The sequence below is a fragment of the Burkholderia sp. HI2500 genome (genome assembly GCF_002223055.1).
Classification (GTDB): Bacteria; Pseudomonadota; Gammaproteobacteria; order Burkholderiales; family Burkholderiaceae; genus Burkholderia.
Genome location: NZ_NKFL01000003.1, coordinates 1 through 218,614, shown reverse-complemented (window position 1 = coordinate 218,614; position 218,614 = coordinate 1). Strand labels below are relative to the sequence as shown.

Genomic DNA, 218,614 nt, shown 5'->3' with positions numbered 1-218,614 from the left:
ACTTACTTTAGTGTGAGACTCTTGATACTTTCGCTATCTGATCCGAGGATCAGCTCGCTTTCATCAAGCGCCCACACTTATCGGCTGTTAATTTTTAAAGAGCATTCTGCGAGGAACTTCGTGTTTCTCAGCAGCGCTGCGTTTTCAGCAGCAGAGAAGCGAGATTATGAACCGTGTTTCGCAGTTCGTCAACAACTTTTTACACTACATCGTTGCGACTGCGGGGCTCAACTTCCAGGCCAGCTGCGCGCTCCAGACTCCAGCACACCACCCGCCTTGCTTCCCTCTCCCGCGCTGCGTTTCCGTTAGCGCGAAAGAGGCGTGATTCTAAGCACCCGCCCCCGTCTACGCAAGCCCCTTTATGAAAATATTTTGAAAAGGCCCCCGTGCGCTGGCGCGCACGGGGGCTTCGGGCTCGACGGGCCGGGCAAACATGTCGACGACCGATACCGCCCCGTCGCCGGCCAACTACCCCACCAACCCGATCAGCGGTGCTTGAACACTGGCTTCCGTTTTTCGACGAATGCCGCCATCCCTTCCTTCTGGTCTTCGGTCGCGAACAGCGAATGGAACAGCCGACGCTCGAAGTGGACGCCTTCGGCCAGCGTCGTCTCGTACGCGCGGTTCACCGACTCCTTGACCATCATGACCGCCGGCAGCGAAAACTCGGCGATCGTCGCCGCGGCGGCAAGCGCCTCGTCGAGCAGCGTGTCGGCCGGCAGCACGCGAGACACGAGCCCCGCGCGCTCCGCTTCGGCAGCATCCATGAAACGTGCAGTCAGGCACATATCCATCGCCTTCGCCTTCGACACCGCGCGCGGCAGACGCTGCGTGCCGCCCGCACCCGGCATGACACCCAGCTTGATTTCCGGCTGGCCGAACTTGGCCGTGTCCGCCGCAAAAATGATGTCGCACATCATGGCCAGCTCACAACCACCGCCCAGTGCAAAGCCCGAAACCGCCGCAATGATCGGCTTGCGGATCTCACGGACCGTCTCCCAGTTACGCGTGATGTAGTCGCCCCGGTAGACATCCATATAGGAGTAGGTCGCCATCATGCCGATGTCCGCGCCAGCCGCGAACGCCTTCTCGCTCCCGGTCACCACGATCGCGCCGATGCCATCGTCCGCATCGAACGCCTTCAGCGCGTCGCCCAGCTCATCCATCAGTGCATCGTTCAGCGCATTCAGCGCCTTCGGACGGTTCAGCGTAACCAGCCCGACACGCCCCCGGGTCTCCACCAGGATGTTCTCGTAAGCCATCTATTTCTCCTCGATCAATGAAATGAGAAACGCCTCGCACATGCGAATAGTTTGATGCTACCATTCTCCGACCAACCGGTCGGTTAATTAATCGATCCAACCCCTCTCAACGTCCATCAGGCTGCCGCCATGACCCATGCACTGTTCACGAAGCACGAAGACACGCTGAAACACGCACTCGCCGCAATCGAGAGCCGCGGGTACTGGAGCCCGTTCACCGAAATGCCGAGCCCCAAAGTGTACGGGGAAAGCGCGAACGCAGATGGTGAGGCCGCATTCAAATCGCACCTCGACAAGACGTTCGCGCTCGACCAGCCGGCGTCCGGAGAAACGGTCGGCGCAGAGCGGTCGCCGTACGGCATTGCACTGGGCATCCGGTATCCGAAGTCGACGCCCGACGAATTGATCGCCGCCGCTGCCGCAGCACAACGCTCGTGGCGCGAAGCCGGCCCGAGCGCCTGGATCGGCGTCAGTCTCGAAATCCTCGCGCGCCTGAATCGCGCCAGCTTCGAAATCGCCTACAGCGTGATGCACACCACGGGGCAGGCATTCATGATGGCGTTCCAGGCCGGCGGCCCGCACGCGCAAGATCGTGCGCTCGAAGCAGTCGCCTATGCATGGGACGAACTGCGCCGCATCCCGGCCGACGCGCACTGGGAAAAACCGCAAGGCAAGAACCCGCCGCTCGCGATGCACAAGCGCTACACGATCGTCTCGCGCGGCACCGGGCTCGTGCTCGGCTGCTGCACCTTCCCGACCTGGAACGGCTATCCCGGCCTGTTCGCCGATCTCGCAACCGGCAACACCGTGATCGTCAAGCCGCATCCGGGTGCGATCCTGCCGCTCGCCATCACCGTCCGGATCGCTCGCGACGTGCTGCGCGAAGCCGGTTTCGATCCGAACGTCGTCACGCTCCTCGCGACCGAACCCAACGACGGCGCACTCGTCCAGGATCTCGCGCTGCGCCCCGAGATCAAGCTGATCGACTTCACCGGCAGCACGCAAAACGGCACGTGGCTCGAACGCCATGCCCACCAGGCACAGGTCTATACAGAGAAGGCCGGCGTCAACCAGATCGTGATCGACTCGACCGACGACCTGAAGGCCGTCGCCAGGAACATCGCGTTCTCGCTGGCGCTGTACTCCGGCCAGATGTGCACGGCACCGCAGAACATCTACGTGCCGCGCGACGGCATCCGGACGGCGGACGGCCATGCGAGCTTCGACGAGGTCGCACAAGCCATCGCCGTTGCCGTGCAAAAACTCACCGGCGACCCGGCACGCTCGGTCGAACTGATCGGCGCAATCCAGAACGAAAGCGTGACCGCACGCATCGACAACGCCCGCGAGCTCGGCCGCGTGCTCGCCGACAGCCTGACCCTCCAGCACCCTGCGTTCCCCGATGCCCGCGTGCGCACGCCGCTCGTGCTGCAACTCGACGTGGCCGATCGCGAGAAATTCACGCAGGAATGGTTCGGCCCGATCTCGTTCGTGATCGCGACCGACTCGACCGCGCAGTCGCTCGACCTCGCCGGGGAAATCGCGGCCGAACATGGCGCGCTGACCCTCTCCGTCTACAGCACCGACGACGCGATCGTCGACGCCGCCCACGACGCGGCGGTACGCGGTGGCGTCGCACTGTCGATCAACCTGACGGGCGGCGTGTTCGTGAACCAGTCTGCCGCGTTCTCGGATTTCCACGGCACGGGCGCGAATCCGGCAGCCAACGCGGCGTTGGCCGACCCGGCGTTCGTCGCCAACCGGTTCCGCGTAGTGCAAAGCCGTGTCCATGTTGCGCCGAAAGCAGCACCCGTGGAAGCCGGCCAACCGGCATAACCCGAATGGCCGACGTGCAAACGCCGCCACGTTCTCTACCATGAACGAATCCGCCACCCGGCGGGTTCGTTGCTCATCGATACGCCCATGACAGACGCCTATATCTGCGACGCGATTCGCACTCCCATCGGCCGCTACGGCGGCGCCCTGAAAGATCTCCGCGCCGACGACCTCGGTGCGGTGCCGCTCAAGGCGCTCATCGAGCGCAACCGTGATGTCGACTGGGCGGCGATCGACGACGTGATCTACGGCTGCGCGAACCAGGCCGGCGAGGACAACCGCAACGTCGCGCGCATGTCGTCGCTGCTCGCTGGCCTGCCGACCGACGTGCCCGGCACGACGCTGAACCGGCTGTGCGGCTCCGGGATGGACGCGATCGGCACGGCCGCGCGCGCGATCAAGGCGGGCGAGGCGCGCCTGATGATCGCAGGCGGCGTCGAGAGCATGACGCGTGCGCCGTTCGTGATGGGCAAGGCCACGAGCGCGTTCGCACGCCAGGCCGACGTTTTCGACACGACGATCGGCTGGCGCTTCATCAATCCGCTGATGAAACAGCTGTATGGCGTCGATTCGATGCCCGAGACGGCCGAAAACGTTGCGGTCGACTACAACATCAGCCGAGCCGACCAGGATCTGTTCGCGCTGCGCAGCCAGCAGAAGGCTGCACGTGCGCAGCAGGACGGCACGCTTGCCGACGAAATCGTTGCCGTCACGATTCCGCAGAAGAAAGGCGATCCGGTGGTCGTCGCGCGCGACGAGCATCCGCGCGAGACATCGCTCGAAGCGCTCGCGAAGCTGAAGGGCGTCGTGGGCCCGGACGGCTCGGTGACGGCCGGCAACGCATCGGGCGTCAACGACGGTGCGTGCGCGCTGCTGCTCGCCAATGCGCAAGCAGCCGACCAGTACGGCCTGCGCCGCCGCGCACGCGTCATCGGCATGGCGACAGCCGGCGTCGCACCGCGCGTGATGGGCATCGGGCCCGCGCCGGCCACGCAAAAACTGCTGCACCAGCTCGGCATGACCATCGACCAGTTCGATGTGATCGAGCTGAACGAGGCGTTCGCGTCCCAAGGTCTCGCGGTGCTGCGCATGCTCGGCGTCGCCGACGATGATCCGCGTGTGAACCCGAACGGCGGTGCGATCGCACTGGGACACCCGCTCGGCGCATCAGGCGCCCGGCTCGTGACCACGGCGCTCCACCAACTCGAGCGTACGGGCGGCCGCTTTGCGCTCTGTACGATGTGCATCGGCGTCGGCCAGGGCATCGCGCTCGCGATCGAACGCGTGTAACCGACGCACCGCGCGCCTATAACGAAGTCATGAAGGAGACACTGCATGTCCTATCAGGCGATTCAGTTGGAAATCGATCAGACCTCGAACGTAGCCACGATTACCCTCAACCGCCCCGACAAGCTGAACAGCTTTACGCGGGCGATGCATCGCGAGTTGCAGTCGGCACTCGATGATGTCGAGGCAGCCGGCGCGCGTGCACTGATCCTGACGGGTGCGGGGCGCGGCTTCTGCGCGGGCCAGGACCTGGCCGATCTCGACTTCACGCCGGGCGCGTCCACCGATCTCGGCACGCTGATCGACGAGCACTTCAATCCGCTGATCCGCCGCCTGCAGCGTCTGCCGATTCCGGTGATCGCCGCCGTCAACGGCACGGCGGCCGGCGCCGGCGCGAATCTCGCGCTCGCCTGCGATCTCGTGTTCGCCGCCCGCTCGAGCAGCTTCATCCAGGCCTTCGTCAAGATCGGTCTCGTGCCGGATTCGGGCGGTACGTGGTTCCTGCCGCAACGCGTCGGCATGGCACGCGCGCTGGGGCTCGCGCTGACCGGCGACAAGCTCGGCGCCGAACAGGCCGAGCAATGGGGCTTGATCTGGCGCGCTGTCGACGACGACGCGCTCGCTGCGTCAGCCCGCCAGCTTGCCACCCAGCTCGCGCAGCAGCCGACGCTCGCGATCGCATCGATCAAGCAATCGATGCGTGCCGGCGTCACGAACACGCTCGACCAGCAACTCGACATGGAACGCGACCTGCAGCGCATGCTCGGCCAGTCGCACGACTATGCGGAAGGCGTGAAGGCATTCATCGAGAAGCGCGCGCCGCGCTTCGAGGGGCGTTGACATGACAAACGCCACTGCCACGCTCGACCCCGATGCACTCGCTCGCGCCACCGCGCGGGCCATGTACGACGCCGACGCATGCAGCCGTGCGTTCGGGATGGAAATCGCCGAAGTACGCGCCGGCTACGCGCGCCTGCAGATGCGCGTGCGGCCCGAATTCCTGAACGGGCATCAGACCTGCCATGGCGGGATCATCTTCACGCTGGCCGATTCGACGTTCGCGTTCGCGTGCAACTCGTACAACGTGAATACCGTCGCGGCCGGCTGCTCGATCGAATTCCTGCGCCCCGTGCACGGCGATGACGTGCTGACGGCCGAGGCGATCGAGCAGGCGCGTGCTGGCCGCCAAGGCATCTACGACATCCGCGTCACGAACCAGACCGGTGAAACCGTCGCGATGTTTCGCGGCAAATCCGCCCAGATCAAGGGCACGGTCATCCCGGAAGACCGCTGACGTCGACGGCTCGCACATAACAAACACTGGAGACATGCATGACTACCCCGCTACCGCTCGAGCCGATCGAGACCGCCTCACGCGACGAGCTGACCGCGCTGCAGCTCGAGCGCCTCAAGTGGTCGCTCCGGCATGCGTATGACCACTCCCCCGTCTATCGTCGCAAGTTCGACGACGCGGGTGTCCACCCGGACGACCTGAAGACGCTCGCCGACCTGTCGCGCTTCCCGTTCACGACGAAGAGCGACCTGCGCGACAGTTACCCGTTCGGGATGTTCGCGGTGCCGCAGGACCAGATCTCGCGCATTCATGCGTCGTCGGGCACGACCGGCAAGCCGACGGTCGTCGGCTATACGGCCCGCGACATCGACACTTGGGCGAATCTCGTCGCGCGCTCGATCCGCGCCGCCGGGGCGCGCCGCGGCGACAAGGTGCACGTCAGCTACGGCTATGGCTTGTTCACGGGCGGGCTTGGCGCACACTACGGTGCCGAACGCGCAGGGCTGACCGTGATCCCGTTCGGTGGCGGCCAGACCGAGAAGCAGGTGCAGTTGATCCAGGATTTCCGGCCCGACATCATCATGGTGACGCCGAGCTACATGCTGTCGATCGCCGACGAAATCGAGCGCCAGGGCCTCGATCCCGTGCAGAGTTCGCTGCGCATCGGCATCTTCGGCGCGGAACCCTGGACCAACGACATGCGCGTCGCGATCGAGCAGCGGATGGGCATCGATGCGGTCGACATTTACGGGCTGTCCGAAGTGATGGGCCCCGGCGTCGCGTCCGAATGCGTCGAGACCAAGGACGGCCCGACCATCTGGGAAGACCACTTCTATCCGGAAATCATCGATCCCGAAACCGGCGAGGTGCTTCCGGACGGCGAACTCGGCGAGCTCGTGTTCACGTCGCTGACAAAGGAGGCGCTGCCGATCGTCCGCTACCGGACCCGCGACCTCACGCGGCTGTTGCCCGGCACTGCCCGCACGATGCGCCGGATGGAGAAGATCACCGGGCGCTCGGACGACATGATGATCGTGCGCGGCGTCAACGTGTTCCCGACGCAAATCGAGGAGCAGTTGCTCAAGCAGCACGCGCTCGCCCCGCACTATCAGATCGTGCTGACGAAGGAAGGCCCGCTCGACGTGATGACGCTCAATGTCGAGCCTTGCCCCGAGACAGCACCCGATACGGCGGCGATCCATGCGGCAAAACAGGCGCTCGCCTACGACATCAAGTCGCTGATCGGCGTAACGGCCGTGATCAACGTGCTTCCCGTGAACGGGATCGAGCGGTCGGTCGGCAAGGCGCGACGCGTCGTCGACAAGCGCAGGGGCTGACGAAAATCGCTACGCGTGCATGACGCGCGGTGAATCCAAAGTGGCAAATGAAACAGCCCGATCGGCCAACACCGATCGGGCTGTTTCATTCCAGGACGCCTTTGGGCATCCGCCGACGCAACAAGCGCATCACGAAATCTGGCACCGCAGGTACGCCCTCAAGATCAGAGCGACGTGCCCCACGCACACCGCCGCTTCCACGCCGCATCTATCGCATCGGCAGCGCCCCGAGAAACCACGAGCACCCGCGCCGCGTCACATCACGAATTCGGGAACAGCAGCCACATCCGGCCGACCTGCTTCATCCGCCCGGCCTGATCGCCTGCATCGTCGCCGAGCCCCCAGAAATAGTCGGCCCGCACGCCGCCCTTGATCGCGGAGCCCGTATCTTGCGCGAACACGAGCCGGTTCATCGGCGTATTCGTCAGCGGGCGCGTCGTCTGCAGGAACACGGGCGTGCCGAGCGGGATCGACGACGGGTCGACGGCGATCGAACGCTCTGGCGTCAGCGGTACGCCCAGTGCACCGATCGGGCCGTCCGCGCCGCCGTGCGGTGCATCTTCCTTGGTCGGCATGTCGCGGAAGAACACGAACCGCGGGTTCGTATCGAGCAACGCGTCGACCCGGGTCGGGTTCGCCTTCGCCCACGCCTTGATGCCCTGCATCGTCGCCTGAGCGGGCGTCAGCTCGCCGCGATCGAGCAGCCACTTGCCGATCGAGCGGTACGGCTGGTTGTTGGTGCCGCCGAAGCCGACCCGCATCACCGAACCGTCGTCGAGCAGCACGCGCCCCGAGCCCTGCACCTGCAGGAAGAACGCTTCGATCGGGTCGTCGACCCACACGAGTTCGTTGCCGTTCAGGATGCCGGCGCGTTCGAGCTGCGCGCGTGCCGGCAGCGCGGCGCCCGCGCGATAACCGGCCGGCCAGCGGTAGAGCGCGTACTGATACGGACCGCGACGCACGCGCGAACCGTGCAGCAGCGGCTCGTAATAGCCGGTCACGAGCCCGTCGAGCGTACCGTCGGTGTTCGCAAGCTGGAACGGCGTGAAATACGTTTCGAAGAACGTGCGTGCACTGCTGACGTCAAGCTCGTCGAGCCGGTCGGCGGCCGCGCAAGCGCGTGCCCAGGCCGGCTGGCGCGCGAGCCGCACGCAGTTCTGTCGCAGCGCGGCGGTTGCGCCGAGCAGCGAATCGTCCTGCCAGCCCGGCACCTGTTGCCACGCGACCGGCGTGAGCCGCTTCGCGGCAACCTGACCCGGCACGATCGCCGCGCCGGTCGGCGGCTTCAGCGACGACGTCCGCGTCGGCGCGCCACCGCACGCTGCCAGCAGCGCCGCTGCCGCGGCAGCCGCAACCCACCCGGCCACCCGGGGCCCAAACCACATACAATGTCCGTTCTTGATGGAAACCGCCATGTCAGATTTTCTCGACCAATATCCGATGCTCATCTTCGCGCTCGAAGCCTTCGTCGCGCTCGCCCTGCTGATCTTCATCGTCGTGTGGACGTCGTCGGGCAGAAAGAAGCACACCCGCAAGCCGCGCTAACACCCTGACGCACTCCGCCCGCTCAATGCAGCGTGCGCGGCATGTGCAGTGCGAACTCGTCGACCGGCGCCTCGAAACGCTCGCCGTCCTCCGCCACGCAGAAGTACGCGCCACGCATCGTGCCGACCGGTGTCGCGATCACGGCCCAGCTCGTGTACTCGAAGTGCTCGCCCGGCTGGAGCAGCGGCTGGTGCCCGACGACGCCGAGCCCCTTCACTTCCTGCACGTGGCTCTCGCTGTCCGTGATGATCCAGTGACGCGCGATCAGTTGCGCCGCGACCTGTCCCGTGTTGCGGATCGTCAGCGTGTACGCGAATGCGTATTGACGGCGATCGGGGTCGGATTGTTCCGGCAAGTAGCTGGTTTTCACCGAAACGGTGAATTGATACTGACTCATGGTGTTTCCGCTGGAAGATGACTGCCCGCGCCGGCATGGGCAACGGGGCCGCGGGCGCGCCGCATTGGTTCGGCATTCTATGCGCAATCCGGCCTCGACCGCACGGCCTGCCGCCGCGCACCGGGTCGCCGGACGGTAGAATGGCGGTTTTGCGCCGCAACGTCCCCGCTCCCCTGCCATGACCCAATTCCGCATCGCTCCCAGCATCCTGTCGGCCGATTTCGCACGGCTCGGCGAAGAAGTCCGCAACGTGGTCGCCGCCGGCGCCGACTGGATCCACTTCGACGTGATGGACAACCATTACGTGCCGAACCTGACCATCGGCCCGCTCGTGTGCGAAGCGATCCGCCCGCACGTGCAGGTGCCGATCGACGTGCACCTGATGGTGCGCCCGGTCGACCGGATCGTGCCCGATTTTGCGAAGGCCGGTGCCAACCTGATCAGCTTCCACCCGGAAGGCTCCGATCACATCGACCGCACGCTGTCGCTGATCCGCGACCACGGCTGCAAGGCCGGCCTCGTGTTCAACCCGGCCACGCCGCTGAACTACCTCGACCACGTGATGGACCGCCTCGACTTCGTGCTGCTGATGTCGGTCAACCCGGGCTTCGGCGGCCAGTCGTTCATTCCGGAAACGCTGAACAAGCTGCGCGAAGCACGCGCACGCATCGACGCGTACACCGAGCGCACCGGCCGAGAGATCCTGCTTGAAGTCGACGGCGGCGTGAAGACCGACAACATCGCGGAAATCGCGGCGGCCGGCGCCGACACCTTCGTCGCGGGTTCGGCGATTTTCGGCAAGCCGGACTACCGCAAGGTGATCGACGAGATGCGCGCCGCGCTCGCTACCGTCGAGCGGAGCTGACGCCGTGGCCGACTCGTCGCTCGCCGGCCATGCATCGGCCGGGGCCGCACCGGAAGCCGCTCCGATCCGCTTCGCCACGCCGCGCATCGACGCAGCGCTGATCGATCTCGACGGCACCATGGTCGATACGGCCGACGATTTCACGGCCGGCCTGAACGGGATGCTCGCGCAGCTCGGCGCGCCGGCCACGTCGCGCGACGAGGTGATCGGCTACGTCGGCAAGGGCTCCGAACACCTGATCCAGAGCGTGCTGAAACCGCGCTTCGCAGCCGACGAGGCGCACGCCCGCTTCGACGACGCACTCGCGATCTACCAGACCGAGTACGCGAAGATCAACGGCCGCCACACACGCCTCTACCCGGACGTGGCCGCCGGTCTCGACGCGCTGCGCGCAGCCGGCATCCGGCTCGCGTGCGTGACGAACAAGCCGCATCGCTTCGCGGTCGAGCTGCTCGAGCAATACGGGCTGGCCGATTGCTTCGGCATCGTGCTCGGCGGCGACAGCGTCGCGCGCAAGAAGCCCGATCCGCTGCCGATGCTGACGGCCTGCAACGCGCTCGGCGTCGCACCGGATGCGGCAGTCGCGATCGGCGACTCGGAAAACGATGCGCTGGCAGGCCGCGCGGCCGGGATGGCGACGCTGACGGTGCCGTACGGCTACAACCATGGCAAAGCTATACAAACGATAAATTCGGATGGTATAGTCGATTCGTTGCTGGTCGCAGCTCGCGCGATCTCCGCGCACAACGCCGGCCGGCCAACCCTCTGATTATTTCTTCCATCTGCATGTTTCTGAATAAAAAACGGAGTCTGAGCAGCATCGACCGGGGAGCCTGGCCCTGGCGTCGCTGGTCGCGCTAACCTCTTCGATGAGGTACGCTGAAGCACGTCTTCAGCGCCGTTTTTTATCTCGCTGCGCATCCGCGCGCCGATCGTCGCACCACCTCGAGTTCTACCGCGTCCGAACGCTTGCGTTCAGGTGCGGCCGCTGGCTCGCGACGTTCACGCACGGAGTGCCGGCCGGCAACAGGCACTTCTCGATCGACCGCCCTTTCGCCGACGGCAACCCGCGCAGCGTCAAGTGATCCCTGGCGCACGCGCCGCTCGTCCCGAACAGGACCGGAACATGACCGAACTCGAATTTCAATCGCTCGCGAACGAAGGCTACAACCGCATCCCGCTGATCGCGGAGGCCCTCGCCGATCTCGAAACGCCGCTGTCCCTCTACCTGAAGCTGGCCCAGCCCGAACGCTCGGGCGCCAACTCGTTCCTGCTCGAATCGGTGGTCGGCGGCGAACGCTTCGGCCGCTATTCGTTCATCGGCCTGCCCGCCCGTACGCTCGTGCGGACCCGCAACGGCGTGTCGGAAGTCGTACGCGACGGCGAGGTCGTCGAGACGCACGACGGCGACCCGTTCCAGTTCATCGAATCGTTCCAGGCGCGCTTCAAGGTGGCGCAGCGCCCGGGCCTGCCACGCTTCTGCGGCGGTCTCGCCGGCTATTTCGGCTACGACGCGGTGCGCTACATCGAGAAGAAGCTCGCGAACACCGCACCGCGCGACGATCTCGGCCTGCCCGACATCCAGTTGCTGCTGACCGAGGAAGTCGCGGTCATCGACAACCTCGCCGGCAAGCTGTACCTGATCATCTACGCGGATCCGAGCCAGGCCGAAGCCTATACGAAGGCGAAACAACGCCTGCGCGAACTGAAGCAGCGCCTGCGCACGACCGTGCAGCCGCCGGTCACGTCGGCGAGCGTGCGCACCGAGACGTTCCGCGAGTTCAAGAAGGATGATTATCTGGCCGCCGTGCGCCAGGCGAAGGAATACATCGCGGCCGGCGAGCTGATGCAGATCCAGGTCGGCCAGCGTCTGACGAAGCCGTACCGCGACAATCCGCTGTCGCTGTATCGCGCGCTGCGTTCGCTGAACCCGTCGCCGTACATGTACTACTACAACTTCGGCGATTTCCACGTGGTCGGCGCATCGCCGGAAATCCTCGTGCGCCAGGAAAAGCGCGGCGAAGACCAGATCGTCACGATCCGCCCGCTTGCCGGCACGCGACCGCGCGGCAACACGCCCGAGCGCGACGCGGAACTCGCGACCGAGCTGCTCAACGATCCGAAGGAGATCGCCGAGCACGTGATGCTGATCGACCTCGCGCGCAACGACGTCGGCCGCATCGCGGAAATCGGCTCGGTGCACGTGACCGACCAGATGGTCATCGAGAAATACTCGCACGTGCAGCACATCGTCAGCTCGGTCGAAGGCAAGCTGAAGCCCGGCATGACGAACTACGACGTGCTGCGCGCGACGTTCCCGGCCGGCACGCTGTCCGGCGCGCCGAAGGTCCGTGCGATGGAACTGATCGACGAACTCGAGCCGGTCAAGCGCGGGCTGTACGGCGGCGCCGTCGGCTACCTGTCGTTCTCGGGCGAGATGGATCTCGCGATCGCGATCCGCACGGGCCTGATCCACAACGGCAACCTTTACGTGCAAGCGGCGGCCGGCGTCGTCGCGGATTCGGTGCCCGAATCCGAATGGCAAGAGACCGAAAACAAGGCGCGCGCGGTGCTGCGTGCGGCCGAACAGGTCCAGGACGGCCTCGATAGCGACTTCTGACCGGAGACTGACCATGCTGCTCATGATCGACAACTACGACTCGTTTACCTACAACCTGGTCCAGTACTTCGGCGAACTCGGCGAGGACGTGCGCACCTACCGCAACGACGAAATCACGCTCGACGAAATCGCGCGCCTGAATCCCGATGCGATCTGCCTGTCGCCCGGCCCGAGCAACCCGCAGCACGCGGGCATCACGCTCGACGTGCTGAAAGCATTCGCGGGCAAGAAGCCGATCCTCGGCGTGTGCCTCGGCCATCAGGCGATCGGCGAGGCCTTCGGCGGCCGCGTCGTGCGCGCGAAGACCATCATGCACGGCAAGGTGAGCAAGATCGAAACCGACTGCCGCGGTGTATTCGCCGACCTGCCGAAGCACTTCGACGTCACGCGCTATCACTCGCTCGCGATCGAGCGCGAATCGCTGCCCGACTGCCTCGAGGTGTCCGCCTGGACCGACGACGGCGAAATCATGGGCGTGCGCCACAAGACGCTGCCGATCGAAGGCGTGCAGTTCCACCCGGAATCGATCCTGTCCGAGCATGGCCACGCGCTGCTCGAGAATTTTCTGAAACAGGCCCGCGCCGCGGCCGCGCAAGCCGCCTGACGGGAGCCTCACGATGACGATTACCCCGCAGGAAGCGCTGCAGCGCACGATCGAACACCGCGAAATCTTCCACGACGAGATGCTGCATCTGATGCGGCTCATCATGCGCGGCGACATGTCGCCCGTGATGGCGGCCGCGATCATCACCGGGCTGCGCGTGAAGAAGGAGACGATCGGCGAGATCGCCGCCGCCGCGACCGTGATGCGCGAATTCGCGAACCACGTCGAGGTGCAGGACAACTCGAACTTCGTCGACATCGTCGGCACCGGCGGCGACGGCTCGCACACGTTCAACATCTCGACCGCGTCGATGTTCGTCACGGCCGCGGCCGGCGCGAAAGTCGCGAAGCACGGCAACCGCGGCGTATCGAGCAAGTCCGGCAGCGCCGACGTGCTCGAGGCGCTCGGCGTGAACATCGACCTGCAGTCCGACCAGGTTGCCGCGTCGATCGCCGAAACGGGCATGGGCTTCATGTTCGCGCCGAACCATCACCCGGCGATGAAGAACATCGCAGCCGTGCGCCGCGAGCTCGGCGTGCGCACGATCTTCAACATCCTCGGCCCGCTGACCAACCCGGCCGGCGCGCCGAACCAGCTGATGGGCGTGTTCCACCCCGACCTCGTCGGCATCCAGGTGCGCGTGATGCAGCGCCTGGGCGCGCAGCACGTGCTGGTCGTGTACGGCAAGGACGGGATGGACGAGGTATCGCTCGGCGCGGCAACGCTCGTCGGCGAGCTGCGCGACGGCAAGGTGCACGAATACGAGATCCATCCGGAAGACTTCGGCCTGCAGATGGTGTCGAACCGCACGCTGAAGGTGGAAAATGCCGACGAATCGCGCACGATGCTGCTCGGTGCGCTGGACAACCAGCCGGGCGTCGCGCGTGAGATCGTCACACTGAACGCCGGCACCGCGCTCTATGCGGCGAACGTCGCCGAGTCGATCGCGGACGGCATCCAGCTCGCCCGCGAAGCGATCGCGAGCGGCAAGGCCCGCGCGAAAGTCGACGAACTCGTGCGCTTCACGCAGCAGTTCAAGCGCTGACTCCCCCTACGAATCAAGCAGGAATCCACATGAGCGACATTCTCGACCGAATCATCGGCGTCAAGCGCGAAGAAGTCGCGGCGGCCATGCGCAGCGCGCCGCTCGAGGCACTGAAACTGGAAGCGTCCGCGCGCGACCTGCGCGACTTCGTCGGCGCATTGCGCGCGAAGCATGCGGCCGGCCACGCGGCCGTGATTTCCGAAATCAAGAAGGCCAGCCCGTCGAAGGGCGTGCTGCGCGAGCATTTCGTGCCTGCCGACATCGCGCGTTCGTATGCAGCGCACGGCGCCGCGTGCCTGTCGGTGCTGACCGACGAGCAGTTCTTCCAGGGTAGCGCCCGCTATCTCGAACAAGCGCGCGCGGCCTGCGAACTGCCGGTGCTGCGCAAGGACTTCATCGTCGACGCGTACCAGATCATCGAAGCGCGCGCGATGGGTGCCGACGCGATCCTGCTGATCGCCGCCGCGCTCGACACCCCGCTGATGCAGGATCTCGAAGCGTATGCGCACTCGCTCGGCCTCGCGGTGCTGGTCGAAGTACACGACCGCAACGAGATGGAACAGGCGCTGACGCTCAAGACGCCGCTGCTCGGCATCAACAACCGCAACCTGCGCACGTTCGAGACGTCGATCCAGACCACGCTCGACATGCTCGACATGATTCCGGCCGACCGGATCGTCGTGACCGAATCGGGCATCCTGTCGCGCACCGACGTCGACACGATGCGCGCGGCGAACGTGAACACGTTCCTCGTCGGCGAAGCGTTCATGCGCGCCGGGCAGCCGGGCGAAGAACTCGCACGGATGTTCTTCTGATGGCGATCGAAAAGGAAATCAAGCTCGCGCTGCCGGCCGGCCAGGCCGACGCCGCGCGACGCTTCTTCGAGACGCTGACCGGCGAACCCGGTCGCGACATCACGCTCGCAAACGTCTATTACGACACGCCCGATCTCGCGCTGGCCCGCTCGAAGAGCGCGGTGCGCGTGCGCCGCACGCCGCAAGGCTGGCTGCAGACGTTCAAGACGGTCGGCAGCGCGGAAGGCGGCCTGCATCGCCGCCACGAGTGGGAGCTGCCGGTCGCCGGCGACGCGCTCGAGATCGACGCGCTCGTCGCAGCCTGCGACGTGCCGGAAGCCGCCGCCGCGCTGAATGACGCGGCCGGTTCGCTGTCGGCGCTGTTCCGCACGGATTTTTCGCGTACGCTGTGGCGCATCGCAATCGGCGGCGCAACCGTCGAAGCCGCGGTGGACCTCGGCGAGATCGTCGTCCAGGCGGAACACGAAACGCGCCGCGAACCGATCAGCGAAATCGAACTCGAACTGATCGACGGCCCGGAGGCGGCGCTTGCAACGCTCGCCGCCGAATTGCAGCAAGCGCTGCCGGGCCTCGTTCCCGAAAACATCAGCAAGGCGCAGCGCGGCTACCGGCTGCGCGCGCAATAACCCGCATCACGCATGGCAACCCGCAAGACTTCCCGCGCGCCGCAACAGGCGTCGCTGTTCGATGATCCCGTGCCGGAAACGGCACCGGCCCATATTCCGCCGCCGGCGCCCGAAGCGCCCGCAGCCGGACGCAAGCCCGGCAAGAAAGCCGCCGCTCCGGCTGCGGCCCCGACGGCACCGCAGCCCGTTGCCGCCGACGTCCCGCACCTCGCCGCGCAATTCGACGCGCTGCCGCCCGTCTGGCGCGACGTGCTGAAACCCTTTACCGACAGCGACGCGTACGCGCCGCTGTGCCGCTTCGTCGATGACGAGCGTGCGGCCGGCAAGACGGTCTACCCGACCGACGTGTTCCGCGCGCTGCGCCTGACGAGCCCTGACGACGTAAAAGTCGTGATCCTCGGCCAGGATCCGTACCACGGCGACGATCGCGGCACGCCGCAGGCGCACGGGCTCGCGTTCTCGGTGCCGCCGGCCGTGCGCACGCCGCCGTCGCTGCGCAACATCTTCAAGGAAATCGCCGCTAACTTCGGCCACGACACACCGCGCCACGGCTGCCTCGACACCTGGGCGCGCCAGGGCGTGCTGCTGCTCAACACGGTGCTGACGGTCGAGCGCGGGGCCGCCGCGAGCCATGCGAAGCGCGGTTGGGAGCAATGCACGGACACGCTGATCCGCGAACTCGCCGGCCGCCATCAGGGGCTCGTCTTCATGCTGTGGGGCGCCCACGCACAGGCGAAGCGCGCGCTGTTCGACGCCAGCGCGCATCGCGTGCTCGAGGCGCCGCATCCGTCGCCGCTGTCCGCGCACCGCGGCTTCCTCGGCTGCCGCCATTTCGCGCTCGCGAACGACTATCTGGTCGACGCAGGGCGCGAACCGATCGACTGGCGCCTGCCTGACGTGGCGGAAACGCTCGCGTAACCGCCGCACCGCCGTTCGTTCGCCACGGCAGCCGGCATGCGAAAACGCCGCGCCCCTTTCGGGACGCGGCGTTTTTTTATCGGGCGATACGGCGGGTGCGGCGCACCCGCATCGACCTTACGCGGCGGCGATCGCTTCGCGTGCGCCAGCCAGCGCTGCGCTTTGCGCATCCGCGCCGAGGTTCAGGCCTTCCGCGAAGATGAAGTTCACGTCGGTCATGCCGACGAAGCCGAGGAACGTGCGCAGGTACGGGGTCTGGCTGTCGTTCGGCGTACCGGCGTACTTGCCGCCACGGGCCGTCACCACGTGAACCTTCTTGCCCTTGATCAGGCCTTCCGGACCGTTCTCGGTGTAGCGGAACGTGACGCCTGCACGTGCGATCCAGTCGAAGTACGTCTTCAGTTGCGACGAGATGCCGAAGTTGTACATCGGTGCGCCGATCACGATGATGTCGGCAGCTTGCAGTTCGGCGATCAGTGCATCGCTCTTCGCGACGATCGCATTCTGTTCCGCGGTGCGCTTGTCGGCCGGCGTGAAGAACGCGCCGAGCACCGATTCGTCGAGGTGCGGCAGCGCATCGGCCAGCAGGTCGCGAACCACGACGTTCGCGCCGGGGTTCGATTGTTGCAGCTTTGCCGTCAGTTCGTTGGCCAGCAGCGTGGATTGCGCACCTTGCGAACGCGCGGCGGAATTGATTTGCAGAATGGTCGTCATGTCAGGCTCCAGTAGGGTTGCGCTTTGGTAGCGCGAGTGACGCCATTGTGCGTGGCCGCATGATCGCGAAAAAGCGGGTTCAGGGCGACGGATTGTTGCAACAGCAGAACAATCGTTGATCGTGCCCCGATACCCGCTTCCGACCGTTCACCCCTTCAGCCAGGCCTCTCGGGCCTTCGAGACCGCAGCCGGCTTCGCGGCCGCCGTCAGCCGGTAGCGCGTGACTTCCGGGCCGTCGAGCTTCAGTTTCGCGGTGCGCAGCTCGTCGCGCCGGAACGCGTGAACCTCGACCTTGTCACCCGGCCAGTAGCGCGCGAGCAGTGCGTCGAGGTTGGTGCCCGTGACGCGCAGCCCGTCGACCGCGATCAGCGTGTCGCCGGCCGACAGCCCCGCGCGATGTGCGGCGCCGCCTTCGTAGACGGCCGCGAACGTGCAGTCCGCGCCGCCGCGCAGGCGCGCGCCGATCGTCGGCTTCGCGAGCGCGCCGTTCGCCACATCGGGCGCGAGCGTCACGCCGAACGGTGCGAGCAGTTCGGCGAGCGGCAGGTCGCGCGTGCCGTGCACGGCATCGGCGAACAGGCGGCCGAGCGCGACGCCCGTCGCCTCCTCGATCAGCGCCTCGACTTCGTTCTCCTCGACGCCTGCCTGCTTGCCGCGATAAAAATCGCGGCCGTAGCGCTGCCACAGCAGGCGCATCACGTCGTCGAGCGACTTCTTGTTGCGCGTCTGCGCGCGGATCGCGAGATCGAAGGCGAGCGCGACCAGCGAACCCTTCGTGTAGTAGCTGACGATTGCATTGGTCGCGTTCTCGTCCTGGCGGTAGTACTTGATCCACGCGTCGAACGAGCTTTCGGCGACGCTCTGCTTCAGGCGCCCCGTGCCGCGCAGCACGCCGCCGACCGTTCGGCCGAGCGCCGCAAAATATTCGTCCTGCGACATCAGCCCGCTGCGCACCAGCATCAGGTCGTCGTAATACGACGTGAAGCCTTCGAACAGCCACAGCAGCGACGTGTAGTTTTCCTTCGACAGGTCGTACGGCACGAACGCCGCCGGCTTGATGCGCTTCACGTTCCACGTATGGAAGTACTCGTGGCTGCAGAGCCCGAGATACGTGCGATAGCCTTCCGTCGTTTCGGGCCGCCCTTTCACCGGCAGGTCGGTGCGGTTGCAGATCAGCGCGGTCGACGCGCGGTGCTCGAGGCCGCCGTAGCCGTCGCTGACCGCCAGCGTCATGAACACGTAGCGGTCCATCGGCGCTTTCTTCGATTTCGGCTCGAACAGCGCGATCTGCGCTTCGCACACGCGCTTCAGGTCGGCGCGCAGGCGCTCCAGGTCGAGCTGCGTCACGCGCCCCGCGATCACGATGTCGTGCGGCACGCCGTGCGCGTCGAACGTCGCGAGCGCGAATTCGCCGATCGTCACCGGATGGTCGGAGAGCTCGTCGTAGTTCGCTGCGCGATATGCACCGAACCCGTAGCGCTTGGTGCCGCGCGCCGCGGGCAGCGACGTACCGACGCGCCATGCGCGGAACGCCGCACCGGCCGGCTTCGCGATGTCGACTTCACACGGCGCATCCTCGCGGCCCGCAACGCTCAGGAACACGGCCGTCGCGTTGAAGAAGCCGCCCGACTCATCGAGATACGCGGAGCGCACCGACAGGTCCCACGCATACACGTCGTAGCGCAGCGTCAGCGTGCCGTTCACGGGTGCGGCCTGCCACGTGTGCTTGTCGGTCTTCGCGATCCGCACCTTGCGGCCCGCGTCGTTGAAGGCGCCGAGCGTCACGATGTTGCGCGCGAACTCGCGCACGAGGTAGCTGCCCGGAATCCACACCGGCAACGAAAAGCGCTGGCCTTCGGGGTCGGGATCGGTGACCGTCACCGACACTTCGAACAGGTGCGCGGCAAGATCTTTCGGAACAATCGAATAGCGGATCGGCTGAGTCATCGTGGCAATCGGTCGGTCGAATACGGCGGCGGAAACGAAGAGAGGCGCCGGCAGATGCGGGCGCCCCTCGCTGGCCAGGCCATGCGGCCCGGCGTGTGGTCGGTTACTTGCTCGAGGCGAGCGCCTGGTTGAGCTGGTCGGCCGACACGGCGCCCGGCAGGCGGCGGCCGTCCGGCAGGAAGATCGTCGGCGTGCCCGTGACGTTCATCCCACGGCCGAGTGCGAGGTTCTTGTCGAGCGCGGTCGTATCGCAGGTACCGGCGCCGGACGGCGCGCGGTGGTCGAGCATCCAGCCCTGCCACGTTTTCGCGCGATCGGTCGCACACCAGATCGCCTTCGACTTCGCGGTCGAATCCGGCGACAGCACCGGGTACAGGAACGTGTAGACGGTCACGTTGTCGACCGACTGCAGCGTCGTCTCGAGCTTCTTGCAATACGGGCAGTTCGGATCGGAGAACACCGCGATCTTGCGGGCACCGTTGCCCTTGACGACCTTGATCGCATTCGCGAACGGCAGGCTCGCGAAGTCGATCTTGTTGATTTCGGACAGGCGCGCGTCGGTCAGGTTCTTGTGCGTCTTGGTGTCGACGAGATCGCCGAGCAGCACGTAATCGCCTGCCGCATCGCTATAGATGATCTGCGAGCCGAGGTTGACTTCGTAAAGGCCGGCGACCGGCGCTTTCGACACGCTCTTGATCGGCGCGTCGCTGCCGAGGCGGGCCTGCAGCGTTGCTTTCAGCTTGTCGGTGGTCTGGTCGGCCTGCGCGGTGCAGCCAAGCGTCGCCATCGTGACGGCCAGCGCCAGCGACGCGATGCGGATCGTTTTTTTCATCGAATTCTTCCTTCAGCTCAATCGGAGTGCACGGCACAGTGTACGCCGTAACGGAACCGTGTCCGACCGGCGAAGCGGCCGAAGGTTCGATCGATCAGCCGAGCGCGGCTGATACGAGCCAGCGCTTTACCAGCGGCTGCGCGCCGACGAAGGCCATGCCCGCGTTGCGCACGGCCTTCGCGAGCGAGCCCGGCACCGCGAACAGCCGCTGCAGCCCGTCGGTCGCGACCATCAGCGCGCGGATGTCTTCGCGACGCGAACGCTCGTAGCGACGCAGCAGCACCGTATCGCCGAGGTTGCGGAAGCTTTCCTTGCCTGCGATCGCGTCGGCAAGCGCCGCGACGTCGCGCAGGCCGAGGTTCATCCCCTGCCCCGCGAGCGGGTGGATCAGGTGCGCGGCATCGCCGACGAGCGCGACGCGCGGTGCGATCAGCTTGTCGACCGTCTGCAGCGCCAGCGGGAAGCCGGCAGCCGGCGTCACGCAGTCGAGCGTGCCGACCTGGCCGTGCGACACGCGCTCGACTTCGGCCGCGAGCTGCGCCGGATCGAGTGCGAGCAATTCGTCCGCATGCGCGGTGTGCGCGGACCAGACGAGCGACACATGGCCGTCCGGCAGCGGCAGCAGCGCGACGATCTCGCCTTCGTGGAACCACTGGTAGGCGGTCTCGCGGTGCGGCAGCGACGCCTTGAAGTTCGCGACGACGCCGGTTTGCCGGTAGTCGCGCCGCTCGACCTTGGCCCCCATTTGCGAGCGTACCCACGAATGCGCGCCGTCCGCGCCGACGACGAGGTCCGCTTCCAGCACCTGTCCCGACGACAGCGTGAGCACGGCCGCGTCGTCGCGCACGTCGAAGCCCTGTGCGCGCGCATCGAACCACGTGAGGTTCGGCTGGAACCGCAGCGCGGCGTCGAGCGACGCCTCGACCAGCGACGATTCGGCGATCCACGCGAGCTGCGGCACGGACGCCTGGTACGCGGAGAAATGCAGTTCCGCGTGCGCGTCGCCATACACGCGCATGTCGTAGACCGGCGCAAGCCGGCTGTGATCGAGCGCCTGCCAGACGCGCAGCCGCTCGAGCAGCGCCTGCGAACTGGAGGACAGCGCGTAGACGCGCGTGTCGAAGGCGAGATCGGCGGGGCGCGGCGTGGCCGGCTGGGCGAGCAAGGCTGTCTTGTAGCCGGACTGGGTCAGCGCGAGCGCGGCCGTCTTGCCGACGAGCCCGCCGCCGACCACGGCGACGTCGAAGGTGTGGTGGGCAGTCATGGCGGGCATTATAGCCGCGGGGCCAAACCCTTACGCGGCCGGACTTTGCGGGAAATCAGCAGAATCGCAGGCCGATGCGGCAGCGCGGCGGCCCGCCGCATCGGCCGTTCGGCGCCCGCCCGGATTCCGGGGCGTCGGCACGGTACAATAGCGACTTTGACCGTCGGCCCGCCGCGCCCCAAGCGCCGGCCGCCCTTATTTTCCCGCGCCGCCGTGCCCTGTCCGGCCGCGCCGCCTTACCCGTCCGAAGGATTCCATGAGTCTCAAATGCGGCATCGTCGGCTTGCCCAACGTCGGCAAGTCCACCCTGTTCAATGCGCTGACCAAGGCCGGCATCGCCGCCGAGAACTACCCGTTCTGCACGATCGAGCCGAACGTCGGCATCGTCGAAGTGCCCGATACGCGCCTGAAGGCGCTCTCCGAGATCGTCAAGCCGGAGCGGGTCGTGCCGGCCGTCGTCGAATTCGTCGATATCGCAGGCCTCGTCGCGGGCGCGAGCAAGGGTGAAGGCCTCGGCAACCAGTTCCTCGCGAACATCCGCGAAACCGACGCGATCACGCACGTCGTGCGCTGCTTCGAGGACGAGAACGTCATTCACGTCGCCGGCAAGGTCAGCCCGATCGACGACATCGAAGTGATCAACACCGAGCTCGCGCTCGCCGACCTCGGCACCGTCGAGAAGGCGCTCACGCGCTATTCGAAGGCTGCGAAGTCGGGCAACGACAAGGAAGCGGCGAAGCTCGTCGCGGTGCTCGAAAAAGTGCGCGCGCAGCTCGACCAGGGCAAGGCCGTGCGCGGCCTCGAACTGTCGGACGACGAAGAGGCGCTGCTCAAGCCGTTCTGCCTGATCACCGCGAAGCCGGCCATGTACGTGGCCAACGTGAAGGACGACGGTTTCGAGAACAACCCGCACCTCGACGCGGTACGCAAGTACGCGGAAAGCGAGAATGCGCCGGTGGTCGCCGTGTGTGCGGCGATCGAGGCGGAAATCGCCGATCTCGACGACGCGGACAAGGAAGCGTTCCTCGCCGACATGGGCATGGAAGAGCCGGGCCTCGACCGCGTGATCCGCGCGGGGTTCAAGCTGCTCGGCCTGCAGACCTACTTCACCGCGGGCGTGAAGGAAGTGCGCGCGTGGACGATCCATATCGGCGACACGGCCCCTCAAGCGGCCGGCGTGATCCACACCGACTTCGAGCGCGGCTTCATCCGCGCGCAGACGATCGCATTCGACGACTTCGTCACGTACAAGGGCGAGCAAGGCGCGAAGGAAGCCGGCAAGATGCGCGCGGAAGGGAAGGAATATGTCGTGCACGACGGCGACGTGATGAACTTCCTGTTCAACGTCTGAGCGTTGCGTTATCGCTTCAGTGAAAAGCCCGCTTTGTGCGGGCTTTTTTCTTTTCGGCGCACCGGTTACGTCACGACCGGCGTTGGCCGTCCGATTTCGATCCGGCTATGCATGGCGGCATGGTGACCACCCAGTGCCGCCTCATTGCATTGCGCAATTCGACGTACGCGCCATACGGTTGCGCGGATGGTATTTCGACCAGACAAACTGACTGAAATAGCTTTCAGCAACCTCCGTCCATGTCCGAAGTCCGTCGTCTTCCTGCAGTACATGCCTCGCGTTAACCAGCAACCAGGAAATCACGGCCTGGCTGTCACGGCACTTCGCACATTCTCCTGATGTACAACAGCGCGCAAGCGAGACAAAGTCGGCACGATATGCATTGAACCTGGGCAGCGAGGGCCACCCCGATGCGAACCGATCCACGTTTTGCGGATGATCCTCGCTAACGCTCGGACAACTCGCACCATTGAATGCTCCCCAAGCTGTCTCGCCCCTCATCAGGGCCGCCAGATAATAGGGATGGCTTGCGACGGTTTCAGGGTATTTCACCTTTAAGTCGAGCAACACGTCCAGCAATCTCTCCTCGCCTCGCCTGCGTAACGGTCCGTCAACGTCGTAGGGGCTGTAGTAATTGAACAGCAAGCGATTCCCGTTATCTCGAATTTTACGCACCGTTTCCTCGATGTACGCGATACCGTCAATCGTCACTGCGTAGACAAAACCCGCACGTTCGTCGTCGCGATAGTTTGCCAGTGCCTTGTCAAACAAGCCGGTGAAGCGTTTTCCGTTCGGACCGATCGCACGCAATTCATCGTCGAGTGGCCCGCCGCCAAATACGGAGATCGCGATGGTGATGTCCTCGAATCCTTCATACGGGATTTTTCGAAGTCCATTCGTCGACACTGACACTTTCGGCATGTATTTCCGGAACATCCGTATCCGATCGAGGTGCAATGCAGGCTCGCCGCCAATCAATAGCGGCGCGTTGATCCCGCGCGCAGCTTCCTCCCTCACACGCTGCTCAAGGCGAATCGCATCGCTCAACTCTTGCGATGCCGTATCGAATTCGTTCTCGAAAAACCAGCAGCCCTTGCAACGTAGGTTGCATTGATTCGTGAGATGGTAAAGCGACGCGCGCGTCTCCTTCGCCTCATTTCTGACGGCCTTGAAGCGCAATTTCATTTCAATTGAATCATCCATCGTGGTCTCCTGATGCGAGGATGCAAACGACGCGCTCCGTCAGCGCAGCAACCCTCTGGTGAGTTCCGGCCACAGCGACGAATGCTCGCGGCGGAACATGCCGACGTGGCCAATTGCTCGGCCGTCGGGATTTTCTGGATGGATGAAGTGAACGTCGGACTTGGCTCTCGGCAACAGGCGCAGCCAGTCTGCAATATTGGCCGGCGTGGCAAGCGGGTCGTCGGTTGCGGCCACAACGGTGACGGGAGCGATAAATTCGTCGTAGTAGTGGCGTGCCACCCCTACTCCGAATTCGTTCGCCACATATCCCGGCCGACGGCACCATCGGGCCCACTGAAGTCCGACGCACGGCGGCAGATCATCACCCCAACCGAGTACCCTGGCCGGAACGTAACCGAGCAATCGAACGGAAATCGGCACGTACATATGCGCAAGCAGCAAGGCCGCGAAACGCTTTGGCCAGCGAATGTTGCCGACATACCCGGAAGACGCCGAGATGGCGCATAGCGAACGAATGGATGCGTGATTCGGCATCAGGCCGACCAGTTGTGCGCCTGCGCTATGCCCGATCAAATGTGCGCCGCGCACACCGGTTTCGCCAAGAAGCCAGTCGAGCGCCGCAGGCATGTCGAACTGCCCCCAGTCCTGTTTCCGCGCTCGGGACTGGCGGACGTGCTCCGTATCAAGCGACGCGCCGATTCCCCGATAGTCGAATACAAACGTCGAGTGGCCCTCTTTGCGTAGCCAGTCTGCAAACGGGAAATAAAAGGATTGCCGGATTCCTGTCGCAGGGCAGATGAGCACGGGGGAACGATCACCCTCGGCCGCCGGGAAATAGGTTCCCTTGAGCTGGAATCCGTCGCGGGCGGAGAAAGCTATGCCGACGCGAGCAGTCGAACGCTCAGTCATTGTTTCGACCTCGATACAGTCGACGAACGACAAGGCGTATCGATCGCGCAATTGGATATCAGGCTCTGCCCGATAATGCCGACCATCAACAAAGGAGGCCAAATTGATTTGCCCATCGATTCACCTCGGTAATCGAAGCAATCAATGTACGAGCATGTCTGTGTTGATGAAATCAGACGAGTTCGATTATTACGCGCTAGTTTCGTCTTGCTTCTTGCCCCCTCACACAAGATCGCGGTCCACATTTTCCGCCGCATTGGATAATGCCAAAAGCAAATGGCCCGACCGGCAAACGCCGATCGGGCCATTTTTCGTGACGCGGGCTTTCCGCCCGCCACACTTCACGCCATCACGTCGCCGACACGCGCCGCCCTTCGCTCGCCTGCGCGTCGCGACCACGCTTGTTCAGCCACGACGCCAACAACACGATCAACGCGAGTACAGCCGTCGCCCCCACTTCCATCCGGTGATCCTCGCTCACGAGCATCACGGTCAGCGTGCCGCAGATGAACAGGATCACCGCCCACGTGAGCCACGGGAACAACCACATCCGCAGCGTCAGGTCCGCGCCGGTCGATTCGAGCGTCTTGCGCATCCGCAGCTGCGAGATCGCGATCACGAGATACACGAGCAGCGCGATCGCGCCCGACGTCGCCAGCAGGAAGCCGAACACCTGCTCCGGCATCAGGTAGTTCGCGATCACGGTCACGAAACCGAACGCGGTCGACGCGAGCACGGCCGCGCGCGGCGTGCCGGTCGAATCGGTGCGGTGGAGGAACGCGGGCGCATCCTTGCGCTTGGACAGCGAGAACAGCATTCGCGACGCGGTGTACAGCGCCGAGTTCAGGCAGCTCGCGACCGACACCAGCACGATCACGTCGATGATCGCCTTCGCGTTCGGGACGCCGATCAGCTCCATCGCGCGCTGATACGAGCCGTGCTTCGGCAGCAGCGGGTCGTTCCACGGCACGATGGCCGCGACGACGAGAATCGAGCCGAGATAGAACAGCGTGATACGCCAGATCACCGAATTCGTCGCACGCACGATCTGGCGTTGCGGGTTGTCCGATTCGGCGGCCGCGATCGTCACGATCTCGGTGCCGAGGAACGAGAACATCGTCGTCAGCATCGCCGCGAGCACGGCGCCAGCGCCGTGCGGCATGAAGCCGTCATGCACGAACAGGTTCGACACGCCCGATACGGCCGGCGCCGGGATGATGCCGACGATCGCCGCACCGCCGATGCACAGGAACACGACGATCGCGACAACCTTGATCAGCGCGAACCAGAATTCGAATTCGCCGTAGTTCTTGACCGAGAAGAGGTTGGTCACCGTCAGCACCAGCGTGATGCCGAGCGCGAAGACCCAGGTTGCAACGCCAGGAAACCATGCATTGAGGATGGTCGCGGCGGCAGTCGCCTCGATCGGGATCACGAGCACCCAGAACCACCAGTACAGCCAGCCGATCGAGAAACCGGCCCAGTGGCCGATCGCGCGATCGGCATAGGTGGAGAACGAACCGCTGTCCGGATGGGCGACTGCCATCTCGCCGAGCATGCGCATCACGAGCACGACCAGCACCCCTGCGATCGCATACGCAAGGATCGACGCCGGGCCGGCTTCCGCGATGGCGTGGCCGGAGCCGACGAACAGGCCCGCGCCGATCACGCCGGCAATCGACATCATCGTCACGTGCCGCTGCTTCAGGCCCGTACCAAGGCCTGTGTTGCTTCCACTCATCTGTCTCTCTCCAAAAAACGGTTCCGGTATGGCCGGGTATCGCGTGAAGGCAGCAACGGGGGATTGTCGTTCTTGAGCCGGGCCGGATGCGGCGCCTGCATGGGTGCAGGCGCGCAGCCGGATCGGGGGCCGTTCCGGAACGGGTCGCGACGCAGTCTGCGAAGCTGCGGGTGCGATGCGGCACACGGGGCGCCGGCGCATCGCGTGCGCCCTTTCCGTCGGCTTTCGTCAGCTGCCTTCGAAGCGAAGGAGTGTAAGCACCAAACGGTTCTTCACTAAGAACCAATTGAAGAATTTCGATGGAACCACTTGTTGCATCGACATCGATCGATGCAACGCTTGTACCGTCCGTGGCGACTCGCGAGCGCCGAAAGCACCTGGCGACACCGGGTCAGCCAGTCGCAACCGGCGGCGCGTCAGTGCGTGCCGTTCGCCATCTCGTCACGCCATTTGGCGGGGACGACGGCCTGCCATTCTCGCAGAAGCAGGTTTTTCACGGCGTCCGGATGGGCCGCCGACAGTCGCACCAGCACGATCGGCCAGCCGACGTAGTGATCCGTCACGTAATACACGTCGGGTTCCGATTCGATCAGCCACGCGCGCTCGTCGGGGCCGACGCCTTTTACGACGAGCGTGTCGCCGTCCTCGCGCAGCCGCGCGAGCATCTTGCCCTTCACCTTGAGTGCGGGCGTGCCGTATGACGTGCCTTCCTCGACGCCGCGCCAAGCCAGTGCGATCTGCCGAACTTCGTCGAATGTCACGGGGCCTCCCGGCTGGATGCCTTCGGTTCACGATCCGGCCACCGTACCGGAATTCGCGAAGCCGTGCCGTGGGAAGTGCGCTTATCCGCGCGCCGCATGTGCGGCCGTCGACGCGCCCCCCGTCGTCGCGACGATCGCGAACGCGATCGCATTCGCGGCGGCACTGGCCAGGATCGGCACGAGATAGCCGCCTCCCGCGTCGTAGATGAAGCCGGCCGCGGTCGGCCCGATCAGCGTGCCGAATGCGACGCTGGTATAGAGCACGCCGATGATCCCGCTCACGTTGCGGCCGCCGAAATAGTCCATCACCACCGCCGGCAGCACCGCGACCCAGCCGCCGTAGAACACGCCGAACCCCAGTGCGAACGCGGCAAGCGTGGCGACGGTGCCGGCGCCGGCCCATGCGACGAGCGCGACGGCCATGCCCGCGAACATCGCGAGCAGCGAGGTGCGGCGGCCGAAGCGGTCGGCGAGACCGCCGAGGAAGAAGCGGCCGGCCGTGCTGCCGACGCCGATCGCGCCGAGCAGCAGCACGGCCGTCGATGACGAGACGCCATGATCGAGCGCGTACGGCACGAGATGAACGAACGGGACGAACACGCCGAACGAGCAGATGAGGCATGCCGCGTAGAGGCTCGCGAACGAGCGCGACGTGACGGCTTCGCGCACCGTCGCGCCGGCAGCCGGCTTGCGACTAGCGGCCGCACCGGACACCGAAGGCCCCGCATCGCGCGCGGTGGCCTTCGCGCCGCCGCCCTCGACGGGCTCATGCGCCGCCTCTCCGTCCGGCAGCAGCCCCCGCCCGCGCGGATCGTTTTCGATCAGCAACGCCATCCCCGCGCCGATCACGACCGCGATCACGGCCAGCGTGAAATACGCGCCGCGCCAGCCGACGTGCGCGATCAGCGCGGACGCGAGCGGCGGCATCACCAGCGTGCCGACGCCGATCCCGGCGACCGCGAGCCCCGACGCGAAGCCGCGCCGGCGCACGAACCATCGCTGCACGGCGCCGACAGCCGGCACGTACGCGCAGCCGACGCCGAGACCGACACCGAGCCCGTACGCGACGTAGACCTGCACCAGCGTATGCGCGGCGCCGGCAGCCGCGAGCCCGATGCCCGTCAGCAACATCCCGGCGACGGCGAGCCGCCGCGAGCCGAAGCGGTCGGCCAGCGGCCCGCTGACGATGCCGAAACCGAAATACAGGAAGCCGGCGAGCGAAAACACGAGCGAGATCTGCCCGCGCGACGCGGCAAAATCCCGCTGCAGCGACTCGACGAAGGCGCTGAACGTGTATGCGCTGCCGAAACCGACGAACGTGACGGCAAACGCGGCCGCCACCACGTACCAGCCGTAGAAAACGCGCGATGCGCCCGGGCGGTTCATGACGATGCTCCTCTCAGGTTCCCCGGCCGCCGGTCGGCGTCCGGATTGCCTCTTGGATATAGTTGAACTATGTTGATCGCATCGGCTGCCGACAGGCAGTCGCGCAGCATGCGATCCGATGCGTCAACGGTACTCGCGCATATGCATCGTCTCAAACGATATTTCGTCGGACTTTCGATTTAGAAAAACTGAATGAACCGTTCCCGCTTGCCGCCTCTCAACCCGCTGCGCGCATTCGAAGCGGCCGCCCGCCACCTGTCGGTGAAGGCGGCCGCCGAGGAGCTGTCGGTCACGCCCGGCGCGGTAAGCCAGATGATCCGCACGCTCGAGACGCATCTCGGCGTACAGCTGTTCGAGCGCGTCAACCGCGGCATCCTGCTCACGGCCGCCGGCCGCGACTACCTGCCGCCGGTGCGCAACGCGTTCCGGCAGATCGCCGATGCGTCGCAGCGCGTGTCGGGTGCGGCCGACAGCGGCGTGCTAACGGTGAGCGTCACGCCGTTCTTCGCATCCGCGTGGCTCGTCCCGCGCCTCGCGCAGTTCCGGGAGGCTTGCCCGGACGTCGACCTGCAGGTCGTCACGAGCCATGCACTGGCGGACTTCTCGCGCGACGGCGTCGACGTCGCGATCCGTCATGGCCTCGGGCGCTACATCGGGCTGTGCAGCGAGCGCCTGCTGACGGTGGAGATCGTCGCGCTCGCATCGCCCGAACTCGTCGCGCGGCTCGGCATGCCGGCGACGCCGGCCGAGCTCGTCGGCTGGCCGCAGTTGCACGACGCCGAGCGCAAGGGCTGGCACATCTGGTTCGGCGCGCAGCGGATCGACGATTTTGGCCCGCCGCGCGGCCCCGCGTTCGACGACTCGGGCCTGTTGCTGCAGGCGATCGTCGCCGGCCAGGGCGCCGGGCTGCTGCCGGCCGCGATGGTGCGCGGCGAGCTGGCAAGCGGCCGGCTCGTGCAGCTCGCCGACGTCGCGTGGCTCGACGATTTCGCGTACTACCTCGTCTATCCGCCGCATCACGCGGAACGGCCAAAGGTTGCCGCCTTTCGCCGATGGATCCTCGACGCCGCACTGGCCGACGGTGCGGCATCGATGTCCGGCGCGGCGTAGCGCCCTGCGTCACGGCGCGCTTCCTCTGCCGATCGGCTAACATGCGGCCCGGCACCGATAACAATAGACCGAGAGAGACCATGCCCGCCCTGCTCCGCCGCGCGACACGCGTCGCGACGCTGTCCGCCGCATTTTTCGTCGCGTGCGCCGCGCTGCCCCTTCCGGCACACGCGTATCGCGCACCGACCGGCTACAGCAACGAAGCCGATCTCGACCGCCACGACACGTATCGCAACCGCGACGGCGAAACCGTGCACGCCCCCGCGCATTCGAAGTCGGGCCGCGTGCCCGACGGTGCGAGCGCGCGCTGCCGCGACGGCACGTACAGCTTCAGCCGTCACCGCCGCGGCACGTGCTCGGGGCACGGCGGCGTCGCCGCGTGGCTGTAGCCTCGGCCGAATGGCCAATCCGGACCGCTGCAGCACTCCGCCGCTGTCAGCGACACTCGGCGGCGAAGTACAATAGCCGCTCGCGCCGCCCACACGCGGCGACGCCGCCGCGCCTCGCGCGGCACGCTCCGTACCGAATCACCCGACGCCGCCACGCCCACGCGCTGCGCGGCAGTCTCAACCACTTCTGACTTTCACACCGAAATGGCCCAATACGTTTTCACGATGAACCGGGTCGGCAAGATCGTGCCGCCCAAGCGCCAGATCCTGAAGGACATCTCGCTGTCGTTCTTTCCCGGCGCGAAGATCGGCGTGCTCGGCCTGAACGGCTCGGGCAAGTCGACGCTGATCCGCATCATGGCGGGCGTCGACAAGGACATCGAAGGCGAAGCCACGCCGATGCCGAACCTGAACATCGGCTACCTGCCGCAGGAGCCGCAGCTCGACCCGACGAAGACGGTGCGCGAAGCCGTCGAGGAAGGCCTCGGCGACCTGTTCCAGGCCAACAAGAAACTCGAGGAAATCTACGCGGCGTACGCAGAGCCGGACGCCGACTTCGACGCGCTCGCAGCCGAGCAGGCGAAGTACGAAGCGATCCTCGCGTCGAGCGACGGCGGCAGCCCCGAGCAGCAGCTCGAAGTGGCCGCCGACGCACTGCGCCTGCCGTCGTGGGACGCCAAGATCGAACATCTGTCGGGCGGTGAAAAGCGCCGCGTCGCGCTGTGCAAGCTGCTGCTCGAAAAACCCGACATGCTGCTGCTCGACGAGCCGACCAACCACCTCGACGCGGAATCGGTCGACTGGCTCGAGCAGTTCCTGGTGCGCTTCCCGGGCACCGTCGTCGCGGTCACCCACGATCGCTACTTCCTCGACAACGCGGCCGAGTGGATTCTCGAACTCGACCGCGGCCACGGCATTCCGTGGAAGGGCAACTACAGCAGCTGGCTCGACCAGAAGGAAGAGCGCCTGAAGCAGGAAGAAGCGTCGGAATCGGCGCGCCAGAAGGCGATCAAGAAGGAACTGGAGTGGGTGCGCCAGAACCCGAAGGGCCGCCAGGCGAAGTCGAAGGCGCGTATCGCGCGCTTCGAGGAGCTGAGCAGCCAGGAATACCAGAAGCGCAACGAAACGCAGGAAATCTTCATTCCGGCCGGCGAACGCCTCGGCAATGAAGTGATCGAGTTCAAGAACGTCAGCAAGTCGTTCGGCGACCGTCTGCTGATCGACAATCTGAGCTTCAAGATCCCGGCCGGCGCGATCGTCGGCATCATCGGCCCGAACGGCGCCGGCAAGTCGACGCTGTTCAAGATGCTGACCGGCAAGGAACAGCCGGATTCGGGCGAAGTCGTGATGGGGCCGACCGTGAAGCTCGCGTACGTCGACCAGAGCCGCGACGCGCTCGACGGCACGAAGACGGTGTTCGAGGAAATCTCGGGCGGCGCCGACGTGCTGACGGTGGGCAAGTACGAAACGCCGTCGCGTGCGTACATCGGCCGCTTCAACTTCAAGGGCGGCGACCAGCAGAAGATCGTCGGCAACCTGTCCGGCGGTGAACGCGGCCGCCTGCACCTCGCAAAGACGCTGATCTCGGGCGGCAACGTGCTGCTGCTGGACGAACCGTCGAACGACCTCGACGTCGAAACGCTGCGCGCGCTGGAAGACGCGCTGCTCGAATTCGCGGGCTCGGTGATGGTGATCTCGCACGATCGCTGGTTCCTCGACCGGATCGCGACGCACATCCTCGCGTTCGAAGGCGATTCGCAGGTCACGTTCTTCGACGGCAACTACCAGGAGTACGAAGCCGACAAGCGTGCACGCCTCGGCGAGGAAGCCGCGAAGCCGAAGCGCCTGCGCTACAAGCCGATCAGCCGCTGACCGGCACGGCCCGGGTGCCCGGCGCCGCGGCAACGCGGGGCCGGTCGCCGAGGGGGAGCCGCTTCAGGAAGCGTGACAACAAAAAAGCGGGCCGCTGGCCCGCTTTTTTTATCCGATGGCGGGCTGCTCGCCCGCCGCTTACGCGAGCGCGCCCAGTTCGCGCAGCCGCGCCTCGGTCGTCGCCGCACTCGTGTGATGAATGCCGTGCCAGCCGAGCGCCGTCGCGGCCGCGGCGTTCTTCGCGTTGTCGTCGATGAATACGAGTTCGTGCGACGCGATGCCCGGCAGGTGCGGTTCGATCCGCGCATGCATCTCGCGGTAGATCGCCGGATCGGGCTTCACGAGCTGCACACGCCCCGACACGACGATCTCCTTGAAACGCCGCAGCACCGGGAAGTTGTCCCACGCATACGGAAACGTCTGCGCGGACCAGTTCGTCAGGCCGAACAGCGGCATCCCCTGCGCTTCAAGTCGATCGACGAGCGCGGCGCCCTCTTCGAGCACGCCGCCGATCATTTCGTGCCAGCGCGCGTAGAACGCGCGGATCAGCGCCTCGTGCTCCGGAAACTTCGCGACGAGCTCGGCCGTGCCTTCCTCGATCGTCTGCCCGCCGTCCTGGCGGATCACCCAGTCCATCGCGCACACATGCGTGAGAAACCAGCGACGCTCCGCGTCGTCGGGAATCAACTCCCGGTAAAGGTACTCGGGGCTCCAGTCGATCAGCACGCCGCCGAAATCGAACACCACGGCCTTGATCGTCATGCGAACTCCGTCGAAAGGACGTCCGCGAGCGGACGCGGCGTCACCGGGTTACCCGACAGCGAATTGCTTTGCCATACGAAGTGATGGTGCGCGACGATCTGCGCGGCCGACAGGTGCGTGCGCTCGTTCGTCGTGTGCAGATCGGACACGACCGTCGTCCGGTAGCCGAGCAGCGCCGCGCGGCGCGCGGCCGAATCGACGCAGAACTCGGTCGCATAACCGCAGATCAGCACCGAACGGATGCCGTGGCGGTCGAGTTGCGCCGCGAGCGGCGTGTCGTGAAACGAATCGCTCACCTGCTTGCGCACACGCCAGTCGTCGTTCCCGACAACCAGCCCCGCATGCAGCTCCCAACCCGGCGTGCCGGGCACGATGTCGTCGTCCGCATCGCCGTCGTGCTGCACGAAGCACACGGGCGCGTTCGCCGCACGCGCCGCCGCCGTCAGCCGGTTGATGCCCGATACCACATCGTCGAGCCGGTAAGCGGGCCGCGCCCGCTCCACCAGCCCGCGCTGCATGTCGACCACGATCACTGCGGTGTCCGCCATTGCCTGCCCTCGGTTGTGTCGTTCGGCCGTTGTCCGGCCGTTATCGCGTGTCGTGTCAGATCGGCTGCGTGCGCGCGTCGAGCCACGCCTTCGCATCGCCGCTCAGGTGCCGGCCGACACGCTCGCGCACCGTCGCGTGATACGTGTTCAGCCATGCGCGCTCGTCGTCGTGCAGCATCTCGATCAGCACGCAGCGCGTGTCGATCGGGCACAGCGTCAGCGTCTCGAATGCGAGGAAATCGCCGAATTCCGTCTGCCCGGCCGCGCGGTTCACGACCAGGTTCTCGATCCGGATGCCCCACTGGCCGGGTCGATACACGCCCGGCTCGATCGACGTGATCATGCCCTCTTCCATCGCCGTGTGCGGCTCGGCCGGCGCGTAGTGCGAGATCACCTGCGGGCCTTCGTGCACGTTCAGGAAGTAGCCGACGCCATGCCCCGTGCCGTGGCCGTAGTCGAGCCCGGCCGCCCACATCGGTGCGCGCGCGATCGCGTCGAGCATCGGCGAGCGGATGCCGCGCGGGAAGCGTGCGCGCGACAGCGCCATCATCGACTTCAGCACGATCGTGAAATCGCGCCGCTGCAGGTCGCTGACGGTGCCGACCGGCACGACACGCGTGATGTCGGTCGTGCCCGTCACGTACTGGCCGCCCGAATCGATCAGCAGCAGGCCGTCGCCGGCGATCGTCGCGTGCGACGCCGGCGTCGCGTGGTAGTGCGGCATCGCGCCGTTCGCGTTGAAGCCCGCAATCGTCGCAAAGCTCGCCGACACATAGCCGGGGCGCCGGGCGCGGGCGGCCGTGAGCTTTTCCTCGATCGTCAGCTCGGTGATCGTCTCGCGGTTCACCGCCTGCTCGAACCACGTGAAGAATTCCGCGAGCGCGGCGCCGTCGTGTTCCATCGTCACGCGCACGTGCTCGATCTCGGCGGACGTCTTGCGCGACTTCGCGAACGTCGACGGATTCACGGCCTCGACGAGCTTCACGCCGGCCGGCACGGCCTGGAGCGTGCCGAACGTCACGCGGCGCGGGTCGATCAGCAGCGTCGCGCCGTCCGGCAGCGACGCGAGCGCGGCGCGCGCGGCGTCGTAGGCGCGCACGTCGACACCATCCTTCGCGAGCGACGCGGCCAGCGCCGGCGACACCTTGCCGTCGGCGACGAACAACGTCGCGCGATCGGCGCCGATCATTGCGTGCGCAACGAATACGGGATTGAAGTTGACGTCGGCGCCGCGCAGGTTGAACAGCCATGCGAGATCGTCGAGCGTCGACACGAAATGCCATTGCGCACCCTGCGCGCCCATCGCGCGGCGCACTTCGGCCAGCTTGCTCGCGCGCGTCGTATCGGCCTGCGGCGCCGCGTGCTCGAACACCGCGTCGCCGGGCAGCCCCGGCCGCTCGGGCCAGATCGCGTCGAGCAGGTCGAGATCGGTGCGCAGCGCAATGCCGCGTGCGTTCAACGCACCCGTCAGCCCGCGTGCGGCCGCGACACCCAGCACGGCGCCGTCGACGCCGACCGTCGCCCCTGCCGCCACGTTCTGCGCAAGCCAGTCGACGTGCGGCGCGCTCTGCTGCCCGCCCGTCATCTTCATCAGTTGCACGCCCGTGCCGGCCAGTTCGGCATCGGCCTGTACCCAGTAGCGGCTGTCGACCCACAACCCCGCGAAATCCGCGGTCACCACCAGCGTGCCGACCGAGCCCGTGAAGCCGGACAGCCAGCGACGGGCCTGCCAGCGCTCCGGCAGATACTCGGACAGATGGGGATCGGCGGACGGCACGAGATAGGCGGCCAGGTCCTCGCGGGCCATGGCGCCACGCAGCAGCGCGAGGCGGGCCGGCACCGGCGAGACTTCGGGAAGACGGGCATTCATGATTTCACCTGAGAACATTCAGCGACGGGCCGACAGCGTAACCGTCACGGCTACGACGAGGAACGCGACACCGGTGCAGACCGGCCATTCGAGCGTCTCGCCATCGTAAAACAGTCCCGAGAGATTGCCGGCCATGCGGGCCGCGCCCGCGCCGACGATGCCGGCGAGCACCGCGATCCACCACGCCGGCCGGCCCGTGCGCCGCATCGGATGCAGCCATCGGCCGAACAGCCCGACGGCCGCTCCCAGGACAAGGATTCCAAACCAGTTCATTCGACGCCTTCTATAAATTCAGATTCGTCCCATAGGCGTGAACGTTGCCAGCGGCTAGCATCGATTCATCCATCGAACCCGAGACCAGCCGGGTGCCGCCAACATTCGAGTGTAGGGGCCGACTCGACGTTATGGCAAGCGCGCGCCGGCTGCCGTATTGAAGAAATTCTCATGCGAATCGCTCTGATCGATCCGGACGCGCGCCATGCCGCGCTCCTGAACCGCCTGCTCTTTGCGGGCGGTCACGTGTGCCATGCGTTTCCGTCCAGCGCGGCGTTGTTCGAGTGGCTCGCCACCGACAACACGTGCGACATGCTGATCACCGGCCACTGGGCCGGCGACCAGCCGGCCGAGGAAGTCATCCCGCGTGCGCAGACGGTCCTGCCGGGGCTGCCGGCCATCGCCGTGATGCTGCTGCCGCGCGAGAGCGAAATCGTATCGTGCCTGCACGCGGGCGCCGACGATTGCCTCGTACGCCCCGTGAGCGGGCCCGAGCTGCTCGCGCGCGTCAACGCGCTGAGCCGGCGCGCCGGCGTCCGCCGGCCACCCAACCGCTCGCGCGAAATGTATGGCGAATACGCTTTCGACGCCACCCACTGCCTCGTTCGCTTCGACGACGCAATCGTTTCACTCACGCCGAAGGAGTTCCGGTTCGCGCAGTTGCTGTTCACGAACCTGTCGCGGCCGGTGTCGCGCGCCCATATCCTCGAAACGGTGTGGGCGCGCCGCCGCGACATGAAGTCGCGCACGCTCGATACCCATGCGTCCCGGCTGCGCAGCAAACTACGGCTGCTTCCGGAGCGCGGCTACCGGCTGCTGCCGCTCTACGGCTACGGCTATCAGCTCGACCGCGTGCCGATCGAGCCCCCAAATTCCCGGCCCCGCCACGCTGATGCCCGGTATGCGACGAGTGAGGAAATCGCTGAAACGCTATAATATGGGGCTAAACGATAGCCCTCGATATGCAACTCCTCACGATCGGAATCAATCACCACACTGCGCCTGTCGCCTTGCGCGAACGCGTGGCGTTTCCGCTCGAGCAGATCAAGCCGGCTCTCGTCACGTTCAAGAACGTGTTTCTCGGCCCCCAGGCGCCCAATACGCCCGAAGCGGCGATCCTCTCCACCTGCAACCGCACCGAACTGTATTGCGCGACCGACGATCGCGCGGCACGCGAAGGCGCGATCCGCTGGCTGTCGGAGTATCACCGGATCCCGGTCGACGAACTCGCGCCGCACGTCTATGCGCTGCCGCAGTCGGAAGCGGTCCGGCACGCGTTTCGCGTCGCATCCGGCCTCGATTCGATGGTGCTGGGCGAAACGCAGATTCTGGGCCAGATGAAGGACGCCGTCCGCACCGCGACGGAAGCCGGCGCACTCGGCACCTATCTGAACCAGCTGTTCCAGCGCACGTTCGCGGTAGCGAAGGAAGTGCGCGGCACGACCGAAATCGGCACGCAGTCGGTGTCGATGGCCGCCGCCGCGGTGCGCCTCGCGCAACGGATCTTCGAAAAGGTGTCGGATCAGCGCGTGCTGTTCATCGGCGCCGGCGAAATGATCGAGCTGTGCGCGACGCACTTCGCCGCGCAAGGCCCGCGCGAACTCGTCGTCGCGAACCGCACGGCCGAACGCGGCCAGCGGCTCGCCGAACGCTTCAACGGCCGTGCGATGCCGCTCGCCGACCTGCCGACCCGCATGCACGAATTCGACATCATCGTGTCGTGCACGGCGTCGACGCTGCCGATCATCGGCCTCGGCGCAGTCGAGCGCGCAGTGAAGGCACGCCGCCACCGGCCGATCTTCATGGTCGACCTCGCGGTGCCGCGCGACATCGAGCCCGAAGTCGGCAAGCTGAAGGACGTGTTCCTCTACACCGTCGACGATCTCGGCGCGATCGTGCGCGAAGGCAATGCCTCGCGCCAGGCTGCGGTCGCGCAGGCCGAAACGATCATCGAAACGCGCGTGCAGAATTTCATGCAATGGCTCGACACGCGCAGCGTCGTGCCGGTGATCCGTCACATGCATACGCAGGCCGACGCACTGCGCCGGGCCGAAGTCGACAAGGCGCAGAAGCTGCTCGCGCGCGGCGACGATCCGGCCGCCGTGCTCGAAGCGCTGTCGCAAGCGCTGACCAACAAGCTGATCCACGGCCCGACGAGCGCGCTCAACCGCGTGAACGGCGCCGATCGCGATTCGCTGATCGACCTGATGCGCGGCTTCTACCAGCACGCCCCGCGCTCGAACGACCAGTCCGGCCACTAGCGCCGGCCGATCGCCCTGCCGCCGGCCGCGCGCCGGCCTATCCTTTCCGAATACCCCTTGCCCGGGAGCGCCGCTCCACACCATGAAGACGAGCATGCAACGCAAGCTCGACCAGCTGTCCACACGGCTGGCCGAACTGAACGACCTGTTGAGCCGCGAAAACGTCACGGCCGACCTCGACCAGTACCGCAAGCTCACGCGTGAACATGCGGAACTCGGCCCGGTGGTCGAACAGTACGCGCTGTGGCGCCAGTCGCGCAGCGACGAGACGGCGGCACAGGAACTGCTCGGCGATCTGTCGATGCGCGACTTCGCGGAAGACGAAATCCGCAGCGCACGCGAGCGCATGACCCGCCTCGAGACCGAGCTGCAGAAGGTGCTGTTGCCGAAGGATCCGAACGACGACCGCAACATCTTCCTCGAAATCCGTGCGGGCACGGGCGGCGACGAATCGGCGCTGTTCGCCGGCGACCTGCTGCGCATGTACCTGCGCTTCGCGGAACGCCAGCGCTGGCAGGTCGAAATGATGTCGGAGAGCGCGTCGGATCTCGGCGGCTACAAGGAAGTGATCGTGCGGATCGCGGGCCAGGGCGCGTATTCGCGCCTGAAGTTCGAATCGGGCGGCCATCGCGTGCAGCGCGTGCCGGCCACCGAAACGCAGGGGCGCATCCACACGTCCGCGTGCACGGTCGCGGTGATGCCGGAAGCCGACGAAATCGGCGAGGTCGAGATCAATCCGGCCGACCTGCGGATCGACACGTTCCGCGCATCCGGCGCGGGCGGCCAGCACATCAACAAGACCGATTCGGCGGTGCGCGTCACGCACATTCCAACCGGGATCGTCGTCGAGTGCCAGGACGACCGTTCGCAGCACAAGAACAAGGATCGCGCGCTGAAGGTGCTCGCCGCGCGCATCAAGGACAAGCAGTATCACGAGCAGCACGCGAAGGAAGCCGCGACGCGCAAGAGCCTGATCGGCTCCGGCGACCGCTCGGAGCGGATCCGCACGTACAACTTCCCGCAGGGCCGGATGACCGACCACCGGATCAACCTGACGTTGTACCGGCTCGAAGCACTCATGGACGGCGACCTCGACGAACTGATCAGCGCGCTGGTCAGCGAACACCAGGCCGAACTGCTCGCGTCGCTCGGCGATGCCGACTGAGGCCGCGATGCCCGACACCACCGCCGACGAACTGCTGCGCGCGTCGCCGCTCGACGCGGTCGATGCGCGCGTGTTGCTCGCGCACGCGCTCGGCTGGACCCGCACGCAGTTGATCACGCGCGGCGACGCGCCGCTCGACGCGACCGCGGTCGAACGCTACCGCGCGCTCGAGGCGCGCCGCCTGGCCGGCGAGCCGGTCGCGCAGCTCGTCGGGATGCGTGAATTCTTCGGCCGGCCGTTCGACGTGACGCCCGACGTGCTGATCCCGCGTCCTGAAACCGAACTGCTCGTCGAAGCCGCACTCGATGCGATCGACGGGCTGCCGCATCCGGCCGTGCTCGATCTCGGCACGGGCAGCGGCGCGATCGCCGTATCGATCGCCGCCGAGCGTCCCGATGCACGCATGTGGGCGCTCGACCGTTCGCCGGCCGCCCTTGAGGTCGCACAACGCAACGCCGGCAAGCTGCTCGACGCGCGCCGCCCCGGCGGCCCGCTGCACTGGCTGCAGAGCGACTGGTACGCCGCGCTCGATCCGGCGCTCGCATTCGACGCAATCGTCAGCAACCCGCCGTACATCGCGCAGCACGATCCGCACCTCGAGCAGGGCGACCTGCGTTTCGAGCCGCGCGGCGCACTGACCGACGATGCCGACGGCCTCAGCGCGATCCGCACGATCGTCGCGGGCGCCGGCTCTTATCTGAAACCGGGCGGCACGCTCTGGATCGAGCATGGCTACGACCAGGCCGAGGCCGTACGCGCGGTGCTCGCCTCGCACGGCTTCGTCGCGGTCGAATCGCTTGCCGATCTGGCCGCCATCGAACGCACGACAGGCGGGCGCCTGCCGGGCTGATGCCCGGCCCGCCCGGTTGAAATCCGCTATCATTTCGATCTAACGCCCCGCTAACGCAAGGTCAGTCATGGACACCCAACAACGTATCAAGCAAATCGTCGACGAAAACCAGGTCGTGCTCTTCATGAAGGGCAACGCACAATTCCCGATGTGCGGCTTTTCGGGCCGCGCCGTCCAGGTGCTGAAAGCCTGCGGCGTCGACCAGTTCAAGACGGTCAACGTCCTCGAAGACGACGAGATCCGCCAGGGCATCAAGGCATTCTCGAACTGGCCGACCATCCCGCAGCTCTACGTGAAGGGCGAATTCATCGGCGGCTCGGACATCATGATGGAGATGTACCAGTCGGGCGAACTGCAGCAACTGTTCGCCGCCGCGTAATACGCCCCTCCTTTCGATGGCATCTCCCAGCGCGCCGCCACGCCGGCTGATCGTCGCGATCACCGGCGCCACCGGCGCGATCTACGGCGTCCGGCTGCTCGACCTGCTGCGCGCCGCCGGCGGCGTCGAAACGCACCTGCTGATTTCGAACGCCGGCTGGCTCAACATCCAGCACGAACTGAAGCTGTCGAAGGCGGATGTCGAAAGCCGTGCGGACGTCGTGCATTCGGTGCGCGACGTCGGCGCGACGATCGCATCGGGGTCGTTCGCGACCGACGGCATGGTGATCGCGCCCTGCTCGATGAAAACGCTCGCGAGCGTCGCGCACGGGCTGTCCGACAACCTGATCACGCGCGCAGCCGACGTCACGTTGAAGGAACGCCGCCGCCTCGTGCTGATGGTGCGCGAAACGCCGTTCAACCTTGCGCATCTGCGCAACATGACGGCCGTCACCGAAATGGGCGGCATCGTCTTCCCGCCGCTGCCCGCGTTCTACGCGATGCCGAAGACGATCGAGGAACTCGTCGACCAGACCGTCACACGCGTACTCGACCTGTTCGCGCTCAGCGCACCGCTGACGACGCCGTGGGCCGGTATCCGACACGCGCAGTAAGCGAGCACCCCACGATCCGTTCGCCGCACATCTGCGCCGATTTTCACTGAAATTCACTCAATTTCGTGCATACAGCGTCCAGCTGCCGTGAAGCGCACGGCGCCGCCCGGATTATCAACAAACAAGCGTCAATCAAATTCCAAAACGCGGATTTATCAATATCCGGTGCGCGCCTATAGTCACAGGCAAATCCCTCTGCAGGCCACCACCATGAACCGCTTGCCTTCGCTCTACCTGTCCCACGGCGCCCCGACGCTGCCGATCGACCCGACGCTGCCGTCCGGCGCGTTCACGCACCTCGCCGCCGAATTGCCGCGCCCGCGCGCGGTGCTGATGCTGTCCGCGCACTGGGGCACGCAGCGCCCCGTCGCCAGCATTGCCGCGCATCCGGAAACGATCCACGATTTCTACGGCTTTCCGCAGGCGCTGTACGACGTCCGCTACCCGGCGCCCGGCGCGCCCGACGTCGCCGAACGCGCGGCCGGGCTGCTGAATGCGGCCGGCATCGAGACCGCGACGACCGAGCACGGCCTCGACCACGGCGCGTGGGTGCCGATGCTGCTGATGTTTCCGGAAGCCGACGTGCCGGTGGCGCAACTGTCGATCCAGCCGCGCGCGGATGCCGCCCACCACTTCGCGCTCGGCCGCGCGCTGCGACCGCTGCGCGACGAGGGCGTGATGGTGATCGGCTCCGGCCAGATCACGCACAACCTGCGCGCCGCCGATTTCGGTGCGGCACCGGAGGATGCGGACCCGCGCGTCGCGGAATTCACCGACTGGTTCGAGGCGAAGCTGGCCGCGCGCGACGTCGACGCGCTGCTCGACTACCGCCGGCAGGCGCCGCACGCGGCGCTGATGCATCCGACCGACGAGCATCTGCTGCCGGTGTTCACGGCACTCGGCGCGGCGGACGACGACTACCAGCTCGGCATCCAGTCGCTCGGCACGTACCAGCGCGTGCTCGCGATGACGAACTACGTGTTCGCCGGCACGACCGCCTGAGCGGTCGGGCGGCAGCCGCCGACCGCCCAACAAAAAACCCGCCCGAGCATCGCTCGGGCGGGTTTTTTTACGCTGCTTGCTGCCGCCGCCGAATCCGGCGGCAGGTCACGCGTCAGGCACCGACCCCCTCGAGGATCTCGTCGTGCGATTCACGCTCGTCGAGATACTTGGTCCGGTAGCCGGTATTCACGCCCCAGAAGTAGAACACCAGCGAGATCGCCGCGACGACCACCATGTCCCAGCCGTACGGCAGCACGCCGTGGCCGCCGAACTCCTTGCTGCCGATCAGCGACAGCACGGCCATCGTCGGCAGGTACGCGACCAGCCACCAGGCAGCCTTCAGGTCGTCGCCCCAGCCGGTCCAGCCCGACTTCGCCTGGAAGTAGAAGTACACCGGCAGCGCGACGATCATCAGCAGGATGATCTCGCCCGTCAGCGGCCACTTCGCCCAGTACAGGATCAACGACGCGCAGACGAATGCGAACGGGGCGATCAGCTTCATCAGCGGAATCGACAGCGGACGCTCGATGTCGGTCGCCGAACGGCGCAGCGCCATCAGGCTGATCGGGCCGGTCAGGTACGAAATCACCGTCGCCACCGAGATCACTGCCGCGAGCGAGCTCCAGCCGCGGAAGAAGAACAGGAAGATGAACGACACCAGCAGGTTGAACCACATCGCCTGGCGCGGCACGCCGTAGATCGGGTGCACGTTGCCGAACATCTTCGGCATCGTGTTGTTGCGCTCCATCGCGTAGATCATGCGGGTGGTCGTCGCCATGTAGGTCGTACCGGTGCCGCTCGGGCTGATGAACGCGTCGACATACAGCAGGATCGCGAGCCAGTTCAGGTTCAGCGCGATCGCGAGTTCCGCGAACGGCGACGAGAAGTTGAAGTGCGCCCAGCCCTTCGCGACGTCGGCCGGATTCACCGAGCCGATATACGCCATCTGCAGCAGCACGTAGATCACGAGCGCGAGCAGGATCGACGTGATCACCGCGAACGGCACGCTGCGCGACGGGTTGCGCGCTTCACCGGCCAGGTTCACCGGGCTCTGGAAGCCGTTGAACGCGAACACGATGCCGCTCGTCGCGACCGCGGTCAGCACCGCCGACCAGCCGTACGGCGCAAAGCTTGCATTCGATGCCGTGCCGAGGTTCTCCGAATGGAAGCTCGTCAGCATCAGGCCGAGGATCGTGAGGCCGGGGATCAGGAACTTGAAGATCGTGATCGCGGTGTTCGCCCGCGCAAAGGCCTTGACGCCCCAGTAGTTCAGCATGAAGTAGATGACGACCAGCACGGCCGACAACAGCAGGCCGAGCGTCTGTAATTCACCGTTCACGAACAGTGCGTGCGCCCACGGATACGGCCACGTGCTCATGTACTGGATCGACGCTTCAGCCTCGATCGGGATCACGGATACGATCGCGATCCAGTTCGCCCACGCACTGATGAAACCGACCAGCGAACCGTGCGAGTAGCGCGCGTAGCGCACCATGCCGCCCGACTCGGGGAACATCGCGCCCAATTCCGCGTAAGTCAGTGCAATGGCGAGAATCACGACAGCGCCGATGATCCATGCGCAGATCGCCGCCGGACCGGCAATCTTCGCGGCCTTCCAGGCGCCGAACAGCCAGCCCGAGCCGATAATCGAACCCAGCCCCGTCAGCATCAATGCAAACGGGCCGATGTTCCGTTGAATAGAACTCTTCACATCCTCTCCTGTGTCTCAAAAAGCATGGTCGGCCCGCGGTCCGGGATCGGCTCGGACAGCACCGCGCACGCAATTTTGGGGGGGCGTGTCACCCGATCGGGGCAACCCGTCCACGCGGCGCGTAGTTTAACGGTTGCACCTCAAACGTGGCGCCAAAATCGTTCGGCCCCTACAAAAAATTCGCATCGTTTGCAAGCTTTGTAAACCTGATCTCCGCAATAACCCTGAGTCCATGGAAATACGGTTGACCACGCGGTTGATAAGCCGTATAAAGGACTTCGCAGGATTTCAAGTGGCGAGTGAATTGGTTCTTTCGTAGTTCGCCCATCAACGGTACTCCGGTTGGTCCTATTACCCCTTCCTTGATTTTCCGCACCCCATGGGCCTCGGCCCCGTTTTATCTTTTTAGGAACAAGTAACATGGCAACCGGTACCGTCAAGTGGTTCAATGACGCAAAGGGCTTCGGCTTCATCACCCCGGAAGGCGGCGGCGACGATCTGTTCGCGCACTTCTCGGAAATCCGCGTCGAAGGCTTCAAGACGCTGCAAGAAAACCAGAAGGTTGAATTCGAAGTGAAGACGGGCCCGAAGGGTCTGCAAGCTGCGAACATCCGTCCGGTCTAAGCTTGGCGCGATAATTCGTGAAAAAAAGCCCCGCTTCGGCGGGGCTTTTTGTTTTTCGGCGCCGGTCGACCGGCATCGCGGCCTTTCAGCCGCCCGCATTCAACCGAACAATCGCTGCGCGTGAATGCCGAGGCCCGTCGCGACACTCGCGAGACGGTCGCCGAATACCGGTTGCGCATCCGGGAATGCACCTGCGAGCGCGCCCGACAGGAACGCGAGCCCCGTCGAGCCGCCGGTGAAATACAGGGCGCCGACATCGCGCGGCGCCACGCCCGCCAGCCGCACCGTCTCGCGCGCGGCGTCGACGATGCGTGCGGTGTCGTCGCGGCTCGCGTCGACGAGCCGGTCGGCATCGAATGCGATCTGCAGATCCTCTTCCACGTCGTTCAGGTCGATCATCGTCTCCCCGCCCGCCGCGACGCCGATCTTCGCTTCTTCCGCACGCGCCATCAGCGCATGCCCGAGCCGCTGCTCGACCACGCTCGTGAGCCGGTCGTACTGCTGCACGTCCCGGTAAAGGTGCTTCATCAGCTTCAGCTCGCCGAGCCGCTTCGGCGTGTAGACCGTGTTGATCAGGTGCCAGGTGGCGAGATCGAAGTAGATCTTGTTCGGCAGCTCGCGCCCTTCGGGGTCGAGCGAACGGTAGCCGAATGCGGGCAGGATCGCCGCCAGCTCGACACGCCGGTCGTAATCGGTGCCCGCGACGTGCACGCCGTGGTGGGCCAGCACGTCGTCCTTGCGCTCGAGCCGCGCCATCCGTTCGGGCCCGACGCGCACCAGCGAGAAGTCGGACGTGCCGCCGCCGATGTCGGCGACGAGCACGAGGCGCTCCGCCTGCTGGCGCGACTCGTAGTCGAACGCGGCCGCGATCGGTTCGTACTGGAATTGCACGTCCGCAAAGCCGACCGATCGCGCGGCGGCCTCGAGCTGGTCCTGGGCGAGGCGGTCGGCGCGCGGATCGTCGTCGACGAAGAACACCGGCCGGCCGAGCACCGCACGGCCGATCGGCGCGCCCGCGCGGGCTTCGGCCTTGCGCTTCAGGTGCGTCAGGAAGCGCGCGATGATTTCGGTGTACGCGATCGCGCTGCCGTCGCCGAGATCGGTCGTCGTTTCCGCGAGCGGCGAGCCGAGGATGCTCTTCATCGAGCGCATCAGCCGGCCGTCGAAACCGTCGATATAGGAAGCCAGCGCCGCACGGCCGTATTCGACCGTCTCTTCGTCGTTGTTGAAGAAGATCGCGGTGGGCAGCGTCAGGTGGTCGCCCTCGACGGGCGCGAGGCGCATGCCGTCGCCGTCGGGCAGCGCCACGGCGGAATTGGACGTGCCGAAATCGATCGCGCAGTAAGTCATGGGAAATTGCCGCAGCAGGGCCGGCGCGAAAACGGAAAGGACGGGCTTTTTAACATGAAGCCCGCGGGATCACAACCGGGGCCGGCCACCAGTCCCGCGCAACGGGCCCGGGAGGCGGCGGCGCGCAACCTGGCGCGCCGGAGAGCGATGCGGGCGGGATGCGCGACGCAGCCCGTCCGCCACGCAGGTCAGGCTACCGCGTCGAAACCCTTCTTCCACGCGCCCGCATAGACGACCTCGCCGATCGCATGGCGCGTGCGCGGCGCCTTCTCGCGGTCGCGCAGCACCGGATCGAGCTTGTCGACGTTGCCGTAGTGACCGAGCGAGATGATCGACGGAATCGCGACGTCGGCCGGAATCGCGAACGCATCGCGGAACGCCTTCGCGTCGAAGCCGCTCATCTGGTGGGCGGCCAGGCCCAGTGCGTGCGCCTGCAGCACCAGCGACATCGCGGCGGCACCCGCATCGTACAGCGCGGTGGGGGCCGCCTCACCCTTCGGCGTGAGCGTGTGCGCGGTCACCGCGATCAGCACGGGCGCCGGCGCATTCCAGCCCTGGTTGAACGGCACCAGCGTCGCGAACGCACGCTTGAATGCGTCTTCGTCCTGCGTGCGGTCGAATACGATGAAGCGCCACGGCTGCGCGTTATAGGCGGACGGCGCCCAGCGAGCGGCTTCGAGCACCGCGTGCAGATCGCCGGCGCTGACGGCTTCATCCGAATACGCGCGCGGGCTCCAGCGGCCCGCGATCAGGTCGTGAATCGAAACAGTGGTGGGAGCAGGTTTGACGGACATGCGGTTCCTCGCTGACATCGATGAAGGGGCGCGAACGCCCTGGCGAACCGCAAGCATACCCGCTTGAGCCGATGCGCGCCCGATCCTCCCGCGCTATGCAAATCGCCGTGCGTGCATTGCCCGGCCATCCGTCGCGCGGGCGGCCGGGCCATCGGATTGCCGCGCTCAGGCCGCCTGCGCGGCTGCCCGCGACGGGCCGCGGTTGATCCGCAGCACGATCAGCGCGCCGACGATGCACAGCCCGCCCGAGATCATCGACGCGATCGTGTAGGTGCCGAGGCTCGCGCGCAGCAGCCCCGCGCCGAGCGCCGCGAACGCCGCGCCGAGCTGGTGGCCGGCGACGATCCAGCCGAACACGACCGGCGCCGCGGCCTTGCCGAACACGTCGGTCGCGAGACGCACGGTCGGCGGCACGGTCGCGATCCAGTCGAGCCCGTAGAACATCGCGAACAGCGGCAGCCCGAAGAAATCGACCCCGAACGCGTGCGGCAGGTAGATCAGCGACAGCCCGCGCAGCCCGTAGTACCAGAACAGCAGCACGCGGTTGTCGTAGCGGTCGGACAGCCAGCCCGACAGCGTCGTGCCGAACAGGTCGAACACGCCCATCGCCGCAAGCAGCGACGCGCCCTGCACTTCCGTCATCCCGTAGTCGCTGCACATCGCGATCAGGTGCGTGCCGACATAACCGTTGGTGCTGGCGCCGCAGATGAAGAAGCTGAAGAACAGCAGCCAGAAATCGCGCGAACGGCTCGCGGTCAGCAGCGTGCGGAACGCGACCGTGAGCGGGTTCTCCTTCGTCGCCTCGGGCGCGGCCGGCGCATCGGCCGGTTCGCCGTACGGGCGCAGCTGAACGTCGGCCGGCCGTTCGGGCAACAGGAATGCAACCAGCGGAATCACGATCGCGGCCGCGACCGCGACGACCAGCACGACCGGCCGCCAGCCATGGCGCTGCGCGATCGCCGCGAGCATCGGCAGGAACACGAGCTGGCCGGTGGCCGTGCTTGCGGTCAGGATCCCCATCACGAGGCCGCGCCGCGCATGGAACCAGCGCGTGACGAAGGTCGCGGACAGCGTCAGCGCGACAACGCCCGTCGAGCAGCCGACCATCAGGCCCCAGATCACGACCATCTGCCAGCTCTGCGTCATCATCGACGACAGCGCGACGCCCGCGCTCATCGTCACGAGCGCGGTGAGAATGGTCGGACGCAGCCCGAAGCGCTGCATCGCGGCAGCCGCGAACGGGCCCGTCAGTCCGTACAGCGCGATATTCACCGAGATCGCCAGCGAAATCGCCGCGCGGCTCCAGCCGAGCTCGCGCTCGAGCGGCACCATCAGCACGCTCGGCGTCGCGCGCGTGCCGGCCGCCGCCAGCAGGATCAGGAATACCACCGCCGCCGCGAGCCATCCGTAGTGGAAGCGCCCGCCGATTCGTGTCACCGCCCAGTTCATCTTCGCGTTCTCCAGTTGGCGGCTCCGGTGCCTCCGCACCCGCGCCGCTCGCCCTGCCAGGCCTCCTCCGCCGCACGCTGCATCGGCTGACCCGGGCCGACGCTTGGCATTTGTCTGTCGATCCGGTCGGCTTTGTTACCGACCGGTCACAAGTGTGTTGCGATCGTAGTGACCAATCGGTAACATGTCAAGCAATCCAATATGCAGTCGAGGGTCATCATGTCGGGCATCGAGATCGCCAAACCGCTGCCGCGCCGCACGCGCCGCCCGATCGACGGCGCCACCGCGCAGGAGCACCTGCTGCGCGCCGCCGAGGAGCTGTTTTACAAGGAAGGCGTTCGGACGGTGGGCGTCGAGGCGGTGGTGGAGCGCGCGGGCGTCAACAAGATGAGCCTGTATCGCCAGTTCTCGTCGAAGGACGAGCTGATCCTCGCGTACCTGGAGCGGATGGATGCGTGCTTCTTCGACCGCTTCAACACGAGCGTCGCGAAGCACCCGGGCCAGCCGAAAGCGCAGCTGATCCAGTATTTCGTCGATCTCGCCGAGCGCGCGACGCAGCAGGATTACCGCGGCTGCCCGTTCGTCAACGTCGCCGCCGAATTCCCGGATGCGTCGCACCCGGCGCGCGAGCGCGTCGCGCAGAACAAGGAACAACTGATGAAGCGGCTCGTCGCGCTGTGCGAAGACGCCGGCGCGCGGCAGCCGCAGGCGCTCGCCGACTCGCTCGCGCTGGTGATCGAAGGCATCTACGCGGCAAGCCAGACCTACCGGCACGGCGAAACGCCGATCGGCGTCGCGCCCGCGCTCGTCACGCAGTTGATCGAAGCCGCCTGCGCGTGACGGCACGCCCGCTACAATGCGGCCCTTGCCGCCCTTCCGCCCGACTGGTTTCACGATGACCGACACCCGCCCCGAATCGCACGACGACATCCTCGCCGCCACGCGGCACTGGCTCGCGCGCGCGGTGATCGGGCTCAATCTGTGCCCGTTCGCGAAAAGCGTCTATGTGAAGGAACAGGTGCGCTACGCGATCAGCGAAGCGACGACGCTGGAAGACGCGCTCGCCGAACTCGAAACGGAACTGCGCGCGCTCGACGCGGCGGACCCGCAGCAGGTCGACACGACGCTCGTGATCTTCCCGCATGCGTTCGCCGATTTCATCGACTACAACGATGCGCTGTTCTTTGCCGACCGGCTGGTGCGGCAACTGCGGCTCGACGGCGTGCTGCAGATCGCGAGCTTCCATCCGGACTACCGGTTCGAGGGCAGCGAGCCCGACGACATCGAGAACTACACGAACCGCGCGCCGTACCCGATCCTGCACCTGCTGCGCGAGGACAGCATCGCACGCGCGGTCGACGCGTTCCCGGACGCGTCCGCGATCTACGAAAAGAATCAGGAAACGCTGCGGCGCCTCGGCCATGACGGCTGGCGCGAATGGATGCGCCGGCCGGGCGACGACGTCTGACACGGCGTGTAACGTGCGACGTGCAACGGACGGCGTGTAACGTGCGACGGGCGGCGTACAACGTGCGCCGCACGCGACGCGCCCGCCTACGCGCAGATCAGCCGGCGGCCGGTTCGACGACCTCGCCGCCCGCGGCCGCAGCCTCCGGCACGAAGAAGCGTGCGTTCAGCTCGGCCAGCCCGAACATCCCGAGGATCTCGTTCAGCCGCTCGCCGGGCCGCCGGCGCGGCAGGTTCTTGTACTGCGCGATGATCAGCTCGTTCTTCATCGAATGCTCCCAGCCGACCAGCTCGGTCACGCTGACCTGGTAGCCGTGCGCTTCGAGCTGCAGGCAGCGCAGCACGTTGGTGATCTGGCTGCCGAATTCGCGCGTATGCAGCGGATGCCGCCACACTTCCGTCAGCGCGTTCGCGAGCGACTTGCCCTTGTTCTTGCGCAGCACGCCCGCGACTTCCGCCTGGCAGCACGGCACCAGCACGATGTGCTGCGCGCGCTTCGCGAGCGCGAAACGGATCGCGTCGTCGGTCGCCGTGTCGCACGCGTGCAGCGCGGTGACGACGTCGACCGTTTCAGGCAGTTTCGGCGACGTGATCGAATCGGCGACCGACAGGTTCAGGAACGACATGCCGCCGAACCCGAGCCGCGCGGCAAGCTCGGCCGAGCGCGTGACGAGTTCCTCGCGGGTCTCGATCCCGTACACGTGCGACGCGAACGCCGGCGTGCCGTGCCCCGGCTGCTGCTTGAAGAACAGGTCGTACAGGATGAAACCGAGATACGACTTGCCGGCGCCGTGGTCGACGAGCGTCACGCTGCCACGCTCGGCCTGCACGCCGGCGAGCAGCGGCTCGATGAACTGGAACAGGTGATAGACCTGCTTCAGCTTGCGACGGCTGTCCTGGTTCAGCTTCCCGTCGCGGGTGAGGATGTGCAGTTCCTTCAGCAGTTCGACGGACTGCTCCGGGCGGATTTCGTGGGTCTTGTTCGACATCGTGATGCGGCGCCGGGCCACGGTCGGTCGACCACGGCCCGGCGGCGGGAATTCGTGAGGAATGGCGACAGTTTACCGAAAATGCGCGGTCAGGCTCGTGCACCGAGCCGCCAGAGCGACGTGACCTCGGCCTGGCGTGCCGCGTGCAGCGGATCGTCGGCGTCCATCGCCTTCGGGTGCGCGGGACGGATGTCGTCGCGGCCAAGCACGACGAGGCCGGCTTCGTCGATCCATTGCAGCAGCGTGTCGCGCGGCCGCAGGCCGAGATGCTCGGCGAAATCGGACAGGATCAGCCAGCCTTCGCCGCCCGGCTCGAGGTGCGCGGCGAGCCCCGCGAGGAAACCGCGCAGCATGCGGCTGTCCGGATCGTAGACCGCGTATTCGATCGGCGCGCTCGGCCGGGCCGGCACCCACGGCGGGTTGCAGACCACGAGCGGCGCACGGCCGGCCGGGAACAGGTCCGCCTCGACGACTTCGACGCGATCCGCGTGGCCCAGCCGTTCGACGTTCTCGCGCGCACAGGCGAGCGCGCGCGGATCCTGGTCGGTCGCGACGACACGCTCGACGCCGCGCGACGCCAGCACGGCCGCCAGCACGCCGGTGCCGGTGCCGATGTCGAACGCGAGCGACGTCGCCGGCAGCGGCGCGCCCGCGACGAGTTCGACGTATTCGCCGCGCACCGGCGAGAACACGCCGTAGTGCGGATGGATCGGCGCGCCGCCGAGCGCCGGGATCGGCACCCCTTTCTTGCGCCATTCGTGCGCACCGACGAGGCCGAGCAGTTCGCGCAGCGACACGACCGACGGCGCGCCGCCGGGCCCGTACGCCTCTTCGCATGCGGCACGCACGTCGGGCGCGCGGCGCAGCGGAATCGTGTAGTCGGCCTCGAGCGGGATCAGCAGCATGCCGAGCGTGCGGGCGCGCTGCGACTGCGCGAGACGATGCAGGTTGAACGCGTCGACGCCGGCCGCGGCTTTCGCCTTCTTCGGCTTGCGCTCGACACGGCGCGCCATCGCCTGCACGAGCTGGCGCGCATTCTGGAAATCGCCCTGCCAGACGAGCGCGGTGCCCTCGCAGGCGAGACGGTAGGCCGCGTCGGCGGTGAGGCGGTCGTCGGCAGGCACCGCGCGCTTCGGCGGTTGCACACCGGCTTCGGAGCGCCAGCGCACGGCATGATCGGCGCCGTCGGCGTCGGTCCAGTGGAAAACAGGGAAATCGGTCACGCGAACTCGGTTACGGTTGGCTTCAACGGGCAGCGCGACGGTATGGCGGGCGCCGCGCGGCTCACACCATACCGCGCTTTGCCCGCGCGGCAAAGCGCGGGGGCCGGCCCGCGCCGCGCGCCGCCGTGCTCGCCGGGTTCAGCCGCCCCACCCCGGCATCGCGGGCAGGCGCAAAGTGCCCGCATCGTTGAAGTGCACGGTGCCGAGCACGCCGCCCGCGAGCCGGCCGCGCAGCGCATACGGCAGCGCGCCGTTCGCGGCCGCGCCGGGCAGGTTCCACGCCTGCCGCGCGGCGGCGAAGGCCGACACGGAAACCGGCACGTCGAGCACGGCCTCGCCGAAGCGCGGCACGGTGCCCGAGCGATCGCTGACGCCGCTCGCGAACGGCGTGCCGTTCAGGTCGAGTGCGACCGAGATGCCGTCGTAGTCGATCGGCGCGTCGTTCGGGTTCTGCACGCGCAGCTTCAGGCTGAAACGCATCTCGAGGCCCTGCCCGACGAGCGGGTCGAGCCCGGCGACCGTCACGCGCACCGGGTCGCGCGTCAGCCCCGCGCAGCCGCCGAGCAGGAGCACGGCGGCGAACAGCAGCAGCACGGCGCGCAGCGGCGCGATACGGAACAAGGTGCGTGGCATGGGAGAACCTCCTCGCGGCAATCGGTGAGCGGATCGTCGCTGCATTGTACCGAGCCCCCCCCGGTACGCCGGGTTTCGTAGTTTTCGCAGCCACGCGAGATCGTTAATAGATTAAAACTACGAAAACAAATGCCAAACGGAAAGCGCATTAATGCTCCCCAGCATTCAATGAAGCACGACGAATTCAATAGATGCAATTTCTAAATTTTTCGTTTCCTTTACCTAAAACCATCAAGTATATTTACGCATCCTTCGAGCAAGCCGACAAACCTTGAAGCCGCATGACGGTGATTTTACGGAACGGCGACACGCCTTCCTGCCATCCTGCGACGAGGCCCGGCCAGCCCCGTAGGTCGTCTGTTCAAAGGGGAAAGCACGCCCGCCCAGGGCGTGCGGCTCCGTGTCGTGCGCGCGAAATCAATTCAGTACAACACGCGCCCGGCCATTTTGAACCGGCAAGTTAACCGACATCCGGAAATCCAGAGGGGGCAGTAAACCATGATTACCTTCACGTAGTCGGCCGCCGTCTTTTCGAATAATCCGTCATTGGCATTTTCATCGCTGTTGATTAACGGCGAGGGGATTGTTTTTGCCGGCGTTTTCGCAGCACTGAACGATTCTTTCAACAATCGAGGTTTCAGTCATGTCGATCAACATTCGCAAGATGCGTTATCTGCCGATCGTCGCCGCGCTCGCGCTAGCCGGGTGCGGCGGCGACGACGGCGGCGTGGGCTCGGCGTCCGCGCTCAGCTCCGCCGGCGCGCCGCACTCGGGCTCGTCGCCCACCGTCACCGCGCCGCCGAGCGCATCCAACGTCGACAAGAGCGTCTCGCCTGTCGAGTTGCCGGACACCGTGGTACCCGTGAACTACCGGCTGTGGTTCCGCCCGAACGACGCGCTGAACGCGTTCGACGGCCGTGCCGACGTCGAGATCAAGGTGCTGAAGCCGGTCAACAACATCGTGATCGCCGGCCACCGGATCAAGTTCACGAACGGCCGCATCACGCTGCAGCCGGGCAACATCCAGCTGATCGCGACGCCGCAGGACAAGGGCGACTTCTACCAGCTGCGCCCCGTGAGCGGCACGATCTCGCCGGGCAACTATTCGCTGCACATGGAATGGTCGGGCATCATCAACTTCAAGTCGTATGACGATCCGGTCAACCACACCGGCGGCAGCTGCGGCAACGATCCGTACCCGGGCTGCTCGGCCGCGGAAGGCGTCTTCCGCGTCGACCTGAAGGGCACCGACGGCAAGACGAGCGGCGCGATCCTAACGCAAGGCGAAACCAACCTGTCGCGCCAGTGGTTCCCGGGCTGGGACGAGCCGGCGTTCCGCCCGACCTATGAAGTGACGGCCGAAGTGCCGCAAAGCTGGCGGGTCGTGTCGAACGCGGCCGAGAAGCCGTCGACCAACGTCGGCGGCGGCTACAAGCTCGTGCAGTTCGAGAAGACCCCGCCGATGCCGTCGTACCTGCTGTTCTTCGGCGGTGGCCTGTTCGACACCTACGAGGACGACTTCACGAGCCCGCTGCCGGGCGGCAAGGGCGGCCTGCACCTGCGCGTGTTCACGCCGCCGGGCATGAGCGACTGGGCGAAGCCGGCGATGGACCGCACCAAGCAGGCGCTCGACTTCTACTACCGCTACACGGGCATCGCGCTGCCGCTCACGAAGTTCGACACGGTGGCCGCGAACGACGCGTTCAAGGAGCAGAAGGACCTGAACTTCGGCGGGATGGAGAACTGGGGATCGATCCTCGAGTTCGCCGACGACATCCTGCCGCAGCCGGGCCAGCCGATGTCGCACTACGGCAACGAGGTGCTGACGCACGAAGTCGCGCACCAGTGGTTCGGCGATCTGGTCACGGCCGACTGGTGGGACAACGTGTGGCTCAACGAGTCGTTCGCGACGTTCTTCGAGACGAAGACGACGATCCAGTTCTTCCCCGACGAGTTCAGCTGGCTCGACCAGGTGAAGAACAAGTACCGCGTGATCAATCGTGACATCGGCCCGAACGCGTTCCCGGTCGCACCGAACTTCAACGGCTGGGCGTCGAACGACTTCGTGCTGAGCGCCAGCGCGTTCACGTACGACAAGGGCGGCCACGTGCTGAAGACGCTCGAGAACTATCTCGGCGAACAGACGCTGCGCAAGGGTCTGCAGCAGTACCTGGTCGACTACTCGTTCGGCAACGGTACGCCGAAGCGTCTGTGGGATGCGCTGTCGAAGGAAAGCGGCCAGGCGATCGGCGCGATCGGCGACAGCTACGTCCGCCAGACCGGCGTGCCGCTGATCTCGCTCGACACGCAGTGCGACCTGACGAAGAACCAGACGGTCATCACGCTGAAACAGCAGCCGTTCCCGAACAAGAACGCGTATCCGGGCCTGCAATGGACGGTGCCGATCACGCTCGCGTACGGCCAGGGTCTCGCGAAACGCACGACGCTCGCGCTGAAGGACACGCAGACGCAAACGCGCGTCGACGGCTGCTCGGGCGTGGTCGCCGACCCGAGCGGGCTCGACTACTACGTCGTGAACTACAGCGACGCGGCCTGGAGCGGGCTGCTCACGCAGGTCAACGGCTCGACCGATCCGGTCCTGCTCGCGAACCTGAAGAGCGAGGCCGCACTGCTCGTCGCGAACAACCTCGCGCCGGCCTCGCGCTCGACGTCGATCGGCTCGGTCGCTTCGCCGGCCGCGATGAAGCTGCGTCAGACGCCGACCTTCGGCGGCCTCGAGCCGGTGACGAAGGAACGCCCGGCACTGCACTACCAGGGCATCTTCAAGCCGCGCAAGGTAGTGACGCAGTAACGGTGCGCCTCCGGCCGGCGCCGCGCAGCCTGCGGCTGCCGGCCGGCGTACCGGTTTCTCCGACCTTTGACGGGCCTCGCATGCGAGGCCCTTTTTTCTTTCGGCACGGGAACCCGCCCGCCGTCATGCCCACGCGGCATCCCATGCCGGCTGCGCGAACCACGTCGCGAGAAACGCGACGAGCCGCGACGCGCGCGCGGTGCCGCGCGCCTGCTGGCGCAACACGTGGATCGTCGCCGGCTCCGGCGCCGCCGCGAACTGCGGCAGCACCGCGCGCAAGCGCCCGTCGCGCAGCGCGTCGCCCGCGAGCCAGGTCGGCAGGTGCGCGAGACCGAGCCCGTCGATCGCGGCTTCGAGCAACGCTTCCGAATGATTGCTGCGAAACCGCGGCTGCGCCGGCACGTGACGGCGCTCGCCGAAGCGCCATGCGCCCGGCGGCGGCGCACCGTGCCAGGCGAGGCAGTCGTGGCCGGCGAGCGCGTCGGGCGACTCGGGCTCGCCGCGCCGCGCGAGATACGCCGCGCTCGCGCACAGCACGCGCCGCTGCGGCGCCAGCACGGTCGCGACGAAGCGCGTGTCCTCGAGCGGGCCGATGCGCACGGCGAGATCGACGTCGGAGCCGAGCCGCGCGCCTTGCAGGTCGACCATGCTGTCGGTCAGCACCAGGTCGACCTGCAGCGCCGGATGACGCTGCATGAAGGCAGCCAGCGCGGCCATCAGATGCCGGCGGCCGAACGGCGCCGGACAGTCGACGCGCAGCAGCCCGCTCGGCTCGTCGTGCTGGCTGTGCAAGTCTTCCTGCAGGCCGCGCAGCTCGGCCAGCATCCGCGTCGCGCGCCCGTACAGCAACTGCCCGGCCTCGGTCGGCCGCAACGCATGCGTGGTGCGATGCAGGAGACGGATGCCGAGCTGCGTCTCGAGCCGGTCGATGCGCCGCGTGACCGACGACGCGGCGACACCCAGCCGGCGCGCGGCCGCCGAGAAGCTCTGCTGGTCGACCACGTCGACGAACAGCGCCAGATGCGGGGAAAGAAAGTCGTCCATTCGGTGCCTTCGAAATTGGCTATGCGTTTAACGCAAAGCAATCATCCGCCTTTGCGCGTTTCCGCGTCAAACCGGGCCGACTAGACTGCATGCACCCTTTCCACTCGCTGCACGCACCGCCCCCATTGGGCCGCGCGACAGCCATCCGCCACGGAGATCATCATGCGCAGCATCCGCTTCGACGCCCCCGCCGCCGACATCGAGTCGCTCGACGCGCGCGTCAGGGAAATCGACCCGCCCGTCCCGGCCGACGGCCAGATGCTGATCGAGGTGCGCGCGGCCGGCGTGAACCCGAGCGACGTGAAAGCCGCGCTCGGCCGCATGCCGCACGCGGTATGGCCGCGCACGCCCGGGCGCGACTGGGCCGGCATCGTGCGCAGCGGCCCGGACGGTTGGATCGGCGCGCCGGTGTGGGGCTCGGGCGGCGATCTCGGCGTGCATCGCGACGGCTCGCATGCAGAATGGCTCGTGCTCGACGCGGCCCTGGTGCGCCGCAAGCCCGCCGTGCTGACGCTCGACGAAGCGGCCGGCGTCGGCGTGCCGTTCGTCACCGCGTACGAAGGCTTGCGCCGCGCCGGCATGCCGACGGCCGGCGAAGTCGTGCTCGTGTTCGGTGCGAACGGGAAGGTCGGCCAGGCGGCGATCCAGCTCGCGAGCGCGCACGGTGCGACCGTGATCGGCGTCGAGCGCAGCGCCGGCGGCTATCGCGGCCACGCATCGGGCGACGTGCACATGATCGACGCGTCAAAAGAACCGGTGGCCGACGCGGTGCGCGCGGCAACCGGCGGCCACGGCGCGGACATCGTCTACAACACGGTCGGCAGCCCGTACTTCGAAGCGGCGAACGCGTCGATGGCGATCGGTGCGCGGCAGATCTTCATCTCGACGATCGACCGCAGCGTGCCGTTCGACATCTTCACGTTCTATCGCGGCCAGCACACGTTCGTGGGCGTGGATTCGCTGCAGCTCGGCGGCGCCACGGTCGCGCAGATCCTCGACACGCTCGCGCCCGGCTTCGGCAACGGCACGCTGCGCCCATTCCCGATCGGCGACGACTACGTGTACCCGCTCGAGCGCGCACACGACGCGTATCGCGCCGTGCTGGCCGGTGCGCGCGAGCGCGTCATCCTCAAGCCCTGACGCCGGACCACACGGGAGACTGCCATGATGGATTACGTGACTTCGCTCGCGGTGGGCCTCGGCGTCGGCGTGGTGTACGCACTGCTGCACGTGCGCTCGCCCGCCCCGCCGCTCGTCGCGCTCGTGGGCCTGCTCGGGATGGTGATCGGCGAACGCGCGATCGCGCTGCTGCGCTGACGTGTCGATGCGTCGATACGGCGCCGATGGTGCTAGCGGTCGTCGCGCCGACGGAACGCCCACCACGCGGCGAGCGCCGTGAAACCCGCGACGAGCAGCACCATCAGCCAGAAGCCGTGCTTGTTCTCCGAGAACGGCACGCCGCCGACGTTCATCCCGAAGAAGCCGGCGACGATGTTGATCGGCAGCGCGATCACGGTCACGAGCGTCAGCGTGAACAGCGTCCGGTTGTTCTGCTCGTCGAGACGCGAACCGATCTCTTCCTGCAACAGCTTGATCCGCTCGTTGAGCCCGGCCAGATCGGCGAGCACCAGCGAGAACTCTTCGGTGGATTCGCGCAGCTCCTGCACGTCTTCGAGATGCAGCCACGCGGGCGGCTTCGCGAGCAGCCGGAAGATCGACCCGGGCTCGGGCGCGAGCATGCGCTGCAGGCGCGTCAGCGTGCGGCGCATCGCGCCGAGCTCGATGCGGCTCGACGTGAGCCGCTGCGACAGGAAGCGATCCTCGATGCGGTCGACGTCGACGCTCGTGCGCCGCATGATCTGGATCAGCAGGTCGGCCTGGTCGCGCAGCAGGTGCACGAGCAGTTCCGCGGGCGACCTGAACTGCTCGCCGTCGCGCACGCACGCGCGCAGCGTGTCGACCGAGCGCAGCGGCTTGAGCCGCGCGGTGACCATGATGCGCCGCTCGACGTGGACGAACAGCGTCGCGATCTCCGACGGCGTCAGTTCGAGGTTGAACATCACGTCGTTGACGATCGCGCGCAACGCGCCGTCCTCCTGCTCGATGCGCGTCGAGCGCGAGCCTTCGTGGAGGAATTCGAAGAAGCTGTCGGGCAGCTCGAGATGCGTGCGCATCCAGCGCTCGCTCGCGCCGTGCGCGAGATTGAAGTGCAGCCAGACGAAATCGTCCGACGCGGCATCGTGCGCGCGGCACGTGCGCAGCCACGCGGCAGCCGCGTCCGCATCGAGCGTCGCGCCGGAGCCGCCGGGAACGAAGCGGAATCCGCACACCATGCCGGACGTATCGGCGCCGTAAGTCTGTACGATCAGGTCCATCGTGTCGAAGGTCGTGCTGCACACGGCGCGCTGCGCAAAACGGGTCGCGCACCCGCGCCGGAAATGGAAAGGAGACGTATGCCCGACGGGCATGACGCGCCGGTGACAGCGTCACGCCGCATCATACCGTCCGGTTCCGCGGCCCCCAAAAGCAACGCGCCGCCCAACGGGCGGCGCAGGTGCGGCGGGTCGACACGCGCAGGACGCGTTACTGCCGCGTCTCCGACTGCGCGGCGCTCGGGCACGCGGGATCCTTGCCCCAGTGACCATCGCAGACGCGCCAGCGGCACAGTTGATCCTCGAAGAAACCGCGCTCCGAACACTCCTTCACGCGCGACGCCAGCGAGCCGGTCGTCGCGGCCGTCTTGGTCGGCACGGCCTGCGCCTTCTGCGCGGCGAGCTTCTTGTCGGCCGGCTTCGTGCGCGCGACGAGCGCCGCGAGCAGGTCCGCATCCGGATCGTCCTTGCCGCCCGCCTTCGCGGTACGGGCCGGCGTCGCGTCGCGATGCTTCTTCGCCTGCGCGAGCTCGGCCTGCTGTTCCTTGTGACGCTTGCGGGCCTCGGCTTTCGTGTCGGCCTTCGTATCGGTCTTGCCGTGCGCGGCGATCTTCGCGCTCTTCGCGGCGTCGCCCTTCGCGGCGTCGGCCTTCGCGGTTTTGGTCGTCGCGGCAGCAGCGGCGGCGGCCGCACCGGCCGTGGCCGCACCCGATGCGTCGTCGGCGCCATTGGCGAGCGCTCGCGACAGGCGGCTGTTGTCCGCGGCGGACGCGGACGATGCGGATGCAACGGTTCGGGAAGCTGCGTCGTCGTTGACGATCGTGGCCGGTTGCACGGCGGATGCGGCGGACGCGGCATTCTGCGCGACCTGCACGGCGGCATCGCTGGCCGCTGCGGCCTTCGCCGGCGCGGCGGCTGCCGGCGCAGCCTCGGCCGTGACGGCGGGGGCCTGCTCGCCCGCATGCTGCATGCGCCATGCGCCCCAGCCGCCGACGGCGACCACCAGGGCCACGACGGCGGCGATCGGCGCCTTCAGCGAACGGCGCGGCGCCTCGGCCGGCGGCGTGACACGTCCTTCCAGATTCGCGAGAATGCGCGACTGCTGAGCTCCGTCGCCTGCCGGTTTGGTATCGGACAGCAGGCTGGGCGGAGATTTCGAATTTGAATTTTCCGGCGCACTCATTCAGCGTCTCATTGAATCCTGGTTTAATTCACCGCGATAATATAGCCCGGCCTCTCGAAGCAGCCTGATTCTAAGAGCAAGCATTGCAAAACACAATCAATTCCAATTTCCGGGGATTTCTTTGATTGCCGTCGCACTCGTCGCCTATTTCGCCCTTGCCGTAGCGGTTGCGGCACTGTTGCTTTTACCGGGTATCCGCGCGACCGTATTCGAATCCGTCGCCCAGTTTCACGGCCGTCTAACGCGCCGCGCGAACGATCGCGCCTCGCGTACGCGAAGTCAGATTGTTAAATCGGCAAGCGCTACGCGCGGCGCTTTAAACGACGTGCAAAATTTACTGGTTCGCCGGCGCTTGATGATTATGGTATCGGCAGGTATTCTTGCGACGCCGCCATTGGTCGCCATTGCGTTACGCGGCCGGCAATTGTTCCAGTACGACGACACGGCGCGCGTGCCCGACGAGAAGATCGCCGCGCTGCTGCAGGGCGAACAACTCGTGCCGCCCCCGCCGCTGCCGCCGGAAGTCTTCGCCACCAAGGAAGTCGAACAGGTACGCCCGGCGCTGAAGGATGCGAGCCGCGACTGGAACCTGCTGGATCCGGATTTCCGTACGCGTTTGCTGCTGGTCTACAAGATCATGCACGAACAATATGGTTATGAAATGGCGTTGCTGGAAGGTTATCGGAGCCCGGAACGGCAGAACCGGCTGGCGCAGATGGGCACCAACGTGACCAACGCGGCCGCCTTCCAGAGTTATCACCAATTCGGGCTGGCGGCCGACAACGCATTCCTGCGCGACGGCAAGCTGGTCATCTCCGAGAAAGATCCGTGGGCGATGCGCGGCTACCAGTTGTATGGCCAGGTCGCCGAACAGGTTGGCCTGACCTGGGGGGGCCGCTGGAAAATGATGGATCTCGGGCACGTGGAATACCATAAACCCGGTTTTAAACTGGGACGCGGCAGCTAGCCAGGGCTGCCGGACAGGAAATAATGAGGGCGGCATGGGGCTTTTTAATATCCCGGCAGGAAACGATATGGGCGGCGCAAAAAATCATGCATTCCGGTGCGCGATTTTTTCCGGCCGCCGCTTCCGTTTTAAATCTCACAGCGTCCTTTCGTTAATGCGCGCGCCTTCTCCGATGCCGCGGGCGCATTGATGCCAGCCCCCTTCATCCCGTTTGACAGCATGGCGACACATCGCGGCGCCACCCTTGCCGCTCGGCGCGCCTGCGTCGCCTCATCGAATCGCACCGGAACCTGAACGTCCTATGCAACGCATCCTCAACGTGCTGACTCATCCGCGTACGCTCTCGATCGTCGGGATCGTCGCGCTAGCGGCCATCCTCTTCATCGTCGCCGACATGCTGCAGCTGCCGCTCCTGTGGGCGGCGATCGCCTTCGCGGCGATCCTCGCGCTGTGGCTCGTCGTCGCGCTGTGGCGCCGCTGGCGCGTGAAGCGCGCGAACCAGCAGCTCGGCCAGGTGCTGGAAGAGCAGGCGGAAACCGGCAAGATCGCCGCGCCCGCCGCCGCCGCGCTCGCCCCCGACGCGAAGACGGCCGACCTCGACGTGCTGCGCACGCGCCTGTCGGATGCGGTGAAGACGATCAAGACGTCGAAGATCGGCCAGGTGTCGGGCGGCTCCGCGCTGTACGAACTGCCGTGGTACATCGTGATCGGCAACCCGGCCGCGGGCAAGAGCAGCGCCGTGCTCAATTCCGGCCTGCAGTTCCCGTTCGCGGACAAGAACAGCGCCGTGATCCACGGCATCGGCGGTACGCGTAACTGCGACTGGTTCTTCACGACCGAGGGGATCCTGCTCGATACGGCCGGCCGCTATTCGGTGCACGAAGAAGACCGCAGCGAGTGGCTCGGCTTCCTCGGCCTGCTCAAGCGCTACCGCCCGAAGGCGCCGATCAACGGCATCATCGTCACCGCGAGCATCGCCGAACTCACCGGCAACCGCCCCGAATTCGCGATCAACCTCGCGAAAAACCTCCGCCAGCGCGTTCAGGAGCTGACGGAGAAGCTCGAAGTGTTCGCGCCGGTCTACGTGATGTTCACGAAGGCCGACCTGATCACCGGCTTCACCGAATTCTTCAGCAGCAGCGACAAGCACGAGTACGACCGCGTGTGGGGCGCCACCCTGCCCTACGAACCCGACGACAAGCGAGACGTCGTCGCGCAGTTCGACACGCACTTCGAGGAACTCTACGAAGGGCTGAAGGAGATCAGCGTCGCGCAGCTGTCGCTGTCGCGCGGCAACCAGCTGTCGCCGGGCCAGTTGAGCTTCCCGCTCGAATTCTCGACGATCAAGCCGTCGCTGCGCGCGTTCCTCGCGACGCTGTTCGAGAACAACCCGTTCCAGTACAAGCCGATCTTCCGCGGCTTCTACTTCACCAGCGCGCTGCAGGAAGGCGAAACCAACAGCGCGGCCGCGCAGCGCATCGCGCATCGCTTCGGCCTCGACGGCGCCGCGCTGCCGAAGCCGCACAGCGCGTTCTCGAAGAACGGCTTCTTCCTGCGCGACCTGTTCTCGAAGGTGATCTTCGCGGACCGCCAGACGGTGCGGCAGTTCGCGAGCCCGACCAAGACGCGGCTGCGCTACGCGACCTTCTTCGGCTTCGTCGCGGCGCTCGCGCTCGCGCTCGGCGGCTGGACCTGGTCGACGATCGGCAACCAGCAGCTCGTCGCGAACGTGCAGGCCGACCTCGACAACGTCACGCGCCTGCAGCAGGGCCGCAACGACCTGCAGTCGCGCCTGCAGGCGATGGACATCCTCGAGGACCGGATCGAGCAGCTCGAGCAGTTCCGCCGCGACAAGCCGATTTCGGTGTCGCTCGGCCTGTACCAGGGCGACCGTCTCGAGCAGCACCTGCTGACCGAGTACTACAACGGCGTGCGCCAGATCCTGCTGGCCCCGGTGTCGCAGAACCTCGCGTCGTTCATGAAGGACGTGAACGCGCACCCCGAACAGCTCGTGCCGATGACGCGCCCGCCCGAATCGGGCGCCGTGCAGGGCGGCACGATGCCGGTCTCGACGAACGCGGCGGGCGCCGCGCCGCAGGCCGGTGCCGCACTGGCCGCGTCCGGCGCCGCGCCGGCCGCAGCGCAGCAGCCGGCCGCACCGCAGGGCGGCCTCTACAGCGACGCGTCGCCGACCAACGTGCAGGATGCGTACAACGCGCTCAAGACGTACCTGATGCTGTCCGACAAGCGCCACGTCGAGCAGGCGCACCTGACCGACCAGCTCGCCCGCTTCTGGCGCGGCTGGCTCGAGACGAATCGCGGCAACATGCCGCGTGACGAGATGATCAAGAGCGCGGAGCGCATGATCTCGTTCTACCTCGCCCGCGTGAACGACAACGACTGGCCAATGATCGACGCGAACCTCGCGCTCGTCGACCAGACCCGCGAGAACCTGCGCCACGTCGTGCGCGGGATGCCGGCCCGCCAGCGCGTCTATGAGGAAATCAAGGCACGCGCGTCGACCCGCTTCGCGCCGATGACCATCGCGCGCATCGTCGGCGACGGTAACCAGGGGCTCGTGGCCGGCAGCTACGCGATTCCGGGCACGTTCACGCGCGAAGCGTGGTTCGACTACGTGCAGCCGGCGATCCGCGACGCGGCGACCAAGGAACTGCAGGCGAAGGACTGGGTGCTGAACACGTCGACGCAGGACGACCTGACGCTCGAGGGCAGCCCCGAGCAGATCCAGAAGACGCTGGTCGGCATGTACAAGACCGAGTACGCGCAGCACTGGCAGAAGTTCATGCAGGGCATCGCGGTGCAGGGCTTCAGCAGCTTCGGCCAGGCCGTCGACGGGATGAACCGCCTCGGCGACCCGCAGGATTCGCCGATCCGCAAGATCCTCGAGACCGCGTACGACCAGACCTCGTGGGACAACCCGTCGCTCGCGAACGTGACGATCAAGAAGGCGCAGACGGGCGTCGTGAACTGGGTCAAGCAACTGTTCTCGCGCTCGCCGGCCGGCCAGGTGGCGGCCGCCAACATCGACATCAACGGCAATCCGGCCGAGGTGCCGATGGGTCCGATCGGCCAGGAGTTCATCGGGCTCGCGCGGATCGTCGCGTTGCATGACGGCACGTCGATGCTCAAGGGCTACATGGAATCGCTGTCGAAGGTCCGCACGCGCTTCAACGTGATCAAGAACCAGGGCGACCCGGGCCCGGGCGCACGCCAGCTGATGCAGCAGACGCTCGACGGCAACGGGTCGGAACTCGCCGATTCGCTGAAGCTCGTCGACGAGCAGATGCTGACGGGCCTCACCGATTCGCAACGCAAGTCGCTGCGTCCGCTGCTGGTGCGGCCGCTGATGCAGGCTTTCGCGGTCGTGATCCAGCCGGCCAGCGCCGAAGTCAACAAGGTGTGGAACGCGCAGGTCTACCAGCCGTTCCAGAACTCGCTCGCGACGAAGTACCCGTTCGCGGCGAGCGCGAAGGTCGAGGCCGGCGCCGGTGAAATCGCGCAGGTGTTCGGTCCGGACGGCTCGATCGCGAAGTTCGTCGGCACGACGCTCGGGCCGCTCGCGGTACGCCGCGGCGACACCCTCGCCGCCCGCACGTGGGGCGACATGGGCATCGGCCTCACGCCGGACTTCACGAACGGCTTCGCACGCTGGGTCGCGCCGCTCGCCGGCGGTGCGGCAGGCAGCGCCGCCGCGTCGTCCGAGCCGCAGACCGTGTTCCAGATCCTGCCGCAGCCGAGCACGGGCACGACGGAATACACGATCGCGATCGACGGCCAGCAGCTGCGCTACCGCAACACGCCGCCGCAGTGGACCAACTTCGTGTGGCCAAACCCGCAGGGCTCGCCGGGCGCGACGCTGTCCGCGACGACCTTCGACGGCCGCACGGTGCAGCTCGTCAACGAGCCGGGCCGCTACGGTCTCGAGAAGCTGATCAACTCGGCGCAACGCAAGCGCCGCCCGGACGGCACCTTCGACCTGACGTGGGCGCAGGGCAGCGTGAACGTGTCGGTGACGATGCGCATCATCAGCACGTCGCAACCGTCCGGCGGTGGCGGTGACCAGCCGCAGCAGCAGAGCCTGCGCGGCCTGCAGCTGCCGTCGTCGGTCGCCGACGCGAGCGCGGGCGCCGCGCAGAACGCAACCCAGACCGCCGGCACGGGCACGCCGGCCGCAGCGCCGGCCGTCGCGGCCGCCAACGCAACGCATGCCCAGGGGGCGCAATGACGCAAACCGTACAGGCGCAGATCGCCTACTTCGGCAAGATTCCGTCGCGCGGCGACTTCGTGAAGAGCCCGCACAACCCGCAGTTGCTGCAGACGCTCGACCGCTGGATCGCGCAGGCGCTCGAACTGCTCGCGGAAGATCCGCGCTGGAAGCTCGTCTACGAGGATGCGAAGCCGATGCATTTCGCGTTCCTCGGCTCGCGCAGCAAGCTCGCAATCGCGGGCCACATGGTCGCGAGCCACGACGTGTCGATGCGCCGCTTCCCGTTCCTCGGTGCGACCGCGCTCGAGGTCGACCGGCCGCTCGCGTTCCTCGCGCGCAGCCCGCTCGCGTTCGCGCGGCTGTGGTCGCGCGTCGCCACGCAGATCCCGCCGCTGCTCGGCAAGGACGAGCCGCCCGGCGCGCTGCAGGCGCTCGGCGACACGCAGGTGCCGATCGACATCGGCGGCCCCGGCACGTCGCATGACGGCACCTTCAACGATTTCGTCGAGCACCAGACGCTGCACGGCCTCCAGGAAATGCTGCTGGAAAGCGGTCATCCGGTGCGGCTGCGCGGCGCGATGCTCGCGCTCGGCTCGCTGCTGCGGCCGGTGATGCAGAGCGGCTCGTCGCACATCGAGCGCGGCCTCACGCTGCCGCTGCCGGTCGATCCGTTCTACCGCAGCCTCGTCGCCGCGTTCTGGCTCGAACTGATCGCGCCGTTCGTCGCGCAGGCCGACTTCGAGCTCGCGATCTTCATCGGCACGATCGCCGAGCGCGAACGGCTCATCATCGGCTTCAACGGCGCGTCGGCGAAGACGCTGCTGAGCGTCGTCGACCCGCAGACCTACGCCGCCCACAACATCGACATCGACGATCCCGAGTGGATCGACGCCCATGCGCAAAACGATCACCAGATCAGCAAGCTCGTCAGCTACCTCGACCAACCGCAACTCTCGCTGCGTGTCGCCATCGACGCGTTCCGCGAAGCGTTCATCGGAGGCTGACGGGATGCATCGCACGATTCAAGCCCGGCGCGCACGCTTTTCGGCCGCGCGCTCGCCCGCCGTCGCCGCCCTCCTCGCTGCCGGGCTCTTCGCCGGCGGCGCGGCCTTCGCGCAGAACACCGGCGCGACCGTCACGCCGGTCGGCAACGGCACGGTCGCGACCACCGCGCTGTCCGCGAACCCCGGCGCCGCGCCGGGGACGGCTTCCGGCGCCGTCGTGCACGGCACGGCCGGCACCGCGAACACCCTCACGCCGCCGCCCGCGACCGCGACGCCCGGCCAGGTGGTCGTCGGCGGCAAGGTGCCCGACGAGGCGACCAAGGCCGCCGTGCTGCAGAAGCTGCGCGATACCTACGGTGCAACGAACGTCGTCGACCAGATCGAGGTGGGCGACGTCGCGACGCCGCCGAACTGGAGCGCGAACGTGCAGAAGCTGCTCGGCACGCAGCTCAAGCAGATCAGCAAGGGGCAGCTGAAAATCAACGGCACGCAGATCGAGATGAAGGGCGAGGTGCACAACGAGGCACAACGCCAGCAACTCGCGAGCGACATGGCGAACACGCTGAACCCGACGTATACGATCAAGAACGGGCTGCGCGTGTCGGCGTCCGAACAGGGCGTGCTCGACCAGACGCTCGCGAACCGGACGATCGAGTTCGAGACGGGCAGCGCGACGCTCACGCCGCAGGGCAAGCTGATCCTCGACCAGATGGCGGCCGCACTCGCGAAGATGCAGAACCGCACGGTCGACATCATCGGCCACACCGACAACTCGGGGAACCGCACGTCGAACATCGCGCTGAGCCAGGCGCGCGCGGATTCGGTGAAGGGCTACCTGATCACGAAGAGCATTCCGCCGCAGCAGATGACGACGACGGGTGTCGGGCCGGATCAGCCGATCGCGCCGAACGATACGGCGGATGGGCGGGCACGGAATCGACGGATCGAGTTCCGGGTGGGGCAGTAAATTTGCGGAGGGCGGCCGGCTCCATCGCGAGCCGGCGGGCGATCATCCGATGCGGGCGGCGACGGGAATTGTCGCCGCCCGTTTTTCATGGGCGGCTACCGCCGTCAATGAACGGGAGGCGTCGCACCGCCCTTGTACCTTTTCGCCCATTCCTGGCTCTGCTTGGCGGCCTGGTCGATACGGGCGGCGGCGAGGTCGTCCTTCTTGCGCTGTTTCGCTTCCTTGTCGAGATCACTCGACCCGAACGTATCCTTGTCGCGTGTCCGGAAGTACAGTGACGGCGCCAGCACATGGTCCTGCCAGCTCGTCAGCAATGTGTCGTGGACGAGCATGTCGAACAGTGCCATCACGTCGGGTGGCAACGGATGCTTGCCTTCGATGCCCTCCTTCCAGGCTGACACGAGCTCCATTTCAGCTTCGGGCAGCATAGCGGCCTCGACCGTAGCCGCGCTGACCTTGTTATCAGAATCCCACGTTTCCGGCAGATTTCGGATGTGCTCCGCGGATTGCTTCCAGCCGTCCTGGTACGACGCGCTGCGCAGCTTCTTTGCCGCTTCCTTTTCGAGACGCTCCCACACCGTCGAATAGTCATTCGGCGCCTCCGCGATCAACTTCTCATAGCGTTTTTGCGCCGCGTCGCTCGCCGCCTTCATTCCTCGAAGCTTCGCCTGATCATCCGGGCTGCGGCTGGCCAGCATGCTCATGTTGATGCCTTGTCGCTGCAGTTCCCAGTCGAGTTGCGACTTCGCGGTCTTGCGCTGCAGGTCGGCGTCGCTCATGTTGCGCTTCCAGTCGGCGACGGGGTCAGCGATCGTGCGACGGAATTCGGGGTCCATATAGCGGGCCGAGATCCAGCGCATGAAGACTTTCGAATGCTCCATGAAGTCGGCGCCGGGTTTACGGGGGACGAGAGTCCGGTAGGCGTTTACCAGCGCCCTGATTCGATAGTCCTTACCGCCGTACTTGATCGGATCCGAGAGCTTGAAGCGCTTGAACACCGGCGCGTTGTACAGGTACAAATCCTCCATGGTGTCCATAACGGCGCCCGCCTTGACCGCTTCCAGCAACATGTCCTGCAGCGGAACTCTCATCAGCTCGGCATTGAGCCCCAGCGATCCGCTCGGCGCGCCACCGACGACATCACAACTCGTGCCCGGATAGAGAAACTGTTCGCCGCGGGTTTTCTCGAGACTATCGAGACGCTGATAGAAACGCATCTCATGCGCCGCGGCGAAATGGACACAACGTTGCACGCTGGCCGGTATCGCGAGAGGACGATCCTTGAAGCTGGTCTTGAGCATACCCAGGTAAGGCACCATTCCGATCAGCTCGCCGGCTTCCTCCGACATGACGGACGAAACGGCATCGAGCAATCCGACGAACTTGATCTGGATAGGCACGCCTTCAATCGCGAGATCCGTATCGTCCCTGCGCTTGTATTTCTCCGCCAGATCGTTGATGAACGCGCGTGCAAGCACGCACCCGCGGTCCGCCCCGAACACCGACACCTCGATGGCTCGAACTTTCGGCATCTGCTTCTTCACGGCCTCGTACGCGGCTTTGAACTGGTCCTTCGCGGCGATCAACCGGGTATCGACACCCGTTCCAAACGCCTTGGCCATGACGGCATTGTCACGCACGATCGGCACGTTTTCCATCGCTATGCCGACAAAAAGACTGCGCGCAACCGCCCAGCCCGCCTTCATCGGAGCGCCTTTGACGTTGTTCTTGAAATCGTTCTTCGCGTTGCGCCACAACAGCGTACCTGTCGCCTTGGTTCGTTCCCAATAACGCTCCTGCGATGCGTTCAACACGTTCATCACACGCCGCGCCTGAGCGGGGATGTGCTCGATGTCCTTGCGAAGATCCTGAAATGCCTTGTCGATGGGTCGAAGCGAAAAATCCCCCTCGAGAAACCCGTCGATGAGTTGCTTCTTGACGTCGTCGACACGCTTTTTCGCACTGATCTGTTTGAGTGGCGTATTGACGCGCGTGAATGATTTGGCAACCGACTCCGCTCCGCTCAGGGCCTTCTTGCCCGCCATCTTGGCAGCGGCCACGCCCGCATTGATCCATTCGCTGGCCTTGGCCGATTCGTTCAGCGGCGTGCCCAATCCCGAATAGTAGAAGCGGAGCCAGAACTGATTCGCGGGTCGCCTCGGATCCTCGATGTCGCGATGCGCCTCCCAAAGCCGGGCGATATTGGAATACTGCGAACTCGATTGATCGTCGAGGTCGCGATGCCGTCCGAACGCATCGAAGAAAAAGCCCATCCGAATCGTCGCCCCGCACGGCATGCAATCGCCCTTCGGATACATCGTCTCGTTCTGCCTCGCGATTTGCGCGTAGACAGATGTCGGCGTTGCGTCATCCGGATCGAGTTTGACTTTCTCAGCCATGCTTTTTCTCCTCTACGCGCGGCGGTGGAACCAGCCCGTCGGGAATGGACGGCACCGTGACCGACGCGAACGTGTCGCTCGTCAATTCGGACAGGGTATTTTTGGGCAACGATTGCATCGACTTCGCAAAGGCACCCGGCTTGCCAGCATCCGCCTGCAACAGGCGCTGGATCTCTGGATGCGCGTCGAAGCGATTGTTCACGAGCAGAGCGTAGTAGGCGTATTGCTTCAGATCGTCCAGATCGGTCAGGCGATATTTGAGCCAAGCCATCGCGACGACCCGCGCAATACGACGAAACTGCTGGTCTTCACGCTCGTCGTACCGTTTGCTCAGCTGCACCTGATACCGGCTCGCCATCCAGCGCGCCACATCGATCGTCGGAATGCGCGATTCGTCCATCAGCACGCCAGGAAACTGAAGTTCGACGTGACGATCCGGATAGAAGTGAACCTCGAGAATTCGATCGCCGACCTTCTCCGGAACCTGCGACGGCGGTAGCGTCGCCTTTGCCTCGGCGTGAAGCGTTTCCTCGTTCCCTTTGTGCCACTGGTCGACGTCGACATAATTCCATTTGACCGTGAACTCGGTTCCCTGGAGCTTGTAGCAACACGTCACCCCGCCTCCGCCACCCGGCAGGCTATTGCCGCCGCCGGCCTTGTTTCCGTGGGCATCGGTGATCGTAAATCCGTCCAGGTTGTACGGAAGGTAGTTGTGAGCGATAACCGAAACACCGCTATACGTCGGCTCCGACTTGCTGCACGCCGCCACGGCCGTCACGAGCAGACACCCTGCCAGGACACGGCTCGCCAGACTCGAAAGTCTCGTTGATCTATTCACTGAGGTTTTCCTTCCGAAGATTGTCCTGCATGCGTTACCGACGTATCAGTACATCGGAATCGTTCCGCCTGTCGCGCAAACCGCCCTTCCCTCGTTGCACGACCGCTCTCCGCACAATCAACCATGCTGGGCCTCGTCGACACGCGCTGACGGCAGCAAACCGTCAGCTATCGACGGCGCGGCTACGGCGACGAATTTCCCGCTCGTCACTTCGAAACGCACGTGATCTGGAAGCGACAGCGCCCACTTCGCAAATGCACCTGGCTGGCTCGCCGTGCTCTTCAATATGCGCTGAGCCTCCGGATGGGTATCGAATCGACTGTTCATGAGCAAACTGAAGTAGGTGTACTGCTCCAAATCGTCACGATCCGTCAGACCGTATTTCAACCATGCCGACGCGACAATACGAGCGATACGGCGAAACTGCTGATCTTCGCGCTCGTCGTATCGTCTATCGAGTTGCGTCTGGTACTGCTTCATCCACTTCACGACGGCGACGATCGGCAGACGTGCGTCATCAACTAACTGGCCGGGAAACTGAAATTCGACATGCCGGTCCGGAAAGAAATGCACTTCAAGAATTCGTGACCCCACGTTGTCGGGCACCTGAGACTGGGGCATCGATGCCTTCGTCTCACCATGCAACATCTGCTTGTCGCCCTTGTGCCACTGGTCGACATCGTAGTAATTCCACTTGACGACAAATTCCGTGCCCTTGAGCTTGTAGCAACACTTCACGCTGCCGCCGCCGGCACCCGGCGGGTCATCGCCTCCGCCACTCGCCGTATTGCCAAATGCGTCGGCGATCGTGAATCCACTCAGGTTGTACGGCAGATAATTCCGGCCCATCACCGAAATCCCGCTATACACCGGCTCCGATTTCCCGCAAGCGCACATCGTCGCCGCAAGCATGCACATCCCCAGCACGGAGACCCTATGCCACGCCACGAAGCGTCTCCCGCGATTCCCGCTCATGCGCATCGCGAATCGCATCCCACGTCGCGTCGTCGATCGTCGCCAGCGCATCGTTGAGCGTCGTCTCGCCTTGCGCCACGGCCTCGAGGCACGCCTGTACCGCCGGATACTCGTCGAACCGCGGCGAGACCAGCACGCCGGTCATCACGTAGCACTGCAATTCCGCTTCATCGGCAATCCCGTGCGCGGCAGCGCGATCGAGTTGCTCGACGACCTCGTCATACAGTTGCGCATCCGACAAGTGATCGACCACTGCCCCCATCGTCTCGCGAAACTTCAGCACGAGCTTGTCCGGATACCCGAGCTCGATCAACCGAGCGTGCTGCTGCTCGCTCAGGCCCGGCGCATCGCCTGCCGGCGCCGCGCCTTCGATCGCCGGCGCATCGTTGCGCCACACGACCTCGTCGAGCCGACGATCGCGATACCGGATCTCGGTGAACGGCGCAACGAACTGCCGCGTCTGCGCATCGCTCCACACCTGCCGCAGACGTTCGAATACGTGGTTGTCGAAGAAGAACAGGTAGTACGAACGACCATTGGGCAGCTTGTACTGCACATACCGGCGCAGATGCGCGTCGAGCGCATCGAACGTCCACGTCGACCACAGCCATGTCACCGCATGCAGATCGACTGCATCGAGCCACAGCTGACGCAGCAGCCGATGATGCTCGCCATGCTCGTCGTCGAGCGCGTCGCGCTCGAACGCGATCAGGTACGGCGCGATATCGGTATAGGCATCGAGCCCGGTATCGATCCAGAGCGACGCATAGCGCAGGCCGCGCACCGTCGCGAGTTGTACATCCAGCTCCTGATAGCCGCGCGTATCGACGAGCACATAAAGCCGCATCGCCCTGCCGTCGTCGTCCGCATGCGCCAGCGAAGCTTTCAGTGTTTCCAGGAACGCCGGCCACGCCGGCTCGCGCGGATTCGGCACGGTGTCGACGGCTTCGCCTGGCTCGACGGCGTCGTCCCGATCGACTACGTCGCCCGTGTCGTTGACCTCGTCCATCAATCCGCCTCGACCATCGATTCGCGCCCGCTATGCGCGTTCAGCACGCATTGCTTGCACGTGCCGCCCGGCATCGCGGGCAGCGGATACGGCATGCTCGTCGGCCCGCTGAACTGGTGCTGCGCGCCCTTGAAATCGATCTTCCCCGGCGCGTGAATCTCGATGTTGCCGCCCTTGATCCGGATATAGGCGCCGCCCGACGTCAGCAGGACCTCCTGCTTCGCGGCCACATCGACGGCCTCGGTCGCCGCCACCAGCTTCACGGTCTTCTGCGCGGTAAGCTCGATGTTGTCCGCGTGCGCCTGGACCTCGACGTTGCCCTTCGCGGCGAACAGCTTCATTCCGGCATTCTGCGCGAACAAGCTGATGCGGTCGCGGATGCCGGCGATCAGCGACTTGCCGCTCGTGATGAAGGTGCTTTGACCGCTGACGATATTGGTCTGCCGGTCGCTCGCGACGTGCACCGACTGCTGCGACGCCATCCCGATCCCCGCCGGGCTCGCGAACAGCATCACCGGCTCCTTGAACGCATTCGCGTTCCCCGTCCCGCCGCCGGCGGTCCGGCCGCCCGACGACGCGCCCGCCAAGCTCTCCTGCGTCGCGTCGGTGAACGTCTTCAGCGCGTCTTGACCGTTGCCGAGGCTTTCGGCCTGATGCGCTTCGCTGACCTGCGACAACGATTCGATCAGCCCCTCGGCATCGACGAGCTGCTGTTGCGCCTCGCGCACGTCGAGCGGCTGGCTGCTCGCCTGCTTCGGATGCGTCGTGACGTACAGCCCCTGCCCGGCGCGCACGGCGCCGTATGCATCCGTGCGCAAGTCGAACCCCGAGCCGAGATACGCGCCCCGCGTGTTGCCGTTCTGCTCGATCAGGTAGCCGAGATGCAACAGCGAATTCGCGCTACTGCTGAACAGGCGTGCACGGTTCTGGCCGGTCGCGTCGTCGAGCACCATCTCGTTGTGCCCCGACCCCGCGTACTCCTTCGACCGGAAGCCCGACAGGATGCCGTCGCTATGCCACTGCGGCCTGGTTGCCCCGTTGTAGACGCGATGCATCACGATCGGCCGGTCGCAGTCTCCGCCGATATAGCCGATCAGCACTTCCTCGCCGACCCGCGGAATATGGACGGCCCCATAGCCGCCGCCGGTATCCGACTGCACGACACGCATCCAGCACGATGCGGTTTCGGTGCCCTCGTTCTGCCGGTCCCAGACGAACATGACCTTGATGCGATTCAGCTCGTCCGTATACACCTCTTTGCCCTTCGGCCCGACGACGACGGCCGTCTCGAGCTGCATCACGGGCTTCTTGTGTTCGAACGGGCTGCGATACGGCACCGCCGCGCGTTGCGCTTCGACCTCGACGAGATAGAACCCGGCCGAGCCGTCTTCGTGCCCGACTTCGAACGCAGCCGCCGCACCGTGCCCGGCTTTGGCCTGCGCGAGGCGGTCCTGCAGGCTGTGCGGGAAGTGCGCCTCGTGGTCCGACAGCGGCAAGTTGTTCTCGATGTAGCGTGTCACGCCGATCGCCGCGAACTCACGATCGCGCTCCGGATCGCGGTCGTGCTCCGGATGATCGACCAGCGCGAAGCGCCGGCCCGCATCGATCCCGCGCACGCCGCCCACGCCGAAGAAACGCTTCGCGCGCGACTCCCATTCCTCCAGGCGGATCTTCGACAGATGTTCGCCGCGGTCCTGGCCCGGATACGTGTAGGCGCCCGTGTATTCGTAGATTTCCGCCTGATCCGGCAGGTCGCCCTGGCCGGCCTTGGTCGGCAGCGTCGTGCCGTTCGGATTGCCCGCGGACGACGGTGACTTGTAGTCGAACGTGCGCGTCGTGTGCAGCGTGCTCTGCAGAGTCCTCGACGCAGCCCATTGCGTAAAACCGGTCGTTTCCGCGCCGCTTCCCGAGCGATCGAAGCCGACGGCCTTCGGCGCCAGCTCGTCGACCGCATGCAGATCGTCGGTAATGACGAGCGTATGGGTCTTGCCGTCGTCGGCATGCCGCCAGAAGCCGAACAGCCCTTCGTCCTCCATCAGGCGATGCACGAAGTTCCAGTCGGTTTCGCTCTGGCGGCAGTACGAGCGCGACGGCAGCGGCTTCGACAGCGCGAACTGATACCGGCCCTTGGCCTGGGGATGCGCGTCGAACACATCGGCGAGGATCGCGTCGACGCTCTGATCCTGCCAATACCGCATGTCGCTGCGGAACTTGAGGAAGTGCATCCACGACGCGAAGGTGAGCTGGTAGCTCGACAGGCTGCCGTCCGCGCCGAGCCGGCGCGCCGTATGGACATAGCCGTTGATCGGGCGATACGACCGGTCCGCCTGCTGGATCCATAGCGTGATCGGCTGTGCGATCAGCGTCTTGAGTTCGACGTCGCTCGCGGTGGACACCAGATCGAGCGTCACGCTGAAATCGCGCCCCAGTTCGGAACGGGTCATGGCCCGGCGCGGTACGAGCGCATGGTCCGGCAACGACGGGATGTCCGTTTTCAGCAGGCGGTCCTGCTGAATCAGGCCGCCGCGAATCGCCTGCGCCAGTTCTGTCGCGTTCATGCGTCACTCACCTTCTTGTTTGCCGCGGACCCGCCGGGGCCCGCGCTCTCAGGAAAGAGCCCTTCCCTCACCACACGACGGCGTCCGGGCACGCGTCACGCGCGTCGCCGCGGCATCGTCGCTCACGCCTGCTCGTCCGGCCGCACGCCCAGCAACTCACGAATATGCGACAGCGAGCCATCGTCCTTCACGACGCTCTCGAGCCACTTGTGCAGCGGCATGTCGGCCCATTCGGCGGCCTTGTCGGCGAGATACGCGACCGGGCTGTGCGGCTCGGTCTGGCGGAAATAGCGGGCGACCGCGCGCAACTGGTCGACGGCCTGCGCACGGTTCTGGATGCCGGCGATCATCTGCGTCACCGGGGCGCGCGGAACGGGCTGCGGCTGCACGTGAGTCTCCTCCGTCTGGATCGGGTTGCCGAACACCGGCTCGATACGCTCGGGCTGCGCCTGCTGCGCCGCGGGCGTGTGCGGCGCGCTGCCCGTATAGCCCTGCTCGCGCGCAAAGCGCTCGGCGAGCCGGTACACGGTCTCGAACGCGTCGCGCGCCTGCCGGAAGCTCGGCGCCGAATCGCCCGCGCGCTCGACGAGGCGCTCCTCGAACGCGTCGAGCGCGAACTCGAACGCCTTCAGGTTCGCGAGCAACGCGGTGTAGAACGCGATCGACGTCACGCGCCGCGACGAATCGATCTGCTCGATCGACGGCTTGCCGCGCGCGATGTCGTCCGCGTGTTCGGGGTCGCGCTTGATGGCCTGCGCGACGTGCTGCGCCACTTCCCAGTCGAGCGTGCTGAACGCGTTCGACGCGCCGTCCGTCATCGGCACCGCGCGCAGCAGCTCGGCCGTGCGGCCGGACAGCCACGCGACGTTGCCGAGCCGGTGCTCGGTGTCGTCGTCTTCCGGCAACGGATGCACGGTGTCCCAGAAGTCGCGGCACAGGCCCTCGAGCAGCGCATAGCCTTCGGTGAGGCCGGTGATGCCGTCCTCGAGCGCGAGCGCCTCGGTCAGCCACACGGCGAGCCGCAGGTCCTTCGTGCGCGTGCGCAGCAGCTCGCCCGCATGGTCGACCACGAAGCCCCAGTCGGCCTCCTTGATCTCGGTCACCCACTCGCCCTGGTCGAGCGTCGGATCGTCGTAGCGCCGCGCATCCTGGATCGCGTCGAATTCGTTCGAAAACAGCAGGTCGTCGCCGCTGGGCGACGCATCGCTGATCGGCGTCAGCAGCTCGGGGAGATTGATCGGCATGGTTCGGTCAGTTCATCAAATGCTTGCGTTGCTCGGCCGCGCTCATTCGACGGCGTACGTGAATTCGCCGGCCTCGTCCGCGCGCACCGCGATGCGCGCGATGGCCTCGCCGTCGGCGATCCGGCCGAGCACGTGGCCCGCGATCTCCGGCAGCAGCGTGCCGTTCAGGATGTGGTCGACGTTGCGGGCGCCCGAATCGACCTCGGTGCAGCGCGCGAGCACCGCCTCGACGAGCGACTCGTCCCATTCGAACGCGGCCTTGTGGTTCGCCTCGATCCGGCGGCGGATCCGCTCGAGCTTCAGCTCGATGATCTCGGCCAGCACGTCGTCGGAAATCGGGTAGTACGGCACGACCTTCATCCGCCCGAGGAACGCGGGCTTGAAGGTCTTGTACAGCTGCGGGCGCAGCGTCTCGGCGAGCGCGTCCGGATCGGGCAATTCCTCCGCCGGCTTGTTCAGGCACGCCTGCATCACCGCGGATGAACCGACGTTCGACGTCAGGATGATCAGCGTGTTGCGGAAGTCGATCTCGCGCCCTTCCGCATCGTCCATCGCGCCCTTGTCGAACACCTGGAAGAACATCTCGAGCACGTCCGGGTGCGCCTTCTCGACCTCGTCGAGCAGCACGACGGAATACGGGTTGCGGCGCACGGCCTCGGTCAGCACGCCGCCTTCGCCGTAGCCGACGTAGCCCGGCGGCGAGCCTTTCAGGCCCGACACGCTGTGTGCTTCCTGGTACTCGCTCATGTTGATCGTGACCATCTTGCGCTCGCCGCCGTACAGGATGTCGGCCAGCGCGAGCGCCGTCTCGGTCTTGCCGACGCCCGACGGCCCGACGAACATGAACACGCCGCGCGGCTTGTTCGGATCCTCGAGGCTCGCGGTGGCGGTGCGCACGCGCTGCGCGATCGCTTCCAGCGCGTGATCCTGGCCGATCACGCGCGCGGCGAGCAGCGGCTGCAGGTTCATCACGGTGTCGATCTCGTCCTTCACCATCCGGCCGAGCGGAATGCCCGTCCACGCGGCGACGATCTCGGCCACCACGTGGCCGTCGACCTGCAGCGGCACCATCGGCTCGCCGCCCTGCAGCGCGTGCAGCGCCGCGACGCGTTCGGCGAGCTTGTCGCGGGTGGCCTGCACGTCGACCGGCTGGCCGTCTTCCGACGGGCCGCGTGCCTTGTCGAGCGCTTCGCGCAGTTCGGTGATCTCGGCGACGATCACGCGCTCGGCTTCATAGCGCGCTTCGTCCTTCGCCAGTTGCTCGAGCGCCGTATCGCGCGTGCCGCGCAGCTCGCCGAGCCGCTCGTCGTGCGATGCGCCGCCCGCTGCCTCGCGCTCCAGCGACGCGATCTCCGCGTCGATGCGCTCGATGCGCTTCTTCGTGTCGTCGATCGCCGCCGGCGTCGCGCTGTGCGCGAGCGCGACCTTCGCGCACGCGGTGTCGAGCACGCTGATCGCCTTGTCCGGCAGCTGGCGGCCGCTGATGTAGCGATGCGACAGGCGCACGGCCTCGGTGATCGCGTCGTCGAGGATCCGCACGTTGAAGTGCTTCTCCATCAGGCCGGACATCCCGCGCAGCATCGCGGCCGCGAGCGGCTCGCTCGGCTCCTCGACCTTCACGACCTGGAAGCGCCGCGCGAGCGCCGCGTCCTTCTCGAAGTACTTCTTGTATTCGCTCCACGTCGTCGCGGCGATCGTGCGCAGCTCGCCGCGCGCGAGCGCCGGCTTCAGCAGGTTCGCCGCGTCGTTCTGGCCGGCCTGGCCGCCCGCGCCGATGATCGTGTGCGCCTCGTCGATGAACAGGATGATCGGATGCGCGCTCTTCTTCACCTCGTCGATCACGCTCTTCAGGCGGTTCTCGAACTCGCCCTTCACGCTCGCGCCGGCCTGCAGCAGCCCCATGTCGAGCACGTGCAGCGCGACGCCACGCAGCGGCGGAGGCACGTCGTCGGCCGCGATGCGCAGCGCGAGCCCCTCGACGACCGCCGTTTTGCCGACGCCGGCCTCGCCGGTCATGATCGGGTTGTTCTGGCGGCGGCGCATCAGGATGTCGATCGCCTGGCGGATCTCGGCTTCGCGGCCGATCACCGGGTCGATCTTGCCGTCGCGTGCGCGCTGCGTGAGGTTGGTCGTGTACGTGTCGAGCGCGGGCGTCTTCGACGGGCCGGCCGCAGGCGCCAGGCCGTCGGCGGCCGGCGCGACGTCGCTGCCTTCGTCGTCCGCCTGACGCGGCTCGGCTTCGCTCGAGCCGGCCATGATCTCGTCGAACTTGTGCTTCAGGTCCGTCACGTTCATTTCCGCGAACTGCGACGACATCCGCTGCGCGAATTGCGCGAGATCGGGCGCGGTCAGCAGCGCGAGCAGCAGGTGCCCCGAACGGATGCGGCCGAGCTGCGAGTCGAGCGACGCGATCAGCCAGGCCTGTTCGAACAGCGCGATCAGGTGCACGGAGAACACCGGCGTGCGCGTGTTGCCCGTCTTCAGGCGCGTCAGTTCGCGCTCGAGATCGGCGTGCAGCGCGTGCGGATCGACGCGGCTCGCGCGCAGGGCGAGCGGCAGGTCGCCCGTCGCTTCGTCGAGCAACGCGAGGAACAGGTGCTCGAGATCGACCTCGTAGTGGCCGCGCGCCAGGCACGCGCTCGCCGCACGCTCGGTCGCGTGGCGGCACAGCGGGTTCAGTTTCGTGATCAGGGTCTTCAGAGGCGTGCTCATGGCGTCGATCTCAGTCTCAGGTTCGATTGCGTGTTTGTTGTCGTTCGGAATCAGTGAATCACGTGCAGTTCGTAGCGGGCGTCGGAGCGGTCCTCGACCGCGTCGCGCGTGCAGAGGAACGCGTCCCAGCCGAGCCGCGAGCCCGCGCCGAGCACGCTCGCACCGACCTCGGTGCGCTTGAGCACGAGCTTCACCTCGTATTCGAGCGTGACGCCGGCAAGCAGCGTCAGCATCCGCTCCAGTGCGATGGCGTGCGCGCCGCCGGGCAGGAACGCCTCGTAGTCGCGCTTGGACAGCGGGCCGACGACTATCCGCGCGCGCATGTCGCGCTGCCACACGCGTTCGCCGACGAGCGCCGTCGCGCCGAGCACCGCGTTGACTTCGCCGAGCACGCTCAGCTGGTCGGGCGGCACGTCGTACCACTTGCCGACGAACTGGTCGATCTTCACCGGCACGCGGAAGTAGTCGGACAGCGTGCGCTGCAGGTAGGCGGCCGACATCGGCCGGTGCCGCGCGGCGAGCGCATAGCCGGCCACGGCCTCGTCGAGCACGCCGCCCACGCCGGCCGCGAGACTGTCGCGCACCTCGTCGCTCGGCACGCCCGCGATCGCGAGCAGCAGCGGCAGATAGCGCTCGTCACGGTCGAGTTCGTAGTGGAACGGCAGCCGGTATTTCTTCCACGCGGCATAGAACAGCGCGGTCGCGCGGTTCGAGAACACGTCGAAGAAGGCACGCGCCGCATGATCGCGCTTCAGGTGCTCGCGCGCGACGATCTGCTCGGTGTAATGCAGCGGCAGCGCGCCCTGCCCGCCGAGCAGCCCGAAGAACGCGGGCGTCAGCTCGACGTGGCCGAGCTCACCGGCCGCGAGCGCGGCGCCGCGCGCCTCGCCCGTGTCGAGGTGGGTGCCGTCGTCGTCGAACGAACGCGCGCCTTCGATCTCGCTCGGCGGAAAGCCGAGCGACAGCGTGTTGCGGAATTCGATGCGCTGCGCGACCACGTCGCCCTGCCGCCACGCGCCGGGCGCGTCCGACGCCTGCCGCGCGAACAGCCCTTCGAGCACGCGCACCGCCTGGAAGAACTCGAAGCGGTGCGGTTCGTCGAGCAGCGCGTCGACTACGCCAGGATCGATTCGCCGGTCCGGGGCTTGCATCGGATGATCTCCTCGCCGGTGCGCTTCGACACGACGACTAGTTGAACGAAACTGTTGAGGTGCACGTACAGCCCGAAGAAGCTGTCGAGCACACGCACGAACGAGGCCAGGCTCGCGCCGACGAAGTGTTCCTCGTCGATCGTCAGGCGGATCTCGATGCCGCGCACGAAGGTCGCGAACGGCTTGCCGGGCAGCCACTGCACGGCGCCGCGCTGCTCGATGCCGGCCAGGCCGTCGATCTGGCGCATCGACACGGCGGTGCGCCGCAGGTCGTACAGCGTCAGCATTTCCTTCAGCGGCGCGAGGCCGTGCGCGACCAGCGACACATGATTGAGCGCGAGATGCGACACGAGCCGCCAGTGCGCGGCGCGGCCGCGCTCGAAGCGCACGCTCTGCGTCGGGCGGCGCAGCAGTGAAATGCCGCTCGTCTGCGCACCGCCTTCCTGGAACAGGTCGCCGCCTTCGAGCCCGAACGCGAGCATCGCCGGCAGGTCGCGGTTCGTGCAGGTGAGGTCGAGGCTCAGCGTGTCGGTCTGCGGCGACGTCGGCTCGAAATCGATGTCGACGATCGAGATCTCGGTTTCGTAGCCGGGGCTCTTCTGCGCGACCCAGTCGTTGCGGCGCGCGAACCAGTAATGGCCGATCCGCGCCGATTCGCCGTGATGCAGCGAATAGAACGGCCGGAACTCGATCACCGATTCCTCGTGCGCCTGTTGCCTGACGAGCTTCACCGAATCGATCGAATACACCTCGTACGCGAACGCGCGCCGCGCCTCGGCGATCACCGGGTAGGACACCGCGCGGTGCGTGATGCGGATCGGTTCGCCGTGCTGGCGGAACAGGTTGACGATCGGCGTGCAGAACAGCCGGAAGTGGCTCGCCGTCAACAGTTCGAGCAGCCGCGCGACATGCGAATCGCTGCGCACGTCCTGCAGCACGAGATGCAGCGTCGCGCGCTGGCAGCGGCCGCTCGCGCGCGCGATCGCCGCGATGTCGAAGTCGACGAAATCGAACTTGTCGGGGAATGCGAAGTATTCGGTGAGCAGGCGATACGCGGGATGCGATTTCGCCGGGTAGTCGATCAGCGCGTCGTCCTCGTCGAAGCCGGCATGCGCGATCGGCAGCTTGCGCAGCGCGGTCCAGCGGCCGTTGCGTTCGGGCTCGACATACGCGCCGAGCACGTTGACGAACAGGCAGTCGGTCAGCGCGGCGACGAACGACTGTTCGCCGTGCAGGTGCGCGCGCAGCGTCGGCAGCTTCAGCGCGCCGAGATCGAGCTGCGCGGCGAGCGATTCGAACGTGATCGAGATCACGCCCGTCGCGTTCGACGGCAGCACCGTCGCGCTCGGCGCGAGCGCGACCGGCGTGTAGCGGGCTTCCGAGATGCGGATCGGCGCGAGCGTCACGTCATAGGCGGTACGGAACCGGCACTGCACGCCGCGGATCGGGCGGCTCTTCAGCTCGGTGCCGCGATCGATCACGACCGGTTCGGTCTGCTGGCCGGGCGACGCCGGCGTGAACTGCGCGATCGAGCACGACGGGAACGGCCGCAGGTAGTGCGGATACAGCACTTCCAGCAGCGCTTCGGTGAATTCCGGGTAATCGTCGTCGAGCTTCTTGTTGATGCGCGCGCCGAGCAGCGCGAACGACTCGATCATCCGCTCGACGTGCGGATCCTCGCAATGCTCGCCGGACAGCGCGAGCCGCGCCGCGATCTTCGGATAGCGTTCGGCGAAATCTCGCGAATAGCGCCGCAAAAACGATAATTCGCGCTCGTAATACGGCAGCAATTCTTCCATCGACGACCCCGAACCTCAATATTTCCTGCCGGACCCTGATCCACCACCGGGCGGTCCGGCCCGCTCGGCGGCTTGATTTACTGCATTCTTGCGGCGCGTGCGCGCGTGACCGAATACTGCAGCGTCGAAGGCTGCAGCATCGCGTCGAAACTCACCGGCTCCTCGGCCGGGTGCACGACGAGCAGCGCCTGGATCGCGAAGTAAAGCGCGTTGGTGGCCTGCTCGTTCAGCTCGAACGTCACCTGCACCTGCTGCAGGCGCGGCTCGTGGCGTGCGATGGCCTGCTGGATCGACTTGCAGATGAACGCGCGATCGTAGTGACTCGCCAGGCTCAGCCCCGCGAAATCGTTCAGCCCGTAGGTCAGCACCGACTTCTGGCACTCCGGCAGCGTGGCCAGCTCGTTCTCGGTGTGGGCGATACGGGTGTTGAGGATCGCCTCGACGTCGCGGGCGACCGTGTTCTTGAGCTCGTCCAGCGACAATTGCCGCATCGCTGCCGAGGCCGGCAGGTGCGGTTCGTCGTCGAACAGCTTGTCGAGAAAACTGGGTTCGAATCGTTTCATCGGCCGGTATGTACAGCGAAAACGGCAACGGGGACGCCGAGCGCCCCGTTGCCGCAACCGACCTTAGACCGCGTAGGTCTTGTCGTTCTTCGTCAGACTCCAGGCGCCCTGCGTGTTGCCGCCCTGGTTGCCGCCGATCTTCTGCTGGGTTTGCTTCCACTGCACAGCTGCGTACTTCAGCGAGAACGTCTCGAGCGGCAGACCTTCTTCGCGAACGCTCGGGGCGATGCTCGAGATGATCACGTACTTGAGCTTGACTTCCAGATACTGCACGCGCTTGCCTTCACCGTCAGCGCGCGAGAAATGGACCGTCACCTCGTCGAACGTGGTGCCGCCCGAAGCGTGTTGGTACAGCAGCGGGCTCGACGAATCGATTTCCTTCGTGAAGATCATGTCGCCGTGTTCGCAACGCGTCATCGTGTGACCGCCAGCGGTCGATGCGGTTGCCGAACGCGGCTGAACGATCGAGTGATCCCACGATTTCAGCTCGATCCAGCCCTGGTGGTCCTTGTCCGCGGATTCGCCCTTCACCGCGGGACTACCAAACTGCAAGTGCATATGTAACATGGCCCTTCGACTCCCCAAAGAGGTGGTTTTAACGTCCTACCCAGGCGGCCCGCCCGGGCGATTTACTCGCTTATGAATTTGCCGGTTTGGGCAGATCAGCGACAAGTCGCAGAGAAATCGAGAGTTCGTCGAGCTGAAAGTGCGGGCGCAGGAACGCGACCGAACGATACGAGCCCGGCTTGCCCGGAATCTCCGACACTTGTATGGATGCCTCGCGCAGCGGAAATTGCGCTTTCTGTTCCTGCGAGGCGTTGTCGTCGAGCAGGACGTATTGCGAAATCCACCGGTTGAGGAAAGTCTCCACGTTCTGCGCCGATGCGAAGCTGCCGATCTTGTCCCGCATCATCGCCTTCAGGTAGTGCGCGACGCGCGATACCGAGAAGATGTACTGAAGCTGGGCGGACAGGACGGCGTTCGCATTCGCGCTGTCGGTGCTGTATTTCTTGGGTTTCTGCACCGACTGCGCAGCGAAGAACGCGGCGTAATCTGAGTTCTTGCAATGGACGAGCGGGATGAAGCCGAGGTCGCTCAGCTCCTTCTCGCGGCGATCGGTGATCGCGATTTCGGTCGGGCACTTCAGCGCGACTTCACCGTCGTCGGTCTTGAACGTGTGGGTCGGCAGGTCCTCGACGAGGCCGCCGCCTTCGACGCCGCGGATCGCCGCGCACCAGCCGAAGTCGTCGAATGCGGCCGTCAGGCGCGCAGCGAACGCCCACGCGGCGTTGCACCACAGGTACTTGTCGTGGTCGGTGCCGTCGACGTCCTCGACGAAGTTGAAGTTCTCCGCGGTCTGGCCGTCCTTCGGATTGAACGGCAGGCGGCCGAGGAAGCGCGGCAGCGTCAGGCCGACGTAGCGCGAATCTTCGGCGTCGCGGAACGACTTCCACTTCGCATATTCGACCGTATCGAACACCTTGCCCAGGTCGCGCGGCTTGCCGAGGTCGGAGAACGACTCGAGGCCGAGCAGCTCGGGCGATGCCGACGCGATGAACGGCGCATGCGCGGCCGCCGCGACGTGCGACATCTGCTCGATGAAGTACATGTCTTCCGGCTGGCGCGAGATCTCGTAATCGCCGATCAGCGCACCGAACGGCGAGCCGCCGAACGTGCCGAATTCTTCTTCGTAGACCTTCTTGAACAGCGCGCTCTGGTCGAACTCGCTCGCGCCCTTGAAATCGCGCACGAGGTCGCGCTTCGGCGCGTGCAGCGCCTTGATCTTGATCGTCTGGCCGGTGTTGCTTTCCTTGACCAGGTAGTCCATCCCGCGCCACGTGCTTTCGAGGCGCTGGAATTCCGGCGCGTGCATCACTGCGGAAAGCTGCGTGGAAATCAGGCGGTCCAGTTCCGCGACGCGCGCGTCGATCGTGGCCGACAGGTTGTCCGACACGATCACCGTGCCGTCGAGCACCTGGTGCACGAGTTCGCCGATCAGGTCCTTCGCACGCGCATGCTCGGAATCGGATTTCGCGACCTTGCTCTTCTCGACGATGTCGTCGAGCAGCGAGGTCCCGGCGGCGTAGTCCGCGCCGCTCGCTTGGGCCGCAGCCGTTTGCTGGTTCATCTCAACACTCCGTCGTCATTCGCCGTCTTTGTCGCTGCCCGTGCCCTTCGCGAGCTCCTGCAGCTGCTGCGTGTTCTTCAGCACCTCGGACAGCAGATCCTCGAGCTTGTCGTTGCCGGCGAGCTTGTTGCGCAGGTCGGCGAGCTTCGAGCGCGCCTCGAGCAGGCGGCGCAGCGGCTCGACCTGTTCGACGACTTCGTCCGGGCTGAAATCCGACAGCGAACGGAACTTCAGGTCGACCGCGAACTTGCCGCCTTCCGGGCTCAGGCGGTTTTCCACCTGGAACGCGGCACGCGGCTCGATCGCCTTCATCACGTCGTCGAAATTGTCGCGATCGATGTTGACGAATTTACGGTCGCGCAGCTTCGGCTGCTCGATTTCGGACTGGCCCGCCAGATCGCCGACGACCCCGACGACGAACGGCAGTTCCTTCACCTCGATCGCATCGCCCTTCTCGACCTCATAGGTCAATTGGACGCGCGGCGGCCGTATTTTCTGCAAGCTTTTCTGAATGCTTTCTTTCTTGGCCATCTCGACGGCTCCCAGGTTAGTTGTGGTTATCGCGTCAGTCTTGCGGTCAGTTGCGCAGTGCGCCGAACGGGTCGGCGCCGCCCTTTTGCGGCGTGGTGGGCGGCGTCGGCGTGCTGGTCGCCGCTGCTTCGGCCGCCGGTGCACCGCCGGTCTTCGCACGATGAACGACACGGCGCGTCTGGCGCGGCTTCACGACCTTCGTTTCCGGCGGGAACAGCGCCGATTCGCCCAGCGTGTCGCGCAGCTGCTTCGCGAGCGCCTGCGCATCCGACTTCGCGTCACCCGCGAGCGACGAATCCTGGCGCAGCTCGCCGAGCGACTGCGTCGCGATCCGCAGGCCGGCCACGGCCAGCACGCTCTTCGCCTGACGATCGGTCGCGTCGCGCTGCAGCGCTTCCTGCGCGGCAACGATTGCCTGGCCGTAATGGTTCTGGGCGAACTGGATTTGCGCGATGCGCGACCACGGCTCTTCGCGCGTCGGATCCGACTTCGCGAGCTGCTGATACAGGCCGAGCGCCTTGTCCTGGTCCCCCGCCTTCGCAACTGCGTCCGCATCCGCCAGCGACTTGTTGAACACTTCGGCAGTCGGCGGCGCCGGAGGCTGGCTCGCACAACCTGCGATCACGCCGCAAGCCACTACTACCCCAGACAGTTTTGCGAAGAGACGGTCTTTCATCGTTATATCCACCGGCGCGTGAGTTTTAAATCGTTGAGAATCTGGTTCTTTTGCTTTGCAAGAAGCGCGCGGGTATAGTACCGATCAATTTTTCATAATTCAATCGTCGTGTGAAGAGTAATTCCTTTTAAAACCGGGCGCTACCCCCTCCAATGGCCTCTCGCAGCGGGCTCGCAGCGATTTTTCTTTCGGCCGGAACGGGCAAGTTTTACTGGTTTCGCGACGCGCCGCCCGGACGGTGGCAAAAATTTCCGGGCGCCTGCCTCGACGCGGGCGTGCTTAATAGTTGAACAGTGCAATGCCGGGGACACGCAGCGAACGCGGAAATACCCGGCAGATTTGACAGGGATAAAAGGCAGCCCGCCGGAAATACGATGAGATCGTTGATGATTCGCTACGCGCTGCCACTGGTTGCCTGCGCGCTTCTGGCCGGATGCGCGGCCGCCCCGCTGCTCGGCTCGGCCGCGAGCGCCGTGATGTCCGCGGCCGGCATCGGCAAGCCCGAGGTGCCCGACGCGCAGAAGCCGCCGCGCAACCTCGGCATCACGCTGGCCGCCGCGCCGAACCTGAATGCCGCAACCGACCACAAGCCGCTCGCGCTCGTCGTGCGGCTCTATACGCTGAAGGACCCGACGTCGTTCCAGCAGGCGCCGTTCGACGCATTCACGGATCCGACCAAGGAAAAGGCCGCATTGGGTGCGGATCTGCTGAACGTGCGTGAAATCACGCTGATTCCGGGCCAGCGCTATACGGCGACCGAGAAGGTTTCGCGCGAAGCGCAGGCATTCGGCATCGTCGCGCTGTTCCGCGATCCCGCCTTACAACGATGGAAACTGACGTTCGACCCGGTGAAGTCGGAGAAATCCGGCATAATCATCGGCCTGCATAATTGCGCGATGACGGTCACCGACGGCACTGTCATCGCACCGCAACAGGGTGCGCCTTCACAACCGCTGAATTTGCTTTCTTCGGTCTCCTGCGGTTAAACAATGACGCACGAATGTCAATTAACAAGAGTTAACAATTGGCGATTTAATTCGGGCACGAACAAATCGATTACATCGCAACGCGACATTAACCGGATTTGACATGAGTTATTCGGCCAAGGTGCTGTGGGGGGAAGGGCTGTTCCTCCGGCCTCAACACTTTCAGCGACAGGACGCGTACCACGAAGCGCGCCTGTTCGAATCGATCCAGGCGATCCAGCCGTACAACTGGGGCGTGCGCTCGGTGCGCATCGACCGCGATGCGCTCGGCAGCAACGTGCTGCGGGTGGCCGAGCTTGCGCTCGTGTTCCCGGACGGCGCGCTGTATGCCGCGCCGCAGGCCGACGACCTGCCGCCGCCGATCGCGCTGGACACGCTGCCTGACGGCATCAACGAATTCGTGTTCTATCTCGCGCTGCACCCGCTGCGCGAGAACGGCACCAACTACAGCGACGATCCGGCCGCCGGCTTCATGACGCGCTTCGTCAGCGAGCAGACGAGCGTCGGCGACAACTTCACCGACGCCGCCGAAGCCGACATCACGTTCCTGAAGACGCAGGTCAAGCTGATCGCGCACAGCGAACCGCGCGACCAGCTGCTGTCGGTGCCGCTCGTGCGCGTGCGCCGCACCGCGACGTCCGGCTTCGAGATCGACGACAGCTTCGTGCCGCCGTGCCTCGCGATCGACGCGTCGCCGATCCTCCACCAGCGGCTGCGCCAGCTCGTCGACGCGCTGCAGGCGAAGGTGAACGCGCTGTACGGCTTCCACCGCGAGCCGTCGAAGAACATCATCGAATTCCGCTCGGGCGACATCGCGTCGTTCTGGCTGCTGCACACCGCGAACGCCGCGTTCGCGACGCTCGCACACCTGCACCAGCATTCGGCGCTGCATCCGGAGCGGCTGTTCCAGGAACTGCTGCGCCTCGCAGGCCAGCTGATGACGTTCTCGAAGGGCTATACGCTCGCCGACCTGCCGGTGTACCGCCACGATGATCCGGGCCCGAGCTTCGCGCGTCTCGACCTGATGCTGCGCGAGCTGCTCGACACCGTGATCTCGACGCGCTACTTCGCGATCACGCTCGACGAGGTGCGCCCGTCGTTCCACCTCGGCCGCCTCGATTCCGGCAAGATCGACGACAAGACCGAGTTCTACCTGGCGGTGTCCGCGGACATGCCGAGCGTCGAGCTCGTCGATGCGGTGCCGGCCCGCTTCAAGGTCGGCGCGCCCGACGACGTCGACAAGCTCGTGCTGTCGGCCATGCCCGGCGTGCGGCTTTCGTACACGCCGCAGGTGCCGCCCGCGATTCCGGTGCGCCCCGGCGCATGCTACTTCGCGCTCGATTCGCGTAGCCCGCTGTACGAGCGCATGCTGCAGGCCCAGTCCGCGATGATCTACGCGCCGACTGGCATCAATGACCTGAAATTCGAACTGATCGCGGTCACATCATGAGCTACGCGCCTTCCCTGTTCGGCGACAACGCGCCGGCCCCGCTGCACACGCCGGCGTCGACCGACGCCTCGTTCCAGGCCCGTTCGCTGCTCGACCTGCTGTACGACGGGTTCTTCATGCTGTTCCTGCTCAAGAACGGGCGGGAGCCGGAGAGCGCGGGCGAGTTCAGCACGCGCATCCAGGAATTCCTGTCGGACTTCGAGCGCGGCGCGAAGAAGCTGAATATCGCGGCTGAAGACGTGTACGGCGCGAAGTTCGCGTTCTGCGCGGCGATCGACGAGATGGTGCTGTCGTCGCAGTTCAAGATCCGCACGGAGTGGGAGCGCCGACCGCTGCAGCTCGTGCTGTTCGGCGAGCAGCTCGCGGGCGAGAAGTTCTTCCAGTATCTCGAGGAATGTCGCGCGCAGGGTGCGGCGCGGCTGCAGTCGCTCGAGGTGTTTCATATGTGCCTGCTGCTCGGGTTCCAGGGGAAGTATCTGCTCGAGGGGCCGGAGAAGCTGGCTTACCTCACCGCGCGGCTGGGCGATGAGATCGCGCATATGAAGGGTAAGCGGGCCGCGTTTGCGCCGCATTGGCCGCTGCCGGATCAGATCGCGCATCGACTCAAGCGTGAAGTGCCGGTTTGGGCGATTGGGGCCGTGTTCGCGCTGGTCGCGCTGCTCGGGTATCTCGGGCTCAACACGTATCTCAAGGACAAGACGCTGCAGGCGCTGGCGCCTTATTCCCAAGTCATCAAGGTCGGGCCAGAGTCGGCTAATTTGACGATTTCGTTGCCTTGAGGGGTGAGCGTCGTTCCGGCGCTGATGCTTCATGAAAAAAGGACCGCTTGGCGGTCCTTTTTTGTTTGTGGCGTGCTCGCGGTGTGACGTCAGAACAGGATGAACGCGTCGTTGTCGACGTAGAACACGAACGCGTCGAACAACTGAGCGAGCGTCGGTTCGTCGATCTGGTCATGCGCGTTGATCACGATGTCCTCGATCGTCGCGCTGTCCAAGGTGATCTGCCAGCCGGGTTGATTCGCGATGGCAGGTACAGCGTCGTCGTCCGCGTCCTTGGAGTCTTCCGAGAACATGCCTTCGGTATCGAGCGTCCACGGCATGGGTGGCAAGTGGAGCCAACCGGCGAAGTCGCCCGGGCGTTCGAGGATGTGTTTCAGAGATGCTTCAGTCACGGAAGTAATCAACATGGGTGGTGCGGTTATAGCTGAGGCAAATGCGTCGGGGCGTGGATCGAGGTGGCGAATCGCCCACTTCTCCGCCTCCGATTACGTAACGGCGCACGCGCGTGGTTACTACCGCGCTCGTGCAGCGAGCCGTGATTATGCCAATTTCGTACCCGTGAGATCCGCACGCCGTTGTTGCCGGTCAAGTCGCTCGCGATCGGACTCCTCGTTTGACGAAGCCAGTGGCACGGGTAATGCGACGGACCGAATGCCCCTAACGAAGCGACCTTATATCGGCTCCCCGAAATACACGAAGTCAAAAGCTTCAATCCAGCATGCGAACTCGTCCGGAGCCACGGCACGCCAATGCCGTGCGGAATCGATGCGCCTGTCGGACGCAAACATGACTACAACTCACAAGCCGCCTCGATGAAAGGAGAAAGAGCAATCCATCTTACCCAAATCGAATTACCCCTCCGAAAAATACGAAATTAAAAACTATTCCCTATAAAATCCGAATGTGTGTATTTCTTCCGTCTCATCGTCGAAATATGCAAAAATATCGACACCATCCTTACTCCAGGCCGCCGAAACAAGCACATTACCATCCTTATCCACGGCATTCGGTTGACCAAGAGCACCACTTAGATCATCGAGCGTCATATCAAACGATATCCCAAATGGCAAATCACCCAAATATGGAGAAAATCCTTGAAGAAATGGGTGATTTCTATGAAACCTGACGCCGGTCAGTTTCTTTACCACCCCGTCCCCCGAGAGCGCAAGCACAACACCCAGCTTTTTAAGATTGATATACTCCCGCCCTTTGTTTTCCTCAACCTCAAATGACGACACTTTACCCAAAAGCCTTTCACCAATGAGCTTTCTATCCTCACCGAGATAGCTCACAATTTCAGCTCCACTGATCTTCATTTACCCTCCGAATAACTTCAGTCGACCAACCGGGTAACTACCATCCCAGCCACACGGCAAATATCCTTGCTGATACGAAGCAAAAATTGCATAGAACAATGAATCCACCTCCCTCTCGCCAGAAGGAAGCATCATTAAAACAGTGAAATCCTGCAAGATCTCATCGACCAGCAGTCGCAATCCCTGAGGATCCAGACGACTCAAGATTTCATCCCCAAGTCTGTCTACGTCGCCACCCCACTTAGCAACATCGAGATCATCTCTGCCGTAGAATTTATTCTGAATTGGCAAGGAGATATTTTCTTTCAATTCGACCCATTCACGCCACCCAAAATCCGAAGCCTCGTCACCTCCCGATCTACCGGAAACACCCTGAAGCAGAGCAACCTTATCATGTAGCACAACGCTCGGAATATTCAAATTAGGCGCAGCCGATGGTTTCATAAAACCATCGGATCGAACAATCATCAAAATATCATTCACACCAATTTTTAGATCAGTCATTTCCCATTCCAAAAAGTGACGTTGTAGCGCCTCGATTCTTATGAATAGGCGTTCCCTGTCGAAGTTTTGCGCGCATTGCCTCTTGAATCGCGACCACCTTTGCACAAGGAGTCAGACCAGGAATCCTCTTTACGGCCTGTATTTCTGCAAGAACCGCTGCCGTATACACCGGATGGTTCCCAGCGTGGACAGACTTCCCAATGTACTTCGAACTTCTCGCAGGAACCAGGGTTTCATGACTCGGCAGGGCAATAAGGTTACTTGCGCTATCCTGATCGTAGCCCTTGCAAATCTCCTTCACCTTATCGGTCAACCCTTGTGGAATAATGTGATGAATCTCAAAACCATTTGGCACGCTTTGACCAGCGGCCTGCTCCCAATTGGCGACATATGACTTCAATCCGCCCGGGTCCGTCCATGCGACAGGATTGGGCGCATAAGCGTACGCGTTCATCCCCCCCGCAAGTCCAATAGGATCACTTGAAATAAATCGCCCGGTATGTGAGTCGTAGTACCGGTGACGGTTGTAGGCAAGCCCCGTTTCGTCATCAATCTGCTGCCCCTGGAATCTCAGGGGATTCTTTGGCGCGATTCCGGCCGCCTTCGACGCCCGCGCAATGACTTCCTGCGCATCCCCCCAGGCCCTATACGACGCCTCCCAGACCACATCTCCCGATTCGTCTGTCATCAACTGTGGCGTACCGATCTGATCACAGTGGTAATAGAACAGCTTAGCGTCAGACTGACGCTCCGGTACCTTCTGCAATATGTCATCCTCTGGCACATATCGATCGGTGCTCTTCAATTCCGGTGTAGCAACGCCAACTACGGGTTCGGCAATATATTGCACCATCGGCACGAACGACCCCGGCTCGTAGATATAGTGAGTACCGCAGGCATCATTGCTTTCATACGCCAGCGTATCGCCATCCCAGCCGAATACTGTCAGTTCGCCGTCCACTTCCTTCGCGATTCGACGCGCGAACGCATCATAAAAATATCGTGCATGGCGCTGTCGCGTCGATTCGGTGACCCGCGCCGTCAGCAAGCGATTGAACTCGTCCCACTCGTATTCCTGCTTTCCAGCCGGAGTGCTTTTGCGAATCAGATTTCCGCGCGCGTCATACTCGAAGTGCATTCCTGCATATGCTTTCAGCAAATTCCCAAGCACCTTGGGTACCTCGGCGGGCAACGTACTGTCCGGTTGAACCGGGCTCGACCGCAACGGCGCCGCCGTCTGCTTGGAATGGTCCATGATGTTGCTCGCCGGATCGAATACGAAGCGCTCGTTCGCGACCGGGCTGATCGCCTCCATCAAGCGTCCGACTGGGTCGTACCGGTAATCGATTCCGCCCTTACGGCTGTCTTCTATTCGCGACAGTTGCCCCGCGGCATCGTAACGATACCGCCGCTCGGATAGCGACGCAGGCGAAGTCGCCTTCTGAATCCTCTGCAGCGACACGCGCCCCGCGGAGTCATACACTGTGCGCTGCCCGATCTTGCTCGGCAACATTCGGAGCGTTTCACGATGCAAGTCATCCCGCTCGATCTGGATCCGCTCCTCACTGTCGAACAGCATTCCGTGCATGTGCCCCGTGCCATACATCAGCCAGTCGATTGCATGTCCATCCGGACGAACAGTTCGCCGGCGATTGCCCAGCTCGTCGTATTCGTAATGCCAAACGTAGCTGCGCCGTGCACCAAGCAGGTTATATGCATGATGCTCTCGCACAATATTGCCTACAGGATCAAAAAAGCGCTGCAAGCGACTATGTCGATTTGATGCCTCGATCAGTCGACCACTCTGGTCATAGGCAAAACGCTCCTCACTTTCTCCTGCGACGCGCCTTAGCAAGCGATCGCTTGCGTCGATGTCTATCGAGGTCACACACCCCGCTTCATTTATCGCGACGAGACTACCGCTCGTCTGTTCGTATTCGTAGCGTGTCGATTTCCCGTCGAAGCCTATTTCCTCTATCAGCCGCCCCGCCGAATCGTAGTTAAACTGATATGTCGCAAAATTCGCATCAGCCAATGCGCTCAAACGGCCGAGACGGTCATATCGATATGTAATAGTCTGACCGAGCGCGTCCGCACGGCTCGCGACTCGACCGACTGCGTCGTAGCTGTATCGTATCGAGCGATTGAGCTGATCTGTATGGCGCAGCAACCGACCTTCGGCATCGTAATGTAACTGCTCGACCCCGGATGGTGAGCGCACTTCGGCGGGCTGCCCGTTCGCCCCATACCGATAGGTGGTCACTCCACCCATGGCGTCCTTTGCTTCGACTACGCGACCAATATTGTCGTATCGCCACTCACTCTTTTTTCCAGAGCAATCCGTGTAGCTTATCGGCTGACCAGCACGGTTGTATTCGAGCGACTTCGTGCCTCCCTTTGCATCAACGATCTGGACAGGTAGCCCGTTGTTCCCGTAGCTGTATTTCGTCGAACGCTTGAGCGGATCAATTTCCTCTACAAGATTTCCGACATCATCATACTTACGCTGCCATGCATGCCCATTCGGGTCAACCAACCCGACCATCTGATTTTTATCGTCGTAGGTCATCCCGACGACGCTTCCATCGGGACGTTGATGACGAGTCAGGTTTCCGCCGGCGTCATAGCGCATCTGCTCAACGCTTCCATTGGGCAGAATGTGCATCGTGAGATTATTGTTCTCATCTCGCCGAAACCATTCCTCGGTCAAGTCGGGATATACGATTCGGTACACGTAACCGTTGATGTTGTAGTAGTACCTGGTTACATGACCCAGCGCATCAGTGACGTAAGTTAAACGAATATTCGGATTCCATGCGAGACGGATATCGAGACTTCCGTCGTCGGCATACTCGCGCACACACTTCTCACTGCCGTTGTGTTCGGCAATGTCCCACTCGAGGTTCATCCCGCGTCCGGTACGATCTGTATAGCGAGTGATAAGGTGATGTTTGTACTGATAGTTCCACGCATTGCCATAGCGATCAACTGCCCGTACAAGATCACCCTCGGCACTATATTCATAGCGTGCAAGTGCGCGACGTTCATCGGCACTCAATACTTGCTCGACAAGTACAATTCGACCTTGTCTGTCATGTTCGAACGACAGCACGTTACTGCTTGCATCGATCAGCCGTGTCAGCCGGCCAAGGTCATCGTAATCGAGAGTAATCGTATTGCCTATACGATCCTTTTGCATCGCGAGTCTGAATACATCACCATGAAGCTCATAGATGTACAACGCGTCATGTCCATATGCGATCGTGACCCACGTTTCATCAAGACGTGACAGCGTTAGATTTTCGGCAAGATCATCATATGCTTCGCCAACAGCCAACATCCGGTATTCGATGCTGCGTCCACCCGCATCGCTATATATCCACTGGTCGTCTTTGATAGCAATGCGCGTGGTGTATGGTGTCAGCCAGCGCGCACCAAGTTGACCGTCATCATAAGTGGACAACCGTGAGCGGTATGTTCTTGACCAGACGACCGGCGTCGTTCCGGGCAATTCAAAATCAGTGTGCGTAAAGGTCTCGTCACCGAATGCGAAGTCGATTGATGCCCCTGACGCACCGACCTGACATCCCTTGCAAGCACTTCGGCCCGCTCCTTTCGCCGGCGCTTGCTGCCCAGTCATCCCCAGCGGTTCCTGAGGACGATCAGCCTGCGCTCTCCCCTTGCCGCCGGGCGGCACATCCGCAGTCTTCTCATGAAGTTTCCCGCGCGCGCGCACCCGCGCCACGGCTTCGATCAACTGCGCGATCAACCACAGCATCTTGCCTTCTTCGCTGCCGTTCAGATCGCGGATCGCCTTAGCGACTTTCGGTGCCTCGGTCTTCAGGAATGCGACGATATCGCGGAACGGCTGCAGCCACGAATCCGGCGCGAGCTTTGCGGCCATCCCTGCCGTCGCGTTCCCGGCGTCCTTGCCGAGTGCAATCGAACCTTCGTAGCCGTACTCAAAAGCATCGACCACCAGCATCGGGTTGTACCAGGATCGCTTGCCCATCTTCTGCGCGATCTGCGTAGTACGTCGCACATTGGCGCTACTGTCGAAGATTTTCCCCTTGAGGGCGAGCTCCAGTCCGTCCGCAATACCGACCATCAATTCCTGCGCCTTGTGCGCGCAGTCGTTCAGCAGTTCAACAAGAACGTCCTGCAGGGTCTTCAGGAAGTTTTCGATTTCAGTCGCAGCCGCCGCATTGACATGTGTGACGAGCACCGAGATAAGCGCCGCCCCGAGGTTGCCGCGCGTCACCAGCAACTGATTGCGCACGAGCCCGAGCAATGGCCGCGCCGACAATCGAAACGATGCCAGCGGCGGCGGAACCGGAATGACCCCGATCAGGTTGATCGCAAGCCCAAGGTAATCGAGCAGATTCGCGTGGCGCTTCTGGACGATCGTCACGATGTCGCAAACCGCGTCGTAAAACGCCATCAGGTTGCCGATGATCGGCACCGCACTTGCAACGGTCTTGAGATCCTCGAACGAAATGTGATTGCCGCTGATTTCGAGCAACCACTTATTGAAACGGTCGCCGCCCGCCGCCACATCTTTCGGTGAAATATCGCTGAGCCAGGAAACGGCCTGTTCCTTCTCGGCGCCCGGTGGAAGTTGTTGTGCCATGTCGTTGTTCTTTCAAATCGCAATTTGTTGTTTTAGACGGCTGACGTGCCGCCCTCTCAGGATTTCAGCGGCCCGCCGAACCCGCTCGTCGGCAGCTTCATGCCGGTGGCACCTGCAGCCGATGTCACTGTCGTAGCACCCTTGCCGGCGATCCCGGCAACACCCGGCAGAGCGCCCTGCAGCGCCCCGGATGCCGCATTCGCTACCGGCGCGGCCAGCGCCGCGAGGCCGCCCTGCCGCGCCGCCTGCACCATTCCGGCCACTTGCTTCGCGGCGTCGCCCAGGCTCGAAGCCGTCTGCAAAGCAGACACCGCGCCTGCCCCGCCCAACGCACTCGCTGCGGCCGGCAATGCGGAGCTCGCAAGGCTGCCCAACGCAGCACCTGCTCCCCCGCCACTCGCGAGCCCCATCGCAGCCTTTGCCGCTGCAGGCGCCATCCCCTGCAACTGGCTGGCCAGTTGCCCCGTCGCCGTGGCCTGCGCTGCCTGCTGCGACGGCTCAACAGGCTCGACTGGCCACTGGGCCTGCTTAAAGTAATTCGCCGGTTGTGCCGACTCGCGCGGATCCTTCCCGAACTCGACGCGCACCGCGCCCGGCGGCAGCCCGCTCACGACCGTATACCCGCCGTTGTCGAGCGCGCCCTTCTTGAGCACGGCGCCGTTCACGTCTTTCACCGTGAACAACCCACCCTTGACCGCCTCGCCGTTCACATACTTGTGGAACAACTCCAGTTGCCCCGGCTGATCCGGCCGCGGGCTCGGCAGCGGATACCCCATGCTCGCCGGCCCCGCGAACGTATGCGACGCACCCTTCACATCCACCGCGCCCGGCGTATGAATCTCGATGTTCCCGCCTTGAATGCGGATATACCCGCCACCGCTCGTCAGCAGAATCCCCTGATCGGCCGCGATCTCGATCCGGTCCGTCGCCGACACCACCTTCACCGCCTTCTGCGCGGTCACCTCGATGTTGTCCGACTGCGCCTGGATCTCCACCTTGCCCTTGCCCGCGAACAGCTTCATCCCCGCGTTCTGCACGAACAGGCTCAGCTTCTGCCCGATGCTCCCGATCAGCGACTTGCCTGCGGCCACGTGCACGCTCTGCCCGCTCGCCACGTTCACGTGATCGTTCGCGACCATGTGCACCGACTGCTGCGTCGACATCCCGATCCCCGACGGGCTGCCGAACAGCATCACCGGCTCCTTGAACGCGTTCGCGTTACCCGTGCCGCCGCCTGCCGTACGCCCGCCCGACGCGCTACCCGATGCGCTGTCCTGCGTCGCATCCGTGAACGCGCGCATCGTGTCCTGCGCGTCCTTCAGGCTTTCCGCCTGATGCTGCTCGCTCACGCCCGACATCGCCTCGACGAGGCTCTCGCCCGTCACGAGCTGCTGCTGCGCTTCCTTCACGTCGAGCGGCTGGCTGTTCGCTGCCTTCGGGTGCGTCGTCACGTACAGGCCCTGGCTCGCCCGCACCGCGCCATACGCATCCGAGCGCAGGTCGAAGCCGCTGCCGAGATACGATCCGCGCGAATTGCCGCTCTGGTCGATGATGTAGCCCAGGTGCAGCAGGCTGTTCGCGCTGCTGCTCATCAGCTGCACGCGGTTCTGCCCGGTCGCGTCGTCCATCACGAGCTGGTTGTAGCCGCCGCCCGAATACTCCTTCGACCGATACCCGGACAGGATCCCGTCGGTATGCCATTGCGGCTGGTTCGCGCCGTTGTACACGCGCCCGACCGCGAGCGGCCGGTCGCAGTCGCCGCCGACGTAGTCGATCAGCACTTCCTCGCCGATGCGCGGCACATGCACGCCGCCGTAGCCGCCGCCCGTATCCGACTGCACGACGCGCACCCAGCACGACGCGTTCTCGTTGCCCGGATTCAAGCGGTCCCACACGAACTGCACGCGAATCCGGTTCAACTCGTCGGTATAGACTTCCTCGCCCTGCGGCCCGACGACGATCGCCGTCTCGAGATGCATGTCCGGCTTGTGATGTTCGAACGGGCTGCGATACGGCACGCTCACGCGCTGCGCTTCGACTTCGACGAGATAGAAACCGGCCGATCCGTCGTCGTGCTGCACGCGAAACGCGGGATCGGTACCGTAGTTGTCCTGTGCCTGCGTCAACGCTTCGCGCAGGCTGTACGGAAAGTCCGCGCTGTCGCTCGCGACGGGCAGATTGTTCTCGATCCACCACGCCACCTCGATCGCGGCGAATTCGCGTTGATCGGCGGGATCACGATCGTGCTCGGGATGATCGGCCAGCGTGAAACGCCGGCCGGCATCGATCGCGCGCACCCCGCCCGCGGCATGGAAGCGCTTCGCCCGTGACTCCCACTCTTCCATCTTGACCTTCGTCAGATGGTCGCCGCGCGTCTGGTCGAGATACGTGTAAGCGCCCGTGTACTCGTAGACTTCGAGTTGATCCGGCAACTCGCCCTGGCCACCCATCGTCGGCAACGACGTGCCTTTCGGGTTCGACGGCTGCGAAGGATTCTTGTAGTCGAACGTGCGCGTCGTACGCGTGACGCTCTGCAGCGTGCGCGTGCCCGACCATTGCGTGAACGCGTCGGGTTCGCTGGCAGCGTCGCCGCGATAAAAGCGCACGGTTTCCGGCGACAGCGGCGCGAACGCCTGCAGGTTGTCGGTGATCACGAGCGTGTGCGACTTGCCGTCGTCGGCCTGTTGCCATGCGCAGTAGAGTCCCTCGTTCTCCATCAGCCGATGCACGAAATGCCAGTCGGTGTCGTGCTGGCGCGTGTACGACCGGTTCGGCAGCGGCTTCGACAGCGCGAAGCGGAAATGCCCCTGCGCCTGCGGATGCTGGTTCAGCACGTCGCTGATGATCTGGTCGACGGTCGTGTCGTTCCAGAGCCGCTGATCGCGACGGAACTTCAGGAAGTGGGTGAAATCGGCGAACGCGAGCTGATAGGTCGTGAGCCCACCGTCGGCACCCAGCCGGCGCGCGGTATGCACGTAGCCGTTGATCGGCCGGTAGCCGAGATCGCCCTGCTGGATCCACAACGTGACGGGCTGTGCGATCAGCTTTTTAAGTTCCACATCGCTGTCGGTCGACAGCACGTCGAGCGTGAACTCGTATGCGCGCCCGATACGTGAGCGACCGACTGCCCGCTGAACGGTCAGGACGTTGGCCCCCAATGGCGTATCGAGCTTCAGCAACCGGTCCTGCTGAAGCAATCCGCCGCGCAACGCGGCGATTGTGTTCTGCATGTTCATGAACGGCCTTTTTCTTTTGACACGCCCTCGGATGGCGCGAGCATTCGATTTTGCTCGCGCGATTTTACAGACAAAACCTCGCACGCCCTCAAATCTGACCTGCTTTAAACGAGCAGAATCCGCTCAGCCCGCATGCACGCTGGCGGACGGTAATCACGCCCGCCGTCCCGCACATCGATGAAATCGATTGCAATCAGGGCCAATTCGACTTCCGGCGCGGCCCGGTTGCGAGTAGTGTCTACGTGCCCGTCTTGCGGCCCGCCGCGCCCACCCGGCGCCGGCGCTCACCCCACACCACGCTGACCACTGGAGATCTGCGATGAAACGTTCGAAGTTCCTGCTGTCGGGCCTGCTGCTCGCGTCGGCCCTCGGCTTCACGGCCGTTGCCGCGCACGCGGACGACCTGCTCGATTCAGTGAAGAAAGCCGGCGTGCTGCGCGTCGGCCTCGAAGGCACGTATCCGCCGTTCAACTCGCGCGGCACGTCGGGGCAACTCGAAGGTTTCGACGTCGACGTCGCGAACGCGGTCGCCGGCAAGCTCGGCGTGAAGACGCAGTTCGTCCCGACCGAATGGAGCGGCATCATCGCGGGCCTGCAGGCCGGCAAGTTCGACGTGATCGTCAACCAGGTCACGATCACGCCGCAGCGCAAGGAAGCGCTCGACTTCAGCCAGCCGTACACGTACTCGGCCGCCCAACTGATCCAGCGCAAGGACGACTCGCGCAACTTCAAGTCGCTCGACGACTTCAAGGGCAAGAAGCTCGGCGTGACGCTCGGCACCAACTATGACCAGATGGCGCGCACCGTGCCGGGCATCGAGGTGCAGACGTATCCCGGCGCGCCGGAGAAACTGCGCGACCTCGCCGCGGGCCGGATCGAGGCGACGCTCGACGACCGCCTGATGCTGCCGTACATGATCAAGACGTCGAACCTGCCGCTGCGCGCGGGCGCGGTGCTGAACGGCGGCAAGCAGGAAATGGCGATCCCGTTCCGCAAGGGCAATCCGAAGTTCGAGAAAGCGATCAACGACGCGCTCGATTCGCTGCACAAGGACGGCACGCTGAAGAAGATCTCGATGCACTGGTTCGGCAGCGACGTGACCGTGCCGGTCGCGCAGTAAGCGGCCCGGCGCTTCAACGCGTCACGCCCTTCGTCTCGACGAAGGCGTGACGCTTCCCCTCAAGCCGCTTCGTCGAAGCGCGCCAGCAGCATCTGGCCGATCGGTGTCAGTGCCGGGCGCGCGGCCACGGCATTCATGCGTACCTGCGTATCGTCGACCAGCCGCTTCTCGACCAGCACGGCGAAGGCCGGATTCGACGGATCGACGCTGTCCGGCGCACGCGCGACGCGCAACAGCATCGAGAATTCATGCGGACTCAGCATGGTCCCTGTCTCCTGATCGTCCGCGGTCCGGTTCGAACCGTCGTCGATCGTATCTTCGAATGAAATGGCGCGATGCATGACCGCTGCGCCGTCGGGAGCGAGATCCCGGTCGGCCCCCACCTGCGACGCTGGCACGTCGTCGCGAGCGGGTTGCGCACGTTCCCGGTCCGGCAGTGCCGCCGCGACGGGAACGTGCAACGTTATGGTCGCCTCATGACGCGACCGTGACAGAGAAACGGGGCGCGCCACACACCGCTTTCGGTTCGATGCCGCCACGATCGACGAAGACGGACCGTATCGCCTGTCAGGCCATCAGTTGCCCGCTCGCCGGGCGTTTCGAACCCTTCATCGCGGATCGACCGAATACGTGTGTTGCATGCCGTGGTCCGAGAAAACTCAGGCCGGAGCAGCGCCAGCATTTCGCTAAAGCACCTCACGGCAACCGATGTAAAATCGCGCGGGCATTCCTCAGACGCTATCCGAGAGCGCTGCAAATATAACGAAAGGCTTACGATGAACGTGCAGAACCTTGCTGCCGCGCTACGTGGCGGCCTGATTCAGCAGGACCGGCTGTTGAAGCTTGATACACCGCTTGGTGCAAACGCGCTGACGGTACTCCGGGCCGTCGGCCGATCGACAATCGGTCGCGACTATGCTTTCACGCTGGACGTGGTATCGCCCGATAACGCCATCGAGCTGAAAAAGCTCATCGCGCAACCCGTCACGCTCTGGCTTTCGCAGGTAAACGGGCAGTATCGCCCCATCCATGGCTATATCTACACGGCACGCCAGCTGGGCGTGGATGGCGGGCTGACGACGTATCAGATCACGCTGCAAGCATGGATGCACGTGCTGAAATTCCGCCGCGATCAGAAGATCTGGATCGATAAGACGGCCGACGACATCGTATCCGACGTGCTGAACCAACACCCGGAAGCGCGCGGCCGGTTTCGGTTCGCACTGTCGCAAACGCTGCCGAACCGGTCGTACACCCGGCAGAGCGAAACTGACTGGCATTTCGTGCACCGCCTGCTTGAGAGCGAAGGCCTGTTCGGTTACTGGGAACAGGCCGACGACGGACAATCGCACACGCTCGTGATCACCGACAGGCTGGCAGCATGTCCGGAGCTGTCGCCAACGACGGTTTCGTTTTACCGAGGCGGAACCCGCATCGAAGCAGACGGGTTGACGCAATGGTCGGGTACGCGCACGCTGCAGAGCGTCACGCACACGACACGCACGTTCGACTACAAGAATCCTTCGCAACCGTCGAACCCGAAAGGCACGACACTGCCGACGATGGGCGGACAGGGTGAGTTGCCCGATCAGCTCGAGATCTACGAGTACACCGGCGCGTACACCTTCCAGCAACAGCAGCATGGCGACCGGCTTTCCCACATCCGCATGGAAGAATGGGAATCGCGCGCCAAACGGTTCCACGGCGTCGGGGGCGCGCGAGCCATCGATGCCGGGCGGCGTTTCGTGCTGTCGGGTCATCCCGTGCATGATCGCGACCCGGCGGACCAACGCGAATTCGCGACGATTTCGGTGACGTGGTGGATCGAAAACAACCTGCCTGCCACTCGCATGCGGGACTTTCCGCACAGTCTGCACCGCGACATCGACAAGGCCCGGACGAACCGGTCGGGCAACACGCCGACCACCCCGTCGCACGATGACGATTCGGCCGGCTTCTATCTCGTCGAAGTCGAGGCGCAACGCGTGAGCGTGCCGTATCGCAGCCCGTTCGAGCATCACAAGCCGGACATGCACCTCGAGACGGCGATCGTCGTCGGGCCGCAGGGCGAGGAAGTCTATACCGACGAGTTGAACCGGATTCGCGTGCAGTTCGTGTGGGACCGCTTGAATCCGGGCAACGAGAACGCGTCGTGCTGGGTGCGCGTCGTGCAGTCGGATACGGGCGGCGGCTACGGCGGCGTGCATGTGCCGCGCATCGGCGAGGAAGTGCTGATCGACTACGTCGGCGGCGACTGCGACCGGCCGCTCGCGGTCGGGCGCGTGTACAACGGCGCGAACCAGCCGCAATGGCATACCGACGGGATCCTGTCCGGGTATCGGTCGAAGGAGTATTCGGGCGGCGGCTACAACCAGCTCGTGATGGACGACGCGACCGGGCAGAACCGCGTGCAGCTGATGAGCAGCAGCGCGAACAGCCTGCTGCACCTGGGCTACATCATCGACCAGAGCGGCAATTCGCGCGGATCGTATCTCGGCAGCGGCTTCGACCTGCGCTCGGATGCGTATGGCGCGGTGCGGGCGAGCCAGGGCCTGTACGTGACGACGCACCCGAAGGCAGCGAACAGCCAGCCGCTCGACGTGAAGGAAGCGCAGCAGCAGCTCGTGACGGGCGAGAGCCTCGTCGAGGCGATGTCGGGCGTGAGCGAGCAGCATCAGGCGGAAAGCCTGAAGGACGCGCAGGACACGATGCGCGCGTTCACGGATGCGACGCAGGACAGCGCATCGGGTAGCGCGTCGGGCGGGCGTACGGCAGGCGGCGGCACGGGTAACGCGAACGCGTTCAAGGAGCCGGTGATGCTGTTCGGCAGCCCGTCGGGGATCGGGATGTCGACGCAGCAGTCGGTGCACATGGTCGCGAACGATCACGTGAACGTGGCGAGCGGGCAGAGCGTGCACGTGGCCGCAGGCAAGTCGCTGATCGGGAGCATCGGGCAGAAGCTGAGCCTGTTCGTGCAGAACGCGGGGATGAAGCTGTTCGCGGGCAAGGGCAAGGTGGAGATCCAGGCGCAGTCGGACAACATCGAGGTGACCGCGCAGAAGGCGGTGAAGGTGGTGTCGGCGACGGACCGGATCGAGATCGCGGCCGATCAGGGGATTCTGCTGACGAGCGGCGGAGCATACATCCGGATCAAGGATGGCAACGTCGAGGTTCATGCGCCCGGGAAAATCGATATCAAGGGTGCGTCGCATACGTTCGCGGGGCCGGCGAGCATGGGGTATCCGTTGCCGAGCCCGCGGCCGGATCAGCCGGGGCAGTTGGAGTTGCTGCATCGTTACGCCAACGGCCAACCAGTGAAAGGCGGCACGTTCTCCGTATTCGACGCAAGCGGCGGCTTGCTCAGGAGCGGCGCGCTCGACAACAGCGGTCACATGGTCGTGAGTGGACTGCCAGCCGGTGCGGCTCAAGTGAAGTTCGGCCATGATCCGCGCGATCAGGGCCAGGATGCCAGCCTCTTCCCCGTTGAACGCTGGCCAGCGCAACCGCAGCAGAATGGCGCCGCCGACGCGACGATTGCCAAAGATCAACTGGGCGGCTTGCTGCCCGCGGCAGCAAGTGCAGCCGGTGCCAGCGCGTTGACGAATGCAGCCGGTCTCGCGAACGCCGCCGGCCCATTGGCGGGAATCGCCGGCCAGGCCATGCAGGGCGCCCCCGCCCTGGCCAGCGCTATCGCCAGCCAGGCCTCCGGTATCGCGCAGCAGGCCATCGTCGGGCAACTGCCGGCCGCCGCGCAAGCCGCGTTGTCACAGGCGAGCCAGCTCACCGCAACCGCCAGGCAGCTCAGCAGTCTGGCGCAGACGGCGCGCAACGCAGCCCCCGTGCTCAAACTGACGTAAGCACCGTCTCGTCCAACTCCTTCGGAAAAAAACATCATGGCCGATTCGGGCGCCCTTCTTCCCAAGCCGACCGACGTTTTCGTGTCGCCGCTCAACAGAATCCAACCCATTGACGTCGATGCATCGATCAAGGTGATCGATGCATGGCTGGTCAACATCAGTGGCGGACTGGTCAATGCCGAACGCCTTAAGATGGTGGCATCCGGCATACCGATTCTCGCCAACATCTTTGCCGCGGTCGACGTCGTGCTCGATATCAAGGCGATGATCGAGCATGGCAGCAAACCTGTCGACGTATTCGACTGGACCAATCTCGGACTGGATCTGATCGGCGTCGTGCCGTTGCCACCCGGCACCGCGGAAATACGGGTTGCCGCCCGGCCGCTGCTGAAGATCATTCGCCAGGAAGTCGCGAAAAGCGGCAAGGCCGTGCTGGAATCATCCGCGTACATGTTGCGGGACGCCGTGATCGGCGCGATCGCGACGAGCCTGAACGAACGCTTCGCCGGCGAGATCGAGAACTTCATCAAGCACCTGAAAGCGGGGCTCTCGGATCTGCTCCACAAATGCGCGGAATACATCGGCAAATTGATGACCGCTTTTGCCGATCTCTTCGCTCAGGCCGCCGGCGAAAAAGGCTTCGAGGTGGACGGCAACCTGCGAGCAGCCGAGCGCCACGCAAAGGACATCAAGGCCGGATTCACGTCGTACGACGCGAAGAAGGTGTTCCATGGTGCAGGCCAGTTCATCGTCGACTTCGCGAAGATCGAAGTAAAGGGCGTCGCCAACGTCGCGACCAAAACCGCCAAATTCATCGATCCGGCCGCCAGCAAGGATCTGCTGAAGATCTCGAACGAGCTGCGGGCAAAAATCCCGGCCACGATGAAGTATGTTCGCAGCCTCGACGGCAACGAGATCGGCAAGATCGGCTGGTTGATCGAGGTCGGCGAACAGGGCGTCATGCGCTGGCGTCAGGTCAATCCGAAGAAGCACATGACGGGCATCCCGTCCCGCGGACAGGCCCGTGTCGTGGCACAGCGACCGCAAGCCCGCAACGAAGTCATGAATCACTCGGCACCGGCGGAGCATCCCGGTGCCGGCGACTGCAAGCGCGGGTGCCCCGTGCCGACGACACCGGAGCGCAGCGTGGGCTCGATTGGATTCGCGCTCGGCGATGAACGGATCGAGCATGACGATTTCGTGCTCGATGGCCCGTTATCGATCACCTGGCAACGGACCTACCGGTCTTTCTTCGACGCCTACGACGAGCGGGGCGAACTCGGTGCGCGCTGGATCACGCCCTACACATCGCGCTTCGACATTCACGCCACGAAGCTCGTCTACCACGGCGCCGACGGCCGGAGTCTCGATTACCCGCTGCTGGCCCCGGGTGAGGCGAAGGACGACCTCGCCGAAAGCCTCACCCTGCTTCGCGTCGACGACCAATGGCTGACACTCACGCGCGGCCCCGAACTCGTCGAAGTGTACGAAAGGCACGGCGACAGGTTCCGACTCGCATTCGTCAAGGACCTGACCGGCAATCAGCTCACGCTCGACTACGATGCACCGGGACGCCTGTCCCGAATCATTGCGCCGCATGCCCTCGTCGCATTCCGGCATGACGCACACGGCCGCATCGTGGAGATCGTCCACCACGACGCAGACGGCGTGCGACTGGGCACGCTGGCGACGTACACGTACGACCGGGAAGGCGACCTCGTCGCGGCCGCCGATCGCTACGGCAATACCCGCTCGTATCGCTACGCCAATCATCTGGTTACGTACTATACGGATCGAACCGGACGCGGCATGCATCTCGAATGGGACGGATCGGGACCCAAGGCGAAATGCATCCGCGAGCGGGCGGACGACGGAAGCCACGCGGTCTCGCTTGCCTGGCACCCCGACTTCCGGATGGTGTCCGTCACCGATGCGCTCGGCAACGTGTCGCGCCATTACTACGACATCAAGGGCTACACGTTCCGGGTCATTCACCCCGACGGCAGCGAGGAATGGCTGTATCGCGACGAGCATGACAACCTGACGCAATACATCCATCGCGACGGCAGCGTCGAGCACATGCGTTACGACGCACGCGGCAATCTCGTCGAGCACGTGCGGGCGGACGGCAGCACGATCGCCATGACCTATGACGACGACATGCGTCTCGTCGGCGTAACCGATCCGCACGGCCATGTCTGGAAACAGGAGCACGATGCGGCCGGACAGGTCGCCGCTCGCATCGATCCGCTCGGTCACCGAACCGAATACAGCTACGACGGGCAAGGTAACGTCACGGCAATCAAGGATGCGAAGGGTGGCGTCGTTTCGCTCACCTACGACACCGCGGGTCGCCTGACGTCCCGGACGGACTGTTCCGGCAAATCCACCGCGTTGACCTACGACGCCGACGGACGGCTGGCCTCCGAGCAGGATGCGTCAGGCGCCGTGACGACATTTGCTTATGGCGAAAACGGCCGACCGATCGAGATCAGGACGCCAGCGGGAATCGAGCGCGTCAGCTACGACGCCGAAGGACGGTTGCTTGCTCATGTCGATCCCCTGAACAACGCGACTCGTTTCGACTATGACGCCGCAGGCCGGATCGTGCGTCGGACCGATCCATTGGGGCACGCGACTACGTACCGCTATGACGGACTGGGTCACGTCACTGCCGTGGTCAACGCGCAATCCGCAACGTACGGTTTCGAGTACGACGCGCTGGGCCGGATCGTTCGGGAAACGGGATTCGACGGACGAACGATCCGTTACACGTACGGAGAAACGGACGGCCTGCTGCAGTCTATCGACGATGCCGGGCAAGTCGTGACGCTCGAACACGATCGCGCCGGCCGGCCGAATGCCCGCGCGGCCGGCGACGATTCCGAGCGCTTCGTCTTCGATGCGAGCGGCAGATGGATCGACGCAACCAACCGCCATAGCCGCGTGCAGCGCTTCTTTGATCCGGTCGGCAATCTGGTTCGCGAGCACCATGCGTACACGTTGTTCGGCGAAGCGCGCAGTTACGTGTGGCATCACGAATATGACGAGCTGGGCAACCGCGTACGGACCATTCGCCCGGACGGTCATTCGATCGACTGGCTCACCTATGGATCGGGACACGTGCACGGGATGCTGCTCGACGGCAAGGAGCACTTGCAGTTCGAGCGCGACGACCTGCATCGCGAAACGGTACGCACGCTGTCGAGCCGCGTCAGTCAATTCACTGCATTTGATCCGGCCGGCCGACTGGCCCGACGATCGGTGCAGCGCAACCAGGCACCGGCCCCGTTCGCCGCCCGCAGCTATCGCTACGACGCCGCGGGTCAGGCGGTCGAGATCGAGGACAGCCTCAAGGGCATCATCGGCTATCGTTACGATCCGGCCGGACGCCTTGTCGAATCATCCGGGCCGGCCGGTTCGGAGCGCTTCGCGTTCGACGCGGCCGGAAATTTCGCCAATCCGGATCGGTCGGCCACGCCCCGCCCGTCGCCAGGTGCCAGCCCCGTACGGCCGGACAACACGCTACCGGCGAACGTACCGCGTGCGCTGGGCAATCTGCTGACCGAGTACGCCGGCACACGCTTCGCGTACGACCCACGCGGCAACCTCGTTCATGCCCGCTCACCGAGCGGTGAACGGCACTATGAATGGGACGCGTTCGGCCGCCTGACGGCGGCCCGCATCTCGACTCAGAACCGTCAGAGCCACGCGCGTTACTACTACGATGCACTGGGACGCCGGATCGCGAAGGAAGTCGACGGCGAACGCGTCATATTCGGCTGGGAAGGCGACCAGCTCGCCTACGAGACCGACGGCAATCGCAGCACGCACTACGTGTACGAACCGGGGACGTCAGTGCCAGTCGTCCAGTTCCTCTCCGGCTCGGGCATCGGCATGCCCACGCCGACGCACGACGATACCAATCGATACGCGCCGGAAAGCGACGCGCTGCAGCGTCATCCTCGCCGTCAAGGCGACGCCAGCGTGTTTTACTATCACTGCGACCAGATCGGCACACCGTTGATGCTCACGGACGAAGCCGGCGAAGTGGTGTGGGAGGCTTCCTATCGAGCCTGGGGCCATGCACAGGAAGTCATTGCGCGGGCATCACGGGCTGCCGGTGCGACGCCCCGCAACCCGCTGCGATTCCAGGGCCAGCAGTTCGACGACGAAACCGGGCTGCATTACAACCGCCTCCGGTACTATGATCCGCAACTCGGGCGCTTCATCAGCGAAGACCCGATCGCACTGCACGGCGGTGTGAATACGTACCAGTACGCGCCCAATCCTGTCGCCTACATCGACCCGCTCGGGCTGGCGAGAGGCAAATGCGTGATCTACTGGTACAACCATATCGGTGGTCGGACCGGGCATTACACCGTCAAGACCCTATCCGGCACCGGCAACGTGCATACCGAACAGGATATTAATGGTGACAAGACCTGGATCATACGCGTCAGTAGCCTCGCGCCAGGCGAACCTGTCAACAGCGCTACCTTCGATATACCGGACGTCGGCGCGGCACAGAAATTCCAGCGCGACAAGATACGTGCAGGTAGCGCGAAGACATCAGATGGCGCCTATGACGTGTTGAACAATAGTTGCATGACGCACGTAATGGACGTGCTCAGCGCCGGGGGAGCCGACGTTCCGACGCGGGGCAAGGCTGCGTGGGTATTCCTCAACCGACAGGGCGTCGGTCCGCGTGGGAAATAACCGATGACGAGGTAACGACAGATGAGGTCTCCAACGTTGTGCGCCAGGCACGGCGTCCGGCCATTCACCGTGGCAGCGAAACGCATCGACGACCGGATTCGCGAGCGCGGCCAGTTCGAGCCCGGTGAATTGGTGCGGGTATCGCTGGATCGGCCCAAACGCAGTCATGTTGCGTGGATGACGCGCGCGGATCTGGATGAGCATGCGGTAACCGCCAACCATGTCGACGGGGTCGAGCACGTCACCGAGCTGAGAAAGATTGCGTTGCTCGACCAGGCGTGCGAGCACGTTTGCCCGGATTGCCTGGATGAACTGCTCGTACGGTCAGGCGAGCAACCGCACTCACCGACGCCCGTGTCGCGCGCGTTCGACACGGCGATCGTCGCCGACAATGCGACGGTGAGCGGCCCGCTCGTCAGGTGCGACATCCACGGGATTGGATTCGGCTCGTGCACCTCGCCGGCCATGGCAGCCTTGATCGATCGGGGTGACGCGCTGCCGCACGGTCGGCTGATCAAGGTAGTCGTGGTTTCGCCGAAAGCCGAAAACGAATTCTGGTTCGACGAAGCCTTCCTTCGCCGCTTGCTCGGTGAAGATACCGATCTTTCCAGCGGCATTTATCGAATGGAATCGGGCGAGCGCAGCCTGCACCTGCTCGAAAGCGGGGAATCGGTATGCAGGTACTGCCTGGAAGACTGGCTCCGACGCAACGACATCGCTTAGCGATGCACCGCTCCTGACAGGCAACACCTCGTGCCGACCGGAGATCGTACGGCACGAAGTCGTGAAAGAGATTCCGCATGCTTGCGTCGGAACATGCGATGCGTGGAAGCGGGTATGCCACGCGACCCGCGTCGGGTTTGTCGCCTTATGGGACAGAAACGACAAAGGGCCGGGAGGCAAAACCTCCCGGCCCTTCGTTCAATGTGGTGCCGGCTGCAGGACTCGAACCCGCCACCTGATGATTACAAATCAACTGCTCTACCAGATGAGCTAAGCCGGCGTAGCGCGAGATTCTACCTCATTTCACGATCTTGAGGCGAGGTCTGCTGCCACCTTTTGAACCGTCGCCATCGCCGTCGGTTTTCGGCGGTTCGTCGGCGCCTTCGGAGGGCTCCTCGTTCGCGCCGCTGTCGGCCACCGGCGTCAATGCAGCAGGCGATTCGTCGCGCTGCGCATCATCCGTCTGCGCCGCTTCATCATCGAACGCACCCGAATCCGCGCCTTCACCCGCGACGGCATCGACCTGGAACGCCATGCCCTGCCCGTTCTCGCGCGCATAGATCGCGAGCACATTGGCAACCGGAATCTCGATCTTGTGCGCCTTCCCGGAGAACCGGGCCGTGAACTCGATCCACTCGTTGCCCATCTGCAACTGGCTCGTCGCCTCGAAGCTGATGTTGAGCACGATCTCGCCGTCACGCACGAACTGACGCGGTACGCGCGTCGAGTTGTCGACCCTCACCGCGATATGCGGCGTGTAACCGTTATCGGTGCACCACTCGTACAACGCGCGCAGCAGATAAGGCTTCGTTGAAATCTCTTGCATCACAATCCTCGAACCCGGAGCGGGGGCGCGGCATGCCGCGCCGCCCGCTCCGTCATGCACTCATTGCACCATCAACGACGCATGACCTTTTCGGACGGCGTCAGTGCTTCGATGTAGGCCGGACGGCTGAAGATCCGCTCGGCGTACTTCATCAGCGGCGCCGCGTTCTTCGACAGCTCGATGCCGTAGTGATCCAGACGCCACAGCAGCGGCGCGATCGCGACGTCGAGCATCGAGAATTCCTCGCCGAGCATGTACTTGTTCTTCACGAAGATCGGCGCGAGCTGCGTCAGGCGATCGCGGATCGCAAGGCGTGCCTTCTCGTGGTTCTTCTCCGCTGCCTTGCCCTTCTCGTTCTCGAGCGTGCTGACGTGGACGAACAGTTCCTTCTCGAAGTTGAGCAGGAACAGGCGTGCACGTGCGCGCTGCACGGGGTCGGCCGGCATCAGCTGCGGATGCGGGAAGCGCTCGTCGATGTACTCGTTGATGATGTTCGATTCGTACAGGATCAGGTCGCGCTCGACCAGGATCGGCACCTGACCGTACGGGTTCATCACCGAAATGTCTTCCGGCTTGTTGAACAGGTCGACGTCACGGATTTCGAAGTCCATGCCCTTCTCGAACAGCACCAGCCGGCAACGCTGGGAGAACGGGCAAGTTGTGCCGGAATACAGAACCATCATGTTTGCGTTTCCTCAAAAAAGCCGAGGGCCGGCACGCGGCGAACCCCTTCCGGGGTTCCACCTTGCGCCGGCCCCACGCCGGTCAGGCGTGATTACTTGATATCTTTCCAGTACGCGGCATTGAGCCGCCAGGCCAGGAAAGTCAGGACACCGAGAAAGATCAGCACCCATACGCCGAGGCGTTTACGGGTCTGCTGAGCCGGCTCGGACATCCAGGTCATGTACGCCACCAGGTCGGCAACCGCAGAATCATAATCCACCGCGGACAGTGTCCCCGGTGTGACCTGCTGGAAGCCGACGAGCGTATGAACCTTCTCGCCCGTCTCCTCGTCCGTCTTGTCTTCGAATTTGGCGGTGCGCTGCCCCTGCAGCTGCCACAGTACATGAGGCATGCCGACGTTCTCGAACACCGCGTTGTTCCAGCCGCTCGGCCGTGTATCGTCGCGGTAGAAGCTCCGCAGATACGTATACAGCCAGTCGCGGCCGCGCGCGCGCTCCTCGACCGACAGGTCGGGCGGCGAGGTGCCGAGCCAGTTCTTCGCGTCTTCGGGCCGCATCGCGACGGACATCGTGTTGCCGACCTTGTCGGTCGTGAACAGGAGATTCTTTTCGATCTCCTTCTGGGATATGCCCAGATCCGTCAGACGGTTGTAGCGCATCAGGTTCGCGCTGTGGCAGTTCAGGCAATAGTTTACAAACAATTGCGCGCCGTGCTGAAGCGAAACGAGATTTTCCGTGTTATCGGGCGCCCGGTCGAGCGGAAAATTACCTTCCGCCCGAACCGCCGCCGCCGCCAGCAGCGCACACGCGGTCGCCCCGATCAGCGCGAGTGTCGAAAGCAGTTTCTTCATGTCGTTCTCTCCTCGCTCACGTTAATGGGGCTTGAAGCGCACCCGCTCCGGCGGCTGCTTGAACGTGCCAAGCGGCGTCCAGACGGGCATGCCGAGGAAGAACGCGAAGTAGATCAGCGCACAGGCCTGCGCGATCAGCGTCGAGGCCGGCGATGGCGGCCGCGTGCCGAGGAACCCGAGGGTCAGGAACGCCACGACGAAGATCCCGAGGAAGACCTTGTGGAACAGCGGCCGGTAGCGGATCGACTTCACCGGGCTGCGGTCGAGCCACGGCAGGAAGAACAGCGAGACCACCGCGGACCCCATCACGACGACGCCCCAGAACTTCGACTCCGTCAGGTACATGAACACGACGATCGCCGCGGCCAGCACCGGCAGGCCGACCTTCCACTTGCCGCGCGCGCGGATCAGCGCGAGCACGCCGAGCAGCGCGATCACGATCATCAGGACGATCTTGAACGGGTCGGTGGTCGCGCGCAGCATCGCGTAGAACGCGGTGAAGTACCAGACCGGCGCGATCTCGGGCGGCGTCTGCAGCGGGTTCGCCGGGACGAAGTTGTTCGCCTCGAGGAAGTAGCCGCCCATCTCCGGCGAGAAGAACACGATCAGCGCGAACACCATCAGGAACACGCACACGCCGAGGAAATCGTGCACCGAGTAATACGGATGGAACGGGATGCCGTCGAGCGGCACGCCGTTCTCGTCCTTCTTCGCCTTGATCTCGATGCCGTCCGGGTTGTTCGAGCCCACTTCGTGCAGCGCGACCAGGTGCGCGATCACGAGGCCGACCAGCACGAGCGGAATCGCGATCACGTGGAACGCGAAGAAGCGGTTCAGCGTGACGTCCGACACGACGTAGTCGCCGCGAATCCACAGCGACAGGTCAGGGCCGACGAACGGGATCGCCGAGAACAGGTTCACGATCACCTGCGCGCCCCAGAACGACATCTGGCCCCACGGCAGCAGGTAGCCGAAGAACGCCTCGGCCATCAGGCACAGGAAGATCGCGCAGCCGAAGATCCACACGAGTTCGCGCGGCTTGCGGTACGACCCGTAGAGCAGCCCGCGGAACATGTGCAGGTAGACGACCACGAAGAACATCGACGCGCCCGTGGAGTGCATGTAGCGGATCAGCCAGCCCCACGGCACCTCGCGCATGATGTACTCGACCGACGCGAACGCGAGCGTCGAGTCGGGCTTGTAGTTCATCGTCAGGAAGATGCCGGTGACGATCTGGTTGACGAGCACCAGCAGCGCGAGGGAGCCGAAGAAGTACCAGAAGTTGAAGTTCTTCGGCGCGTAGTACTCGGAAACGTGCTTCTTCCAGGTGGACGTGAGCGGGAAGCGCTGATCGATCCAGCCGGTGAGACCTGTCGTGGAGACTTCCTTGTTGTCGGCCATCACGCTTCTCCTTTCTCGTCCTTGCCGATCACGAGGGTCGTTGCCGACGTGAACATGTAGGGCGGGATGTCGAGATTCTGAGGCGCCGGTTTGTTCTTGAACACACGGCCGGCGAGGTCGTAGGTCGAACCATGGCACGGGCAGAGGAAGCCGCCCGGCCAGTCGTCCGGCAGGTTCGGCTGCGGACCCGGCGTGAAGCGTTGGCTTGGCGTGCAGCCGAGGTGCGTACACACGGCCATCACGACGAGAATGTTCTTGCGATCGGCCCGCGCGCGATATTCGTTCGCGCAATACGCGGGCAACGGCATCGTATAGGGCTTTTCGGTGGTCGGATCGGCCACTTCCTTGTCGGCCTTGACCACATCGGCGAGCATCGCGTCGGTGCGGTTCAGGATCCACACCGGCTTGCCGCGCCACGGCACGGTCACCATTTCACCGGGCTTCAGCCCGCTGATGTCGACTTCGACCGGTGCACCGGCCGCTTTCGCTTTCGCGGACGGCGCAAGCGACGCCGCGAAAGGTATGACGGTGGCTACGCCTCCCACGCCACCTGCTACGGATGTCGCAATCAGCCAGGTACGGCGGCCGCTGTCGACGCGTTTCTCTTCCTTGTCTCGCATCACACGCCCCACTTCTGAGTTGGATTTTCCGTCACGACTTTTCATTCCGCCGCTAGTTTGCGCGAATGGAGTCGCCATTTACAAGGCCCGGAGATGAAAATCCCTTCGAAGTGATTGATAGTTAAGGGTTTTCCCCCACTATCGGAGCGATTAAATCATTTCGCTTTTAAGCATCCGCTACATTGTGAAATTTCGATGCGCTGCCGCAAATCCGGCATTCAGACCGGGTTATGGATATCGATAAAAAGGTGTTCGATATCGAATTCTTCCGACAAGTGGGCGCCAAGTGCCTGGATTCCGTAGCGCTCGGTCGCATGGTGCCCTGCCGCAACGAACGCGACACCGCTCTCGGCAGCCGTGTGCGTCACGTATTCGGACACCTCGCCGGTCAGGAACACGTCCGCGCCGGCGTCGATCGCCGCGTCGAAATAGCTTTGCGCGGCGCCCGTGCACCACGCGATACGGCGCAGCTGCATGTCCGGATCGCCGAGCACGAGCGGCGTGCGGCCAAGCGTGCGTTCAACCTTCGCGACGAAGTGCTCGAGCGTGACGGGCATCGGCAGCGTCGCCATCCAGCCGAGGTCACCTTCGCCGAACCGCTGCTCGCCGATCAGGCCAAGCCGGTCGCCGAGCTGCGCGTTGTTGCCGAATTCGGGATGCGCGTCGAGCGGCAGGTGGAACGCGAACAGGTTCAGGTCGTTCGCGAGCAGCAGCTTCAGGCGCTGGTACCTGCGGCCCGTGATCTGCGGCGGCTCGTTGCGCCAGAAATAGCCGTGATGGACCAGCACGGCATCTGCCCCCCATTCGAGCGCGGCTTCGAGAAACGCGACCGACGCCGTCACGCCGGTGGCGATCTTCTCGATCTTGCGGCGCCCCTCGACCTGGAGGCCATTCGGGCAATAGTCCTTGAAGCGCGCGGTTTCAAGGGTATTGTTCAAGTACAATTCAAGTTCGATCCGATCCATATAAACCTCTAATCCATTCAGATGCTTAGACGCTTCTGGCTGTTCTTCGCGCAGGCGGTTACCGTGCTGCTCGCGCTGATGTTCATCGTCGTGACGCTCAAGCCGCAATGGCTGCAACGGCAAGGACAGCTCGGCAAGCAGCTCGCCACGCCGATCGTTGCGCTGCGGGAAGTCGCGCCGGGCATCGGCGGCGCACCGGCGACCACGTCGTACGCCGAAGCCGCGCAAAAGGCGATGCCGGCCGTCGTCAACGTGTTCTCCAGCAAGGACGGCTCGCTGCCGCCCGACCCGCGCGCGAAAGATCCGCTGTTCCGCTACTTCTTCGGCGACCGCAACGCCCGCAAGCAGCAGGACGAACCGGCCGCCAACCTTGGCTCGGGCGTTATCGTGAGCCCTGAAGGTTACATTCTAACGAACCAGCACGTCGTGGACGGCGCCGACCAGATCGAAGTCGCGCTCGCCGACGGCCGCACGGCCACCGCGAAGGTGATCGGCAGCGATCCCGAAACCGATCTCGCCGTGCTGAAGATCAACATGACGAACCTGCCGACGATCACGCTCGGCCGCTCCGACCAGTCGCGGGTCGGCGACGTCGTGCTCGCGATCGGCAACCCGTTCGGCGTCGGCCAGACGGTCACGATGGGGATCATCAGCGCGCTGGGCCGCAACCACCTCGGCATCAACACGTTCGAGAACTTCATCCAGACCGATGCGCCGATCAACCCCGGCAACTCGGGCGGCGCGCTGGTCGACGTGAACGGCAACCTGCTCGGCATCAACACCGCGATCTACTCGCGTTCGGGCGGCTCGCTCGGCATCGGCTTCGCGATCCCCGTGTCGACCGCGCGCACGGTGCTGGAAAGCATCATCACGACGGGCTCGGTCACGCGCGGCTGGATCGGCGTCGAGCCGCAAGACGTCACGCCGGAGATCGCCGAGTCGTTCGGGCTGACGCAGAAATCGGGCGCGATCGTCGCCGGCGTGCTGCAGGGCGGCCCGGCCGACAAGGCCGGCATCAAGCCGGGCGACATCCTGATCTCGGTCAACGGCGACGAGATCACCGACACCACGAAGCTGCTGAACACCGTCGCGCAAATCAAGCCCGGCACGGCGACCAAGGTGCACGTCGTGCGCAAGGGCAAGGCATTCGACCTGAACGTGGTGATCGGCAAGCGCCCGCCGCCGCCGAAGCAGGCGCTCGACGAGCAGGACAGCGATACCGAGTGACGCCGGGCGAGCGGCGCACGGCCGCATGCCCGGACACCGTCGGAAATGAAAAAGGGCAGCCGGTTGGCTGCCCTTTTGCTTTGTATCGAAAGACCGTCGTTGCCGGGCAGATGGCCCCGCCAGCCGCTTTCCGACCGACTACGCCACCGGGTTTCGCTCAAGCCCAGCGCCCGAAAGTCCAGCCACCACGCGGCGCCCGGCGCGCTGCCGTCAACTGGCGGCTTCGCCGTTCCCCGCCTCGCCTTCCTCGGCCGACTTCTTCGGCACGAAGAACCGCGCCGCCAGCAGCCCGATCTCGAACAGCACGACCAGCGGCAAGGCGAGCATCAGTTGCGAGAACACGTCCGGCGGCGTGACGACCGCCGCGACGACGAACGCGCCGACGATCACGTACGGACGCATCTCCTTCAGCTTCTTCAGCGACAGCACGCCCATCCGGACGAGCAGCACGACGACGATCGGCACCTCGAACGTGACCCCGAACGCGATGAACATCCCGAGCACGAAGCTCAGGTAGTTGTCGATGTCGGTGGTCATTTCCGCGCCGAGCGGCGCGTTGTAGTGCGCCATCACGCGGAAGATCGTCGGGAACACGAGGAAGTACGCAAACGCCATCCCGCACAGGAACAGCAGGTAGCTGCTGCCGACGAGCGGCGCGACGAGCTTCTTCTCGTGCTGGTACAGCCCCGGCGCGACGAACGCCCAGATCTGGTACAGCACGATCGGCAGCGCGATCACGAGCGCGACGAGCATCGTGACCTTCATCGGCACGAAGAACGAGCCGGTGACGTCGGTGACGATCATCTTGCCGTCCTTCGGCAGGTTCTCCATCAGCGGCCGCGCGAGCAGCCGGAAGATGTCGGGCGCCCAGTAGACGAGCCCGAGGAACACGACGATCACGGCCGCGCCCGCGCGAATGATGCGATCGCGAAGCTCGACGAGATGGGAAATGAAGGTTTCTTCCGGGGCGTCGCCCGGGTTCTGCTGGGGGTCGCTCACACCGGCCCTCGGTAGGATTGACGAGCGAGCATGCGCTCGGCTCAGAAGAAGCGCGTCGGCCGGCGCAGGCTGGCCGGCTGGTGGCGCGCGACACGCGCGGCGCCCGACTGCACGTGGGTACGGCGGGTGGTCGCGCGCTTGTACCAGGCAGGCGCAGCCGCCTGCTTGACGCGCCAGTTGCGGCGCTTCGGCGCGAGCGCGGCCGAACTGCCGCGCCACGACGGCATGGCGGGCGTATCGGAACCCGTCGAACCGGCGTCGCCCGCCGCTTCGTTGAGACCGCCGACCGCGGAATGCCACGTGTCGTTCAGTTCCTTCTCGTGCTCACGCAGGTTGTCGTGAATCGTCGTCTCGACATTGCGCGCGGCCGACTCGAAATCGGTCTTCATCGTCCGCAGCGCGTCGAGTTCGATTTCGCGCGAGACCTCGGCCTTCACGTCGTTGATGTACCGCTGCGCACGGCCGAACAGCGCGCCTGCCGTGCGCGCAACGCGCGGCAGGCGCTCGGGGCCGAGCACCACGAGCGCGACGACGCCGATCAGCGCCATCTTCGAAAGACCGAGATCCAGCATCGCGAATGCCTGTCAGCGTACCGGCGTTACGCCTTGTTCGAGTCGGAACGCGTCGTTTCCTTCGCGTTGACGTCGACCGAGCCCGAGCGCGGCAGTTGCTGCGCGTCCGCCGGTGCTTCGCCGTCCTTCATGCCGTCCTTGAAACCCTTCACGGCGCTGCCGAGGTCGTTGCCGATGTTGCGCAGCTTCTTCGTACCGAAAACCAGCGCGACGATCAGCAGCACGATCAGCCAGTGCCAAATGCTCAATCCACCCATGATGAAACCTCTCCTCAACCACGCCGCGATGCGGCGTAAATCGCCGGCAACGCGCCGGCTTCGACCATCGATGCGGGGAAACGCCCCGCGCCGTCAACCCATCCGCTGCCAGGGGCGCGGGCCGGCCAGGATATGCGCGTGCAGGTGGTAGACCTCCTGCCCGCCGCCCGGGCCCGTGTTGATCACCGTACGGAAACCGGTTTCGCCGCCCGTATACGCGACGCCGAGCTGGCCGGCGAGACGCGAGACGAGCAGCATCAGCCGGCCGAGCATCGGTGCGTCGGCGTCGCTCGCCGCCGACAGCGTCGGCAGATGCTGGCGCGGAATCACGAGCACGTGGGTCTCGGCCGCCGGGCGGATGTCGCGGAACGCGACGAATTCGTCATCCTCGTGCACCTTCGTGCTCGGGATCTCGCCTGCCGCGATCTTGCAGAACAGGCAATTCGGATCGTGACTCATGTTGCTCCTGCAGACGCCCGCCCGAGGCCGGTCAGAACCAGGCCTGCGGATCGAGCGGCTTGTTGTCGTTCAGGTACAGCCAACCCTTGATGATACGGTACAGCGTCCAGATCCATGTGACAAACATCACTGCGAATCCGATCACCACGAACATGAGCGCGAACCCGATCACATACGCGATCAGCGCGCGCCAGAACGTGCGGATCTGCCACTCGAAGTGGGCCGCATACGGCGTGCCGGCCACATCGTCGCGCTTCACGTAGTTGATGATGATCGCGATGATGCCCGTGACGCCGCCCGTCAGCCAATGAAACGCATAGAGGCCGTAGAGCACGTGAGTCAGCGTACGCAGCCCGTTCAGGCGCTCGGCGTCCGCGGCCCCCGGCACCGACGGCGGCGGAAACTGGCTTGGCGTATCGGTCATGATGCTACCCCCGTTAGATGACAATTCTTACAGCTTACCGCACTGTGGCCATCCCGCGACAAGGGCCTGTCAACCGCCGTTTTCCTCGCGCTCGCGACGCTTGCGCAGGGCCTTCTCCTCGATACCCGACAGCCCTTCGCGGCGCTCGAGCTCGCCGATCACGTCGGCCGGGCTCAGGTCGAAATGCGACAGCATCACGAGGCAGTGGAACCACAGGTCGGCCACCTCGCCGACGAGCGCGGTCGGCGCGCCGCCCTGGCGCACGTCCTTCGCGGCCAGCACGACTTCCGTCGCCTCTTCGCCGATCTTCTTCAGCACCGCGTCGTCGCCCTTGTGGAACAGGCGCGATACGTACGATTGATCGGGATCGCCGCCCTTGCGGCTATCGATCACGGCCGCGAGGCGCAGCAGGGTGTCTTCGGTCGATTGCGTCATTTGTAGATGTGTTCGGGATCTTTCAGCACCGGTTCGACCGCAACCCAGTCGCCGCTGTCGACGGTGCCCTCAAATTTCTGGAAGAAGCACGAATGCCGGCCGGTGTGGCACGCGATGCCCGACACCTGCTCGACCTTCAGCAGCACGACGTCCTCGTCGCAATCGAGCCGCACCTCGTGCACGTGCTGCACGTGGCCCGACTCCTCGCCCTTGAACCACAGGCGCTTGCGCGAGCGCGAATAGTAGACCGCGCGCTGCGTCTCGATCGTCTTCGCCAGCGCCTCGCGGTTCATCCACGCGAACATCAGCACGTCGTTCGTCGACGCCTCCTGCGCGATCACCGGCACGAGGCCGTTGTCGTCCCAGCGGACCTTGTCGAGCCACGCGGGCAATGCATTCGTTTCCGTATTCATCACAGCCTCACCGGGATGCCCTGGTCGGCCATGAAGCGCTTCGCCTCGCCGACCGTGTGCTCGCCGTAGTGGAAGATACTCGCGGCCAGCACCGCATCGGCGCGGCCGTCCTTGATGCCGTCGGCCAGGTGCTGCAGCGAGCCGACACCGCCCGACGCGATCACCGGCACCGGCACCGCGTCCGACACGCCGCGCGTGAGCGCGAGGTCGAAGCCCGACTTGGTGCCGTCGCGGTCCATGCTCGTGAGCAGGATCTCGCCCGCGCCGAGCTCGGCCATCTTGCGCGCCCATTCGATCGCGTCGAGGCCCGTGTTCTTGCGGCCGCCGTGCGTGAACACTTCCCAGCGCGGCGCTTCGCCGTCGGCCGACACGCGCTTCGCGTCGATCGCGACGACGATGCACTGCGAGCCGTACTTGTCGGCCGCGTCGCGCACGAGCTGCGGGTTCGCGACCGCCGACGAATTCATGCTGACCTTGTCCGCGCCCGCGTTCAGCAGGCGTCGCACGTCCTCGACGGCGCGCACGCCGCCGCCGACGGTCAGCGGAATGAACACCTGCGACGCGACGGCTTCGATGATCGGCAGGATCAGGTCGCGCTGGTCGGACGTCGCGGTGATGTCGAGGAACGTCAGTTCGTCGGCGCCCTGGTCGTCGTAGCGGCGGGCGATCTCGACAGGATCGCCGGCGTCGCGCAGCTCGACGAAGTTGACGCCCTTGACGACACGCCCGGCAGTCACGTCCAGGCAGGGGATGATGCGTTTAGCTAGAGCCATGATGTTGCGCCAAATGCCGCGATGGGACGGCCGGTTGCGGAAAGCCTCGCGCGAGGCTTCCGGTCGGGGCCGCCTGCAGGCAGCCCCGGCGAGCGGGACAACCGCGCTTACGCGTTGTCGAGTTCGCCGTTCAGTTCGTCCGCGCGCCTTTGCGCGGCCGCGAAATCGAGATCGCCGGAGTAGATCGCCCGGCCGCAGATCACGCCTTCGACGCCGTGCTCCTCGACTTCGCACAGGTTCTCGATGTCCGTGAGGTTCGACAGGCCGCCGCTGGCGATCACGGGGATGCCGACTGCCTGCGCGAGCTTCACGGTCGCGTCGATGTTGATGCCCTGCAGCATCCCGTCGCGGCCGATGTCCGTGTAGACGATCGATTCGACGCCGTAGTCCTCGAACTTGCGCGCAAGGTCGATCACTTCGTGGCCGGTCAGCTTGCTCCAGCCGTCGGTCGCGACCTTGCCGTCCTTCGCGTCCAGGCCGACGATGATGTTGCCGGAGAACGCGGTGCACGCGTCCTGCAGGAAGCCGGGGTTCTTCACGGCGGCCGTCCCGATGATCACGTAGGACAGGCCGGCGTCGAGATACTTCTCGATCGTCTCGAGGCTGCGGATGCCGCCGCCGAGCTGGACGGGAATTTCATCGCCGACCTCGTCGAGGATCGCTTCGATCGCCTCGAGATTCTTCGGCTTGCCGGCGAACGCGCCGTTCAGGTCGACGAGATGGAGCCGCCGGGCGCCGAGATCGACCCACTTGCGGGCCATCGCCGCCGGGTCCTCGGAAAAAATCGTGGCCTGGTCCATATCGCCCTGTTTGAGGCGCACACACTGACCGTCTTTGAGGTCGATGGCCGGAATCAGCAACATAGCAATCGGGTGTCGTCGTGGAAAAAGAAAAGAATCCGGCGCGTACCGGCCAATCCGGTACCGCGCCGTCTCGCTAGTTTAGTACAACTCTTTCGGCGCTTAGGCGCGAGCGCGCCGTGCGACAGGCCGTTCGGCCAGATCGACTGTGGCTCGCGCACCACGTTTTACGGCTTCCAGTGTACGAAGTTGCGATACAGACGCAACCCGACCTCCGCGCTTTTCTCCGGGTGGAATTGGGTCGCGAAGAGGTTGTCCCGCGCGACCGCGGACGTAAACGGCGCGCCGTAGGCCGTTTCGCCAACCGTATGCGCCGGGTTGTCCGGCGTCACGTAATAACTGTGCACGAAGTAGAAATACGCGTCGTCGGGCACGCCGTCCCACAGCGGGTGCGGCTGCGCCTGGCGCACGCGGTTCCAGCCCATCTGCGGCACCTTGAAGCGCGAGCCGTCGTCCTGCAGGCGGCCGTCGAGCGCGAAACGCACGACCTTGCCGGGCAACAGGCCGAGACCCTTCGTGTCGCCTTCCGCGCTCCAGTCGAACAGCATCTGCTCGCCGACGCACACGCCGAGCAGCGGCTTCGTGCGCGAGGCCTCGATCACGGCCTCCTGCAGGCCCGATTCGCCGAGGCTGCGCATGCAGTCGGGCATCGCGCCCTGGCCGGGCAGCACGACACGGTCGGCCGCGCGGATCGCGGCCGGCGTGTCGACGATCGCCACGTCGGCGGCCGGTTCGGCCTTCTTGAGCGCCTGCGCGACCGAGCGCAGGTTGCCCATCCCATAATCCACAATCGCAATCGAAGTTTTCATCTCAGTGCAGGCAGTAGCGCCCTCAGTCCATTGACGATGAATTCCACCGCCAGCGCCGACAGCATCAGACCCATCAGCCGCGTGGCGATGTTGATGCCCGTGCGGCCGATCCAGTTCGCGATCGGCTCGGCGAGCCGCATCGCGACGAAACACAGAAAAGCCAGGACCGCGCCGATCGCGACCAGTCCGGCCCGCTCATACCAGTGATGCGAGTTCGCCGCATAGATGATCACCGTGCTGATCGAGCCGGGGCCCGTGAGCAGCGGAATCGCCAGCGGCACGACCGCGATGTTGTCCTTCAGCTCCGCCTCGTGGCGCTCCTCCGGCGTCGATCGCGTGTTGCCGATCTGCGCGTTCAGCATGTTGATCGCCATCAGCAGCATGATGATCCCGCCGCCCACTTCGAGCGACCCGACCGAAATGCCGAAGAAGTCGATGATCTGCTGCCCGAGCAGCGTCGTCACCGTGATCACGCAGAACACCGACACCGACGCGATCCGGATCGTGCGCCGCCGCTCGGCATCCGTCTGCTGCGCCGTCAGGCTCAGGAAGAACGGCACCGCGCCGACCGGATTGATCAGCGCCAGCAGCGATATGAACGATTTGAGCAGATCCATCGCAAGCCGGCGCCGCGCGCCGAAGCCGTGAGGTTGTCCTTGACGCGCCGTCCGGTCAGTTCAGGTTCAGAGACTGCCCTTCGTCGACGGGATCTGCCCCGCCGCACGCTCGTCCAGCTCCACCGCCGCGCGCAGCGCACGGCCGAAGGCCTTGAACACCGTTTCGAGCTGATGGTGCGCGTTGATCCCGCGCAGGTTGTCGATGTGCAGCGTGACGCCCGCGTGGTTCACGAAACCGCGGAAGAATTCGATCGACAGGTCGACGTCGAACGTGCCGATCCGCGCCCGCGTGAACGGCACGTGGAACTCGAGGCCCGGCCGGCCGGAGAAGTCGATCACGACGCGCGACAGCGCCTCGTCGAGCGGCACGTACGAATGGCCGTAGCGGCGGATGCCCTTGCGGTCGCCGATCGCCTTCGCGACGGCCTGGCCGAGCGTGATGCCGACATCCTCGACCGTGTGGTGATCGTCGATATGCGTATCGCCATGCGCTTCAACCTCGAGATCGACCAGACCGTGTCGCGCGATCTGGTCGAGCATATGGTCGAGGAACGGCACGCCGGTGGCCAGCTTCTGCTGGCCCGTGCCGTCGAGATTGAGCTTCACACGGATCTGCGTTTCGCTGGTATTGCGAACGACTTCCGCCACACGCATGGCAATTCCTTGACTGAGTCGATGTAAATGGGGATTGATCGTTTCGCGCTGCGGCGCCCAGAGGCTCAACCGGGCAGCGCGAGTTTCAAAGCGGCCAGCAGGCGCGCGTTTTCGTCGGGAGAACCGACGGTCAGCCGCACGCAATCAGCCAGCAACGGATGCATTTTACTCACGTTTTTGACCAATACCCGCTCGGTGAGCAGCGCGTCGAACACGGCGGCCGCGTCCGGCACGCGCACCAGCAGGAAATTGCCGGCGCTCGGGAACACCGTCGTGCCCGGCAGCGCGGCCACTTCCTGTGCGAGACGCGTGCGTTCCGCTCGCAGGTCGGCCGCCTGCGCGTCGAGCACGTCGAGGTGGTCGAGCAGGAAATCGGCGGTCGCCTGGGTCAGCACGTTGATGTTGTACGGCGGGCGCACCTTGTCGAATTCGGTCAGCCACGCGGGCGACCCGACCAGATAGCCGAGGCGGATGCCCGCGAGGCCGAGCTTCGACACCGTGCGCATCACGACGACGTTGTCGAATTCGGCGGCGCGCGGCAGCCATGAGCGCACTGCGAACGGCTGGTACGCCTCGTCGATCACGACCAGGCTGTGCCATGCGGCCGCGACGATCCGTTCGATGTCGGCATCGTCGTACAGCGTGCCGGTCGGGTTGTTCGGGTACGCGAGATAGACGAGCGCCGGACGATGCTCGGCAATCGCCGCGAGCATCGCGTCGACGTCGAGCGTCAGGTCGGCCTTCAGCGGCACGCCGACGAATTCGAGCTGCGCGAGCTTCGCGGACAGCTCGTACATCACGAAGCCCGGCACCGGCGCGAGCACCTTCGCGCCCGGCTTCGCACAGGCCATCGACATCATGCTGATGATTTCGTCCGAGCCGTTGCCGAGCAGCACGTCGCAGCCGGCCGGCACGCCCATCGCATGGCGCAGCTTGTCGAGCAGCGCGGCCGGGCGCGGCGCCGGGTAGCGGTTCAGCGCGACCTGCGCGAGACGCTCCCCGAGCGCCGCGGCGAGCGGTTCGGGCAGCGGGTACGGGTTCTCCATCGCGTCGAGTTTCACGAACCCGCTCGCGTCCGGCACCGGGTAGCTCGTCATCGCGAGCACGTCGCGGCGGATGATGTCTTGTGGCGTCGTCATGGTCTCAAGCCGGCGTACGTCGCGCCGGCGTCAATGGGTAGGCAAAGCGGCGGCTGCCGCCCTGCACTGGTGTCTCCCGCCCCGACCTTCGGGGGCAGGCCGGGCGGCACATCAGCGCCGGCCGCGGCCCCGTGCAGCGTGCGGTCAGTTCTTCATCCGGAATTCGGCGCTCTTCGCGTGCGCCTGCAGCCCTTCGCCGTACGCGAGCTCGGATGCGATCTCGCCGAGCGTCTGCGCACCTTCCGCGCTGACTTCGATCACGCTCGAGCGCTTGATGAAGTCGTACACGCCGAGCGGCGACGAGAAGCGCGCGGTGCGCGACGTCGGCAGCACGTGGTTCGGGCCCGCGCAGTAGTCGCCGAGGCTCTCGCTCGTGTAGCGGCCGAGGAAGATCGCGCCCGCATGGCGGATCTGCTGGCCCCATTGCTGCGGCTCCAGCGCGGAGATTTCCAGGTGCTCGGGCGCGATGTCGTTCGCGATCCGGCAAGCCTCGGCCATGTCGCGCACCTTGATCAGCGCGCCGCGGCCTTCGAGCGACGCGCGGATCACGTCCTGGCGCGGCATCGACGGCAGCAACTCGTCGATCGCCTTTGCGACGCGCTCGAGGAACGCACCGTCCGGGCACAGCAGGATCGATTGCGCGAGTTCGTCGTGCTCGGCCTGCGAGAACAGGTCCATCGCGACCCAGTTCGGGTCGGTCGTGCCGTCGCACAGCACGAGGATTTCCGACGGCCCGGCGATCATGTCGATGCCGACCGTGCCGAACACGCGGCGCTTCGCCGACGCGACGTACGCATTGCCGGGGCCGCAAATCTTGTCGACGGCCGGCACCGTCGCCGTGCCGTATGCGAGCGCGCCGACCGCCTGCGCACCGCCGATCGTGAACACGCGATCGACGCCGCCGAGCAGCGCCGCGGCGAGCACGAGGTCGTTCTTCACGCCGTCCGGCGTCGGCACGACCATCACGATCTCGCCGACGCCCGCGACGCGCGCGGGAATCGCGTTCATCAGCACCGACGACGGATACGCGGCCTTGCCGCCCGGCACGTACAGGCCGACGCGGTCGAGCGGCGTGATCTTCTGGCCGAGCACCGTGCCGTCGCTTTCCGTGTATTGCCAGCTATGCGTGCCGCACTCGATCTTCTGCTTCTCGTGGTACGCACGCACCCGCGCGGCAGCGGCTTCCAGCGCCGCGCGCGCCTTCGGCGCGAGGCCGTCGAGCGCCGTCTGCAGCGCGTCCTGCGGCAGCTCCAGCGCGGCGACGCTCGTCGCGCTCAGCCGGTCGAAGCGGTTCGTGTACTCGAGCACCGCGGCATCGCCGCGCGACTTCACGTCGGCGAGGATCTGCGCGACCGATTGCTCGATCGCCGCGTCTTCGCTCGCCTCGAATGCGAGCAGCGCGCGCAGCTCGGCGCCGAAGCCTTCGCTCGTCGAATCGAGCTTGCGGATGGTGATGGACATGGGAGTTCCGTTACGGTGATGCGCTCAACCGCCATTCTGCGACGCGCGTTCGAACGCGTCGAGGATCGGCTTGAGCGCCGTGCGCTTCAACTTCAGCGCAGCCTGGTTCACGACGAGGCGCGACGAGATCGCCATGATCTCCTCGACCTCGACCAGATTGTTCGCCTTCAGCGTGCCGCCCGAGCTGACGAGGTCGACGATCGCGTCGGCCAGCCCGACCAGCGGCGCCAGCTCCATCGAGCCGTACAGCTTGATCAGGTCGACGTGCACGCCCTTCGCGGCAAAGTGCTCGCGTGCGGTTTCGACGTACTTCGTCGCGACGCGCAGGCGCGCGCCTTGGCGCACGGCGCTCGCATAGTCGAAACCGGCCGACACGGCCACCGACATCCGGCAGCGCGCAATGTTCAGATCGATCGGCTGGTACAGGCCCGAGCCGCCGTGCTCGACCAGCACGTCCTTGCCGGCCACGCCGAAGTCGGCCGCGCCGTATTCGACATAGGTCGGCACGTCGCTCGCGCGCACGATGATCACGCGCAGGTCGGGGTTCGTCGTCGGCAGGATCAGCTTGCGCGACGTTTCCGGATCCTCGGTCACCTGCACGCCGGCCGCGGCCAGCAGCGGCAGGGTTTCCTCGAAAATCCGGCCCTTCGACAGGGCAAGGGTCAGCGGCGCGGTCATGCTTGGCTCCCGGAAAGGCGGCGCACGTTCGCGCCGACGGCGGTCAGTTTGGCTTCCATGCGGTCGTAGCCGCGGTCCAGGTGATAGATGCGGTCGACCAGCGTTTCGCCGTCGGCACGCAGCCCGGCGATCACGAGGCTCGCCGACGCGCGCAGGTCGGTCGCCATCACGTTCGCGCCCGACAGCTTCTCGACCCCCGTCACGAGCGCGGTGTTGCCGTCGATCGTGATGTTCGCGCCGAGCCGGTTCAGCTCCTGCACGTGCATGAAACGGTTCTCGAAAATGGTTTCGACGACTTGCGCGGTGCCCGTCGCGACCGTATTGAGGGCCATGAACTGCGCCTGCATGTCGGTCGGGAACGCCGGGTATTCCGACGTGCGGATCGTCACCGCCGACGGGCGGCGGTCCATCTTCACGCGCAGCCAGCTGTCGCCTTCCTCGATCGACACGCCGGCTTCGCGCAGCTTGTCGATCACCGCGTCGAGGATGTGCGGGCGCACGCCCGTCAGCATCACGTCGCCGCCGGCCGCCGCGACCGCGCACAGGAACGTGCCGGCCTCGATGCGGTCGGGGATCACCGAATGGCGCGCGCCGTGCAGCCGCTCGACGCCCTGGATCACGAGGCGATCGGTGCCGATGCCGTCGATTTTCGCGCCCATCGCGACCAGCAAGTGTGCGAGATCGCTCACTTCCGGCTCGCGCGCGGCGTTTTCGATCACCGTCTCGCCGTCGGCGAGCGTCGCGGCCATCAGCAGGTTTTCCGTGCCCGTCACCGTGATCATGTCGGTCACGATGCGCGCGCCCTTCAGGCGCTTCGCGCGGGCTTCGATGAAGCCGTGCTCGATGCTGATCTCGGCGCCCATCGCCTGCAGGCCCTTGATGTGCTGGTCGACCGGACGCGCGCCGATCGCGCAGCCGCCCGGCAGCGACACCTTTGCCTCGCCGAAGCGCGCGAGCAGCGGCCCGAGCACGAGGATCGACGCGCGCATCGTCTTCACGAGCTCGTACGGCGCGACGAGGTTGTCGACGCGCGACGCGTCGAGCTGCACGCGGCAGCCGTCCGTCTCGCTCTTCACGCCCATCTGGTTCAGCACCTTCAGCGTGGTCCGCACGTCCTTGAGATTCGGCACGTTGTCGAGATCGACCGGGTCACCGGTGAGCAGCCCCGCGCACAGGATCGGCAGCGCGGCATTCTTCGCGCCCGACACGACGATCTCGCCCGACAGGCGGTGGCCGCCTTCGATCACGAGCTTGTCCATCCCATGGCCATGCGCTTCCCCGTTGGCGGCCGGGTGTGCCGTGGCGACGCTCTGGACGGCGTCGCGCTCGTTGACGGTGACTTGCACTCAGTGATTTCCGTTTATGCGTTCTGCCATTCGGCGGGCGTCAGCGTCTTCATGCTGAGCGCGTGAATTTCCTGTTTCATGCGATCGCCGAGCGCCGCATAGACGAGCTGGTGCCGCTGGATCGGCCGCTTGCCTTCGAAGGCCGCCGACACGATCGTCGCGAAGAAATGCTGGCCGTCGCCTTCGACTTCCAGATGCGTGCAGGCGAGACCGCCGGCGATGTATTGCTTGACCTGTTCGGGAGTCGGCAACATGGTGTAAGGCTCCTGTCGGCGCGCGCCGCCCGGATGGCGGCCGCTGCCGTCGATATCAATGACGCAGTTTGTAGCCGGTCGCGAGCAGCCGCATCGCGATCAGCGCGAGCAGCACGAAGAAACCGGTGACGATCGCGAGGCTCGTGAACGGGTTGATATCGGACGCGCCGAAGAACCCGAAACGGAAGCCGTCGATCATGTAGAAAAACGGGTTGAGACGCGAGATCTCGCGCCACACGGGCGGCAGCGAGTGCGTCGAATAGAACACGCCGGACAGGAACGTCAGCGGCATGATCAGGAAGTTCTGGAACGCGGCGAGCTGGTCGAACTTCTCGGCCCAGATCCCGGCGATCAGGCCGAGCGTGCCGAGGATCGCCGAGCCGAGCAACGCGAACGCAATGATGAACAGCGGCGCCGCGAAATGCATCGGGATAAACCAGATCGTCACGACGAACACGCCCGCGCCGACCGCGAGGCCGCGCACCACGGACGCAAGCACGTACGCGCCGAAGATGTCGCGGTACGACAGCGGCGGCAGCAGCATGAACACGAGGTTGCCGGTGATCTTCGACTGGATCAGCGACGACGAGCTGTTCGCGAACGCGTTCTGCAGCACGCTCATCATCACGAGGCCCGGCACGAGAAAGCTCACGTACTCGACGCCCGGATACACCTCGACGCGGCCCGACAGCGCGTGGCCGAAGATCGTCAGATACAGCAGCGCCGTGACGATCGGTGCGCACACCGTCTGGAACGACACCTTCCAGAAACGCAGCAGTTCCTTGTAGAACAGCGTTTGAAACCCGCTTCCCGACACTCGCCGGGCCGCCCCAAGAGTGGCGGGCGCCCCCTCGGGGGGCAGCGAACGCAGTTCGCGTGGGGGTTGTTGATTCATGCCAATCCCTCGATGACGTCTGCTCCGTTCATCACCTGGACGAACACATCTTCGAGGTCGGCCTTGCGGACCTCGATCTCGTCGAACGTGCAGCCCGCCGCGCGGCATTGCGCGAGGATACGCTCGACATCGTCGTAGCTCGTCAGGCGCAGCAGATGCTCGCCCGGCGCGCGGGCGGCCGGATCGGACTCCAGCCCGCGCAGCTCGGACGGCAATGCGCCGGTCGCGAGGCGCAGGTACAGCTGCAGCCCCGCGAAGCGGCGCAGCAGCGCGTCGGTGCGGTCGAGCGCAACCACTTCGCCACGGCGCAGCATCGCGATGCGGTCGCACAGCGACTCGGCTTCCTCGAGGTAATGGGTGGTCAGCACGATCGTGTGGCCCTCGCGATTCAGCCGCGAGATGAATTTCCACAACGTCTGGCGCAGTTCGACGTCGACGCCGGCGGTCGGTTCGTCGAGCACGATCACCGGCGGCCGGTGCACGAGCGCCTGCGCGACCAGCACGCGGCGCTTCATGCCACCCGACAGCGCGCGCATGTTCGCGTCGGCCTTCTCGGTGAGGTCGAGATTGGCCATCACTTCGTCGATCCAGTCGTCGTTGCGGCGTAGCCCGAAATAGCCGGACTGGATCCGCAGCGTCTCGCGGACGGTGAAGAACGGATCGAACACGAGTTCCTGCGGCACGACGCCGAGTGCGCGGCGCGCGCCACGGAAGTCCTTGACGACGTCGTGACCACGCACCGAGATACTGCCTTCGTCGGCCCGGGCGAGCCCGGCGAGGATACTGATGAGCGTGGTTTTGCCTGCGCCGTTGGGGCCGAGCAGACCGAAAAACTCGCCTTCCTCGACCGACAGGCTGACGCCCTTGAGCGCCTGAAGCGACTTGTAGCGCTTCTTGACGTGACGGATTTCTATGGCTGACATGACTGTGCGCGACGCCAGGGCCGCGACGCCTATTCTGTGCTTGCTGCGTATGAAAATGGGGGCCGGACGCCGATTGGCTGCCCCGCAAAACGCTTGATTATAGGGCAAACCGGCTGGGGGAGCCGGTGCCGGAGGCACGCGGCCTGAAGCTTGCGCGCGCCGGGCGGCGCGGCAGGCTCCGGTCGGACAGGGTCAATGTCGCCCGGTGCCGTCGATGAGCGCGTCGACGCCGTACGCGCGCGCGAGGCTGGCGAGCTTCGGGGGGAGATTGTGGATGTCGAGGGTCGCGCCGCGCGCTTTGGCGGCACGTTGCCATGCGAGCAGCACGGCGAGCGCGGACGAATCGAACTGCGTCAGCGCCGCGCAATCGACGGCGGTCGCGCCCGCGCCGATGCGCGCAAGACCGTCCGCGAGCGCAGACTTCGCGCTCGCGACGGTCAGCGAGGAGCCGGCTTCGAAGCCGCTCACGACGCTTGCTTGCCGGCGGCAAGTTGCTGGTTGCGCTGCGTGAGGAACTGGATCAGGCCTTCCACGCCGCTTTGCTGGATCTTCTCGTTGAACTGCTGCTGGTACGTCTGGATCAGCCACGCGCCGAGCACGTTCAGGTCATACACCTTCCAGCCGTTCGCCGTCTTGTACAGGCGGTAATCGATCTGGACCGGCTGGCCGTTGTTCATCGCGACCGTCTTGACCACGACATCGGTATCGGCCGGATCGGCACGGAACGGCGGGTACTGGATCTGCTGGTCCGGCTTCAGCTGCGCCAGCGCACCCGAGTACGTGCGGATCAGCAGCAGCTTGAACTGCTCCTGAACCTGCTGCTGCTGCTCGGCCGTCGCGGTGCGCCAGTTGCGGCCCATCGCGAGCTGCGTGGTGCGGCGGAAATCGGTGTACGGCAGGATGTCCTTGTTGACGATCGTGATGATGCGGTTGGTGTCGCCCTGCTTGATCGTCTGCTGCTTGACTTCGTCGAGCACCTGCTGCGTCGCCGTCTTGATCAGCGCCTGCGGGTTCGACTGGTCGACTTGCGCGTGGGCTGCGCTACCGAACGAGAACAGCGCCGCGAAAACGGGGATCAGGAACAGTTTTTTCATCATAGTGGCCTGCATGAATGAGTCGATGCGAAGGTTGGAGCAGGTAGCTTACGCGCAAGTTCGCATACGCTACCGACTGAATCGTTTCCGGCTGTAACGAATGTAAATCCGTCAGTGCAGCCGGATGCTCGGGAACCGGAACCCGCCCGGCGACGGCGGCGCCACCTGCATCGCCGGCACGTTCGTCTCGCTGGCCGGGTTCGGCGATTCGGCCGTGCCCGAAGCCGGCGCGGCCACCGCCGCGCCCGATGCGCCCGCCGGCGCCGTTGCACCGCCCACCGCCGCTGCGCCCGCCGCACCGGCCGCGCCGGCTGCCGCCGGTGCCGCGCCGTCTTCCGGCAGGTCGTACTTCGGCAGCGCATCGTTGCTCGACGTCGCGGCCGCCTCGCCGCGCGCGTTGCTGATCAGCATCTGGCGGCGTTGCAGGTACGCGTTACGGACGAACGAATACTTGTCGAGCGCCGCGGCATCCAGCACGTCGCCCGCGCCGAGCAGGTTCGAACGCGTGTTGACGAGATTGACGCCGAACAGGCCCCAGCTCAGGCCATCCGGCTTCACGTACGTGAGCGGGTTGCCGACGTAGTCGACGCCCAGGCCCGCCGTGTCGCGCAGCGTGCTCGGGCCGAGCAGCGGCAGCACGAGGTACGGGCCCGACGGCATGCCGTAGCGGCCCATCGTGATCCCGAAGTCGGCCGTGTGCTTCGGCAGCTTCGCGATCGTCGCGACGTCGAACAGGCCGCCGACGCCGAACACCGTGTTGATCACGACGCGCATGATGTCGCCGACGCCGTCGGCAATGCGCAGCTGCACGATGTTGTTCGCCGCGATGTAGACGTCGCCGATGTTCGAGAAGAAGTTTGTCACGCTGTCGCGCACCGGCTGCGGCACCACGTACTGGTAGCCCTTCGCGACCGGCTTCAGCGCATACGTGTCGACCGTGTCGTTGAACTTGTACATCGACCGGTTGAAGCCTTCGAGCGGATCGCCCTTGGTCGGCGTCTGCACGGTCGCGCAGCCGCTCAACGCGGCGACTGCCGCTACCGCCAGCCCGGCCTGCCTGATGCGGATCGTCTGCATGGTCATTCCCTCTTGTTTTCTCTCGTGTGGTTATTGGCCGGCCGAACCGGACACCGCCGACGCCGGCACCGCCACCGGTGCGGGCGCGGCGGCCGAGGCACCGGCTGCCGGCTTCGCCCCGCCCGCATCGGCGGCCTTGCTGTACAGGAACTGGCCGATCAGGTTCTCGAGCACGATCGCCGATTGCGTCATCGTGATCGTATCGCCCGACTTCAGCATTTCGGTGTCACCGCCCGGATCCAGGCCGATATATTGCTCGCCGAGCAGGCCCGACGTCAGGATCTTCGCCGACGAATCCTTCGGGAACTGATACTGGCCGTCGACATCGATCGTGACAAGCGCCTGGTACGTATTCGTGTCGAAGCCGATCGACTTCACGCGGCCGACCACGACGCCCGCGCTCTTCACGGCCGCGCGCGGCTTCAGCCCGCCGATATTGTCGAATTTCATCCTCACCGAATAGGTCGGCTGAAACGACAGCGAGCTCATGTTGCCGACCTTGAGCGCCAGGAACAGCACCGCAAGGAAGCCCACCACCACGAACAGGCCGACCCAGAAGTCGAGAGCAGTCTTTTTCATCGTCATCCCAAAATTTGGCTTGGCTGAGGCTTAGCTGAACATCAGCGCGGTCAGCAGGAAATCGAGGCCGAGTACGGCGAGCGACGCGAACACGACCGTCTTGGTGGTCGCGCGCGACACGCCCTCGGGCGTGGGCTTCGCTTCATACCCTTGATACAGCGCAATGAAGGTCACGGCGAACCCGAACACGATGCTCTTGATCACGCCGTTGCCGACGTCGGCCCAGACCTGCACGCCGCCCTGCATCTGCGACCAGAACGCGCCCGGATCGACGCCGATCAGCACGACGCCGACGAAGTAACCGCCGAGCACGCCGACCGCGTTGAAGATCGCCGCCAGCAGCGGCATCGCGATGATGCCCGCCCACATGCGCGGCGCGATCACGTTCTTGATCGGGTCCACCGCCATCATCTCGAGCGCGGTGAGCTGTTCGCCGGCTTTCATCAGACCGATCTCGGCCGTGAGCGACGTGCCCGCACGTCCCGCGAACAGCAGCGCGGTGACGACCGGCCCGAGCTCACGCACGAGCGACAGCGCGACCAGCAGACCGAGCGCCTGCTCGGAACCGTAGCGGTTCAGCGTGTAATAGCCCTGCAGGCCGAGCACGAAGCCGACGAACAGCCCCGACACGGCAATGATCACGAACGAATAGTTGCCGAGGAAGTGGATCTGCTTCGTGACCAGCCGCGGCCGGCGCAGCAGCGGGAAGAATTCCAGCACGAGGCGCACGAACAGCCGCGTGCCGTAGCCCGCGCGTTCGAGACCGCCGATGACGTAACGTCCGATCGCGCTGATCATGCGCGCCCTCCGCCGAGGCCGAAATCCGCTGCGAGCGGCGGGCTCGTGTAATGAAATTTGAACGGGCCGTCCGGCGCGCCGTCGATGAACTGCCGCACGCTCGGATCGGTCGACGCGCGCAGCTCGTCGGGCGTGCCCTGCGCGAGCACGCCGCCGTTGGCCAGGAAATACACGTAGTCGGCGATCGCGAACGATTCCGGCACGTCGTGCGTGACGAGGATCGACGTGGCGCCCAGCGCCTGGTTCAGCGTGCGGATCAGGTTCGCGGTGATGCCGAGCGAGATCGGATCGAGGCCCGCGAACGGCTCGTCGTACATGATGAGCTGCGGATCGAGCGCGATCGCGCGTGCCAGTGCGATGCGGCGCGCCATCCCGCCCGACACCTCGGACGGCATCAGGTCACGCGCGCCGCGCAGCCCGACCGCGTTGAGCTTCATCAGCACGAGGTCGCGGATCAGGTCTTCGGGCAGGTCGGTGTGCTCGCGCAGCGCGAACGCGACGTTCTCGAACACCGACATGTCGGTGAACAGCGCGCCGAACTGGAACAGCATGCCCATCTTGCGGCGCAGCGCGTACAGGCCGTCGCGCGTTTGCGCGCCGACATCGGCGCCGTCGAACAGCACCTGGCCTCGGCGCGCACGCACAAGGCCGCCGATCAGGCGCAGCACGGTCGTCTTGCCGCAACCCGACCCGCCCATGACCGCAACCACCTGCCCACGCCCGAAGCGCAGGTTCAGGTTGGACAGGACGAGGCGGTCGCCGTAGCCAAAGTCGACGTCGCGAAGTTCCAGCAGTGTCTCGGTAGGAGTGGGGCTCACGGAGCTGACAGTCCTTTTACGCAGAACGCCGAATTATAGGGCCTGCATTGGAATGATGTCGTGAAGCCGTTCCGGGCCCTGCGGTCAACGATTGTCAAATTGTCCGGGAAAGCATTGCTGCAATGCAGCAATGGCAGCCCGATAGTCGGTCGCACCCGTCACCGCACTGACGACCGCGACACTGCCGACGCCCGTTGCCAGCACGCCCGGCAGCGCGTCGAGCCCCACCCCGCCGATCGCGACGAGCGGCGCCTGGGTGCCCGCGAAGCGCGCATAGCGGGTGATCCGCGCGAGGCCCTGTGGCGGCGCAACAACGGCCTTGGTCGCGGTCGCGTACACGGGGCCGAGCGCGAGATAGCTCGGGTGCTCGTGCAATGCCCGCAACATTTCGTAATAACCGTGGCTCGAAAGTCCGAGCCGCAGGCCCGCGCGCGCGATCGCGGCCAGATCGGCCGTCTCGAGATCCTCCTGGCCCAGATGAACGCCGTACGCCCCCTCTTCTGCAGCGATCTGCCAGTGATCGTTGATGAACACGCGCGCATCGGAATAGCGGCGCCCGGCCGCGACCGCGCGGGCGATTTCCCGCCGCAAGGTGTCCGGCGTCGCGCCTTTCACACGCAGTTGCACGGTTCGCACGCCGCAATCGAGCACACGCTCGACCCATTCGGCGTCCGGCACGACCGGATACAGGCCGAGTTGCGCGGGACACGGCGCGAACGCGGGTTCGGGCGCGGCCGGCAGCCCGGCGATCCGCGGAAACCGCGCGGCGTCGACCGGCCACGCATCGGCGGCGCGGGTTTCATCGCCGTCGCGCCAGGCCAGCGCCAGCACCAGCGCGTCGATCGACGCAAAGCCGCAATCGAGGAACGCCGCGAGCGCGGCGATCCAGTCGTCCCCGAGCGGATGCGCGGCGTCGAGCGCGTAACGCGCGCCCGCCGTGTGAAACACGGCGCCCTGCTCGTCGAATTCGATCGCGACGGCGCCCGGCGCCGCGGGCCGCGACGCGGCCGACACGCGCGCCTGCGCGGCGCGGTCGCCAGCCGAGACGATCAGCACGTCGCCATCGGCCGGCACATCGGGCACCGCGACGCAGAGCCGCCACGGCGCCGCCCCGCGCGGCCAGTCGCCGAGCCGCGCGCGAATCCGTTCGGCCGCTTCGGCCAGTTCGTCGGCCGGCGGCCAGAATGCATCGGCGAAACGCGCGCTCATGCGCCGCCTCCGTCCTGGTGCCAGAACGGCATCCCGACGACCGGCGTGCTCGCATGGGCGGTCTCGCGCGCATCCATCGGCCCGGCGAGATAGGCGGCACGGCCGGCCTCGACGCCCTGCGCAAACGCCCGCGCCATGATCTCGGGATGCGTGGCCTGCGACACGGCCGTGTTCAGCAACACGCCGTCGAAGCCCCACTCCATCACCTGGCACGCATGCGACGGCACGCCGAGCCCCGCGTCGACGATCAGCGGCACGTCCGGCAGCCGCTCGCGCAGCACGCGCAGGCCGTACGGGTTCACGACGCCCTTGCCCGTGCCGATCGGCGCGCCCCACGGCATCAGCGCCTCGCAGCCGACGTCGAGCAGGCGCCGGCCGATCACCAGATCCTCGGTGCAGTACGGCAGCACCTTGAAACCGTCCTTGACCAGTTGCGCGGCCGCTTCGATCAGGCCGACCGGGTCGGGCTGCAGCGTGTAGTCGTCGCCGATCAGTTCGAGCTTGATCCAGTCGGTGTCGAAGACCTCGCGCGCCATGTGCGCGGTCGTCACGGCTTCGGCGACGGTCTGGCAGCCGGCCGTGTTCGGCAGCAGCGGCACCGCGTGGCGCTTGAGCAGGTCGAAGAAGCCGGCTTCGGCCGTGCCGCCGGTCATCTGGCGGCGCAGCGCGACCGTCACCATCCCGGGACGCGACGCGGCGATCGAATCGGACAGCGACTGCAGCGACGGATAGCGCGACGTGCCGAGCAACACGCGGCTTGCGAAGGTTTCGCCGTACAGCGTCAACGCGTCGGCGGAGGTGAGGGACGTCATGTCGTTTTCCTGAAAGAGCGGGGACGAAGCGTGAACAACGCGGCGGCGCTCAGCCGCCCGCGACCGGGTGCACGACGTCGAGCTTGTCGCCCGCCGCGAGTGCGCGCGCCGCGTGCTGCGTGCGCGCGACGAAGTTGCCGTTCAGCGCGACCGCGTACGGCGGACGCGCGCCGTACGCGGCAAGCGCGTCGGCCACCGTTGCGCCGTCGGGCAACGTCAGGTTCTGTTGGTTGATCTGGATGTCCATGGGGCTTCGTCGAATTCGGTCGGCAGCGCGCGTCAGGCCGGCTGGCGCGCGTCGTTGCAGTGATGAAGGAGCGTCGGCCAGCGCTCGGCGTCGCGCCACGCGGCGAACGCATCGGCATCGCCGAACGCGCCGCCGAGCGCGGCTTCGGCAACCGCGACCGCCGCGTGCGCGACTTCCGGCGCGATCATGAAGCCGTGCCGGTACAGGCCGTTGACGGCGAGCGTCGACGCGCCGTCCCAGATCACCGCCGGGCGATGATCGGGCAGCGTCGGCCGGCACTGCGCATTGAGTTCGAGGATGCGCGCCTCGCCGAACGCCGGATGCACGGAGAACGCCGCGCTCAGCAGTTCGAGCGCGGAGCGCACGCTGACGGGCGACATGTCCTCGCCCTCCACCTCGGTCGCGCCGATCACATAGAGATCGTCCTGCTTCGGCGCGATGTACAGCGGGTAGCGCGGATGCAGCAGCCGCACGGGCCGGGTGAGCCCGATGCCGGGCGCACGCACGCGCGCGACTTCGCCACGGATGCCGCGCAACGCGGGCAGCGCGGATTTCGCGCCGAGCCCGCGACAATCGATCGTGAAATGCGCGGCGGGCAGGTTCGCATCGTCGATGGTGACGTGCCAGTGCAGGTCGACGCCGCGCTCGACGAGGCCGGCCGCGAGCGCGCGCAGCGCCTGGCGATTGTCGAGCTGGCCTTCGTTCGGCAACAGCAGGCCGCGCGCGAAGCGGCCCGCGAGCACGGGCTCGGCCGCGTCGACCTGCGCGCCGGCGAGCGTCACGAAACCGCGGTCGAACAGGTCGGCCGGCGCGTTCGCGCGCACGCGCCGCTCGAACAGCGGCGCCTCGGCGCGATCGGCGTGGTGCCAGACGACGAGCGTGCCGTGCTGCTGGAAGAAGACGGGTTCGGGCAGTTCCGCGAGCCACTGCGGCCAGCGCGCGAGCGACGCGGCACCCAGCTCGGTGATCAGCAGCTCCGCGCTCGCCGCTTCCGCGAGCGGCGCGAGCATCGCGGCCGCGATCCATGCGGCCGACTGCTCGCCGTCCGGGCCGCCGCGCTCGTAAAGCGCGACGCGATGCCCGTCGCCCGCGAGCCGCCAGGCGATCAGGCGGCCGACGAGGCCGCCGCCGAGCACCGCGAAATCGGGTCGGGAATCCCGGGCGTTCATCGCGCGCCCTCCGCGCGAGCACGCACGACGAGCGTCGACGCGCACGCGCCGCCGCATGCGGACGCACGCGGCATCGGGCCGGGAACCATGCAAAAGACTGAAGATTGTGCGGTCATCATTCCTTCCGTAACGCGCAAGGCGCGTACCCAAAAGGACGAAACCGGCAGCAAAGGCCGGCCGGGCGGGACAAGGGCGCTGACCATGTGGGATGGCAGCCAGCGCGACCCGGCGGGATCAGAAACTTCCCTCGCCGGTATTACCCGGATCGGGTGCGAAGGGTCTTTCTCAGCCTCATCGCGCTGCCCGGAACATCTGCCGGCCGCGCCACGAAGCACCCCTGTTTCGTCGTCGGCCATTAGACCATAAAAGCGGAAAGCGCCGCAAACTGTCCCCCTTGCGGCAAATTCGCCGACGTGCCGCGCCGCTCTGGCACAATGCCCGCAGGCCGGCCGCGCGAGCGGCCGGTTGCCGCGTCACCGCCGGCCTTAAGTGCCGTTTAAGACGCGCGGGCGACCATCCGGACGCCCGCCGTCAGTCGGCGCCGCGTCCCGGCATGCCGTATCGCGGCGCGCGCCCGGCTTCGCCCGGCCCGCGCGCCGGCTACTCATCAGGAAGCACATGACCCAATCGATCGATCCCGTCCGCTCCGCCTCCGACGCGCCGCAGGACGAGCGCCCGGTATCCGCATGGAGCCTCATCAAGCCCTACTGGGTATCGTCCGAATGGAAAATCGCGTGGGGCCTGCTGGTCACGATCATCGCGATCAACCTCTGCGTGGTCTGGATCAACGTCCGGCTGAACAAGTGGAACGCGGAGTTCTACAACGCGCTGCAGTCGAAGGACGTCCACGACTTCCCGAACCTGCTGATGCAGTTCTCCGCGCTCGCGTTCGCCTTCATCATCCTCGCCGTGTACGGCCGCTACCTGCGGCAGATGCTCGGCTTCCGCTGGCGCCAGTGGCTCACCGACCGCTTTCTCGGCCAGTGGCTCGGCGATCGCGCGTTCTACCGGATCGAGCGTGACCGTCTCGCCGACAACCCCGACCAGCGGATCACCGACGACCTCCAGTCGTTCGCGACGACCACGCTCGCGCTGTCGCTCGACCTGCTGTCGACGGTCGTCACGCTCGTGTCGTTCATCACGATCCTGTGGTCGCTCGCCGGCGCGCTGACGATTTCGCTCGGCGCGACGCCGATCGCGATTCCCGGCTACATGGTGTGGGCGGCCGCGCTGTACGCGGTGGTCGGCTCGCTGATCATCCAGAAGGTCGGCCATCCGCTCGTGTCGATCAACTACCAGCAGCAGCGCGTCGAGGCCGACTTCCGCTTCGGGCTGATCCGCGTGCGCGAGAACGCCGAGCAGATCGCGTTCTACGACGGCGAGAAGACCGAGACCGGCAACGCGCAAAACCTCTTCATGCGCATCCGCGACAACTGGTGGCGCGTGATGAAGTACACGAAGCGGCTCACGTTCGTGCTGAGCTTCTACGGGCAGATCGCGATCATCTTCCCGCTCGTCGTCGCCGCGCCGCGCTATTTCGCGGGTGCGTTCTCGTTCGGCGTGCTGATGCAGATCTCGTCCGCGTTCGGCACCGTCAGCGATTCGTTCTCGTGGTTCATCAACAGTTACTCGACCCTCGTCGAATGGCGCGCCACCGTCAACCGTCTGCGCGAATTCAAGCGCGTGATGAGCACGTCGCACCTGAAGGAAAGCCTGTCGCCCGCGACCGAGCACGGCGGCATCAACCTGCATTACGTCGACGGCGCGAAACTGTCGACGTCGTCGCTCAAGCTCGCGCTGCCGAACGGCAACGCGCTCGCGAACATCGGCAGCGTCACGATCGAGCCCGGCTCGCGCTGGCTCGTGATCGGCAAGTCGGGTTCCGGCAAGAGCACGTTCATGCGCGCGCTCGCGGGCCTGTGGCCGTTCGGCGACGGCGCGATCGATGCGCCGGTCGGCGCGCGGATGATGTTCGTGCCGCAGACGAGCTACTTGCCGATCGGCACGCTGAAGGCTGCGCTCACCTATCCGGCGACGGCCGACGCGTTCAGCGACGAAGCCTGCCGCGACGCGCTGCGCGCATGCCGCCTCGAGGATTACGTCGACCGCCTCGACGAAACCGCGCACTGGACCCGCGTGCTGTCGCCGGGCGAACAGCAGCGCCTGGCCGGCGCGCGCGTGCTGCTGCACAAGCCCGACTTCCTGTTCCTCGACGAAGCGACCAGCGCGCTCGACGCCGACAACGAAGCGCGCCTGTACCACCTGTTCGCCGAACGGCTGCCGAAGGCCGCGATCGTCAGCATCGCGCACCGCGAATCGCTGGCCGCGTTCCACGTCGGCACGATCAACGTCGAGCGCGTGAACGACAGCGACAAGGTCGCGGCTTGAGCGCACGCGCCGCGCACACCGCACGGATCGCGCTGATCACCGGCGCGGGTTCCGGGATCGGCGCGGCGCTCGCGCGGCGGCTTGCGGCACCCGGTATCGCGCTGGCGCTGCACGCGCGCGGCGCGGACGAAGCGGCGCGCGCACGGCTCACCGAAGTTGCTCGCTCATGCACGGCGGCCGGCGCGGCGTGCGTCACGCTTACCGGCGATCTCGGTGAGCCGGGCGTCGCCGCGTCGCTCGTCGAGGCGACCGCCACGCACTTCGGCGGGCTCGATCATCTCATCGCCAATGCCGGCTTCGCCGCGCGGCAATCCTTTTCCGGTCTTTCCGCGGATGCGCTCGCGTCGGCCTTCGCGGCGATGCCCGGCGCGTTCTCCGCGCTCGCGGGCCGCGCGCGGCCGCTGCTCGAAGCGTCGGTTGCGCCGCGGATCGTCGCGGTCAGCTCGTTCGTCGCGCACCGCTACCGCGCCGACGCGCCGTTCGCGGCCACCGCCGCGGCGAAGGCCGCGCTCGAATCGCTCGTGCGCTCCGCCGCCGCCGAATTCGCCGCCCGCGGCATCACCGTCAACGCGGTCGCGCCCGGCTTCACGCGCAAGGACCACGGGCCGAGCGCCGGCAATGCCGCCGCATGGGCGCAGGCCGAACAGGCGACACCGCTCGGCCGGATCGCCGAACCCGACGATGTGGCCGCGCTGATCGCGTTCCTGCTGTCGGACGCCGCGCGGCAGATCACCGGGCAGGTCGTGCATGTCGACGGTGGCCTGACGCTCTGAAGCACGTGCCTGCGCGCCGTGCTGGCGCGTGGACCGTCGCCGTTGCCCGGGCATGCCTGTCGCCCAGGCGCGATCGGATCGGCCATCACGCGTTCCCCGGACGAACACCCTCCGCCCTCGCCGTTCACCGCGCCGCCACGCACCGGCACTCACCTTTTTGGCACCCCGCATCCCGCCCGTAAAATAGCCGCCAGACGGCAGCGCGAGACGAGACAAAAGAGGGGGCGGCAAGCATGCAGGCATTCCAGTGGTTCAACGAGCTGTCGACGCGCGAGCGCAGGACGCTGTACGCCGGCTTCGGCGGCTACGCGGTCGATGCGTTCGACTTCATGATCTATTCGTTCCTGATTCCGACGCTGATCGCCACCTGGGGCATGACGAAGAGCGAGGCCGGGATGATCGCGACGAGCTCGCTGATCTCGTCGGCGCTCGGCGGCTGGGTCGCCGGCATCCTTGCCGACCGCTACGGCCGCGTACGCGTGCTGCAGTGGACGATCGCGACGTTCGCGCTGTTCACCTGCCTGTCCGGCTTCACCCATTCGTTCTGGCAGCTGCTCGCGACGCGCACGCTGCAGGGCTTCGGCTTCGGCGGCGAATGGTCGGTCGTGACGATCATGATGGCCGAGACGATCCGCTCGCCCGAGCATCGCGGGAAAGCGGTCGGCACCGTGCAGAGCAGCTGGTCGTTCGGCTGGGGCGCGGCCGCGGTCCTCTACTGGGCGTTCTTCGCGCTGCTGCCCGAGCAGGTCGCATGGCGCGCGTGCTTCTGGATCGGCATCCTGCCCGCGCTGTGGATCCTGTACATCCGCCGCAACGTCAGCGATCCGGACATCTACACGGCCACCCGCCGCGCGCGCGACGAAGGCCGCGTGTCGGGCCACTTCCTCGAGATCTTCTCGCCGCCGCACCTGCGCGCAACGCTGTTCGGCAGCGCGCTGTGCACCGGGATGCTCGGCGGCTACTACGCGATCACGACGTGGCTGCCCACCTACCTGAAAACCGTCCGCCACCTGTCGGTGTTCAACACGAGCGGCTATCTCGTCGTGCTGATCGTCGGCTCGTTCGTCGGCTATGTGGTCGGCGCGATCCTGTCCGACCGGCTCGGCCGCCGCGCGTCGTTCATCCTGTTCGCGATCGGCTCGTTCTCGCTCGGCATGGCGTACACGATGCTGCCGATCACCGACACCGCGATGCTGCTGCTCGGCTTCCCGCTCGGCATCGTCGTGCAGGGGATCTTCGCGGGCGTCGGCGCTTATCTGTCGGAGCTGTATCCGGGCGCGATCCGCGGCTCGGGCCAGGGCTTCTGCTACAACCTCGGGCGCGGGCTCGGCTCGTTCTTCCCGATTCTCGTCGGCGCGCTGTCGCAGTCGATGTCGCTCGTAAAGGCGATCGGCCTCGTGGCCGGCGGCGGCTACCTGCTCGTGATCGTCGCCGCGCTCGTGCTGCCGGAAACGCGCGGCAAGTCGCTCGTCGACGATCCTGCCGTCGCGTCGTGAGCGACTTCTTCGTTCGGGAAACCGCATGCATGTGATCGTTCTCGGCGCCGGCGTGATCGGCGTCACCACGGCCTGGCACCTGCGCGAAGCAGGCTGCGACGTCACCGTGATCGAACGCGAAGCCGATGTCGCGCAGGCGACGAGCCTCGGCAACGCGGGCGTGATCGCCCCCGGCTACGTGACGCCGTGGGCCGCGCCCGGGATGCCCGGCAAGATCCTCAAGTACCTGTTCAAGCCCGCTTCGCCGCTGATCTTCCGGCCGACGCTCGACGCCGCGCAGTGGCGCTGGATCGCGCGCTGGCTGCGCGAATGCGAATTCGAGCGGTTCCGCGTGAACAAGCAGCGGATGCAACGCATCGCGTATTACAGCCGCGCGTGCCTGCACGCGTTTCGCGACCGCCATCCGTTCGACTACGGCGCGAGCCGCGGCTATCTGCAACTGCTGCGCTGCGCGTTCGACGTCGAGATGGTGCAGCCCGCGTTGAAGGTGCTGCGCGACGCCGGCATCGCGTTCCGCGAACTCGACGCGGCCGGCTGCACGGCGATCGAACCGGGCCTGCGCTGGGCGCGGCAGGCGCCCGTCGGCGGCATCTACCTGCCCGACGACGAAGCCGGCGACTGCGCACGCTTCACGCGCGAACTGCGGGCACTGTGCGAAGCCAGCGGCGTGACGTTCCGCTTTCGCACGGAAGTGCGGGCGCTCGACGTTGAAGCCGGCCGGGTGCGCGGCGTGCGGATCGTCGGCACCGGCGACGAGGATGGCGGACCGAATCCGCGCGCATCGAACCCCGGCGGCCAGCACCGCGACGTGCGGCTCGCCGCCGATGCGATCGTCGTCGCGCTCGGTGTCGACAGCGCCGGCCTGCTGCGGCCGCATGGCATCGACGTACCGCTGTATCCGGTGAAGGGCTACTCGGCGACGCTCGCCGTCGTCGACGACGAAAAATCGCCACACGCCGCGCTGATGGACGAATCGCTGAAGACGGCGATCACGCGTTTCGGCCCGACGCTGCGCGTCGCGGGTACCGCGGAACTCGGCAACCGGCACGCCGCGCTGCGCCAGCAGGCGCTCGATACGCTGATGAAGGTGCTCGACGACTGGTTCCCGCACGCGGCCGATCGGGCGTCGGCGCGCTTCTGGGTCGGCCGCCGGCCGATGACGCCCGACGGGCCGCCGCTGCTGGGCGCGAGCGGGATCGACGGACTCTGGCTGAACGTCGGCCACGGCTCGACGGGCTGGGCGATGTCGATGGGTTCGGGGAAGGTGGTGGCGGATCTCGTCACGGGGCGAGAACCGGAGATCGATCTGTCGGGGTTGACGCTCGCGCGCTACGTCCGGTAGGCCCGGTAGGCCCGGTAGGCCCGGTAGGCCCGGTAGGCCCGGTAGGCCCGACGATATCGTCGACGCGATGCGCAGACGCGATACACATGGCGGCCGGCAATCACAACGCGGCTCACAAGCCGCTCACTGCGCCGCCTGGCCGCCCGCCTCACCGTCCGCCCGCGCAATCGGCGCCGACACGATCGGCCGATGCGACACGCCTTCGTGCGACAGCCGGCTTTCGAACAGCGTGAGCGCGTCGAACCGCAGCGCGACCGGCCGCTTCACCGCACCGCCGTGCGCCGGCTGCCCGACCGCATCGTGCGGCAGCCGCGCGAGCGTCACGTGCGGGCGGAACGGCCGCCGGTCAGCCGGCACGCCGAGTTCGCGCAGCTTCGCCGACAGCGCGACATTCAACGCCGCGCACGCCGGTTCGGCCGCCAGCTCGGCGACGATCAGCCGCGCGCGCGGCAGGCTCGGCCACCACGCGATCCGTTCGACCGGCATCAACGGCAGTGCGTGCGCGGCCGCGAGCGCCGGCAGGCACGCGGCCAGCGCGTCGCAACACGCCCGTTCGATCGCGCCGACGAACGCGAGCGTCACATGCAGTTGCGCGGGCAGCGGACGCCGCGCGCCCCGGGTAACCGGCAACGCGTGCAGCGCGTCGCGCGATGCCGCATCGGGCATCAGCGCGACGAACACGCGCAGCCGGTCGCCGTTCATGACTCGCTCGCCACCGCGCGCGGCGCGCGCGCCGGATCAGCCGCGGCCGGACGTTGCGGCAGCGGGCCATGCTCGCCCCACACGTCGGTCGGCAGCACGTTCGCGAGCTCCGGAATCGTGTTGCGCGTGAACACCGGATCGGCCACGCCTGCCGCGCGCTGGCGGCGATAGTCGCGCCAGGCCGCGTGCGCGTACTTGCCGAGCGCGAGGATCGCGATCAGGTTGATGATCGCCATCAGCCCCATGCTCGTATCGGCCATCGCCCACACGAGCGGCAGTTGCCCGACGCTGCCGAACATCACCATCGCGAGCACCGCGACGCGGAACAGCGGCAGCACGCCGCGCCGCTTCGTGATGAACTCGACGTTGCCTTCCGCATACGCGTAGTTGCCGATCACCGACGAGTACGCGAAGAAGAAGATCGCGAACGCCATGTAGATGCCGCCCCAGTCGCCGACGTGGCTCGCGATCGAGCGCTGCGTGAGCGCCGCGCCTTCCATGCCGGTGCCGAGTTCGTACTGGCCCGACAGCAGGATCACGAAGGCGGTCGCGCTGCAGATCACGATCGTGTCGACGAACACGCCGAGCATCTGGATCAGCCCCTGCACGACCGGATGCCGCGTGCTGGCCGTTGCCGCCGCATTCGGCGCGCTGCCCATGCCGGCCTCGTTCGAGAACAGCCCGCGCTTCACGCCCATCGCGACCGCCTGGCTGACCGCATAGCCCGTCAGGCCACCCGCCGCCTGTTCGAGACCGAACGCGCTCTTCACGATCAGCGCGATCACGCCCGGCACCAGCGCAATATGCGTCGCGACCGCATAGACCGCCAGCGCGAGGTAGCCGATCGCCATCAGCGGCACGATCACCTGCGCAACCGCCGCGATCCGGCGAATCCCGCCGAAGATGATCGGCGCGGTCAGCAGCACGAGCCCGAGACCGACCGTCGCGCGGCTCCAGCCGAACGACGTGTCGAACGCATCGGCGATCGCGTTGGCCTGCACCGCATTGAACACGAAGCCGAACGCAAGGATCAGCGACAGCGAGAACAGCACGCCGAAGCCGCGCGAGCGCAGGCCCGTCTGGATGTAGTACGCGGGGCCGCCGCGATAGCTGCCGTCCGGATGCGACACCTTGAAGATCTGCGCGAGCGTCGCCTCGACGAACGCGGACGACATCCCGACCAGCGCCGTCATCCACATCCAGAAGATCGCGCCCGGCCCGCCGACGGTCAGCGCGACCGCGACGCCGGCGATGTTGCCGGTGCCGACGCGGCTCGCGAGCCCGGTCGCGAACGCCTGGAACGACGAGATGCTGCCCGGCTCGCCCTTGCTGCCGACCAGCTTCACGCTGAGCAACAGCGCCTTCAGCTGGATCATCCGGAACCGCAGCGTGAACCACAGGCCCACGCCGAGCAGCAGCGCGATCAGCACGTAGTTCCACAACACGCCGTTGACGGCGTCGATCAGCCCTTGCACGAGTGCTTCCATCCAGAGTCCTTGTAAATAGGGTCAGTCACATGCAGCCACCGCGAATGCGGCCCGAGGGGCGACATGATATGACAGTTCGCAATGAACATTACAAAATGAAAGATATCAGCGGGTTATTCGCGGTCTCCTGTCCGAACGACGCGGGCACGCTTCGTTGCGTCAGCGAGGCCGCCATTCGGCCGGAACATCAAAGACCAGCCCGGACAATCCGCTGGCGAGCAAGACGCGCGCAAAATGCGCCCAGGCAGGTTCGATCGACGCGAATCGCTCGTACTGCAGGATCTACTTGGCGATCAGTTCGAGCCGCAATCCGGCATCCGGCAACACGTCGGATTTCAGCAGCGGCGGATTCAGCGGGCCCAGGCTGTCGACCTGCACGCCCATCGACATGCTGATCCGCGGCAGGTCCGACAGCGGGCTGCCGCGGCTGCCCCAGTGCAGCACGGCCTGGCTCCACATCATCAGGTCGCCGGCGAGCCCGGGAAGCGTGCGGATGTCCCGCACGTCGAATTCGGCCTGCGACACGCGATCCGTTCCATAGTCGGGATCGCGATGCTTCGGCAGCAGCATCACGCAACCGGTGGACGAATCGACGGGCGTCAGCGGGATCCACAGCGACAGCGCGCCGGCGCGCCCGTCCGGCAGCAGCGATCTCGCCCCCGCATCGCGATGCATGCTCCAGCCGGCCTGCCCCGCGTTCGCGCGGAGGTGCCATACCCAGAAATCCGGCATCAACAGGTAGGTGTCGGCACCCAGCGCCGCCTGGACGATCCGGTGCAACCGCCAGTACGTGAGCCAGAATTCGTCGCACACGAACGCGAACACCGGCGGAATGCCGGCCTGCACGAGGCTCGTCACCATGTCGCGCATCGCCGCGAGCGGAAGGGTGCCCCGCACGTCGTCGCTCGGGGTGAACTGGGCGAAGCCCTCGAGCGCCACCCGGGCGTGGATCGCGTCGGCAATGTGTTGCTCGATTTCGATCGGCCGCTGCCGTCCGACGAATGCGTGATCCTCGACGTGAAGACCGCGGCCGAACGAAAGCAGCAGCGCGACGACCTCGTCCAGCTGGACGCGCTGGCCGTCGTCCGTCAAGCACGGTCGGGTGATTTCCGGGGCGGTTTCTCGAGACATGGACTGCGCGATACGTTCGTGGCTGAAACAGGCTTCGACCGTCGCCCGGCCAACGCCTGAACCCTGATTCGCGCATGTTAAGCGGCAACGGCCATCCGGCGCACGCATAAAAAAGCGGGCGCCCTTCCGGACGCCCGCCTTTCGTCAAAACCCGCTCGCGAGATTCAGCTTATCGCGGCAGGTTCGAATGCCCCATCAGGTACGCATCGACCGAGCGTGCGCACTGGCGGCCTTCGCGGATCGCCCACACCACGAGCGACTGGCCGCGGCGCATGTCGCCCGCCGCGAACACCTTGTCGACCGACGTGTAGTACGAACGATCACCTTCGGTTGCCGCACGCGCGTTGCCGCGCGCATCCTTCGCGACGCCGAATGCCTCGAGCACGGGGGCTGCCGGCTGCGTGAAGCCCATCGCGAGCAGCACGAGGTCGGCCTTCATTTCGAACTCGGAACCCGGCACTTCCTGCATCTTGCCGTCCTTCCACTCGACGCGCACCGCGATCAGCTTCTCGACCTTGCCGTTCTTGCCTTCGAGACGCTTCGTCGCGACGGCCCAGTCGCGCTCGCAACCTTCCTCGTGCGACGACGATGTGCGCAGCTTGATCGGCCAGTACGGCCATACGAGCGGCTTGTTTTCCTCTTCCGGCGGCTGCGGCAGCAGCTCGAACTGCGTGACCTGCTTCGCGCCGTGACGGTTCGACGTGCCGACGCAGTCCGAACCCGTGTCGCCACCACCGATCACGATCACGTGCTTGCCCTTCGCGAGCAGCTGGTCGACGAGCTTGTCGCCCGCGTTCACGCGGTTCTGCTGCGGCAGGAAGTCCATCGCGTAATGCACACCCGCGAGTTCGCGGCCCGGCACCGGCAGGTCGCGCGGCGTTTCCGACCCGCCCGCGATCACGACCGCGTCGAACTCTTCCTTCAGGGTTTCCGGCGAGATGGTTTCCTTCGCGAGGCTGCCGATCGACTCGGGCAGCGGATCCTTGCCGATGAACACGCTGGTGCGGAACGTCACGCCTTCCGCTTCCATCTGGCGCATGCGGCGGTCGATCAGCCACTTCTCGAGCTTGAAGTCGGGAATCCCGTAGCGCAGCAGGCCGCCGACGCGGTCGTTCTTCTCGAACACCGTCACGTCGTGGCCCGCGCGCGCGAGCTGCTGCGCGGCGGCGAGGCCCGCGGGGCCCGAACCGACGACCGCGACCTTCTTGCCCGTCTTGTGCTCGGCCGGCAGCGGCTTCACCCAGCCTTCCGCCCAGGCCTTGTCGATGATCGCGTGCTCGATCGACTTGATGCCGACCGGATCGTCGTTGATCCCGAGCGTGCATGCGGCTTCGCACGGCGCCGGGCAGATGCGGCCCGTGAATTCCGGGAAGTTGTTGGTCGAGTGCAGGACTTCGATCGCCTGCTGCCAGTCCTGGCGGTAAACGAGATCGTTGAAGTCCGGAATGATGTTGTTGACCGGGCAGCCGTTGTTGCAGAACGGGATGCCGCAATCCATGCAGCGCGCGCCCTGGACCTTCGCGTCCGCGTCGGTCAGTGCCGCGACGAATTCCTTGTAGTGCTTCACGCGCGTGAGCGGTGCTTCGTACGCCTCGTGGCGGCGTTCGAACTCCAGAAAACCGGTTGCCTTGCCCATAAGGTGCTCTTCTGTTCGGTGTATCGGGTGGGGGAGCCGCGCGCGGCAGTCATGCGCGCGCGGCATTCGCTATGTCGTTCGTCGCTCAGGCGGCCAGTTCTTCCTTCGCCGCCTTCTTCGCACCGATCTCGCCCAGCGCGCGCTTGTATTCGTGCGGGAACACCTTCACGAACTGGCGGCGCGCCGCGTCCCAGTTTTCCAGCAGCGACTTCGCGCGCGGCGAACCCGTGAACTGGAAATGACGCTCGACGAGCCCCTTGAGCAGCGCTTCGTCCGTCGTGCCTTCGTGCCAGAGCGCGCGGTCGACCGTGCGCTCCTGCTCGGCCTGCTGCAGCACCGGCTCGAGCGCGACCATCGACTTGTTGCACTTCGCCGCGAACGTGCCTTCCGGATCGTAGATGTACGCGAGACCGCCCGACATGCCGGCCGCGAAGTTGCGCCCGGTCTCGCCGAGCACGACGACCGTGCCGCCCGTCATGTATTCGCAACCGTGGTCGCCCGTGCCTTCGACGACTGCCGTCGCACCCGAGTTGCGCACGCAGAAGCGCTCGCCCGCCACGCCGCGGAAGAACGATTCGCCTTCGATCGCGCCGTACATCACCGTGTTGCCGCAGATGATGTTTTCCTCGGACTTGCCGCGGAAGTCGTTGGTCGGGCGGATGATGATCCGGCCGCCCGACAGGCCCTTGCCGACGTAGTCGTTGCCGTCGCCGACGAGGTCGAGCGTCACGCCCTTCGCGAGGAACGCGCCGAAGCTCTGGCCGGCCGTGCCCTTCAGCTGGATGTGCACCGCATCGTCGGCCAGGCCGTCGTGGCCGTGCTTCTTCGCGATCACACCCGACAGCATCGCGCCGACCGTCCGGTTCACGTTGCGCACCGGCTGGATGAACGACACATGCTCGCCGTTCTCGATCGCGGCCTTCGCCTTCTCGATCAGCACGTGGTCGAGCGCACGCTCGAGGCCGTGATCCTGCACGTCGACGTGACGCGGCGCGACGTCCTCGCATTCTTCCGGCTGGTAGAACACGCGCGAGAAGTCGAGGCCCTTCGCCTTCCAGTGCTCGATGCCCTTGCGGGTGTCGAGCAGGTCGGCGCGGCCGATCAGGTCGTCGAACTTCGCGACGCCGAGCTGCGCCATGATCTCGCGCACTTCCTCGGCGACGAAGAAGAAGTAGTTCACGACGTGCTCGGGCTGGCCCTTGAACTTCGCACGCAGCACCGGATCCTGCGTCGCGACGCCGACCGGGCACGTGTTCAGGTGGCACTTGCGCATCATGATGCAGCCTTCGACGACGAGCGGCGCCGTCGCGAAGCCGAATTCGTCCGCGCCGAGCAGCGCGCCGATCACGACGTCGCGGCCCGTCTTCATCTGGCCGTCGGCCTGCACGCGGATGCGGCCGCGCAGGCGGTTCAGCACCAGCGTCTGCTGCGTTTCGGCCAGGCCGAGTTCCCACGGCGTGCCCGCATGCTTGACCGACGACAGCGGCGACGCACCCGTGCCGCCGTCATGGCCGGCGATCACGACGTGATCGGCCTTCGCCTTCGCGACACCGGCCGCGACCGTGCCGACGCCCACTTCCGACACGAGCTTCACGGAGATGCTCGCGCTCGGGTTCACGTTCTTCAGGTCGTGGATCAGCTGCGCCAGATCCTCGATCGAGTAGATGTCGTGGTGCGGCGGCGGCGAGATCAGGCCGACACCCGGCACCGAGTAACGCAGCTTGCCGATGTATTCAGACACCTTGTGGCCCGGCAGCTGGCCGCCTTCGCCCGGCTTCGCGCCCTGCGCCATCTTGATCTGGATCTGGTCGGCCGACGCGAGGTACTCGGCGGTGACGCCGAAGCGGCCCGACGCGACCTGCTTGATCTTCGAGCGCAGCGAATCGCCGTCCTTCAGCGGAATGTCGCTGACGATTTCATCGCCGATCACCGACTTCAGCGTCTCGCCCGACTTGATCGGAATGCCGCGCAGTTCGTTGCGGTAACGCTTCTCGTCCTCACCGCCTTCGCCGGTGTTCGACTTGCCGCCGATCCGGTTCATCGCGATCGCAAGCGTTGCGTGCGCTTCGGTGCTGATCGAACCGAGCGACATCGCGCCCGTCGCGAAGCGCTTGACGATGTCCTTCGCCGGTTCGACATCGTCGATCGGGATCGCCTTGGTCGGCTCGACCTTGAACTCGAACAGGCCGCGGAACGTCATGTGACGCTTGGTTTGGTCGTTGATCAGGTGCGCGTATTCCTTGTACGTCTGGTACGAGTTGCTGCGCGTCGCGTGCTGCAGCTTCGCGATCGAATCCGGCGTCCACATGTGGTCTTCGCCACGCACGCGGTACGCGTACTCGCCGCCCGCGTCGAGCATGTCGCGCAGGACCGGGCTGTCGCCGAACGCGTCGCGATGCAGGCGGATCGCCTCTTCCGCGACTTCGAACAGGCCGATACCGCCGACCTTCGACGCCGTGCCCTTGAAGTACTTCTCGACGAGGTCGCTCGACAGGCCGAGCGCTTCGAAGATCTGCGCGCCCGTGTACGACATGTACGTCGAGATGCCCATCTTCGACATCACCTTCTGCAGGCCCTTGCCGACTGCCTTCGTGAAGTTGTAGACGGCCTTCTCCGGCGACAGGTCGCCCGGCAGCCCTTCGGCCATCTTCGCGAGCGTTTCCATCGCGAGGTACGGGTGCACGGCTTCCGCGCCATAGCCCGCGAGCAGCGCGAAATGGTGCGTCTCACGTGCGGAGCCCGTCTCGACGACGAGGCCCGTGCTCGTGCGCAGCCCCTGCTGGACGAGGTGCGAGTGGATCGCCGACGTGGCGAGCAGCGCCGGAATCGCGACATGCTCGGCGTCCGTCTTGCGGTCCGACACGATCAGCATGTTGTAGCCCGACTTCACCGCGTCGACGGCTTCCGCGCACAGCGACGCGAGGCGCGCCTCGATGCCTTCCTTGCCCCACGCGACCGGGTAGCAGATGTTCAGTTCGTACGCGCTGAACTTGCCGCCCGTGTACTGGTCGATCGCGCGGATCTTCGCGATGTCCTTGAAGTCGAGCACCGGCTGCGACACTTCGAGACGCATCGGCGGGTTGATGTTGTTGGTGTCGAGCAGGTTCGGCTTCGGGCCGATGAACGACACGAGCGACATGACCATGTTCTCGCGGATCGGGTCGATCGGCGGGTTCGTGACCTGCGCGAACAGCTGCTTGAAGTAGTGATAGAGCGTCTTGTTCTTGTTCGACATCACCGCGAGCGGCGAGTCGTTGCCCATCGAACCGACGGCTTCCTCACCCTGCTGCGCCATCGGCGCCATCAGGAACTTCAGGTCCTCCTGCGTATAGCCGAAAGCCTGCTGGCGGTCGAGCAGCGCGGCGCCCTGCGTGCGGCCGGCCGCGACTTCCTCGGCCTTCGGCTCGATCTCGTCGAGCTTGATGCGCACGGCGTCGATCCAGCTCTTGTACGGCTTCGCGTTCGCGAGGTTGTCCTTCAGTTCCTTGTCGTCGATGATGCGGCCGTGTTCCATGTCGATCAGGAACATCTTGCCCGGCTGCAGGCGCCACTTCTTGACGATCTTCGATTCGGGGATCGGCAGCGTGCCGGCTTCCGACGCCATGATGACGAGGTCGTCGTCGGTGACGATGTAGCGCGCCGGACGCAGGCCGTTACGGTCGAGCGTCGCGCCGATCTGGCGGCCGTCGGTGAACGCGATCGCGGCCGGGCCGTCCCACGGCTCCATCATCGCGGCGTGGTATTCGTAGAACGCGCGGCGGTTCTCGTCCATCAGCGTGTGCTGTTCCCACGCTTCCGGGATCATCATCATCACCGCGTGCACGAGCGGGTAGCCGGCCATCACCAGCAGCTCGAGACAGTTGTCGAACGACGCGGTATCCGACTGGCCCGGGTAGATCAGCGGCCACAGCTTCGGCAGATCGTCGGCGAGCACGTGCGATGCGATCGCGCCGGTACGCGCGTTCAGCCAGTTCACGTTGCCCTTCACGGTGTTGATCTCGCCGTTGTGCGCGATCATCCGGTACGGGTGAGCGAGCTCCCACGCCGGGAACGTGTTGGTCGAGAAGCGCTGGTGCACGAGCGCGAGCGCCGACACGACACGCGCGTCCTGCAGGTCGCGGTAGTACACGCCGACCTGGCCCGCGAGCAGCAGCCCCTTGTAGACGATCGTGCGCGCCGACATCGACGGCACGAAGTATTCCTTGCCGTGCTTGAGCTTCAGCGCCTGGATGCGGTGGCTCGCCGTCTTGCGGATCACGTACAGCTTCCGCTCAAGCGCGTCCGTCACCATGATGTCCTTGCCGCGGCCGATGAAGATCTGGCGGATCAGCGGCTCGCTCGCCTTGACCGTCGGCGAAATCGGCATCGCATGGTCGACCGGCACGTCGCGCCAGCCGAGCACGACCTGGCCTTCCGCCTTCACCGTTCGCTCGAGCTCCTGCTCGCACGCGAGACGCGATGCGTTTTCCTTCGGCAGGAAGATCATGCCGACCCCATATTCACCCGCCGGCGGCAGATTCACGCCCTGCTTCGCCATTTCCTCGCGATAGAACGCGTCCGGAATCTGGATCAGGATGCCCGCGCCGTCGCCCATCAGCGGATCAGCGCCGACCGCGCCACGATGATCGAGGTTCTCGAGGATCTTCAGGCCCTGCTGAATGATCTCGTGGCTCTTCTTGCCCTTGATGTGAGCGACGAAGCCGACGCCACAGGCGTCGTGTTCGTTTTGCGGGTCATACAGACCTTGTGCGGCGGGCACCGCGGCGAGCGGCTGCTGGTGGTCGTTCATGGGGACACCGTCGTAAAGGGGGCCTGGAGGCCGTTGAACCATTTTCTTGTTGCCGTCGATCCCGCTCCCGACGGGAGACGGCGCGGCCGACCGTGGATGGGCATGCTTCGCCCGGGCCACCGGAATTCGGAATATACGCGACGAATCAAAGGAATAGCAACAAAAACCGCTTGATCGAGCCCCAATAAAATGGATGCCTCGATCTGGTGCCGTTTTATTGGGGCCGTATCGTTTTGGTGCAAAAAGAAGCGGCGCCCGCAGCGCCGCCTCCTGAACCGCCATTCCTGCGTTACTGCTGGATCGGCGGCGTGTTTTCACGCACCTTTCTGGGGCGTCCGCGCGGCAGCGGCGACACGCGCCGGTTCGCGGTACGCGCCGCCCACTCGCGATAATTCTCGCCGCCGAGCACCCAGCCCTTCAACGTCGCCTGCTGCAGCTGGTCGGCCTGGCGCTCGTCGAGCGGCTGCTCGCACAGCTCCTTGTACGCGCGCTGGCGGTCGAACGGCGTATTGCCGAGCGCCCAGTAGAGCGGATGGTCGGTGATCAGGCTGTCGACGGTGAGCCCGACGTGGTGCCGGTAGCTCGACCAGCGATAGGCCTCGGGCGTCGCGACGAGCTGCGCGCGCACCGGGCTCATCTCGACCACGCGGCTCGCGAGCAGGAAATAGCGCTCGCCTTCGATCACGGTCGCGCGATAGCGGCCTTCCCACAGGGTGCCGCGCCGCGAATAGCGCCGGTTGAAATGCGCGACGTAGCGGCGACCGACGGCCTGCATCGCTTTCGGCAGGCTCGCTTCGTCGCTCGGCGTCACGAGCAGTTGCACCTGGCGGGGCAGCAGCACGTAGGCGTGCACCGACAGGTGATGATCGCGCGCGGCGGCCTTCAGGCAATCGATGAAGAGTTCGTAGTCCTGGTCGTCGACGAACGCGGGTTGCTGATCCAGGCCGCGCAGTATCACGTGCTGCGGCTGGTCGGGAACGTAGAGTCGTGCTAACCGTGCCATGCTGAATGTCCGTTTGAACGCGTTAGGAAATACCCGGGGGTCCGAAAATGCGCACCTGCGTAGAATGCCTGTCCCCGCTGGGCGCGAAAGCGTACGGTCGTACGAAACCTAGGGAGAAAACTCTAACTTACGAGCTTGTTTGGTTTTAAACGCAGTCGTCATAATGAGCACGCCTTTGATCGGAGGAGACACAATGAAACGAAAACTGGCCATTACGGGGGCCGCAGCGCTCGCATTCGCGGGCGGTACGGCACACGCACAATCCGCAGGTGATTTCTACGTCAGCACCGGCTGGCTGCACCTTGCGCCGCAGGACAGCAGCGACCCGCTGTTCGTCTACCGCGTAGGCGGCACGCCCATCAACCAATCCATTCCCAACACCGGCGCGGGCATCAACGACGCCGACACGCTGGGGCTCGCGGCGGGCTACTTCGTCACCGACCATATCTCCACCGAGCTCGTGATGGGGATACCGCCGAAGTTCGACATTACCGGCAAGGGTCAGTTCGATAGATTCGGCGTACTCGGCCGCGCGTACCAGTGGAGCCCCGCCGTCTTGCTGCGCTACCACTTCAACGACGCCAATGCGAAGTTCCGTCCGTATGTCGGTGTCGGCGCGACGTATGTCTGGTTCACCGGCGCGAAGATCACCAACGGCTCGTTCGAGAACGGCGTGCTCGGCGGCCCGACCAGCGCGACGACCAGCAACCAGTGGGCGCCCGTCTTCAACGCCGGCTTCACGTACAACTTCACGAAGCACTGGTTCGCGGGGCTGTCGCTCTCGTACATCCCTGTCAGCGTGACCGCGACCTTCACGACGGCCCGCCGGACGCCGGTCGGCACCCTGACCGAAACGTCGAAAGCGAAGATCTCGCTGAACCCGATCGTCACGTACCTGAACCTCGGCTACCGCTTCTAAGCGTAGTCGAATATTTGGGGAATGGTTAATCCTGCTGCAATTTGTAGCGGATTTTTCGTGACGTAACGTCTCCACGATGCGAAACGCCCCGGCGGGAATCCCGTCGGGGCGTCGTTTTTTCGCATCAGGCACGTTCCTGACACCGGTTTCGCCGGCCGTTGTCGCGCCCGTCAGGGGATGGCGATGTCGTCCAGCGCTGCCGGGCCGATCAGGTCGATCCGGTCCGTGCAGACTGCGTCGACGCCCCAGCGTGCGAGTTCGCGTGCCCGCTCGAGGTCATTCACCGTGTAAACCAGGATGCGCAGCCCGGCCGCCTTGATCGCGCGCACGAGCGGTTCGTCGAGCTGTGTGTGGTCTGCATGCAACGAAACGCAGCCGAGCGCGCCGACGACCTGCGCATGCCAGTCGTCCGGCACGGACTCGTAGAGCATTCCGCGCGGCAGCGCAGGCGCCGTCGCGCGTGCCTGTTGCAGCGCATCGAACGAGAACGACGACAGGAGCGGCGGAACCGCGGCATCACGCCAGTACACGGCCGCGTCGGCCGCCACGCGCTGCCCGGTCTCAATCTCGCGCCCCGGGCACGGCTTGATCTCGACATTCGCTGCCAGCCCGTGGGCGAGGCAGCGCGCCGCCGCCGCCTCGAGCGTCGGCATCCGCTCGCCCGCGAAGCGCGCGTCGCGCCACGTGCCCGCATCGAGCGCGGCCAGCGCGTCATAACGCATGCGCGCCGCCGCGCCGTGACCGTTCGACGTGCGGTCGACCGTGTCGTCGTGCAGCAGGAACGTCACGTCGTCGGCGGACAGCTTCGCGTCGAACTCGACCATCCGGTGGCCACGGCGCGCGCCCTCGTCGAGCGCGGCGAGCGTGTTCTCCGGCGCGAGCGTGCCGCCGCCGCGATGGGCGACGACGCGCGGATAAGGCCACCAGTCGGTACGGGTCGTCATCGTCGGTCTCTCGGCAAGGTCAGCAGGGTCAGCCGGCACGCTTGCCGGTCTCGGGATCGAAGAAATGCAGCCGGTGCGCCGGCAGCGCGGCCGCCAGCGCCGTGCCGCGCGCGGGACGGTCCGCGTGCGGCAGGCGCACCGCGACGTCGTGACTGCCCCAGCGGCCGTGCGCGAGATTGTCCGCGCCGAGCAGCTCGCACGAGTCGACCGGCAGCGTCGCCTGCGCGACGCCCGGCTGCGGCGTCATGTGTTCGGGACGCACGCCGAGCACCCAGTCGCGCCCGGTGGCGATCGCCGCGCCGATGCCGGGCGCGCCCGCGACCGGCAGCGCGGGGCCGCCGCCCGCGACCGTAAACGTCGCGCCGTCGTCCGACAGCCGGCCGTGCATCAGGTTCATCGCCGGCGAGCCGATGAAGCCCGCGACGAACACCGTCGCCGGCTTCTCGTACACGTCGACCGGCGCGCCGATCTGCTCCGCGTAGCCGCGGTTCATCACGATCACGCGCTGCGCGAGGGTCATCGCCTCGATCTGGTCGTGCGTTACGTAGACGCTCGTCGTCGCGAGCCGCGCATGCAGCCGCTGGATCTCGAGCCGCATCTGCACGCGCAGCTTCGCGTCGAGGTTCGACAACGGCTCGTCGAACAGGAACACCGACGGCTCGCGCACGATCGCGCGCCCCATCGCGACACGCTGCCGCTGGCCGCCCGACAGCTCGCGCGGCCGCCGCGCGAGCAGCGGCTCGAGTTCGAGGATCTTCGCGGCAGCCGCCACCCGCGAATCGATCGTCGCGCGCTCGATCCCGCGGATCTTCAGCCCGTAGCCCATGTTCTGCGCGACCGTCATGTGCGGGTACAGCGCATAGTTCTGGAACACCATCGCGATGTCGCGATCCTTCGGCTCCAGCGCGTTGACGACACGCTCGCCGATCGCGATCTCGCCGTCCGTCACCGTCTCGAGCCCCGCGATCATCCGCAGCAACGTCGACTTGCCGCAGCCCGACGGGCCGACCAGCACGATGAATTCGCCGTCGGCGATCTCCACGTCGATGCCATGCAGCACGTGCTGCTTGCAGTCGTAGGATTTCCTGACGCCCTTCAAGCTCAGCGCAGCCATTCTTGGTCTTTCTCCCGGTTGCCGTCCGTCATTCATTTCTCGGAATCGACGAGGCCGCGCACGAACCAGCGCTGCATCGCCAGCACGACGACGAGCGGCGGGATCATTCCCAGCAGCGTCGCCGCCATCACGTATTGCCATTCGGTCGCGGCGTCGCCGCTCGCGATCATCGTCTTGATGCCCACCACTGCCGTCGACAGCGAGGCCTCCGTCGTGATCAGGATCGGCCACAGATACTGGTTCCAGCCGTAGATGAACGTGATCACGAACAGCGCCGCGATGCTCGTCTTCGACAGCGGCAGCACGACGTCCCAGAAGAACCGCAGCGGCCCCGCGCCGTCGATGCGCGCGGCGTCCATCAACTCGTCGGGCAGCGTCATGAAGAACTGGCGGAACAGGAACGTCGCGGTTGCCGACGCGATCAGCGGCAGCGTGAGCCCCGCGTAGGTGTTCGTCAGGTGCAGCGTCGACACGACCTGCACGGTCGGGAAGATCCGCACTTCCACCGGCAGCATCAGCGTGACGAAGATCAGCCAGAACGCCGTGTTGCGGAACGGGAAGCGGAAATAGACGATCGCGTACGCGGACAGGATCGACACCGCGATCTTGCCCACCGCGATGCCGAGCGCCATCGCGAAGCTGTTCACGAGCAGGCGGCCGAACGGCGCGGTCGTGCCGCCGCTGCCATGCCCCCAGATGTACGCGACGTTCTCGAACAGGTGCGTGCTCGGCACGAGCGACAGCGGCACCGTGAACACTTCCTGCGCGTTCATCGTCGCCGCGCAGAACGCGACGTAGACGGGAAACACGATCAGCACCACACCCGCGATCAGCACCGCGTGGCAGAACAGGTCGAAGCCCTTGCGATTTTCGATCATGCGTATTGCACCCTGCGTTCGACGAAGCGGAACTGGATCACCGTGAGCCCGACGACGATGATCATCAGCACGACCGACTGCGCGCCCGAGCTGCCGATGTCGAGCCCCTGGAAGCCCTCCGCGAAGATCTTGTAGATCAGCGTCTTCGTGCTCTGCGCCGGGCCGCCGCCGGTGGCCGCGTCGATCACCGGGAACGTGTCGAAGAACGCGTAGACGAGGTTCACGACCAGCAGGAAGAAGCTGGTGGGCGACAGCAGCGGCAGCACGATGTTGAAGAAGCGCCGCACCGGCCCGGCGCCGTCGATCGCGGCCGCCTCGATCAGCGAGCGCGGGATCGCCTGCAGACCCGCGTAGAAGAACAGGAAGTTGTAGCTCACCTGTTTCCACACCGACGCGAGCACGACGAGGAACATCGCCTGGCCGCCGTTCAGCGCGTGGTTCCACACGATGCCGCTCTTCGCGAGCGCATAGGTGATCAGGCCGATGCTCGGGTTGAACAGGAACGCCCACAGCACGGCGGCGATGGTCGGCGCGACCGCGTACGGCCAGATCAGCAGCGTGCGGTACACGCGCGCGCCGCGGATCACGCGATCGGCGCACGCGGCGAGGACCAGCGACACGACGAGCCCGCTCACCGTGACGAGCGAGCTGAACACGAGCGTCGTGCGGAACGAATCGAGATACAGCGGATCGGCGAACAGGTGCGTGAAGTTCGCGAGGCCGACGAATTCGCTCGACGTGCCGAACGCATCCTGCATCTGCGTCGACTGCCATAGCGCGACGCCGGCCGGCCACAGGAAAAACACGGCGGTGATCGCGAGCTGCGGCGCGATCAGCAGGTACGGCAGCAGGCTCGTACCGAAACGGGAACGGGATTGCATCGCGGAGATCCGGTCAGGCGCAACGGAAAGGGGGCATGCCGCCGGCCGGCACGCGCATCCGCACTGAATGCGACGCGGCCGGCGGCACGGTGCGATGCGTGCTCAGCCGCCCGACTTCTCGAAGCGGCGCAGCAGTTCGTCGCCGCGCGACGCGGCCGAATCGAGCGCGTCCTTCGGCGACTTCTTCTGCGCCCAGACCTGTTCGAACTCCTCGTCGACCACCGTGCGGATCTGCGGCATGTTGCCCAGGCGCAGCCCCTTCGTGTACGGCAGCGGCGGCTTGTTCAGCATCTGCTTGATCGCGGTTTCGGCGCTCGGGTTCTTCGCGTAGAAGCCCTGCTGGCGCGTGAGGTCGTACGCGGCGGTCGTCACGGGCAGGTAGCCCGTGTCCTGGTGCCACTTCGCGGCGACCGCCGGCGAGGCCAGGTATGCGAGGAATTTCGCGACGCCCTTGTAGGTCGCCGGATCCTTGCCCGCCAGCACCCACAGGCTCGCGCCGCCGATGATCGCGTTCTGCGGAGCGCCCTTCACGTTCGCGTCGTACGGCATCATGCCCGTGCCGTAGCTGAACTTCGCGAACTTCTGCACGTTCGCGAGCGCGCCCGACGACGTCGTCAGGATCCCGCAGTCGCCGCTGTAGAACTTCGCCGACGCCTCATCCTTGCGCCCCGCGTACGTGAACGTGCCGTCCTTCGCCATCTGCTGCAGGAACGAGATGTGCGCAATCTGCTGCGGCTTGTTGAATTCGAGCGCCGCGTCGGTACCGTCGAAGCCGTTGTTGCGGCTCGCGAACGGCAGCCCGTGCCACGCGCTGTAGTTCTCGAGCTGGATCCAGCCCTGCCAGCCGGTCGTGAAGCCGCACGCCATCCCCGACTTGCGCAGCTTCTCGGCATCGGCCTGCACGTCGGCCCACGTCTTCGGCGGCTGGTTCGGGTCGAGGCCGGCCTTCTTGAACGCGTCCTTGTTGTAGTACAGCACCGGCGTCGAGCTGTTGAACGGCATCGAGACGAGATGGCCCGTCTTCGCGTCGCTGTAGTAGCTCGCGATGGTCGGCACGAACGCCTTTTCGTCGAGCGGCACGCCGGCCTGCTTGAACACGTCGTAGACGGGCACGACGGCCTTCTTCGCCTGCATCATCGTGGCCGTGCCGACTTCATAGACCTGGAGGATCGCCGGCGCGTTGCCGCTGCGATAGGCGGCGATGCCGGCCGCGAGCGCCTGGTCGTAGGTGCCCTTGAAGACCGGCACGATCTTGTAGTCGCTCTGCGACGCATTGAACTGGTCGGCGATCGCATTGACCCGCTCGCCGAGCGCGGCCTCCATCGCATGCCAGAACTGGATTTCCGTCGCGGCGAGCGCCACGTGCTGTACCCCGAACATCAGCGCGCCGCCGAGCGCGATCGAACGAACCAGTGTCCCCGCAGGCTTCTTCTTCATCGACCTCTCTCCTATGAAAACGTTACCAACAGCGTGTGCAACATTCCCGTCGCCATTGAACCGGCGAAGTCTAGTGATCGTTTGTGACAGTCAGTTGTCGCCGATGACGAACAGGCGCTGATACTCCTTCAGCGCGAAGCGGTCGGTCATGCCGGCGATGTAGTGCGCGACGAGGCGCGGCTGCTGCGCGGTATCGTCGGACTGGTATGGCGGCGGCAGCAGGCGCGGATCGTCGATGAACGCATCGAACAGGCCGGTGACGACGCGCTGCGCCTTGCTCGCCATGCGCATCACCTTGTAGTGGCGATAGAGGTTCTTGAAGAGGAAACGCTTGAGGGCGGCCGCCTGGGCGGCGACCGTTTCGCTGTGCGACACGAGCGGCGGCGCGGCGCGCACGTCGTCGAGCGATGCGGGTGCGACACGCGCGAGATTGCGCGTCGTCTCGTCGATCAGGTCGACGATCAGCGTGTTGATGATGCGGCGCACCGTCTCGTGCACGAGACGACGGCCCTCGAGGTGCGGGAATTCGGCGAGCGCCGCCTCGTAGTGGCGCTGCCACAGCTCGACTTCCGCGAGCTGCTCGATCGTGATCAGGCCGGAACGCAGGCCGTCGTCGACGTCGTGGTTGTTGTACGCGATCTCGTCCGCGATGTTGGCGAGCTGCGCTTCGAGCGACGGCTGGCGGCCCTGCAGGAAGCGCTCGCCGAGCGCGCCGAGCTTGCGCGCATTCTCGCGCGAGCAGTGCTTCAGAATGCCTTCGCGCGTCTCGAAGCACAGGTTCAGCCCGTCGAACGCGCCGTAGTGCTCCTCGAGCTCGTCGACGACCGCGAGGCTCTGCAGGTTGTGCTCGAAGCCGCCATGCTCGCGCATGCAGGCATTCAGCGCGTCCTGCCCGGCATGGCCGAACGGCGTATGGCCGAGGTCGTGCGCGAGCGAGATCGCCTCGACGAGATCCTCGTTCAGGCGCAGGTTGCGCGCGACCGAGCGCGCGATCTGCGCGACTTCGAGACTGTGCGTGAGACGGGTGCGGAACAGGTCGCCTTCGTGATTGACGAAGACCTGCGTCTTGTATTCGAGCCGGCGAAATGCGGTCGAATGGACGATGCGGTCGCGGTCGCGCTGAAATTCGGTGCGCGCCGCCGGCGGTGCTTCCGGATGGCGACGGCCGCGCGACTGCGACGCGTGTGCGGCATACGGAGCGAGATGGGCTTCCAGCGCCGCCAGCGTCGGCGGCTCGGCCACCGGCGCAGCAGACGCGTGGCCGGCTTCGGGCAGTGTGCTGCTGGATGTCTCGCTCACGTCTCCTCCATGTCAGGGGCGCCGGGGCATCCGGGCCGCCGTTAGCGGGTGGTCTGCGCCAGTGTGGCGAACACGGCTTCGTCCGGCGCCTGCGTGATCAGCGTATCGCCGAATCGCTTCAGCAGGATGAACTTGATCGCGCCGGCCTCCGCCTTCTTGTCGACGCGCATCAGGTCCATGTAGCGCGCATCGCCGAGCGCGGGCCCGCGGGTCGGCAGGTGCGCGGCCGCGATCACCGCATCGAGGCGCTGCCGCGACGCTTCGTCGAGCAGGCCGAGCCGCACCGACAGGTCACCCGCCATCACCATCCCGCAACCGACCGCCTCACCGTGCAGCCACTCGCCGTAGCCGAGCCCGGCCTCGATCGCATGGCCGAACGTGTGGCCGAAATTCAGGATCGCGCGCAGGCCGCCTTCGCGTTCGTCGGCCGCCACCACGCTCGCCTTGATCTCGCACGAGCGCTTCACCGCATGCGCGAGCGCAGCCGGGTCGCGACGGTTCAGCGCGTCGACGTTCGCCTCGATCCAGTCGAAGAATTCCGCATCGGCGATCGCGCCGGTCTTGATGATCTCGGCGACGCCGGCCGCCAGTTCGCGGTCGGGCAGGGTCGTCAGCGCGCCGATGTCCGCGATCACGGCCTGCGGCTGGTAGAACGCGCCGATCATGTTCTTGCCGAGCGGGTGGTTGATGCCCGTCTTGCCGCCGACCGACGAGTCGACTTGCGACAGCAGCGTCGTCGGCACCTGGATGAACGGCACGCCGCGCATGTAGCATGCGGCCGCGAAGCCCGTCATGTCGCCGATCACGCCGCCGCCGAGCGCGACGAGCGTCGTCTTGCGGTCCGCGCGGTCGGTCAGCAGGCCGTCGAAGATCAGGTTCAGCGTTTCCCAGTTCTTGTACGCCTCGCCGTCCGGCAGCACGACCGTCGACACGCGCTTGCCGAGCGGCGCCAGCGCCGCACGCAGTGCGTCGCCATAGAGCGGATCGACCGTCGTGTTCGTGACGATCGTGACGGACGAGCCCTTGATATGAGGCGCGAACAGCTCGGCGCGGCCGATCAGGCCGGCGCCAATGTGAATCGGATAGGCGCGCTCGCCCAGGTCGACGTTGACAGTAATCATGCTTGTAGCGGCTTGGCGATGACGCCGGCCAGTTCGAGTTGCATCAGCACCATGTTGACGAGACCGTTGACCGACGGACGGCCGGTCTCGATGACGAAATCCGCGCATTCGCGGTACAGCGGGTCGCGTACCTCGTACAGCGCTTCGAGACGCCCCTTCGGATCTTCGGTCTGCAGCAGCGGGCGGTTCTTGTCCTTGCGCGTGCGCAGCCACAGATCGTGCGGATTGGCGCGCAGGTAGACGACGATGCCGTGGTTTTTCAGGCAGTCGCGGTTTTCCGGGCGCAGCACCGCGCCGCCGCCCGTCGCGAGCACGATGTTCTCGCGCTGCGTGAGATCGGCGATCACCTGCGTTTCGCGATCGCGAAACCCGGCCTCGCCCTCCATCTCGAAGATCACCGGAATGCGCGCGCCCGTGCGGGCCTCGATTTCGTGGTCGGAGTCGAAGAACGTCCTGTCGAGACGACGCGCGACCGCACGGCCCACGGTGGTCTTACCCGCTCCCATAAGGCCGACGAAAAATACGTTTGCATGTGGGTCCCGCGCTTGCAACGGCTTCCTCTGCTTCAATCTTGCTGGTGTGTGGCGCAGCTTACTGGCAAAGCGGCTGCCTTGTCGAGCCTGCGCCGGCGGCTTCCGGCCCCGTTTTCTCGGCATCCGCGCTGACCGCGCCGCGCGCATTGCAGCGCGCATCGACGACGGTCGGCGTGATGAAGACGACCAGTTCGTTACGCTGATCGCGTTGCGCGCGGTGCCGGAAAAGCGCGCCCAGTAACGGTATTTTGCCCAAGAGCGGCACGCGCGTCACATCGTTCCGGTTCAGTTGTTCATAGATCCCGCCGATCGCGACCGTCCCGCCGTTCTCGACCTCGACGCGCGTCTGGACGTGCTTCGTGTGAATCGCCGGGCCGGCCGCCGTCGGCTCGCCGATGCTGTCCTTCGTCACGTCCAGGTCGAGCACCACGCGCCCGTCCGGCGTGATTTGCGGCTCGACCTCCAGTTTGAGCGTGGCCCGGCGGAACTGCACGCCGCTCACGCCGTTGCCGACCTTCGCCTGGTACGGCAACTCCGACCCCTGTTCGACGATGGCCTTGACGCGATCGGCGGTCACCACGCGCGGGCTCGAAACGATCTGGCCCCGCCCCTGTGCCTCGAGCGCGCTCAGTTCGACATCGAGCACACGGCTGAGCGGCGCGGCGAACAGCGTGAAGCCGGCGGTTGCCGCTTCGAAGCCGCCGAGCGGCCGTGCAGCCAGGTCGAGCGCATTGCGGGCACCGGTCGCAAACGTGGCGCTCTCGCCCGACGGCGGCCGCTCCTGCGCGCGCAGCGCGACGCGTGCGCCGAGATTGCGCGAAAAGCCCTGCTCGCCCTCGACGATGCGGGCCTCGATCCGGACCTGCCGCGACGGCCGGTCGATCGCCTCGATCAGGCTCGCGACCTGGTCGAGACGCGGCGCGAGATCGGTGACGAACAGCAGGTTCGTGCGCGGATCGGCCGCCGCTGCGCCACGCTTCGACAACAGGCGCTGGCCGGTCGCGCCGGCCAGCAGTCGCTGCACGTCCTGCGCGCGCGGGTAGTGCAGCGCGAACGTCCGGCTCGCAAGCGGCTCCAGATCGGCGGCCCGCGCGTGCATTTCGAAGCGCTCGCGTTCGCGGGCGGCCAGTTCGACCGCCGGCGTGACCCATATCACGTTGCCCCGCCGGGTCATCGCGAGCGCGTGTGTGTCGAGTAGCGTGTCGAAGGCATCGCGCCAAGGGACATTATTCAGACGTAACGTGACGGTGCCGCGCACCTGCTCGCTGACGACGATATTGAGCCCCGTGAACCGCGCGAACGCGTCGAACGCAGCCGCGAGCCCTGCGCCCTGCAGATTCAGCGAGATCCGCCGCGTGTCGTCCGCATCGCCCGGTTGCCGGGCCGCAACGTCGCCCATCCGGGCCGGCGGCGCCAACGGGATCGGCGGCCCTTCCAGCCCGGGTGCCGGGGTGGCGGCCTCAGCCTGAAGCGCCGCGCGCGCCGCCTGATCGAACGGCGGCGGGCCGACCTCCGTCGATACGGTGTGATCCGCACCGTCCACCCCGCCTTGTGGCAACGGCAGGCCCGGCACCTGCGTATCCAACGATGCGGCAGGCCAGACGGCCGGCAGCGGCGGCAATGACGCGCTTGCACTGGCCGCGGTCAATCCGGCCCAAACGGCGAGCACCCGGCATCCGTGCTTGATCATGGCCGCCTCCCGTCGTCCAGCGTGACCCGGTACGCGCCGTCCGCCGTTGCGAGTGTCACGGCGACGGGATCGATTCGCACCACCCGCGCGGCCCCGAGGGTGTCGCCGGGAACCACGGCCGTGAACGCGCCGTCACCATCGTCGAACAGCGCGAGACCTGCATGACCGTCGCGAATCGTGCCGGCCAGGCGGACAGCCGCCCCCTGCGCTTCGGACGAACCGGCCTCGCCGAACGGATCGGCGCCGGGTGCGCCGGCCAGAACCGACGTCTCCCCGCCCGTGGACGTTGGCGCCGGCAACGCCGGAAACACGTCGACGGACATTTCCACGCGCGCGGCCTCCTTTCCCCGTTCGACACGCAGCGCGGACGGCACTGCCAGCACCGGGAAGCGGGCCAGCCCGCCGACCATCTGCAGCAACGCGTGAAAGTGGCCCTCCGCGACGATGCGCACCGTGCGCCTGCCGTCCGGCACTGCGCCATCGGCGCGCAACGGTTCGATCGATACGTCGCGCAGCCCGCTCGACGCGGCGCGATCCGCCAGTTCCAGCATCAACGCAGCACATTCCGGCGTACCCGGCGAGCGATCGCCGTGTGCCGCCGCCGGCTGCACGCCGCGTTGCCGTGCAGCGGCAGCCAGGACACGCCGCGCATCGGCCTCCCGCGTCTGCGCCGCGGCGAGCAACGCGCGGCTATGTGCAAGCCCGCTCCAGTCGGCGGCATTCGCCAGATGAATGCCGCCCGCCAGCACGGCCGCGAATGCGAGCCCGCAGCCTGCGATGTGCGCAGCCGCCGGCGACACACGCCGCATGCCGCCTCGCCATCCGTCGCTGCGCAGTGCGGACCGATGCGCGAGCACCGCCGTCATGCGCCACCTCCCGATGCATTCCGGGATGCCATCTTGTCGTGCCAGCGCAGCTGGACCGAGAACCGGAACGGCATCCCGCCTGTCACGACCGGAGCACCGGAAGCAGGCTTCAACGCATCGATATCGATCCGCCAGCCACGTTGCTCGCGTGCCATCCCCGCGAGCCATCGCGCGGCCGCCCGGTAGCTCGCGGCGCGCGCATCGATCACGGCACCGGCCGACGTCGTGCGCAGCGCGTCGAGCCGGACGGTGCCGTCGCGCATCTGTGCCAGTGTGGCCAGCAGCCCTGCGACGTGCCGATAAGGCGCGGCGAGCGCGGCCGCCTGCGCGTCGCGTTGCGCGGCAACGGCCGCAGCCTTGGCAGCGCGTGTCGCGGCCCCCACCTGCGGCTGCAACTGCCGCAGCCGCGCCTCCACACTCGCGCGCTCGGCATCCACGCGCCACCGCGCCCCGGTGGCGGCGCCCGTCCACAGGCCGGCGCCGAGCACACCGAGCAGAATCGCCGCACCGCACTGCGCCGCCCGGCGACGTCGCAACGCCTGCGCCAGCCGCTCGCGGTACGGCAGCAGGTTGAAGCCGCCCGGCTCCGCACGACGGGCCGTCATTCCCACACCCCGCGCAAGGCCAGCCCGAATGCGACAGCCCATGCCGGGCCGCCCGGCATGCCGGCGGCCGGACACGGTTGCCCACTCCAGCCGGTGCAGTCGAACGACACCGCAACCGCGCCGAGCACGTCGCCAATCTCGGCGACGGATGTGTCGAAGCGGGCGATACACCGCTCGTCCCCAGCCACGAGTACGCAACACACGGCCCCGAGCGCGCGCTGGCGCAATGCATCGGAAAACGCCCCCGGCACGGCGCCGGACAGCGTCAGCACCGGTACGGCCAACGGGCCGTCGATTCGCCAGCCGTGCACGCCCGAGTCATGAAACCAGAGCGCCGCGTAGGGGCCCGCCTGCGCGTCGGGTTCGAATTGCGCGGCATAGCGCAACGCACGCAGCGCCGCGGCCGACTCGCCGTCGACCACCGTCAGGTCGACACCGGCCTGGGCGGCCACGTCGATCCGGCGTTCGAGCAGCGCCAGCGGGGCCACGGCAATCTCGATCTCGCCGGCTCCCGCGCCGCCCTCCTGCCGCCAGTCGAACGCGAGACTGTCCGGCGCCAGCCCCGAGATGCGCTCAGCCGCCTGCCGCGCGGCGTCCTCGACGTCGGCCCGCCCGGCCAGATCGAGCGTTGCGGTACGCATCTCGTCATCGTGCAACGCCATCACGCCGCGCGCGTCGCACCGCACCCCGGCCGCCGACAGCCTCGACACGGCGGCGGCCAGCGCACGCGCAACCGCCGCCCAGCGCGCATCCTCCGGCCCGCCCGCCAACCCGACCGGCTCCCGCTCCAGCCCCTCGACGCACACCTCCGCGCCCCGGCCGCGCCGGCTCAGCACGGCCACCCTCACCTCGTCCGCACCGACGTCGATTCCCGTCGACCGTTGCCCACCCTGCGCAAACCGCGCTCGCCATCGTCCCGCCATCCCAGCCTCCCGAAATCGTCGCGGCCCATGCCGCGTTTCCGAGACCTGATTCTGCAAATCGGCGCGTGCGGCCGACAGTCGGCCTAACGGCCAGCATCCGCTCGCGACGGCCATGCACGGGCTATGCTGGAAGCACGCCGGACCGCGTCTTCGCGGCGGGCGCCCCCCGCGTCAGGACCGGTCTTACCGGGCAGCTATAATCGCGGGACTGTTTTCCGGTATGCCTATGCAATCCACGACTCCTACGTCCCCGCCTCCCGCCCCGGAGCCGAAGAAGCGGCCCTGGTGGCAAAAAGTCCTGCTCGGATTCGCCACGATGTGCGTCGCGCTCGTCGTGGCCGGCGGCCTCGTGCTCGGCTACGCGCTCGTCGTTGCGTGGCCGAACATGCCGTCGCTCGACGCGCTGACCGACTATCGGCCGAAGGTGCCGCTGCGCATCTATACGTCCGATCACGTGCTGATCGGCGAATTCGGCGAAGAGCGCCGCGACGTCGTCCATTTCAAGGACGTGCCCGACTCGCTGAAGAAGGCGATCCTCGCGATCGAAGACGCGCGCTTCTACGATCACGGCGGCGTCGATCTCACCGGCATCGTCCGCGCCGGCATCGTCGCGCTGACGAACGGCCATGCGTCGCAGGGTGCGAGCACGATCACGATGCAGGTCGCGCGCAACTTCTTCCTGTCGAGCGAGAAGACCTACACGCGCAAGATCTACGAGATGCTGCTCGCGTACCGGATCGAGCGTGCGCTGACGAAGGATCAGATTCTCGAGGTCTACATGAATCAGATCTATCTCGGCCAGCGCGCGTACGGCTTCGCGAGCGCCGCGCGGGTCTACTTCGGCAAGGACCTGAAGGACATCTCGCTCGCCGAAGCCGCGATGCTTGCCGGGCTGCCGAAGGCGCCGTCCGCGTACAACCCGGTCGTGAACCCGAAGCGCGCGAAGGTGCGCCAGGAATACATCCTGCAACGGATGCTCGAGCTGAACTTCATCTCGCGCGAGCAGTACGACGAGGCCGTCGCACAGCCGCTCGTCGTCAAGGGCCCGGGCCGCGATTTCAGCGTGCACGCCGAGTACGTCGCGGAAATGGTCCGACAAATGATGTACGCGCAGTACCGTGAGGAAACCTACACGCGCGGCTTCAACGTCGTCACGACGATCGACTCCGCGGATCAGCAGGTCGCGTACACCGCGCTGCGCAAGGGCATCATGGATTACGAACGCCGGCACGGCTATCGCGGGCCGGAAGGCTTCATCGAGCTGCCGGCCGGGGCCGACGACCGCGAACAGGCGATCGACGATGCGCTGCTCGAACACCCCGACAACGGCGAACTGATCGCCGCGGTCGTCACGGCCGCCAGCCCGCGCCAGATCACGGTCGCATTCATCGACGGCAGCAATGCGACGATCGAAGGCGACAACCTGCGCTTCGCGTCGGGCGCGCTGTCGGCCAATGCACAGCCGAATCGCCGCATCCGCCCGGGCGCGATCGTCCGCGTCGTGAAGAACGACGCCGGCAAATGGTCGATCACGCAGTTGCCGCAGGTCGAGGGGGCATTCCTGTCGATCGTCCCGCAGGACGGCGCGATCCGCTCGCTCGTGGGCGGCTTCGACTACAACAAGAACAAGTTCAACCACGTCACACAGGCGTGGCGGCAGCCGGGTTCGTCGTTCAAGCCGTTCATCTATTCGGCGTCGCTCGACAAGGGCCTCGGGCCGGCCACCGTGATCAACGACGGCCCGCTGTATTTCAGCGCCGCCGAAACGGGCGGCCAGCCGTGGGAGCCGAAGAACTACGGCGGCGGCTTCGAAGGCCCGATGTCGATGCGCACCGCGCTGCAGCGCTCGCGCAACCTCGTGTCGATCCGGATCCTGAACCACATCGGCACGAAGTACGCGCAGCAGTACATCACCCGCTTCGGCTTCGACGCCGAACGCCATCCGGCCTACCTGCCGATGGCACTCGGCGCGGGCCAGGTCACGCCGCTGCAGATGGCGGGCGCGTACTCGGTCTTCGCGAACGGCGGCTACCGCGTCAATCCGTACCTGATCGCCGAAGTCACCGATCCGAACGGCGCGATCGTCGTGCGTGCGCAGCCGCTCGTCGCCGAGCAGAATGCGCCGCGCGCGATCGACCCGCGCAACGCGTACGTGATGAACAGCCTGCTGCAGAGCGTCGCGCAGCGCGGCACGGGCGCACGGACCAACGTACTGAAGCGCACCGACCTCGCGGGCAAGACCGGCACGACGAACGACTCGCACGACGCGTGGTTCGCCGGCTACCAGCACACGCTCGCCGCGATCGCGTGGATCGGCTACGACAATCCGCGCAGCCTCGGCGATCGCGAAACGGGGGGCGGCCTGTCGCTGCCGGTCTGGATCGACTACATGGGCGCCGCGCTGAAGGGCGTGCCCGAGTTCAAGCCGACGGTGCCGGACGGCGTCGAATCGCTCGGCGGCGAGCTGTACTTCACCGAGTTCGCGCCGGGCCACGGCTTCGTGTCGACGGTCGGCGTACCGCAGGCACCGGCCGCGCAGAACGTCGACGCCACCGTGCCGCACGTCGACGAGCAGGAAAAGCAGGACATCATGAACCTGTTCGCGCACTGACCACCGGCCCGGACATGAAAAAAGCGCCCCGCGGGGCGCTTTTTCTTTGGCACGACGCGTCGACGCGCAGCCCCGGCTGCGGCCTGGGCGGTTACGGCGCGCTGAACGTGATCGGCAGGCCGGCCTGCTGCGTCGCGTATTCGGTGAGCGCCGAGAAAAACTCGGTGCCCGTGCGCGTATCGCGCCATTCGCCGTCGATGAAACGGTAGTGGAAACCGCCCGCCCTCGCGGCGATCCACACTTCCTTCATCGGCGGCTGCAGGTTGACGATGATCTTCGAGCCGTTCTCGAACGTCAGCGTCAGGACGCTGCCGTTGCGCTCCAGATCGATGTCGTGATCGCCGTCGTTGGCGTCGTCGACGGTACGCTCGACGGCCGCCAGCACGGCCTCGGCACGGGTCAGGTATTCGGTATCGGACATGCTAAACTCTATCGGTTCAATTGTTCAGGGACGATCATGCGAGTCGTTTTCCGGATGAGCGCGATTGTAGCGGCTTTGGCGATTCTTGCCGGCTGCGGTCAAAGCGGCGCGCTCTATCTGCCCACCGTGCCTCCGATGCCCAAGCCGCTCCAGCAGCAGGACACCCCGCCGTCGGACGTGAAGCCGACCGATGAAAACGCGTCGTCCGACAGTGTGCCCGATTCGTCCGGCACGCCGCTCACGCTGTCACCCGAATTGTCGAGCAGCGCATCGTCCATGCCTGCACCGGCGTCGAGCCCGGCTGTCGCGAAGTAACGACGCGCCACCTGCACGGCTCACGAAACAAGGCGATGACTTCCCGGTCATCGCCTTTTGTTTTTTCAGGCTGCGCCGTCACGCGCGCACGCGCCGCCATCCCCATGCAATGAGCCGCCAGCCGAGCAGCACGGCGACGATTCCCGCATACAGCTTCGGCTGCGCCAGATTGTGCTTGCCGGCTCGCATCCACCAGAAGTGCAGCACGGCGAACAGCGCGATCGCGTAGATCGCGCTGTGCAGCGTCGCCCATTGGCGGCCCAGGCGGCGCACCATCGCGCGCGGCGACGTTGCCGCGAGCGGAATCAGCAGCACGAACGCGGCAAAACCGACCGTGATGAACGGGCGCTTGCCGACGTCCTTCAGGATCGCGACGACGTCGAACCACTTGTCGAACCACAGGTAGGTCGTGAAGTGCAGCGTCGCGTAGAAGAACGCGAACAGCCCAATCATCCGGCGAAAGCGCAGCAGCGCCGCGAACCCCGTCATGCGTCGAAGCGGCGTGACGGCGAGCGTGATGCACAGGATCACGAGCGTCCAGAGACCCGTCGAGCGCGTGATGAACTCGATCGGATTCGCGCCGAGCCGGTCGGTCAGCCCGAACAGCACGAGACGGGCGAGCGGATAAAGACCGGCCGCGAAAACCAGCACCTTGGCCGGCGCGAGCCAGCGCGGTGCGGCGGGACGGACCGCGCCGCGCCGTGCGGCACGTGCAGCCTGGCCGGCGCCGGCTGTGGGCGCGGCCGTCAGCGTCGAAGGGGGCATGTCGTTTCTCACCGTCGCCCTCAGAAATTCTTCTTCAGGTCCATGCCCTGATACATCGACGCGACCAGGTCGCCGTAGCCGTTGAACATCAGCGTCTTGCGCTTCGGCGTGAAAAAGCCATCCTCGCCGATGCGCCGCTCGGTCGCCTGGCTCCAGCGCGGATGATCGACGTTCGGGTTCACGTTCGAGTAAAAGCCGTACTCGTTCGACGCGTACGTGTTCCAGCTCGTCTTCGGCTGCTTGTCGACGAAGCGGATCTTCACGAGCGACTTCGCGCTCTTGAAGCCGTACTTCCACGGCACGACGATCCGCACCGGCGCGCCGTTCTGGTTCGGCAGCACCTGCCCGTAGACGCCCATCGTCAGCAGCGTCAGCGGATTCATCGCCTCGTCCATCCGCAGCCCTTCCGAGTACGGCCAGTCGAGCACGGGCGTCGAGAGGCCGGGCATCTGCGACGGATCGGCCAGCGTGATGAACTGCACGTATTTCGCGTTGCCGGTCGGCTGCACGCGCTTGATCAGCTCGGACAGCGGCACGCCGATCCACGGGATCACCATCGACCAGCCCTCGACGCAGCGCAGCCGGTACACGCGCTCCTCGAGCGGCGCGAGCTTCAGCAGTTCGTCGAGATCGAACACCTTCGGATGCAGCACCTCGCCCTCGACGCTCACCCGCCACGGGCGCGGCCGCAGCGTGCCGGCGTTCTGCGCGGGGTCGCTCTTGTCGGTGCCGAATTCGTAGAAGTTGTTGTAGGTGGTGATGTCCTTGAACGGCGTCACCTTGTCGGCCGCGACGAACTTCGGATTCGTCTTCGCCGCAAGCTTCGCGGCCCGCGCATCGGGCGACGCATAGGCGGCCAAGGCTGCGCCGCTGCCACCGAGCAACCCGCCCGCCGCCGCGAGGCCGGCCGCCTGCAATACGCGCCGCCGGTTCTCGAACACCGCACGCGGCGTGATGTCGCCGGGCGCAATATCGCCGCCGGTCAGTACGTTCCGCAAAGGGCGTTTGATCCACATCGTGCTGCTCCTCCTGCCTGCGCCGCGCGCAGTTTCATGAGCGTTCGACCCGGCCCGTCTTGCGCCGTTCGACGTCCGGACCGCCCGCCCGTTACAAAAGAAAACCGCCGGGCACGCAGTGCACCGGCGGTCTCATAGTCGGACGAACAGCGGAAATCTTACAGCTTGCCGTAGCTGTGCAGCCCGGACAGGAACATGTTGACGCCGAGGAACGCGAAGGTCGTCACGAGCAGGCCCGTGAGCGCCCACCATGCGGCCACCGTGCCGCGCAGGCCCTTCATCAGGCGCATGTGCAGCCACGCCGCGTAGTTGAGCCACACGATCAGCGCCCAGGTTTCCTTCGGGTCCCAGCTCCAGTAGCCGCCCCATGCTTCGGCGGCCCACAGCGCGCCGAGGATCGTCGCGATCGTGAAGAACGCGAAACCGACCGCGATCGACTTGTACATCACGTCGTCGAGCACGTCGAGCGTCGGCAGGCGATCGGCGAGCACGCCGCGCTCCTTCATCAGGTATGCGACCGACACCATCGCCGACAGCGCGAAGCTGCCGTAGCCGATGAAGTTCGCCGGCACGTGGATCTTCATCCACCAGCTTTGCAGCGCCGGCACGAGCGGCTGGATCTGCTGCGCGTCGCGCGCGACCGAGTACCACATCAGGAAGCCGACGGCCGCGCTGATCACCAGCAGCACGAACGCGCCGAGCGCGCGCGTGCCGTAGTGGCCTTCGTAATACAGATAGAGCAGCGCAGTGATCAGGCTGAACAGCACGAACACTTCATACAGGTTCGATACCGGAATGTGCCCGACGTCCGCCCCGATCAGGTAGGACTCGTACCAGCGCACCATCAGGCCGGTGAAGCCCATCAGCACGGCGACCCACGTGAGCTTCTGGCCGATCGCGGAGCCCGACGCCGAGCGCGCGAGCAAGCCGATCCAGTAGAAGATCGTCGCGAGCACGAACAGCGCGCTCATCCACAGGATCGCGGACTGGCTCGACAGGAAGTACTTGAGGAAGAACGCCGAATCGGCGCGCGCGAGATCGCCCTGGTAGATCTGGATCGACAGCAGCGCCAGCACGGCGATCGACGCCATCATCAGCCGCGCGGGCTTCCAGCGCCAGCCGAGCGCGATGAGCGCCGGCACGGTGCCGATCATCACCGCCTTGTCGTAGTAATCCATGTGCGCGTTGTAGTGCACGAGCGCATAGCCCGCGCCCACCACGAGCGCCAGTGCGAACAGCCAGTCGAGCAGCGACAGGCGCGCGAGGAACGGACGGTCGTCGAACAGCGGCGCCGTCACCGGAGCCTGGGCCGACGCCCGATGGGAAGAGGAGACTTGCGTGAGATCCATGATGTTACCGGGTGGAATTCTCGGAATCGGAACCGCCGCCGGCAGGCGGACGGGCCGTCGACGCCGCACCGGCCGGCGCGGCGTCGCGAGGTGCGGCGTGCAAGGCGGCACCGGCCGCGTCGCGCGTCTGCACGAACTCTTTCTCGAAATCGAAGGTCTTGCGGGCCGTGGACATTGCCATCACCACATCGACGCCCGAACCGGCGTCCTTCAACCAGAACCAGAGGCGCCGCTCGCGCACGTAGAACATCGAGAAGATGCCGGCGACCAGCAGCAGGCTGCCAAGATACACCAGATTCTTGCCGGGTGCGCGCGTCAACTGAAATACCGAAGCTTGCACCTGCTTGAATGAGTCAAGCTGCAAATAGACCGGGGATCCATACAAAAAGCTGTCGGATAGCGCATTGATCGCGTTCTGCACGAAGCGGATCGTGTCGGTGCCCTGCTGCGCCGCCGGCTCGCCCGCACGCTCGCGCGCGATCTGCCAGACCTCCCACATCGAGCCTTCGAGCATGCGCAGCAGCAGGCTTGCAGCCTTCTCCTGCTCGGCCTTCGGCACCGAGCGGTCGATGAACGTCGCCACGGCCTGGAAGCCGCCGATCGGCTGGCCGTCGGCGCCACGGCCGACGCTGTCGTCGCTCGCTGCAAAAAGGGTCAGCACCTTCAACGCGCTGTCCTGCAAACGGCTGCGCAGCGATGCATCCGTGCCCGGCAGCGAACGCTGCGCGAAGCGCGCAGCGGCCTCGGCGCGCGCGGACGGATCCTCGAGCGCGGCACGCAGGTGCATCCATTCGCCGATCGAATCCTGGCTGTCGGCCGGAATCCGCATGTAGCGGAACGGGTCGTTCGGGCTCGCACGCACGCCGGCGAGGAACACGCGCTCGCCGTTCATGTCGACGGGCAGCATGTAGTTGTTGAATTCGCGCGCCTGGCCGTCCTTGCCGCGGATCTTGTACTGCACGGACGGGCCGATGTTGTGGAGCTGCGTCGGCTTCGACGTCTTCGCGCCGGAGCCGAGGCGTTCGTCGAACGCTTCTTTCAGCGAGCTCGTCGTCGCGACACCGCGCACGTCCGGCTTGCCGTTCGCGTCGGCCATGTTCTCGACGTTGATCGCACGGAAATCGGAGAACTCGATCGTGTCGCCGTCGTTGCCCGGCATCTGCAGCGGCGCCGAACTGCCGATCGTCCCCTTCACGGGGAAGGTCTTCGCGTTGCCGCCCGTCATCGGATAGGCCGTCATCTGCATCTGCGAGCCGCCGTCCTGGAAGCTCGACTGGTAGATCGACACGCCCTTGTACGTGAACGGCTTGTTGACCTCGACGCGCGCCGGGATCTTCTGGCCGGTCTCGCGATCGATCACGACGATGTCGCTCGCGAACAGCTTCGGCATGCCCGTCGTGTAGTAGTCGACGATGAACTTGTTGAGCTGGATCGAGAACGGCAAGTCCTGGATCAGCGAGCCGCTCGGCTGGTTCAGGATCGCGGTCGACACGAACTGCCCCTCGGGCACCCATGCATAGCCGCGGAACGTCGGGTTCGACGCGGACAGGCGATGGTCGGGCGAGATCTCGCTGATCGTCGCGCTCGTGTTGACCGGGCTCTTGCCGAACATCCACATCTGGAATTTGATCGGCAGGTTGCTGTCGAGCAGGCCGCCGATACAGATCACGACGATCGCGAGGTGCGCGGAGATGTAGCCCCACTTGGTCATTGCACCGCGTTTCGCGGAGATCAGCGTCGCGCCGTCGTTCTCACGCACGATGTGCTTGTAGCCGGCCTTGGTGACGAACGTGGCGAGCGTCGCCGTGACCGTCGCGCGCGTGCCGGACGTCGTGTATTCGGCCTTGTGGTGGAAGGCCCGCAGGCTGCCTTCGCGAACCTTGTCCTTCCAGCTCTTCGCATCGGCGAGCATCTTCGGCGCGTTGCGGATCACGCACAGCGAGATCGACACGACGAGGAAGATCAGGATCAGCATGAACCACCACGCGCTGTACACGTTGTACAGGCCGAGCGAGCGGAAGATGTCCGCCCAGAACGGCCCGAACTGGTTCACATAGTTCGGATACGGATCGTCCTGGGTCAGGACCGTGCCGATGATGCTCGCAATCGACAGCACCACCAGCAGCGCAATCGCGAAGCGCATCGAGCTCAGCAGCTCGACCGCGCGCTTGGACGCACCCTGACCCGACTTCGACTGCAACCCCGACGTGGTAACGCTCATTCAAACTCCGACTCAGGGGAAACAGCCCCCAACGCTCACTGTGATTATTGCCCCCGAAGGGGCGGCCAGCACGCGCGTGACGGCCGGCGCGCGCTGACAAAAAAGAAGGGCGAGGCAACCGCAACGACGCGGCGCCCCACCCTTTTCTTGTTCTGACTCCGGCCGCCCTTCGGGCGCCCGGTCATTCCATTCGCGGCTGACCGCTCAACGCAGGCCCGCGATGTAATCCGCGACGGCCTTGATCTCGTTGTCCGACAGCCGCGTGGCGATCTGATGCATCGCCTCGTTGTTGTTGCGCGCGCCGGCACCCTGCTGGAACGCGGTCAACTGCGCGGCCGTGTAATCGGCCCATTGCCCCGACAGACGCGGGTACTGGACCGGGAGCCCTTGCCCTGTCGGCCCGTGGCAGCTCGCGCAGGCGGGTACGCCCTTCTCCGCGATGCCGCCGCGGTAGATCTTCTGGCCGATCGGTACGGTTGCCGCATCGCGTGCGGTGCCGAGCTTCGTCGTCTGCGACCCGTAGTACGCGGCGACGTTGCGCATGTCGTCCGCGCTCAGCGCGCTCGCGAATCCGACCATCACCGCGTTGGTGCGCACCGGCCCCTTCGCGCCCGGCTGCGTCTTGAAGTCGTTCAACTGCTTGACCAGATATTCGGGATGCTGGCCGGCGAGCTTCGGGAAACTGCCCGACGCGCTATTGCCGTCGGCGCCGTGACACGACGCGCAGACTTGCCCGGCAATCGCCTTGCCACGGTCGAGATCCGGCTTTGCCGCATCCGCCGCGTTTGCCTCCGCTACGAAACCTACGAACCCTGCTGCAACCTGAAGCACCATCAGAGACTTGCACAGTCGATTCATTCGCACACCCTGTTTCGTCTTGTGGGAATTTGAGGTTCTGCAAAAAACGACGGCGTTCAGTCTACCGCAGAAGCTACATAAAAGCGCGAGGCAGGCGCCCGGTAGCCTTCGGTAAAACCGCCGTATTGTACAATATCGTGTTGAAAGCTCCGGCGCCTATCGGGGCTACCCCGCCTCCACCAAGCGGCTCGCGCCGCCCGTCCTTCCGGTTCCCATGGCCTTTCTGCTCCATCAAGCCCGCTTCTACACGACCGTCAACCATCTGCGCGACCTGCCGCCGACGGTCCAGCCGGAAATCGCGTTCGCGGGCCGCTCGAATGCCGGCAAGTCGACGGCGATCAACGTGCTGTGCAACCAGAAGCGGCTCGCCTTCGCGTCGAAGACGCCCGGCCGCACGCAGCATATCAACTACTTCTCCGTCGGCCCGGCCGCCGAGCCCGTCGCGAACCTCGTCGACCTGCCCGGCTACGGCTACGCGGAAGTGCCCGGCGCCGCCAAGGCGCATTGGGAAATGCTGCTGTCGTCCTACCTCGCGACCCGCTCGCAGCTCTGCGGCCTGATCCTGATGATGGATTCGCGCCGTCCGCTGACCGATCTCGACCGCCGCATGATCGAGTGGTTCGTGCCGACCGGCAAGCCGATCCACACGCTGCTGACGAAGTGCGACAAATTGACGCGGCAGGAAAGCATCAACGCGCTGCGAACCACGCAAAAGGGGCTCGATGCGTATCGTGACCAGGGCGTTCAGGGCAAGCTGACGGTCCAGCTGTTCTCGGCGATGAAGCGCGTTGGGCTCGACGAAGCGCACGAATTGATCGAAAGCTGGGTGCGGCCGTCCGTCGCCGACGAAAAAAGCGAGCCTGTAGCACAATGATCGGGCAACGCGCGGCCGGGATCGGCGGCGCGCACCTGACGGCGCCTGCGGTTTCGGCCGGCTCATAAAAAAACCCGCCGTTGAACGGCGGGTCAAACAGCCTAATCGAAAAACGACAGGCACCCGCTCAGGGAGGAGAAGCGGGGAGCTGCACGCGACGCGTGCCGCTCGATCGCTATCATATACCAACGCTCCCGAAAATGACCTAAGGGTTCCGTAAGGTCTTACTGCCCTGATTTCTACCCAATCGCCATGAGCTTCCATCCGCTTCATCGTCCGCGCCGGATGCGCCGCGACGACTTCTCCCGGCGCCTGATGCGCGAAAACCGCCTGACCACCGACGACCTGATCTATCCGGTGTTCGTCGTCGAAGGCACCAACGAACGGCAGCCGGTGCCGTCGATGCCCGGCGTCGAACGTGTGTCCGTCGATCTGCTGATGCAGGTCGCCGAGCAGTGCGTCGAACTCGGCGTGCCCGTGCTGTCGCTGTTCCCGGCCATCGAGCCGTCGGTGAAAACGCCTGACGGTCGCGAGGCAGCCAATCCGGAAGGCCTGATCCCGCGCGCGGTGCGCGAGCTGAAGAAGCGCTTCCCCGAACTCGGCGTGCTGACCGACGTCGCACTCGACCCGTACACGAGCCATGGCCAGGACGGCGTGCTCGACGAAAACGGCTACGTGATCAACGACGACACGATCGAGATCCTGATCGATCAGGCGCGCGCGCAGGCGGAAGCCGGCGTCGACATCGTCGCCCCGTCGGACATGATGGACGGCCGCATCGGCGCGATCCGCGAAATGCTGGAAAGCGACGGCCATATCCACACGCGGATCATGGCCTATTCGGCCAAGTTCGCGTCGGCGTTCTACGGCCCGTTCCGCGACGCGGTCGGCTCGGCGTCCAACCTGGGCAAGGGCAACAAGATGACCTACCAGATGGATCCGGCGAACAGCGACGAAGCGCTGCGCGAAGTGCGCCTGGACATCGACGAAGGCGCCGACATGGTGATGGTCAAGCCCGGCATGCCGTACCTCGATATCGTGCGCCGCGTGAAGGACGAGTTCCGCTTCCCGACCTACGTGTACCAGGTGAGCGGTGAATACGCGATGCTGAAGGCCGCCGCGATGAACGGCTGGCTCGATCACGACAAGGTCGTGCTGGAATCGCTGCTCGCGTTCAAGCGCGCGGGCGCCGACGGCGTGCTCACGTACTTCGCGCTCGACGCCGCGCGTCTGCTGAAAGCGCAACGCTAAGCGCCTGCCGGCAGGCGGAAAGAAAAACGGCGGGACACTTCGGTGTCCCGCCGTTTTTTGTTTGCTGTCGATCGCGGCCGTATGCGTTGTCGATCGTCAATTCATGCCACGCAAGCGCGCCGGTTGGCCACCAGCGCGCCCGCGACGCGCATGGTCATACCGTCGGGACCGCAGCCCGGTCGAGGCTGCGCAGGAACGTCTCGGCCGCCTGATAGCCGACCACGCGCCCGATCTCGTTGCCGCTTCGATCGAAGAAGATGATGCCCGGCGGGCCGAACAGGTTGAAGCGCTTCAGCAGCGCCTGGTCGTCCGGGTTGTTCGCGGTAACGTCCGCACGCACGAGGTGAAGTTGCGCGAGTCGCGCCTGCACGCGCGCGTCGGTAAACGTCAGATGCTCCATCTCCTTGCAGCTCACGCACCAGTCGGCGTAGAAGTCGAGCATCACGGGCTGGCCCGCCGTCTTCAGCAGCGTGTCGAGTTCGCCGCTCGAGCGCACCGATGCGAACGCGGGCCCGTCCTGAGCAGCGGCCGCGCCTGCTGCCGCCGTACCGCCCGACGCAACCGTGCGTGCCGCCAGCACCGCCAGCGGCTTGACCGGATCGGTCGAGCCCGCGGCCAGGCCGACGAGCAGCGTAGCCGCCCAGATCGCGAGCGCGGCACCCACGCCACGGCCAAGGCGACGCCAGATCGACGTGGCGCCGGCATTCGGCGTGAACAGCCCGAGCGCCGCGGCCGCGATCAGCAGCCACAACGCAGCGAACACCATCTTCAGGCCACCGGCCAGCACCGGCCACACGATCCACAGCGCGGCTGCGAGCAGCACGATGCCGAAGAACACCTTCACGCCGTCCATCCATGCGCCGGCGCGCGGCAGTACCGTCCCGGCCCCGACGCCGACGACCAGCAGCGGCACGCCCAGCCCCAGCCCCATCGCGAACAGTGCAGCGCCGCCGAGCAGCGCATTGCCCGTGTGCGCGATGAAGGCGAGCACCGCGAACAGCGGCGCCGTCATGCATGCGCCGACGACCAGTGCGGACAGCGCGCCCATCGCCGCGACCGCGACGAAATGGCCGCCCTGGCGCGCGCTCGATGCCTCGGCCGCGCCGTTCTGCCAGCGCGCGGGCAGTGCGAGGTCCTTGCCCGAGATCAGCGAGACGGCAAACGCGGTCAACAGCACGCCGAACGCGCCGAGCACCCACGGGTTCTGCAGCCACGCGCCGAGGCTCTGGCCCACCAGCGCCGCGGCGATGCCGAGTACCGTGTAGACCAGCGCCATGCCGACCACATAGGTCAGCGACAGCGCGAAGCCGCGCGCATGCGTCGCGCGCGTGCCTTGGCCGATGATGATCGCCGACACGATCGGAATCATCGGATACGAACACGGCAGGAGGCTCAGCACGACGCCCGCGACGAAATACAGTGCGACGATCGTGAAGAAGCCATGCCCTTCGAGCAGCGACTGCGCGAAATCGGCGCTCGTGACCTTGTCGAACCAGCTGCCCGCGGCAACCTCATCGGCGGACGACTGCGACGACGAGGCGGCGCCCAGCGCGGCGCCATCGACCTTCACGACGTGCTCGGCCGGCGGATAGCAGATGCCCTCGTCCGCGCACCCCTGCGACGTCACCGCGAGCTCGAACGGACCTGACGCCTGCTTGACGGGCACATGCACGACGACTTCGTCACGGTAGGTCTCGACGTCCTTCTGGAACGTCTGGTCGAACTTCACGTGGCCGGCCGGGAATTGCGGATCGCCGAGCGTCGCCTGCCCGCTCTTCACCGCGAACGCGAACCGCTCACGGTACAGGTAATAGCCGTTGGCGACCTTGAAGTGGACGTCCACCTGTCCCGGCGATTCGCTCGCACTGAACTTGAACGCAACCGACGGATCGAGGAAATCGTCGGCCGCGCGCGCGACCGACAGGCCGCCCAGCACGAGCATGAACGACAACAGGACTGCGAGGAACCGCAGCGCGCGCACGCGCACGGGAAGCGCCATACCGTTAAACATGAAATAGACGTTGAGTTTCGCTGGTCACCCACTGACCGTACGCGGCCGATGCCGTCGTCTGCCACGAGACGACTTCGGGCGTCTCGTAAGGATGATGCGCGAGAATAAATCGCTCCAGTTCGAGCGCCCGCACGGGGCTCGTCTTGAACAGCAACTGGATCTCGTCGGCCGTTTCGACCTTGCCCTGCCAGTGATAGCGCGACTTGATCGCACCGAGCTCCGACACGCACGCGGCAAGCCGCGCATCGAGCGCACCGTCTGAAAGCGTGTTGGCGGTCTCGGCATCGGGCACCGTCGTCAGCATCAGCACCACTATCATCCGCGCCCTCCTGGCTGGTCTATCGGCTCCCGCCGACGCGAATTGCCCACCTGGGGCGCGCGCGCCGGCTGCCCCGTATCGTAGCGCAGCCCGCGCAACGCTGCCGGCACCGCCCTGCGACAATCGATCGCAGCCTGCGCCGGAAAAACAAAAAGGGCCAAGCAATTGCTCGGCCCCTTTCAGATACTGCTGCGTACCGGAAGCTTACTCAGCTTCTTGCACGTTTTCCGTTTCGTCGACTTCCGGACGATCGAGCAGCTCGACCAGTGCCATCGGTGCGTTGTCGCCCACGCGGAAGCCGAACTTCAGCACGCGCAGGTAGCCGCCCGGACGGTTCGCGAAACGCGGACCGAGCACGTCGAACAGCTTCGCCACCGAGTCACGATCGCGCAGGCGGTTGAACGCCAGGCGACGGTTTGCCAGCGACGGCTTCTTGCCGAGCGTGATCAGCGGCTCGACGACTTTACGGAGTTCCTTCGCCTTCGGCAGCGTCGTCTTGATGACTTCGTGCTCGATCAGCGAGTTGGACATGTTACGGAGCATAGCCAGACGGTGGCTGCTCGTGCGGTTCAGTTTCCGCAGACCATGACGATGGCGCATTTCAGTTTCCTTGATTCAAAGTTTTGATCCAGCTCTTCTATCGCACCTCGATGGGTGCACGGGCCGGTAACGAAAAAAGCAAGATGCGGATTTTAAAGGAAAATCCGCATCTTTGCCAACTACAGCAACAACCGGGCTTACTTGTCGAGACCAGCCGGCGGCCAGTTTTCGAGCTTCATGCCCAGCGTGAGACCGCGCGAAGCGAGCACTTCCTTGATCTCGTTGAGCGACTTGCGACCGAGGTTCGGCGTCTTCAGCAGCTCGTTTTCCGTGCGCTGGATCAGGTCGCCGATGTAGTAGATGTTCTCGGCCTTCAGGCAGTTCGCCGAACGAACCGTCAGCTCGAGATCGTCCACCGGACGCAGCAGGATCGGGTCGATCTGCGGTGCACGCGACGGCGCTTCGGCTGCCGTTTCCGTGCCTTCCAGCGCCGCGAACACGGACAGCTGGTCGACCAGGATGCGGGCCGATTGACGGATCGCTTCTTCCGGCGTGATCACACCGCTCGTCTCGATGTTCATCACGAGCTTGTCGAGGTCGGTACGCTGCTCGACACGTGCGCTTTCGACAGCGTAGCTCACGCGGCGAACCGGCGAGAACGATGCGTCGAGGACGATGCGGCCGATGATCTTGGCCGTGTCTTCGCCGTAGCGACGGACGTTGCCGGGCACATAGCCGCGACCCTTTTCGATCTTGATCTGAACGTCGAGCTTGCCGCCCTTCGACAGGTGCGCAATCACGTGATTCGGGTTGATGACTTCGCAGTCGTGAGCCAGCTCGATATCGCCGGCCGTGACAACGCCTTCACCTTCCTTGCGCAGCGTAACCGTCACTTCGTCACGGTTATGCAGCTTGAACACCACGCCCTTCAGGTTCAGCAGCAGGTTGACGACGTCTTCCTGCACGCCATCCAGCGTCGAGTACTCGTGCACCACGCCCGCGATCGTCACTTCGGTCGGCGCGTAGCCAACCATCGACGACAGCAGCACGCGGCGAAGCGCATTGCCCAAGGTGTGGCCGTAACCGCGTTCGAACGGTTCCATGACCACCCTCGCGTGGTTCTCGCCCAGCGATTCCACGGCGATGATCTTGGGTTTCAGCAAACTGGTTTGCATGGGCTTTCCTTTTCAATACCCTCGGCTCGTTACACCGATAAGGCTGACCGGTAACAACCAGAAAATAAACAGCCGAGGCCCCTCCTTGCGCAACGCAATCGGGGTACCTCGGCCGTCAATCGGATTAACGCGAATACAATTCGACGATCAGGCTTTCGTTGATGTCGCCTGCGATTTCAGCGCGTTCCGGCATTTGCTTGAACGTGCCTTCGAACTTCTTCGCATCGACTGCAACCCAGCTCGGCATGCCGCCTTGCTCGGCCAGCGACAGCGCTTCGACGATACGCGCCTGCTTCTTCGCCTTTTCGCGGATCGCGACGATGTCACCTGCCTTCACTTGCTGCGACGGGACGTTCGCGACGACGCCGTTCACGGTGATCGACTTGTGGCTCACCAGCTGACGCGCTTCAGCGCGGGTCGAGCCGAAGCCCATGCGATACACGACGTTGTCGAGACGCGACTCGAGCAGTTGCAGCAGGTTTTCACCCGTGTTGCCCTTGCGGCGGTCGGCTTCAGCGAAGTAGCGGCGGAACTGACGCTCCAGCACGCCGTAGATACGCTTGACCTTCTGCTTTTCGCGCAGCTGCGTACCGTAGTCGGACGTACGTGCGCCCGAGGTACGGCCGTGCTGACCCGGCTTGCTGTCGAGCTTGCACTTGTCGGCGAGCGAGCGGCGTGCGCTCTTCAGGAACAGGTCGGTGCCTTCACGGCGGGACAGCTTGGCCTTCGGGCCGATATAACGTGCCACTTTGCATTCCTCTATCAATCAGTCACGCAGATCTGAATCCGCGCTAGTTCGCGCCCTTTGGGGCGAACGGTGGGCTTAGTCAATCAAAAAAGCAACGCCCGTCGACGCTGAGCGGCGACAGGCAATGTGCTAGCACGAACGTGCCAGCACACCTTTAGATACGACGACGCTTCGGCGGACGGCAGCCGTTGTGCGGAATCGGGGTGACATCCGAAATCGCGGTGATCTTGATGCCGAGGCCGTGCAGTGCGCGCACTGCCGACTCACGACCCGGGCCCGGGCCCTTGATCCGCACTTCCAGATTCTTCACGCCGTATTCCATCGCGACGCGGCCAGCCGACTCGGCTGCGACCTGGGCAGCGAACGGCGTCGATTTGCGCGAGCCCTTGAAGCCCTGACCGCCCGACGTCGCCCATGCCAGTGCGTTGCCTTGGCGATCGGTGATCGTGATGATCGTGTTGTTGAACGACGCGTGAACGTGAACCACGCCTTCAGCGACGTTCTTCTTAACCTTCTTGCGAACGCGTTGCGCCGCGGTGTTCGAAGCCTTAGCCATTACGTTTTCCTGTAACTGTCAGTTCCGCTTACTTCTTCAGCGCTTGCGCTGCACGACGCGGACCCTTGCGAGTACGTGCGTTCGTACGCGTACGCTGACCGCGCATCGGCAGGCCCTTGCGATGACGAACACCACGGTAGCAACCGAGGTCCATCAGGCGCTTGATGTTCATCGTCACTTCACGGCGCAGATCGCCTTCGACGACAAACTTGCCCACTTCTTCACGCAGCTTTTCCAAGTCTGCGTCGGTCAAGTCCTTGACCTTCTTCGAAAAATCGACGCCAGCTGCCACGCAGATGCTGCGCGAACGGGTGCGGCCGACACCAAAGATTGCCGTCAGGCCGATCTCGGTGTGCTGGTGATTCGGGATGTTAACCCCTGCGATACGAGCCATTGTTTTTCCTCAAACAAAAAGCGCAAACAAACGCGCGGTCAGCCTTGGCGCTGCTTGTGGCGCGGATCCGAGCTGCAGATCACGCGAACGACGCCTTTGCGCTTGATGATCTTGCAATTGCGGCAAATGCGCTTAACCGATGCCATCACTTTCATGATAATACCCTTTTTTCAAATCACTTCGCCCGGAACACGATCCGCGCACGAGACAGATCGTAAGGCGTCAATTCAACCGTCACCTTGTCGCCAGGCAGGATGCGGATGTAGTGCATCCGCATCTTCCCGGAAATATGCCCCAACACGACATGGCCGTTTTCCAGCTTCACGCGGAAGGTCGCATTCGGGAGGTTTTCAATCACCTCACCCTGCATCTGGATTACATCGTCTTTGGCCATAGTCCTTTCAACGCATCGGGATGTTGCCGCCCTTGAAGTTCGCCTTCTTGAGCAGTGACTCATACTGTTGCGACATAACGTACGACTGCACCTGCGCCATAAAGTCCATCGTGACGACGACAATGATCAGCAGCGACGTTCCACCAAAATAAAACGGCACGTTCCAGCGCAGCACCAGAAACTCCGGCAGCAGACACACGAAGACGATGTAGATCGCACCGGCCAGCGTCAGACGCGTGAGGATGCGGTCGATATATCGTGCGGTCTGATCGCCCGGGCGGATACCCGGAACAAACGCGCCGCTCTTCTTCAGGTTGTCTGCGGTTTCCCTGCTGTTGAACACCAGTGCGGTGTAGAAGAAGCAGAAAAACACGATCGCCAGCGTGTACAGCAGCACATAGACCGGCTGGCCCGGCTTCAGCGCTTCCGCAACGTTATGCAACGTATTGGAAATCCAGCTTCCCGTCGGCTGACCGGTACTGAACCAGCCGAGAATCGTTGCCGGGAACAGAATGATCGACGATGCAAAGATCGGCGGAATCACACCCGACATGTTCAGCTTCAGCGGCAGATGCGACGACTGCCCACCGTAGATCTTGTTGCCGACCTGGCGCTTCGCGTAGTTCACGAGGATCTTGCGCTGACCGCGTTCGATGAACACGACCAGGTAAGTCACCGCGGCAATCAGGACGACGATGATGATCGCCGAAATGATGCTCATCGAACCCGTACGCACCAGCTCGAACAACCCACCGACGGCATTCGGGAACCCTGCTGCGATCCCGCCGAAGATGATGATCGAGATACCGTTGCCCAGACCACGCTCGGTAATCTGCTCGCCGAGCCACATCAGGAACATCGTACCGGTAACCAGCGTCACGACCGTCGTCAGACGGAACAGCATGCCGGGGTCAGTAACGAGGCCCGGCTGGTTTTCCAGCGCAGCCGCGATACCGAACGCCTGGAAGGTCGCGAGCACCACGGTGAAATACCGCGTGTACTGCGTGATCTTCCGTTGCCCTGCCTGCCCTTCCTTCTTCAGCGCCTCGAGCTGCGGCGAGACAATCGCCAGCAACTGCATGATGATCGACGCCGAGATGTACGGCATGATCCCCAGCGCAAAGATCGTAAAGCGGGAAAGCGCGCCACCCGAGAACATGTTGAACATGCCCAGGATGCCGCCCGCCTGGCTCTGGAACAGCTTCGCCAGTTGATCCGGATCGATGCCCGGCACGGGAATGTGCGCGCCGATGCGATAGACGATCAGCGCCAGGAGCAAGAACATTGCTCGCCGGCGCAGATCGCCGAATTTCGCCGTGCTTCGACCGGGTTTTGCAAGACTCGGGCTGTTAGCCAAGTACCTTCTCCGATGAATGCAAGTGACGACGCGCTACGCGTGTCACTCGGCGAACGAACCGCCAGCCGCTTCGATCGCAGCGCGCGCACCCTTGGTGGCACCGAGACCCTTCACGACGATCTTGCGCTTCAGTTCGCCCGTCGCGATGATCTTTGCGCTCTTCGTCAGCTCGCCGACCAGGCCGGCTTGCTTCAGTGCGAGCAGATCGATCTCATCGACCGGCAGCTTCTCGAGGTCGCTCAGGCGCACTTCACCGACGAATTCCTTCGTCAGCGACGTGAAGCCGCGCTTCGGCAGACGACGTTGCAGCGGCATCTGACCGCCTTCGAAACCGACTTTGTGGAAGCCGCCCGAACGCGATTTCTGACCCTTGTGACCACGGCCAGCCGTCTTGCCGAGGCCCGAACCGATGCCACGGCCGACGCGACGCTTGGCGTGCTTGGCGCCAGCTGCCGGCTTCAGGTTATTCAATTCCATATCAACTCCTTGATCCGTAGGGCCGCTTACGCGATGACCTTAACGAGGTACGAGACCTTGTTGATCATGCCGCGGACCGCCGGCGTGTCCTGAAGCTCGCTGACCGAGTTGAGTCGGCGCAGGCCCAGGCCACGCACGGTCGCGCGGTGCGATTCGCGGGTCCCGATCAGGCTCTTAACGAGCTGAACCTTGACAGTTTTTTCAGACATGGTGACCACCCGGGCTTAGCCCAAAATTTCTTCGACGGACTTGCCGCGCTTCGCCGCGATGTCTGCCGGGGTGGACTGCTTGCGCAGACCGTCCAGCGTGGCGCGAACGAGGTTGTACGGGTTCGTCGAACCGTGGCTCTTTGCCACGACGTTCTGAACGCCCATCACGTCGAACACTGCGCGCATCGGGCCGCCGGCGATCACGCCCGTACCTGCCTTCGCCGGAGCGAGGAGGACAGCGGATGCGCCATGCTTGCCGTGCACTTCGTGTTGCAGCGTGCCGTTCTTGAGCGGCACCTTGAACATGTTGCGGCGAGCTTGTTCCATTGCCTTCTGGACAGCGACCGGCACTTCCTTCGCCTTGCCCTTGCCCATACCGATGCGGCCATCACCGTCGCCAACCACGGTCAGTGCGGCGAAGCCGAGAATACGGCCACCCTTCACGACCTTGGTCACGCGATTGACCGAAATCATCTTTTCGCGAAGGCCGTCGTCGCGCTCGTCAGCCTGAACTTTCGCTTGCATCTTTGCCATGACGAATTCCTTCCTTAGAACTTGAGCCCAGCTTCGCGAGCTGCCTCAGCCAGCGCCTTGACGCGGCCGTGGTAGCGGAAGCCCGAGCGGTCGAAGGCGACGGATTCGATGCCGGCAGCCTTTGCCTTTTCGGCAATACGCTTGCCGATCAGCGTCGCGGCATTGACGTTGCCGCCCTTGCCCGACTTGTCGGCCAGTTCTGCGCGCACTTCTGCTTCGAGCGTCGACGCGCTGGCGAGCACCTTGGTGCCGCACGGCGAGAACACTTGAGCGTAGATGTGCGTGTTCGTGCGATGCACGGCGAGACGCGCGACCTGCAGCTCAGCGATCTTGATACGCGTCTGGCGAGCGCGGCGCAGGCGAGATTGAGTCTTATCCATGATTGCGCACCCTTACTTCTTCTTCGTTTCTTTGAGGATCACAACCTCGTCGGAATAGCGCACGCCCTTGCCCTTGTAGGGCTCCGGCGGACGGTAACCGCGGACTTCCGCAGCTACTTGACCGACTTGTTGCTTGTTGATCCCCTTGATCACGATTTCGGTTTGCGTCGGGGTTTCTGCCTTGACGCCTTCCGGCATCTGGTGCACCACCGGGTGCGAGAAACCCAGCGACAGGTTCAGCTTGTCGCCTTGCGCTTGCGCACGATAACCGACGCCAACCAGCGTCAGCTTGCGCTCGAAACCCTTGGTCACGCCGTGCACGGCATTCGCGATAATCGCGCGCATCGTGCCCGACAGTGCATTTGCTTCGCGGCTTTCGTCCACCGGCGACAGGTTCAGCGTGCCGTCGTTGTTCGCCACGTTCACGAGCGGATTGATCGCTTGCGTGATGGTGCCCAGCGGGCCCTTGACGGTGATCGCACCGTCGGCCAGCTTGACTTCCGCGCCTTGCAGCGCGATCGGGCTCTTACCTACTCGAGACATGTTTCTCTCTCCTCGGCTTTAAGCGACGTAGCAGATGACTTCGCCGCCGACGCCGGTAGCGCGCGCCTTGCGGTCGGTCATCACGCCCTTCGGCGTCGACACGATTGCGACACCGAGGCCATTCATGACCTGCGGGATGTCGTTACGGCCGCGGTACACGCGCAGGCCAGGCTTCGACACGCGTTCGATGCGTTCGATGACCGGACGGCCAGCGTAGTACTTCAGCGCGATATTCAGTTCGGACTTCGCACCTTCCGCCTTCACGGCGAAATCGTCGATATAGCCTTCGTCTTTCAGGACTTGCGCGATTGCAACCTTGACTTTCGACGAGGGCATCGACACCGATACCTTCTCGACCATCTGCCCGTTGCGGATGCGAGTCAGCATATCGGCGATAGGATCACTCATGCTCATTTACGTTTCTCCTATTACCAGCTCGCCTTGGTCAGGCCAGGAATCTCGCCACGGAATGCGATTTCACGAATCTTGTTACGCGCGAGGCCGAATTTACGGAACGTGCCACGCGGACGGCCCGTGATCGCGCAGCGGTTACGCTGGCGGGTCGGGTTTGCGTTGCGGGGCAGTTGCTGCAGCTCAAGGCGTGCTTCGTAGCGCTCTTCTTCCGACTTGCTTTGGTCTTCGACGATCGCCTTCAGCGCATCGCGCTTTGCTGCGAACTTCGCGACCAGGCGGGCGCGCTTCTTTTCACGTTCGATCAGTGCCAGTTTAGCCACGGTAACCTCAGTTTCTGAACGGGAACTTGAAGCTGGCGAGCAGAGCCTTTGCTTCGTCGTCGGTCTTCGCAGTCGTCGTGATGCTGATGTTCAGCCCACGCAGTGCGTCGATCTTGTCGTAGTCGATTTCGGGGAAAATGATCTGCTCTTTCACACCGATGTTGTAGTTGCCACGGCCATCGAAAGCACGACCCGACACGCCGCGGAAGTCACGCACGCGGGGCAGGGCAACCGTCACGAAACGGTCGAGGAATTCGTACATCGCTTGGCCACGCAGCGTCACCATCGCGCCGATCGGGTAGCCCTGGCGGATCTTGAAGCCTGCGATTGCCTTGCGTGCCTTGGTCACGACCGGCTTCTGACCAGCGATCTTCGTGAGGTCGCCAACGGCGTTCTCGATGATCTTCTTGTCAGCGATCGCTTCGCCAAGACCCATGTTCAGCGTGATCTTGGTGATGCGCGGCACTTCCATGACCGACTTGTAACCGAACTTCTCGATCAGGCCGGGCACAACCTTTTCTTTGTAAAACTCTTGAAAACGAGCCATTTTTTACTCCGCTGCGTCAGGCGCTCAGTACAGCACCGGTCGTCTTCAGGAAGCGAACCTTCTTGCCTTCCTCGACCTTGATGCCAACACGCGACGCCTTGCCATTCGCGTCGACCAGTGCGACGTTCGAAATATGCAGGGGCATCGTCTTCGCTTCCACGCCGCCCGTCGTACCCTTCATCGGGTTCGGCTTCACATGCTTCTTGACGAGGTTGATACCTTCAACCGTCACATGCTCTGCACCGACAGCCAGCACGACGCCGCGCTTGCCCTTGTCCTTGCCAGTGACGACGATGACTTCGTCACCTTTGCGAATCTTGTTCATCGCGACTCCTTACAGCACTTCCGGCGCCAGCGAAACGATCTTCATGAATCGTTCGCTACGCAGCTCACGCGTGACCGGCCCGAAAATACGGGTGCCGATCGGCTCGAGCTTGTTATTCAAAAGCACAGCGGCGTTGCCGTCGAACTTGATCAGCGAGCCGTCTTGACGGCGCACGCCCTTGGCGGTGCGGACCACCACGGCGTTGTAAATTTCGCCTTTCTTCACGCGCCCGCGCGGCGTTGCCTCTTTGACGCTCACCTTGATGATGTCGCCAATGCCGGCATAACGACGCTTCGAGCCGCCGAGCACCTTGATGCACAGGACTTCACGTGCACCCGTGTTGTCGGCTACTTCGAGCCGAGATTCGGTCTGGATCATGGTTTGTCTTTCCCAACTTAATCCGGATGCACCACCATGATGCATTCGGTCAGTCTTGGTCCCGTCAGCCAATCGGCTGCTTGGGTTGGAACAGCAGCGACGGCAAACGAAACCCGCCATCGCAATTCGGTGAATCTTTCGGACAGGCAGGCGCCAGTCCGCTTCCCCCACCAACTTCGCCCGCGACGGGGCTCCCATAAAGAGGGAAGACCAGGATTATAACAAATAATCCTGGTCACGCAAGCAAATACTTTGCGATTTCAAGCACTTCGCGGAGAAGTGCCTGTTACTGCCTACTGCGCTGCCCGCTTAGATGACGCGAGCTGCTTCGACGAGGCGCGACACCGTCCAGGCCTTCGTCTTCGAAACAGGACGAGTTTCCTGGATTTCGACGAGATCGCCTTCGTTGTAGGTGTTCGCTTCATCGTGCGCGTGGTACTTCTTCGAACGCACGACATACTTGCCGTAGATCGGGTGCTTGACGCGGTGCTCGATCAGCACGGTGACGGTCTTGTCCATCTTGTTGCTGACGACCCGACCGACCAGCGTCCGCTTCAGCGAGGTTTTCACGCTATCGTTCATTTCTGGTTCGCCTTCTGAGTCATGACGGTCCGCACACGTGCGATGTCGCGACGAACCTTCTTCAGCTGGCTCGTGTTCGTGAGCTGCTGGGTCGCGAGTTGCATGCGCAGGCCGAATTGCGCCTTCAGCAGGTCCGCCAGCTCCTTGTTGAGCGCGGCCTGGTCTTTCTGGAGAAGTTCGGAAGCCTTCATATTTTCTCCTTAGGCGCCGAGCTGGCGCACGATGAACGCCGTCTTCAGCGGCAGCTTGGCTGCAGCCAGACGGAACGCTTCGCGTGCCAGTTCTTCGGTTACGCCGTCCATTTCATAGAGCATCTTGCCCGGCTGAATCTCGGCGACGTAGTACTCCGGGTTACCCTTACCGTTACCCATACGCACTTCGGCCGGCTTCTGCGAAATCGGCTTGTCCGGGAAGATCCGGATCCAGATGCGGCCGCCACGCTTGATGTGACGCGTCATTGCACGACGCGCCGCTTCAATCTGGCGTGCGGTCAGACGACCGCGACCGATAGCCTTCAGGCCGAATTCACCGAACGACACTGCGTTGCCGCGCGTCGCCTTGCCGGTGTTACGACCCTTCTGCTCTTTACGATACTTTCTGCGTTTCGGTTGCAGCATCGTTATTCTCCAGTCTTGCCGTCTTCGGGCTTGCCGGCGCCGCGGCGCGGTGCGCCACGACGAGCACCCGGAGCGCCGCCTTCGCCGTCACGGCGCGGACGACGGTCGCCCGGACGCGCATTGCGACGCGGACGCTTGTCTTCGGCTACTTCTTCCACCACCGGTGCGTCGTTGCGGCCGAGCGTGTCGCCCTTGTAAACCCACACCTTGACGCCGATGATCCCGTAGGTCGTCTTCGCTTCCGAGGTTGCGTAGTCGATATCAGCACGCAGCGTGTGAAGGGGCACGCGACCTTCGCGATACCACTCCGTACGAGCGATTTCGATACCGTTCAGACGGCCCGCGCTCATGATCTTGATGCCTTGGGCACCCAGACGCATCGCGTTCTGCATCGCACGCTTCATCGCGCGACGGAACATGATCCGGCGCTCGAGCTGTTGCGTGATCGAGTCAGCGATCAGCTGAGCATCGGTTTCCGGCTTGCGGATTTCTTCGATGTTGACGTGAACCGGAACGCCCATGCGGCGTTGCAGTTCCGTCTTCAGCTGCTCGATATCCTCGCCCTTCTTGCCGATGACCACACCCGGACGCGAGCTGTAAATCGTGATGCGCGCGTTCTTCGCCGGACGCTCGATGACGACCCGACCGACCGAAGCGTTCTTCAGCTTCTTCTTCAGGTATTCACGAACACCGATGTCTTCCTGCAGCATCGCCGCGAAATTGTTGTTGTTCGCGTACCAACGCGAAGCCCAATTGCGGCTGACAGCCAGGCGGAAGCCAGTCGGATGAATTTTCTGTCCCATCGTATGGCTCCTTAATTCCCGACCGTCACAGTGATGTGACAGGATTGCTTCTCGATGCGGTTACCGCGGCCCTTGGCGCGCGCGGTGAAACGCTTGAGCGATGCAGCCTTGTCGACGTAGATGCTCTTGATCTTGAGCTCGTCGATATCAGCGCCTTCGTTGTGCTCCGCATTCGCGATTGCCGACAGCACAACCTTCTTCACGATGCCAGCCGCCTTCTTCGGCGAGAACGTCAGAACGTTCAGCGCCTTGTCGACCGGCAAACCGCGGATCTGGTCAGCCACAAGGCGCGTTTTCTGCGCCGAGATGCGGGCACCGCGATGAATTGCTTTCACTTCCATCTTGATTGCCCCTTATTTCTTGGCCTTCTTGTCGGCTGCGTGACCCTTGAACGTACGGGTCAGTGCGAACTCGCCAAGCTTGTGGCCGACCATGTTTTCCGAGATGTACACCGGAACGTGTTGACGGCCGTTGTGAACAGCGATCGTCAGGCCGATGAAATCCGGCAGAATCGTCGAGCGACGCGACCAGGTCTTGATCGGCTTTTTGTCGCGCGAAGCTGCAGCCGCCTCAACTTTCTTCAGCAAATGGGCGTCGCAGAACGGACCTTTTTTAACAGAACGTGCCATTGCCTACTCCTTAACGCTTGTGACGGCGCTGGACGATCATCGTCGTCGTGCGCTTGTTGCTACGGGTGCGATAACCCTTAGCCGGCGTACCCCACGGGCTAACCGGATCGCGACCTGCAGCCGTCTTGCCCTCACCACCACCGTGCGGGTGATCAACCGGGTTCATCGCAACGCCACGCACCGTCGGGCGGATACCGCGCCAGCGGTTCGCGCCAGCCTTGCCGATCTGGCGCAGGCTATGCTCTTCGTTGCCGACTTCACCGATCGTTGCACGGCACTCGATGTGCACGCGGCGGATTTCGCCCGAACGCAGACGAACCTGCGCGTAGACGCCTTCACGGGCGAGCAGCATGGCCGACGTACCAGCCGAACGCGCCATTTGCGCGCCCTTGCCCGGCAACATCTCGATGCAGTGGATCGTGGTACCGACCGGAATGTTGCGGATCGGCAGCGTGTTGCCTGCACGGATCGGCGCTTCCGAACCCGACATCAGCTGTTGGCCGACGGTCAGGCCCTTCGGGGCGATGATGTAGCGACGTTCACCGTCTGCGTAGAGCACCAGCGCGATGTTCGCGCTACGGTTCGGGTCGTACTCGAGACGCTCGACCTTTGCCGGAATGCCATCCTTCGTGCGACGGAAATCGACGATACGGTAGTGCTGCTTGTGACCACCACCCTTGTGACGCGTGGTGATACGACCGTTGTTGTTACGGCCGGCGGTCGAGCTCTGCGAGTCGAGCAGTGCCGCGAACGGCTTGCCCTGGTGCAGGTTCTTGTTGACCACCTTGACCATCGCGCGGCGACCCGGCGATGTCGGCTTAACTTTAACGATTGCCATGATTACTTGGCCTCCGCTTCAAAGTTGATTTCCTGGCCGGGCTTCAGGCAAACGTACGCCTTCTTCACGTCCTTGCGGCGGCCCATCGAACGGCCAAAGCGCTTCTGCTTGCCCTTCTGAACCAGCACGTTGACGGAATCAACTTCAACCTTGAACAGCAGCTCGACAGCCGCCTTCACTTCCTGCTTCGTGGCATCCGGTGCGACTTCGAACACGACTTGCTCGTTCTTGTCGGCAACCAGCGTCGCCTTTTCCGAGATCACCGGCGCGAGCAGGACCTGCATCAAACGATGATCGTTCTTGCGAATCTCGCTCATGACAGCAACTCCTCGATCTGGGCGACCGCAGCCTTCGTGACCAGCACTTTCTTGAAGTAGATCAGCGACAGCGGGTCAGCGTAGCGCGGCTCGACAATCGCCACGTGCGGCAGGTTGCGCGAAGCCAGGTACAGGTTCTCGTCGACCGTATCCGTAATGATCAGCACGGAGTCGAGACCCATGGTCTTGAATTTTTCGGCCAGCAGCTTGGTCTTCGGCGCTTCGAGGATGATGTCCTCGACGACCGACAGACGGCCTTCACGGGCCAGCTGCGAGAAGATCGAGCAGAGACCTGCGCGATGCATCTTCTTGTTGACCTTGTGCGAGAAGTTTTCTTCCGGCGAATTCGGGAAGATACGACCACCGCCACGCCACAACGGGCTCGACGACATACCGGCACGAGCGCGGCCCGTACCCTTCTGGCGCCACGGCTTCTTCGTCGTGTGCTTGACTTGCTCACGGTCCTTCTGTGCGCGGTTACCCTGGCGAGCATTCGCCTGGTAAGCGACGACGACCTGGTGGATCAGCGCTTCGTTGTAGTCACGACCGAACACGACGTCCGATGCGTTGACCACTGCACCTTCCTGACCATTTTCGTTCAGGAGCTTGAGTTCCATTATTTCGCCCCCTTGGTCTTGACGGCCGGCGTCACGAAGACCTTGCCGCCCTTCGCGCCCGGAATCGCACCCTTCACGAGCAGCAGCTTGCGCTCTGCGTCGATACGGGCGATTTCGAGGTTCTGCACCGTCACCGTCACGTCACCCATGTGACCCGTCATGCGTTTCCCCGGGAAAACACGACCCGGATCCTGCGCCATACCGATCGAGCCCGGCACGTTGTGCGAGCGCGAGTTACCGTGCGTGGCACGGCCGGAGGAGAAGTTGTAACGCTTGATCGTACCGGCGTAGCCCTTACCGATCGACACGCCTTGCACGTCGACCTTCTGGCCCACTTCGAAAAGATCAGCACCGACCACGGCGCCATTCGACAGCTCAGCTGCCTTGGCCGCGTCAATGCGGAATTCCTTGAGGATTTCACCGGCTTCGACACCGGCTTTGGCGAGATGACCTGCCAGCGGCTTCGTCACGCGCGAGGCACGACGGGAGCCGAATGCAACCTGCACGGCCGTGTAGCCGTCGGTTTCAACAGTCTTGATCTGCGTCACGCGGTTGTCCGACACGTCCAGCACGGTGACGGGAATCGAATCCCCTTCCGCCGTGAAGATACGGGTCATGCCAACCTTGCGACCTACGAGTCCAAGGCTCATCATTTTCTCCATTCCCGACTGCGATTGGTCGGGGCTGATTTACAAAATGCCGGGCACGCAAGGCCCAACTTTTTTACGCGAATACGCGAAAAGCCAAGCAGTATAGCCCGACCTCTCGATTTCCGCAAGCAATACAAAGACTTAGCGCCGCCCGGCATGCCGATCGGCGCTGGAAGCCTTACTGCAGCTTGATTTCCACGTCGACGCCAGCCGGCAGGTCGAGCTTCATCAGCGCGTCAACCGTCTTGTCGGTCGGATCGACGATGTCCATCAGGCGCTGGTGGGTACGGATTTCGAGCTGATCGCGCGACGTCTTGTTGACGTGCGGCGAACGCAGGATGTCAAAACGCTGAATGCGCGTCGGCAGCGGCACCGGGCCACGGACGATTGCGCCAGTCCGCTTCGCGGTATCGACGATCTCGGCAGCCGATTGATCGATCAGACGATAGTCGAATGCCTTCAGGCGAATGCGGATTTTCTGTTGCTGCATGACGATTCCTTGGAAAGAGCGAGGCGATGTTGCATCGCCGGACACTAAAAGAACGTGAAACTTGACGCCTGCGGGGAGCGAGACATCAGGTTCCGGACGGTACTTCCACTGCTAAGCCCGCGATTCTACACGAAATTCTGGAGCGATGGTGCGAGTTTCTCGCCCCGCGCTTTCGCGTGACGGAAAAACAAAACCGGGTGCCAGCGCAAGCTGGACACCCGGTTTCAGCGGTACGGACTGCATACCGCGGAATCGCGGACCCCGTCGGGATCCGCGGATCGTCGATATTACTCGATGATCTTGGCGACGACGCCGGCGCCGACCGTACGGCCGCCTTCGCGGATTGCGAAGCGCAGACCTTCTTCCATCGCGATCGGAGCGATCAGCTTCACCGTGATCGACACGTTGTCGCCCGGCATCACCATTTCCTTGTCCTTCGGCAGCTCGATCGAGCCCGTCACGTCCGTCGTACGGAAGTAGAACTGCGGACGGTAGTTGTTGAAGAACGGCGTGTGACGGCCGCCTTCGTCCTTGCTCAGCACGTACACTTCAGCCGTGAAGTGCGTGTGCGGCGTGATCGAACCCGGCTTCGCCAGAACCTGGCCACGCTCCACGTCTTCACGCTTCGTGCCGCGCAGCAGGATACCAACGTTGTCGCCTGCTTGACCTTGGTCCAGCAGCTTGCGGAACATTTCAACGCCCGTGCAGGTCGTCTTCACCGTCGGCTTGATACCGACGATTTCGATTTCTTCGCCGACCTTCACGATGCCGCGCTCAACGCGACCCGTCACAACCGTACCACGGCCCGAGATCGAGAACACGTCTTCCACCGGCATCAGGAACGCGCCGTCAACTGCACGCTCCGGCGTCGGGATGTACGTGTCCAGCGCGTCGGCCAGGCTCATGATCGCCACTTCGCCCAGCTCGCCCGTGTCGCCTTCCAGCGCCAGCTTGGCCGAACCCTTCACGATCGGCGTGTCGTCGCCCGGGAAGTCGTACTTCGACAGGAGTTCGCGAACTTCCATCTCGACCAGCTCGAGCAGTTCAGCGTCGTCCACCATGTCGCACTTGTTCAGAAACACGATGATGTACGGAACGCCAACCTGACGTGCCAGCAGGATGTGCTCACGCGTCTGCGGCATCGGGCCGTCTGCTGCCGAGCAAACCAGGATCGCGCCGTCCATCTGCGCTGCGCCCGTGATCATGTTCTTCACATAGTCAGCGTGGCCCGGGCAGTCGACGTGTGCGTAGTGGCGGTTAGCCGTTTCGTACTCGACGTGTGCCGTGTTGATCGTGATGCCGCGCGCCTTTTCTTCCGGTGCCGCGTCGATCTGGTCGTATGCCTTCGCTTCGCCGCCGAACTTCTTCGTCAGAACCGTCGTGATCGCTGCCGTCAGCGTCGTCTTGCCGTGGTCAACGTGACCAATCGTACCAACGTTCACGTGCGGCTTGGTCCGCTCGAATTTACCTTTTGCCATGATTCTCTTCTTTCAAAAATTATCGATTGAGATAACGAATTACTTCGACTTCGCGCTGATGATCGCGTCAGCAACGTTGCGCGGAGCTTCAGCGTAGTGCTTGAACTCCATCGTGTACGTTGCACGACCTTGCGTCAGCGAACGCAGCGACGTCGAGTAACCGAACATTTCCGACAGCGGTACTTCGGCACGCACGATCTTGCCGCCGCCAACCATGTCTTCCATGCCCTGGACGATACCGCGACGGCCCGACAGGTCGCCCATCACGTTGCCCATGTAGTCTTCCGGCGTCTCGACTTCGACCGCCATCATCGGCTCGAGGACGACCGGGTTCGCCTTGCGCATCGCTTCCTTGAACGCCATCGAACCGGCCATGCGGAACGCGTTTTCGTTCGAGTCAACGTCGTGGTACGAACCGAACGTCAGGTGAACCTTCACGTCGACGACCGGGAAGCCGGCCAGCACGCCCGACTTCAGCGTGTCCTGGATACCCTTGTCGACCGCCGGGATGTATTCACGCGGAATCACACCACCCTTGATCTCGTCGAAGAACTCGTAGCCCTTGCCTTGTTCGTTCGGCTCGAGCGTGATGACTGCGTGACCGTACTGGCCGCGACCACCCGACTGCTTGACGAACTTGCCGTCGACGTCCTTCGCCGTCGAACGGATCGTTTCGCGGTAGGCAACCTGCGGCTTGCCGACGGTTGCTTCCACGCCGAATTCACGCTTCATCCGGTCGACCAGAATTTCGAGGTGGAGCTCGCCCATGCCCGAAATGATGGTCTGGCCCGACTCTTCGTCGGTCTGCACGCGGAACGACGGATCTTCTTGCGCCAGACGGTTCAGCGCCAGGCCCATCTTTTCCTGGTCAGCCTTGGTCTTCGGCTCGACAGCCTGCGAAATCACCGGCTCCGGGAACACCATGCGCTCGAGCACGATCGGGTTTGCCGGATCGCACAGCGTATCGCCGGTGGTCGCTTCCTTCAGGCCGACCGCAGCAGCGATGTCGCCTGCACGGACTTCCTTGATTTCTTCACGCTGGTTCGCGTGCATCTGCAGAATACGGCCGAGGCGTTCCTTCTTGCCCTTGGTCGAGTTCAGCAGCGTGTCGCCCGAGTTGACGACGCCCGAGTACACACGGAAGAAGATCAGCTGGCCGACGAACGGGTCGGTCATGATCTTGAACGCGAGCGACGAGAACTTCTCGTCGTCCGACGCCTTGCGCTCTGCTTCTTCACCGTTTTCGAGCTCGCCCTTGACCGGCGGGATGTCGACCGGCGACGGCAGGAAGTCGATCACGGCGTCGAGCATACGCTGCACGCCCTTGTTCTTGAACGCGGTACCGCACAGCATCGGCTGGATTTCGCACGCGATCGTACGGTCGCGCAGCGCCTTGACGATGTCGGCTTCCGGCAGATCGCCTTCTTCCAGGTACTTGTTCATCAGGTCTTCGCTGGCTTCGGCAGCCACTTCGACCATCTTTTCGCGCCATTCCTTGCAGGTCTCTGCGAGCTCGGCCGGGATGTCGACGTAGTCGAACTTCGTGCCTTGCGACGCTTCGTCCCAAATGATCGCCTTCATCTTGATCAGGTCGACGACGCCCTTGAAGTTTTCTTCCGCGCCGATCGGCACCACGACCGGAACCGGGTTCGCCTTCAGGCGCAGACGGAGCTGGTCGTAGACCTTGAAGAAGTTCGCGCCGGTACGGTCCATCTTGTTGACGAACGCGAGACGCGGCACCTTGTACTTGTTAGCCTGGCGCCACACCGTTTCCGACTGCGGCTGCACGCCGCCCACTGCGCAGTACACCATGCACGCGCCGTCGAGCACGCGCATCGAGCGCTCGACTTCAATCGTGAAGTCGACGTGGCCCGGGGTGTCGATGATGTTGATGCGGTGTTCCGGATAGTTGCCGCCCATGCCCTTCCAGAAGGCCGTGGTAGCAGCGGACGTGATCGTGATGCCACGCTCCTGTTCCTGCTCCATCCAGTCCATCGTGGCTGCGCCGTCGTGGACTTCACCGATCTTGTGGTTCACACCGGTGTAAAACAGAATGCGCTCGGTCGTCGTCGTCTTGCCGGCGTCGATGTGAGCGCTAATACCGATATTGCGGTAGCGCTCGATAGGAGTCTTGCGAGCCACTTTGAATCCTTTACTGGGATGGCGCGACGCAGCGTGCTGCATCGCGCTTCAACACAAACGGGCGAGGCGCCTGAAAAGCGCACCCGCCCGGAATTATTTCCGCTAACAGCCCAGCCAGGCGCTTAGAAACGGAAATGCGAGAACGCGCGGTTGGCTTCTGCCATGCGGTGAACTTCGTCGCGCTTCTTCATCGCGCCGCCACGGCCTTCGGCCGCTTCGGAGAGTTCACCTGCCAGGCGCAGGGCCATCGACTTCTCGCTACGCTTCTTCGCAGCCTCACGCAGCCAGCGCATCGCCAATGCCATACGACGCGACGGGCGCACTTCGACCGGAACTTGATAGTTGGCACCACCAACGCGACGGCTCTTCACTTCGACCACCGGCTTGACGTTGTTGAGCGCAACCGTGAACACTTCCAGCGGGTCCTTGCCACCCTTGGTCTGGATCTGTTCGAATGCGCCATAAACGATGCGCTCTGCGACCGACTTCTTGCCGGACAGCATCAGCATGTTCATGAACTTGGCTACATCAACGTTACCGAACTTCGGATCCGGCAACACTTCCCGCTTGGGGACTTCGCGACGACGCGGCATGATTCTTCCTTTACTTGTTCAGTTGGAGCTGCATCCAGCTCCGCGGCCACCAACAAACCCGATCACATCTTCACGACTAACCAGCTTGGCCGGGTGACCACTTACTCGACAGCACCGGCAATCCGGCACTCCCGCCTTGACCGCCCTACGGCGATCCCTGATCAAAAACTGCTTACTTGGCAGCCTTTGCACGCTTCGCGCCGTACTTCGAGCGCGCTTGCTTACGGTCCTTGACGCCCTGGGTATCCAGCGAGCCGCGAACCATGTGGTAACGCACACCCGGCAAGTCCTTCACACGGCCGCCGCGGATCAGCACAACCGAGTGTTCCTGCAGGTTGTGGCCTTCACCGCCGATGTACGAAATCACTTCGAAGCCGTTCGTCAGACGAACCTTGGCGACCTTACGGAGTGCCGAGTTCGGCTTCTTCGGCGTCGTCGTGTACACACGGGTGCACACGCCGCGACGCTGGGGGCAGTCCTGCAGGGCCGGGCTCTTGCTCTTCGTCGTTTCCGACTGACGGCCTTTGCGAACCAGTTGGTTGATGGTTGGCATTGTTTATTCCTGAAATTGAACAAAATCTGCGCATCGATTTCGGGCAAAGCGAGAATCGGCGCACAGTTGACTTCCGAACCGGCGAAACGGGTGCGAACCTTGGAACGCGACTCGGCCCACCGAATACCGGAACCCAGCATGATATTCCGGAAATGCCAACTAAGTCAACGGCTTGCGTGATTCACCCGCCGGACGCGTGGTTTACCGGAGGGGTCGGAACAGCTGTGTCAAGCCGACTCGACGACGTCGATGATCTCGTCGCCGAAGCGTTCGAGCTTGCGCACGCCCATGCCGGGGATATGGCGCAGGTCGTCGATCGTCTCCGGCGCGTTGCGCGCGATCTCGGCGAGCGTTGCGTCGTGGAAGATCACGTAGGCCGGCACGCCGTCCGTTTTCGCCGTTTCCGCACGCCACGCGCGCAGCGCATCCCACCGTGCGCGCTCACGCGTGCCCATGCCGGCCGTCGGATCGACGCGCGTACCGCTGCGGCTCGACGACTGGCGCGTGCGCTGCGGCTTCACGTAGCGGCGCAGCGTGACCTTCTCCTCGTTCTTCAGCACGGGCTTCGCGGCCTCGGTCAGCACGAGCGCGCCGAAGCCGCCATGATCGACGGCCAGGTAGCCGTACGCGACGAGCTGCCGGAAAATCGCCCGCCATTCGGGCTCCGACAGCGATGCGCCGATTCCGAACGTCGTGAGCTGGTCGTGGCCGCGCTGCAACACCTTTTCGGTGCGCCCGCCGCGCAGGATCTCGATCAGGTGGCTCGAGCCGAAATTGAAGCCGCTCGCGCGCTGCGCGCGGAACACGCACGACAGCGCCATCTGCGCCTCACGCGTGGCGTCCCACGAAGCCGGCGGCTCGAGGCACGTGTCGCAGTTGCCGCACGGCTTGCTCTCCTCGCCGAAGTAGTTCAGCAGCCGCACGCGACGGCACGAGATCGTCTCGCACAGCCCGAGCAGCGCGTCGAGCTTCGACGTCTGGACGCGCTTGTGCGCGTCGTCCGCATCGGACTCGTCGATCATCTTGCGCTGCTGGACGACGTCGCCGAGGCCGTACGCCATCCACGCATTCGCGGGCATCCCGTCGCGGCCGGCGCGGCCCGTCTCCTGGTAGTAGCCTTCGACGCTCTTCGGCAGATCCAGGTGCGCGACGAAGCGCACGTCCGGCTTGTCGATGCCCATGCCGAACGCGATCGTCGCGCACATCACGATACCTTCCTCGCGCTGGAACATTTCCTGATGCTTCTGCCGCACCTCGAACTCCATCCCCGCGTGATACGGCAGCGCACGCACGCCCTGCGCCTTCAGCCATTCGGCCGTTTCCTCGACCTTGCGGCGCGACAGGCAATAGACAACGCCTGCATCGGTCGTACCATCGGCATTCGTGTGCTCGGCACGAATGAAATCGAGCAGTTGCGAACGCGCGTTGTCCTTTTCGACGATCCGGTAGCGGATGTTCGGGCGGTCGAAGCTCGACACGAACACGCGCGCATCGTCGAGCGCGAGACGGTGGATGATCTCATCGCGCGTGATCGCATCGGCCGTGGCGGTCAGCGCGATGCGCGGCACCGACGGGAAGCGCTCATGCAGCACCGACAGCTGGATGTATTCCGGGCGGAAATCGTGCCCCCATTGCGACACGCAGTGTGCTTCGTCGATCGCGAACAGGCCGATCTTCGCGCGCTCGAGCAGGTCGAGGAAGCGCCCCGTCATCAGCCGTTCCGGCGCGACGTACAGCAGGTCGATTTCGCCCTCGCGCAGCGCGCGCTCGGTCGCCGCAGCCTCGGCGCCCGACAGCGTCGAATTCAGGTACGCGGCGCGCACCCCCACTTCGCTCAGCGCGGCGACCTGGTCCTGCATCAGCGCGATCAACGGCGACACGACGATGCCGGCGCCCTGCCCGGCCTCGCGGCGCAGCAATGCGGGAATCTGATAGCACAGCGACTTGCCGCCGCCGGTTGGCATCAGCACGAGGCAATCGCCGCCGCCGGCGACGTGCTCGACGATCTCGCCCTGCTGGCCGCGAAATGCGGGGTAACCAAATACTTCGTCGAGGATTTCGAGGGCGCGGGACATGAATGAGGACAGGGACGGCTAAACGATGACCGCAATTTTAACAACCCGCTCGCGCGACGCGTGGCGAATCGTGCGGTTTGGCCGATCGGCCAGGGTTCGTTCGTGCGCATGACGGGCCTGCGGCGGCCGCGCGGCAGGCCCGTCATGCGCATGAACGACAGACGAAAAAAAACCGCCCGGCATAACCGGGCGGTCTCGGTGACAGCAAGGTAAGGCAAGGCGGCTCGCGCCGCCCCCGCTTACTCGGCTGCCGGGTGTTGCTGCGGCTCTTCTGCCGGCGCGCTCGGCGTGCCGAAGTCGAATGCCTCTTCCGCTGCGATCTGGTCGAAACGCTCGCGATCCGACGATTCCTTCGCCTTGCGTGCCTTGTGGAACGCGAGACCCGTACCGGCCGGAATCAGACGGCCGACGATCACGTTTTCCTTCAGGCCACGCAGATCGTCGCGCTTGCCCATGATCGCCGCTTCGGTCAGCACGCGGGTCGTTTCCTGGAACGATGCCGCGGAGATGAACGAGTCGGTCGACAGCGATGCCTTCGTGATACCGAGCAGCACGTTGTCGTACGAAGCCGGACGCTTGTCCTCGGCGATCATGCGATCGTTCTCGTCCAGCATGTCGGAACGCTCGACCTGTTCGCCCGGGATGAAGCGCGTATCACCGTTGTCGGTGATCTGCACACGACGCAGCATCTGGCGAACGATCACCTCGATGTGCTTGTCGTTGATCTTCACGCCCTGCAGACGATACACGTCCTGCACTTCGTCGACGATGTAGCGCGACAGCGCCTCGATACCCTGCAGACGCAGGATGTCGTGCGGATCCGCCGGACCGTCCACGATCATTTCGCCCTTGTTGACGACCTGGGCATCGTGAACCAGAACCTGCTTTTCCTTCGCGATCAGGAACTCGTGCTGATTGCCCTCGAGGTCCGTGATGACGAGACGCTGCTTGCCCTTCGTGTCCTTACCGAACGACGTCGTACCGGTGACTTCCGCGAGAATGCCGGCATCCTTCGGCGAACGCGCTTCGAACAGTTCCGCCACCCGCGGCAGACCGCCGGTAATGTCACGCGTCTTCTGCGCTTCCGTCGGGATACGTGCGAGCACTTCACCGACCTGCACCTGCTGGCCATCCTTCACGGTGATCAGTGCGCCGACCTGGAAGCCGATCTGCACTGCGTGCTCCGTGCCCGGAATCTTCACTTCGTCGCCGTTCGCGTCGAGCAGCTTGACCTGCGGACGCACGCTCTTCGAAGCTTGCGAGCCACGACGCTTCACGTCGATCACGACCAGCGTCGACAGGCCGGTCACGTCGTCGATCTGCTTCGCGACGGTCACGCCTTCCTCGACGTTCTCGAACTTCACCGTACCACCGTACTCGGTGATGATCGGACGCGTCAGCGGATCCCACGTGGCGAGCTGCGTGCCTGCCTTGATCGTCGCACCGTCGAGCTGCAGCAGCGTCGCGCCGTACGGCACTTTGTGACGCTCGCGCTCGCGACCGAAATCGTCGGTGATCATCGCTTCGCCCGAACGGGAAATGACGATCTGCTCGCCCTTCGCGTTCGTGACGTAGCGCATCGTCGCCGTGAAGCGCACGATACCGTTGCTCTTCGCTTCGACCGACGAAGCCACTGCCGCACGCGATGCCGCACCACCGATGTGGAACGTACGCATCGTCAGCTGCGTGCCCGGTTCACCGATCGACTGTGCCGCGATCACGCCGACTGCTTCGCCGACGTTCACGAGCGAGCCGCGGCCGAGGTCACGGCCGTAGCAGGCTGCGCACAGGCCGTAACGCGTTTCGCAGGTCAGCGGCGTGCGCACGCGCACTTCGTCGATGCCGAGGCGTTCGATTTCCTCGACCGCCGTTTCGTCGAGCAGCGTGCCCGACTCGTACACCGTTTCCTGCGTTTCCGGGTTCACGACGTCCGCCACCGCAACGCGGCCGAGGATACGGTCACGCAGCGCCTCGACGACTTCACCGCCTTCGACGAGTGCCTTCATCGCCACGCCGTTCGACGTGCCGCAATCGTCTTCCACCACGACCAGATCCTGCGTGACGTCGACGAGACGACGCGTCAGGTAACCCGAGTTCGCGGTCTTCAGTGCCGTATCAGCCAGACCCTTACGTGCACCGTGGGTCGAGATGAAGTACTGCAACACGTTCAGACCTTCGCGGAAGTTCGCGGTAATCGGCGTCTCGATAATCGAGCCGTCCGGCTTCGCCATCAGGCCTCGCATACCGGCCAGCTGACGAATCTGAACCGCCGAACCCCGGGCGCCCGAGTCGGCCATCATGTAGATCGAGTTGAACGATTCCTGGCGCGTTTCCTTGCCGTCGCGGTCCGTCACCGGCTCCGTCGACAGCTGCTCCATCATCGCCTTGCCGACCGCTTCCGACGTTGCCGACCAGATGTCGACCACGTTGTTGTAGCGTTCCTGCGCGGTGACGAGACCCGACATGTACTGGCGGTCGTACTCCTTCACCTTCTTCGCGGCGTCGCCGACGATCGTTTCCTTCTGCGGCGGCACGAGCATGTCGTCCACGCAGATCGAAATACCGGCACGCGTCGCAAGACGGAAGCCCGACTGCATCAGCTGATCGGCAAACACCACCGTCGCGCGCAGACCGCACTTGCGGAACGCCGTGTTGATCAGGCGCGAGATTTCCTTCTTCTTCAGCGGCTTGTTCAGCACCGAGAACGGCAGGCCGTGCGGCAGGATCTCCGACAGGATCGCGCGGCCGACGGTCGTCGCGTACAGCGAGATCTTCGGCACGAACGGCGGTGCGCCTTCCGACGTGTCTTCGTTGTGGACCATTTCGGTGATCCGCACGTTGACGCGCGATGCCAGCTCGACTTCCTTGTTCTCGTACGCGCGGATCACTTCCGACACGCCCGTGAACGACAGGCCTTCGCCCTTGGCGTTAACCGCTTCGCGGGTCGCGTAGTACAGACCCAGCACGATATCCTGCGACGGCACGATCGACGGATCGCCGTTGGCCGGGAACAGCACGTTGTTCGACGCCAGCATCAGCGTACGCGCTTCCATCTGCGCTTCGAGCGACAGCGGCACGTGAACGGCCATCTGGTCACCGTCGAAGTCGGCGTTGAACGCCGCGCAGACGAGCGGGTGCAGCTGAATTGCCTTGCCTTCGATCAGCACCGGCTCGAACGCCTGGATACCGAGACGGTGCAGCGTCGGCGCACGGTTCAGCATCACCGGGTGCTCGCGGATCACCTCTTCGAGGATGTCCCACACCACCGGCGTCTGGTTCTCGACTTCCTTCTTCGCCGCCTTGATGGTCGTCGCGACGCCCATCACTTCCAGCTTGTTGAAGATGAACGGCTTGAACAGCTCGAGCGCCATCAGCTTCGGCAGGCCGCACTGGTGCAGCTTCAGCGTCGGGCCGACCACGATGACCGAACGGCCCGAGTAGTCGACGCGCTTGCCCAGCAGGTTCTGACGGAAACGACCGCCCTTACCCTTGATCATGTCGGCGAGCGACTTCAGCGGACGCTTGTTCGCGCCCGTCATCGCCTTGCCGCGACGACCGTTGTCGAGCAGCGAGTCGACGGCTTCCTGCAGCATCCGCTTTTCGTTGCGGACGATGATTTCAGGTGCCTTCAGCTCGAGCAGACGCTTCAACCGGTTGTTACGGTTGATCACGCGGCGATACAGGTCGTTCAGGTCCGACGTCGCGAAACGGCCGCCGTCCAGCGGCACGAGCGGACGCAGTTCCGGCGGCAGCACCGGCAGCACTTCGAGGATCATCCACTCGGGCTTGATGCCCGAGCGCTGGAATGCCTCGAGGACCTTCAGGCGCTTCGCGTACTTCTTGATCTTCGCTTCCGAGCCGGTGTTCTTCAGCTCGGTGCGCAGCGTCTCGACCTGCTCGTCGATGTTGATCGCGCGCAGCAGTTCACGCACGCCTTCCGCGCCCATTTCGGCACGGAATTCGTCGCCGTATTCCTCGACCTTGTTGTAGTAATCCTCTTCGGTCATGATCTGCCGCGCCTTCAGCGGCGTCATGCCCGGTTCGATCACCACATAGGCTTCGAAGTACAGCACGCGTTCGATGTCGCGCAGCGTCATGTCGAGCACCATGCCCAGACGCGACGGCAGCGACTTCAGGAACCAGATGTGAGCGACCGGCGAGGCCAGCTCGATGTGGCCCATCCGTTCACGACGCACCTTCGCCAGCGTCACTTCGACGCCGCACTTCTCGCAGATCACGCCGCGGTGCTTCAGACGCTTGTACTTGCCGCACAGGCACTCGTAGTCCTTGATCGGCCCGAAGATCTTCGCGCAGAAGAGACCATCGCGTTCCGGCTTGAACGTACGGTAGTTGATGGTCTCCGGCTTCTTCACTTCGCCGAACGACCACGAACGGATCTTGTCCGGCGAGGCCAGACCGATCTTGATCGCGTCGAAAACTTCTTCCTGTTGGACTTGCTTGAATAGATCGAGCAGAGCTTTCATTGCTTTCTCTCCGTAGTCCGATTAATTGCGGTCGAGATCGATATCGATACCGAGCGAGCGGATTTCCTTCACGAGCACGTTGAAGGATTCCGGCATGCCTGCATCGATCACGTGATCGCCCTTGACGAGGTTTTCGTACACCTTCGTCCGGCCGGTCACGTCGTCCGACTTCACCGTCAGCATTTCCTGCAGCACGTAGGACGCGCCGTACGCTTCGAGTGCCCACACTTCCATTTCACCGAAACGCTGGCCACCGAACTGCGCCTTACCACCCAGCGGCTGCTGCGTGACGAGCGAGTACGGGCCGGTCGAACGCGCGTGCATCTTGTCGTCGACCAAGTGGTGCAGCTTCAGGTAGTGCATGTAGCCGAGCGTCACGCGACGTTCGAACATTTCACCCGTGCGGCCGTCGTACAGACGGACCTGGTTCTTCGACGGGTTCATGCCGAGCTGTTCAGCGATGTCGTCCGGGAACGCGAGGTCGAGCATCTTGCCCATTTCTTCCTCGGTCGCACCGTCGAACACCGGCGTTGCGAACGGCACGCCTTCGCGCAGGTTCTTCGCGAGTTCGAGGATCTCTTCGTCGGTGAAGCTTTCCAGGTCTTCCTGGCGGCCCGAGTCGTTGTAGATCTTCGTCAGGAACACGCGCAGTTCCTCGATCTTCGCCTGACGCTGCAGCATTTCGCCGATACGCCAGCCGAGGCCCTTCGCGGCCCAGCCGAGGTGCACTTCCAGAACCTGACCCACGTTCATCCGCGACGGAACGCCCAGCGGGTTCAGCACGACGTCTGCCGGACGGCCATCGGCCATGTACGGCATGTCTTCGATCGGGACGATCTTCGACACGACACCCTTGTTACCGTGACGGCCTGCCATCTTGTCGCCAGGCTGCAGGCGACGCTTGACCGCGAGGTACACCTTGACCATCTTCAGCACGCCCGGCGGCAGTTCGTCGCCCTGCGTGAGCTTCTTGCGCTTCTCTTCGAACGCGAGGTCGAACTGGTGACGCTTTTCTTCGATCGAGTTCTTGATCGCTTCGAGCTGCGCCGCTGCTTCGTCGTCCGCGAGGCGGATGTCGAACCAGTGGTAGTGGTCGAGGTCTTCCAGGTAAGCCTGGTCGATCTTCGTGCCCTTCGCGAGCTTCTTCGGACCGCCGTTCGCGACCTTGCCCACCAGCATGCGTGCGAGACGCTGGAACGCGTCGCCTTCCACGATGCGCAGCTGGTCGTTCAGGTCGAGACGGTAACGCTTCAGTTCGTCGTCGATGATCTGTTGCGCACGCTTGTCGCGCTGGATGCCTTCACGCGTGAACACCTGGACGTCGATCACGGTGCCGCTCATGCCCGACGGCACGCGCAGCGACGTGTCCTTCACGTCCGAGGCCTTCTCGCCGAAGATCGCGCGCAGCAGCTTCTCTTCCGGCGTCAGCTGGGTCTCGCCCTTCGGCGTGACCTTGCCGACCAGCACGTCGCCTGCTTCGACTTCAGCACCGATGTACACGATGCCCGATTCGTCGAGACGGCCGAGCTGGACTTCCGCCAGGTTCGAGATGTCGCGCGTGATTTCTTCCGGCCCGAGCTTCGTGTCGCGTGCAACGACGTTCAGCTCTTCGATGTGGATCGACGTGTAGCGATCGTCGGCCACGACCTTCTCCGAGATCAGGATCGAATCCTCGAAGTTGTAGCCGTTCCACGGCATGAACGCGATCAGCATGTTCTGGCCGAGCGCGAGCTCACCCAGGTCCGTCGAGGCGCCGTCGGCCAGCACGTCGCCGCGCGAGACCTTGTCGCCCATCTTCACGATCGGACGCTGGTTGATGTTCGTGTTCTGGTTCGAACGCGTGTACTTGATCAGGTTGTAGATGTCGACACCGACTTCACCTGCGACTGCTTCGTCGTCGTTCACGCGAATCACGATACGGCCTGCGTCGACATAGTCGACGACGCCGCCGCGGAACGCCTGAACCGTCGTACCCGAGTCGACCGCACAGGTGCGCTCGATGCCCGTACCGACGACCGGCTTTTCCGGACGCAGACACGGCACGGCCTGACGCTGCATGTTCGAACCCATCAGCGCACGGTTCGCGTCATCGTGCTCGAGGAACGGAATCAGCGAGGCTGCGACCGACACGATCTGCGACGGCGCGACGTCCATGTACTGGATACGGTCCGGCGTGACCATCATCGTTTCGCCGGCTTCACGCGACGACACGAGTTCGTCGATCAGCTGGCCGTTCTCGTCGATCGCGGCGTTTGCCTGCGCGATCATGTAGCGGCCTTCTTCGATCGCCGACAGGTAGTCGATCTGGTCGGTCACCTTGCTGTCCACGACCTTGCGGTACGGCGTCTCGAGGAAGCCATACTCGTTCAGGTGCGCATACAGTGCGAGCGAGTTGATCAGGCCGATGTTCGGACCTTCCGGCGTTTCGATCGGGCACACGCGGCCATAGTGGGTCGGGTGCACGTCGCGGACTTCAAAGCCTGCGCGTTCGCGCGTCAGACCGCCCGGGCCCAGTGCGGAAACACGACGCTTGTGCGTGATTTCCGACAGCGGGTTGGTCTGGTCCATGAACTGCGACAGCTGCGACGAACCGAAGAACTCGCGGATCGCCGACGAAATCGGCTTCGAGTTGATCAGGTCGTGCGGCATCAGGTTTTCGCTTTCGGCCTGGCCGAGGCGTTCCTTGACCGCGCGCTCGACACGCACGAGACCTGCGCGGAACTGGTTTTCCGCCAGTTCGCCGACGCAACGCACACGACGGTTGCCGAGGTGGTCGATGTCGTCCACTTCGCCCTTGCCGTTGCGCAGCTCGACGAGGATCTTGATCGTCGCGAGGATGTCGTCGTCCTGCAGCGTCATCGGGCCGGTGATCTCGTCACGGCTGACGCGGCGGTTGAACTTCATACGGCCGACCTTCGACAGGTCGTACGCTTCTTCGCTGTAGAACAGACGGTTGAACAGTGCCTCGACCGCTTCTTCGGTCGGCGGCTCGCCCGGACGCATCATGCGGTAGATCGCGATGCGCGCGGCCGTCTTGTCGGTCGTTTCGTCGACACGCAGCGTCGACGAGATGTACGGGCCCTGGTCCAGGTCGTTCGTGTAGAGCGTCTGGATGTCCTTGATGCCCGCTTCGCGCAGCTTCTCGAGCACGCTTTCCGTGACTTCGTCGTTCGCGCTCGCGATCACTTCGCCGGTGTCGCCGTCGACGACGTTCTTCGCCAGCACGCGGCCGAGCAGATAGTCTTCCGGCACCGAGATGAACTTGGTCTTCGCGGCTTCGAGGTCGCGAATGTGCTTCGCGTTGATCCGCTTGTCCTTCTGGACGATGACCTTGCCATCACGATCCGTGATGTCGAAGCGCGCGACTTCACCACGCAGGCGCTCGGGCACGAACTCGAGTTGCGCGCCTTCGTCCATCAGCGTGAAGTTGTCGAATACGAAGAAGTTCGCGAGGATCTGTTCCGGCGTGAGGCCGATGGCCTTCAGCAGGATCGTGACCGGCATCTTGCGGCGACGGTCGACGCGGAAGTACAGGATGTCCTTCGGATCGAATTCGAAGTCGAGCCACGAGCCGCGGTACGGAATGATCCGTGCCGAGAACAGCAGCTTGCCCGAGCTGTGCGTCTTGCCCTTGTCGTGTTCGAAGAACACGCCCGGCGAACGGTGCAGCTGCGAGACGATGACACGCTCGGTGCCGTTGATGACGAACGAGCCCGTCGGCGTCATGAGCGGAATTTCGCCCATGTACACTTCCTGCTCTTTCACTTCCTTGACGACCGGCTTGTTCGGCGATTCCTTGTCGAGGATGACAAGGCGGACCTTCGCGCGCAGCGCGGAGCAGTACGTCAGGCCGCGCTGCTGGCATTCCTTGATGTTGAATGCCGGCGCGGACAACGCATAGCTCACGAACTCGAGACGTGCGAAACCGTTGTGCGAAACAATGGGAAATACCGATGTGAACGCGGCCTGCAAACCTTCAGGCTTGCGTTGCGTGGCCGGCACATCGGCTTGCAGAAACGTGCTGAATGATTCAAGCTGGGTAGCCAGCAAGAAAGGAACTTGGTGAACGATGGGGCGCTTCGCGAAACTCTTGCGAATGCGCTTCTTCTCGGTGAAGGAATATTGCATACGATCTCCGAATCACGGCGGGTGCTATCGAGGCGGAATACCTGGACGTTTCAAACCCGAGTGTTCACCGACTGAGACCCGATGGCCGTCCGACGGCTTGAACGAGCCGAGAAGCTTGGTGGTTGGCCGCTACCAACCGCTGGCTGACGGCAGCGGATGCCTGTGTTGCCCGCTACCCGACCAAACTTGCCTTCTGCAGTCGCTTCAGAAGACAAAGAGAACCGCCATTCGTGACCAATGACAACGATCAGGCGGTTTTCTTTGGCTTCTGGGGCCGATTATTCGGGCTCCCGAATGAGTGCCAGAATAACGTCCCCACAAAGCACAAAAAGGCCGGCGGTGAAAATACCGCCAGCCTTCGCACAGCGCGCCGAAACTTACTTGACTTCGACCTTCGCGCCTGCTTCTTCCAGCTTCTTCTTGGCTTCTTCAGCAGCAGCCTTGTCGACGCCTTCCTTGACAGCCTTCGGTGCGCCGTCAACGACGTCCTTCGCTTCCTTCAGGCCCAGGCCCGTCAGTTCGCGAACTGCCTTGATGACTGCAACCTTGTTGCTGCCTGCTTCAGCCAGAACGACCGTGAATTCGGTCTTCTCTTCTGCTGCAGCAGCTGCGCCGCCGCCTGCCGGGCCAGCGACTGCCACTGCAGCTGCCGACACGCCAAACTTCTCTTCGAATGCCTTGACCAGTTCGTTCAGTTCCAGAACGGTCATCCCTTCGACTGCTGCCAGGATGTCTTCTTTTGCGATTGCCATTTGAAATACTCCTAAATTGAATTCGGATACAGCCAGCGATCAATGACGCTGATGCACGTTCGATTACGCAGCTTCCGCTTGCTTCTTCTCGGCCAGCGCGGCCAGAGCGCGCGCGAAGCCGGAAACAGGCGATTGCATAACGAACAGCAGCTTCGAGAGCAGTTCTTCGCGGCTCGGGATGCTTGCCAGCGCTTGCACGCCAGCCTTGTCCATCACCTTGCCATCGAACGAACCAGCCTTGATGACCAACTTGTCATTGCTCTTGCTGAAGTCGTTGACGACCTTAGCAGCAGCAATTGCATCTTCCGAGATGCCGTAGATCAACGGGCCAGTCATCTGCTCTGCCAGCGGAGCAAACGGCGTACCTTCGACGGCGCGACGCGCCAGCGTGTTCTTCAACACGCGCAGGTAAACCTGTTGCTCACGCGCTTTCGCGCGCAGCTTGGTCAGATCGCCAACCGCAATTCCACGATACTCAGCCAGCACAACGGTCTGGGCCTTCGCGACTTGCGCGGCAACCTCAGCGACGACGGCTTGCTTGTCTTCTCTATTAAGCGGCACGGTTAGCCTCCAGAAACGATACGTTCGGCGCGGCCGGCATGGCCGAAACCTCACGTACCTCGTTCAACAACGGCGTCCGACCTCGTTAGGAGTATTTCCACCTCACGCCGGGAATCGCTTCACGGCCTGCGGCTTCACCACTGCAAAACTTTTTCGGGTTCGCCATCTGCGTTGGCTTGAATTAAGGGATCACCTGACTGCTGCGCCCCACCAACGGTCTTTGATAACCGGTCGTTCGCCCTGCTGCACGAACAACCGCCCAAAGCCCATGTAGGCCGCTTCGCGAACGAAGCGGCCCGAATACTTGCTTACTGTGCTGCCAGCGTAGCCTGGTCGACACGCACGCCGACGCCCATCGTGCTCGACAGTGCGATCTTGCGCAGGTAGACGCCCTTGCTCGTTGCCGGCTTGGCCTTCTGCAGCGCTTCGATCAGCGCCGACAGGTTCGAACGCAGTGCGGTCGGCTCGAACGATGCACGGCCGATGGTCGCGTGGATGATACCGGCCTTGTCGACACGGAATTGCACCTGACCAGCCTTCGCGTTCTTGACGGCGGTTGCGACGTCCGGCGTGACCGTACCGACCTTCGGGTTCGGCATCAGGCCGCGCGGGCCCAGGATCTGGCCGAGCGTACCGACGATACGCATCGTGTCCGGCGAAGCGATCACGATGTCGAAGTCCATCTGGCCAGCCTTGATCTGCTCTGCCAGGTCTTCCATACCGACGATTTCCGCGCCTGCTGCACGTGCTTGTTCAGCCTTCTCGCCTTGCGCGAACACAGCAACGCGAACCGACTTGCCCGTACCTGCCGGCAGAACGACCGAACCACGAACGACTTGATCCGACTTCTTCGCATCGATGCCGAGCTGGACTGCGACGTCGATCGACTCGTCGAACTTCGCGCTCGCGCATTCCTTCACGAGGCTCAGTGCGTCTTCGATCGCGTACAGCTTCTGACGATCAACCTTGGCGGCAAATGCCTGACGGCGCTTGGAGATCTTAGCCATTTACACGCCCTCCACAGTGATGCCCATCGAGCGTGCGCTACCAGCGATGGTGCGAACGGCTGCGTCCAGATCAGCTGCCGTAAGATCCGGCATCTTGGTCTTCGCGATTTCTTCGGCTTGAGCGCGCGTGATCGAACCGACCTTGTCGGTGTGCGGCTTGCTCGAGCCCTTGTCCACCTTCGCCGCCTTCTTGATCAGGACGGTCGCCGGCGGCGTCTTCATCACGAACGTGAAGCTCTTGTCAGCGAATGCCGTGATGACCACCGGCACCGGCAGACCCGGCTCCATGCCTTGAGTCTGCGCGTTGAACGCCTTGCAGAACTCCATGATGTTCAGGCCGCGCTGGCCCAGTGCCGGACCGACCGGCGGCGACGGGTTGGCTTTACCTGCAGGGATCTGCAGCTTGATAAAGCCGATAATCTTCTTTGCCATTTGTGAACCTCATTGGAACGCCAGAGAAGGCGTTCGGTGAGTAATAACGCGCTTTCGCCACGGGCTACTGACGCTCCTCAACGGCCATGACGCGGACCGTAAGCGCGAAGGTGGGCAGCCGAGGCTGCCCACCGAATCGGGATCAAACTTTTTCGACCTGACCGAACTCGAGTTCGACCGGAGTGGATCGGCCAAAGATGGTGACCGACACACGCACGCGCGATTTTTCGTAGTTGACTTCTTCGACGGTGCCATTGAAGTCCGTGAACGGGCCTTCCTTGACACGCACCATCTCGCCGACTTCGAACAGGGTCTTCGGGCGCGGCTTCTCAACGCCTTCCTGCATCTGCGACATGATCTTCTCGACTTCCTTCGGGGAAATCGGGGTCGGGCGGTTGCGCGCACCGCCGACGAAACCGGTGACCTTCGCGGTGTTCTTCACGAGGTGCCACGTTTCGTCCGTCATTTCCATCTCAACCAGCACGTAGCCGGGGAAGAAACGACGCTCAGTCACTGCCTTGTGGCCGCCTTTGACTTCGACCACTTCTTCGGTCGGGACCAGGATCTGACCGAATTTGTCCTGCATGCCAGCACGTTCGATGCGCTCCTGAAGCGCACGCTGCACGCTCTTCTCCATACCGGAGTAGGCGTGCACGACGTACCAACGCTTTCCGCTCGGGGATGCCGGAGTATCGCTCATATCATTTCCAACCCAGAATCGCCGAGAAAATCACCCATTCGATCGATTTGTCACTCAACCAGAGGAAAATCGCCATCACGAGCACGAAACCGAACACGACGAGTGTGGTTTGCGTTGCTTCCTTGCGGGTGGGCCAAACGACCTTCCGGACTTCCTTGTACGAATCCTTGGCAAAGGCGATGAGACTCTTGCCAGGTGCGGACATCAGACCGACGGCCACGCCGGCGATGATACCTACCGCCAACGCAGCACCGCGGACATACCACTGCTGATTGGCCAGCCAGAAGAAGCCTACGAATCCGGCCAAGACCAACAATACGCCCAGGGCCAGCATCAGCTTATCGCCGGAGGTATTTACAGTTTCGACGGATGGATTCGCCATAACACCTTAAAACAAATGCCACGTAGGACACGTGGCTATTTTTTGGCAGGGGCAGAGGGAATCGAACCCCCAACCTTCGGTTTTGGAGACCGACGCTCTGCCAGTTGAGCTATACCCCTAAACCATGCTGGGGCTGGCTGTTGCCAGCCCCAAAACTGTCGATCAACGAATAACTGGCTTACTCGATGATCTTGGCGACGACGCCGGCGCCGACCGTACGGCCGCCTTCGCGGATTGCGAAGCGCAGACCTTCTTCCATCGCGATCGGAGCGATCAGCTTCACCGTGATCGACACGTTGTCGCCCGGCATCACCATTTCCTTGTCCTTCGGCAGCTCGATCGAGCCCGTCACGTCCGTCGTACGGAAGTAGAACTGCGGACGGTAGTTGTTGAAGAACGGCGTGTGACGGCCGCCTTCGTCCTTGCTCAGCACGTACACTTCAGCCGTGAAGTGCGTGTGCGGCGTGATCGAACCCGGCTTCGCCAGAACCTGGCCACGCTCCACGTCTTCACGCTTCGTGCCGCGCAGCAGGATACCAACGTTGTCGCCTGCTTGACCTTGGTCCAGCAGCTTGCGGAACATTTCAACGCCCGTGCAGGTCGTCTTCACCGTCGGCTTGATACCGACGATTTCGATTTCTTCGCCGACCTTCACGATGCCGCGCTCAACGCGACCCGTCACAACCGTACCACGGCCCGAGATCGAGAACACGTCTTCCACCGGCATCAGGAACGCGCCGTCAACTGCACGCTCCGGCGTCGGGATGTACGTGTCCAGCGCGTCGGCCAGGCTCATGATCGCCACTTCGCCCAGCTCGCCCGTGTCGCCTTCCAGCGCCAGCTTGGCCGAACCCTTCACGATCGGCGTGTCGTCGCCCGGGAAGTCGTACTTCGACAGGAGTTCGCGAACTTCCATCTCGACCAGCTCGAGCAGTTCAGCGTCGTCCACCATGTCGCACTTGTTCAGAAACACGATGATGTACGGAACGCCAACCTGACGTGCCAGCAGGATGTGCTCACGCGTCTGCGGCATCGGGCCGTCTGCTGCCGAGCAAACCAGGATCGCGCCGTCCATCTGCGCTGCGCCCGTGATCATGTTCTTCACATAGTCAGCGTGGCCCGGGCAGTCGACGTGTGCGTAGTGGCGGTTAGCCGTTTCGTACTCGACGTGTGCCGTGTTGATCGTGATGCCGCGCGCCTTTTCTTCCGGTGCCGCGTCGATCTGGTCGTATGCCTTCGCTTCGCCGCCGAACTTCTTCGTCAGAACCGTCGTGATCGCTGCCGTCAGCGTCGTCTTGCCGTGGTCAACGTGACCAATCGTACCAACGTTCACGTGCGGCTTGGTCCGCTCAAATTTACCCTTGGCCATTTTCGACTCCCAGAAGGAATTTCACAGGTTGCGCCGCGCGCAAACAAGACACTGACTTTTTACTGCTGGTGCCCATGGGCAGGATCGAACTGCCGACCTCTCCCTTACCAAGGGAGTGCTCTACCACTGAGCCACATGGGCGCTTTACGCTTCAACTTCGCGGTCTGGAGCGGGTGAAGGGAATCGAACCCTCGTCGTAAGCTTGGAAGGCTTCTGCTCTACCATTGAGCTACACCCGCACGGGCCACAAACGATTCCTTACCGCTCACTGCGCTGATAATCTTGGTGGAGGAGGTTGGATTCGAACCAACGTAGGCGTAAGCCAACAGATTTACAGTCTGCCCCCTTTAGCCACTCGGGCACCCCTCCGTAGAGAACTGACGATTATGGGGGTGCATCGCACTTCTGTCAAGCGGATCCGGAAGATTATTTTCACTTCCTTCCCGACACCTGCTTGACCACCGATCTCCCGCCCTTGCCCGGCTAAGGCAAGCATGGGTGCTGCTGATCAGTGCCACATCTTCGTCAGACTCCGCCCTCAACGTCGATCTGCATCTACGCTGAAAACGAAAGACCGCCATCATACGACCTCTTCCGCACTCTGCCAAGCGGGTAAACGAAAAATTTCCGCAAATTTCGTGCCGAGTGGACCCACCGATCCGCCCCCGATACTTTGGGGGATATTGCTTCCAATCTCACCGGCTGCCTGATCGGACCTGCGGGCGATATACGTGACGAGGCTTTCGGGCGTTTTCCAGCAACTGCATAGGATCCTGTGGCCACGGCTACCGACAGGAAGCGGTGCGCGCGACACCGACCCTAGCCGACTTCAGCCACAGCCGCGATACCATCGCAGACCAACTGCCCGCCTCCGGTTCTGATCCTCATGCACCTGCTTGCCCGTGCGATGACCTGCATGGCTTTGACCGCGCATGCCGCCGGTCCGTCAGATGCCTGGTGTCGCTCGAGCACGATCACCAGGATCCGCCAGCAGGCACTGCCGACAGCCACGCCCTAGGACGCAGCGCGGCAGCTTCATTGCTCTCCGCATATGACCGACTGAAACCCGCGCTCGATGCCGGGCGCCTCGGTTCGGAACACGTCGGTTTCGTTGCCCCCCGCTTAGCGAAGATGCAATCGCCTATGCGTGGCTGCTCAACGATGCGTCCACGTACCTCGTCGGCGCTGGCGATAGTGTGCTAGAAGGTGAGTCCGGCGGCCCAGCCCGCATCGACGCATTGCAGCCACTACTCGGCGATGATATGCGGCGCCGCCTGGGCCTGCCCCGCAGGCTTGTCGACGCGATCTCGGCGAACATTCTGCAATATGCCGCCCACTGCCTTTCACCATCACGCAAGCCGGCCAACGTCAACATCTGGACGGCCTACCGCAGCGAATCCACGGCATACGCAAGACATCCCGCATGCCCGTACGATGCCCGCCTCGTGCAGCTGAACGCTAGTACCTGCACAGGATTCGACGCCGGCGCGTTCTCCGCTCCGCATCCATCCGACGACGACGGAAAGCTGGCGTGCGACATCCAGTCTTCGACATCGACTGCTCGCTGCCCGGCGTTGGTCGTGCTAACCCGAAATCAACGCAGGAACACGGCCCACCGGTTCGCGCTAGCAGCGCCCCTGTCCATCCGGTGGGTTACACGCACCCGTTCCTTTGCTCAAGCCGACTTGAGCGAAGATGCAACGAATTGAGTCACAAACCACCCTGGATGGCTACACAATGCGATTCACGGCACGATTCGACTTCGTACGCTCGATGGGCATCAGCCACTCAGCGCGCGCAGCGAGAACGCGCCAAACGTCCATAGCGGCGACCCGTTGCCCGGTATGCTTGACGGCTCGTGTGGTGACGGAGGCCGTGAAACATGCTCGGTAGGCACGAAATTGCATTAGTGATTTTTGGCCGAGGATGAGCTCGATACGCCGATGAGCGACGCCCGAGAATCGGCAATCGAGGAGTTGGCAATGCCCCACCGGGCCGCAGCCCGGCGACGCTCAAATCTGCCCCGAGCGGTAGTCAGATACGCGAAATGGAGTCGCTACTCGACCTGGCCGCCGTCCTCGTGAACAGAGGGAAGATGGATGTTTGAATTTGGGTTTCAGCCAACGCCAGCTACCAGTGCGGAACCAGCTCGATCCGTTTGATCAGTAGCGCAACGCTGCGAGTTCTCGAGAACGGCAGGTGGCTGAATCGATGTATTCGGCGCCTGGATATGGCCAGGCCGTCCACTCCGCGTGCCCATGCATTTCCGCCGCTCAAATGCAAAAACCCCCGCCTTTCGGGCGGGGGTTCTTGGCTTAGGGAGCCTGACGATTACCTACTTTCACACGGGAATCCGCACTATCATCGGCGTAGAGTCGTTTCACGGTCCTGTTCGGGATGGGAAGGGGTGGGACCGACTCGCTATGGTCATCAGGCAAA

Annotated in this window: 202 protein-coding genes, 5 tRNA genes, 1 rRNA gene, 1 pseudogene and 1 riboswitch; of the genes and pseudogenes, 53 read left to right on the top strand and 156 right to left on the bottom strand. The window is 64.9% G+C overall.

What is annotated here, in order from left to right; translation table 11 throughout:
• Positions 1-485: 485 nt before the first annotated feature.
• Positions 486-1,262 (bottom strand): enoyl-CoA hydratase, encoded by a 777-nt coding sequence (locus CFB45_RS02510; RefSeq protein WP_089424403.1) that lies wholly within the window; start codon positions 1,260-1,262, stop codon positions 486-488.
• A gap of 129 nt (positions 1,263-1,391) precedes the next feature.
• Here CFB45_RS02510 and paaN point away from each other — a divergent pair, with 129 nt between their 5' ends.
• The 5 genes from paaN to paaK all read left to right on the top strand — a co-directional run bounded on the left by paaN (position 1,392) and on the right by paaK (position 7,016).
• Entirely contained in the window at positions 1,392-3,098 is a 1,707-nt protein-coding gene (gene paaN / locus CFB45_RS02505) for a phenylacetic acid degradation protein PaaN (protein WP_089424402.1), read from the top strand.
• A gap of 87 nt (positions 3,099-3,185) precedes the next feature.
• Complete coding sequence (pcaF, locus tag CFB45_RS02500; RefSeq protein WP_089424401.1) at positions 3,186-4,388, top strand: 3-oxoadipyl-CoA thiolase; 1,203 nt, start codon at positions 3,186-3,188, stop codon at positions 4,386-4,388.
• 45 nt (positions 4,389-4,433) lie between these two features.
• Positions 4,434-5,225, top strand: coding sequence for a 2-(1,2-epoxy-1,2-dihydrophenyl)acetyl-CoA isomerase PaaG (paaG, locus tag CFB45_RS02495; RefSeq protein ID WP_089424400.1), 792 nt, complete (start codon positions 4,434-4,436; stop codon positions 5,223-5,225).
• 1 nt (position 5,226) lies between these two features.
• Positions 5,227-5,679, top strand: coding sequence for a hydroxyphenylacetyl-CoA thioesterase PaaI (paaI, locus tag CFB45_RS02490; RefSeq protein WP_071335534.1), 453 nt, complete (start codon positions 5,227-5,229; stop codon positions 5,677-5,679).
• 38 nt (positions 5,680-5,717) lie between these two features.
• Complete coding sequence (paaK, locus tag CFB45_RS02485) at positions 5,718-7,016, top strand: phenylacetate--CoA ligase PaaK (protein ID WP_089424399.1); 1,299 nt, start codon at positions 5,718-5,720, stop codon at positions 7,014-7,016.
• 260 nt (positions 7,017-7,276) lie between these two features.
• On the opposite strand, the gene mltA is transcribed toward paaK, so the two are convergent.
• Entirely contained in the window at positions 7,277-8,401 is a 1,125-nt protein-coding gene (gene mltA, locus CFB45_RS02480) for a murein transglycosylase A (RefSeq protein ID WP_226275398.1), read from the bottom strand.
• 28 nt (positions 8,402-8,429) lie between these two features.
• On the opposite strand from mltA, the gene CFB45_RS39330 reads away from it, so the two are divergent.
• A complete protein-coding gene (locus CFB45_RS39330; protein WP_256940834.1) occupies positions 8,430-8,561 on the top strand; it encodes a hypothetical protein in 132 nt (43 codons plus the stop codon).
• A gap of 22 nt (positions 8,562-8,583) precedes the next feature.
• On the opposite strand, the gene apaG is transcribed toward CFB45_RS39330, so the two are convergent.
• Positions 8,584-8,958 (bottom strand): Co2+/Mg2+ efflux protein ApaG, encoded by a 375-nt coding sequence (gene apaG, locus CFB45_RS02475; RefSeq protein WP_034183732.1) that lies wholly within the window; start codon positions 8,956-8,958, stop codon positions 8,584-8,586.
• A 178-nt stretch (positions 8,959-9,136) separates the two neighbouring features.
• On the opposite strand from apaG, the gene rpe reads away from it, so the two are divergent.
• The 8 genes from rpe to CFB45_RS02435 all read left to right on the top strand — a co-directional run bounded on the left by rpe (position 9,137) and on the right by CFB45_RS02435 (position 16,451).
• Complete coding sequence (rpe, locus tag CFB45_RS02470) at positions 9,137-9,823, top strand: ribulose-phosphate 3-epimerase (RefSeq protein WP_011883156.1); 687 nt, start codon at positions 9,137-9,139, stop codon at positions 9,821-9,823.
• A 4-nt stretch (positions 9,824-9,827) separates the two neighbouring features.
• Positions 9,828-10,592: a phosphoglycolate phosphatase gene (locus tag CFB45_RS02465; RefSeq protein WP_089424398.1), complete on the top strand. Its 765-nt coding sequence runs from the start codon at positions 9,828-9,830 to the stop codon at positions 10,590-10,592.
• A gap of 357 nt (positions 10,593-10,949) precedes the next feature.
• Positions 10,950-12,443, top strand: a complete 1,494-nt coding sequence (gene trpE / locus CFB45_RS02460; protein WP_089424397.1) for an anthranilate synthase component I — start codon at positions 10,950-10,952, stop codon at positions 12,441-12,443.
• A gap of 13 nt (positions 12,444-12,456) precedes the next feature.
• Complete coding sequence (locus CFB45_RS02455) at positions 12,457-13,047, top strand: aminodeoxychorismate/anthranilate synthase component II (protein ID WP_089424396.1); 591 nt, start codon at positions 12,457-12,459, stop codon at positions 13,045-13,047.
• A gap of 13 nt (positions 13,048-13,060) precedes the next feature.
• Positions 13,061-14,092 carry an anthranilate phosphoribosyltransferase gene (trpD, locus tag CFB45_RS02450; RefSeq protein ID WP_043191545.1) on the top strand — a complete coding sequence of 344 codons (1,032 nt, stop codon included), beginning with the start codon at positions 13,061-13,063 and terminating at the stop codon, positions 14,090-14,092.
• Between the two features lie 29 nt (positions 14,093-14,121).
• Positions 14,122-14,907: an indole-3-glycerol phosphate synthase TrpC gene (gene trpC, locus CFB45_RS02445; protein WP_089424395.1), complete on the top strand. Its 786-nt coding sequence runs from the start codon at positions 14,122-14,124 to the stop codon at positions 14,905-14,907.
• Positions 14,907-15,533, top strand: a complete 627-nt coding sequence (locus CFB45_RS02440) for a CYTH domain-containing protein (RefSeq protein WP_089424394.1) — start codon at positions 14,907-14,909, stop codon at positions 15,531-15,533. The genes trpC and CFB45_RS02440 overlap by 1 nt, the downstream gene beginning before the upstream one ends.
• A 12-nt stretch (positions 15,534-15,545) precedes the next feature.
• Positions 15,546-16,451, top strand: coding sequence for a uracil-DNA glycosylase (locus tag CFB45_RS02435; RefSeq protein WP_089424393.1), 906 nt, complete (start codon positions 15,546-15,548; stop codon positions 16,449-16,451).
• Positions 16,452-16,568: 117 nt separating this feature from the next.
• Here CFB45_RS02435 and CFB45_RS02430 read toward each other — a convergent pair whose 3' ends face one another.
• The 4 genes from CFB45_RS02430 to CFB45_RS02415 all read right to left on the bottom strand — a co-directional run bounded on the left by CFB45_RS02430 (position 16,569) and on the right by CFB45_RS02415 (position 21,217).
• Positions 16,569-17,165, bottom strand: a complete 597-nt coding sequence (locus tag CFB45_RS02430; protein ID WP_039362334.1) for an FMN-dependent NADH-azoreductase — start codon at positions 17,163-17,165, stop codon at positions 16,569-16,571.
• Positions 17,166-17,312: 147 nt separating this feature from the next.
• Complete coding sequence (locus CFB45_RS02425) at positions 17,313-19,112, bottom strand: M61 family metallopeptidase (protein ID WP_089424392.1); 1,800 nt, start codon at positions 19,110-19,112, stop codon at positions 17,313-17,315.
• A gap of 103 nt (positions 19,113-19,215) precedes the next feature.
• Positions 19,216-19,944, bottom strand: coding sequence for a DsbC family protein (locus tag CFB45_RS02420; RefSeq protein ID WP_089424391.1), 729 nt, complete (start codon positions 19,942-19,944; stop codon positions 19,216-19,218).
• Positions 19,945-20,038: 94 nt separating this feature from the next.
• Positions 20,039-21,217, bottom strand: coding sequence for a UbiH/UbiF family hydroxylase (locus CFB45_RS02415; RefSeq protein ID WP_089424390.1), 1,179 nt, complete (start codon positions 21,215-21,217; stop codon positions 20,039-20,041).
• A gap of 247 nt (positions 21,218-21,464) precedes the next feature.
• Here CFB45_RS02415 and ychF point away from each other — a divergent pair, with 247 nt between their 5' ends.
• A complete protein-coding gene (gene ychF, locus CFB45_RS02410) occupies positions 21,465-22,559 on the top strand; it encodes a redox-regulated ATPase YchF (RefSeq protein WP_089424389.1) in 1,095 nt (364 codons plus the stop codon).
• Positions 22,560-22,700: 141 nt separating this feature from the next.
• On the opposite strand, the gene CFB45_RS02405 is transcribed toward ychF, so the two are convergent.
• From CFB45_RS02405 to CFB45_RS02385, 5 genes are all read right to left on the bottom strand, one after another.
• A complete protein-coding gene (locus CFB45_RS02405; protein WP_089424388.1) occupies positions 22,701-23,762 on the bottom strand; it encodes a radical SAM protein in 1,062 nt (353 codons plus the stop codon).
• Positions 23,763-23,801: 39 nt separating this feature from the next.
• Positions 23,802-24,704, bottom strand: coding sequence for an alpha/beta hydrolase family protein (locus CFB45_RS02400; RefSeq protein WP_256976508.1), 903 nt, complete (start codon positions 24,702-24,704; stop codon positions 23,802-23,804).
• Between the two features lie 316 nt (positions 24,705-25,020).
• The gene (gene gabP, locus CFB45_RS02395; protein ID WP_046544846.1) at positions 25,021-26,412 is read right to left on the bottom strand and encodes a GABA permease; all 1,392 of its coding nucleotides are present in this window, start codon (positions 26,410-26,412) and stop codon (positions 25,021-25,023) included.
• 416 nt (positions 26,413-26,828) lie between these two features.
• Positions 26,829-27,173: an MmcQ/YjbR family DNA-binding protein gene (locus CFB45_RS02390; RefSeq protein WP_089424387.1), complete on the bottom strand. Its 345-nt coding sequence runs from the start codon at positions 27,171-27,173 to the stop codon at positions 26,829-26,831.
• 81 nt (positions 27,174-27,254) lie between these two features.
• On the bottom strand, positions 27,255-28,559 hold the full coding sequence (locus CFB45_RS02385; RefSeq protein WP_089424386.1) for an MFS transporter: 1,305 nt from the start codon (positions 28,557-28,559) through the stop codon (positions 27,255-27,257).
• 192 nt (positions 28,560-28,751) lie between these two features.
• On the opposite strand from CFB45_RS02385, the gene gcvA reads away from it, so the two are divergent.
• The 3 genes from gcvA to ettA all read left to right on the top strand — a co-directional run bounded on the left by gcvA (position 28,752) and on the right by ettA (position 31,930).
• Positions 28,752-29,669: a transcriptional regulator GcvA gene (gene gcvA, locus CFB45_RS02380; RefSeq protein WP_069247023.1), complete on the top strand. Its 918-nt coding sequence runs from the start codon at positions 28,752-28,754 to the stop codon at positions 29,667-29,669.
• Between the two features lie 80 nt (positions 29,670-29,749).
• Entirely contained in the window at positions 29,750-30,058 is a 309-nt protein-coding gene (locus CFB45_RS02375; RefSeq protein ID WP_089424385.1) for a DUF3761 domain-containing protein, read from the top strand.
• Between the two features lie 204 nt (positions 30,059-30,262).
• Positions 30,263-31,930, top strand: coding sequence for an energy-dependent translational throttle protein EttA (ettA, locus tag CFB45_RS02370; protein ID WP_089424384.1), 1,668 nt, complete (start codon positions 30,263-30,265; stop codon positions 31,928-31,930).
• Between the two features lie 138 nt (positions 31,931-32,068).
• Here the strand turns inward: ettA and CFB45_RS02365 are convergent, their stop codons facing one another.
• From CFB45_RS02365 to CFB45_RS02350, 4 genes are read right to left on the bottom strand one after another with little or no spacing between them, the layout of a single operon-like run.
• Positions 32,069-32,692, bottom strand: coding sequence for an HAD family hydrolase (locus tag CFB45_RS02365; RefSeq protein WP_089424383.1), 624 nt, complete (start codon positions 32,690-32,692; stop codon positions 32,069-32,071).
• Positions 32,689-33,240 (bottom strand): cysteine hydrolase family protein, encoded by a 552-nt coding sequence (locus CFB45_RS02360; protein ID WP_089424382.1) that lies wholly within the window; start codon positions 33,238-33,240, stop codon positions 32,689-32,691. The genes CFB45_RS02365 and CFB45_RS02360 overlap by 4 nt, the downstream gene beginning before the upstream one ends.
• A 55-nt stretch (positions 33,241-33,295) precedes the next feature.
• Entirely contained in the window at positions 33,296-35,110 is a 1,815-nt protein-coding gene (locus CFB45_RS02355) for an aminopeptidase P family protein (protein WP_089424410.1), read from the bottom strand.
• An 18-nt stretch (positions 35,111-35,128) separates the two neighbouring features.
• Positions 35,129-35,383, bottom strand: a complete 255-nt coding sequence (locus tag CFB45_RS02350) for a hypothetical protein (protein ID WP_039352130.1) — start codon at positions 35,381-35,383, stop codon at positions 35,129-35,131.
• A 171-nt stretch (positions 35,384-35,554) separates the two neighbouring features.
• Between CFB45_RS02350 and CFB45_RS02345 the strand changes: the two genes are divergently transcribed.
• The 7 genes from CFB45_RS02345 (at position 35,555) to CFB45_RS02315 (ending at position 41,653) form a co-directional block, all read left to right on the top strand.
• On the top strand, positions 35,555-36,319 hold the full coding sequence (locus tag CFB45_RS02345) for a response regulator transcription factor (protein ID WP_089424381.1): 765 nt from the start codon (positions 35,555-35,557) through the stop codon (positions 36,317-36,319).
• A 26-nt stretch (positions 36,320-36,345) separates the two neighbouring features.
• Positions 36,346-37,644: a glutamyl-tRNA reductase gene (hemA, locus tag CFB45_RS02340; protein WP_089424380.1), complete on the top strand. Its 1,299-nt coding sequence runs from the start codon at positions 36,346-36,348 to the stop codon at positions 37,642-37,644.
• A gap of 82 nt (positions 37,645-37,726) precedes the next feature.
• On the top strand, positions 37,727-38,809 hold the full coding sequence (prfA, locus tag CFB45_RS02335) for a peptide chain release factor 1 (RefSeq protein WP_089424379.1): 1,083 nt from the start codon (positions 37,727-37,729) through the stop codon (positions 38,807-38,809).
• A 7-nt stretch (positions 38,810-38,816) separates the two neighbouring features.
• Positions 38,817-39,659, top strand: a complete 843-nt coding sequence (gene prmC, locus CFB45_RS02330; protein WP_089424409.1) for a peptide chain release factor N(5)-glutamine methyltransferase — start codon at positions 38,817-38,819, stop codon at positions 39,657-39,659.
• Positions 39,660-39,726: 67 nt separating this feature from the next.
• Positions 39,727-40,038 carry a Grx4 family monothiol glutaredoxin gene (grxD, locus tag CFB45_RS02325; RefSeq protein ID WP_006477066.1) on the top strand — a complete coding sequence of 104 codons (312 nt, stop codon included), beginning with the start codon at positions 39,727-39,729 and terminating at the stop codon, positions 40,036-40,038.
• A gap of 16 nt (positions 40,039-40,054) precedes the next feature.
• The gene (locus CFB45_RS02320) at positions 40,055-40,651 is read left to right on the top strand and encodes a UbiX family flavin prenyltransferase (RefSeq protein WP_048251007.1); all 597 of its coding nucleotides are present in this window, start codon (positions 40,055-40,057) and stop codon (positions 40,649-40,651) included.
• Between the two features lie 210 nt (positions 40,652-40,861).
• Entirely contained in the window at positions 40,862-41,653 is a 792-nt protein-coding gene (locus CFB45_RS02315; protein ID WP_089424378.1) for a DODA-type extradiol aromatic ring-opening family dioxygenase, read from the top strand.
• A gap of 112 nt (positions 41,654-41,765) precedes the next feature.
• Here CFB45_RS02315 and CFB45_RS02310 read toward each other — a convergent pair whose 3' ends face one another.
• The gene (locus tag CFB45_RS02310; RefSeq protein WP_089424377.1) at positions 41,766-43,364 is read right to left on the bottom strand and encodes an APC family permease; all 1,599 of its coding nucleotides are present in this window, start codon (positions 43,362-43,364) and stop codon (positions 41,766-41,768) included.
• Positions 43,365-43,784: 420 nt separating this feature from the next.
• Between CFB45_RS02310 and CFB45_RS02300 the strand changes: the two genes are divergently transcribed.
• On the top strand, positions 43,785-43,988 hold the full coding sequence (locus tag CFB45_RS02300) for a cold-shock protein (RefSeq protein WP_006477070.1): 204 nt from the start codon (positions 43,785-43,787) through the stop codon (positions 43,986-43,988).
• Positions 43,989-44,087: 99 nt separating this feature from the next.
• Here the strand turns inward: CFB45_RS02300 and CFB45_RS02295 are convergent, their stop codons facing one another.
• The 3 genes from CFB45_RS02295 to CFB45_RS02285 form a co-directional block, all read right to left on the bottom strand.
• Positions 44,088-45,338, bottom strand: a complete 1,251-nt coding sequence (locus CFB45_RS02295) for an Hsp70 family protein (RefSeq protein WP_089424376.1) — start codon at positions 45,336-45,338, stop codon at positions 44,088-44,090.
• Between the two features lie 188 nt (positions 45,339-45,526).
• Positions 45,527-46,132: a nitroreductase family protein gene (locus CFB45_RS02290; RefSeq protein WP_089424375.1), complete on the bottom strand. Its 606-nt coding sequence runs from the start codon at positions 46,130-46,132 to the stop codon at positions 45,527-45,529.
• A 165-nt stretch (positions 46,133-46,297) separates the two neighbouring features.
• Positions 46,298-47,581 carry an MFS transporter gene (locus CFB45_RS02285; protein WP_089424374.1) on the bottom strand — a complete coding sequence of 428 codons (1,284 nt, stop codon included), beginning with the start codon at positions 47,579-47,581 and terminating at the stop codon, positions 46,298-46,300.
• Positions 47,582-47,800: 219 nt separating this feature from the next.
• On the opposite strand from CFB45_RS02285, the gene CFB45_RS02280 reads away from it, so the two are divergent.
• Positions 47,801-48,421, top strand: coding sequence for a TetR/AcrR family transcriptional regulator (locus CFB45_RS02280; protein ID WP_089424373.1), 621 nt, complete (start codon positions 47,801-47,803; stop codon positions 48,419-48,421).
• A 55-nt stretch (positions 48,422-48,476) separates the two neighbouring features.
• Positions 48,477-49,049: a DUF1415 domain-containing protein gene (locus CFB45_RS02275; protein ID WP_041492730.1), complete on the top strand. Its 573-nt coding sequence runs from the start codon at positions 48,477-48,479 to the stop codon at positions 49,047-49,049.
• Positions 49,050-49,146: 97 nt separating this feature from the next.
• Here the strand turns inward: CFB45_RS02275 and CFB45_RS02270 are convergent, their stop codons facing one another.
• From CFB45_RS02270 to CFB45_RS02260, 3 genes are all read right to left on the bottom strand, one after another.
• The gene (locus CFB45_RS02270) at positions 49,147-50,037 is read right to left on the bottom strand and encodes a class I SAM-dependent methyltransferase (protein ID WP_089424408.1); all 891 of its coding nucleotides are present in this window, start codon (positions 50,035-50,037) and stop codon (positions 49,147-49,149) included.
• An 89-nt stretch (positions 50,038-50,126) separates the two neighbouring features.
• Positions 50,127-51,260, bottom strand: coding sequence for a methyltransferase (locus tag CFB45_RS02265; protein ID WP_089424372.1), 1,134 nt, complete (start codon positions 51,258-51,260; stop codon positions 50,127-50,129).
• Positions 51,261-51,398: 138 nt separating this feature from the next.
• Positions 51,399-51,893: an LEA type 2 family protein gene (locus CFB45_RS02260; protein ID WP_089424371.1), complete on the bottom strand. Its 495-nt coding sequence runs from the start codon at positions 51,891-51,893 to the stop codon at positions 51,399-51,401.
• 643 nt (positions 51,894-52,536) lie between these two features.
• Here CFB45_RS02260 and CFB45_RS02250 point away from each other — a divergent pair.
• Positions 52,537-54,705 (top strand): M1 family metallopeptidase, encoded by a 2,169-nt coding sequence (locus CFB45_RS02250; RefSeq protein WP_089424370.1) that lies wholly within the window; start codon positions 52,537-52,539, stop codon positions 54,703-54,705.
• Between the two features lie 123 nt (positions 54,706-54,828).
• Here the strand turns inward: CFB45_RS02250 and CFB45_RS02245 are convergent, their stop codons facing one another.
• Positions 54,829-55,749 (bottom strand): LysR family transcriptional regulator, encoded by a 921-nt coding sequence (locus CFB45_RS02245; protein ID WP_089424369.1) that lies wholly within the window; start codon positions 55,747-55,749, stop codon positions 54,829-54,831.
• 162 nt (positions 55,750-55,911) lie between these two features.
• On the opposite strand from CFB45_RS02245, the gene CFB45_RS02240 reads away from it, so the two are divergent.
• Positions 55,912-56,889, top strand: coding sequence for a quinone oxidoreductase family protein (locus tag CFB45_RS02240; protein WP_089424368.1), 978 nt, complete (start codon positions 55,912-55,914; stop codon positions 56,887-56,889).
• A 27-nt stretch (positions 56,890-56,916) separates the two neighbouring features.
• Positions 56,917-57,063: pseudogene (locus CFB45_RS02235) on the top strand (DUF1427 family protein); the annotation flags it as partial.
• Between the two features lie 35 nt (positions 57,064-57,098).
• Here CFB45_RS02235 and CFB45_RS02230 read toward each other — a convergent pair.
• Positions 57,099-58,124, bottom strand: coding sequence for a transporter (locus CFB45_RS02230; RefSeq protein WP_089424367.1), 1,026 nt, complete (start codon positions 58,122-58,124; stop codon positions 57,099-57,101).
• A gap of 208 nt (positions 58,125-58,332) precedes the next feature.
• A complete protein-coding gene (locus CFB45_RS02225) occupies positions 58,333-59,304 on the bottom strand; it encodes a phage tail protein (RefSeq protein WP_089424366.1) in 972 nt (323 codons plus the stop codon).
• A 121-nt stretch (positions 59,305-59,425) separates the two neighbouring features.
• On the opposite strand from CFB45_RS02225, the gene CFB45_RS02220 reads away from it, so the two are divergent.
• From CFB45_RS02220 to CFB45_RS02205, 4 genes are all read left to right on the top strand, one after another.
• Positions 59,426-60,271 carry a M15 family metallopeptidase gene (locus CFB45_RS02220; RefSeq protein ID WP_069247001.1) on the top strand — a complete coding sequence of 282 codons (846 nt, stop codon included), beginning with the start codon at positions 59,426-59,428 and terminating at the stop codon, positions 60,269-60,271.
• A gap of 301 nt (positions 60,272-60,572) precedes the next feature.
• Entirely contained in the window at positions 60,573-64,517 is a 3,945-nt protein-coding gene (gene tssM / locus CFB45_RS02215) for a type VI secretion system membrane subunit TssM (RefSeq protein ID WP_089424365.1), read from the top strand.
• Complete coding sequence (tagF, locus tag CFB45_RS02210) at positions 64,514-65,503, top strand: type VI secretion system-associated protein TagF (RefSeq protein WP_069246999.1); 990 nt, start codon at positions 64,514-64,516, stop codon at positions 65,501-65,503. The genes tssM and tagF overlap by 4 nt, the downstream gene beginning before the upstream one ends.
• 4 nt (positions 65,504-65,507) lie before the next feature.
• Positions 65,508-66,470 carry an OmpA family protein gene (locus CFB45_RS02205; protein ID WP_174975227.1) on the top strand — a complete coding sequence of 321 codons (963 nt, stop codon included), beginning with the start codon at positions 65,508-65,510 and terminating at the stop codon, positions 66,468-66,470.
• 104 nt (positions 66,471-66,574) lie between these two features.
• On the opposite strand, the gene CFB45_RS02200 is transcribed toward CFB45_RS02205, so the two are convergent.
• The 14 genes from CFB45_RS02200 to CFB45_RS02135 form a co-directional block, all read right to left on the bottom strand.
• Positions 66,575-68,869, bottom strand: a complete 2,295-nt coding sequence (locus CFB45_RS02200; RefSeq protein ID WP_089424364.1) for a DUF2235 domain-containing protein — start codon at positions 68,867-68,869, stop codon at positions 66,575-66,577.
• Positions 68,862-69,707: a DUF3304 domain-containing protein gene (locus tag CFB45_RS02195; RefSeq protein ID WP_089424363.1), complete on the bottom strand. Its 846-nt coding sequence runs from the start codon at positions 69,705-69,707 to the stop codon at positions 68,862-68,864. The genes CFB45_RS02200 and CFB45_RS02195 overlap by 8 nt, the downstream gene beginning before the upstream one ends.
• 117 nt (positions 69,708-69,824) lie before the next feature.
• Complete coding sequence (locus tag CFB45_RS02190; RefSeq protein WP_089424406.1) at positions 69,825-70,625, bottom strand: DUF3304 domain-containing protein; 801 nt, start codon at positions 70,623-70,625, stop codon at positions 69,825-69,827.
• 16 nt (positions 70,626-70,641) lie between these two features.
• Positions 70,642-71,691: a DUF4123 domain-containing protein gene (locus tag CFB45_RS02185; RefSeq protein ID WP_089424362.1), complete on the bottom strand. Its 1,050-nt coding sequence runs from the start codon at positions 71,689-71,691 to the stop codon at positions 70,642-70,644.
• Positions 71,691-74,249 carry a type VI secretion system Vgr family protein gene (locus tag CFB45_RS02180; protein ID WP_089424361.1) on the bottom strand — a complete coding sequence of 853 codons (2,559 nt, stop codon included), beginning with the start codon at positions 74,247-74,249 and terminating at the stop codon, positions 71,691-71,693. Before CFB45_RS02180 ends, CFB45_RS02185 begins: the two co-directional genes overlap by 1 nt.
• A 122-nt stretch (positions 74,250-74,371) precedes the next feature.
• Positions 74,372-75,493 carry a type VI secretion system protein TssA gene (tssA, locus tag CFB45_RS02175; protein ID WP_089424360.1) on the bottom strand — a complete coding sequence of 374 codons (1,122 nt, stop codon included), beginning with the start codon at positions 75,491-75,493 and terminating at the stop codon, positions 74,372-74,374.
• A gap of 42 nt (positions 75,494-75,535) precedes the next feature.
• A complete protein-coding gene (tssH, locus tag CFB45_RS02170; protein ID WP_089424359.1) occupies positions 75,536-78,205 on the bottom strand; it encodes a type VI secretion system ATPase TssH in 2,670 nt (889 codons plus the stop codon).
• Between the two features lie 50 nt (positions 78,206-78,255).
• The gene (gene tssG / locus CFB45_RS02165) at positions 78,256-79,356 is read right to left on the bottom strand and encodes a type VI secretion system baseplate subunit TssG (protein ID WP_089424358.1); all 1,101 of its coding nucleotides are present in this window, start codon (positions 79,354-79,356) and stop codon (positions 78,256-78,258) included.
• Positions 79,320-81,155, bottom strand: coding sequence for a type VI secretion system baseplate subunit TssF (tssF, locus tag CFB45_RS02160; protein WP_089424357.1), 1,836 nt, complete (start codon positions 81,153-81,155; stop codon positions 79,320-79,322). Before tssF ends, tssG begins: the two co-directional genes overlap by 37 nt.
• 77 nt (positions 81,156-81,232) lie before the next feature.
• Positions 81,233-81,718, bottom strand: coding sequence for a type VI secretion system baseplate subunit TssE (tssE, locus tag CFB45_RS02155; RefSeq protein WP_021161818.1), 486 nt, complete (start codon positions 81,716-81,718; stop codon positions 81,233-81,235).
• Between the two features lie 63 nt (positions 81,719-81,781).
• Positions 81,782-82,285 (bottom strand): Hcp family type VI secretion system effector, encoded by a 504-nt coding sequence (locus CFB45_RS02150; RefSeq protein ID WP_006477093.1) that lies wholly within the window; start codon positions 82,283-82,285, stop codon positions 81,782-81,784.
• Between the two features lie 70 nt (positions 82,286-82,355).
• Positions 82,356-83,846 carry a type VI secretion system contractile sheath large subunit gene (gene tssC / locus CFB45_RS02145; RefSeq protein WP_011350759.1) on the bottom strand — a complete coding sequence of 497 codons (1,491 nt, stop codon included), beginning with the start codon at positions 83,844-83,846 and terminating at the stop codon, positions 82,356-82,358.
• Between the two features lie 15 nt (positions 83,847-83,861).
• Positions 83,862-84,377: a type VI secretion system contractile sheath small subunit gene (gene tssB / locus CFB45_RS02140; RefSeq protein ID WP_027783377.1), complete on the bottom strand. Its 516-nt coding sequence runs from the start codon at positions 84,375-84,377 to the stop codon at positions 83,862-83,864.
• Between the two features lie 46 nt (positions 84,378-84,423).
• On the bottom strand, positions 84,424-85,053 hold the full coding sequence (locus tag CFB45_RS02135) for a tetratricopeptide repeat protein (protein WP_089424356.1): 630 nt from the start codon (positions 85,051-85,053) through the stop codon (positions 84,424-84,426).
• Between the two features lie 374 nt (positions 85,054-85,427).
• Between CFB45_RS02135 and tssJ the strand changes: the two genes are divergently transcribed.
• The 3 genes from tssJ to icmH all read left to right on the top strand — a co-directional run bounded on the left by tssJ (position 85,428) and on the right by icmH (position 88,268).
• Positions 85,428-86,039 (top strand): type VI secretion system lipoprotein TssJ, encoded by a 612-nt coding sequence (gene tssJ / locus CFB45_RS02130; RefSeq protein WP_089424355.1) that lies wholly within the window; start codon positions 85,428-85,430, stop codon positions 86,037-86,039.
• Positions 86,040-86,142: 103 nt separating this feature from the next.
• Positions 86,143-87,489, top strand: coding sequence for a type VI secretion system baseplate subunit TssK (gene tssK, locus CFB45_RS02125; RefSeq protein ID WP_039352024.1), 1,347 nt, complete (start codon positions 86,143-86,145; stop codon positions 87,487-87,489).
• Complete coding sequence (gene icmH, locus CFB45_RS02120; RefSeq protein WP_089424354.1) at positions 87,486-88,268, top strand: type IVB secretion system protein IcmH/DotU; 783 nt, start codon at positions 87,486-87,488, stop codon at positions 88,266-88,268. Before tssK ends, icmH begins: the two co-directional genes overlap by 4 nt.
• Before the next feature lie 89 nt (positions 88,269-88,357).
• On the opposite strand, the gene CFB45_RS02115 is transcribed toward icmH, so the two are convergent.
• The 5 genes from CFB45_RS02115 to CFB45_RS02105 form a co-directional block, all read right to left on the bottom strand.
• Positions 88,358-88,675: a DUF7716 domain-containing protein gene (locus CFB45_RS02115; RefSeq protein WP_089424353.1), complete on the bottom strand. Its 318-nt coding sequence runs from the start codon at positions 88,673-88,675 to the stop codon at positions 88,358-88,360.
• 474 nt (positions 88,676-89,149) lie between these two features.
• Positions 89,150-89,584 carry a hypothetical protein gene (locus CFB45_RS38140; protein WP_144025155.1) on the bottom strand — a complete coding sequence of 145 codons (435 nt, stop codon included), beginning with the start codon at positions 89,582-89,584 and terminating at the stop codon, positions 89,150-89,152.
• Positions 89,585-90,088: a hypothetical protein gene (locus CFB45_RS38135; RefSeq protein ID WP_144025154.1), complete on the bottom strand. Its 504-nt coding sequence runs from the start codon at positions 90,086-90,088 to the stop codon at positions 89,585-89,587.
• Positions 90,081-94,718, bottom strand: coding sequence for an RHS repeat-associated core domain-containing protein (locus CFB45_RS02110; protein ID WP_089424352.1), 4,638 nt, complete (start codon positions 94,716-94,718; stop codon positions 90,081-90,083). Before CFB45_RS02110 ends, CFB45_RS38135 begins: the two co-directional genes overlap by 8 nt.
• A gap of 56 nt (positions 94,719-94,774) precedes the next feature.
• Positions 94,775-97,954, bottom strand: a complete 3,180-nt coding sequence (locus tag CFB45_RS02105) for a type VI secretion system Vgr family protein (protein ID WP_089424351.1) — start codon at positions 97,952-97,954, stop codon at positions 94,775-94,777.
• A 319-nt stretch (positions 97,955-98,273) separates the two neighbouring features.
• On the opposite strand from CFB45_RS02105, the gene CFB45_RS02100 reads away from it, so the two are divergent.
• Positions 98,274-99,074 (top strand): transporter substrate-binding domain-containing protein, encoded by an 801-nt coding sequence (locus tag CFB45_RS02100; protein WP_089424350.1) that lies wholly within the window; start codon positions 98,274-98,276, stop codon positions 99,072-99,074.
• A gap of 59 nt (positions 99,075-99,133) precedes the next feature.
• Here CFB45_RS02100 and CFB45_RS02095 read toward each other — a convergent pair whose 3' ends face one another.
• Entirely contained in the window at positions 99,134-99,337 is a 204-nt protein-coding gene (locus CFB45_RS02095) for a hypothetical protein (protein WP_011350748.1), read from the bottom strand.
• Between the two features lie 513 nt (positions 99,338-99,850).
• On the opposite strand from CFB45_RS02095, the gene CFB45_RS02090 reads away from it, so the two are divergent.
• From CFB45_RS02090 to CFB45_RS02080, 3 genes are all read left to right on the top strand, one after another.
• A complete protein-coding gene (locus tag CFB45_RS02090) occupies positions 99,851-102,931 on the top strand; it encodes a type VI secretion system Vgr family protein (RefSeq protein WP_089424349.1) in 3,081 nt (1,026 codons plus the stop codon).
• Positions 102,932-102,967: 36 nt separating this feature from the next.
• A complete protein-coding gene (locus tag CFB45_RS02085) occupies positions 102,968-107,650 on the top strand; it encodes an RHS repeat-associated core domain-containing protein (RefSeq protein ID WP_089424348.1) in 4,683 nt (1,560 codons plus the stop codon).
• A 69-nt stretch (positions 107,651-107,719) separates the two neighbouring features.
• A complete protein-coding gene (locus tag CFB45_RS02080) occupies positions 107,720-108,373 on the top strand; it encodes a hypothetical protein (RefSeq protein WP_089424347.1) in 654 nt (217 codons plus the stop codon).
• Between the two features lie 204 nt (positions 108,374-108,577).
• On the opposite strand, the gene CFB45_RS02075 is transcribed toward CFB45_RS02080, so the two are convergent.
• The 7 genes from CFB45_RS02075 to CFB45_RS02045 form a co-directional block, all read right to left on the bottom strand.
• Positions 108,578-108,653: transfer RNA gene (locus CFB45_RS02075), tRNA-Thr, on the bottom strand.
• An 18-nt stretch (positions 108,654-108,671) separates the two neighbouring features.
• Positions 108,672-109,199 (bottom strand): ClpXP protease specificity-enhancing factor, encoded by a 528-nt coding sequence (locus tag CFB45_RS02070; protein WP_089424346.1) that lies wholly within the window; start codon positions 109,197-109,199, stop codon positions 108,672-108,674.
• A gap of 71 nt (positions 109,200-109,270) precedes the next feature.
• Positions 109,271-109,882, bottom strand: a complete 612-nt coding sequence (locus tag CFB45_RS02065; protein WP_006400565.1) for a glutathione S-transferase N-terminal domain-containing protein — start codon at positions 109,880-109,882, stop codon at positions 109,271-109,273.
• 92 nt (positions 109,883-109,974) lie between these two features.
• On the bottom strand, positions 109,975-110,733 hold the full coding sequence (locus CFB45_RS02060; RefSeq protein WP_089424345.1) for a cytochrome c1: 759 nt from the start codon (positions 110,731-110,733) through the stop codon (positions 109,975-109,977).
• Positions 110,734-110,754: 21 nt separating this feature from the next.
• Positions 110,755-112,137: a cytochrome b gene (locus tag CFB45_RS02055; protein ID WP_089424344.1), complete on the bottom strand. Its 1,383-nt coding sequence runs from the start codon at positions 112,135-112,137 to the stop codon at positions 110,755-110,757.
• Complete coding sequence (gene petA, locus CFB45_RS02050; RefSeq protein ID WP_039366620.1) at positions 112,134-112,754, bottom strand: ubiquinol-cytochrome c reductase iron-sulfur subunit; 621 nt, start codon at positions 112,752-112,754, stop codon at positions 112,134-112,136. The genes CFB45_RS02055 and petA overlap by 4 nt, the downstream gene beginning before the upstream one ends.
• A 218-nt stretch (positions 112,755-112,972) precedes the next feature.
• The gene (locus CFB45_RS02045; protein WP_089424343.1) at positions 112,973-113,719 is read right to left on the bottom strand and encodes a Nif3-like dinuclear metal center hexameric protein; all 747 of its coding nucleotides are present in this window, start codon (positions 113,717-113,719) and stop codon (positions 112,973-112,975) included.
• Positions 113,720-113,740: 21 nt separating this feature from the next.
• Between CFB45_RS02045 and CFB45_RS02040 the strand changes: the two genes are divergently transcribed.
• Complete coding sequence (locus CFB45_RS02040; protein ID WP_089424342.1) at positions 113,741-114,946, top strand: Do family serine endopeptidase; 1,206 nt, start codon at positions 113,741-113,743, stop codon at positions 114,944-114,946.
• A gap of 210 nt (positions 114,947-115,156) precedes the next feature.
• On the opposite strand, the gene tatC is transcribed toward CFB45_RS02040, so the two are convergent.
• The 29 genes from tatC to CFB45_RS01895 form a co-directional block, all read right to left on the bottom strand.
• Positions 115,157-115,945: a twin-arginine translocase subunit TatC gene (gene tatC, locus CFB45_RS02035; protein ID WP_089424341.1), complete on the bottom strand. Its 789-nt coding sequence runs from the start codon at positions 115,943-115,945 to the stop codon at positions 115,157-115,159.
• Between the two features lie 41 nt (positions 115,946-115,986).
• Complete coding sequence (gene tatB, locus CFB45_RS02030) at positions 115,987-116,517, bottom strand: Sec-independent protein translocase protein TatB (RefSeq protein WP_089424340.1); 531 nt, start codon at positions 116,515-116,517, stop codon at positions 115,987-115,989.
• A gap of 26 nt (positions 116,518-116,543) precedes the next feature.
• The gene (gene tatA, locus CFB45_RS02025) at positions 116,544-116,774 is read right to left on the bottom strand and encodes a Sec-independent protein translocase subunit TatA (protein WP_021161850.1); all 231 of its coding nucleotides are present in this window, start codon (positions 116,772-116,774) and stop codon (positions 116,544-116,546) included.
• A gap of 93 nt (positions 116,775-116,867) precedes the next feature.
• A complete protein-coding gene (locus CFB45_RS02020) occupies positions 116,868-117,233 on the bottom strand; it encodes a histidine triad nucleotide-binding protein (RefSeq protein ID WP_059491979.1) in 366 nt (121 codons plus the stop codon).
• A gap of 31 nt (positions 117,234-117,264) precedes the next feature.
• Complete coding sequence (locus CFB45_RS02015) at positions 117,265-117,657, bottom strand: DUF4870 family protein (protein WP_011350734.1); 393 nt, start codon at positions 117,655-117,657, stop codon at positions 117,265-117,267.
• Positions 117,658-117,726: 69 nt separating this feature from the next.
• Positions 117,727-118,092 carry a phosphoribosyl-ATP diphosphatase gene (locus CFB45_RS02010; RefSeq protein ID WP_006751798.1) on the bottom strand — a complete coding sequence of 122 codons (366 nt, stop codon included), beginning with the start codon at positions 118,090-118,092 and terminating at the stop codon, positions 117,727-117,729.
• Positions 118,089-118,505: a phosphoribosyl-AMP cyclohydrolase gene (gene hisI, locus CFB45_RS02005; protein WP_039366640.1), complete on the bottom strand. Its 417-nt coding sequence runs from the start codon at positions 118,503-118,505 to the stop codon at positions 118,089-118,091. Before hisI ends, CFB45_RS02010 begins: the two co-directional genes overlap by 4 nt.
• Entirely contained in the window at positions 118,505-119,278 is a 774-nt protein-coding gene (gene hisF, locus CFB45_RS02000) for an imidazole glycerol phosphate synthase subunit HisF (protein WP_089424339.1), read from the bottom strand. Before hisF ends, hisI begins: the two co-directional genes overlap by 1 nt.
• A 107-nt stretch (positions 119,279-119,385) precedes the next feature.
• The gene (hisA, locus tag CFB45_RS01995) at positions 119,386-120,141 is read right to left on the bottom strand and encodes a 1-(5-phosphoribosyl)-5-[(5-phosphoribosylamino)methylideneamino]imidazole-4-carboxamide isomerase (protein ID WP_089424338.1); all 756 of its coding nucleotides are present in this window, start codon (positions 120,139-120,141) and stop codon (positions 119,386-119,388) included.
• A 164-nt stretch (positions 120,142-120,305) separates the two neighbouring features.
• Positions 120,306-120,947, bottom strand: a complete 642-nt coding sequence (gene hisH, locus CFB45_RS01990) for an imidazole glycerol phosphate synthase subunit HisH (protein WP_089424337.1) — start codon at positions 120,945-120,947, stop codon at positions 120,306-120,308.
• Entirely contained in the window at positions 120,944-121,564 is a 621-nt protein-coding gene (locus CFB45_RS01985) for a YchE family NAAT transporter (protein ID WP_039366649.1), read from the bottom strand. Before CFB45_RS01985 ends, hisH begins: the two co-directional genes overlap by 4 nt.
• Positions 121,565-121,630: 66 nt before the next feature.
• Positions 121,631-122,218, bottom strand: coding sequence for an imidazoleglycerol-phosphate dehydratase HisB (hisB, locus tag CFB45_RS01980; RefSeq protein WP_011350728.1), 588 nt, complete (start codon positions 122,216-122,218; stop codon positions 121,631-121,633).
• A gap of 65 nt (positions 122,219-122,283) precedes the next feature.
• The gene (gene hisC, locus CFB45_RS01975; RefSeq protein WP_089424336.1) at positions 122,284-123,357 is read right to left on the bottom strand and encodes a histidinol-phosphate transaminase; all 1,074 of its coding nucleotides are present in this window, start codon (positions 123,355-123,357) and stop codon (positions 122,284-122,286) included.
• 144 nt (positions 123,358-123,501) lie between these two features.
• Positions 123,502-124,818, bottom strand: a complete 1,317-nt coding sequence (gene hisD, locus CFB45_RS01970) for a histidinol dehydrogenase (protein WP_089424335.1) — start codon at positions 124,816-124,818, stop codon at positions 123,502-123,504.
• 24 nt (positions 124,819-124,842) lie between these two features.
• On the bottom strand, positions 124,843-125,496 hold the full coding sequence (gene hisG / locus CFB45_RS01965) for an ATP phosphoribosyltransferase (RefSeq protein WP_011350725.1): 654 nt from the start codon (positions 125,494-125,496) through the stop codon (positions 124,843-124,845).
• The gene (murA, locus tag CFB45_RS01960) at positions 125,493-126,842 is read right to left on the bottom strand and encodes a UDP-N-acetylglucosamine 1-carboxyvinyltransferase (RefSeq protein WP_069246963.1); all 1,350 of its coding nucleotides are present in this window, start codon (positions 126,840-126,842) and stop codon (positions 125,493-125,495) included. Before murA ends, hisG begins: the two co-directional genes overlap by 4 nt.
• A 14-nt stretch (positions 126,843-126,856) precedes the next feature.
• Entirely contained in the window at positions 126,857-127,096 is a 240-nt protein-coding gene (locus tag CFB45_RS01955) for a BolA family protein (RefSeq protein ID WP_006477131.1), read from the bottom strand.
• A 55-nt stretch (positions 127,097-127,151) separates the two neighbouring features.
• The gene (locus tag CFB45_RS01950) at positions 127,152-127,991 is read right to left on the bottom strand and encodes an ABC transporter permease (RefSeq protein ID WP_256978078.1); all 840 of its coding nucleotides are present in this window, start codon (positions 127,989-127,991) and stop codon (positions 127,152-127,154) included.
• On the bottom strand, positions 127,988-128,914 hold the full coding sequence (locus tag CFB45_RS01945) for an ABC transporter ATP-binding protein (RefSeq protein ID WP_011350722.1): 927 nt from the start codon (positions 128,912-128,914) through the stop codon (positions 127,988-127,990). Before CFB45_RS01945 ends, CFB45_RS01950 begins: the two co-directional genes overlap by 4 nt.
• Before the next feature lie 192 nt (positions 128,915-129,106).
• Positions 129,107-129,382 (bottom strand): STAS domain-containing protein, encoded by a 276-nt coding sequence (locus CFB45_RS01940; protein WP_089424333.1) that lies wholly within the window; start codon positions 129,380-129,382, stop codon positions 129,107-129,109.
• Positions 129,379-130,008: an MlaC/ttg2D family ABC transporter substrate-binding protein gene (locus CFB45_RS01935; RefSeq protein WP_050013177.1), complete on the bottom strand. Its 630-nt coding sequence runs from the start codon at positions 130,006-130,008 to the stop codon at positions 129,379-129,381. Before CFB45_RS01935 ends, CFB45_RS01940 begins: the two co-directional genes overlap by 4 nt.
• A gap of 111 nt (positions 130,009-130,119) precedes the next feature.
• Entirely contained in the window at positions 130,120-131,085 is a 966-nt protein-coding gene (locus tag CFB45_RS01930) for an MlaA family lipoprotein (protein WP_089424405.1), read from the bottom strand.
• A 30-nt stretch (positions 131,086-131,115) separates the two neighbouring features.
• A complete protein-coding gene (gene mlaD / locus CFB45_RS01925) occupies positions 131,116-131,670 on the bottom strand; it encodes an outer membrane lipid asymmetry maintenance protein MlaD (protein ID WP_089424332.1) in 555 nt (184 codons plus the stop codon).
• Positions 131,671-131,694: 24 nt separating this feature from the next.
• Positions 131,695-132,462, bottom strand: coding sequence for a lipid asymmetry maintenance ABC transporter permease subunit MlaE (gene mlaE / locus CFB45_RS01920; RefSeq protein WP_006486220.1), 768 nt, complete (start codon positions 132,460-132,462; stop codon positions 131,695-131,697).
• Positions 132,459-133,280 carry an ABC transporter ATP-binding protein gene (locus CFB45_RS01915; RefSeq protein WP_006477138.1) on the bottom strand — a complete coding sequence of 274 codons (822 nt, stop codon included), beginning with the start codon at positions 133,278-133,280 and terminating at the stop codon, positions 132,459-132,461. The genes mlaE and CFB45_RS01915 overlap by 4 nt, the downstream gene beginning before the upstream one ends.
• Before the next feature lie 84 nt (positions 133,281-133,364).
• Positions 133,365-134,489: a thiamine phosphate synthase gene (gene thiE / locus CFB45_RS01910; protein WP_089424331.1), complete on the bottom strand. Its 1,125-nt coding sequence runs from the start codon at positions 134,487-134,489 to the stop codon at positions 133,365-133,367.
• Positions 134,486-135,301, bottom strand: coding sequence for a thiazole synthase (locus tag CFB45_RS01905; protein WP_039322226.1), 816 nt, complete (start codon positions 135,299-135,301; stop codon positions 134,486-134,488). Before CFB45_RS01905 ends, thiE begins: the two co-directional genes overlap by 4 nt.
• 49 nt (positions 135,302-135,350) lie before the next feature.
• Entirely contained in the window at positions 135,351-135,548 is a 198-nt protein-coding gene (gene thiS, locus CFB45_RS01900; RefSeq protein ID WP_011350713.1) for a sulfur carrier protein ThiS, read from the bottom strand.
• Between the two features lie 32 nt (positions 135,549-135,580).
• Positions 135,581-136,717: an FAD-dependent oxidoreductase gene (locus tag CFB45_RS01895; RefSeq protein ID WP_089424330.1), complete on the bottom strand. Its 1,137-nt coding sequence runs from the start codon at positions 136,715-136,717 to the stop codon at positions 135,581-135,583.
• A gap of 225 nt (positions 136,718-136,942) precedes the next feature.
• Positions 136,943-137,066: riboswitch (TPP riboswitch) on the bottom strand.
• A 269-nt stretch (positions 137,067-137,335) separates the two neighbouring features.
• Between CFB45_RS01895 and CFB45_RS01885 the strand changes: the two genes are divergently transcribed.
• The 4 genes from CFB45_RS01885 to CFB45_RS01870 all read left to right on the top strand — a co-directional run bounded on the left by CFB45_RS01885 (position 137,336) and on the right by CFB45_RS01870 (position 142,716).
• Entirely contained in the window at positions 137,336-139,105 is a 1,770-nt protein-coding gene (locus CFB45_RS01885; RefSeq protein WP_089424329.1) for an ABC transporter ATP-binding protein/permease, read from the top strand.
• Positions 139,102-139,878 (top strand): SDR family NAD(P)-dependent oxidoreductase, encoded by a 777-nt coding sequence (locus CFB45_RS01880; RefSeq protein WP_089424328.1) that lies wholly within the window; start codon positions 139,102-139,104, stop codon positions 139,876-139,878. The genes CFB45_RS01885 and CFB45_RS01880 overlap by 4 nt, the downstream gene beginning before the upstream one ends.
• A 233-nt stretch (positions 139,879-140,111) precedes the next feature.
• Positions 140,112-141,374, top strand: coding sequence for an MFS transporter (locus tag CFB45_RS01875; RefSeq protein WP_089424327.1), 1,263 nt, complete (start codon positions 140,112-140,114; stop codon positions 141,372-141,374).
• Between the two features lie 25 nt (positions 141,375-141,399).
• Positions 141,400-142,716, top strand: coding sequence for a D-amino acid dehydrogenase (locus CFB45_RS01870; protein ID WP_089424326.1), 1,317 nt, complete (start codon positions 141,400-141,402; stop codon positions 142,714-142,716).
• A 123-nt stretch (positions 142,717-142,839) separates the two neighbouring features.
• On the opposite strand, the gene thpR is transcribed toward CFB45_RS01870, so the two are convergent.
• From thpR to CFB45_RS38905, 3 genes are all read right to left on the bottom strand, one after another.
• Positions 142,840-143,418: an RNA 2',3'-cyclic phosphodiesterase gene (thpR, locus tag CFB45_RS01865; protein WP_089424325.1), complete on the bottom strand. Its 579-nt coding sequence runs from the start codon at positions 143,416-143,418 to the stop codon at positions 142,840-142,842.
• Entirely contained in the window at positions 143,415-144,905 is a 1,491-nt protein-coding gene (locus CFB45_RS01860) for an alanine/glycine:cation symporter family protein (protein WP_089424324.1), read from the bottom strand. The genes thpR and CFB45_RS01860 overlap by 4 nt, the downstream gene beginning before the upstream one ends.
• A 282-nt stretch (positions 144,906-145,187) precedes the next feature.
• The gene (locus tag CFB45_RS38905; protein WP_179255033.1) at positions 145,188-145,802 is read right to left on the bottom strand and encodes a phytanoyl-CoA dioxygenase family protein; all 615 of its coding nucleotides are present in this window, start codon (positions 145,800-145,802) and stop codon (positions 145,188-145,190) included.
• Positions 145,803-145,850: 48 nt separating this feature from the next.
• Between CFB45_RS38905 and CFB45_RS38900 the strand changes: the two genes are divergently transcribed.
• Positions 145,851-146,096, top strand: a complete 246-nt coding sequence (locus CFB45_RS38900; RefSeq protein ID WP_179255032.1) for a hypothetical protein — start codon at positions 145,851-145,853, stop codon at positions 146,094-146,096.
• A 109-nt stretch (positions 146,097-146,205) separates the two neighbouring features.
• On the opposite strand, the gene CFB45_RS01850 is transcribed toward CFB45_RS38900, so the two are convergent.
• The 3 genes from CFB45_RS01850 to CFB45_RS01835 form a co-directional block, all read right to left on the bottom strand.
• On the bottom strand, positions 146,206-147,672 hold the full coding sequence (locus CFB45_RS01850) for a glutamate synthase subunit beta (RefSeq protein ID WP_089424322.1): 1,467 nt from the start codon (positions 147,670-147,672) through the stop codon (positions 146,206-146,208).
• Positions 147,673-147,757: 85 nt separating this feature from the next.
• Complete coding sequence (locus CFB45_RS01845; protein ID WP_089424321.1) at positions 147,758-152,461, bottom strand: glutamate synthase-related protein; 4,704 nt, start codon at positions 152,459-152,461, stop codon at positions 147,758-147,760.
• Between the two features lie 289 nt (positions 152,462-152,750).
• Complete coding sequence (locus tag CFB45_RS01835) at positions 152,751-153,464, bottom strand: transposase (protein WP_006477151.1); 714 nt, start codon at positions 153,462-153,464, stop codon at positions 152,751-152,753.
• Between the two features lie 193 nt (positions 153,465-153,657).
• Here CFB45_RS01835 and CFB45_RS01830 point away from each other — a divergent pair, with 193 nt between their 5' ends.
• On the top strand, positions 153,658-154,383 hold the full coding sequence (locus CFB45_RS01830; protein ID WP_089424320.1) for an OmpW/AlkL family protein: 726 nt from the start codon (positions 153,658-153,660) through the stop codon (positions 154,381-154,383).
• Between the two features lie 170 nt (positions 154,384-154,553).
• Here the strand turns inward: CFB45_RS01830 and ugpQ are convergent, their stop codons facing one another.
• The 12 genes from ugpQ to CFB45_RS01770 all read right to left on the bottom strand — a co-directional run bounded on the left by ugpQ (position 154,554) and on the right by CFB45_RS01770 (position 166,674).
• Positions 154,554-155,327, bottom strand: a complete 774-nt coding sequence (gene ugpQ, locus CFB45_RS01825) for a glycerophosphodiester phosphodiesterase (RefSeq protein WP_089424319.1) — start codon at positions 155,325-155,327, stop codon at positions 154,554-154,556.
• A gap of 28 nt (positions 155,328-155,355) precedes the next feature.
• A complete protein-coding gene (locus CFB45_RS01820; RefSeq protein WP_089424318.1) occupies positions 155,356-156,441 on the bottom strand; it encodes a sn-glycerol-3-phosphate import ATP-binding protein UgpC in 1,086 nt (361 codons plus the stop codon).
• A gap of 32 nt (positions 156,442-156,473) precedes the next feature.
• On the bottom strand, positions 156,474-157,319 hold the full coding sequence (gene ugpE, locus CFB45_RS01815) for a sn-glycerol-3-phosphate ABC transporter permease UgpE (RefSeq protein ID WP_039366729.1): 846 nt from the start codon (positions 157,317-157,319) through the stop codon (positions 156,474-156,476).
• Entirely contained in the window at positions 157,316-158,200 is an 885-nt protein-coding gene (gene ugpA, locus CFB45_RS01810; RefSeq protein ID WP_089424317.1) for a sn-glycerol-3-phosphate ABC transporter permease UgpA, read from the bottom strand. The genes ugpE and ugpA overlap by 4 nt, the downstream gene beginning before the upstream one ends.
• A 102-nt stretch (positions 158,201-158,302) precedes the next feature.
• Positions 158,303-159,637, bottom strand: a complete 1,335-nt coding sequence (gene ugpB, locus CFB45_RS01805) for a sn-glycerol-3-phosphate ABC transporter substrate-binding protein UgpB (RefSeq protein WP_089424316.1) — start codon at positions 159,635-159,637, stop codon at positions 158,303-158,305.
• A gap of 90 nt (positions 159,638-159,727) precedes the next feature.
• Complete coding sequence (locus CFB45_RS01800; RefSeq protein ID WP_089424315.1) at positions 159,728-160,936, bottom strand: deoxyguanosinetriphosphate triphosphohydrolase; 1,209 nt, start codon at positions 160,934-160,936, stop codon at positions 159,728-159,730.
• 41 nt (positions 160,937-160,977) lie between these two features.
• The gene (aroB, locus tag CFB45_RS01795) at positions 160,978-162,057 is read right to left on the bottom strand and encodes a 3-dehydroquinate synthase (protein ID WP_089424314.1); all 1,080 of its coding nucleotides are present in this window, start codon (positions 162,055-162,057) and stop codon (positions 160,978-160,980) included.
• Positions 162,054-162,608, bottom strand: coding sequence for a shikimate kinase (locus CFB45_RS01790; RefSeq protein ID WP_089424313.1), 555 nt, complete (start codon positions 162,606-162,608; stop codon positions 162,054-162,056). The genes aroB and CFB45_RS01790 overlap by 4 nt, the downstream gene beginning before the upstream one ends.
• Before the next feature lie 40 nt (positions 162,609-162,648).
• Positions 162,649-164,280, bottom strand: coding sequence for a type IV pilus secretin PilQ (locus tag CFB45_RS01785; RefSeq protein ID WP_089424312.1), 1,632 nt, complete (start codon positions 164,278-164,280; stop codon positions 162,649-162,651).
• Positions 164,277-165,146 carry a pilus assembly protein gene (locus tag CFB45_RS01780; RefSeq protein ID WP_089424311.1) on the bottom strand — a complete coding sequence of 290 codons (870 nt, stop codon included), beginning with the start codon at positions 165,144-165,146 and terminating at the stop codon, positions 164,277-164,279. Before CFB45_RS01780 ends, CFB45_RS01785 begins: the two co-directional genes overlap by 4 nt.
• Positions 165,143-165,751, bottom strand: a complete 609-nt coding sequence (locus CFB45_RS01775) for a fimbrial protein (protein WP_089424310.1) — start codon at positions 165,749-165,751, stop codon at positions 165,143-165,145. The genes CFB45_RS01780 and CFB45_RS01775 overlap by 4 nt, the downstream gene beginning before the upstream one ends.
• Positions 165,748-166,674 carry a competence protein ComA gene (locus CFB45_RS01770; protein WP_089424309.1) on the bottom strand — a complete coding sequence of 309 codons (927 nt, stop codon included), beginning with the start codon at positions 166,672-166,674 and terminating at the stop codon, positions 165,748-165,750. The genes CFB45_RS01775 and CFB45_RS01770 overlap by 4 nt, the downstream gene beginning before the upstream one ends.
• A 226-nt stretch (positions 166,675-166,900) precedes the next feature.
• On the opposite strand from CFB45_RS01770, the gene CFB45_RS01765 reads away from it, so the two are divergent.
• The gene (locus tag CFB45_RS01765) at positions 166,901-169,285 is read left to right on the top strand and encodes a penicillin-binding protein 1A (protein WP_089424308.1); all 2,385 of its coding nucleotides are present in this window, start codon (positions 166,901-166,903) and stop codon (positions 169,283-169,285) included.
• Between the two features lie 91 nt (positions 169,286-169,376).
• Here the strand turns inward: CFB45_RS01765 and cyaY are convergent, their stop codons facing one another.
• Entirely contained in the window at positions 169,377-169,706 is a 330-nt protein-coding gene (cyaY, locus tag CFB45_RS01760; RefSeq protein WP_069246934.1) for an iron donor protein CyaY, read from the bottom strand.
• A 36-nt stretch (positions 169,707-169,742) separates the two neighbouring features.
• Here cyaY and lptM point away from each other — a divergent pair, with 36 nt between their 5' ends.
• Entirely contained in the window at positions 169,743-170,021 is a 279-nt protein-coding gene (gene lptM / locus CFB45_RS01755) for an LPS translocon maturation chaperone LptM (RefSeq protein ID WP_081421163.1), read from the top strand.
• Between the two features lie 78 nt (positions 170,022-170,099).
• On the opposite strand, the gene msrQ is transcribed toward lptM, so the two are convergent.
• From msrQ to CFB45_RS01730, 5 genes are all read right to left on the bottom strand, one after another.
• Positions 170,100-170,786 (bottom strand): protein-methionine-sulfoxide reductase heme-binding subunit MsrQ, encoded by a 687-nt coding sequence (msrQ, locus tag CFB45_RS01750; RefSeq protein ID WP_089424307.1) that lies wholly within the window; start codon positions 170,784-170,786, stop codon positions 170,100-170,102.
• 20 nt (positions 170,787-170,806) lie between these two features.
• The gene (gene msrP / locus CFB45_RS01745) at positions 170,807-171,802 is read right to left on the bottom strand and encodes a protein-methionine-sulfoxide reductase catalytic subunit MsrP (RefSeq protein WP_089424306.1); all 996 of its coding nucleotides are present in this window, start codon (positions 171,800-171,802) and stop codon (positions 170,807-170,809) included.
• A 158-nt stretch (positions 171,803-171,960) separates the two neighbouring features.
• Entirely contained in the window at positions 171,961-173,151 is a 1,191-nt protein-coding gene (ccsB, locus tag CFB45_RS01740; RefSeq protein WP_071335435.1) for a c-type cytochrome biogenesis protein CcsB, read from the bottom strand.
• A 4-nt stretch (positions 173,152-173,155) separates the two neighbouring features.
• The gene (locus CFB45_RS01735; RefSeq protein WP_089424305.1) at positions 173,156-175,372 is read right to left on the bottom strand and encodes a cytochrome c biogenesis protein ResB; all 2,217 of its coding nucleotides are present in this window, start codon (positions 175,370-175,372) and stop codon (positions 173,156-173,158) included.
• A 204-nt stretch (positions 175,373-175,576) separates the two neighbouring features.
• Positions 175,577-176,230, bottom strand: coding sequence for a c-type cytochrome (locus tag CFB45_RS01730; RefSeq protein WP_089424304.1), 654 nt, complete (start codon positions 176,228-176,230; stop codon positions 175,577-175,579).
• A gap of 214 nt (positions 176,231-176,444) precedes the next feature.
• On the opposite strand from CFB45_RS01730, the gene yihA reads away from it, so the two are divergent.
• Entirely contained in the window at positions 176,445-177,104 is a 660-nt protein-coding gene (gene yihA, locus CFB45_RS01725; protein ID WP_089424303.1) for a ribosome biogenesis GTP-binding protein YihA/YsxC, read from the top strand.
• 252 nt (positions 177,105-177,356) lie between these two features.
• Positions 177,357-178,355, top strand: coding sequence for a porphobilinogen synthase (hemB, locus tag CFB45_RS01720; protein WP_089424302.1), 999 nt, complete (start codon positions 177,357-177,359; stop codon positions 178,353-178,355).
• A 154-nt stretch (positions 178,356-178,509) separates the two neighbouring features.
• On the opposite strand, the gene dsbD is transcribed toward hemB, so the two are convergent.
• From dsbD to rrf, 50 genes are all read right to left on the bottom strand, one after another.
• Positions 178,510-180,366: a protein-disulfide reductase DsbD gene (dsbD, locus tag CFB45_RS01715; RefSeq protein ID WP_089424301.1), complete on the bottom strand. Its 1,857-nt coding sequence runs from the start codon at positions 180,364-180,366 to the stop codon at positions 178,510-178,512.
• Positions 180,359-180,685, bottom strand: a complete 327-nt coding sequence (gene cutA / locus CFB45_RS01710; protein WP_089424300.1) for a divalent-cation tolerance protein CutA — start codon at positions 180,683-180,685, stop codon at positions 180,359-180,361. The genes dsbD and cutA overlap by 8 nt, the downstream gene beginning before the upstream one ends.
• Positions 180,686-180,889: 204 nt before the next feature.
• A complete protein-coding gene (rplQ, locus tag CFB45_RS01705; protein WP_006477175.1) occupies positions 180,890-181,285 on the bottom strand; it encodes a 50S ribosomal protein L17 in 396 nt (131 codons plus the stop codon).
• A gap of 137 nt (positions 181,286-181,422) precedes the next feature.
• Positions 181,423-182,400 carry a DNA-directed RNA polymerase subunit alpha gene (locus tag CFB45_RS01700; RefSeq protein WP_006477176.1) on the bottom strand — a complete coding sequence of 326 codons (978 nt, stop codon included), beginning with the start codon at positions 182,398-182,400 and terminating at the stop codon, positions 181,423-181,425.
• A 124-nt stretch (positions 182,401-182,524) separates the two neighbouring features.
• Positions 182,525-183,148 (bottom strand): 30S ribosomal protein S4, encoded by a 624-nt coding sequence (rpsD, locus tag CFB45_RS01695; protein WP_021161733.1) that lies wholly within the window; start codon positions 183,146-183,148, stop codon positions 182,525-182,527.
• A gap of 154 nt (positions 183,149-183,302) precedes the next feature.
• On the bottom strand, positions 183,303-183,704 hold the full coding sequence (gene rpsK / locus CFB45_RS01690; RefSeq protein WP_004197937.1) for a 30S ribosomal protein S11: 402 nt from the start codon (positions 183,702-183,704) through the stop codon (positions 183,303-183,305).
• Positions 183,705-183,732: 28 nt separating this feature from the next.
• Positions 183,733-184,098: a 30S ribosomal protein S13 gene (gene rpsM / locus CFB45_RS01685; protein ID WP_006477178.1), complete on the bottom strand. Its 366-nt coding sequence runs from the start codon at positions 184,096-184,098 to the stop codon at positions 183,733-183,735.
• 38 nt (positions 184,099-184,136) lie between these two features.
• Complete coding sequence (rpmJ, locus tag CFB45_RS01680; protein ID WP_004199844.1) at positions 184,137-184,253, bottom strand: 50S ribosomal protein L36; 117 nt, start codon at positions 184,251-184,253, stop codon at positions 184,137-184,139.
• A 20-nt stretch (positions 184,254-184,273) separates the two neighbouring features.
• Positions 184,274-184,492 (bottom strand): translation initiation factor IF-1, encoded by a 219-nt coding sequence (infA, locus tag CFB45_RS01675; protein WP_004521905.1) that lies wholly within the window; start codon positions 184,490-184,492, stop codon positions 184,274-184,276.
• A 7-nt stretch (positions 184,493-184,499) separates the two neighbouring features.
• Positions 184,500-185,849 carry a preprotein translocase subunit SecY gene (secY, locus tag CFB45_RS01670; RefSeq protein WP_006482915.1) on the bottom strand — a complete coding sequence of 450 codons (1,350 nt, stop codon included), beginning with the start codon at positions 185,847-185,849 and terminating at the stop codon, positions 184,500-184,502.
• 42 nt (positions 185,850-185,891) lie between these two features.
• Positions 185,892-186,326: a 50S ribosomal protein L15 gene (gene rplO, locus CFB45_RS01665; protein ID WP_006477180.1), complete on the bottom strand. Its 435-nt coding sequence runs from the start codon at positions 186,324-186,326 to the stop codon at positions 185,892-185,894.
• 26 nt (positions 186,327-186,352) lie between these two features.
• Positions 186,353-186,535: a 50S ribosomal protein L30 gene (gene rpmD / locus CFB45_RS01660; protein ID WP_006400644.1), complete on the bottom strand. Its 183-nt coding sequence runs from the start codon at positions 186,533-186,535 to the stop codon at positions 186,353-186,355.
• Between the two features lie 15 nt (positions 186,536-186,550).
• A complete protein-coding gene (gene rpsE / locus CFB45_RS01655) occupies positions 186,551-187,069 on the bottom strand; it encodes a 30S ribosomal protein S5 (RefSeq protein WP_006482895.1) in 519 nt (172 codons plus the stop codon).
• A 14-nt stretch (positions 187,070-187,083) separates the two neighbouring features.
• Positions 187,084-187,449 carry a 50S ribosomal protein L18 gene (gene rplR / locus CFB45_RS01650; RefSeq protein ID WP_006477183.1) on the bottom strand — a complete coding sequence of 122 codons (366 nt, stop codon included), beginning with the start codon at positions 187,447-187,449 and terminating at the stop codon, positions 187,084-187,086.
• A gap of 12 nt (positions 187,450-187,461) precedes the next feature.
• Positions 187,462-187,992 (bottom strand): 50S ribosomal protein L6, encoded by a 531-nt coding sequence (rplF, locus tag CFB45_RS01645; protein WP_006758786.1) that lies wholly within the window; start codon positions 187,990-187,992, stop codon positions 187,462-187,464.
• An 18-nt stretch (positions 187,993-188,010) separates the two neighbouring features.
• Positions 188,011-188,406, bottom strand: coding sequence for a 30S ribosomal protein S8 (gene rpsH / locus CFB45_RS01640; protein WP_011350677.1), 396 nt, complete (start codon positions 188,404-188,406; stop codon positions 188,011-188,013).
• A gap of 14 nt (positions 188,407-188,420) precedes the next feature.
• The gene (gene rpsN / locus CFB45_RS01635) at positions 188,421-188,726 is read right to left on the bottom strand and encodes a 30S ribosomal protein S14 (RefSeq protein ID WP_011350676.1); all 306 of its coding nucleotides are present in this window, start codon (positions 188,724-188,726) and stop codon (positions 188,421-188,423) included.
• Between the two features lie 7 nt (positions 188,727-188,733).
• Positions 188,734-189,273: a 50S ribosomal protein L5 gene (gene rplE, locus CFB45_RS01630; RefSeq protein ID WP_006477186.1), complete on the bottom strand. Its 540-nt coding sequence runs from the start codon at positions 189,271-189,273 to the stop codon at positions 188,734-188,736.
• A gap of 16 nt (positions 189,274-189,289) precedes the next feature.
• Positions 189,290-189,598, bottom strand: a complete 309-nt coding sequence (gene rplX / locus CFB45_RS01625; RefSeq protein WP_006477187.1) for a 50S ribosomal protein L24 — start codon at positions 189,596-189,598, stop codon at positions 189,290-189,292.
• 9 nt (positions 189,599-189,607) lie between these two features.
• The gene (gene rplN, locus CFB45_RS01620) at positions 189,608-189,976 is read right to left on the bottom strand and encodes a 50S ribosomal protein L14 (protein WP_006482918.1); all 369 of its coding nucleotides are present in this window, start codon (positions 189,974-189,976) and stop codon (positions 189,608-189,610) included.
• A gap of 309 nt (positions 189,977-190,285) precedes the next feature.
• A complete protein-coding gene (gene rpsQ / locus CFB45_RS01615; protein ID WP_006477189.1) occupies positions 190,286-190,558 on the bottom strand; it encodes a 30S ribosomal protein S17 in 273 nt (90 codons plus the stop codon).
• The gene (gene rpmC, locus CFB45_RS01610; RefSeq protein ID WP_006400652.1) at positions 190,555-190,749 is read right to left on the bottom strand and encodes a 50S ribosomal protein L29; all 195 of its coding nucleotides are present in this window, start codon (positions 190,747-190,749) and stop codon (positions 190,555-190,557) included. Before rpmC ends, rpsQ begins: the two co-directional genes overlap by 4 nt.
• Before the next feature lie 9 nt (positions 190,750-190,758).
• The gene (rplP, locus tag CFB45_RS01605) at positions 190,759-191,175 is read right to left on the bottom strand and encodes a 50S ribosomal protein L16 (protein WP_006482873.1); all 417 of its coding nucleotides are present in this window, start codon (positions 191,173-191,175) and stop codon (positions 190,759-190,761) included.
• Between the two features lie 2 nt (positions 191,176-191,177).
• On the bottom strand, positions 191,178-191,978 hold the full coding sequence (gene rpsC / locus CFB45_RS01600) for a 30S ribosomal protein S3 (protein ID WP_006482899.1): 801 nt from the start codon (positions 191,976-191,978) through the stop codon (positions 191,178-191,180).
• A gap of 11 nt (positions 191,979-191,989) precedes the next feature.
• Positions 191,990-192,319 carry a 50S ribosomal protein L22 gene (gene rplV, locus CFB45_RS01595; protein ID WP_004199272.1) on the bottom strand — a complete coding sequence of 110 codons (330 nt, stop codon included), beginning with the start codon at positions 192,317-192,319 and terminating at the stop codon, positions 191,990-191,992.
• 12 nt (positions 192,320-192,331) lie between these two features.
• Positions 192,332-192,607: a 30S ribosomal protein S19 gene (rpsS, locus tag CFB45_RS01590; RefSeq protein WP_004199273.1), complete on the bottom strand. Its 276-nt coding sequence runs from the start codon at positions 192,605-192,607 to the stop codon at positions 192,332-192,334.
• A 10-nt stretch (positions 192,608-192,617) separates the two neighbouring features.
• A complete protein-coding gene (gene rplB / locus CFB45_RS01585) occupies positions 192,618-193,445 on the bottom strand; it encodes a 50S ribosomal protein L2 (RefSeq protein ID WP_006482900.1) in 828 nt (275 codons plus the stop codon).
• Positions 193,446-193,447: 2 nt separating this feature from the next.
• Positions 193,448-193,762: a 50S ribosomal protein L23 gene (rplW, locus tag CFB45_RS01580; protein WP_004199275.1), complete on the bottom strand. Its 315-nt coding sequence runs from the start codon at positions 193,760-193,762 to the stop codon at positions 193,448-193,450.
• Positions 193,759-194,379, bottom strand: coding sequence for a 50S ribosomal protein L4 (gene rplD, locus CFB45_RS01575; protein WP_011350675.1), 621 nt, complete (start codon positions 194,377-194,379; stop codon positions 193,759-193,761). The genes rplW and rplD overlap by 4 nt, the downstream gene beginning before the upstream one ends.
• The gene (rplC, locus tag CFB45_RS01570) at positions 194,379-195,029 is read right to left on the bottom strand and encodes a 50S ribosomal protein L3 (protein WP_006482922.1); all 651 of its coding nucleotides are present in this window, start codon (positions 195,027-195,029) and stop codon (positions 194,379-194,381) included. Before rplC ends, rplD begins: the two co-directional genes overlap by 1 nt.
• A 178-nt stretch (positions 195,030-195,207) precedes the next feature.
• On the bottom strand, positions 195,208-195,519 hold the full coding sequence (rpsJ, locus tag CFB45_RS01565; RefSeq protein WP_004199280.1) for a 30S ribosomal protein S10: 312 nt from the start codon (positions 195,517-195,519) through the stop codon (positions 195,208-195,210).
• A gap of 287 nt (positions 195,520-195,806) precedes the next feature.
• The gene (gene tuf / locus CFB45_RS01560) at positions 195,807-196,997 is read right to left on the bottom strand and encodes an elongation factor Tu (RefSeq protein ID WP_011350666.1); all 1,191 of its coding nucleotides are present in this window, start codon (positions 196,995-196,997) and stop codon (positions 195,807-195,809) included.
• A 39-nt stretch (positions 196,998-197,036) separates the two neighbouring features.
• The gene (gene fusA / locus CFB45_RS01555) at positions 197,037-199,139 is read right to left on the bottom strand and encodes an elongation factor G (RefSeq protein ID WP_021161762.1); all 2,103 of its coding nucleotides are present in this window, start codon (positions 199,137-199,139) and stop codon (positions 197,037-197,039) included.
• A 122-nt stretch (positions 199,140-199,261) separates the two neighbouring features.
• Positions 199,262-199,732 (bottom strand): 30S ribosomal protein S7, encoded by a 471-nt coding sequence (rpsG, locus tag CFB45_RS01550; protein ID WP_006477195.1) that lies wholly within the window; start codon positions 199,730-199,732, stop codon positions 199,262-199,264.
• 172 nt (positions 199,733-199,904) lie between these two features.
• Complete coding sequence (rpsL, locus tag CFB45_RS01545) at positions 199,905-200,285, bottom strand: 30S ribosomal protein S12 (RefSeq protein ID WP_006400662.1); 381 nt, start codon at positions 200,283-200,285, stop codon at positions 199,905-199,907.
• 227 nt (positions 200,286-200,512) lie between these two features.
• Positions 200,513-202,360 carry a DNA helicase RecQ gene (gene recQ, locus CFB45_RS01535; protein WP_089424299.1) on the bottom strand — a complete coding sequence of 616 codons (1,848 nt, stop codon included), beginning with the start codon at positions 202,358-202,360 and terminating at the stop codon, positions 200,513-200,515.
• Between the two features lie 239 nt (positions 202,361-202,599).
• Positions 202,600-206,844 (bottom strand): DNA-directed RNA polymerase subunit beta', encoded by a 4,245-nt coding sequence (gene rpoC / locus CFB45_RS01530; RefSeq protein WP_046544763.1) that lies wholly within the window; start codon positions 206,842-206,844, stop codon positions 202,600-202,602.
• Positions 206,845-206,865: 21 nt separating this feature from the next.
• On the bottom strand, positions 206,866-210,972 hold the full coding sequence (rpoB, locus tag CFB45_RS01525; protein WP_039339224.1) for a DNA-directed RNA polymerase subunit beta: 4,107 nt from the start codon (positions 210,970-210,972) through the stop codon (positions 206,866-206,868).
• Between the two features lie 377 nt (positions 210,973-211,349).
• The gene (rplL, locus tag CFB45_RS01520) at positions 211,350-211,724 is read right to left on the bottom strand and encodes a 50S ribosomal protein L7/L12 (RefSeq protein ID WP_021161757.1); all 375 of its coding nucleotides are present in this window, start codon (positions 211,722-211,724) and stop codon (positions 211,350-211,352) included.
• A 63-nt stretch (positions 211,725-211,787) separates the two neighbouring features.
• The gene (gene rplJ, locus CFB45_RS01515; protein ID WP_038715103.1) at positions 211,788-212,285 is read right to left on the bottom strand and encodes a 50S ribosomal protein L10; all 498 of its coding nucleotides are present in this window, start codon (positions 212,283-212,285) and stop codon (positions 211,788-211,790) included.
• 308 nt (positions 212,286-212,593) lie between these two features.
• Positions 212,594-213,292, bottom strand: a complete 699-nt coding sequence (gene rplA / locus CFB45_RS01510; protein ID WP_006482906.1) for a 50S ribosomal protein L1 — start codon at positions 213,290-213,292, stop codon at positions 212,594-212,596.
• Complete coding sequence (gene rplK / locus CFB45_RS01505) at positions 213,293-213,724, bottom strand: 50S ribosomal protein L11 (protein WP_006477201.1); 432 nt, start codon at positions 213,722-213,724, stop codon at positions 213,293-213,295.
• 142 nt (positions 213,725-213,866) lie between these two features.
• The gene (gene nusG, locus CFB45_RS01500) at positions 213,867-214,424 is read right to left on the bottom strand and encodes a transcription termination/antitermination protein NusG (RefSeq protein ID WP_006400672.1); all 558 of its coding nucleotides are present in this window, start codon (positions 214,422-214,424) and stop codon (positions 213,867-213,869) included.
• 1 nt (position 214,425) lies between these two features.
• Positions 214,426-214,806, bottom strand: coding sequence for a preprotein translocase subunit SecE (gene secE, locus CFB45_RS01495; RefSeq protein WP_006482892.1), 381 nt, complete (start codon positions 214,804-214,806; stop codon positions 214,426-214,428).
• A gap of 43 nt (positions 214,807-214,849) precedes the next feature.
• Positions 214,850-214,925, bottom strand: a tRNA-Trp gene (locus CFB45_RS01490).
• Between the two features lie 59 nt (positions 214,926-214,984).
• Positions 214,985-216,175 carry an elongation factor Tu gene (tuf, locus tag CFB45_RS01485; protein WP_011350666.1) on the bottom strand — a complete coding sequence of 397 codons (1,191 nt, stop codon included), beginning with the start codon at positions 216,173-216,175 and terminating at the stop codon, positions 214,985-214,987.
• 66 nt (positions 216,176-216,241) lie between these two features.
• A tRNA-Thr gene (locus CFB45_RS01480) sits at positions 216,242-216,316 on the bottom strand.
• 24 nt (positions 216,317-216,340) lie between these two features.
• Positions 216,341-216,414: transfer RNA gene (locus CFB45_RS01475), tRNA-Gly, on the bottom strand.
• A 44-nt stretch (positions 216,415-216,458) separates the two neighbouring features.
• Positions 216,459-216,544, bottom strand: a tRNA-Tyr gene (locus CFB45_RS01470).
• A gap of 1,953 nt (positions 216,545-218,497) precedes the next feature.
• Positions 218,498-218,610: ribosomal RNA gene (gene rrf / locus CFB45_RS01465) — 5S ribosomal RNA — on the bottom strand.
• Between the last annotated feature and the right edge of the window lie 4 nt (positions 218,611-218,614).

Bases quoted from the DNA above. Each gene is read 5' to 3' on its own strand.
- CFB45_RS02510 (WP_089424403.1), bottom strand. From the start codon at position 1,262: ATGGCTTACGAGAACATCCTGGTGGAGACCCGGGGGCGTGTCGGGCTG.
- paaN (WP_089424402.1), top strand. From the start codon at position 1,392: ATGACCCATGCACTGTTCACGAAGCACGAAGACACGCTGAAACACGCA.
- pcaF (WP_089424401.1), top strand. From the start codon at position 3,186: ATGACAGACGCCTATATCTGCGACGCGATTCGCACTCCCATCGGCCGC.
- paaG (WP_089424400.1), top strand. From the start codon at position 4,434: ATGTCCTATCAGGCGATTCAGTTGGAAATCGATCAGACCTCGAACGTA.
- paaI (WP_071335534.1), top strand. From the start codon at position 5,227: ATGACAAACGCCACTGCCACGCTCGACCCCGATGCACTCGCTCGCGCC.
- paaK (WP_089424399.1), top strand. From the start codon at position 5,718: ATGACTACCCCGCTACCGCTCGAGCCGATCGAGACCGCCTCACGCGAC.
- mltA (WP_226275398.1), bottom strand. From the start codon at position 8,401: ATGTGGTTTGGGCCCCGGGTGGCCGGGTGGGTTGCGGCTGCCGCGGCA.
- CFB45_RS39330 (WP_256940834.1), top strand. From the start codon at position 8,430: ATGTCAGATTTTCTCGACCAATATCCGATGCTCATCTTCGCGCTCGAA.
- apaG (WP_034183732.1), bottom strand. From the start codon at position 8,958: ATGAGTCAGTATCAATTCACCGTTTCGGTGAAAACCAGCTACTTGCCG.
- rpe (WP_011883156.1), top strand. From the start codon at position 9,137: ATGACCCAATTCCGCATCGCTCCCAGCATCCTGTCGGCCGATTTCGCA.
- trpE (WP_089424397.1), top strand. From the start codon at position 10,950: ATGACCGAACTCGAATTTCAATCGCTCGCGAACGAAGGCTACAACCGC.
- CFB45_RS02455 (WP_089424396.1), top strand. From the start codon at position 12,457: ATGCTGCTCATGATCGACAACTACGACTCGTTTACCTACAACCTGGTC.
- trpD (WP_043191545.1), top strand. From the start codon at position 13,061: ATGACGATTACCCCGCAGGAAGCGCTGCAGCGCACGATCGAACACCGC.
- trpC (WP_089424395.1), top strand. From the start codon at position 14,122: ATGAGCGACATTCTCGACCGAATCATCGGCGTCAAGCGCGAAGAAGTC.
- CFB45_RS02440 (WP_089424394.1), top strand. From the start codon at position 14,907: ATGGCGATCGAAAAGGAAATCAAGCTCGCGCTGCCGGCCGGCCAGGCC.
- CFB45_RS02435 (WP_089424393.1), top strand. From the start codon at position 15,546: ATGGCAACCCGCAAGACTTCCCGCGCGCCGCAACAGGCGTCGCTGTTC.
- CFB45_RS02430 (WP_039362334.1), bottom strand. From the start codon at position 17,165: ATGACGACCATTCTGCAAATCAATTCCGCCGCGCGTTCGCAAGGTGCG.
- CFB45_RS02425 (WP_089424392.1), bottom strand. From the start codon at position 19,112: ATGACTCAGCCGATCCGCTATTCGATTGTTCCGAAAGATCTTGCCGCG.
- CFB45_RS02420 (WP_089424391.1), bottom strand. From the start codon at position 19,944: ATGAAAAAAACGATCCGCATCGCGTCGCTGGCGCTGGCCGTCACGATG.
- CFB45_RS02415 (WP_089424390.1), bottom strand. From the start codon at position 21,217: ATGCCCGCCATGACTGCCCACCACACCTTCGACGTCGCCGTGGTCGGC.
- ychF (WP_089424389.1), top strand. From the start codon at position 21,465: ATGAGTCTCAAATGCGGCATCGTCGGCTTGCCCAACGTCGGCAAGTCC.
- CFB45_RS02405 (WP_089424388.1), bottom strand. From the start codon at position 23,762: ATGGATGATTCAATTGAAATGAAATTGCGCTTCAAGGCCGTCAGAAAT.
- gabP (WP_046544846.1), bottom strand. From the start codon at position 26,412: ATGAGTGGAAGCAACACAGGCCTTGGTACGGGCCTGAAGCAGCGGCAC.
- CFB45_RS02385 (WP_089424386.1), bottom strand. From the start codon at position 28,559: ATGAACCGCCCGGGCGCATCGCGCGTTTTCTACGGCTGGTACGTGGTG.
- gcvA (WP_069247023.1), top strand. From the start codon at position 28,752: ATGAACCGTTCCCGCTTGCCGCCTCTCAACCCGCTGCGCGCATTCGAA.
- CFB45_RS02375 (WP_089424385.1), top strand. From the start codon at position 29,750: ATGCCCGCCCTGCTCCGCCGCGCGACACGCGTCGCGACGCTGTCCGCC.
- ettA (WP_089424384.1), top strand. From the start codon at position 30,263: ATGGCCCAATACGTTTTCACGATGAACCGGGTCGGCAAGATCGTGCCG.
- CFB45_RS02365 (WP_089424383.1), bottom strand. From the start codon at position 32,692: ATGACGATCAAGGCCGTGGTGTTCGATTTCGGCGGCGTGCTGATCGAC.
- CFB45_RS02360 (WP_089424382.1), bottom strand. From the start codon at position 33,240: ATGGCGGACACCGCAGTGATCGTGGTCGACATGCAGCGCGGGCTGGTG.
- CFB45_RS02355 (WP_089424410.1), bottom strand. From the start codon at position 35,110: ATGAATGCCCGTCTTCCCGAAGTCTCGCCGGTGCCGGCCCGCCTCGCG.
- CFB45_RS02350 (WP_039352130.1), bottom strand. From the start codon at position 35,383: ATGAACTGGTTTGGAATCCTTGTCCTGGGAGCGGCCGTCGGGCTGTTC.
- CFB45_RS02345 (WP_089424381.1), top strand. From the start codon at position 35,555: ATGCGAATCGCTCTGATCGATCCGGACGCGCGCCATGCCGCGCTCCTG.
- hemA (WP_089424380.1), top strand. From the start codon at position 36,346: ATGCAACTCCTCACGATCGGAATCAATCACCACACTGCGCCTGTCGCC.
- prfA (WP_089424379.1), top strand. From the start codon at position 37,727: ATGAAGACGAGCATGCAACGCAAGCTCGACCAGCTGTCCACACGGCTG.
- prmC (WP_089424409.1), top strand. From the start codon at position 38,817: ATGCCCGACACCACCGCCGACGAACTGCTGCGCGCGTCGCCGCTCGAC.
- grxD (WP_006477066.1), top strand. From the start codon at position 39,727: ATGGACACCCAACAACGTATCAAGCAAATCGTCGACGAAAACCAGGTC.
- CFB45_RS02320 (WP_048251007.1), top strand. From the start codon at position 40,055: ATGGCATCTCCCAGCGCGCCGCCACGCCGGCTGATCGTCGCGATCACC.
- CFB45_RS02315 (WP_089424378.1), top strand. From the start codon at position 40,862: ATGAACCGCTTGCCTTCGCTCTACCTGTCCCACGGCGCCCCGACGCTG.
- CFB45_RS02300 (WP_006477070.1), top strand. From the start codon at position 43,785: ATGGCAACCGGTACCGTCAAGTGGTTCAATGACGCAAAGGGCTTCGGC.
- CFB45_RS02295 (WP_089424376.1), bottom strand. From the start codon at position 45,338: ATGACTTACTGCGCGATCGATTTCGGCACGTCCAATTCCGCCGTGGCG.
- CFB45_RS02290 (WP_089424375.1), bottom strand. From the start codon at position 46,132: ATGTCCGTCAAACCTGCTCCCACCACTGTTTCGATTCACGACCTGATC.
- CFB45_RS02285 (WP_089424374.1), bottom strand. From the start codon at position 47,581: ATGAACTGGGCGGTGACACGAATCGGCGGGCGCTTCCACTACGGATGG.
- CFB45_RS02280 (WP_089424373.1), top strand. From the start codon at position 47,801: ATGTCGGGCATCGAGATCGCCAAACCGCTGCCGCGCCGCACGCGCCGC.
- CFB45_RS02275 (WP_041492730.1), top strand. From the start codon at position 48,477: ATGACCGACACCCGCCCCGAATCGCACGACGACATCCTCGCCGCCACG.
- CFB45_RS02270 (WP_089424408.1), bottom strand. From the start codon at position 50,037: ATGTCGAACAAGACCCACGAAATCCGCCCGGAGCAGTCCGTCGAACTG.
- CFB45_RS02260 (WP_089424371.1), bottom strand. From the start codon at position 51,893: ATGCCACGCACCTTGTTCCGTATCGCGCCGCTGCGCGCCGTGCTGCTG.
- CFB45_RS02250 (WP_089424370.1), top strand. From the start codon at position 52,537: ATGTCGATCAACATTCGCAAGATGCGTTATCTGCCGATCGTCGCCGCG.
- CFB45_RS02245 (WP_089424369.1), bottom strand. From the start codon at position 55,749: ATGGACGACTTTCTTTCCCCGCATCTGGCGCTGTTCGTCGACGTGGTC.
- CFB45_RS02240 (WP_089424368.1), top strand. From the start codon at position 55,912: ATGCGCAGCATCCGCTTCGACGCCCCCGCCGCCGACATCGAGTCGCTC.
- CFB45_RS02230 (WP_089424367.1), bottom strand. From the start codon at position 58,124: ATGGACCTGATCGTACAGACTTACGGCGCCGATACGTCCGGCATGGTG.
- CFB45_RS02225 (WP_089424366.1), bottom strand. From the start codon at position 59,304: ATGAGTGCGCCGGAAAATTCAAATTCGAAATCTCCGCCCAGCCTGCTG.
- tssM (WP_089424365.1), top strand. From the start codon at position 60,573: ATGCAACGCATCCTCAACGTGCTGACTCATCCGCGTACGCTCTCGATC.
- tagF (WP_069246999.1), top strand. From the start codon at position 64,514: ATGACGCAAACCGTACAGGCGCAGATCGCCTACTTCGGCAAGATTCCG.
- CFB45_RS02205 (WP_174975227.1), top strand. From the start codon at position 65,508: ATGCATCGCACGATTCAAGCCCGGCGCGCACGCTTTTCGGCCGCGCGC.
- CFB45_RS02200 (WP_089424364.1), bottom strand. From the start codon at position 68,869: ATGGCTGAGAAAGTCAAACTCGATCCGGATGACGCAACGCCGACATCT.
- CFB45_RS02190 (WP_089424406.1), bottom strand. From the start codon at position 70,625: ATGTGCATGCTTGCGGCGACGATGTGCGCTTGCGGGAAATCGGAGCCG.
- CFB45_RS02185 (WP_089424362.1), bottom strand. From the start codon at position 71,691: ATGGACGAGGTCAACGACACGGGCGACGTAGTCGATCGGGACGACGCC.
- CFB45_RS02180 (WP_089424361.1), bottom strand. From the start codon at position 74,249: ATGAACGCGACAGAACTGGCGCAGGCGATTCGCGGCGGCCTGATTCAG.
- tssA (WP_089424360.1), bottom strand. From the start codon at position 75,493: ATGCCGATCAATCTCCCCGAGCTGCTGACGCCGATCAGCGATGCGTCG.
- tssH (WP_089424359.1), bottom strand. From the start codon at position 78,205: ATGAGCACGCCTCTGAAGACCCTGATCACGAAACTGAACCCGCTGTGC.
- tssG (WP_089424358.1), bottom strand. From the start codon at position 79,356: ATGCAAGCCCCGGACCGGCGAATCGATCCTGGCGTAGTCGACGCGCTG.
- tssF (WP_089424357.1), bottom strand. From the start codon at position 81,155: ATGGAAGAATTGCTGCCGTATTACGAGCGCGAATTATCGTTTTTGCGG.
- tssE (WP_021161818.1), bottom strand. From the start codon at position 81,718: ATGAAACGATTCGAACCCAGTTTTCTCGACAAGCTGTTCGACGACGAA.
- CFB45_RS02150 (WP_006477093.1), bottom strand. From the start codon at position 82,285: ATGTTACATATGCACTTGCAGTTTGGTAGTCCCGCGGTGAAGGGCGAA.
- tssC (WP_011350759.1), bottom strand. From the start codon at position 83,846: ATGAACCAGCAAACGGCTGCGGCCCAAGCGAGCGGCGCGGACTACGCC.
- tssB (WP_027783377.1), bottom strand. From the start codon at position 84,377: ATGGCCAAGAAAGAAAGCATTCAGAAAAGCTTGCAGAAAATACGGCCG.
- CFB45_RS02135 (WP_089424356.1), bottom strand. From the start codon at position 85,053: ATGAAAGACCGTCTCTTCGCAAAACTGTCTGGGGTAGTAGTGGCTTGC.
- tssJ (WP_089424355.1), top strand. From the start codon at position 85,428: ATGAGATCGTTGATGATTCGCTACGCGCTGCCACTGGTTGCCTGCGCG.
- tssK (WP_039352024.1), top strand. From the start codon at position 86,143: ATGAGTTATTCGGCCAAGGTGCTGTGGGGGGAAGGGCTGTTCCTCCGG.
- icmH (WP_089424354.1), top strand. From the start codon at position 87,486: ATGAGCTACGCGCCTTCCCTGTTCGGCGACAACGCGCCGGCCCCGCTG.
- CFB45_RS02115 (WP_089424353.1), bottom strand. From the start codon at position 88,675: ATGTTGATTACTTCCGTGACTGAAGCATCTCTGAAACACATCCTCGAA.
- CFB45_RS38140 (WP_144025155.1), bottom strand. From the start codon at position 89,584: ATGAAGATCAGTGGAGCTGAAATTGTGAGCTATCTCGGTGAGGATAGA.
- CFB45_RS38135 (WP_144025154.1), bottom strand. From the start codon at position 90,088: ATGACTGATCTAAAAATTGGTGTGAATGATATTTTGATGATTGTTCGA.
- CFB45_RS02110 (WP_089424352.1), bottom strand. From the start codon at position 94,718: ATGGCACAACAACTTCCACCGGGCGCCGAGAAGGAACAGGCCGTTTCC.
- CFB45_RS02105 (WP_089424351.1), bottom strand. From the start codon at position 97,954: ATGAACATGCAGAACACAATCGCCGCGTTGCGCGGCGGATTGCTTCAG.
- CFB45_RS02100 (WP_089424350.1), top strand. From the start codon at position 98,274: ATGAAACGTTCGAAGTTCCTGCTGTCGGGCCTGCTGCTCGCGTCGGCC.
- CFB45_RS02095 (WP_011350748.1), bottom strand. From the start codon at position 99,337: ATGCTGAGTCCGCATGAATTCTCGATGCTGTTGCGCGTCGCGCGTGCG.
- CFB45_RS02090 (WP_089424349.1), top strand. From the start codon at position 99,851: ATGAACGTGCAGAACCTTGCTGCCGCGCTACGTGGCGGCCTGATTCAG.
- CFB45_RS02085 (WP_089424348.1), top strand. From the start codon at position 102,968: ATGGCCGATTCGGGCGCCCTTCTTCCCAAGCCGACCGACGTTTTCGTG.
- CFB45_RS02070 (WP_089424346.1), bottom strand. From the start codon at position 109,199: ATGCAAGAGATTTCAACGAAGCCTTATCTGCTGCGCGCGTTGTACGAG.
- CFB45_RS02065 (WP_006400565.1), bottom strand. From the start codon at position 109,882: ATGATGGTTCTGTATTCCGGCACAACTTGCCCGTTCTCCCAGCGTTGC.
- CFB45_RS02060 (WP_089424345.1), bottom strand. From the start codon at position 110,733: ATGAAGAAACTGCTTTCGACACTCGCGCTGATCGGGGCGACCGCGTGT.
- petA (WP_039366620.1), bottom strand. From the start codon at position 112,754: ATGCGAGACAAGGAAGAGAAACGCGTCGACAGCGGCCGCCGTACCTGG.
- CFB45_RS02045 (WP_089424343.1), bottom strand. From the start codon at position 113,719: ATGGATCGGATCGAACTTGAATTGTACTTGAACAATACCCTTGAAACC.
- CFB45_RS02040 (WP_089424342.1), top strand. From the start codon at position 113,741: ATGCTTAGACGCTTCTGGCTGTTCTTCGCGCAGGCGGTTACCGTGCTG.
- tatB (WP_089424340.1), bottom strand. From the start codon at position 116,517: ATGCTGGATCTCGGTCTTTCGAAGATGGCGCTGATCGGCGTCGTCGCG.
- tatA (WP_021161850.1), bottom strand. From the start codon at position 116,774: ATGGGTGGATTGAGCATTTGGCACTGGCTGATCGTGCTGCTGATCGTC.
- CFB45_RS02020 (WP_059491979.1), bottom strand. From the start codon at position 117,233: ATGAGTCACGATCCGAATTGCCTGTTCTGCAAGATCGCGGCAGGCGAG.
- CFB45_RS02015 (WP_011350734.1), bottom strand. From the start codon at position 117,657: ATGACCGATACGCCAAGCCAGTTTCCGCCGCCGTCGGTGCCGGGGGCC.
- CFB45_RS02010 (WP_006751798.1), bottom strand. From the start codon at position 118,092: ATGACGCAATCGACCGAAGACACCCTGCTGCGCCTCGCGGCCGTGATC.
- hisI (WP_039366640.1), bottom strand. From the start codon at position 118,505: ATGAATACGGAAACGAATGCATTGCCCGCGTGGCTCGACAAGGTCCGC.
- hisF (WP_089424339.1), bottom strand. From the start codon at position 119,278: ATGGCTCTAGCTAAACGCATCATCCCCTGCCTGGACGTGACTGCCGGG.
- hisA (WP_089424338.1), bottom strand. From the start codon at position 120,141: ATGTTGCTGATTCCGGCCATCGACCTCAAAGACGGTCAGTGTGTGCGC.
- hisH (WP_089424337.1), bottom strand. From the start codon at position 120,947: ATGAAAACTTCGATTGCGATTGTGGATTATGGGATGGGCAACCTGCGC.
- CFB45_RS01985 (WP_039366649.1), bottom strand. From the start codon at position 121,564: ATGGATCTGCTCAAATCGTTCATATCGCTGCTGGCGCTGATCAATCCG.
- hisB (WP_011350728.1), bottom strand. From the start codon at position 122,218: ATGCGTGTGGCGGAAGTCGTTCGCAATACCAGCGAAACGCAGATCCGT.
- hisC (WP_089424336.1), bottom strand. From the start codon at position 123,357: ATGACGACGCCACAAGACATCATCCGCCGCGACGTGCTCGCGATGACG.
- hisD (WP_089424335.1), bottom strand. From the start codon at position 124,818: ATGTCCATCACCATCCGCAAGCTCGATTCGACGAGCGAAGGCTTCGGC.
- hisG (WP_011350725.1), bottom strand. From the start codon at position 125,496: ATGACCGCGCCGCTGACCCTTGCCCTGTCGAAGGGCCGGATTTTCGAG.
- CFB45_RS01955 (WP_006477131.1), bottom strand. From the start codon at position 127,096: ATGTTGCCGACTCCCGAACAGGTCAAGCAATACATCGCCGGCGGTCTC.
- CFB45_RS01950 (WP_256978078.1), bottom strand. From the start codon at position 127,991: ATGAATCAACAACCCCCACGCGAACTGCGTTCGCTGCCCCCCGAGGGG.
- CFB45_RS01945 (WP_011350722.1), bottom strand. From the start codon at position 128,914: ATGTCAGCCATAGAAATCCGTCACGTCAAGAAGCGCTACAAGTCGCTT.
- CFB45_RS01935 (WP_050013177.1), bottom strand. From the start codon at position 130,008: ATGAAAAAACTGTTCCTGATCCCCGTTTTCGCGGCGCTGTTCTCGTTC.
- CFB45_RS01930 (WP_089424405.1), bottom strand. From the start codon at position 131,085: ATGCAGACGATCCGCATCAGGCAGGCCGGGCTGGCGGTAGCGGCAGTC.
- mlaD (WP_089424332.1), bottom strand. From the start codon at position 131,670: ATGACGATGAAAAAGACTGCTCTCGACTTCTGGGTCGGCCTGTTCGTG.
- mlaE (WP_006486220.1), bottom strand. From the start codon at position 132,462: ATGATCAGCGCGATCGGACGTTACGTCATCGGCGGTCTCGAACGCGCG.
- thiE (WP_089424331.1), bottom strand. From the start codon at position 134,489: ATGAGCGCGCGTTTCGCCGATGCATTCTGGCCGCCGGCCGACGAACTG.
- CFB45_RS01905 (WP_039322226.1), bottom strand. From the start codon at position 135,301: ATGACGTCCCTCACCTCCGCCGACGCGTTGACGCTGTACGGCGAAACC.
- thiS (WP_011350713.1), bottom strand. From the start codon at position 135,548: ATGGACATCCAGATCAACCAACAGAACCTGACGTTGCCCGACGGCGCA.
- CFB45_RS01895 (WP_089424330.1), bottom strand. From the start codon at position 136,717: ATGAACGCCCGGGATTCCCGACCCGATTTCGCGGTGCTCGGCGGCGGC.
- CFB45_RS01885 (WP_089424329.1), top strand. From the start codon at position 137,336: ATGACCCAATCGATCGATCCCGTCCGCTCCGCCTCCGACGCGCCGCAG.
- CFB45_RS01875 (WP_089424327.1), top strand. From the start codon at position 140,112: ATGCAGGCATTCCAGTGGTTCAACGAGCTGTCGACGCGCGAGCGCAGG.
- CFB45_RS01870 (WP_089424326.1), top strand. From the start codon at position 141,400: ATGCATGTGATCGTTCTCGGCGCCGGCGTGATCGGCGTCACCACGGCC.
- thpR (WP_089424325.1), bottom strand. From the start codon at position 143,418: ATGAACGGCGACCGGCTGCGCGTGTTCGTCGCGCTGATGCCCGATGCG.
- CFB45_RS01860 (WP_089424324.1), bottom strand. From the start codon at position 144,905: ATGGAAGCACTCGTGCAAGGGCTGATCGACGCCGTCAACGGCGTGTTG.
- CFB45_RS01850 (WP_089424322.1), bottom strand. From the start codon at position 147,672: ATGGGCAAGGCAACCGGTTTTCTGGAGTTCGAACGCCGCCACGAGGCG.
- CFB45_RS01845 (WP_089424321.1), bottom strand. From the start codon at position 152,461: ATGAACGACCACCAGCAGCCGCTCGCCGCGGTGCCCGCCGCACAAGGT.
- CFB45_RS01835 (WP_006477151.1), bottom strand. From the start codon at position 153,464: ATGGCACGGTTAGCACGACTCTACGTTCCCGACCAGCCGCAGCACGTG.
- CFB45_RS01830 (WP_089424320.1), top strand. From the start codon at position 153,658: ATGAAACGAAAACTGGCCATTACGGGGGCCGCAGCGCTCGCATTCGCG.
- ugpQ (WP_089424319.1), bottom strand. From the start codon at position 155,327: ATGACGACCCGTACCGACTGGTGGCCTTATCCGCGCGTCGTCGCCCAT.
- CFB45_RS01820 (WP_089424318.1), bottom strand. From the start codon at position 156,441: ATGGCTGCGCTGAGCTTGAAGGGCGTCAGGAAATCCTACGACTGCAAG.
- ugpE (WP_039366729.1), bottom strand. From the start codon at position 157,319: ATGATCGAAAATCGCAAGGGCTTCGACCTGTTCTGCCACGCGGTGCTG.
- ugpA (WP_089424317.1), bottom strand. From the start codon at position 158,200: ATGCAATCCCGTTCCCGTTTCGGTACGAGCCTGCTGCCGTACCTGCTG.
- ugpB (WP_089424316.1), bottom strand. From the start codon at position 159,637: ATGAAGAAGAAGCCTGCGGGGACACTGGTTCGTTCGATCGCGCTCGGC.
- aroB (WP_089424314.1), bottom strand. From the start codon at position 162,057: ATGATTACTGTCAACGTCGACCTGGGCGAGCGCGCCTATCCGATTCAC.
- CFB45_RS01785 (WP_089424312.1), bottom strand. From the start codon at position 164,280: ATGATCAAGCACGGATGCCGGGTGCTCGCCGTTTGGGCCGGATTGACC.
- CFB45_RS01780 (WP_089424311.1), bottom strand. From the start codon at position 165,146: ATGACGGCGGTGCTCGCGCATCGGTCCGCACTGCGCAGCGACGGATGG.
- CFB45_RS01775 (WP_089424310.1), bottom strand. From the start codon at position 165,751: ATGACGGCCCGTCGTGCGGAGCCGGGCGGCTTCAACCTGCTGCCGTAC.
- CFB45_RS01770 (WP_089424309.1), bottom strand. From the start codon at position 166,674: ATGGCGGGACGATGGCGAGCGCGGTTTGCGCAGGGTGGGCAACGGTCG.
- CFB45_RS01765 (WP_089424308.1), top strand. From the start codon at position 166,901: ATGCAATCCACGACTCCTACGTCCCCGCCTCCCGCCCCGGAGCCGAAG.
- cyaY (WP_069246934.1), bottom strand. From the start codon at position 169,706: ATGTCCGATACCGAATACCTGACCCGTGCCGAGGCCGTGCTGGCGGCC.
- lptM (WP_081421163.1), top strand. From the start codon at position 169,743: ATGCGAGTCGTTTTCCGGATGAGCGCGATTGTAGCGGCTTTGGCGATT.
- msrQ (WP_089424307.1), bottom strand. From the start codon at position 170,786: ATGCCCCCTTCGACGCTGACGGCCGCGCCCACAGCCGGCGCCGGCCAG.
- msrP (WP_089424306.1), bottom strand. From the start codon at position 171,802: ATGTGGATCAAACGCCCTTTGCGGAACGTACTGACCGGCGGCGATATT.
- ccsB (WP_071335435.1), bottom strand. From the start codon at position 173,151: ATGGATCTCACGCAAGTCTCCTCTTCCCATCGGGCGTCGGCCCAGGCT.
- CFB45_RS01735 (WP_089424305.1), bottom strand. From the start codon at position 175,372: ATGAGCGTTACCACGTCGGGGTTGCAGTCGAAGTCGGGTCAGGGTGCG.
- CFB45_RS01730 (WP_089424304.1), bottom strand. From the start codon at position 176,230: ATGAATCGACTGTGCAAGTCTCTGATGGTGCTTCAGGTTGCAGCAGGG.
- yihA (WP_089424303.1), top strand. From the start codon at position 176,445: ATGGCCTTTCTGCTCCATCAAGCCCGCTTCTACACGACCGTCAACCAT.
- hemB (WP_089424302.1), top strand. From the start codon at position 177,357: ATGAGCTTCCATCCGCTTCATCGTCCGCGCCGGATGCGCCGCGACGAC.
- dsbD (WP_089424301.1), bottom strand. From the start codon at position 180,366: ATGTTTAACGGTATGGCGCTTCCCGTGCGCGTGCGCGCGCTGCGGTTC.
- cutA (WP_089424300.1), bottom strand. From the start codon at position 180,685: ATGATAGTGGTGCTGATGCTGACGACGGTGCCCGATGCCGAGACCGCC.
- rplQ (WP_006477175.1), bottom strand. From the start codon at position 181,285: ATGCGCCATCGTCATGGTCTGCGGAAACTGAACCGCACGAGCAGCCAC.
- CFB45_RS01700 (WP_006477176.1), bottom strand. From the start codon at position 182,400: ATGCAAACCAGTTTGCTGAAACCCAAGATCATCGCCGTGGAATCGCTG.
- rpsK (WP_004197937.1), bottom strand. From the start codon at position 183,704: ATGGCTAAGGCTTCGAACACCGCGGCGCAACGCGTTCGCAAGAAGGTT.
- rpsM (WP_006477178.1), bottom strand. From the start codon at position 184,098: ATGGCTCGTATCGCAGGGGTTAACATCCCGAATCACCAGCACACCGAG.
- rpmJ (WP_004199844.1), bottom strand. From the start codon at position 184,253: ATGAAAGTGATGGCATCGGTTAAGCGCATTTGCCGCAATTGCAAGATC.
- infA (WP_004521905.1), bottom strand. From the start codon at position 184,492: ATGGCCAAAGACGATGTAATCCAGATGCAGGGTGAGGTGATTGAAAAC.
- rplO (WP_006477180.1), bottom strand. From the start codon at position 186,326: ATGGAATTGAATAACCTGAAGCCGGCAGCTGGCGCCAAGCACGCCAAG.
- rpmD (WP_006400644.1), bottom strand. From the start codon at position 186,535: ATGTCTGAAAAAACTGTCAAGGTTCAGCTCGTTAAGAGCCTGATCGGG.
- rpsE (WP_006482895.1), bottom strand. From the start codon at position 187,069: ATGGCAAAGATGCAAGCGAAAGTTCAGGCTGACGAGCGCGACGACGGC.
- rplR (WP_006477183.1), bottom strand. From the start codon at position 187,449: ATGGATAAGACTCAATCTCGCCTGCGCCGCGCTCGCCAGACGCGTATC.
- rplF (WP_006758786.1), bottom strand. From the start codon at position 187,992: ATGTCTCGAGTAGGTAAGAGCCCGATCGCGCTGCAAGGCGCGGAAGTC.
- rpsH (WP_011350677.1), bottom strand. From the start codon at position 188,406: ATGAGCATGAGTGATCCTATCGCCGATATGCTGACTCGCATCCGCAAC.
- rplE (WP_006477186.1), bottom strand. From the start codon at position 189,273: ATGGCTCGTTTTCAAGAGTTTTACAAAGAAAAGGTTGTGCCCGGCCTG.
- rplX (WP_006477187.1), bottom strand. From the start codon at position 189,598: ATGAACAAGATTCGCAAAGGTGACGAAGTCATCGTCGTCACTGGCAAG.
- rplN (WP_006482918.1), bottom strand. From the start codon at position 189,976: ATGATCCAGACCGAATCTCGGCTCGAAGTAGCCGACAACACGGGTGCA.
- rpsQ (WP_006477189.1), bottom strand. From the start codon at position 190,558: ATGAACGATAGCGTGAAAACCTCGCTGAAGCGGACGCTGGTCGGTCGG.
- rpmC (WP_006400652.1), bottom strand. From the start codon at position 190,749: ATGAAGGCTTCCGAACTTCTCCAGAAAGACCAGGCCGCGCTCAACAAG.
- rplP (WP_006482873.1), bottom strand. From the start codon at position 191,175: ATGCTGCAACCGAAACGCAGAAAGTATCGTAAAGAGCAGAAGGGTCGT.
- rpsC (WP_006482899.1), bottom strand. From the start codon at position 191,978: ATGGGACAGAAAATTCATCCGACTGGCTTCCGCCTGGCTGTCAGCCGC.
- rplV (WP_004199272.1), bottom strand. From the start codon at position 192,319: ATGGAAGTGAAAGCAATTCATCGCGGTGCCCGCATCTCGGCGCAGAAA.
- rpsS (WP_004199273.1), bottom strand. From the start codon at position 192,607: ATGGCACGTTCTGTTAAAAAAGGTCCGTTCTGCGACGCCCATTTGCTG.
- rplB (WP_006482900.1), bottom strand. From the start codon at position 193,445: ATGGCAATCGTTAAAGTTAAGCCGACATCGCCGGGTCGCCGCGCGATG.
- rplW (WP_004199275.1), bottom strand. From the start codon at position 193,762: ATGAGCGAGATTCGCAAGAACGATCATCGTTTGATGCAGGTCCTGCTC.
- rplD (WP_011350675.1), bottom strand. From the start codon at position 194,379: ATGGAACTCAAGCTCCTGAACGAAAATGGTCAGGAAGGTGCAGTGGTC.
- rplC (WP_006482922.1), bottom strand. From the start codon at position 195,029: ATGAGCCTTGGACTCGTAGGTCGCAAGGTTGGCATGACCCGTATCTTC.
- rpsJ (WP_004199280.1), bottom strand. From the start codon at position 195,519: ATGCAGCAACAGAAAATCCGCATTCGCCTGAAGGCATTCGACTATCGT.
- tuf (WP_011350666.1), bottom strand. From the start codon at position 196,997: ATGGCAAAAGGTAAATTCGAGCGGACCAAGCCGCACGTGAACGTTGGT.
- rpsG (WP_006477195.1), bottom strand. From the start codon at position 199,732: ATGCCGCGTCGTCGCGAAGTCCCCAAGCGGGAAGTGTTGCCGGATCCG.
- rpsL (WP_006400662.1), bottom strand. From the start codon at position 200,285: ATGCCAACCATCAACCAACTGGTTCGCAAAGGCCGTCAGTCGGAAACG.
- recQ (WP_089424299.1), bottom strand. From the start codon at position 202,360: ATGTCCCGCGCCCTCGAAATCCTCGACGAAGTATTTGGTTACCCCGCA.
- rpoC (WP_046544763.1), bottom strand. From the start codon at position 206,844: ATGAAAGCTCTGCTCGATCTATTCAAGCAAGTCCAACAGGAAGAAGTT.
- rpoB (WP_039339224.1), bottom strand. From the start codon at position 210,972: ATGCAATATTCCTTCACCGAGAAGAAGCGCATTCGCAAGAGTTTCGCG.
- rplL (WP_021161757.1), bottom strand. From the start codon at position 211,724: ATGGCAATCGCAAAAGAAGACATCCTGGCAGCAGTCGAAGGGATGACC.
- rplA (WP_006482906.1), bottom strand. From the start codon at position 213,292: ATGGCTAAGATCTCCAAGCGCCGTCAGGCATTTGCCGCCAAGGTTGAT.
- rplK (WP_006477201.1), bottom strand. From the start codon at position 213,724: ATGGCAAAGAAGATTATCGGCTTTATCAAGCTGCAGATCCCTGCAGGT.
- nusG (WP_006400672.1), bottom strand. From the start codon at position 214,424: ATGAGCGATACTCCGGCATCCCCGAGCGGAAAGCGTTGGTACGTCGTG.
- secE (WP_006482892.1), bottom strand. From the start codon at position 214,806: ATGGCGAATCCATCCGTCGAAACTGTAAATACCTCCGGCGATAAGCTG.
- tuf (WP_011350666.1), bottom strand. From the start codon at position 216,175: ATGGCCAAGGGTAAATTTGAGCGGACCAAGCCGCACGTGAACGTTGGT.